Consider the following 230686-nt stretch of genomic DNA (forward strand, 5'->3'; position numbering starts at 1 on the left):
GTCGCCAGTTTTTTATTACAAACCTGCATAGTACATTACTATGCAGGTTTTTGTTTTACACCCTAATTGATTCCTTTCTCCCTCCTTTTGTTCGCTTTTCAGATTTTTAGTTTTTATCTAGATTATTATATCACCCTATTCGAAGTTATATTACAAGAATTTTATCTGAAATTTTATAAGGCTTTAAAAAATTATTAGTTTGATAAATTTGTGTTTAGAAGTATTTAATGACTCAAAAATAAGTCCCGCTAGATAAATGCGCTACGAATTCTAATGCTTTTTAGGATTGACAGTCAAAAAAATAAAAATAGCCGTTTAGATATTTATTATCAAGACGGCTATTTTTATGTTAATGAAATTTTAAAATTAAAACCTTAAACCTAAAGTTATGGTAAAATCAGACCATTTTTTGGTGACATTTTGAAAAGACCTCGAATAACCTCTATTGCTTGTATCTAGAGATAGAATATCCAAAGCTTCCTTTAAATCTTTGGCATGGGCAAAATCAACTTGTCCGTTATAATTGTAATAATTTCCGCTCAATAGAATATTTCGATCCTGTTTGGCAAAACTATAAGCTGCATCGATGAAAAAGCTTTGGAAACTATAGCCAGCACCTAAAGAAAATCCAGTTAAGTTTCCGTATGCCTGATACATATTTTTATCAGCAAGATTTAAATTAACTTTTTCAAACGGAGAAGTAATGTATCGGAAACCGCCTCGTAATGTAAAATCTTGAATTCTATATTCACCACCTAAATTTAAAGCTGTACTGGTTTTTAAATGATTGTTGATGAAATTGTTTTCAGCTGAAAAAGAATTCTCAGGTAAATATTTAGCAGTGGAATAATCAATCAAGCTAACATCACCACTGATGAAACCAAATTTTCCGATAATATAAGCTGCGGAACCAGTAATTTTTTGTCCGCTGTTTAAATTATTTACATAATACTTTGTATCTCGACCAGCAAAGAAGTTATTGGTTCCCTTTTCAATAAAATATTCATAAGAATTTTCATTCAAATCTTTGTACCAAGTAGGCGATTCATAAGCTAGCCCCAATCTGAATTCAGGTGTGATGCGTCCTATTACACCAGCAGTGATAGAGAAGCCACTACCAACTACACTATTGGGAGAATAATCTTGTGTATAGACAAAATTATTATTATCCACAGGGTCATATTCGCTTAATGCATTGTAGCGAAAGCTTTCAAATTGTTTTGCATTAAAACCTAAACCAAAATTGAGTTTATCTCGGTAATTCGCTGCAAATGAAAAATTTGTATTAGAAATTTTTGAAGTTAGATCATTTACAAAGCCGTTTAAATTTGTAGACTTTAAATCTGTAGTTTTATTGAAATTTTCGTTATTAACAGATTCTTCATAATTAAAACTAATCGCAAAATTTCTGAAGTTTTCACTAGCTAAATCGTTAAAAACCAAAACACCACCTGCTTGTGATAAATTAAAACGATTAGTTTTATCACTATTGTTCCCATTGGCTTCTAGGTGAGTGGAATTCGTCCCTGCAGTAACAGTTACTTCTGAGTTTAAGAAAACAGAAGCTCCGGCTGGATTTTTTTGAGTAGCACTGAAATCACCACCCAAAGCCCCCATCGCTCCACTTAGAGCTTTGTATCTAGAAGTTCCCGTTAAACTCCCGTTATCAGTAGCATGATATAAGTTTTCAACGTAATTTAGATTTAATTTATTTTGCGCAAAAATCCCTGTAGTGCAAAATAATGTACTTAATAAAAATATATTTTTTTTCATGTCAATTATCTTCTTATTCTTGTTCCTGTTCCAGAACTTCGTGCTGGGCTTGAGGTTGTATTTGATGAAGAATTAGACCAATTGGAAGAGCGAGATGTGCTAAAATCTGACGCTCTATTGGTGCTGACATCGCTTCTTCGGTAAATCACTCTATCCTGATTTCTTTGATTTCTGATAGAGTTTCTATCATAAGCCTGTCTTTGCTGTGAATTAGAAGTATTCACTTCATTGATGCTTCTTTTTCTTAAGTTGGTATCGCTAGAGTTCCAATAATTGGGAGTAGAATTAGTCATGTTAACGTCACTTCCTCTTCTTATGATTCTTGGATTGTTTGAAGAACCTGAAAGATTAATACTATTTACATTGCTTGTCATTCCCTTACCTCTCGTGGCGGGAATTGGCTTTACAAAAATAGAGTTATCCCCATGGTAGTAAGAGCCACCATAGCCATATCCGTAAAATCTTGAATAAGGGTAAGTGTAGCCATAGTAAGGATAAGGATTATAAAAGCGATTAAAGGCATAAAAATCATAATAATTCATGAAATAAGGATTGTAAAAACCATGATTATAAAATCCTCCAAATCTAGGATAACCAAAACCAAATCCAAAATATGAACTTAAACGACTGGGGAAATAAAACCCTGAATGGAATCCAAAATTAAAACCATACGGATAAGAATTAAATCCATAGTCTATCTCTGTTCCCTGATATTTTCCCCATTGAATGTAGTCATTCTGATAGGGATCTACGACAGAAGCGATAGGGTCATTTTGATAGATCTCCTGTTCAAAAGATTGAGGAGCTTGCGTGTTTTTATCAAAATACTTCCCGCCCAATCTCACGATTCGGTCATTATTAATTTGATTTTTACTTTCTTGATAAGTTCTGTCACTTGGTGAAGAGTAGATTCCATCAAATTCTCTATTAGCAAAAGTTTGCGTGCTCATGCAAGACACAAAGCTTACTGCAATGATACCGAGTAATACTGGCATTTGCAGATTTTTTAAATATTTTAGTTTTAAACTCATTGTATTGATAATTTCTTCGCTAAATTTACCAAATTATACAAGATTAACGTATTTTGGCTTTGTTAATATTATGTCAAAACTTATGCCACTTAGTGTTAACTTAGAATTAGAGAATATTAAAAACATTATAAATCAAATAGATGGCGAAACTTACAAAACGTAAAGAAGATTATAGCAAATGGTATAACGAATTAGTCATTAATGCCGATTTGGCAGAAAACTCAGGGGTAAGAGGCTCCATGGTCATTAAGCCTTATGGCTATGCTATTTGGGAAAAAATTCAGCAGGAATTAGATCGGAAATTTAAAGATACTGGACATCAAAATGCTTATTTCCCTTTATTTGTGCCAAAATCACTCTTTGAAGCTGAGGAAAAAAATGCAGAAGGCTTTGCTAAGGAATGTGCGGTGGTAACACACTATCGCTTAGAGGCAGATCCCGATAATAAAGGGAAGCTGAGAGTTGACCCCAAAGCTAAATTAGAGGAAGAACTAGTGGTGCGCCCTACATCAGAAGCCATTATTTGGAATACGTACAAAAATTGGATTCAGTCATACCGAGATTTACCTATTTTAGTCAATCAGTGGGCAAATGTGGTGCGTTGGGAGATGAGAACGAGATTATTCCTCAGAACAGCCGAATTCTTATGGCAAGAAGGGCATACAGCACATGCAACCAAGCACGAAGCAATAGAAGAAGCAGAATTGATGTTGAATGTTTATGCCGATTTTGCAGAAAATTTCATGAAAATTCCTGTTGTCAGAGGTCTGAAAACAGAATCAGAAAGATTTGCTGGCGCAGAAGAAACCTACTGCATTGAGGCGATGATGCAAGATGGGAAAGCTTTGCAGGCGGGGACATCACACTTTTTGGGGCAAAATTTTGCCAAAGCTTTTGATGTGAAATATGCGACTGCAAACGGAGGTTTAGAATATGTGTGGGCTACCAGCTGGGGAGTCTCTACACGACTGATGGGGGCCTTGATTATGACTCATTCAGATGACCAAGGTTTGGTGCTGCCTTCTACATTGGCGCCCATTCAAGTAGTAATTGTCCCAGTTTACTTTAATGATGAACAAAGAAATTTAGTAGCCCAAAAAGCTCATCAGCTAAAATCTGAATTAATGTCAAAAGGCATTTCAGTGAAATTTGATGATAGAGATACCTTCAAGCCAGGTTGGAAATTCAATGAATATGAGTTGAAAGGTGTACCAGTGAGAATAGCAATGGGACCAAGAGATTTAGAGAAAAATCAAATTGAGGTTGCCCGAAGGGATACTGGAGATAAAAATTTTATAAGCCTTGAAAAATCAGTGGAGCATATATTAAGCCTTCTGCAAGAAATCGATGAAAATATTTATCAAAAAGCAAAAGATAATAAACAAGAATTAACAACAAAAGTAGATACTTGGGATGATTTTCAGGACGTTATAGAAAATAAAGGCGGTTTTGTGAGTGCTCACTGGGACGGGACTACAGAAACCGAAGAGAAAATTCAAGAATTAACGAAAGCGACCATTCGGTGCATCCCGTTAGAAGCAGAAAAAGAAGAAGGTAAATGCATTTTCACTGGGAAGCCAAGCCAGCAACGGGTATTATTTGCAAAAGCTTACTAAAATCTTTTTTTTAGAATCCACTAAGAGCTTGTTTGAGATTTAAACAGGCTCTTAAAATTTGAATAAACCCGCTGTGCATTATGAATTAAAAAAGAAAAAGTTGTTCATTTAATTGAAAATCAGTAAATTGATTTAGCTAAAAAAACATTTGCATATTAAATTTAATCTAAATTTGGAACGACGAAAACAGGAAATTTTGATTCCTTTATAACATCATGGCAAACGCTGCCTACCAATGCATTATATAGATTTCCATGACCTTTTGACCCAAGCACAATGGCATACGGTTTGATTTCTTCTGCCGTTTCTAAAATGATTTCTGCAGGGATGCCTTGTTTCAGGAATGAATTACAATTGACTCCTGATTTTTCAATCTGATTTTTTAAATTATTGAGATGAACCGCATCTTTTTCTAGAGCGGTTTCTTCCAATTCTGGTAAATATTGAAAGCCAACCTCGCCTAAAATAAACCCGACGTCTAAGCTAACGACATGAATTAAAATAATCTCAGCAGACAAATCTTGAGCAAAACGAATGGATTGCCGAATAATTTCATCGGTAATATTGGATAAATCAACGGGCACGAGTAATTTTTTCATAACAGATTTTATTTTAGATGAAGATAAGCTTTTTTTATAAAGATTTACAATTTAATAGTTCATTTTTTTCTAAATGAAAATCAATCTTGCTTAGGGTTTTAAAAATTTTTTAAGCCTTTAAAAAAAATTAAATTTTAGGGGATTTTTTCTTTTTTCGCCAGAGCCAGGGCGCGATGGGATTAGGCTCTGCCCATAAACCCAACTTTTTAGCACGAGCCTCAGCCTCTAAAACTGAATAAACGCTATCGGTAGAAAATTTCACATAATGCCACGCTAAACCATTTCTCACCATTGCTAAATTACAATTTGCTCCGACTTGGTTTTTAATCACCGCAATTAGGCGTTGACTTCTATCTCTTCGTCCGTTTTTTCCTTTGGAAACCACCATCACCTCTTGCCCAAAACACAAATCAGATAACATTTTTTTGGCTTCCATACCAAAAGGTTGAGAGCCTCTTTTCTCGGGAGCATCAATATGAGCTAACCTAATTTTGGTAGGGATGCTATCCCAAAGCACTTCCACCGTATCGCCATCTGTAACACCAATAACTTTAGCTTTGAACTGCAAACTATCTGCAATAAGCTTAGCAACTTTAGCTGGCTCTGCCTGATTAATTTTCTTCCCATTTGGTTGACAAGCGAATACGTTCACCAACATCAATAAAATCCATCCTTTCATCTTGCTAAAATAAGAAAATCGGAGGATTAGTCCGATTTTGTGAGAGGTTATTCAAGTATGATTTGTTGAATTTTATAATCAATTGTAACTCTTCCGAATCGTTCTAAAACAGATTGACCTAATAATAAAGGAGCTTCTTCATTGTTTACCACAAGGGCTTCTATGTTTTCTAATGTTATATCTCCTATTTTAACCTCTTTTAAGTTAATTTTCATTCCTTCTGAAATAGTACCTGTTGCATCTTGAAAATTTGTTATCCCTAAAAAATCTCCTTCATCAATAGTTCCTTGTTTATATAAAAATTTAGCTTCTGCAATAGATATACAAATATTACTCGCTCCTGTATCAAAAATAAATTTCAAGGGTATTCCATTTACTTTTGTATCTATATAATAAACTCCTGAACTTTTCTGCATCGGAATTACATTTCCTGTTTTTTCAATGGTAGGTTCTGGTTTATGCTCTTCTACTTGAGGTTGGTATGATGGAGCTGCTTCAACAGATTGATCATACAAACTAAAATCTTCTTCTATATAGAATGCTTTTTTACGACCCTTATCTCCTCCTTTTATTTGATTAGCATCAGGATGATTACAACTAACGATGCTGAATATCATCCACAGTGCTAATAGCCTTTTTTTCATCTTCATTAGAATTTTCATTATTTATATTCAACTCTTTTTTGAAAAAAGGAATTTTTAAACCTTCCGTTCTTATCAAAGAATCATTCTTGAATAAATCTTCATTTTCATAGATAAGGTATTCTCCATAGTCTTTTTCTTTCCCTTCATAAGTTTCACCTATATCTGTAGGGTTTGCAATTAATATACCTTTAACGACTTCATCCTTATGCATAGGTAAATTTTGGAATTTCCTCTTGATGGTCAACCTCAAATCCTTTTCAGATAGATAATCGTTAGGTTTTGGTTCTAATGATAGAGTTTCTTCATTTTCATTGTTAATTTCCTGGTGTTCATTATCTTCTGGAATGTGAGTATTATTAACAATTTGATTATTTTCAGATTTGGAAAATATTTTATATGCAAGGAATCCTAATCCTACTATCATTAAAGCTAAAAAACCTACAACAATAAGTTTTTTAATATCTAAACCTCTGCTATTAAATCCACGCTCATAATGTTTTTCTTTAAATTCTGAAAAAATCTGAGAGTCATAAGACCCTTCTCGTCTATTAGTTATAGTCGAATTATCGCGAAAGGGTTTTCTTTCTTCAGATACTGTATTTATTTCTTTTGGTTTTGAAAATTGACTTTTTTCTTGATTAAAATTATTTAAATCTTGATTAAAAGCTGCAAGCAAATCATTTAACTGTTTTCTTTTTAATCTCCCGTGAGAGAATTTTGTTTTATATTCTTCAAATTTTTCAACTCCTTCTTTATATTTAGAAAACAACGCCTTATATTCTTTCTCGCTTTTTTCTATTTTCTCTGCATTTTCCTGATGCGTTTTTTTATTTTTATTAATGATTTCTGAATATTCACTGGTATTTTTTGTTGCCTCTTCTTTTAATTGGTCAATATACTTGTTAAGCTTTTCTAACTCTTTATTTTGATTTGCCATTTTTTGAGATTCTAATTGATTTATTTTCTCTGAAAACTTATCTATTTCAAGCAAATCAAACAAACCTTTTTTTATAACATATTCAGCTACCTCACTATCTTGTGTAAAATATATAGTATCATAAACATTGAGCAAATCCAAGGATTTCCTAAATAATTCTGCAACATTATTCAGTGTTATATACACCAATGCCGAGCGATTTTTTTCATTAAAATCTATGTCTGAAATTTCAGATGAATCAATTTTTAATTTTTCATAGTCTCTTGGAGCATCAACATTAAATTCATTAGAATGCTTCACCTTAATAATTCCGTTTTGGATATTATGGGGATTGCTCACCAAATTATGATGCAATTGATTTAATACATTTGCCGTTTGCTCCAAATCAGGGACTCCGTTAGCACAAATGACAGATGCCCCTACAAAGGTTCCACCACGGGAAGAACCTTGTTCTTGAGCAAAACTATATTTGATAAAAGAAATGATTGAATTATCATCAACTATTTCTTTCCTAATTGCAAATAATACCGAATTTTGAAAAATTTGTACAGCGTTTGGATTTAAATCAAATAATTTAATATTATATTCTTGTCCAGAAAATGTTTGTTTAAACCCATTAGGATTACCAAATGTTCCAAAAACGCTTAATGATATATTTTCTGCCATTATCTTTTTATTTTAGTCCGATTGACCATTTTAATTGTTCTATCATACTGCCTTCATAATCTAATTTGATACCAGCAATACTCTTATACAACCATTTAGATAAATTTTCAGCTGAATCTAGATTGAGAGAATTGATTTTATTCTGATTATTTTTATCTAATTGACCAATGGTATAATAAGTTTTAGGCAGTCCTTTGGTTTCTAAGAACTGATAAGTCATTGGTAATCTCTCTTTTACAAAGAAATCTAAATCTTCTGAGGTTGGTTTCTGAGTGCCTGATAAGTCCCATTTAGAAATCACTAATATTAAATTGATGTTTCTTAAATTTCTACCTTCATTTTCTAATAAAAATAAAAACTCACTCAACAAGCTATCTTCTTGATGTGCTGAATTGATTCCTGTGACTAAAAGAAATGTAATTGGAATATCCGCTTTAAGATATTGAGATACACTGCTGTGGTATTGCCCACCTCTTCTAATTTCATTATGATTTTCACCTGCTGTTTCTAAAAAAGTGAGATTTATGGGTTTTACTTTTTTAGACTTGTTATTGGGTTCAAAAACCAAGTCCATTCGGGTAACTTGGTCTCTTGTGGTTCTTTCAGGTAGAATTCCTCTACTAATATTTTCAAAAAAATCAGACAATAATACCATCGATTCTCGGCTGTTTGGTGTTCCCACTTGGGGTCTAATAACACCAAACCTACTCCTCAAAGCATATAACATTGAGGATAAAATAACCGATTTACCAGAAGCAGATGTTCCAAAAAAGAAAACAAAATTGCTGTTTTTATTTTTGATTTCAGCAACACCTTCCGCTCTTTGTATCGGTACAAAATCATCTGGCAAATCAGAAAGCGTACTTCCGCTAAAATGATGATTTTTTTCTTCTGTTGATTGATTTGAAGAACCAAACAAAGGTCTTAATTCTTCTTGTTCATTAATTTCAGTTGATTCTGTCCTTTCTTCATCGTTATTAAAAAACAAAGGTTTTAATTCTTCATCGTTATTATCTGGAGATACAGACTCTAAATTGTTTTCATTTTCAGAAGATGAAGTCTTTGAATCGTCTATTTTATCATTTGTATTATTTGTTTCACCAAAAAATAATGGTTTCAATTCATCGCTCATAATTAATCAATTAAGGTTTGACTTTTTCTTTTATTAAACACGCTATTGTTGTTATTTCCTCCTCTCATAGAGCTACCTGATTCAGTAATTAATAACACAATAATCATCACACCAAAATCAAGTAATATACATCCTAACAATACCACAAATTGATACATACCGAAGTTTTCAATGGCGTGACGGAAAGCATACCCTATTTTCCCCACATCGTGTGCATTGGATTTTACTGGTTCAAAATTATATTTATTAGCTCCTAAGGTAGTTTCTGCTTTATTACCCAATTTGTTGTAATCCAAAACCATTTCATCTATCACGCCTACTGCTGAAGAATTAATGATTTCAGATGATTGTGCAACTAATTTTTGGGTATTTTTATTCCATTTTAGTACTGCAGCATCTAACTCTGTTTTTAATTTTTTCTCCTCTGGATTCAGAACTTCAAGCATATTTAATATTTGAGCTCCCATTCTTTCTGCCAAATCTTGATATCCTGCTGGGGTTTGATTTACAGGCGTAAGTGGCGTAATAGGTTTTCCTAATTTATTCTCAATACGAGTTATGATTCTCCTCGCTTCAGTACCAATACCCAAATTAGCAGGGTCTTGAATTTGAATCATCAACTGATTGACATCACTGATAATTTCTTGCCTTGTTTTAGCATCTACTGTGTAAGAAAGACGGCTATCCACATCTGCCTGCAACTCATTAAGTTTATCATTTACCGATTTCAATTCCGTAGTGTAGATTTCGGTTTTCATAAATCTAGTATATAAGGCATTAAAGTTGGCTATAAAACAAAATGATGCAATGAAAATATACATTCCGATTAAACCCATTGTTGATTTGCCTTCCATTTTGTGTTTTCTGAGCATCCATATCAGAAACAATAATAGTAAAGACAATACCAAGGCAATAACAAAAGATGCCCCTCCAAAAATTTGGCTTAATCCAAGCCAAGTTTGCCAAAAACTCACACCAATAAGCATTAGTGCAAGAATGGTTAAAAATAAATCTGTTATTGTGATTTTTCCATTCATAAAATTTGATTTTTATTAATTATTTTCTATTTCTTTTTTTATTCTGTTTAGTAAATTACACGCATTATCATTGCGTTGCTCGCAAGCAGTGCGCAAATATTCCATTGCTTTTTCTTTATTCTGCTCCACGCCATTGCCTTGATAATAACATAAGCCAACATTATACATAGCATCTGTGTTTCCTGCCTCTGCTATTTCTTTCCATAAGTTAAATGCGTCTGTATAAGATTGTTCCACGCCTTTACCTTCGTAATAACAAGATGCCAATAGATTTTTAGCCTCTTCATTGCCTTCTTCCACTGCTTTTTTCAAGTAAAAAACAGCTTCTGCATAAGATTGTTTTAAACCTTTACCCTGATAATATGCCATCGCCTTTTCAAAGTTGCTGAGCTTTTTAGGTTCAGGGGGGCTTTGTTTTTCTTGTACAATGTTTTTGTTTATATTATTATCAAAAAAAAAGATTAACATAAGTATTATTCCAGCAAGAGATATCGATATTACTATTTCTGTTTCCATGAACAAATAGAATTTTAAAGTTGATTATTATTATTTTCCATTTTAATTCTGTTTAGTAAATTACACGCATTGTCATTGCGTTGCTCGCAAGCAGTGCGTAAATATTCCATTGCTTTTTCTTTATTCTGCTCCACGCCATTGCCTTGATAATAACATAAGCCAACATTATACATAGCATCTGTGTTTCCTGCCTCTGCTATTTCTTTCCATAAGTTAAATGCGTCTGTATAAGATTGTTCCACGCCTTTACCTTCGTAATAACAAGATGCCAATAGATTTTTAGCCTCTTCATTGCCTTCTTCCACTGCTTTTTTCAAGTAAAAAACAGCTTCTGTATAAGATTGTTTTAAACCTTTACCCTGATAATATGCCATCGCCTTTTCAAAGTTGCTGAGCTTTTTGGGGTGAGGGGTAGGTTCTTCTTTTTTAGGTTGGAGTTGTGTTACAGCGTTTTGATTCTCAACAGCTGTTCTATTTTTAGGGGCTTCCCCATACTGATTAGAACCTCTTTGCCCATCTTGGAATATCATCCATAAACCATAAAAAGGAATTAATTGCCACCAGCCATTTTTTCCTAAATCATGGCATCTTTTTGCTCCTTGAGCCCACAGAAACCACAATAAAGGAATGAGCAGTATTAAATTTAACACTACGTATTGTTCAGTTCCCAAATTTATAATTGTTGCTAGAGTGGCATAAATAATTAAACTTAAGCCAAATTCAGTTCTTCTAATTCTTCCATTAAACGAAAAAGGTGCTTCAAACATAATTTCTCTTTTTTATCTATTCATTTTTTAATTACCTACAAGCACCACAACTATTACTTTTGCTGGCGTTACAATGTTTGCAATAGTTACAATTTTTGCAGGCTCTGCAATTAGATGAACCTGTGCATTTGGCTGCTTCTACGGTGTCATTATTATGCTGTTTAGCGTTAACTTCTGTACAACTGCTCATACTTATAGTCGCCATAGCTAATAGCCCTATTTTTATTATCTGTTTCATATTTTATTTAAAATGGGGTTCAATAGGTTTTGTAATGTATTTCAGTAGGTTTTATACCTTATTTAGGTAGGTTCCGAACCTAGTTAAATACACTTCCGAACCCTATTCAATAGCCTTTTTAACCTAGTTGAGGTGGGTTCTGAATCTAGTTAAATACATTTCTGAACCTAGTTAAACCACTTTAAAAACCTACTAAAATCCATTTTTGAAATGTGTTTTACTCTGCTTTTGGCAGTATATTTTTCACTATACCACCTTTGGGTTCATCTTCTTTTTCAGCAACCCTTCCGCCAGAAAAATGCTGTTTTAGGCTGCGGTAGATGGTATCGCTTCCTGGTTCGTTTTCGCTCGCTAAATATTTCATATACCTATAGTATGTAATAGCGGCATTGTAGTTATCAAAATCCAGAAGAATTTTGGTATCCGAAAACATTTCTGTAATTCTTGCCAATTTTCTCAAAGGTTCTTCTACCTGCCCTCTGGCGGTATAGTCTTTATCAAACTCCTCCTTATCTATGGTGCGTGGCAACAAGCTGGGATCTTGCTCCATAAAGGCTTTGCACTTGTCTACAAAAATTTTGTTTCTATCGGCAATGCTACCGTATTGTCTTCTTTCTTCTGGGGAGAGGTTCACTGCTTTTGTCTTGATGATGTTGTGAAGCTCCTGAATTGCGGTGTTGATTTTCTGTAATTCTTCTTCAGAAAATTCTAACGAGATTAGATTGTCTAGTGCCATAATATTTAATTTTTTGTGATTAATATTTTATTAATTTTTTAATTGAATGATTAAGAATATTGCTACTATTTATAATATTCTATTTTTCTCTCTGTAATTCTATTAGGCTTATTATTGTTATATTCTTTTTCTTGAGTCCAATTGTCTTTGGAATCATATTCATAAGTCCATTTTTCATCCAAACTACCATCAGCATTGTAATTATTTTCCTCTACTTTATTACCCTTATTATCATATTGATAAGTTGTTGCCCATTTTTCATTGTACCTATCTCTCTCTACTATATTACGCTTATTATCATATTGATAAATCCATTTTTCATTGTACCCATTTTCCTCTACTATATTACCCTTATTATCATATTGATAAGTTATTGCCCATTTTTCATACAAACCAACATAAAGATCGTAGAAATTTCCCTCTACTATATTACCCTTATTATCATATTGATAAGTCAATTTGTACTCCAAACTACCATCAGCTTTGCACCTATCTCTCTCTACTATATTACCCTTATTATCATATTGATAAGTCAATTTTTCATACAAACTACCATCAGCATTGTACCCATTTTCCTCTACTTTATTACCCTTATTATCATATTGATAAGTCCGTTTTTCATACAAACTACCATCAGCATTGTAATTATTTTCCTCTACTTTATTACCCTTATTATCATATTGATAAGTCCATTTGCGATCCAAACGACCATCAGCATTGTACCTATTTTCCTCTACTTTATTACCCTTATTATCATATTGATAAGTCCATTTGTACTCCAAACTACCATCAGCATTGTACCTATTTTCCTCTACTATATTGCCTTGTTCATTGTATAATACATAATCATATGAAGATCCTCTCATACTTCCTTTCTCTACTTTGCCAAATTTTTCAACAGCATCATACGTAATTTCTCTCACAGATTTTACCCTACCTTTTAAATTAGCTTCTTGTAAATCTGTTTTTTTCTCATTATATCCACGGCTTATCATTAGTGTGGCACAAATCATTAATAATAATATTCTCATTTTTCTTTCTTTATCTGAATTATCTGAATCACTAAAAACACCGCTACCAGCACATCTACGATATTCCATAAAGTTCTGCCGAGTGCTATTTTTTCAAACGGCTGAAAGAGTATCGCTAAAAAAATATAGAGAATGCCCAACGCTGGATTATTTTTTTCACAAAAAGAGGTATAAGCCAAATACGCAAAACCCACAAGAGAAGCCAGCCTCACCAACTGAAAGTAGCCATAAGGCATCGGTGCTAAACAAAGCAATAATAGAATGGCGAGTATGATTTTAATCGTGTTTTCCATCATCAAGATTTTGGGCATAAAAAAAATCCTTGCAGGTAGCACAAAGCCATCTACAAGGATTTCCTTTTTGTTAAGGGGGGAATATTTTCTAAGTCTGTGTCTGTGTTGTGTTGTGTTGTGTTGTGTTGTAATAAATTAATAGACTACAAGATACGTAATCTATAAAGTTTTCACAAGTTTTTGAAACAAAATTTATAACAAACATAGAAATCTCTTTTGTAAAGAAAAATTAGAGCACAATGATATGAAAAATTTCCTTAAAATTTAATGAAATCTAAAAATTTTTTAAGCCTTTAAAAAAAATCTAAACAATCCATTTCCTTTTTAGCAGAATTAAACTCTTCAATCAGTGATTTAAAGACATCATCCACGCTCAGAATCTCATCTACCAAAGAGGCACATTGCCCGATTTCTAGTTTACCATCGTCTAAATTACCTTCAAACATACCTTGTTTTGCACGTCTTTCCCCTGCAAGTTTTATTAAATCTTCTTTGCTCGCATGGCTGGAATAAGCTTGCTGAATTTCATCAAAAAATTTATTCTTCACCAAGCGTACATTGCCAATTTCTTTTAGGGTAGAGTAGGTGTCGCCATCTTTCAAGCTTTTGACTTTTTCTTTGAAATTTTGGTGTACAGAAGCTTCCCGAGTTGCCACAAATTTTGTCCCCATTTGCACAGCATCTGCGCCCAAAGTCATTGCGGCTAAAATTTGTTTTCCAGTAGCGATGCCTCCAGCAGCAATCAAAGGTTTCTCGATATTTCGTGCAATATCAGGAATCAGGCAAAAAGTCGTTGTTTCCTCTTTCCCCAAATGGCCGCCAGCCTCAAACCCTTCACAAACGATAGCATCTACGCCAGCATTTTCTGCTTTTTTAGCAAATTTGATGCTGCTGACCACATGGGCCACTTTAATGCCATGACTTTGAAGTTTCTCAGTCCAAATACTCGGATTCCCTGCACTGGTGAAAACAATTTTTACTTGATTCTCAATAATGGTTTGGATGTGTTCTTCGATATTGGGGTACATCAAAGGCAAATTCACACCAAAGACCTTGCTTGTAGCCTTTTGTGTTTTAAGAATATGCTCTCTCAAAACCTCAGGATACATGCTACCAGCACCCAAAATGCCTAAGCCGCCAGCGTTAGACACTGCAGAAACCAATTCCCAGCCACTCGCCCAAATCATCCCCCCCTGTATGATGGGGTACTGAATACCAAAAAGTTGACAAATTCTATTTTCCATTTTTTAAAGGTAAAATTTTTCAGGAAAATATCCTAAGGCTTAGAAAATTTTATGGATTAAATTTTTAATAGGAAAATGAGAGATTTCGGAAGAAAAGCTTATTTGGAATTCATTGCCATTGGTAATGAATTTCTAAACGCGAGCAAAGTTTTACAAAATTTTTTAAGCCTTTAAAAAAAAAAATTAAAATTCAATACGTTCGCCCGCTTCTTTCAATTCTTGACTTAGTTTTAAAATATTATCAAGAAACAAAAGATTCTCAGTATCTTTTAGCTTTTCTATTGGTAAAATAAAAGATTTATCAGTGGGTTCAGAATTTTGATTCCCTAGCTGCAGGCGGAGCAAGATTTCATCTAGAAGTTTAATGATTTGATTTTTGATGAAAAAGTCATTTTCATTGAAATTCAAACTTTTACGATGAACGCCCAGTGCTGAAATATAACTTAATAAAGTATGATTGAGGTAAGTAAAATTCCGTGCTGGGGTGATGAGTTTTTGTTTCGATTTTGGCTCGAATCGCATACTTTTCCACACTTGAGCCAATTGATTATCTGCGCGGTGAGCGTTTCGCTGGTGGTGCAAATATTCTTGTGTTGAAATTTGCTGATTCATTACACTTTCAAAGTAAATTTTATCTTTTTCTATCGCTTTGATTAGTAAATTTTTTAGATTTTTATACTGCCACTCTGGCCAGATGAAGCGGATGGAAAGGTAGGCAATTACAGAGCCGATAAGGGTATCGATGATTCTGGGAGTCATGACCTGCACTCCAGTCCCCTGCAAGAGGTTGTAAACGGCTAAAACGTAAACGGTGATAAAAATGGCAGCAATGATGTAATTTCCCCTTAAGTACTTGAAAAATATAAACATACTGGCAATCAAAATGACTACTTGCCCTGCAGTCGTGGGCAATAGGAGAGATAAGGTGATGCCAATGATGACTCCCATTAAAGTCCCGATGATTCTTTTAAAAAAGCGTTGGCGTGTAGCATCATAAGTTTGTTGGCATACAATGAGAGAAGTCAGGATAATCCAAGCTCCTTGCTCGATTTTGAAAACATTCATAAGTGTGTAACCAACAGCAAAACAAGTGCTTAGGCGAACGGCATGCCTGAATTTATTGTTTTTGGGAGAGAATAAATCTCGCCATTTTTTTTCATCAAAGGTGTATTCTAAATTGATATTAGCTGGAGTATGGCGTGCTTCAAATGTTTCTTCCATGGATTTGATGTTTTTCCACAGATAATTAATTGAAGCTTGATCTTTGCACAAATTTTGGCGCAAGAGTAGCTCTAAGGCATTAGACGTCCAGCGGAGATTTGGCGAGGACTGGAAGGTATTTTTTTTCAAAATGTTTCGGGCATATTCATCACTGGCTTTACCGAGTTCTCTCAACATTTTACCCAAGCCCGCCACCACCAGAGAGGAATTCACATTTTGGCTGATGGAATCATAAGATTCGTGGCTAGAGACGGCTCGCTCGTGCAGTAATTGCAGTTGATTCCATTCAGAAACGTATTGGTTGAATTTAGTCCTTTGGTGAAGGTTTAGCTCTTGCCCCAAACGCTGTAAAATATTTTTAATTTTTTCTGACTGAGAAAATAATTGAATATTGATTAGCGCCAATTCATTTCTAATTTCTTCCTGCTCATCTGCAGAGCTAGGGAAGAATTTGGATTTCATTCTCAGGTATTTAGCTAGTAATTGATAAGCGTTGGCTAGCTCATTTTGTAGATTTTGATAAGGATTGAGCAATAAAATGACAATGGAAGTTGCCATATGAATAATCACTGCAACTACAAAAAGGAAAGGAATTCTAAACCAATCAGCCTCAGGTTGATAAATGAAAATAGAGTAGAGAATAATTAAAACAGAGCCAAAGGCTAAGTGATTGTATTTGGACTTTAGTTCCCCTGCTAGCATGATGAAAAAGCTAGAAGAGACCAAGAATACCCCAAAAATAATAGGGTAGGGCAATAACAATTGAACTAAAGATGAAAAAATGAAGAATAAAAAACCAATAAGAAGCGTAGAGCGTAAACTGGATTTGATGTGGACATCATTCTCAGTCAAAGCGGTGGCAACAATCCCCATGCTCACAGTCAGCCCTGCTTTTGGGATTCCTAATAAATAAAAAATGCCCAAAGCCAAAATAGCACTAAAACTGATGCGTAGTGCCCATAGATTTTCAGGACTTTCTAAGAAATTGTTTTCCCAGAATTCGATGCTTTTTTTTAAATATTTTTTGACCAATTTTTTTTTAAGGCTTAAAAAATTTTTCTTCGATTATAAAAATTTATAAGGCTTTAGAAATTTCTTCCAGTTTTAGATAAGCCAAATCAATAGTTGAGACTTGCTCTACTCGCAAAAGTAGACTAGGAAACTCTTGCCCTCTTACTTTCTTCTCTTTCAATATACCAAAGTTAGGATTTTGACTTAGAAATTGCATGATTTTTTGAAAAACTGGCTTCTGATAAAAAGGCGACCGAGGATTGTTGATAAAATAACCCAAGAAGATTCCATTTTTCAGAACGATTTTTTCCATGCCCAGTTTTTCTGCAAGCCACTTTAATTCCATAGATTTTAGTAAATCACGAGCTTGTGTAGGCAAATTCCCAAACCGATCGATTAGATTTTCTCTGAATTGGTTCAGTTGATTTTGACTTTCAACTTGTGCTAGCTCGTTATAAAGCGCCATTCGCTCTTCTACGTTGTTCACATAATGGTCTGGAATCAGTAATTCTAAATCAGCATCTAAATTAAAATCAGAAACATAATCTTCTTTTCTTTTTAATTCATCTTGAAATAAATAATTAAACTCGTCAGAATATTTCAATTCTTCTATCGCTTCGTTTAGTATTTTTTGGTACGTATCAAACCCCATTTCGGCCATAAAGCCAGACTGCTCTGCACCCAGTAAATTTCCTGCTCCACGGATTTCTAAATCCTTCATTGCAATATTGAATCCTGAGCCCAAATCTGTAAATTGCTCAATGGCCTGTAATCTTTTGCGTGCTTCATCCGTCAAAGTAACGAGTGGAGGCGTGATGAGGTAGCAAAATGCTTTTCGGTTGCTTCGCCCCACGCGCCCACGCATTTGGTGCAAATCTGCCAGGCCAAAATTTTGCGCATCCACAATCAGCATCGTGTTAGCATTTGGCACATCGACACCACTTTCTACAATCGTGGTAGAAACCAAGACATCAAATTTCCCGTCCATGAAATCCAGCAAAGTTTTTTCTAACTTTTTCCCGTCCATTTGCCCGTGGCCTACAGCAATTTTGGCTTCAGGCACTAGGCGCTGAATCATTCCTGCCATTTCCTTTAGCCCATTGATTCTGTTAAAAATAACAAAAACTTGCCCGCCACGTTGCAATTCATAGAAAACCGCATCACGAATTTGTTCCTCATTCAGCCCGATGATTTTTGTTTCCACAGGCTGGCGATTGGGTGGGGGAGTTTTGATGATAGACAAATCCCGAGCTGCCATTAAGGAAAATTGCAAAGTTCGTGGTATTGGTGTTGCAGTGAGTGTAAGTGTGTCTAAATGAGACCTTAAAGTTTTGAGTTTGTCTTTGATGGAAACCCCGAATTTATGTTCTTCATCAACGATTAATAAGCCTAAATCTTTATAAATCACTTTTTTGCCAACAATCTGGTGTGTACCGATGAGAATTTCAATTTTCCCTTCAGCTAAATCCTTTAAAATCTCATTTTTTTGCTTTGTTGTTTTGAAGCGGTTAAGGTATTCCACCCGAACAGGAAAATCTGCTAAACGTTCTTTGAATGTTTTATAATGCTGGAAAGCCAAAATTGTAGTAGGAACCAGCACAGCGACCTGTTTTCCATCCGTTGCAGCTTTGAATGCGGCACGAATAGCCACTTCAGTTTTCCCAAAACCGACATCACCGCAAATCAAACGATCCATGACCTGCTCACTCTCCATATCGGTTTTCACATCTTCGGTTGCCTTAAGTTGATCTGGCGTATCTTCGTAGATGAAACTCGCTTCTAGTTCGTTTTGCAAATAAGTATCAGGAGCAAACGCAAAACCTTTATCTAATTTTCTCTTGGCGTAAAGTTTAATTAAATCAAAAGCAACTTCTTTGACTTTTTTCTTGGTTTTATTTTTTAAATTTTTCCAAGCAGGCGAACCCAATTTATTCACTTTAGGAATTTGCCCGTCTTTACCCGTATATTTAGCAATTTTGTGCAAAGAATGAATGCTGACATACAAAATATCATTATCTCTGTAAACCAGTTTGATGGCTTCTTGCATCGTTCCGTTGACATTGATTTTTTTCAACCCACCAAATTTGCCCAAGCCGTGGTCGATATGCGTCACGTAGTCGCCAACCTGCAGGCTAGTCAATTCCTTGAGTGTGAGGCTTTCTTTTTTAGAAAAACTATTTCTTAAATTAAATTTATGGTAGCGTTCAAAAATTTGATGGTCGGTAAAGCAAGCTATTTTTAAATCTTTATCTACAAACCCCGCATGAATGCTCGCTAGTACTGGTGTGAACTGAACTTCTCTGCCGATGTCTTGAAAAATTTCTTGAAATCGCTGAATTTGCTTGGCCGAGGAGCAAAAAAGATAATTTCTAAAACCGCCTTTACTTTGTTCCTGCAAAGCATCAATCAAGAGGTCAAACTTTTTGTTAAACGCTGGCTGAGGCGTTTGCGAATATGAAAATTTAGCGTGTGGTGAGAGTAAGGTTTGGGCAGAGAATTCTAACACATCAAAATTTGAAATTTCTGTAAGGAAATTTTCAGCCTTTAAAAATAAATCTTCTGGGTTTTTATGTTGAATTTCTGAGTTTAAATTTTCAAAAGCCTTCTCAGATTTCTTGAAATTTGATTGAACTAAACTTTTAGTTAAAATCAAATTTTGCCCTAGAATAAGCGTTTTTGAATTTAAAAATTCCAAGAGAGATTGTCTTTTTTCGGTATCTAACTTATTCTCCAAATTCGGAACAATGACGAATGATTTCACCTCTGCTGTGCTAAGCTGAGTTTCTAAATCAAAAGATTTGATGCGTTCGATTTCATCACCAAAAAAAGAAATGCGATACGGCTTCTCATCGGCGTAAGAAAAAATATCAATGATTCCGCCACGCACCGAGAATTCGCCTGGTTCGGTCACAAAATCTGTCCTTTTGAAATCAAAAGAAAATAAAATTTCATTCAAGAAATCGACTGAAATTTCATCACCAACTTTTAGCCGATAAGTTTTCTTGGTGAGTGTTTTTTTTGTAACGACTTTTTCTGTTAAAGCATTAGAAGTAGTGATGATAATCCTTGGTTTCTTAGAAGAAGATAATTTATTGAGCACCTCAGTTCTTAAAACTACATTAGCATTATTGATTTCCTCAATATCATAGGGTCGGCGATAACTTGCTGGGAAGTAAAGTACTTGATCTTTATCGAGCAAATCTTCCAGTTCGTTCAGGCAATATGCTGCGTTTTCAGCGTCATCAAAAATATAGAGTAATGAGCGTTGCGTTGCTATAAAAAGTTGATGTGCAAAAAAAGAAAAAGCTCCGCCAACTAATCCTTTGCATTGCAAATGTTGAGGTTCTTCTTGGTTCAAAAAATGAATAATATTTTCAAAATCTTTTTGATTCTTGAATTGCTGACTGATTTTTTGAATAGAAATTATTTCCAATTTTTTTAAGCCTTAAAATTTTTTTTGTTTAGATTTTTCCCAATAGGCATCCATTTCTTCTAGACTCAGGTCGCTAAAAGACAGTCCATTTTTTTGAATTTCAGCTTCCATCCATTCAAATCTATTTTTGAATTTTTGGTTGGTTTTTTCCAGCGCCGACTCTGGGTTGAGCTGGAGAAAACGAGCGTAGTTGATTAAAGAAAATAAAATATCGCCAAATTCATTTTCTAGGTTTTCCTCATCGGCTTCTTGCAGTTCGTGTATTTCTTCCTGAATTTTAGCAAAAGATTCATCGCCATTTGGGAAGTCAAACCCCACGCCTTTCACCTTCTCTTGTATTCGCATGGCCTTTACCATAGCGGGCAAGCCTTTGGGTACGCCAGAAAGCACAGATTTCCTACCTTCTTTCATTTTTAATTGTTCCCAGTTGCGCTTGACTTCTTCTTCATTTTTGACTTCTACATCGCCGTAAATATGCGGATGCCGAAAGATGAGTTTTTCTGCAATCGTGTTTAGGACATCGGCGACATCAAAGGCATTTTTTTCTTCACCGATTTTACTATAAAAAACCAAATGAAGAAAGAGGTCTCCCAGTTCTTTCTTCACTTCAGTTAAATCATTATTGAGAATTGCGTCTCCCAGTTCGTAAGTCTCTTCGATGGTCAAATGGTATAGGCTTTCCATAGTTTGTTTGCGATCCCACGGGCATTTTTCTCGTAGCTCATCCATGATGTCTAGCAAGCGGTGGAACGCCTGAGTTTGCTCTTCTCTGCTGTGCATTTATTCTTCTTCAGAAGTTTTGGGCGCTTTTTGCTCTTTTGAACCGCTTAAAAGTTCTTTTCTCAGTAAGATATTGTACCATTGGAACAATTTTTTCAAATCAGAATGGTAAACACGCGACTTATCATAGTCTGGTAAAACTTCTTCCATGTAATTTCTTAACTCAACCTCTGGTGAACGGTGATTGATGGTCTCGCCACCGTTTTCTTTGTCATAAATTTTTCTAAAAACTTCTGCCAAAGGGACTTCCTCTGTTGTAGTGTAAATGGCTACATTGCTCAAAAGACTGACATTGTAGCTCGCTGGCACGTTAGTTTTTTTTCCGTCATCTAAATTTTCTGCGATAAAACCGCTTTTGGTTTGTGATATTAGATGGTATAAGCCTGGTTTTCCGCTAATTGCAATTACTTTATCTATCTTCATATACTTTATTTATTTAAAATTTTTTAAGCCTTAGGAAATCTCATTTTATAATTAACTTTCACATTTCCGCGCTTGATTTTTTCTAATTTTTTATGAATTAATTTTTTCTTGAAATTACTGAGGTAATCTACAAAAAGAATGCCCTCGATGTGGTCATACTCATGCTGAATGACTCGTGCAAAGATATCATTAAATTCTTCTTCATGTGGCTGAAAATTTTCATCTAAATATTTGATAGTGATTTCAGCGTGACGGCTGACATCTTCTCGGATGTTGGGGATACTCAAGCAACCTTCATTAAACTTCCATTCCCCCCCTTTTTCGTCGATGATTTCTGCATTGATGAATACTTTTTTAAACTCAGCTAATTCCTCGGCAATATCGGCATAATCTTGGTCATCCTTGAATGGTGATAAATCAATGATAAACAAACGAATAGGAAGCCCAACCTGTGGTGCAGCTAAGCCGATTCCATTAGAGTCATACATGGTTTCAAACATGTTTTCTATAATCTCATCTAGATGTGGATAGTCTGATGAAATGGCTTGGCTTTTCTCTCTCAATATAGGGTCGCCGTAGGCGCGGATATCATAAATCATTATTTCAATAATTTGGGAGACAAAGGTAATTATTTTTGATTTTTCATGAAAGATTGCAGTATAAGAGTTGCGCTGATTTTATCTAGCATTCCTTTTTTTTGGCGTTTTTTCTTTTTCATTCCACCTAAGACCAAAGCTTCAGCAGCGTGGAGAGATGTATAACTTTCATCTTCTCTGTAAACTTCAATTTTTGGGTATTTTTTTTTGAAAGCCTTTAGAAATTTTTGAATATCGACTTCGATTTCACCTGCTACACCGTGTGCTCGCATAGGTAATCCTACCACTAATTTTTCTACTTTTTCAGTCAAAAAAAGTTGCTCTAAGTAGAGGAATAATTGTGAGGTAGAGACCGTATCTAGCGGGCTAGCAATGATTTGCAGCGGGTCTGTGATGGCTAAACCCGTGCGTACTTTGCCGTAATCGATAGCGAGAATACAACTCATCTAAACAATCTCTGCCGATAAACCACGTTCTAGTAAAGCAGAACATCGGGGTTTTAAATCTTCGTACGAACCACTTTTTACATCACATCGGCCGTTATAGTGTACAATCATAGCACACTGCTCGGCCTGTAATTCATTGTGCTCACAAACGTGAATTAGACTTTCTATGACGTGATCAAACGTATTGATGTCATCATTGTAAAGAATAATTTTATTTAATTCTTTTTCTGATGAAAGAACGTCTATTTCTTTTTCCGTTTTATGTTGAAAATTAATCTTCATTTTTTTTAAATTCTAAGGCAATCCAATCGTTACGGTATTTGGTGGAAACAAATTGTAAGCCAAAATTTTCTACAAAATTAATCATTATTTTTTCATCAGAATCCAGTAAGCCACTCAAGAGTAAAGTTCCGTCATCTTTCAGCGCATGCAGGTAGAAACTCATATCTTGCATCAAAATATTTCGGTTGATATTGGCAAGAACAAAGTCAAATTTTTCTGCAGGAATACTCTCTGCGCCGCCTTTTAAAAACTCAATAGCGACATGATTTCTTGCTGCATTTTCTTTCGCATTTTCATACGACCACTCGTCAATATCAATGCCCACGACGTGCTGCGCTTTTTTCATTTTAGCGAGAATAGCCAAAACGCCAGTCCCTGTGCCCATGTCTAGCAAACTTTTCTCGGTGAAATCTTTTTCTAGAATATATTGTACCATGAGATGTGTTGTCTCATGATGTCCTGTACCAAAAGACATTTTGGGCTGAATGATAATTTCATAAAGCGAAGTAGGGCGGGGGGCATGAAATTCTGCACGAATGTAGCATTGGTCATCTACATTCACAGGGTGAAAGTTCTTCTCCCATTCCTCATTCCAATTCACAGGTTCAATTTTCTTTTTTTCATAACTGATTTGCGCTTCATCAGTTTCACCAAGGATTTCTTGCACAAAGCTTTCATCGTCAAAATCTTGTAAAATATAAGCCTTGAAACCTTCTGGTGTTTCTTGAAAGCTTTCAAATTCTATTTCACTCAGCCGAGCGATTAAAATTTCTGTCCACGGTTGTGTGGGGCGAGTTATAAAATGATATTCAATGTAATTCATAGTTTTCCGAATATAATAATTGAAAGGAAAAATCAGGGTAAAAATTTTTTAAGCCTTTAAAAAAAATTAAAAAGGATACCCGATGGCAATGTTTAGAATTAAATTATCTTTTCTCCAATTCTTGTCATTAAAATTAATTTTATCAAACATCCAGCGTTTGCCTTCTTCTAAGTAAGGTTTTCTAACAGGAGTGGCTAAGTCCAAGCGCAATACCAGTACAGAGAAATCCAATCTCAAGCCCACGCCCGCACCTACGGCAATTTCTTTGATAAAATTTTTGGTAAACTCTCCGCCCGGGCGTTCTATATTTTTGTTTACGAGCCAAACGTTCCCTGCATCTGCAAATAAGGCTGCATGAACGAATTTATAAACTGGAAAGCGAAATTCTGTATTTAATTCCAATTTTATATCACCTGTCTGGTCATAGAAAAAGGTGTTTTGATTGTTCCTAGAATCAAAGCGCCCAGGGCCTAAAGTCCTAGCACGAAATGCCCGAATACTGTTGCTACCGCCTGCAAAAAACTGCTTTGAAAATGGGATTTCTATAGAATTACCATAAGGATAAGCTACCCCAGCAATTAGGCGCGTAGCAATGCTGCTGTGCGAACTGATTTTGTGGAAAAATCGAAAGTCATTTTCGATTTTGGCGTATTGGCTGAACGCAACATTGAAGAACTTAACTTGCTTATCTTTTTTTGCATCGGCACCCGTGATTAGACCAGAGAGATTTCCTGATAAATCAACTTTACCTTGGTAATAGAAGGTGTTTTTTTGAGGTAGCATTGTGTTGGTAAAAGTGAAAGAATAATTGGGGCCAAAAATCAATTGATTTTCTATAACTCTCTGCAGGTAAGGGTTTTTTTCAATTTGTCGGCGGTAATTTTCAGTGACGTTAGAAGCCGAAACGTATGAGGCCACAAAGGGATTGAACTCATGTTCTTTCTTTAAATTTTCTTTCCAGTAGTAGCCAAAAGAGAAATTGTAATTACCTAAAGTGTAAAGTTTAGTTCTCTTCTGAAATTCATACCCTGTTGTAATCTGTGTTTTGGGCAAAAATGAACCGCCAGGCTGAGGTTTGAAAAATGGTACCCAAAGCCGAGGAACAACTAAACTCATGCGTGTACCGTAGCGAAAGAGGTTATTGGAGTTCTCGGGGCCGCCAAGCTGGTAATCAAATGCGCTGAAAATTGATGCCGTAAAATGTTCTGCACCACGGAATAGATTGAGATGAGACCAGTTTAAATTCACTTCTCCCCCCACAAAATTATCTGAATTTGTTTTACCTAAAGTTTCTAATCGTAAGGATTTAAATTTTTTAGGTGTTAGTAAATAATAAGCATCAAATTTATGATTTAAGCTATCTGAAATGATGAATTGATTTTTCACGAATTTGAAAACGCCTAAGCTAATGAGTCGATTCAGTGCAATATTGTGGTCTTTACGGTTGTACAAATCGCCACGTTTGAAGGGTAAAGTATTATCAAAAATTTTTGGATTAAATTTATTATTAGGGTCGATGAAAAATTTATCATTATACATTTCCAAACCATCTAAATTAGCGGGGATTCCGTAATTGTTTCTTTGAGCTTCATCTAAATCATAGTCTGTGAAAACTACCGTTTGATCGATGGTAAAGGCTTGGCGTGAAAGCTGAGGAGCATCATCTTTGACTTTTAAGATTAACTCAACTTCGTGTAGATCGGTCACTGTAGAATCAGCTTGTACAATGATGTTATCGGGATGGAAAAAGTAGAAACCTTTCTGTATTAATTCATTATCAATTCGCTCCCTTTCATTTTTTATAACATCTAAATCAAAGGCATCTCCACTTTTGAGTAAAGTTTCTGCGTGTGTTTCTGCGATAGCTTTTTCTACCAAAGTTGAATCAGACGGGAAGCGTACATTCCTGATAAAATAACGATAATCAGGATTGACGTTGTAAACGATTTCAGCTTTTTTCCCTTTGGTTAGCGTGTCAAATTTAGCTTTGGTATTGAAGTAGCCTTTGTTCTCAGAATAATTAACGATGATATCTCGGTTAAATTCTCGGTTAACATCGCTGAGCAAAACTGGTTTCTCACCGACTTTGTACTTCAGCCAATACCAAAAACCTTTTGGTTTCTCTGGCTCTGAAATCATATTGTGAATAGCCACACGCGGGCGCATGCCTAAGAGGCTAGCGTTGGGTTTTGGGGTTAAATTGTTTTCGATGCCTTTTTTTAATTCTTTTTTTTCTTTTTTAGAAATATGCGCATCATCAATGTTGATTTTGGCTCCGGTGTAGAGTTTTTCATTTTCAGCGAGTCCTCTAGTTCCTTGGCAAGAGAAAAAGTTGAAAAAAATCAAGCTGTAAAGGGTGAGAAAAGAAATTTTATAAAATGCTTTTGTATTCATTCTGAAGGGAATTTTTTTAAGGCTTAAAAAATTTAATTGCTTTTAGGATTTTTCGTTTTTCTAAAGATTTCAGCAAAATCATCGTATTCTAATGTAATGATAAAACCTAAGCCAGTCTCTATCACTTGACCTTGAAGTGCAACTTGGTACTCATTCTTCCTGTAAGCTCTCAAAATGTACTTGCCGTCGCGAGAGAGGCTATAGTCTAATGAAATTTCACCAGCGATGTTGGTCATATCTTCATTGGTGCGTGCTTCGCCTTCCACACCAAATTTATTGCCCACGGTGACTTTCAGGCGATCATCGAGCAATCTTTTACTTAAAGAAACATTTAAATCTGTACGATTTTGTTTTTTACCAGTGGTATAGTCCTCACGACTTTCTAAATCAAAATTTAAGTCCACACCATCAATCAAGTCAGAAGCTAATTGATTTAATTGCTCAGATAAAATGCGGCTCACGCTTTGGCGTGCCATTGATTCTGGCGATAGACCTGAATTGCTTTGGAAGGGATTTTCACCAATAAAGCGGTTGAGTAGAAGCAAGGCAAAAACTTGTTTGTTCATCTCATTACTATCATTTCTGATGAGCGAAAGCTTTGTTTTAGTATTATCAATTACCTCCGTTGCTACACCAGCATTATTCCCATCGACATTGATGTCAAACGAAATTTCAGGTTTCATCAAATCTCCTTTCATCATCAGTAATGTATTGAAAGGAATCTTCTGTTTATAAATATTCAAACTTGCACCACTTAATCCTGAAATTTGCTGTTCTAGCAAATCAATAGGAGCGGTTTCAGTTTTGTAAACCGCGGTGATGTCAATATTGGCAGAGAGCGGGTCACCTGCCCATGTAATGGTGCTGCCTTTCTGTATATTAAATTTTCTTTGTAATAAATTGATATTTAATTGGTAAGCTCCTTCGTTAACCTCGTAAATACCCGTTAGACTTGTTTTTCCTGAAGGGTCAATACCCCCAGAAAGCTCAGCTTCTCCTTGCAATTGTATAAAATCACCCGTTGCTTGGTCTACAATAATGGAGAGTTTAGCTTCTTTTTTCACATGAATATCTACGGCAACATCTAAGCCTTTGATGCGTGAAGTTCTATCAACACTATCCTTTTTTAAGCTTTGATTTAAGACAACTTGGTCTTGGTCTATAAATTCTACAACGCCTTCTCTTTTCTTCAAACTGGGGCTGCTTTGCGGTATCGTAAAGCTAAAATCTGTAGGCTTATCAATACTTATATTTCCGCCTATTTTAGGCAAATCTAAATCACCTTTGATGGCCAAATCAGTGTCAACAGAAAGTACACCGCCGACTAAATTTTCACTATTTTTTTCAGCGTCGACGATTTTAAAGTCCTTAGCAGTCAAGCGTAAATCAAAAGAAAAATCTTGGTATTTTTGAGTGAAAATAGTTCCGTCAAGCAACATTTGATTTTTATCTTTATCAAATATGCTAAACTGATTGACTTCAATTCCCTTTGGCTGAAACAGCAACTCATCATTCATACCCTGAAACTTAGTTCCCAATGTAGTCACAAACATACCTACATCATTGAATTTTAATTTTCCGTGGATGGAAGGCGAATCAGACTTGCCAAAAATCTCTAAATTCCCTGATAAGAAACCCTCTGCCTCTTTTATTTGCTGAGCTGTAAACCCTTGAATACTAGTCATATTCAAGCGGTTAATCAATAATTCAAAGTTTAAGTCATCATTTACTAAATTGTAATTTCCATCCAGATTCACTTGATTTCCATTCCCTTTCAGCTCTATTTGTGTATTTATATGTTCTGCCGATCTTTGATTTAAATTCACATCCAAATGCCCCAAAGGAGCATTGAAAACCTGCAAACTATCTACTTTTAAATTCCCATTAACTTGAGGGGATTTCATTAAATTTTTCAGCTCAAAACTTCCGTTCAAAATACCTTTAGCCAGTAGCGTATCTTGCTGAGCTAGAGCTGTGAGCGTTTCAAGTTTAAAGTCCTGAATATCTAGACGCAACGGTGAAAATGGAGCAGAACCACTAGACTCCAAAGAGAGAAAGCTATTCCCGTACGAGAGTTTGAAATTTTGAGCATTAATTCCTTCGGGGTGCACCGTGATTTGATTATCATGCTCCACATGCCAGTTTTCTCCGTTTAGCACCAACTGCCCAGGGTGGAGGGATAGCTGAAAAACTTCATCCAGTCGCTGTGCACTTCCGTCAATTGCATAGGCGATATTTTGATTTTGGTCTTTAGAAGAAAAAGAATATAAAATTTGCTGATCTTTCACCGAGCCCTCTAGCGATGAATTCAAAATTTTAAACCGCCCAGATTTCAGCTCATCCCACTTGACCTGGAAAACCAAAGCTTGGTCTACATTGTCAATATTTAGATTAGCATTATTGATTTCATTTCCAGCATAGTCCACCTGAGGAATCTCCGCATTGAGGATGATTTTTTGAAAATCAGCATTGAAATCTCCGGAGATAGAAATAGGCTCAAAGGAATTTAAGTTTGGAATCAAATTCTTTAGAAGATTATCATTTTTTATTTCTACCGAAAGATGGAAAAACTGATGAGGGTCAATATTTTCTAAGCCTTTAGAATTTTTAAAAAATGGATAATATTGATTTAAAGTTTTTTTTAAGGCTTGAAAAATTTGTGAAACACGATATTTCCCCTCCAATTTTGCATCAGCAAAAGATGAATTCAGCTGTAATAAATTAAAATCTGACGTATTTTTTGCTAAAATCTGAATATCCTGAATAGGATAAACATTTTGAGTGTCAGACACGGCAAAATCCCTCAAATATAAATTCCCATTGAGCTCATCAGGATTTAAATTTTCAAAACTTCCACTAACTCTCCCAGCAATAATCAGTGCTTCGTCATAGAAGTTTAATTTGTTGAAATCCAATTTATTAATGACACCATCTATTTTAGCTTGTGGATTTTTATCGTTGTAAACTCCACTGACTGCTAAATTTAAACGTGCCGCAGGGTCATTTGAGAATAGATTTAAATTAAACCTAGAATTTTCAATGTTACCCTTTAGCTCAATTTGGCTGTAATTATATTGATTGTAGAAAAAATGCTTAATATCCCCTGAAATTTTTGCTGTAGCAGAAGTTAAATCAAAGCCATTGCCTTCTACCTTTATTGCCCCGCTCATTTTGCCTAAATCCGGGTTTTGAATAATTTTTCCTAAATTTAGATTCGTTGTTTCTAAATCTAAGTCATAAGTCTCTGATTTTCCCCAGTTTATGATACCGGCTAATAGCGCATCGCCATCGGTAGAATTAATATTAAGTTCTGTATCAACTTGCTCTGTATTCCCTTTCAATTTCCCTTTGGTAGTGATTTTTTCAGGTAGAGAAAGATTGTTTGGCAGCGCCTCAGCAGGCAAAACTCGGCGAAGTGTTTTTTCTTGAGCATGCAGGCGGATAAGATTTACATTATAAGATAAATTTTCAGGTTTCGTTGCGTTTTTGATGCTTCCGCTTGCTTTCAACTGAAAATCATCTAAGCCTGATGCCGATAGTTCCTCAATATTCAAATCATCCACCAAGCCATTTACTTTAGCATTAAGAGCTAGCGAAGCATTTGGGTAATTTTTGAATATTTTTTGATTGGAAACCTCGGGTGCCAAAATCTGAATATCTTCAAATCCAATTTTAGATTTTTCTAAATTTAAATCAAGTTGAGCCATCCCTGGATTTTTAGTCAAATCCTCTAAAGAATGATAGGAAATTTCAAAACGATTTTTTAGCAGAGAATTAGGTGTTTCTAGCAAAAAATTTTTAAGCCTTATATTTTTTTGAGTATATTCAAAGTCTGTTTGAAGTTTTTGGAGAACCAGTCCACTTTTTTCCTCAAAATTACCTTTATTAATTTCACCCTTTATTTCAGAATCTTTCATTTCAAAATCAGAGACACTGAAATTCAGATTTTTAATGTCTAAATGATTGAAGTCAATTCCTTTTTCCTGTGGAGTAGTTGCCGTATTATTGTATAGAACATTAATGTTCTCTAAATCAAAATCATTTACAGCCAAATGCAAGGGGTTAGTTGGATTGGTCTCTGAATTTTTGGTTTCAGAATCTTCACTAGCTAAAAACAAATCAGCCTTGATTTCAGCATTTTTCAGCACAAAATCATCTAGTACGAAACTACTTTTCTCTACATCTAGCCGTTTAATTTCGCTTAACAGTTCATCAAACTTTACTTTCACATAAGTTTTAGTGATTTCATCTTTATAATCAATGTCAAAATCAACCAGTTCAAATCCGTTTAAATCTAGCTTTAGTGGGCTTTGAGCCGATAGTGAATCTACTTTTTTCTCCACTTTTTTAGAGGCTTCTTGCAAAATATCTTGCTTGAGTTTCAGTCGCAGACCCTCCATATACAAATCTCCGAGAGCGTAATCATTCTCTTGCAAATCAAAATTTTTAAAACGCGTCTTTAGTGCTTTAAAAATCACTTGCGTTTGGTATTGAGTTATTGCATCGCTATAATTCAGGCGGATGTTCCTCAAATCAATCTTATCTAGATTGATGATGAAAGGTTTTGAAGACTTCTCTTCCGTCGTACCAAAAGCATCGACGATGTAGTCAAAATTAAAATTTCCATTATTATCACGCTTCACAAAAGCCACCAAACCATTCAGTTCAATCGAAGTAAATTGAGCCTGATTGTCTAGTAACTTCGGTATCGCTAAGCCTACATTCAGGTTTTTTACCAGCAAAATTGTATCTCTATTTTGCCCCTCTACGTATAGATTTTGCAATTCCAGCCCATTGGGGAAGTTCACATAGACATGCTCTAGCGAAATCGGTGTACCAATTTTATCTTGAACAAAGTGAATCACTTTGCCTTTCACAAAATTTTGTACACTTGGCAAACGCAAACTTAGCGTCGCTAGTACTAAAATCAAAATCAAGCTCAGTAAACCTAAGCCAAGTCGTTTAAAAAAGTTTCTTTTGTTAAATTTCAAAATAAAAATAGAATTTTAGTTAATGAAGATAAATAAAAAGCCTTTGTTTTTTAGTCTAAAAAAATTATTTATTAAGGTAAGGTAACGTATTTCGTTCCGATTCAAGAAAAATCATACCACGCAACACACTGCGAATCAACTTTTTTAATTCTTTAGCAAAACTCATGCGTAGTTGGCTATTGTGGTAAATTAAACTCACCTCGCGCGTTGGGACTGGATTTTTAAAAGGTTTTATGAAATTTTTGTCCTCCATTTTCAGGTCATTTACAGCTAGCGCAGGCAAAACAGTCATCCCAAAACCATCTTTAGCTAATTTAATTAACGTCTGAAAGCTCCCACTCTCTATCATCAAACTTTTCTCTTCTTGCTGCTGCAAATGGTGACAAATCGACAGCACATTATTCCTGAAGCAATGCCCTTCCTCTAGCAAAATCAAATCTCTAATGTCCAAATCTTCCTCGCTTATATTCTTTCTTTGACTCAAGCGATGCCCCTCTGGCACAAAGGCCAACATTGGCTCATAGTATAGCAATTCCTCCACCATATCAGGTTGAAGTAGAGGTGTTACCGCAATGCCAAAATCAATGGTATTTTCTCGTAGTGAGATTAATATTTCCTCAGTCTTCATCTCTTGCATGATGAGGTTCACATGCTTAAATTTTTTATTAAAAATTTTATAAAAAAGCGGTACCAAAGTCGGCAAAACCGTTGGAATTACTCCCAAGCGAAAATCACCGCTCAGATTTGTTTTCTCCTCATTTACAATCGCAGGCATTCGCTGCACCTCATTGAGAATCGTTTTAGCTTGAGCCAAAATCTTTTCACCTATTTTCGTTACCCGAATCGGGTGCGTACTTCTATCAAAAATATCAACACCCAGTTCCGATTCCAGCTTTTGGATTTGCATGCTCAGCGTCGGTTGCGTCACATACGCTTTTTTCGCTGCGAGTGTAAAATTCTTACTCTCAGCCACAGCCAACACATATTCTAATTGAATAATCGTCATAGAAATAAATGAAAATAATTGAAACTCACAAAAGTAAAAAAAAAATTAATAATTCTGTGCATACTCCACGCAGTGGCAAGGGGGGGATATTCAAATTTAGCAGATTTCAGCTATAATTTTTTAAAGCTTAAAAGAAATCAATGCTTGTTGAAGATCGGTATAAATCTCTATTCCATTAATGCATAAACAAGTTTTTTCAGCATCAGCATGAAATCAAACAAATAAAGAAAAAGTGAAGTCAGAAAAACTTGATTTTTTTTGCTTCGAAAGCTTAGATAGAAATAAATGATTTCAAAATTGGGTGGGGCAGAGGAGTTATAAAAATGTGACTCGGCTGGGGTTCGAACCCAGGCCCCCAACATTAAAAGTGTTGTGCTCTACCAGCTGAGCTACCGAGTCGTAAAGTTTTTTTTCGTGTGCTCACGACTGGATTCGAACCAGCACACCCATTGGGCACCACCCCCTCAAGATGGCGTGTCTACCAATTCCACCACGTGAGCAAAATTTAAGGCTTAAAAAAAAGAAATTTTTAAGCCTTATAAAAAATGTGACTCGGCTGGGGTTCGAACCCAGGACCCCAACATTAAAAGTGTTGTGCTCTACCAGCTGAGCTACCGAGTCGCCTTACTTTTTTTCTTTTCGGATTGCAAATATAAGAGCTTTTTAAAATTACACAAAAAAATATTACTTTTATTTTTCTAAAATAATAAAAATGGTCTTGACATTAGTGGGCTACATGGGAGCTGGGAAATCAACTATAGGTAAAAAATTGGCTCAGGAATTAAATATTCAATTTATTGATTTAGATGAATTTATAGAAGAAAAAGAGCAACAACCTATCCCAATCCTATTCAAAGAAAAAGGGGAAATTTACTTCCGAAAAAAAGAGAACCAATATTTGAAAATATTTTTCCAAAAGCATGAAAAAGCAATTCTCAGCACGGGTGGCGGGACGCCTGTTTTTTATAATAATATGGAACTCATTAATCAAAATTCATTTTCGGTATATTTGAGAGCTAATCCACAGCAGCTGGCGCAGCGAATTTCCCCTAAAATCAAAGAAAGACCTTTGGTGGCTCACCTCAGTGAAGAAGATTTACCTGAGTTTATAGCGAAACATCTTTTTGAACGCCGTATTTTCTATGAACAAGCAAAAGTGACTCTTTCTACCGACCATCAATCCCCAGATGAGATTGTAGGAGAAATTTTACAAGCCTTTAAAAATCATCAAAATCAGCCATAAAATCATCAAGCTCTCGACGATCTTTTTTAGTTGGTCGCCCTTCGCCTTTTTGGCGGTAATAATTTTGGTCAGTCTGCCTGATTTTCAGTTCCTCGAGTTGTTTTTTGTCGGTTAAATCTTTGATGTGAAGTCCTACCAATTTAGCACCCATTCGGCTAGAAGGAATTTTCAAAACCTCAAATTCATAGAAAATTTGATTTTTGCGAAGCTTTATGCAGTCACCTACCAATACGTCTTTAGATGGTTTTGCCAGCTCTTCGTTGACCCAAACTCTGTTTTTTTTCACGACTTCTGTAGCAAGGCTTCGGGTTTTGAAATAGCGTACACACCACAGAAATTTATCAATCCGCATATTTGTTTCCATAGAGGAGTTAAAAAAAATACTGGTAACAAAGGTAAGAAGTTTAAAGAAAAAGTGTTTTATTGTTTCTCTGTGGAATTAATTTTTTTTAAGCCTTTAAAAATTTAACTGCTTGTTGAGTTTAGTTGAAAGCTTTGAATTATTTATATTTGTAGTTTTCAAATTAAAATAGAAATATGGATTTAAAGAAATTAGGATTTTTGCTTTTAGCTGTTTTCGTTTTTTGGAGCTGTTCAGAGGACAGGCCAGGCTTCTTTATTAGCCAAAATAAGCAAAACAAAATTGATGACAGAGCTTTGGTGAAATACTTGGAGGAACATTATTTCGCAGAAGATGGAAGTGTAAAGGTTTTTAGTTCAAAAGATAAAAGTGATGACCACTACACACCGCTAAAGGAATTGGCAGAGAAGGCGCCAGAGGGCTACTATGTTGTGAAAAACCCAAAGCATCAAGCTGCGGGGCGTTCAATTAGCGATAACCAGACAGATAAAATATTAATTCAGTATAATTTGCAGTCACTCAAGGCATTGGAGCAGAAAGACTCAGTCTATTATCTGCCTTCTACGATTGTATCTACGGTGAATAGCACTGGTTTGCCTGAGTGGGATCCTGTTTTTTATCACACCACCAAAGAGGCTGGTTCTTATGAAGTTAAATCTATTATCGAAGGCTTAAAAAAATTTAAATCTTCTGATAAAAAAGCCAATGAAGAGCCTTATGTGAATTTTCAAGGTTTGATTTTAGTGCCATCTCGGTTGGCTTATGGAAGGTCTTCTAACCCGTTTAATATCAAGGAGACAGATCTTTCACTTATTTTAAACTTTGAATTGTACCAAGTCGTTCAGCGGAAGGAATGAAAAATAAAAAAGGCTTGAAAAAAAATTTTAAGCCTTTAGAAAAATTTAATTCGATTTTTTCTCTTCGTAGAACGTAAATGCGTTTCCTTTTTTTCCTGCGCGCCCCGTTCGCCCAATACGGTGGATGTAGGTTTCATAATCTTGTGGAATTTGGTAATTGATGACGTGCGTCACATCAGAGATGTCTAGACCACGGGCAGCTACATCAGTAGCGACTAAGATATTAATTTTCCCACGCTTGAAGTCCTTGAGTGCAAATTTTCGGTAATTTTGAGATTTATCACCATGAATTTCATCGACTTTAAATTTATTTTGTTTTAATTTTTTTGTAATTTCAGAAACACTTTGTTTGGTTTCAGAGAAGATTAAAACTTTTTCAAAATCTTTCTGAGAAATTAAATCAATCAGCTTGTCAAATTTATTTCTTCGATTGAAGAAAACGACATCTTGGTCAATATGTTCTGCTGTTGCCTTACCGCTGCTTACATGAATTTTTATAGGATTTTTGACGAATTGTGTGATGATTTCTTTTTGATTTTCAGCGAGTGTAGCAGAGAAAAGCAAAGTTTGATCTTTCTGAGTCAGTTGGCGATTGATTTCTAGTACATCTTGGCTAAAGCCCATATCAAGCATGCGGTCAAATTCATCTAAAATTAAAATTGAAAAGTTATTGAATTTTAAGGCTTTTCGGTTGGCTAAATCTATCAAACGACCTGGCGTACCAATCACAAAATCAAAAGGTTTTTGCAAGGTTTTCAAATCTTTCTTGATGCTAGTCCCGCCGATGAATGAAGTTCCAAAAAGTTTTAATCCTCTAGAAATGGCTTTAAATTCTGCTTCGACTTGTTCTGCTAATTCGCGGGTAGGAACCAAAATCAAGCAAGAAAATCGTGTGTCACTATACAACATACTGTTGATCGTGGGAATTAAAAAAGCAGCTGTTTTCCCAGTCCCAGTATTGGCTATGGCTAAAACATCTTGAATATTGGTGATTGGCTCAAAGGATTTTTCTTGAATTTCTGTTGGCTGAATATAGCCCAGCTGTAGCAAGTTTTTTAATAAATCAGGGTGTAGCGGAAACTCCTTGTAGCTGTACTTGGGTTGGTATTTGATTTCTTCTATAGGTTTGCCTACGTGCTGAAAGCGTTCTGGCCTTAAATCCAGTTTTTTTATTTTTTTGGAAGAAGATTTTCCTCTTCTCCTTCTATTTTTTTGGGGTCTTGCTTTCCCTTTTCGGTCAGAAAATTTTTGACCTTGACTTTTCTTAAGTCTTGAATTTGGTTTGTTTTTCATAAAATAAAAATGTTGTAGAAAAGTTTTGACTGAAAAAAAATTCTACAACCGATATTGAACGAAGAATATTTTAGTAAAAGGAACCTTTCTAATTTTGAGCTGGCAAAGGTACAACTTTTTTAATGATTTATGAATTTTAAGATTAAGATTATTTCTTCGTTAGCTTTGGGAATGACTAAATTGTGAGGGAGAAGCTCTGTTTTAATATAAGTTTTTAAAAATTCTCTAAGGCTTAAAAAAAATAGATAAAAACGAGTGAAAAAAATTCTAGATGAAATTAATGATTTTAATTTCAAACAGAGATACATTCAGATTTCTTAAATTTGCATTATGAAAAAAATTCTAAAGCCTTTAAAAATTAAAAGAAAAACAACAAATGAGGTTCGTTTTCATCCAAAAATGGGAGCTTTGAGCACTAAGGTGACCAAAATTCAGCGAACGCTGTATGGGATTCCTTTTGAGACATTGCATAAGTACCGAGAAACTTACTCTGGAAAGATGAAAGATGTGGAAGATTGTAAAGTTTCTGAGCTGAGATAAAAAAAGCCACCTTTTGGGTGGCTAAATTTTTAGAAAAAAGAAGAACAATTATTCATTGTTTTCCATTTTTTCTTTCAGTGCAGCAAGACCATCCAAGTCACCAAGTGTAGCTCTTTCTTGCGTTTGATTTTCTAGAGCTTTTTTCACCTGTTTCATTTCTTCGTCTTTGTAAGTAGCTGAATGAGAAACAACTACACGCTTAAATTCTTTATTGAATTCAATTACTTTGAAGTTTATATCTTCACCTTGTTCTACACGCCCACCATCTTCTTTATCCAATGTTCTAGCAGGGGCAAAAGCATCGATTTCTTCATCTTCAAATCTTACTTTAGCACCTTTGTCAAACACATTATAGGCGTTACCAGTGTGTTCAGTGCCAATGGCATATTTAGTTTCATAAACACTCCAAGGGTTATCTTCTAATTGCTTGTGGCCTAAGCTTAATCGGCGAGCTTCTACGTCTAGTTCTAGCACAACAACTTCTAGTTTGTCTCCAACGCTACAGAATTCTGAAGGGTGCTTGATTTTCTGAGTCCAAGAAAGATCAGAAATGTAAATCAATCCATCAACACCTTCCTCTAATTCTACGAAAATACCAAAGTTAGTGAAGTTTCTTACGGTACCAGTATGCTTAGAATCTACTGGATATTTTGAAGTAATGTCAGTCCAAGGGTCTGGCATTAATTGCTTCATACCAAGAGACATCTTACGCTCTTCTCTGTCAATACTTAAGACAACAGCTTCTACTTCATCTCCTACTTGAACGAAGTCTTGAGCGGAACGTAAATGTGTGCTCCAGCTCATTTCAGAAACGTGAATCAAGCCTTCTACTCCTGGGGCTACTTCTACAAAAGCACCATAGTCAGCAAGCACTACTACTTTACCTTTGATTTTATCTCCGACAGCAATATTTTGGTCTAACGCTTCCCATGGATGAGCTTCTAATTGTTTTACCCCCAGCTGAATTCTTGTTTTATCTTCATCAAAATCAAGGATTACAACATTGATTTCATCATCTACTTCTACGACCTCATTTGGGTGATTGATTCTGCTCCAAGAAAGATCTGTAATATGGATTAATCCATCAATACCACCTAGGTCTACAAAAACGCCATAAGAAGTAATGTTTTTCACCACACCTTGCAGTACTTGACCTTTTTCCAGCTGACCAATGATTTCCTTCTTCTGCTCCTCGATATCAGCTTCAATCAAAGCTTTGTGAGATACCACCACGTTTTTAAATTCAGGGTTTATTTTCACAACCTTGAACTCCATGTTTTTACCTACGAATTGCTCATAGTCGCGAATTGGCTTCACATCGATTTGTGAACCTGGTAAAAAAGCCTCAATGCCAAAAACATCCACAATCATACCACCTTTTGTTCTCGCTTTGATGTTACCCTGAACGATTTCACCGCTTTGGTTTGCTTTATTCACATGATCCCAAGCGTTTAAAGTTCTTGCTTTTCTATGAGAAAGCTGTAATTGACCATTTTTATCTTCACGTTGGTCAACCATTACCTCCACTTCATCACCCACTTTCAAGTCAGGGTTGTAGCGGAATTCATTCAAAGAAATAACTCCTTCAGATTTGAAGTCGATATCCACGATTGCCTCTTTGTCAGTTATACGAACCACTTTTCCTTTAAAAACCTCATTTTCATTCAGTTCATCAAGTGTGTTTTCATACATTTCCTCGAGTTCAGCTTTCTCCTTACGATCCTCCTCGTTCAGGCCACTTTCAAAAGACTCCCAGTCGAAATCCTCTCGGGAAGGGCTGGCGTTGACCAACTCTCTTTCCTCTTTTGGTTGATTTTTAACAGCTTGAGCTTTGTTTTCTTGGGAATTTGCAGAAGACGTAGCTTCCGTTTCTTTAGTCTGTTCAGACATAATAAAAAAAGTTTGTATCTCAATGCCGATGCCTGGGAAAATACGACAACATCTTAAAATTGAGAGAAATGATTAAATAATTAATTTTTAAGCTTATCCCTATGTCGCTAAGCGGCGGCAAATATAACTATTTCATTCCGAATAAATTATTCATTTCATAAAAATTTCACTAAAAATCATAAATTATAATTGATATTAAAAAAATGGGCTTAAACAAAAAAATGATTTTTCCTGTTTAAGGATTTGAATAATAGGAGTTTATAGCTGAATTATGTAATTTAATTTATAAAAAAAAGAAAAATATCAAGCACTACGGGATGCGACCAAATTAAATCATTGTAAAAGTGTGAGATCAAGAATTTTTTAAGCCTTAAAAAAAATAGCCTAAAAAAATGAAAAAATTCACTAATTTTATCTTTGAATTATGGAAATAAATAAGGCTGTAGAAAAAATTCAAAATCAATTATTAAACTACCATCAAAACGGGAATAAACTGTGCATAACCTCCTCTTTTCAGTCGCATAGTTTGCCGCTTTTGCATATCGCTACACGTGCTTTGCCCAGTATAGATGTACTTTTTATAGATACAGGATTTCATTTCCCAGAAACTTACGCTTTCAGAAATCAAATTGCTGAAGATTGGGGATTTCGACTTGTGAACGTGCAGAGTAAAACGGCTAAAAACCAGCAAATTGCAACAAGTGGAGAGTTCTTGTTTGCCAACAATCCTGAATATTGTTGCCATATTAATAAGGTAGAGCCACTGAATGATGCGATTGAAAAATACGATATTTGGGTTGCTGGCTTGCGAAGAGATCAAACCAAATTCAGAGCTACATTGAACGAAGAGGAAATTTTGGCAAGTGGCGTAGTAAAATTTCATCCGATTTTAGACTGGAATTCCAAGATGATTTATGTATACGCTCAGCAACATCATTTGCCCAAACATCCGCTGGAGGCTAAAGGATTTTTGAGCATCGGTTGTATGCCTTGCACTACCAATATTGATACTGAAATGGAAAGAAACGGCAGATGGTATGGCAGCAAAAAAAGCGAATGTGGCATCCATTTAAACAAATAAAAAGCATGAGAATTTTAATCACAGGAGGAGCAGGGTACATTGGCTATTCTTTAGTGCAATCATTAGATAAAAATGAATCTGTCACAAAAATCACCGTTTTTGATAATTTGTACAAAAAGAATTTCAATTTCTTTACACAAGGTGAAAATTTGAATAAAACAATATTTGCAAAAGGTGATATTCTGAATATTTATGAGTTAGAAAAAGTGGTGAAGAATCAAGATATTGTGATTCATTTGGCGGCTCATGTGGATTCTCCGTTCAATTACCAAGACAATTATAAATATGAGCAAGTAAACCATTACGGGACGGTGGTTTTGTTCAATTTATTAGAAAAATTCCCACCCCAAAAAGTGATTTTTGCCAGTTCTGCAGCCGTGTACGGATTCAAGCAAAATGTTACCGAAAATACACCACCAGAACCCATGAATTATTATGGCTCTTCTAAATTAAATGCCGAAAATTATTTAAAAATTTTAGAAAAAAAATCACAAGTATACCTCTTGCGTTTGGGTAATGTTTTTGGCTATAATCCGATGCTGAGAATGGATTCTGTAATCAATAAATTAATGATGGAGGCATTGATTTACAAAAAAATCAAAATTTACGGCAACGGAAATCAAATAAGACCATTCATTCACTTACCTTCTTTGATTGAAAATTTACAGCAGTTTATCTTCAGGAACAAAGAAAATGGCGTTTATAATTTGGTGGAATTCAACCAAAATATGAATGAAATCAGAGATTTTTTGATAGAGGAAAATTCAGATTTAGAGTTTGTTTATTTGAATTCAAATCAAGAAGTTAAATCGCTAGAAATGTTCTCAGAAAAGATAAAAATAAAAGCCAACCCAGCTGAAAAATTAGCTTTGGCATATCAGGAATTTGAGAAAAATGTGAGAATTTTTTAAGCCTTAAAAAAAAATAAAGGTTGAAAAAATTTAAGCCTTAAAAAAACTCAGAAATTTTGAGTTCTTTTTGATTTTTAAATAACTTATTTGAAGTGTTTGGCAATTGAATCCCTCAAGTTTTTAAATAAGCTATAAATTAATTAAAATAATTTTGTGGTTTTAAATAAAGTTTTCCATACATTTAATGCATTGTTTATTAATAGAATAAATTAGTTTATTTAATTTCATGAGCAACTTTTTTGTGTTTTTTTTCAAATGCACAACAAGTTAAAGTTCATTTATGTTTAGTAAATTCGCAAATCTTGAATAAGGAATATGATGCAGAAAAAATTCCCAGAATACAAAGAATTAAATTTAGCGAAAGTAGCAGAAGACGTACTTTCATTTTGGAATAAGGATAAAACCTTTGAAAAAAGCATTCAAACCCGTGAAGGGAATGAAACTTTTTTGTTCTACGAAGGACCTCCATCAGCCAACGGAATGCCAGGGATACACCACGTTTTGGCACGTTCGGTCAAAGACATATTTTGCCGCTACCAGACGCTAAAAGGCAAGCAAGTGAAGAGAAAAGCTGGCTGGGACACCCATGGGCTGCCCGTGGAATTGGGTGTAGAAAAAGAATTAGGCATCACCAAAGAAGATATTGGAGCCAAAATTTCTATAGAAGATTACAACAAAGCCTGTAGAGAAGCGGTGATGCGCTATACAGATGTGTGGAACGAGCTGACAGAAAAGATTGGCTATTGGGTAGATTTAGAAGATCCCTATATTACTTACCAACCCAAGTATATGGAATCGGTGTGGTGGCTGCTCAAAGAAATTTATGACAAAGGACTGATGTACAAAGGCTATACTATTCAGCCCTATTCACCCAAAGCAGGGACTGGCTTGAGCTCGCATGAGCTTAATATGCCTGGGACATACAAAGATGTTTCAGATACGACGATAGTTGCTCAGTTCAAGGTCATTAAAGATTCCAATAAAATTTTTAAAGGCTTAGAAAATTCTATTTATTTATTAGCTTGGACTACCACACCTTGGACGCTGCCATCTAACACAGCATTGACTGTCGGTAAAAATATCGATTATGTTTTAGTAGAAACCTTCAATCAATATACTTTTGAACCTATTTCTGTCATTTTAGCGAAAAGCTTGGTCGGGAAACAATTTGGTAAAGCCTATAAAAAAGCTGAAAATACAGCAGATTTAAATAATTATAAGGCTGGAGATAAAGAAATTCCTTACCAAATTATTAAAGAATTTAAAGGAGCAGATTTGCTCGAGACAAAATATGAGCAATTATTAGCTTGGGCACAACCGTATCAGAATGCAGATAAAGCCTTTCGAGTGATTCATGGTGACTTTGTGAGCACCGAGGATGGCACAGGTATTGTGCACACAGCACCAACTTTTGGTGCAGACGATGCCAAAGTGGCAGAAGAAAACGAAATTCCACCAATGCTGGTGCTTGATGAGAATCAAAACCCAGTTCCCTTGGTTGATTTACAAGGAAAATTCATAGAAACAATGCCTGAGAAATATGCTGGCAAATATGTGAAAAATGAATACTATGAGGACGATAAAGTGCCAGATAAATCTGCAGATGTAGAAATTGCTATTGAACTGAAAGAGCAAAATAAAGCCTTTCATGTAGAAAAATATAAGCACAATTACCCCCACTGCTGGCGAACAGATAAGCCAGTTTTATATTATCCGTTAGATTCATGGTTTATTAAAATTTCAGAGAAAAGACAACGATTGGTAGAATTGAACAATCAAATTAATTGGAAGCCGAAATCCACTGGAGAAGGGCGATTTGGTAATTGGTTGGCAGAAGCAAAAGATTGGAATTTATCACGCTCTAGATACTGGGGAATTCCGTTACCGATTTGGCGAACAGAAGACGGGAAAGAAGAAATTATTATCGGTTCAGTAGCTCAGCTGATGATTGAAATCGAAAAAGCACAAAAAGCAGGAGTGCAAAAAAATAATCCTTTTGAAAATTTTGTTCCGAATGATTTTTCAGAAGAAAATTATGAAAAAATAGATTTGCACAAAAATATTGTAGATAATATCACGCTGATTTCAAATTCAGGCAAGCCAATGAAGCGAGAAAGTGACTTGATTGATGTCTGGTTTGACTCTGGAGCGATGCCTTATGCACAGTGGCATTACCCGTTCAATACAGATAAGAAACTAGAAGAAATTGCCCCCGCAGACTTTATTGCAGAAGGCGTAGACCAAACTCGTGGTTGGTTTTACACGCTGCATGCCATTGGCACCTTGGTTTTTGATCGCTTGACGTATAAAAACGTGGTTTCAAACGGTTTGGTTTTAGATAAAAACGGACAAAAAATGTCTAAACGATTGGGCAACGCTGTAGACCCGTTCGAAACCTTGGCTGTTTATGGCCCAGATGCCACACGCTGGTATATGATTTCTAATGCACAACCGTGGGAAAACTTGAAATTTGATTTAGAAGGAATTGATGAAGTGAGAAGAAAATTCTTTGGGACACTATATAATACCTATTCGTTTTTTGCACTTTATGCCAATGTAGATGGATTCAGAAATCAAGAAGAGCAAGTTCCATTAGAGAACCGCCCAGAGTTAGATCGTTGGATTTTATCTGAACTAAATTCATTGATTCAGAAAACGGATGCATTCTATACTGATTATGAACCGACACGCGTGGCTCGAGCGATTCAAGAATTTGTAGATGACAATTTGAGCAATTGGTACGTGCGCTTGAATCGAAGACGCTTCTGGAAAGGCGACTATACCGAGGATAAAATTTCAGCTTATCAAACGCTTTATCAGGTGCTGAAAAATATAGCTCAATTAGCTTCCCCGATTGCACCGTTTTTCATGGATCAACTTTACCGTGATTTAACCTCGGTGGAGGGGAATGAAACATCAGTACATTTATCTCAATTCCCAAAGGCAGATCTAGAAGCAATAGATGAAGAGCTGCAAGAAAGAACACATTTAGCGCAACGTTCGACTAGTTTACTGTTTTCATTGAGAAAACAAGCAAACCTAAAAGTTCGCCAGCCATTACAAAAAGTGATGATTCCTGCTGACGATGAAACAACCAAAGAACGCCTGAATGCCATTGCAGAGTTGCTAAAACATGAAGTGAATGTGAAAGAGGTACAAATCATAAGCAATGATGAAGCAGCTGATATTTTAATCAAAGAAGTAAAACCAAACTTTAAGAGTTTAGGCCCTAAATTTGGTAAAGAAATGAAAGCAGTGGCACAAGCTATTTCACAAATGAGCCATGCCGATATTCAACAATTAGAGAGAAATGCTGAATTTGAAATCGAAGTAGATGGGCAAAAACATCTTTTGCCGATAAATGATTTTGAGGTGAAAACCAAAGATATCCAAGGTTGGGTAGTAGCCAACGATGGAAATTTAACAGTGGCTTTAGATACAGAATTAAATGAAAACTTAATTTTGGAAGGAATCTCAAGGGAATTGATAAATCGTATTCAAAACATTCGGAAAGAATCTGGGCTAGAGGTAACCGATAGAATTCAAGTTTTCATTGAACCTAACGAAAAACTTCAAAAAACGGTAGAAAAAAATAAAGAATATATCTGCGAAGAAACTTTAACCGATGAGATTGAATTTAAAAATATAAATGTTGGAAATTCCATTGAAATTGACGATATTGGAGTAAAGATTTCCATTGAAAAAAAATAAAAATGAGTTCAGAAAAAGTACGTTATTCAGATACAGAATTAGCAGAATTTAAAGCCTTAATTCTAGAAAAAATTGAAAAAGCAGAGCATGATTTGCAAATTGTACGCGAATCTTTTATCAATAATCAAAATAATGGGACAGATGACACTTCGCCCACGTTCAAGGCTTTTGAAGAAGGTTCAGAAACTATGAGCAAAGAGCAAAACGCTCAATTGGCAGCAAGGCAAGAGAAATTCATTAGAAGTCTTCGGAATGCATTGAGCCGAATTGAAAATAAAACTTATGGAATCTGTCGGGAAACAGGGAAATTAATTAGCAAAGAAAGACTCAAACTAGTTCCCCATGCAACTTTGAGCATTGAAGCTAAAAATCGCCAATAACTAAAATTTTAATTTTGAAAAAAATAACCATAATCACCATCGTTATTGTGGTGCTAGACCAATTGTCTAAATTTTACATCAAAACCAATTTTGAAATCGGAGAAAGTGTTACGATTTTTCAAGATTGGTTTCACTTATTGTTTGTAGAAAACCCTGGCATGGCCTATGGAATGAACTGGGGCGGGCCAATAGGGAAAACTATTTTAGCCATTTCTCGCTGGGTATTCATTTTTGCAATGATATATTTCATCTCACATCAGGGCAAGAAAATGCAAAAACCTCTTTTCAACTGGACTGCCGGGCTTCTACTGGCAGGTGCGCTGGGCAATGTTTTAGACAGCACATTCTACGGGCTGATATTTGACACTGGCACCACATGGAATCCCGAAATCCAAGATTGGAATCGCTTTTACCCAGGTGTTTCAAAAGCAGATTTTAGTGGCTATGCACCACTTTTTCAGGGTTGTGTGGTTGATATGCTTTACTTCCCACTCTTTGATTATTCCATACCAGAAAGCATCCCGTTAATAGGTGGCAAGCAAGGCACTTTTTTTAGTCCAATATTCAATATTGCAGACAGTGCCATTACCATCGGAGCCGTGATTATTTTATTTTTTCATGAACGAATTTTTAGAATCAATTAAATTTTTTAAGGCTTAAAAAAAAATTTTATGAGTAGAGTTTTAACTGGTGTTCAATCGACAGGAACGCCACATTTTGGCAATATTTTAGGAGCAATTTTACCCGCTATACAAATGGCGAATCAATCTGAAAGCGAAAGCTTTCTCTTTATCGCAGACTTGCATTCACTCACACAAATAAAAGATGCTGAGAAATTAAAGGAAAACACTTATCAAACAGCAGCAGCTTGGTTAGCATTAGGTTTAAACCCCGAGAAAACCGTTTTTTATAGACAATCAGACGTGCCGCAAGTTACAGAACTTACTTGGTATTTATTAAACTTTTTCCCATTTCAGCGTTTGACTTTAGCGCATTCTTTCAAAGACAAAGCAGACCGACTAGACGATGTAAATGGCGGGCTGTTCACTTACCCGATTTTGATGGCAGCGGACATTTTGATTTATGATGCAGAAATCGTTCCTGTGGGCAAAGATCAAATGCAGCATTTAGAAATCACAAGAGATGTGGCACAGCGATTTAATCACCAAATGGGTGAAACTTTTGTGATACCAAAGGGAAAGACGAATGAAAATACGATGTACATTCCTGGTACCGATGGACAAAAAATGAGTAAATCTCGCGGTAACTTTATCAATGTTTTTTTATCAGATAAGGCTTTGAGAAAACAAGTAATGTCTATCGAAACAGATAGTACACCGCTCGAAGAACCTAAAGATTGGTCTTCCTGTCATGTCTTTTCTATTTACAAAACTTTAGCTTCCCCGCAGGCGATAGAAGAAATGAAGAAAAAATACGAAGCAGGAAATTACGGCTATGGGCATGCCAAGCAAGAATTATTTGAGCTGATAAAAGAAGAGTTTGCAGAAGCAAGAGAAAAATTTACAAGCTTGATGGAAGATAAGAGCACCATTGATGAAGCTTTGCGTTTGGGAGCAGAACGAGCGAATGAAATTGCCGATGCTACCTTAAATCGGGTTCGAGAAAAATTAGGACTAAATCTAAAAAAAAAATAATAAGCCTTAAAAAATAATCTAATTATAAAAATAATGAATAGAGGTATCAATATTTTATCATTTTATTTAATAAAATGTCTATAATCTTTTTTATAGATTTGCATAAAAATGAATTTAAATGATAAAAGTTTCTGATTCAGCTCGGAAAAAAATAAAAGAACTTTTAGCAGAAGAGAACAAAACGTTTGAAGACAGTTTTGTACGCGTCGGAGTTACCAGCGGAGGTTGCTCGGGATTGTCTTACAATTTGGTTTTTGATTCTCAGCAAAAAGAAAATGATAAATTATTTGAAGATAATCAAGTAAAAATATTGGTGGATAAAAAATCTTTTCTATACCTAGTAGGGACTACCTTAGAATACTCAGGAGGCTTGAATGGGAGAGGTTTTGTTTTTAATAACCCAAATGCGAGTAGGACTTGCGGCTGTGGTGAAAGTTTTGCTGTTTAAAATAAATTCACTACAATAATTAAGTTTTAAAAAAATAAGGCTTAAAAAAATAGAAAAAATGAGTAAATATACAGAAGATGATTTGCGTGTAGAACTCGAATCAGGAAAGGATTATGAATTTGGTTGGAGTACGGATATAGAATATGAGGATTTTCCATTCGGGCTGAGCGAGGAAATCGTAAAAGCAATTTCTAAGAAGAAAAACGAACCAGAATGGATGACCGAATGGCGTTTACAAGCCTATAAAATATGGAAGGAAATGGAAGAACCCGATTGGGCAAATGTGAATTATGAAAAACCTGATTTTCAGAGTTTACGCTATTATGCAGCACCCAAAAAGAAACCTCAACTGAATTCGCTAGACGAAGTCGATCCAGAGTTGCTTAAGACCTTTGAAAAACTGGGGATTTCATTAGAAGAGCAAAAACGATTGACTGGCGTTGCGGTAGATGCTGTTATAGATTCTGTTTCGGTAAAAACAACTTTCAGGGAAACTTTAGCTGAAAAAGGCATTATATTTATGTCAATTTCGGAAGCGATTCAAGAACACCCTGATTTAGTCAAAAAATACATAGGGAAAGTAGTGCCGAGAGGGGATAATTTCTATGCTGCTTTGAATTCAGCGGTTTTCAGTGACGGGTCATTCTGTTACATTCCTAAAGGCGTGCGTTGCCCCATGGAACTCTCGACCTATTTTAGAATTAACCAAGCTGGCACAGGACAATTTGAGCGAACCTTGGTGATTGCAGATGAAGGCTCTTATGTTTCTTATTTAGAAGGTTGTACCGCACCTCAACGTGATGAGAATCAGCTACATGCCGCTGTAGTGGAATTAATTGCGTTAGACAATGCAGAAATAAAATATTCAACCGTTCAAAACTGGTTCCCTGGCGGGAAAGATGGGAAAGGCGGCGTGTATAATTTTGTAACCAAACGCGCTTTGGTAGAGAAAAAAGCAAAGGTTTCCTGGACACAAGTAGAAACAGGATCCGCCGTTACGTGGAAGTACCCGAGTTGTATCTTGAAAGGCGATGATGCTGTGGGCGAATTTTATTCTATTGCGGTAACTAATAATTATCAACAAGCTGATACAGGAACAAAGATGATTCATCTAGGGAAAAACACACGTTCTACCATTATATCTAAAGGAATTTCAGCTGGATTTTCACAAAACAGCTATCGTGGATTGGTAAAAGTGGGAAAAAACGCTCAAAATGCTAGAAATTTCTCGCAATGCGATTCCTTGCTAATGGGGAATAAATGTGGGGCACACACATTTCCTTACATCGAAATTAATAATGATACGGCACAGCTAGAGCATGAAGCGACGACGTCTAAAATTGGCGAAGATCAAATCTTCTATTGTAATCAGCGAGGGATTGATGAGGAAAAAGCCATAGCTTTGATTGTCAATGGATTTAGCAGAGAGGTTCTGAATAAACTTCCGATGGAATTTGCGGTAGAAGCACAAAAATTGTTAGAAATAAGCTTAGAAGGAAGTGTAGGCTAAAAACATTTATACCAAATCAAATTGAATGATTGTATTTTTTCTAAAGCCTTAAAAAAAATAACTTTTTGATTTCATATTTCGTAAAAAAATAAATCATTTTGTTTTTATATAACAAAGAATAATTGTATATTTACTTGAAGAAAAGAAAATAGTTACAATGAGTCGAGCTACAGAAAAAACACGTACAGGAATGTATGAGAATGTGATGCACGAGTTTAATAAAGCTGCGGATAAAATGAATTTAGATCCTGGCGTTAGAAAAATTCTAGCCACCACACAAAATGAAATTATCGTTCATTTCCCAGTGAAAATGGATGATGGAAGTGTAAAGGTTTTTACTGGTTACCGTGTGCAGCACAACAATGCACTAGGACCCTATAAAGGAGGTCTCCGCTACCACCCAACGGTAGATATAGATGCAGCAAAAGCTTTAGCTACTTGGATGACATGGAAAACAGCTTTGGCTGGTTTACCCTACGGGGGCGGGAAAGGAGGAATTCAAATTGATCCTAAAGAATATTCTGATTCTGAATTAGAGAGAATTACAAGAAGATTCACCTATGCGTTGGGTGAAAATATTGGTCCAGATTATGATATTCCTGCACCAGATGTGAATACCAATGCACAAATTATGGCCTGGATTGCAGATACGTATGCAAGTAGTAAAGCACCAGCAGTACGTTTTAAAAACCTTCATGTAGTGACTGGAAAACCTGTTTTCTCTGGTGGATTAGAAGGGAGAGACAGAGCCACTGGATTTGGAGTTGTAACGAGCATCAAAAAATGGGCTGAGAGCAATGGTGTAGACTTAAAAGGTAAAAAATATATAGTGCAAGGCTTTGGAAATGTAGGCTATTGGGCAGCACATTTCATGCACGAAACTGGTGCAAAATTGATTGCTGTGCAAGACCACAGCGGTACAATTTTTAATACTGATGGAATCGACCCAGAAAGTTTAGCTGCACATAGCAAAGAAAATCAAAATAGTATAAATGCTTATTCTCAAGCTGAAAAAATCAAAGATGAAGATTTTTTTGGTTTAGATTGCGATATCGTTATCCCAGCAGCACTCGGGAATCAAATCACGGTAGATAATGCACAACACATCAAAGCTCAGCTAATAGCGGAAGGAGCTAATGGCCCGACTGATAGTGCAGCTGAAGAAATTTTGCTGGAAAAGGGTATTACTATCATTCCTGATATTCTCTGCAATAGTGGAGGAGTAATTGGTTCATATTTTGAATGGTTGCAAAATAAAAGAGCTGAAATATGGAAAATTGATGAAGTCCTAAGTCAATTGGAAGATAAAATTTTAACAGCTTATGATAAAGTAGAGAAAGCAGCAAAAAAATATGAAACAGATTACCGAACAGCTGCTTATATTGTTGCTCTAGAAAGAATAGAAAAAGTTTATAAAGAAAGAGGAGTCTTTCCGTAAATATATTTCTATTTTAAACATAAAAAAGAGGGTTAAACATTAATTAATCCTCTTTTTTATAATAAATTTTTTAAGGCTTAAAAAAAAATCATTCTCTAATCAAAGGCATTGTAGAACAGCGTAAAAGTCCACCCATTTTAGAAATATTCTGATATGGAATTTCCTCTACTTGAATTCCCCATTCATCTCGCATATGGCGATTGAGTCGTGTGAAGTTTTCCTCTGAAACGACCACATCTGGAGCAATGGAAAAAATATTGGGAGCCATGTAAAAGAACTCGTCTTTTGTGATTTCAAATATGTTTTTTCTCCCAAAAAGGTCGATGAGTGTTTCATAGTTTCGAGGGTTGATAAATGCATCTTTGTAAATGATTGCTTTGTCTTTGCCTACTGGCTGGAAGCAACAATCTAAGTGCAAAACACCAGCATATGGGTCGTTATCGTTTTTATGCAATTCCATGTCAATCACCCATTTGTCGGGGAATTTTGTTTTTAACATCTGAATGGCCTTAGCATTAGTACGAGCCGTTTTGTAATGAGGATAATCAGGTTTTTTGTATGTTCCGACAAACATGAATTCATTCCACAAAATTACATCTCCACCCTCAATGTGTTCATCTTCAGCTACTCGAATAATTTTATTCTCACTCACGGAGTTGAAAATTTGTTCAAAAGCCTCTAATTCTTTTTTTCTATCTTCAATGAGATTAGCAATGATGAGTTTTTCATCAATCACAAAGGCAATATCTCGTGCATAAATTTGATTGTAATTTTCGATTTCATAGGGTCTGAAAACTTGCACGGCATGTTTTTTTAGTACATTTTCAAAGATTTTCATTTCCTCTATCACAGCCTGTTGTGTAGGGTAGTCATCATTTAAAACGCTATAAAAAGACTTCGCATCAAAAGTTTCTTTCAGTTCAGGTTTTTGCCCCATACTATACGGATTTCCCAAGACTACAGCTTTGAGCCTAGAGGTTTCATTTTTTATATTTAAAATCATAAATTGCTGAGTTGTTGAAGTTGAATTCCTGTAAAGACTTTTTTGGTATATAAAGGGAAATCAGCATTTTGAATCCAGCTGAAATAACCTCTATCTTCTTGAAAAACTTTTTTCACTTTTTTATTTTTATATTTCCCAAAATTAAAAATTTCATCACCATCTTTATCGTAACCAATGAATCCTGCAAAATCAGCCATTTTGTAATGTTGAGAAAAATCACTTAGAAATTTCAAATCATTTTCTAAGCCTTCATATTTTTCGATTTGAGCTTTTAGGATTTCATAGGTTGCTCTAGTATCTGCCTCGGCAGAGTGGGCGTTCTCTAATTCTTTATGGCAATAGAAAGAATAAGCCGCAGAGAGCGTGCGAGGTTCCATCTTATGAAAAATCACTTGCACATCGACTGGTCGGCATTTCTTCAAATCCAAATCTTGCTCGGCGCGTAAAAGTTCCTCCGCCAGCAGTGGAATATCAAAGCGATTACTGTTAAACCCTGCAATGTCACTGTCTTTCAGTAGTTCGACTATGCGTGGAGCCAAGGTTTTAAAGTCAGGCTGATCTGCCACATCTTCATCTGAGATGCCATGAATGGCGGTGGTTTCTGCTGGAATAGGAATCCCTGGATTGACCAGCCAGGTGTAACTTTCTTGATTACCTGAAGGGAAAACTTTTAGAATTGAAATTTCTACAATTTTATCTTTACTTACATTGACTCCCGTTGTTTCTAAATCAAAAAAGCAAAGAGGTTTATTCAGGTTTAATTTTCGCATAGATTAAAATGTTTTTTTAAAGTTAAAGATAACAAAATATAAATAATAATGATAGGAGCTATGGCTAATTCTCGTAAAAGAAGAAAAATAATAAGGCTTAGAAAAAAGAAAATCAAAATATGAACATTGTTAAAAAAAGGTTTCTTTAAATTTTTAAATGAAAATAAAGGGATTTTGGCGTTTAGTAAGAACCAAGAAAGTGAACTATAGATGATCAAAATAATTCCGTTAACCAATGGGCTAAACGACGCGGAACTGCACCAATAGAAAATCCCGATAGCGAAAAATGTATTGGCAGGTGTCGCTAAGCCAAGAAAATAATCTTTGGGTGTGCCAGCTTGGTTGAAATTCGCTAAACGATAAATACTTGCCGCTGCAATGGCTAAACTTATAAATTTAAAGCCTTCAAAATCAGAGAATTTTGTGAAGCAGTGCAAAATTAAAAAAGAAGGGAATACACCAAAAGTGACGCCATCTGCCAAGCTATCTAAATCCTTGCCAAGTGAAGACGAAACGCCTAATTTCCGAGCAATCCATCCATCTAAAAAATCACCGATTAAAGCTAAATAAATGAACCAAAAAGCTTGCTGAGGTTGCTGATAAACCAATAAAAAATAAATGGCTAAGCACCCGAGAATTAAATTTCCTAGAGTGATGGAATTTGGGATGTGTTGACGAAATTTCATAGCTTACGAAGATAGTGGAATTGAATAAATAAAACGTATAATTTTTTTGAATATAAAGCTTAATGTAAACTCATGAAATCAGAGAAGCCTCTTAAAATTCTATAAAAATTGCTTTGGATCTAAGTAATTCATTAATTTTATCAAAAATTTTTTAAGCCTTAAAAAAAATGTATAGAGCCTATCTACTGAGTCTTATTTCAGGTTTATTGTTTGTCGTATCGTGGCCCACGTACGGGTTTCCTATTTTTCTTTTTTTTTCTTTTGTGCCATTGCTTTTGATTGAAGATCAATTTAGCATCATCAAAGAAATAAAAAATAAGGCTTGGAAAATTTTCACACTTTCATTTATCGCTTTTTTCATTTGGAATTTTTTCACTTATTTCTGGCTAAGTAAAGCACATCCACAAGAAAACCCAACCCAGGCAGAACTAGGGCAGGCTTGGTTTGCCTTTGGATTTGCCAGTGTTGTGAACACGCTATTGATGAGTTTGGCGTTTTTGTATTATCATAAAATTAGGCAAAGGCACGGGAACTTTTATGGTTATTTATTTTTTATTTGTGCATGGTTTGGGTTAGAAAAAATGCACCTCAATTGGGATTTTGCTTGGCCATGGTTGAATTTAGGTAATGGTTTTGCGACATACCATCAGTGGATTCAATGGTATGAGTATACGGGGAGTTTTGGTGGGACGTTTTGGGTTTTATGTGTTAATATTTTAATTTTTCTAAGCCTTCATTTTTTTCTCAATCACCAGAGGAGACGATCTCTTGTTTTTGGTTTAGTTTCAGTTTTGGCAATCGCTTTCCCGTTATTGATTTCTTTATTAATTTATCAAAATTACAAAGAAAAAGGAGCGGAGGAATATGTAGGCTTGATTCAGCCAAAACTTAATCCGTACACAGAGAAATACAATTTGCCTGAAGCTGAAATAGTAGGGCAGATGATTTCACTGATGGGAAAAGAAGATTTGAAACCTGCAAGCATCCTCATAACGCCAGAGACATCTTTCCCAGGCAAGGGGAGTATAGATTACGATGCCATTGCTCAAAATTTAGGTGTACAGATGTTTGAGGAGTTTTTGAGTCAAAATCCACAAAAAGTTATTTTGGCTGGAGTTGATATGACTAAATTTCACCATCAGAAAAATCAACCCAATGAGCGAAGCATTCCGTTAGGGAATGATGCTTGGGCAAACCCGAGCAATGCTGTTTTGCAGATAGAAAATGGAGCGAATGAATACCCCGTTTACAAAAAGTCAAAATTGGTGGTGGGTGTAGAGCTTTTTCCGTATTCAGCTTTTTTAAAACCTTTGCTGGGTAATGTAATGTTAAATTTTGGAGGAGGAGTTTATTCTCTGACGACGCAAAATTCGCCTGAAGTTTTTGAGAATTCTAAGAACAAAGCAAAAATTGCTCCGCTGGTTTGCTATGAATCAATTTTTGGAGAATTTGTTTCGAAATTTGTGAAAGAAGGAGCGAATTTAATCAGCGTATCTACCAATGATTCTTGGTGGGGCAATAGCCAAGGGCATCGCCAGTTGCTAGCGTATGCCAAACTACGCGCGATAGAAAATAGAAGATACGTAGTGCGTGCGGCAAACAGCGGCGTTTCCGCCATTATCAATCAGCGAGGCGATATCGCCCACCAGCTAGATTACGGTTCAGCAGGGGCTTTAGCAGGAAAAGTTAAATTAAACGAAAATAATACATATTATAGTACCTTTGGCGATGCTATAGCCCGGGTAGTCTTGTTGTTTTTAGGTATTTTATTGGGTTATGACCTTTTATATTTAATAGGGAAAAGATTAAATCATGGTAAATCGAAATAAAAATACAGAAATAGCTTATTGACTTTTGAACAAAGAGAGGAAGTTAAGTGGAATAGAAAAATAAATAATTAAAAAAGTATTTGTGTAACTCAAATATTTATCGTTAATTTGCACTCCGTTTTAAACGAAAAAGAATATGTCACGAGTTTGTCAAATTACAGGAAAGAAAGCGATGGTGGGAAACCATGTATCTCATGCGAATAATAAAACCAAAAGAAGGTTTCATATCAACTTAATGAAAAAGAGATTTTATGTACCTTCAGAAGATAAGTGGGTAACGTTAAATGTTTGTGCTCAAGGTTTGAAAACGATTAATAAAATCGGAATAGAAGAAGCTTTAGAGCGTTCAAAAAAAGAAGGGCTTATTAAATAATATTTAAAGTTATGGCGAAAAAAGGCAATAGAGTACAGGTGATATTAGAATGCACTGAACACAAAGACAGTGGAGCAAAAGGAATATCAAGATATATTACAACAAAGAATAAAAAAAACACACCAGATAGATTAGAATTGAAGAAATTTAATCCTATCTTGAAGAAATATACGGTGCATAAAGAAATTAAATAAATTTAGTTATGGCAAAGAAAACAGTTGCGACTTTACAAACAGGTTCAAAAAAATTAACCAAAGTAATCAAAATGGTGAAATCGCCAAAGTCTGGAGCTTATGTATTTGAAGAAAAGGTTTTAGGCGCTGATGATGTAGATAGTTTCTTAAAAAAATGATTTTGAAAGACATATTTAAAAAAGTCGTTGCAAATTATGCAACGACTTTTTATTTTTATACTTTCTACCTAGCAATTTAGATAATTTAGATAAAATGAGTTGGTTTAAAAAAGTTTTCAGTACCGAAAAAAAAGAAACATTAAATAAAGGCTTAGAGAAATCAAAAACATCATTTTTTGATAAAATGAGCCGTGCTGTAGTCGGAAAATCTAAGGTTGATGAAGAAGTTTTAGATAATTTAGAAGAGATTCTCATTACTTCTGATGTGGGAGTAAATACAACCATCAAAATTATTGAAAGAATTGAAGAAAGAGTGGCTCGAGACAAATATGTAAATAGTGCAGAGTTAGATAAAATTTTGAGAGAAGAAATCATGGCTCTCCTCTCAGAGAATAAAACAGAAGATTTTGAAAACTTAAATCTTCCAACACATCCTGATGGGAACCCACATGTCATCATGGTTGTAGGCGTGAATGGCGTAGGGAAAACAACGACGATTGGTAAACTAGCCAATCAATTTAAAAATTTAGGAAAAAAAGTTGTGATAGGCGCAGGGGACACTTTCCGTGCAGCGGCAGTAGATCAAATACAAATTTGGGCAGATAGAGTAGATGTCCCGATCATTAAACAAGCCATGGGATCAGACCCAGCATCAGTAGCATTTGACACAGTACAATCAGCCAAAGCACAAGGGGCAAATGTTGTTTTGTTAGACACCGCTGGGCGATTGCACAATAAAATTAATTTGATGAATGAACTTTCTAAAATTAAAAGAGTTATGCAAAAAGTTATTCCAGATGCGCCTCACGAGGTTCTTTTGGTTTTAGATGGCTCCACTGGCCAGAATGCCTTTGAGCAAGCAAAACAATTTACACAAGCAACAGAAGTAGACTCACTAGCTATTACAAAATTAGATGGAACAGCGAAGGGGGGGGTAGTCATTGGAATTTCAGATCAATTCAATATCCCCGTCAAATACATAGGCGTAGGAGAAAAAGTAGAAGATTTACAAGTGTTTAATAAAGCAGAGTTTGTAGATAGTTTTTTTAAAAAAAATGAAGATGAAAAATAGTATTCTTGTATTAGATTTTGGTTCGCAGTACAATCAGCTCATTGCTCGTCGAGTCAGAGATATGGGCGTTTACGCAGAAGTTGTCCCTTGCAACATTAGCATAGATGAGCTAAAATCCTATCAACCGATAGGCATTATCTTGAGTGGGGGGCCCTCTTCCGTTTTTGCAGAAAACGCAATTAGTATAGACCCAAATATTTTTAATTTAAACATTCCCATTTTGGGGATTTGCTATGGGATGCAGTTGACGGCTCATCTTTTGGGTGGGAAAGTAGAAAAAGGAGTCAAAGGAGAATACGGGAAATCTAAATTCAAAATTTTAAAGCCTTGTAAAATTTTTGAAAATATAAGTGAGGAATCTATCGTATGGATGAGTCATTTTGATGAAGTTGTGCAGGTGCCTTATGGTTTTGAGATTGGTGGGAAAAGTTCAGCCGAAATCGCTTCATTTTTTGATGAAGAGAAAAAAATCTATGCCCTGCAATTTCACCCAGAAGTTTCTCATAGTGAAGAAGGAAGCAAGATTTTAGAAAATTTCGTTTTTAAAGTTTGCGAAGCTTTAAAAAATTGGAAGTTAACTAATTTTCTTGATGAAGAAATTCAAAAAATCCGAGATAAAGTAGGTGATAAAAAAGTGATTTTAGGCTTATCGGGCGGTGTAGACTCCTCTGTAGCAGCTGTTTTAATTCACCGTGCAATTGGAGATCAGCTCACATGCATTTTTGTAGACACTGGCTTGCTGAGGTGGAAAGAAGCTGAAATGGTGATGCAAAGCTATGGAGAATATTTTGATATTAATATCATAAAAATTGATGCCAAAGAAAGATTTTTTAAGAAATTAGAAGGCGTTTCAGACCCAGAAGAAAAAAGAAAAATTATTGGACACGAGTTTATAGCTGTATTTGATGAAGAATCATCTAAAATCGAAGGCGCAGCTTTTTTAGCGCAAGGAACCATTTACCCAGATGTGATAGAATCTCAGTCGATTAAAGGCCCTTCGGCAGTCATTAAATCACATCACAACGTAGGCGGCCTGCCTAAGGAAATGAATTTGAAACTGCTAGAGCCGTTGCGAGAATTATTTAAAGATGAAGTGCGAAAAGTAGGTTTGGAACTAGGAATCCCGCATGAACTAGTTTATCGGCATCCATTCCCTGGCCCAGGATTGGGGATCAGGATTTTGGGTGAAGTAACACCAGATAAAGTCGAGATATTGCAAAAAGCTGATCATATTCTTATAGAAGAATTGCGAAACGCAGATTGGTATGATAAGGTAAATCAAGCTTTTGTTGTTCTTTTACCAGTGAAGTCAGTGGGAGTCATGGGGGATGAGCGAACTTATGAATACACTGCCGTGGTGAGAAGTGCTGATACTGTAGACTTCATGTCAGCAACTTGGTCTAAACTTCCTTATGAGTTATTAGAAAATGTTTCTAGCCGAATAATCAATGAGGTAAAAGGAATCAATCGTGTAGCTTATGATATTTCTTCAAAACCGCCCGCAACAATTGAGTGGGAATAAAAAGGAATTTAACTTTTTTCATGATAAACTAATTTTTTTAAGCCTTAGAAAATTTTTTAAGGCTTAGAAAAATTAGCCTAAAGCTACATCGAGTAACATCATAATAGCAAAACCAAACATGGCACCAATGGTAGAGTAGTCAGTCTCGTTTCCGCGCTGAGATTCAGGGATTAATTCTTCGATGGTCACAAAAATCATGGCACCTGCTGCGAATGACAAAGCGTAGGGTAAAATAGGAGTGACCCACAAAACCAGCAAGGCTCCTAAAACACCAAAAACAGGTTCTACAACGCCAGAAATTTGACCATAATGAAAGGCTTTTAAGCGAGAGAAGCCTTCTCTTCTCAAAGGAACTGAAACGGCAGCCCCCTCTGGGAAGTTTTGTAAACCAATCCCCACAGCTAGTGCGGTAGCCCCCATTAATGCACCAATGCTTGGCTCTTCAGCTAAAACGCCAAAAGCTACGCCCACAGCTAATCCTTCAGGGATGTTGTGTAGCGTAATGGCTAAAACTAAAAGAATGCTTCGCCGCCAATTGGTAGATAAACCCTCTGCATCTTCTTTGCCTCGGCTCATGTGCAAGTGAGGTAAAATTTTATCAATTAATAGTAAAAAACCTCCACCCGCTAAAAAACCAACCACAGCAGGAATATAGGGAATATCACCACTAGCTTCAGCCATTTCAATTGCAGGATTTAGCAAAGACCAAAAGCTGGCTGCTATCATAACTCCAGCGGCAAAACCTAACATGCAGTTTAAAAATTTTTGATTTATTTCTCGAAAGAAAAAAACCATAGCAGCACCTAAGGCTGTAACAAACCAAGTGAATAGCGTTGCTAGAAAAGCTAGAAAAACAGGATTATAATCTAACAATTTTTCCATGAAATAAGTTTTAAAAAAGCGTGTAAAGTTAGTGAAATTCTATCAAGACTATAAAATATAATTTTTTTTAGACTTAAATTTTGGAATTAAAAAAATAATATCTATATTTGCCGTCCAATTGAACCAAAAATAGACCCATGGTGTAACGGTAGCACATCGGTTTTTGGTGCCGCTTGTCGGGGTTCGAATCCCTGTGGGTCTACACTTAATTTTAGCAACTACTTATAAATCAAGTAGTTGCTTTTTTATTTTTGGTGATTTTAGGGCTTTGGTCACGATTTTGGTCACGGTAATTCTAAATTTTATACATATTGAATTTCTTTAAAAGATAACGAATCTTTCTTTGTGGAAAATATTTATTTTCTAAAGAATTCCCTCTTAAATAATTAATTACAAAAGTAAAATCCTAATTTTCTACCCGATGAGTTTTAAAATAAAAACTAACTATTAAAAGGGGGATACAAAAAAAATCACATTTCACATATGCAGAAGAGGTATAGTAAGGAGACACTAACCTCTATTTTTATCTTAAAACAAAAATGCTTGTTGAAAAAATTTAAATATTGAGAAAAACATCCTTATCTTCGCAAAGATTTTAACGATAAATAAAGCGTTGGCTTTTGTTCTGTTGTCAAGGAATCTACCAAATTTCAAACAACAAATACAGAACTAAGAGGTCTAATGCTCATACCGTATAGGCATGGGTTGAGACTATCTGTATTTGTTAGGTTTTGGTAGAACCTCTTGCAACAGATAGATTGATATCCGTGCTTTTTTATTGCAACATATTATTGACATAAAAAGAGTTAGCTTTATTCTGTTGCAAGAGATCTACCAAATTTTAAACAACAAATGCAGAATAAGTTAGCCTAAAATGGTAAAGGGAGGCTGTAATAGGTCTCTTCCTTTACCATAGGGTTTGTATCTGTATGGAATAATGCTCTCGTTCCAGCTCTTTTTGAGTAAAATATTCACATCTCCAAAGGAACAGAGGAGATATCTATTCTGTACGGATATTAGATGGAAGACAGACAGATAAAATCCAAAAAGCGGGTAGCAGACCATGGAGAGGTATTTACTAACGAAAGAGAAGTAAAAGCCATGGTAGACCTTGTGTGGAAAGGGTTAGAAAAAGGTACAGTGGACAAAGTCCTTACTGCTACTTTTTTAGAGCCGTCATGTGGTACGGGTAACTTTCTTATAGAGATTTTACAAAGGAAAATAGCCTTGCTGAAAAAGACCAAGAAAAACAAATCTGATTATGGATTTTACTTGGTGCTGATAGCAGGCAGTCTTTATGGTGTGGAGCTTCTTCCTGATAATACCCAAGAGTGCCGAGAGAGACTTCTCACAGAATTCAAAAAATCTCATCCCCAAAAAGAAGCAGACTATGAGAAACTGATGAAGAGCATTGCGTTCATTATCAGTCAAAATATTATCTGTGGAGATGCCCTTAGCTATACTACGCCAGAGGGAGAGCCTATTGTTTTCACACATTGGTCTGGACTGAATGATAAAAAAATAGTCACTAACTATTTTGACTAAATGGTAAAGGGAGGCTGTAATAGGTCTCTTCCTTTACCATAGGGTTTGTATCTGTATGGAATAATGCTCTCGTTCCAGCTCTTTTTGAGTAAAATATTCACATCTCCAAAGGAACAGAGGAGATATCTATTCTGTACGGATATTAGATGGAAGACAGACAGATAAAATCCAAAAAGCGGGTAGCAGACCATGGAGAGGTATTTACTAACGAAAGAGAAGTAAAAGCCATGGTAGACCTTGTGTGGAAAGGGTTAGAAAAAGGTACAGTGGACAAAGTCCTTACTGCTACTTTTTTAGAGCCGTCATGTGGTACGGGTAACTTTCTTATAGAGATTTTACAAAGGAAAATAGCCTTGCTGAAAAAGACCAAGAAAAACAAATCTGATTATGGATTTTACTTGGTGCTGATAGCAGGCAGTCTTTATGGTGTGGAGCTTCTTCCTGATAATACCCAAGAGTGCCGAGAGAGACTTCTCACAGAATTCAAAAAATCTTATCCCCAAAAAGAAGCAGACTATGAGAAACTGATGAAGAGCATTGCGTTCATTATCAGTCAAAATATTATCTGTGGAGATGCCCTTAGCTATACTACGCCAGAGGGAGAGCCTATTGTTTTCACACATTGGTCTGGACTGAATGATAAAAAAATAGTCACTAACTATTTTGACTATGGTGAACTGTCCAGAAAAGAACAGGGCATGGTTTCTTTATTTGCGGAACATACAGTGAAAGAACCTGTGATAAGGCATTACTTGGAACTCGGTAATCTTTTCTAACAATGAATGCACAAAAATACAATCCCGATGTGCTTACTTGCCTTGCCAATCTGAGTAACGATGAGGTTTTTACACCTCCTGATGTTGCTAATAAAATGTTGGATACCCTGCCCAATGAATTATGGAGTAATCCCGAAACTAAATTCTTAGACCCTTTCTGTAAATCTGGTGTATTTCTGAGAGAGATAGCCAAAAGACTACTGAAAGGTTTAGAAAGCCAAATCCCAGACTTGCAGGAACGCATAGACCATATTATGCACCACCAGCTGTATGGAATAGGCATTACAGAGCTTACTGCTTATCTGAGTCGCCGTAGTCTCTACTGCTCTACCCGTGCTGATGGTAAACACTCTGTAACTGAATTCCCTGATGAGAGTGGTAATATCTACTTTGAGGAAATCTCCCATACATGGGACAAAGCAGGGAAATGTACTTACTGTGGTGTGAATAAAAAAGCCTTTGGAGATGAAAAAAGAGAAGGACTGTCACAACACGCCTACGCCTTTATACACGATAAAAACCCTTATGAAAACATGAACTTTAATGTCATTATAGGAAACCCGCCTTATCAATTAAATGTAGGAGTTGATAAGAAAAATTTTGCTATTCCTATCTATCATAAATTTATCCAACAAGCTAAAAAACTTAATCCTCGTTATTTGTGCATGATTGTACCAAGCCGTTGGTTTGCAGGAGGAAGAGGATTGAATGATTTTCGTGATGAAATGCTCAATGATAAAAGATTGAAAGAAATTCATGATTACCCTAATGCTTCTGATATTTTTTCAGGAGTTGAAGTAAAAGGAGGAATCAATTATTTTCTTTGGGATAGGGATTACAATGGCGATTGTCTCATCAAAACTTATGAAAAAGGAGAGATTATATCTGAGATGACAAGACCGCTCAAAGAAGAAGGGGCAGATACTTTTATAAGGGATAATCAAGCTATTAGTATTTATCATAAAATAAGTAATTTCAAAGAAAAAAGTTTTAGTGAATTTGCAAGTGTTCAAACACCTTTTGGATTATTATCTTCCTTTAAAGCTTATAAAAAGGAACCTTTTGATAATGCTATTAAAGTTTATGGAAATAATTATGTTGGTTATATTAGTAATAATTTAGACATAAAAAATAAACATTGGGTAGATGCTCATAAAATTATTGTACCTAAAGCAGTAGGTTCAGGTAACATGCAGGTAGATTGGGTAAAACCTATCTATGCAGAACCTAATTCTTGTTGTACTCAAACTTATTTAGTGATAGGTCCTTTTGCTAACAAAGAAAGATGTGAAAATGTAATTTCTTACATTAAAACACGATTTTTTAGATTTCTAGTTTTATTGATTAAAAATACACAAGATGGAATGAAAGGAGTTTACCAATTTGTCCCCATACAAGATTTTACAAAAGAATGGACAGACGAAGAACTCTATAAAAAATATGGTTTAACAAAAGAAGAAATCGCCTACATAGAAAAAATGGTGAGACCTATGGAGTAAATTTAATAAAAAAATAAAGAAATATGGAAAGAGAAGAATATGGAAGATATAGTAAACCCGATAAATAACTCCACTGATTTTAATGAATATTTTCCTGAAACAGTATATAAGTACAGAGATTGGAATAACGAGTATCATAAAAAAATAATTACTAATCAAGAGTTGTTTTTTCCCTCTTTTGAAAGTCTTAATGACCCTTTTGATGGAAAGCGCCCATTTATGTTTGATAAATCAGGAATCGACAAAAAAACATATAAAAAAGGATTAAGAAAAAGTAATCCTTTTAAGTATGATAATTTAACTAAAAAGAAAATTGATGAAATGTATAGAAATTTTCAGTCAGGAAAAGATTGGAAATCAATGTTAAAATATCAAATAGAATTTGTAAATAGTATATATGGTATCATGTCTTTAAGTGAAAGCGCTACTATTACGCCTATGTGGGCTCATTATGGAAAGAATCACGAAGGAATAGCAATAGGATTTAATTTAAATGAGTTACAAAAAATAGTTGGCGGGACAATAAGTCGTATTAAATACACTGAAGAATCTGTAAAATTTCCTTTTGGGAATACAGAAGATGTATATAGTTATCAAAATTTATTTTTTACGAAATCTCCCGAATGGAGTTATGAAAAAGAAATTAGAATTTTAAAAACCGATTTTAGTAATAAAAAAATTAAATTAAATGAAAATACAATATCAGAAATTGTTTTTGGTATGAATGCAGAAGCAAAAAATATAGAAGAGATAAAAAGTATAACCAATAAAAATTTTGAAAATGTCACTTTTTTCAAAGTATATAAAAATAATAAAAAATCTGTATTAGATATAAAACCTATATAAAGTGTTTTATTTATAACCAAGTAAAATATTAAAAATATAGAAATTAAACTACTTAATAATGTTCACACAGAATAATATTCCCAGAATATATGCCTATACCGATGAAAGCTATCCTGATATGCTAAAAGTAGGCTATACCACCAAGACCGCAGCAGAGCGTGTAAAAGAGCAATACCCTATAAAAACACCCCGCCAGACTTGGGAAATTGTTTTAGAGGAAATCGCTACCAGAGAGGATGGTACTTACTTTACTGACCATGAACTCCACAAAAGACTGGAGCAGAAAAGCTTTATCCGTGAAGCTGGAGAGTGGTTCCGATGCACCATAGAAGACCTGCAAGCGGTGATTTTAGAAGAGAAAAGAGGCATCAGAAATACAGAAAACCGTAGTCAGAGCTTTGGTATGAGACCAGAGCAGAAAGAGGCTGTGGAGAAGACTGCTTGGTATTTTAATTCTGTGAAAGATGAAGGTGTTATCCCTCACTTTCTTTGGAATGCCAAAATGCGTTTTGGGAAAACCTTTGCTGCTTATCAGCTGGCTCTAAAAATGGGCTGGACAAAAATACTGGTGCTTACCTTTAAACCTGCTGTCCTCAGTGCATGGCGGGAGGATTTGCAGACTCATATAGATTTTGAGAATTGGCAGTTTGTCTCTAACCGAGAGGAAGACCTCAGCGTAAAAGATATAGACAGCACAAAGCCTTTTGTGTATTTTGGTTCTTTCCAAGACCATCTGGGAGAGGATAAAAAAACAGGCGGAATAAAATCTAAAAACGAATGGGTACATAAGGAGGACTGGGACTGTGTGATTTTTGATGAATACCATTTTGGTGCATGGCGGGATAAGTCTAAAGACCTTTTTGGCAAAGAAGAAAAGGAAGAAATAGAGGAAATACAGCAAGAGATAAAAGAGCTGGAAGCCGAAGAGTCTGGTAAAGCAGAGAATTTTAGTTATTTTGATGAAGGGCTATTACCTATCACTACCAAGCATTATCTTTATCTTTCAGGAACTCCGTTTCGTGCCATCGCAGGGGGAGAATTTATAGAAGAACAAATCTATAACTGGACTTATTCTGATGAGCAAAAAGCTAAAGCAGAATGGCAGGGCGAGAACAATCCATATGCTTCACTCCCAAGAATGGTCATGATGACTTATCAGATACCTGATGAAATAAAGAATGTAGCTGCTAAAGGAGAGTTTGATGAGTTTGACCTCAATACTTTTTTCTCAACCGAGGGAAAAAATAAAGAGGCTGTTTTCAAATATGAAGATGAGGTACAAAAATGGCTGAACCTTATCCGTGGACAATTTTCGGGCAATATAGAATCTGACCTAAAACTAGGTAGAAGTAAAAACTTTATGCCTTTTTCAAATGTTAAATTATTGGAAATTTTACAACACACATTTTGGTTTCTGCCCAATGTAGCATCCTGCTATGCTATGGCAAATTTATTAGGTAAGACACAGAATAATTTTTTCCATGATTATGATATTGTTGTGTGTGCAGGAGAAAAAGCAGGAATAGGTGTAGAAGCACTGAAACCTGTGAAAAAAGCTATGGGAGATCCATTAAAAACTAAGACCATTGTCCTTTCTTGTGGAAAACTGACTACTGGAGTATCTGTACCTCCTTGGTCAGGGATTTTAATGCTGAGAAACACTTCCAGTCCAGAGACATATTTCCAGTCTATTTTTAGGGTGCAGACACCTTGGGTTATTAAAAACCCAAATGGAGACAACCCAAACCAGCAAGAAATTATCAAAAATGAATGCTATGTATTTGATTTTGATGTCAATCGAGCCTTAAAACAAGTAGCATCTTATGCCTATAGCCTTAATGTTAATCCTAATGCTTCTCCAGAAGAAAAAGTGACAGAACTAATTAGCTTTCTGCCTGTTTTAGCATATGATGGAAGTAGTATGAATGCTTCAGATGTTTTAGATTTGGCAACTAGTGGAACTTCTGCTACTTTATTAGCAAGAAAATGGGAGTCAGCTCTCTTAGTGAATGTAGATAATGTTACTTTACAAAGACTGTTAAACAATGAAGAAGCCTTAAAGGTATTAGAAAGAATAGAGGGGTTTCGAAGTCTGAGCCAAGATATAGAAACCATCATCAATAAATCTGAAAAAGTAAAGAAAACGAAGAAAGAGTTAGCAGAAGCAGGTGTAGAGATGGATACTAAAACAAAAAAAGAAATAACGGAAGAAGAAAAAGAATACAAGAGTAAAAGGAAACAGATTCAGGAGAAATTGATAAAATTTGCAACAAGAATTCCTGTCTTTATGTATTTGTCTGAACATAGGGAGCAGACTCTTAGGGATGTTATTACTAAATTAGAGCCTGAGCTTTTCAAAAAAGTAACAGGGATAGAGGTAAAAGATTTTGAACTCCTGCAAAATTTGGGACTGTTTAATAGTGTGATGATGAATGATGCTGTATTAAAGTTTAAATATTACGAAGATGCCTCACTTGCCTACACAGGAAAAGCTACTTATGAAGGCTTACGATTCATAGGGGCGTTTGATACAGTAGTTCCTGTCAAAGAGTATGTAGAGGAATAAGCCTTATACCTAATTATAAGCTATATATAATTGTGTGACTATGTAAAAAAGTACCATATGAATTTAAAATGTTTTTTTTGTTCTTGGTCAAGCCTTTTTATTTCAGCTCCAAGTGTTCTTAATTGTCGTTCTGTTTCTCGTTTTTGGGTTTGCCACTGGGCAATATTTTGTTCTCTAATGGTGGAAATTTGTTTTTGAAGCCCTTGATAATGATAAAAAACTTTATCATATTCTGCACGAGGTGTTACGCCTTGATTAAGTAATAAAGTCGCTCGGTCTAAATCTTTTTTAGCCAAAGAGAGTTCGGTTTGGATTTGAGCAATACGCTCTTGCATTGCTCCTACATCCCTTTGGTATTGTCCTGTTTGTAAGCCTGTAAAATTCCCAGCAGACAATTTAGTAAGGTCTGAAAGTTGAGCATTATAATCTGCCCTTTGGTTCTGCTGAAATTGTTTCTGTGTATCTAATTGCTCGGCAGTAATAATGAACAAAGTGTCCCCTTTGCTAATATTTTGATTGTTTTTTTCTAAATGATTTTGAATAACTCTACCACTAACCATTACAGAAATAGAAACATTCTCTTTTGAATCACGAACTATCCCACGAGCAGATGTGGAAATGGGGATTTTGATAAAAGGCAATGAAACAAATGCTCCTATGATAAGTATTAGGAGAATAGAGTATATAGAAGTTTTTTTCATTTTTAATCATTCTAAAAGCCCTTCGTAAAGCCCTACAAGAAACCAATAAATATATTCGTAGAATAACAACATTAATAAAATCACAATAATATAGATATAATACTTCTTTTTCATTTTATCAAAGTTTTAATAATAAAAGGTAGAGACACTAAAGTATTATGAAAGCAATGTAAAAGGATAGAATATCCTAAACCGAATTTTAAGCGAATAAATGAAAGATAATAACCTGACCATAATGCCATAAACATAAGTATCACAGATGTTCCCATATTCTTTGAAAAATTATGATTCCAAAAATGTACTAAACAAAAAACTATTGTTAAAAAATGCATCCATAATAAATAATTATTCTTGATGCTCTCACTTATAAATTCATACTTATAATATACAAACAACCACCCCGCTATCGCAAAAGTAATAACTCCAACTATCATGTATCCAATTTCTACTCCTTGAATATTTTTTTTAAGGAGTCCAAACAGAACTACACAAAAAAGAGAAAGAGCAATCCATAGATTAATCTTCGTAACATATAGCGGCAACCTAAATATCAATTCCTCGATTATTGGTCCTAACATACATATGACAATTATTCTCATATAAAAATTAAGATTTTCCATTCTCTTCATAGCAATAGGAGTAGAATCAGAGGTTTCAATCTTAAATACAAACGCCAATATTACTGCGAAAATTATGTATATGAATAAGACCTTAAAATACCCCGCTAATGATATGATGATATTTTGATATATGCTTGAACTCGAAGAAATGGGAATCTCTCCAAACATAAATGAAAAAAAATCTTTCATAAATACTTCATATTTTGTACTGGCTTTGGAAGTTTTTTTCCTCCATCAATGCTTACTAATTCTTCAGCATTTAATGGTACTAAATTTAATGTTTCTAAATTCATTGTTTTTAATTTTGTAAAATTAATAAATTATTATTGTTACACTTACAAAAAAATATTTGTGCACATTTATTTTTTGTGGGAACACAAATGATAATAATATTTTACATATTCTATATTGCATAAGTTTTCATATCTTTGTTTATAATTATTATATTCAACTAAGAAAATAAAGGGACGATTTAATACGAGAAGCTAAACGAAATAAAAATTTTTCACAAGAATATATGGCAAATCCATTGGATATTTCTCAATCACAATATTCAAGATTAGAAAAGGGAGAAATAGATTTTGAGGTTTCTAAACTCAGCATTTTAATAGATACTTTAGAACTTAATCCTATGGGAGTGATAGAATTTACAGAAAAATAACAGGTTTTTATTAACTCTCATAATACTATTGGGACTAATTTTGGAGAAATAAAATCTCCTCTTGTTGCTAATGATATGGAGATTATAAGACAAATGATCAAAGAAGAATTAGATAAAAGGAAAGAATAATACTATAATCCTATTTAGAAAAAGGCGACTATAATATAGTCGCCTTAATTGTAAAAAATAGTATAAGGTCTAACCAATGACCTGTAAAAAATAATACAGGGTATCCCACACCACCTGTGAAAAATAATGCAGGGGTAATTTTGTTAATATATTGATTATCAAGGAGTTAATATATTTTCAATAAAAAAATCCTTTTATACTATATATATTAAATATAATATATATGAGTATATATATTGTGTGAATATATTATGAGTATATGAAAAGGAATAAAAATTTCTTTTTCTGCAATTCTTCTTTTTAAATAAAAAAATCCTTTTTTCAGAGCTTAAAATCTATTTTACAAAAAATAGACATTGAAAATCAATGTTTTATGTTGCTCTAATAAAATTCCTTTACCAAAAATAAAATATCTGAAAGCTAACCGAAATGAGAGGTGTGCAAGATGTGTCTTTGTACCCACAACTTTTTCAAGTTTTGGACAAAGACCATTTTGCCTTTTTTGAGAAAAAAGGATTAGAAAAATTTCGGAACTCATTTTTCTTTTCAAAGGAATTTAAATTTATCTGATTTGAGATGAAGAGATTTTTTATAGATTTTTTTAGCCGATGGTACAAAATAGTTCAACCTTCCCTTAAATCCTTGTTTCTTATAAAATTAAGTTGAAACTTTGCCAAAAGACAAACCTCAAAATGCAGAAAAAAATAGTGAAATTAAGATTAGAATTAAAAAATCTAAAAAAGAAGAATGGAAAAGATACTGCAAAGAAAAGGGAATAACATTAACAAGTCTCATCATCAACTCTGTGGAAGGCAGGGCTTGGGATAATGAGCGAAAAAAAGCATTAGAGTTCATTGAAAAACAGGGAAACCTATTTGCCAAAGTGGAGAATAATATCAATCAACAGGCAAAGTTCATTAATTCTCAAAAATTCATGACAAAGGAGCAGATGCTTCAGTTTGGGAATGATTTGACAGAAGTGATAAAATTGAAACAAGAGCAAAATCTGATTTTTAAGAAAATCTACCATTTTATAGCAAATGAAGTAAAGATTTTAAGTTCAGCTAGTAGTGATTTTCATGGCGTGAAATACAACGACAAAAAAATGGAAAGCGGTGCTGGGGAATTGATGACAATGGAAAATTTTCCAGAGGGTTTTGATGAAAACACAAAGCAGGAAGATGTTAGAAATTATTTCAAATCTATTTCCAAGAGTGATAAAGTCAAGAAACCGCAGTTCCACGCCACGATTTCTACCAAGTTTCAGAATCATTCCAAAGAGGAATTGACCGAGATTGGCAAGGAATTTATGAAGGAAATGGGCTACGGCAATCAGCCTTATATCGTTTTCAAACATACGTACATTAACCGAACGCATATCCATATCGTTTCGACCTGCGTAGGTATTGACGGAAAGAAAATCTCCGATGATTACGATCACTCACGTTCAATGGCTATCTGTCGGGATTTGGAACGGAAATACAACCTGCATAAAGCTACCGAGCAGGAGCAGAAACAAAGCAATAAAGTTTTCAAACTTTGGGAAGCTATAATGCTTTATTATCATTATTCAATATCACAGCGGAAGAAGTCAAAGGCGAACGAAACGGTCAGACCGTAAACGGATTGGTCTATGTAGCATTGGACGAGAATGGCAACAAAGCAAGTAATCCGTTCAAAGCATCGCTGTTCGGAAAAGACGCAGGCGTGGCACAACTGCAAAAACACTTTGAGCAGTCCAAAGAGAAAATGAAAAGCAATCCTGCAATATTAGTTTTAAAGAATACTGTTGAATTGGCTATGCACATGACAAGCAATGAAAGGGATTTTAAAAAAGCAACTGACCGAACAGGGCATCAATAGGGTTGTCCGCAGGAACGATAACGGACGGATTTACGGTATAACTTTCATTGACCACGAAAGCCGAAGTGTTTGGAACGGTTCGGCTTTGGATAGAAACCTATCGGCAAATGTGTTTAATGATTGGTGGAACAACGATAACAAACCCGAACTGAAAACACAGGATACCCCTGTTTCCAAAGCAAATACATTGGACGATTTACCAACGAAAGACCTTTTCGAGTTTAGTCCACAGGAACATTTGACTAATTTCGATTCGGGATTGTTCAGCTTGTTACCCGATGCACAGGGAGTGGATTACAAAGAAGAACAGTTTGCCAAGCGATTGAAGAAAAAGAAATATTATCCAAGGAAGAAGATATGATGTTTATTATTTACATAACACGAAAAACAACATCAGATTTCAAATCAGTTATTAAAAACTTTGTATATTTACGGATTATGTCCATTCTTAATTTTATTCGTTGAATTTAAGATGAATTGAATACGTGAATTTTTAAGGTTAAGAATAAAACGAAACAGAGATTATCTAATGAAAATATTTAAGCCCACAACAGGACACAAACAAAGCGAGAAGCTATTGATTAATTAATTACATTTGTGAACTGAAATTATGGCAAAATTTATACAAAATATAATTGACGAAATAATAGACCAATATCTGTTTGCGGACGAAACAAAACGTCCGTGGATTATTGGTTTTAGTGGAGGGAAAGATTCTACTGTAATGCTTCAATTGGTTTGGGAAGCATTGAAACAAGTCAAAGATTTACACGGAGTTGTAGGCAGGGATATTTATGTCGTGTGTAACGATACAATGGTTGAAAATCCTGTTATAACAGAATATGTTTATCGGGTTTTAGCAAAAATAGAACAGTCAGCAGTCGAACAAGATTTACCTATTCAAGTTATAAAAACCATTCCGAGATTAGAGGATTCTTTTTGGGTAAACTTAATAGGTAAAGGTTATCCAGCACCAAATAATGCTTTTCGTTGGTGCACAGAACGGTTGAAAATAAAGCCTACTCAACGTTTTATCATAGAGCAAGTCGATGAATTTGGAGAAGCTGTAATTTTGATAGGAACACGTTCATCAGAATCTGCCAATCGTGCCAAATCAATGAAAAAACACGCTATCAAAGGAAAGCGTTTAACTAAACACCCAACTCAACCCAATACGTTTATGTATGCACCAATCCGACATTTGATGTTGGAAGAAGTTTGGTATATCATTAACACAATGCCCTCACCTTGGGGTGCAGACAACAGTGAATTGTTTCAAATTTATTTAGATGCAAGTGCAGATGATTATGAATGTCCAACAGTTGTAACCAATAAGGAACACAAATCTTGTGGACAAAGCCGTTTTGGTTGTTGGACTTGTACAGTTGTGAAACAGGATAAATCAATGTCTGCATTGATTGAGAACGGCTTAACGTGGTTAACGCCTCTTTTAAAATTAAGAAATGAATTAGCAGAAGAGCGTAATATCATTGAAAACCGTATGCCAAAACGTAGAAATGGAACAGATGCAGTAAACGGTATGGGGCCTTATAATCCTAGGTATCGTGCATCTGTTTTAAAAAGATTGCTTCAGGCTCAAAAAGAAGTACAAAAAGAAAAACCACATATTGAGTTAATTACAAATCAGGAATTAATTGCAATTCAAACAATTTGGTATCGTGATTTTGTGTTTGACCAAAAGGTTTCGGAAATTTATCGCAATGTTTATAAATCAGATTTGGATATGAAAGACCAAAAAGAGAAAAAGGAAAAAGAATTGGAATTGCTTAAAAAATCTTGTGAGAAGAACCCACAGGATTTTGAGTTGATTCAAGAGCTTTTGACCTTACAAAAAAATAAATCTCTTTTGAATCGCAAACGTGGATTAAAAGAAGATATTGAAACAAGAATTGAAGAATATCTAAAAAAAGAGAAGAAGGATGTTCATTAAAGAAATAGAGTTAAACAACTTCCGTATATACAAAGGAAAAAACAAAATCGACCTACTACCAGAAAATGACAAAAACATTATTGTTGTAAGTGGTAAGAACGGTTTCGGTAAAACGACGTTTCTGATGTCGTTAGTTTGGTGTTTGTATGGTAAGCAAATGGAAAAAGTAGATGAGCTTTACCAAAAAGAAATTGCAGACAAAGGTGGATATGGAAAATATATCGGAAACAGTTTAAACAGGTTGGCAAAATCGGAAGGAGAAACAAAATTCTCTGTTTCAGTAACTTTTACGGATGTAAAAATCCCTGAAATAACTTGCAACGAAATCAAAATCACAAGGACTTATGACATAGTAACAAGTTCAAGTGATAAAGTAGAAGTATTGATTGACAGCTACCAAAATGAATTGATTCAGGACTTGACAACAGAAGGAAAGCAAGACGGAGAAGAAATTTTTATCCGTGATTTTATTCTGCCTATTGAGATAGCCAAATTCTTTTTCTTCGATGCAGAGAAAATCGTTTCTCTTGCTGAAATAAATTCACCTGAACAAAGAAGATTATTAAGTAAGGCATATACAGAAGTTTTAGGAATTAAGAAATACGAAGACCTAAAAGACCAACTCGAAAATATACAAGACGAATACAGAAAAAAATCAGCAAAGCCACAGGAACTAGCTGAATTTAATCAAATTGAAACTGATATTAAAAACAAGCAGATTGATATTGATGAGGTTGAAAGTCAAATAAAAGAACTGAATCAGGAAAAAATTGAAAAGCAAAGCAAATCTAACGAAATTCAAATGAAGTTAATTCAAGAGGGAAATATGATGACCCTGGAACAACTTAATAAATTAAAATCAGAAAAATCTACTTTGAATGAGAAAATCAATAATCTTCAAAATGATTTAAAAGATTTATTTGATTTAATTCCTTTTGGATTAGCAGGAGAAACTTTAATGGAAGTTTCAAATCAATTAGAAAGCGAGAAAAACTACAAAGAGAGTAAATATAAGCAGGAAGATGTTGGAGAAAAAACAAACCGTATTTTAGACGACCTTGAAGAAGAAAAGAAAAAATTTAACGGAGTTATCGAAACGGAAATCCGTAATTTTTACGAATCCCAAATTAAAGATTTGATAAAAAAACATTTCTTTTCGGATGTCCCTGATTTGCCAACTTCGTTTAATGCTTTGCACGACTTTTCAGATGTAGAAGCGAACGAGCTAAATGCCCTTATAAATAATTTAAAGCATACTTTCAGAGATAAATTCACTCGATTGAACGATGATTATCTACGAACCAAAAATGACCTTGATTCTATTCGCAGAAAAATCAGAGCCGCCGAAAAAGATGCAGAAGATGAATACATAGCAAACTCACGAAGTGAAAAAACTTGTTTGGACAATCGTATTTCCTCAATAGATAAAGATATTTACGATTTAAGAGAGCGAATAGGGGGATTCAAAAATGAAATCAAGTCTTTAAAACAACGTCAGAAAAAATTAAGGGATAAAATTGACGATTCAAGACGATATTCAGAAAAAGACGCAAAAATACAAGAGCTAATTTCTAACTTAAAAGAGTTTATTAAAGACTTTAAGGTAACTACAAAGAAGAAATTAGAAGAAAATATCTTAAATGGGCTAAATATCTTGATGCACAAAAAAGGGTTCATTAAAAAAGTTGTTGTTGATATTAATCAAGCAGGCGATGATGTGGATATTAATCTTTTCAATTCAAGAAATGAAAAAATTGATAAAGGCTCTTTGTCAATGGGAGAACGCCAAATGTATGCTTCTGCATTATTAAAAGCATTAGTTGATGAATCAGACATTGAGTTTCCTGTGTTCATAGATTCGCCAATGCAGAAATTTGATAAAGACCATGCAGAAAACGTAATCAAAGAATTTTATCCAAATGTTTCTAAACAAGTGGTATTATTCCCGTTAATTCACAAGGAGTTGACTGAAAGTGAATTTGAATTATTGAAACCTAATATCAGTAAATCTTATATTATTCATAATTTCAGTACAGATGCTTCTGAATTTGTTGAAGCAGTTCCAGAAAGTTTAATCAAAACATATAACGAGCTTTATGCAAATTAATATAAGAACTTCGGAAGCTAATCAGGGAATCGTTAGAAAACTAACGTCAAAATTACCTGTTGGAACAAAAGAGAACGTAATTGCGAGAATTGCATTAGGCTATTCTTTGCAAAATGGGAAACGTTTTTCTACTTCCGAATTTAATGTTTACGATTCCAAAGGAAAGGAATATAAAGACCATATTTTGTTTGATGCAAAATACAGAGATTTTTACATTGCTTTGATTTGTCAGCATTACGGAGTTTATAAAACAAACGAAAATATCCCAAAATATATCAAACTGCACATTGACCACGGTTTGGAGTTAATGGACAATTTGTTTTCCAACAGCAACAATTATTCTTTTTTAGACTTCTTAACCGAACATTTAGACAAGGGGATTTCTCTGTTAGATACGGTAAGAGTTAGTTTAGATGCGGTAAAAAACAACAATCAAAGTATTGAGAAAGCATACTTTGCCGAACCAATTAAAATTTTGGTTGGAAACAAACTTGAAGATAAAAACGAAGATATTGTTTTGAACTTCAACGATACAAATTCGTATAACAACAATCATATTGCTGTTGCAGGAAGCTCGGGAACAGGGAAAACACAATTTGCATTACAGCTTTTACGAGAAATTTCTGAAAAATCAAATCATCACGTTAATTTCATTTATCTGGATTTTAAAGGTCTGAAAGATGATGATTTAACGGAAATGCAACCATTTTTTGAGAAAACAAAAGCTCAATTTATTGATGCACCTAATACACCTTTTCCTGTAAATCCATTGTCGTTTATTGACAGCATTAACGATGTAAATAAACAAATGGGAATTGACAAATTTGTAGATATTATCTGCAAATATTCAAATATCGGAATTAAACAAAGAGGGAAATTAAGGGAAGCAACAAACGAAGCTTTTATTGCTAAAAAGCCAGGCGAATATCCAAGTTTTTCGGAGATAAACGAGCAACTTTTAGAGCTTGTTGGGGATAAACGAGATACATTAACAGAAATTATTGATGAATTAAGCCGATACGGTGTATTCAAAGAAGACAAGAAGATTAAAAATTTTTTAAATCAGAACGTTTATTTGTCTTTATCGGGCGATTTATCAAACTCTGTCCGTTTTACTTCATTGTTTCTTATCATCAATTACATATACAACGTATTTATGAATATGGACAGCACACCAACTAACAATGGTTATCGTGCAATGCGTTATGTTTTATTGATTGATGAAGCTCACGTAATTTTTAAAGAGAAGAAATATCAAGATATTTTAGAAAAAATTCTGCGTGAAATCCGCTCGAAAGGCGTTTCTGTTGTGCTTTTATCACAAGGGGTTGAAGAATTTAATCAACCAACTTTTGATTTTTCAAGTATGTGTGAGATTTCTTTCTTGCTAAATGTGAAAGATAAAAACAACACAAAAGCAATCAATAAGTTTTTAGGATTTAGTGACAAAGACGGAACAAAAGCATATAGAAGTCTTGAAAAAATACAAAAAGGACAAGCGATTTCCAACATAAGAGAGTTCCCGAAAGGAGAACTATTTGAGATTAAACAGTTTTATAAAGATGGGAACAAATAACAAATACGAGTTTAAGGAAATAAACATCAGTAAATTAAAGCTAGATGACCAAAATCCACGTATCCCAAAGTCAATACGTGATGAAAGTCCTTCTGAAATTGAGTTGATTGAGTATATGCTCCTTGATGCTTCATTAACAGAATTAATGTTAGCAATCGGAGAAAATGGCTATTTCCCAGGAGAACAGCTTTTAGTTGTATTTGATCCCTCTGATTCAAAATACAGGGTAATTGAGGGAAACAGAAGGTTATCTGCGGTAAAACTTTTAAATAACCCTGAACTTGCAACTGTACAAAAAGCTAAAGTTCAAAAAGTTATTAAAGAAACCACTGAACGACCAACCGAAATTCCTTGTTTAGTATTTGAAAGTGATGATGAAATTCATAAATACCTTGGTTATAGGCATATAACAGGAATAAAAGAATGGAGATTGCTTGAAAAAGCAAGATATATGCATAATCTAAAAGAAACATTATTCTCTGACAAATCTATTTCTCAAGCATCACGAGAAATCGCGAAAATGATTGGTAGTAGAATGGATTATGTTAGAAGAGTATTGGTAGGCTATGAAGTTTACAGAATTATTGAAGATGAAAACTTTTACAAAATAAGAGATTTAAATGATACTACATTTTATTTCAATTATATTGTCGATAGCTTAAATAAAACAAATATTCGTACTTTTATAGGAATTGATTTTGATACTGCACAACCATTAACAGACTTGAATCCTGACAATTTACAAAAATGGACACATTGGCTATTTGAAAAAAATGACCAAAATAAAACAAGGCTGATAGGAAATAGTTCTGATTTAAACGATTTAAACGCAATATTGGAGAATCCTGAAGCTTTAGAAGCATTTGATAAAAAGGGATATACATTAGAAAGAGCTAAAGAGCTTACGGGAGAACTTGACAAAGTATTTATGGATTTTGTTATTAATGCTTATAGAAATCTTGAAAAAGCGGATGGAATGGTTATTCGTGTAAAGAATTTCTATGTTGATTTAGATGATGATTTACGGAAAATCAGATTATTGACAGACAAAATTAAATCAACTGTAAAAGCTGTTAATGAAGATGAGTAAACTTGATAATTTTTTCCTTTCGTTCACTTTAAGGTTATCAGAAAAATATCCTACGGACTCAAAAATATATCTCTATGCAGATTATTTTGAGTTAGTTTCTTTATTTAACAAGGAAAGCATAATTACGCCAGCCAATATGTTAGACAGGTTAACAGATGAAGGCATATTAAAACAAACAGAAAATTCCGAAGACCAAGCAGAACAAAATGACAAAGAAGAAGCATTTGTGCGTGAAGTATTTATATTATTAGCACAAAGAGCCATTTCTTTCGATAATGACTATCCTTTTGATATTCAAAATGAAAATTTAACCCTAAAAAATAATCTTTCAGATAAACAAAAATTATATGTCTTTTTGCTCTTATCATCAAATTTAAATTTATTCAAACCTTTTCAATCAGACTTAACCTCTGAATTTGAATTAGTATCAAAAGAAGCTTTAAAGAATTATTTACCAAATTTTGCTCAAGTGAAAAACTTTGGAAAAAATACCGAATTTCAAGGTTACGCCCACGAAAAAATAAGATTGTTGGCTTCAGAAATGAATATAAATGTTGATGAAGAATATTTAAGTACTATTGCGTCGATGGGGACCCAGGATTTAGGTTTAGATGTCGTTGGGTGGATGCCGTTACTTGATGAAATAGGTAATTATGTCTCAATCTTTGGGCAGTGTGCTTGTGGAAAGGATTGGAATAAAAAGTTAAATGAAACAAGGCGATATAATAAGTTTTTAAAAATTTATCTATCGGAAATCACTCATTCTTTATTCATTCCATACTCTTTGATTAACTACAATAATTCAATTTTTTTTGAACATCACGAGTTTGGAGAGCCTATTTTATTGTTTGAACGTAAAAGAATATTATCACTGATTAATGATGGCAATATAATTAACACATTACTATCAAAAGACTTGATAGAGCAATGTGTTACTTTTGAAGAGGATATTGTTTAATATATTACTTACAGAATTGCTAAATTCAATCAGTGAAAATTACTATTGATTGAAATTAAATTTTATATATTTGCTATGAGTGAACTGAAACATCTTGAAAATCAAAGCAATAAGTGTCGTTAAAAATCGTTACCTTGTAATCTTTGATTATCCATATAAAAGATTAGTATTCAACCAATAATATCCTTTTGTAAAATAGTCGTATAAAAGAATTACATATTCTTGTCTATCGGGTTGATGGTAGATAAAAAAGAACTTCAGGTGTTGGTGTGGGCTTGGTTGATAAGGCCCAATTTTTTTGATGCTGACTTTTGGGTCTATTTCTTTATCTCTACCGAACCTTAAATTATTGGAATGATAATGCGTAGCATATACCTTATCTGTTGGTATTTGATAAAAGTTATCTGATGGTTTTAGAAAACTTAATGTACTGTTGTTTAAATATTTCTTTTTAAAATCATTGATTAACTGATAATAGGTTTTGTATCTGTTGGTTGTTTTATCAATCGTATGTTCTATTCCTAAAATGTTTTTTAGTCCGATGTTTAGCACAGGATATACTTCCTCCAAATGTAATTTTGCTTCGTGATGTAGCTTATCGAAACTTAAAATCTCGTTTCTGAATATTACTTTTTTGAAATGATGGGTTGGAATATTAAATGTGTTGATGGATTGTGTAGCTACCTTAGATACGCCATCATACGCTATTAATAACGCTAGGCTATTGATGAGGTATGAATATTCTATTTTTAATGTGTACTTATCGTATGTGGTGTTCTCTATTTTAGATAGTTGGGTGTTCTTCATCCGAACTTCTCTGTATAAAAACGACATTGTAATGTAGCGTTATTGATCTCTAATGGTATTAGGTTTATCGTAAGTTGCTGCATATTTCATCGTGATTAATTAGGCTTATCGGTACCGAATGGACGCAACTAACTTACAATATTTTAGGGAAATAAAAAAGGAGCAAATTTTTGCTCCTTGTATTTTTAATCTTCTGCTGCTATATGAATAGCTGTTTGCTGTTCTGGATATGGTTTAATCAAATATTTCTCAAAATCATCACATAATTGAGAAAGTATGTCTTTTGTTTCTCTTTTAAAGAATTCACCCAATTCCTTGTTTTTAATCGTGAACTTACGATATAACTTTGAGAAATCTTTTAATATTTCTTCGTGTGAAAATGAAGAACTTGTTGATGTCATTTTAGCTATTAATCGTTTGCCATCTGCATCTGATTTAATGTATTCAAAGAATAAAGTTATCTTTTCTTCAAAATCTTTAATTAGTGCATCTATTTCTTCTTCTTCTTGATTGCGTTTTTCTATAACTTTTAGAATATTATATTTAAACTTATTCGGTTTATCACTATCAGTTGGTGTAGGATTCTTTATTTTAGATTCTTTCTCTTTGTAATCTTTTGGAGCGACAATCCCAATTCTGTTGTCAAAATAGATTTCTACATCATCAATAATTTCTTTAGTACCATTAATTTGGTTGTATATTAGATTGTATCTATGCCAGAATTCTAAGAAAATATCTTCTGAATACTTTTTATCCAACTCTATTACAAACTCAATCAAATTTAGGATATTGAAATATTTCAGTATTTTAGATTTTATCGCTTTAGCCTCGTTTTCATTATTGCGAATAAAGGCGTCTAAATCATTTCCTAAATCTACGATAGTCTGTACTTCTAATTTCCCTTCTTTATACGATTTAAAATTTGCAAAATGCTTTTTAAATATTAATTCTTTATATATTTCTATCAATCTTTCTTCGTCACCTAAAGGATCAAAATCTGAAACCACTACATTAGAGAAATGCTCAAAAGCTTCTTTTATATTTTTTACATTAATGTTTTTATAAGAGAAATCTACAATTTTACAATCGTTTTTATATTTTGCTGTACGGTTTACTCTTGAAATCGTTTGAATAGCATTAATACCTCTAATTTCTTTATCTAAAAATAAGGTATGTAGTTTGGGTTCATCAAAACCTGTTTGTAATTTATCTACAACGATGATAATCCCATTTTTAGCTATTTTAAAGTTTTGTAAAACACGTTCTTCTCTTAATCCACCATTTAAACCACTACAACTTCGATGTTCCTGATTATCTGAATAAACGATATATATAGGAGCATCTGCAAAGCGTTCGTATTTTGGTTGTTTGGTTATTTCAGCATAATATTTTGATATAAAGTTTTTATACTTAATAGCCGCTGGAATAGATGAAGCAGAAAGCATCGCTTTTGCTTGACCTCTTATTTGATGATAAACCGTAGTTACTAATCTTTCTACTACAAATTTTGAAATGGCTTCTATACGTTCGGTATTCAGGTATATTTTCTTTTTACGAATCGCATATTTCTTCCCATATTCATCAATACCTGTATCGGTGTCGTCAGGTATTGGGTCAAAACCATAACCAAGATCCCCTTCAAAACCTTCTAAATCATTGTCAGGTATTTCGAAATACATCTTAGCTGAAACAGGTACAATCCCTCTAATTGGGTTCAAGATATAGCCATCTTCAATGGCTTCACGCATTGTATAGCTATCAAAAGGAATCCATAATTTTTCAGCTTCTGCATAACGATTGTACTCACCAAATCTGGCTAAGGTATGGTCGCTTGGTGTTGCTGTAAAACCAATGATTAAATTCTTTTTGGTACGTTGTTGGGTATAGGCATCATTATTATCGAAACCAGCTTGTAATTCGTCAAAAACACTTAACATTTCTTCGTGTTGCGCACCACTATTGCTACGGTGTATCTCATCAATTAAAAATGCTATTCTAAGATTAGCTAAATTTTTAATTACCGTTTCATCTAAAATGGTATTGACAGAACCAAACTTTTGTAAGTTGACTACTACAATTCTTTTATCAGAACTTAGAGCATCAATAAAGCTTTTACGGTCTGTAGCTTCTATAAACATTGCTTTTTGAATGTTCATATTGTGCATTTTAGAATCTAATTGATCTCTTAATTGTAAACGGTCTACCACCAGCATTACTTTGTCGTACACATATTCGCCTTCTTTGAGTAAGTCTTTTAATTGTAATGCTGTCCAACCAATAATATTTGATTTACCAAAACCTGCTGCATATTGTAATAGTAACGAATACACATTTTTGTTGTTTTGGTATTTTAAACGCTTGTTGACTAATTCTTGTACGCGTTCTTCTCCAATCCCTTTATCTCGTAATTCGGTTTCTAATTTTTTGATAAAATAGCGTGGTTCTTGTTCGTGTTTTAAAAATTCTTCGATTTTGGCTAAAACCTTATCTGTACCGAATTTTTGTTTAGGACGTGGCGAAATTAAACGACCGTTATTATGTTTGTATTCTTTGGTTTTGCTTCCTTCTTTTTTGATTAATTCACGTTCGATAAAGTTGTAATACAAAATTTCTTTTTCCATCATTTTTTTATCGTACAAGGCTCTAAACACTTCTTCGAAACGTGCTAACTTATCCGCTTTAGGATTAACTAATGGATAGGGTTTAAAATCTTTCACCATTTTCTTTTCGTAATCCGAGAAGTCATAATCTCCTTTTAAAACGGTTGCTTTAATATCATCAAAAAACGTAGCAATATTTCTGATCACAAAGGTATCTGACAAATCGGTAGCGGTGATATGAATTGCTTTTTCGAATATATGTAAGAAGTCCTTACGGATGGTTTGTGAAATGTCGTTTTTATCGGCTATTACCAAATATTCTTGTGTAGCAGATAAGTAATCTTTCATTACTTTATGGCGACCATTTTTGCCTGCTGTTTGGTTGTTCCAATTGCTTTTTAACTCGCTATATCCTAAATAGATACCGTTTAAGAAAAAAGACAGATCGGGACGAAATGAAAACCTCGTTTTGCCTTCGTGTTTAAATACATAGGGTAACTCTTGTACAATGGTAAAGATGTTTTCATCGAATAATTTGTCTTCTTGCAATACGCTACCACTTGGATAAAACAAATGCAGCTTTACGCCTTCGAAAGTTATCGACTTATTGGAATTGATAAATACAGCCATATTCATAGAAGATTTTATTTTATCATCTAAGAATGAAGTAAAAGCATCCATTAACTCTTTTTCGGAATCAAATTTTTTAAGCAATTTTTTATAATTGCTTTTGTTGAGTGAGGTTTCTGAAATAAAGTATTTTAAATCTTCTGTGATAAAAAATTTAGGAGAAACGCTATTTGCTTTCGCTTCTTTGTAACCTAATCCTTCTTTTCTTTCGCAGAAAAAATTGATTAAGTATTTATCTTGTAAGTCGAGTTCTTTCATATAATCATGCAGTTTGTACTGCTAAAATATTAAATTAAAAAATGTCTTTAATTTTTAAATAAGGGTTCTTTTCTCCAGTCTAATAAACTTCCTTTTCCGTCGGATGGAATACCTAAATATTGAATAGGAACTGTCGGATATTTAGCAAACAATTCGTCTAATTTGAGTGTCAAGCTATTGTTATCATTGGCAGAATCCAACAAATATTTCAATACACAAATAAAATAAAAAACTCTTTTATTATTGTTATAGGAAGATGACACCCAAGCTGCCTGAGGTTTTAATAACAATCTAGGTTCTACTGCTAAATCGCGGTTCCACAAACGTGAGTGGTGCGCACAAATGTTACGAACATAAGTCAGCGAGTGTAACCAAGATTGAAATATCGTATGATGAACTTTAAAAAAATCAGCTATACGTTTTTTGTCTTTATTGTTTCTCAAACCTCTGTATAGATTAGACAATTCACCTATGGTTAATAATTCAAAACACATCCAAGACGGTGGATTTGATGGCTTGTCGTAGCAGTCGGTGTAATGTTTGATAAAAACTTCCAGTTTTCGGTGTGTTTTTGCTTTGGAAATAATGCTCTGAAAATCGGAATAAGGATTAACCGTATTTCCTACGCTATTATAATACGGTTTTACAAATAGGCTTTTGTCATCCTGCCAATGTGAATTGTTGTAATGCGTTGCCATTTGATAAATAAACTGCGTACGGATAGCCACTTCTATTCGCTCGATGCAATCAAACACTAATAGTCTTAATTCCCTATCAAATGCATAGGTCTGAATAATCTGATGAAAGGTAGTGCCTTTATCAAAAGTGTCTTTTACGGATTGATACGGAAGAAAATAAGCGCTCAATCTGTAATAACTAATTTGCTGCAAATAGGAAACTGCTCGTTGTTCATTAGCAACTGCTAATCCACGGTCTTTTAATTTTTGCAATTGATCTGCAAAAGTCAAAGGCGGTTTGGTGTACGTTTTCTTTGACATAGGCTATAAAAAGAGAAGACCCCCCAAGTGTGCATCGCGGAGAGGCAAGGAGGGTGTATTATCTTGAGTAATTAAACTGTCTTGTTGGGCAACTTTTCTATGCATAGAAAAGTTTTTCTGTACTGCAAAGATACAAAATAGTAATATAGTATCGTCATATTTATTTACTATTTTTATATGTTTAATCATCACATACTTTTATTTTACCTGTTACTACGTCGTTAATTAATGTTTTGCGTAACTGTTTTAAGGTGTCTATTTGTTTACTAATATTACTTACGATAGCATCTATAGTAGCTGTTTTATGGTCTAAATATTGGGCTATTTCTTCTTGTTCTGATTTGGGAGGATGAATTACTAAAGCATTTGCTATCAATTTCTGATTTAACATTTTAGCTCCGTATATATTTTCTGTTGCTGCTAACTCTAAATAAGTCGGTAACATAAAATAATAATATTCTAAATCAATATTTTTATTAGGGAATATAGACGAAATTGCTTCATTAGTATAAACATCTTTAGTTGTAAAAGCCATTTTACCAATAGATAATTTAAAACTATACAATAAAGAGCCTTTGGGTGTTTTCACAATATTCGCATCTTTAATAGCTTCATCTGTCAAATAAATTGAGGAGTCACTTATATATTTAGAATCTCCTATATCTCCAATGCTGATCCAAATATTATCTCCTTCAAAATAACTTCTATTCGACGTAGAAGGTGTACCACCTGTTGTATATTTACTAACTACATCCTTAAACCTTTTCACCTCCCAATGTTGTGGGATTTGCCCAATCCAAGAGATGCCACTGTCTTTTAATCGTGCATTTTTATCTAAACCTTTGGTAATAGTTTGGGTGATGAGTGTACGTTTTAATTGCTTATACGTTTCTATCTTTTGTTCTAAAAGCGTTATTTTTTTATCTATGGCTTGGGTTTTCGCATCTAAATAATGGGCAATGGCTTGTTGTTCGGAAAGAGATGAAGGATAAAATAATTTAAAATTATTTATCTTCTCTTGCGAAATTGCAGGCGTTGCTCCCCCTGATTGAAAACATTCAAAATAATATTTTATCAAATCACTTATAAGAACATAATATAAAAATGAATTGTCAATTTTTATTTTTTTTAAAACTACGACTTGTGGATTTAAAGTTAACTTATATTCAGTTGGAGGCACAAGAGCCGCTTTGCCAATTGTAGAACCTGTTTTAACCAATATTATGTCCTTCTCAAAAATTTTTATTTCTGGAGACTCATAATATTTATCCCAACTTATAAAAGTTTTACTTTTTAATGTAAAAGTATCATTAAATATATTGCCTGGACTTATGGATAATGCACCATCGCCTTCTGATACAATATCGGCTACAGTATATCCTCTGTAACCTATTCTTCCATAAATATTGGCTACATTTTTTACTCTATCCAACTTCCAATTTTTTGGTATAGAGTTTAAAGCTTTATCCTCAAAAGTATTCACTATCATAACCCCAACTCATTTTCCAAGTTAGCTAATTCGTTTTCTAAACTTTCTAATTCAGCTTGTAAATCCGTAATCGGCGTTAATTGTTCAGGTACATAGAAAATCTTGTTGAAGTTGATTTCAACCCCAATTACATTATCGCTGTATTCAAATGGACGCGTTACATACTTCGCCATAAAATCGGCAATCTGCTTTTGATTGTCTGCTTCTATTGGATGATACGGTATAATCTCGTAATCCTTCACCGTATCTTTCGATAATTCAACGGTTATCCGAATAGACGCATCTTTGGTTTTGGTTTCTTTTTTATACGTCGCTTTTACAAGTATTTTACCGTTACCTAATTCTTTGACTTCGACAGGCTCAGCCACCGTAGTTTCTACAATGGTTTCTTTTTCGGTATCGTAGCTATAAATAGCTTTAGCTGTATGGATTTTAAGATTTGATTCTTTGTAGTCGATGCTATTGATTAATTCTTTCACCTCTTGATTGAAGTAATCTTCTAAACTATTGTACGCCGTATTGTCAAATGTTGTTATTTTGAAATTTGATAATTTTTTTACTTCACCCTCTAAGGATGTGAATTCTAATTGAGTAGGATTGAGTTTTATTGCTTTTTCTTCTACGGTTTCACCAGCTCTATTGGTTTTAGTAGGCATTTGAATTGCCTTACCGTTTTCATCTACATTGGTTAGAATAATAGACTGTTTGTTGTAATAGAAATGCCATTTGTCGAAGACTTTAGCGAAGTCTTTACCGTCCAATTGTACATCTTCGAAATTGACAAAAGCATCTACAATTGCTTTGCGATTATCGGCATTCATCTGACGACGTTTTTTACCTTTGGATTTCTTTAATAATTCCCATTGGTTGCTACCATCAATTAATATCACTTTGTCTTTACGATTGGCAGGTTTATTTTTATTAAATACCCATAAATACGTGTAAATACCTGTATTGAAGAACTCGTCTTGTGGCATTTGAATTAAAGCCTCTACCCAATCGTTATCAAAGAAATGCTTACGGATATTCGATTCACCCGAACCTGCATCACCTGAAAATAAAGTGGAACCGTTGTGAACGATTACCCCAAAACCATTGTCATTTTCTAACTTCGATAAGATGTGCTGGGTAAACAAGAATTGCCCATCTGAAATAGATGGTAATGCGTGAAAGCGATCTGTTTCATCAGTTTTTACTTCCTTTTCAAAACCTTTCCAATCCACGCCATACGGTGGATTAGCTACTGCGATATTGAACGATTTATCAAAGAATTTACCTATTTCTGTAATGGTATTCCCATATTCGATATAAGTATCTTTACGGAATCTACTTTCGATTTTAGCCAATGCGTATAAGGCATCGTTCCACTCTTGACCATAAGTAGCCGTAGGACGATTAGAGATTTCTTGAATTTTATCTTCAACTCCAAATAATAAGTTTCCACCACCACAAGTGGCATCATAAATCGTTAGAAACTCATCGTTATCTTCAATCTTGGTTGCAATTAATTCAGAAATTAAAGAGATAATATCATCAGGCGTATACTGTTCCCCAGCTGTTTCAGCCGAAATGTCTGCCCATTTGCGTTTGATGTGTTCTTCTAAAGTGGTAATATCGGAGTTGTTGAAAGGTAATAAATCAATCTCGCTCCACGCCTTTACGGTATTGAATAGAATACGTTTTTTCTTCAGTAATCCACTAACACCTGTAATGTCTAAGAATTTTTCTTCATCGTTCCCTTTATTCACTCCTAAAAGGTATTTGGTTTCCGCATCAAACGCTTTTAAATAACCATCAAAATCGGTATCAAAGGTTTTATCGTTTTTACAAATGTCTTTTAAGGTAATCTCTTTACGAATTACATAATCATTATAACCTAAACCTTCTAATTGGAAAATCTCTATAAAATCTTCCGTATCTTCTATGTTTTCTTCTTCGCGTATTCTGTTGGCTTCACGAATCAATCTACTCTCTACCATTACTAAGGCAAAGAAGGGCATCATAAATTTAGGAAAATCGGATTGTTTGATTCCTGCACCGATCAATAAATCGGCTGTTTTCCAAATGTCTGATTCGTATTTAAGTATATTATTGCTCATTGTTGATGAAGTGAAAAATATTCTTTATTTCTATTAAATTTTAAAAGAGTTAAATATATAGATAACATTTATAAGTAATTAACAAATAAAAGAAAGGTAACTACTTCCCGATACAAAACTCACTAAAAATCGTACCCAGAATATCCCTATCTACATCAATTTCGCCAGTTATATTACCGATTTGTTTGATGCCTTCTCTCAAATTTTGAGCAATCAAATCAGATGGAATTTGCATGATAAAAGCATTTTGAGCCTCAGTAAGTGCTGCATGAGCTTTTTGTAAAGCATCTAAATGTCTTTGATTTGTGATAATTATTTGATTATCTGAATCTTGCCTCTGAATCAAGTCAAACATCATTCGTTTCAAATCTTCTATGAAAATCCCATTCTTTGCAGAAATTTTCAACAAAGGGAATTGATATTTTTCTTCTAATTTTTGGTCAAGAATAACTTGATTTTCAGCATTTAAATCAATTTTATTATGCACTAAAATCACGTGCAAATCTTCTCTCACCAGTGCAGAAAGGTGCATATCAATTTCATCCTCAGTGTTTTCTAAGGTATTGAAAAGATAAAGTAAAATCTTGGCAGACTGAGCCTTTTCAATAGCACGTTGCACGCCAATTTTTTCAATTTCATCTTCAGTTTCTCGAATTCCAGCCGTATCTATAAACCTGAAATTAATACCATTGATTTGAATCACTTCCTCTATCGTGTCGCGTGTAGTCCCAGCAATATCGCTCACAATGGCTCTTTCCTCGTTGAGTAATTGGTTTAGCAGAGTTGATTTTCCAGCATTTGGCTTCCCTATAATCGCTACAGGAACCCCTTTTTTGATGGTATTTCCATAAGCAAAAGATTCTATCAAAACTTGAATTTCTTTTAGAATATATTTCAGTAAATCAGTTAGTTGACTTCTGTCGGCAAATTCCACATCATCTTCAGAAAAGTCCAACTCTAATTCCAGCAAAGCCGTCAATTTGATTAATTCTTTTCTTAATTCGCCTAATTTGGTAGAAATTCCGCCGCGCATTTGGTGCATTGCCACTTGATGAGAAGCTTTGGAGTCCGATGCAATCAAATCTGCAATTGCCTCTGCCTGCGTTAAATCAAATCTTCCGTTTTGGAAGGCACGCATTGTAAATTCTCCTGGCAGAGCTAGGCGCGCACCGTTTTTTAAAAATAAATCAATAATTTTATTCTGAATATAAAGCGAACCGTGGCAAGATATTTCAACAGTTTCTTCGCCAGTAAAAGATTTTCCTTCTTCAAAAATCGCTACCAAAACTTCATCTACCCACGTTGCATTATCTTTTATATCACCAAAATGCAGCGTATGAGAAACTTGATTTTTAAGTTTTTTATTAAATCTAGACTCAAAAATTTTCTCGGTCATTTCTATAGCCTTATCGCCAGAAATTCGTAGAACAGCAATTGCAGAGGCTTGATTTCCTGTAGCAGGGGCAATGATGGTTTCTTTTAGATACATTTTGCAAAGTTAAAATTTATTGTAACCTTATTTTACAAGAATTTTTTAAGCCTTAAAAAAATTTTTGAAATTTATGGAAAAAAGAACAGAACACTTTTTGTTTGGAGAATACTTACTTGATTCTCTTAAGTGATTTATAAATAGTAAATTAAGATTAAAAAAAACATTTTAATAATCGCTCAAAAGAAAAAAATATTTACTTTTGCCGAATGCATTTTTCTGCCAAAGAAATTTTGAAAAAATACTGGGGATATGATGAATTTCGTTCGCCCCAAGCAGAAATTATAGAAACCATCTATTCAGGGAAAGATTGCTTCGCATTGTTGCCCACTGGCGGAGGGAAATCCTTGTGTTTTCAAATTCCAATTTTGATGCAAAAAGGCATCTGCGTGGTTATTTCTCCACTGATTGCACTCATGAAAGATCAGATTCAGCAATTGAAGAAACGAGGAATCAAAGCGGAATTGCTTTCTTCAGAAATTCCTTTGCCTGACCAAGAAAGAATTTTAAACAATTGCCGTTTTGGCAAGGTTAAATTGCTCTATGTTTCTCCCGAGCGCATAGAAAGTGAACATTTCATAGAACGCTTGGCTGATTTAAATCTCCGTTATTTTGCGGTGGATGAAGCGCATTGCATTTCTGAGTGGGGGCATGATTTCCGCCCCAGTTATTTAAGGCTTAAAAAATTAAAAGAATTTTCTCCTTCGACGCCAATTTTGGCACTGACGGCAACGGCTACTCAGAAGACAATAGAAGATATCATCAAAGAGCTTCAGTTGAGTGATTGCCGTATTTTTAGGAAATCATTGGAAAGAGAAAATTTAGCTTATCGTATTTGCAAGACTGATGATAAAATGAATGATTTGCTCTATTTTCTAAGACAAAAGAATGAATCTTCTATCGTTTTTGCAAAAACACGAGAAGAAACTTATGAATGGGCTAAGATTTTAAATGAGAAATCTTTTGATGCAGATTTTTTCCATGCACGTCTTTCTCCCGAAGAAAAAAATGAAAAACAAAAAACCTTTATCCACAGTGACCAAAAAATTTTGGTAAGTACCAATGCCTTTGGTATGGGAATAGACAAGCCAAATGTGCGCCGAGTTTACCATATGCATACGCCCAATACGATTGAATCTTACTTCCAAGAAGTAGGGCGAGCGGGGAGAGATGGTAAATTTGCTGCAGGAATCCTCTTTTATAATGAAAGGGATAAAAAAAATAGTCTTCAATCTTTTAAAGCTTCAAATCCTGATAAGAATGAGTTCCTTACTATTGTGCTGAAATTGTATGGCTATTTCCAAATAGCTAATAATGAATTAGCTGAAGGGCAAAAAGGATTTTCTGAGAAAAAATTTAGAGAAGTTTACCATTTCCATAAGCAAAAAGTGCGCTTGATTCTTCAATTTCTAGAGAAAAAAGAAATCATAAAAATTCATAAAAATCAGCGGCAAAGTTTAGTTAAGATTTTGGTAAGAAATACCGATTTGCCAAATATTCATCAGCCCAAATATCATGTGCTAGATTACTTAGCTCGGAATTTTGGCGGAATCTTTGATAAACCTCAGCCAATTGATGAATACAAGGTTTCTAATCGGTTGAAAATCAGTAAATCTTTATTGAAAGAATATTTAAATGAGTTAAACGAAAGAAGTTTGATTTATTACCGAGATGCAACCGTAGTAAAAATCGAATTCTTGCAGCCAAGGGATGACAATGCAGCAGCGGTTTTCTGGTGGAAAGAATTTAGAGAACAGCAGCTGCTGAAATGGAAACGCTTGAATGATATATTCTTTTTTATCGAAAACGAATCAGTTTGCAAAAGTCAATTATTGCTTCGCTATTTTGATGAGAAAAGTAAAAGAAGATGTGGTATTTGCAGCGTTTGCAAGCCAAATTTATTCTCTCAAGAATTAGAAATACAAGATTTATATAAATTTGTGACCTCAGCGGTGAGGACTGAAATAGAAATTTTAGAAGGCTTTAAAAATTTTGATAGAAATTTAATTTTTCAGAGCCTTCAAAAATTAATTGATGAAGAAAAAATTAAATTTACACCACCCAATTTTTATAGCAGATGAATAAATCTTTAAAAATAGTTTTCTTTGGCACGCCAGATTTTGCTGTTCATATTTTGCAAGCCATTTTAGAGCAAAAATTTGAAGTTTCAGCCGTAGTTAGTGCGCCTGATAAGTCAGCGGGGCGCGGCAGGAAAATTCATACGCCAGCTGTAGCAAAATTTGCCAAAGCTCATAATTTAGCTTTGCTGCAGCCAGAAAAATTAAAGTCTAAGGAATTTTTAAAGGCTTTAGAAGAATTTCAAGCAGATGTTTTTGTAGTAGTAGCTTTTCGTAAACTTCCGCGTGCAGTTTGGCAAATGCCCAAAAAGGGTACATTTAATCTTCATGCCTCATTATTACCTGATTACCGTGGTGCCGCACCGATTAATTGGGCAATCATCAATGGTGAGAAGACCACAGGCGTTACGACTTTTTTCATTGATGAAAACATCGATACAGGGCAAATAATTTTACAGAAAAAATGTGCTATTTCACCAGATGAAACGGCCGGAGAGCTACACGATAAATTAATGGAGCTTGGTGCAGAAACAACTGTAGAAACTTTACAATTGGTGAGCAAAAATGGCGTGAACCCAGCACAGCAATCTAAACCAAAACTCAATAAAGATGCTCCAAAACTCTTTAAAGAAAATACAAAAATTCAGTGGCAAGATAGTTTAGAAAGCGTATTTAATTTTGTGAGAGGTCTAAATCCCTACCCAACTGCTTGGACTTATTTCAAAAACGAGAACGAGAAAAAGTATGTGAAAATCATAAAAGTTCAAATTCAGCATACCCCTCATTCGCATAAAATTGGCGATTTATTTATAGAAAATGCTAAGCTAGGGGTAGGGCATCGCAATGGAATTATTTGGGTAGAAGAACTTCAAATGGAAGGGAAAAAACAATTAAAAGCTCAAGATTTCATCAATGGATTTGGCGATTTAACCTCTTGGAGAGTTGATTAAATGAATGTAAAATCTTAAATTTATGTTAATTATTAGTTTTTTCCTTTCGCTATGTGGCTTTACACTTGCGTAGACAAAGAGAAACGCTATATTTGTTAAACAAAATTTTTAAAAATCATTTTACTATGAACAAATCTGAATTAGTAGACGCAATGGCAGCTGATGCTGGAATCACAAAAGCACAGGCAAAAGAGGCTTTAGATTCTTTCACAAACAACGTAACCAAGGCTTTAGCAAAAAAAGATAAAGTAGCTTTGGTTGGTTTTGGGACATTCTCAACTTCAGAAAGAAGCGCAAGAGAAGGTGTAAACCCACAAACTAAGAAAAAAATCAAAATTGCTGCTAAAACTGTAGCTAAGTTTAAACCTGGAGCTCAATTGGCAGACGCTGTAAACGAAGGGAAATAATAACTTACGATTAAAATTTAATTGAAACTGCCTGTCTTGCGATGGGCAGTTTTTTATGCTCAGAAAATGAAACTAAAGAAAGCTTAAGAATAAAAGATTCAATGAAAAATGCTTGGTTTACCAAAAATGAGTTTAGCGGTTTATTGCCTAAGTTAGCTAGGTACTAGAAAGAAATCTTAGATTAGTAGTTAATCCAAATAATGTAGATATAATATATAATGAATCTCAAATTCAAAATTCAGTTCGTTGCATCAAACATGAAAAAAAATTTTTTAAACCCGAACCCAAACCCAAAGTAATCTGCCCTAGTTTTTTCTTTTTAAAATATTTCAATTTTTCTCAAGCCCTAAAAAATTGCAGAAAATAGTCCGTGCACCGATTATTCCAATCAGTTTTCACATTGGCTTAGATTTAATTTTTTAAGGCTTAAATTTTGCTGAGAATAAAATTGGAAAAATAAAATCGAAAAAAAATGAGGCTTGATTTTTTTTTAAAAGCTTTAATTTTCTAAGAGTTAAATAAAAAAAATGAAACAAAAAACATATTATATCAAAGGAATGACTTGCAAAGGCTGCGCCAATAGCGTTCAGCAGAAGCTGGAAGCCGTGCCAGGTGTGCAAAAAGTTAGAATAGATTTAAGCACAGCTCAAGCAGAAATTTCAGCAGAAAATGAAATTAGTTTTGAAGAATTTTCTAAGGCTTTAGAAAATACCAACTATAGTATTCATCAAACGCCAGAAGAAGCATTTACCCACACGTATTATGTGGAAGGAATGACTTGCACAGGATGCGAAAACACGGTGAAAAAACATTTATCTTCAGTAGAAGGTGTAAAAGCAGTAAACGTGGATTTGAAGGAGAGGAAAGTCTGTGTAGAGGCAGATAAAAATATTTTATTCAGCCATTTAAACTCAGCTTTAGAAGACACGCATTATCATCTATTGAAATTCGCTACGGAATTAGAAAATTCGAAGAAAACAACCCCGAAAAATTCAACGGATGATGTTTATTATTGCCCCATGATGTGTGAGGGTGAGAAGGTTTATGACAAACCCAGTGATTGCCCTGTCTGCGGAATGGATTTGGTGCCAAAAGTCAAATCGATGCCAAGTGATGTACAATACACTTGCCCGATGCACCCAGAAATTATCAGTGATGAACCTAGCGATTGCCCCAAATGTGGAATGGATTTAGTGCCGGTGGAGCCACAAGAGAACGCAGAGCTGAAAAATTATCGCCAATTAGTAAAAAAACTGATTTGGGCAGCTGCATTTACGATTCCTATTTTTCTCATAGCCATGTCTGATATGCTAAATAATAATCCGTTGTATCAAATCATGGAGAAAAAACACTGGGATTATGCACAGTTTATTTTATCGATTCCTGTAGTTTTTTACGCAACATGGGTATTTTTTCAGCGCGCTTGGAATTCCATAAAAAGCATGAATCTCAATATGTTTACCCTCATTGGGATTGGTGCTGGCACTGCATGGATTTTTAGTGTCATTGCTTTATTCTTCCCTCAAATTTTCCCTCAGGAATTTTTTGGTCAAGACGAGAATATCCATCTGTATTTTGAATCTGCTACCATGATTTTAACCTTAGTTTTAGTCGGGCAAGTGATGGAAGCTCGAGCACATTCTCGCACCAATTCTGCCATCAAAGAATTAATGAAATTAACGCCACACGAAGCAATTTTAGTAGAAAACGGTGTGGAAAAAAAAGTAAGCCTTAAAAAAATTGAAAAAGAAGATATTCTAAAGGTGAAACCTGGAGCAAAAATTCCCGTAGATGGCATGGTAACCGAAGGCGAATCAAGTGTGGATGAAAGTATGATTACGGGCGAACCGATTCCTGTAGATAAAAAAGTGGGAGATAACGTGAAAAGTGGAACCATCAACGGGAATGGCAGCTTCCTGATGCGGGCAGAGAAAGTCGGAGCGGAAACGATGCTCTCGCAAATCATCGAAATGGTGAATAATGCAAGCCGCAGCCGTGTGCCCATTCAGCGTTTGGCAGATAAAATTTCGAGTTATTTTGTGCCTGTAGTCGTGGGAGTAGCGGCTTTAACTTTCATTATTTGGTGGATTTGGGGGCCGCAGCCCAGCTTGACTTATGCTTTTGTGAATGCCATTGCAGTTTTGATTATCGCCTGCCCATGTGCTTTGGGCTTGGCTACGCCAATGTCGGTAATGGTGGGGGTAGGCAAAGGAGCGCAAAACGGCGTCTTGGCGAAAAATGCCGCATCACTAGAAGAAATGAATAAAATTGATACCTTAGTGATTGATAAAACAGGTACCGTAACTGAAGGTAAACCTCAGATGGAAAAAGCCATACTAGCAACGGGTTTTTCTGAAGAAAAATTACTTGGTTTAGTTAACGGATTAAACCAAAATAGCGAGCATCCGTTGGCGCAAGCAACTTTAGATTATGGTGATTCAAAAAAAATAAAGCCTTTAGAAATTTCTGATTTTCAATCCGTTTCAGGAAAAGGAGTCAAAGGTGTTTTTGAAAAACAAAAAGTTCTGTTGGGAAACAAAGCACTACTCGCTGACTTCAAGTTAAATATTCCTTCTGACGTTGCGGATAAAGTAAATGCCGAAGCCAAAAAAGGGAAAACAACTTCTTACTTAGCTTGGGGCGAAAAGATGGTAGGAGCCGTCGTGATTTCTGATCCAATAAAAGCATCTAGTGCTGCAGCTATTCAAAAGCTTCAAGCACAAGGTATTTCAGTCATTATGCTGACGGGCGATAATGAACATACTGCGAAGGCAGTAGCAAAAGAAGTCGGGCTGAAAAACTATAGTGGCGGGAAGTCCCCCGAAGATAAATTGCAAGAAGTGAAAAAACTTCAAAACGAAGGTAAAAAAGTAGCGATGGCAGGTGACGGGATTAATGATGCCCCAGCATTGGCACAGAGTGATATTGGAATAGCAATGGGTACTGGGACAGCTGTCGCAATGGAAAGTGCAGATTTGACGTTGGTGGATGGTGATTTAAACGGCATTGTGAAGGCTCGTGTTTTAAGCGAAAAAGTAATGCGCAACATTCGTCAGAATTTATTTTTTGCACTGATTTACAATAGTGTTGGTGTTCCAATAGCGGCGGGGCTATTATATCCATTCTTTGGGTTGCTTTTATCACCCATGATTGCTGCTTTGGCAATGAGTTTTAGCTCGGTAAGTGTTATCCTGAATGCGCTAAGATTACAACGCATAAATTTGAAATAAATGAAAAAAATCTAAAGGCATAAAAAAAGACAAACTTCTTACTATTGAAACTTGTCTTTTTTATGCTGAAAATTTTTTAAGCCTTAAAAAAAATTAATCAAAAATTTGCATTAAATATTTTTCAGCATCTAGAGCGGCCATACAACCAGAGCCTGCTGCAGTAATGGCTTGGCGGTAAATCTTATCTTGCACATCTCCAGCCGCAAAAACCCCAGGAAGTTTGGTTCTTGTGCTTTTTGGTTGGGTAATGAGATAGCCCGTCTCGTCCATATCTAATTTCCCTTGGAATAAATCGGTATTAGGTTTGTGCCCGATAGCAATGAAGACTCCATCTACTTTTAATTCTCGTTTTTCACCAGTTTGGTTGTTGAAAACATGAGCTTTTTCTACTACATTTTCTCCACTCAAACCTTCCAGTTCATGGTGAAATAGCACTTCGATGTTTTGTGTTTTCATCACACGAGCTTTCATCGCTTTAGAGGCACGGAACTCATCTCTTCTTACAAGCAGATAGACTTTATTGCATAAATGAGATAAATAAGTTGCTTCTTCAGCAGCTGTATCGCCACCGCCAACTACCGCAACATCTTTCCCTTTGTAGAAGAATCCGTCGCAAGTTGCACAAGCAGAAACGCCGCTCCCAGCATATTTTTTCTCATCTTCTAAGCCTAAATATTTTGCAGAAGCACCAGTAGAAATAATGACAGAATAAGTTTTAAACTCTTTGCCATTGCTTGTTTTTATGGTATGAATTCCTTTTTCTTCCTCAGAAAAAATTACTTCATTAACTAAGTCAAAAACGATTTCAGTGCCAAATCTTTCAGCCTGTTTTTGCAAATCTGTCATCATTTCAGGGCCTTTGATGCCATCGGGGTAGCCAGGGAAGTTTTCCACATCGGTAGTGGTGGTTAATTGCCCGCCTGGTTCCATTCCAGTCAATAGAAGAGGTTTCATATCTGCTCGTGCTGCATAAATAGCAGCGGTGTAGCCAGCAGGTCCCGAACCAATAATGATGGTTTTATGAATTTGTTCTGTCATTTTTTTAAGTTTACACAAAGTTAATTAATCTAAAATAAAAAATAGAATTTAGGAGAATCCTTTAAATTACTTTTTAAAATTGTTAAAAAAAAAGCTTAAATTTGTTGAGTGTTAGAATTAACGTTCTTGAAAGATGAATGCTGCTGTACAGAATAAATGGAATGAATTGGAAGGTGAAGTGCACGAGCTTTTGGTTTCATATGAAAAACAAAAGGCACAACTGGCTAAACTCAAAGAGGAAAATGAACGCTTGGAGGAAAGCATCTATCAGCAACAGGTAAGAATTCAAGAACTTCAAAATATAAATAAACAATTAAAGGTGGCTGGTGCCTTGGGAGGGAACCCTAAACATCGGCGGTTGATGAAGTTTAAATTGAATCAGTTGATAAAGGAGGTTGATTATTGTATTGCTGAGGTGAGTAAAGCTAATTTGTGAAGATTGTAGATGATGAATAGGCATAAGGTTAAAATAGCGATTTCGGGCAGAGAATACCCGATGCACATCACGGCAGATGAAGAGGAGATTGTGCGAAAAGCAGCAAAAATCATCAAAGAATCAATCAGTCAGTTTGAAGAGAAGTATGAATTGCGAGATCACCAAGATGCTTTGGCTATGTGTGCCTTGCAGTACGTTTCAAAAAGCTTGTATCACGAGCAAACTGAGATGTCTAATTCTAGTGAGATCGAAAAAAAATTAGATGCATTAATTGAGAAAATTAGAAGAAATTTCATCTAACAAGAGAAGTTCCTTTTGCCGAAAGGCAGTTTAAATAGTTACCCACATTAGTTCTAACATTATTTGGTAAACTCAACGAGTATTGTATTACCGGGTAAAAATCGGTTCTAAAACAAGCCGCCACCAGTTTGGTATTGAAGCAGCGGAAGTTTGAATGCCGAGATAGCCCAAATCCTGTTATTTAGGAGTTTTACACAAATCACCTGAGCTAATGTGGTTTTTTTTTGATGAATGATATGCTGCGAGAGCAGCTCTAAATAAATATAAAATATGGAATACGTTATTGGAATTATAGGTTTTATAATTGGAGCTTTATTGTCTTTTTTTCTTACCAAGAAAAAGATAGATAATCAAGGCGCTATTTTATTAGAAGAAGCTAAAAAGAAAGTTGATGAAATTGAAAAAAATGCCTTAAAAAAGAAAATAGAATCAGAAACTTTGGTGAAAGAAGCTGAAAAAGAAGGCGAAAGCATTAAAAAAGAGAAAATTTTACAAGCGAAAGAAAAATTTTTGGAATTAAAGGCTCAACACGAAGAAAGCGTTAACCAACGGGAAAGAAAAATTGGTGAAAAAGAGAATCAAATCAAAGAAAAAGAGCACAAACTCAATGAAGGTCTCTCTGATTTAAAGAAAAATCGAAAAACGCTTACGACCGAGTTGGCGGAAATGGAAGAGAAAAAATTGGCATTAAACAAAAAAGTAGATGAGGTCAACGCTAATCACAGAAGACAAGTCGATTTATTAGAAAAAATTTCAGGTTACTCTGCAGAGGAAGCACGAGCCGAGTTGGTAAATAGCTTGAAAGAAGAGGCGAAAACTAAGGCTCAGGCTCAGATTCAAGAAATTATAGATGAAGCTCAAATGAATGCACAAGATGAAGCCCGTAAAATTGTGATTCAAACCATTCAACGCATTGGTACAGAGCAGGCTATAGAAAATTCAATTTCGGTATTTAATTTAGAAAATGATGATGTAAAAGGGCGAATCATCGGGCGTGAAGGGCGAAATATCCGAGCCTTGGAAGCGGCGACAGGCGTGGAAATCATCGTGGATGATACGCCAGAAGCAATTGTCCTCTCATGTTTTGACCCCGTGCGTCGAGAAATTGCACGTTTGTCTTTGCATAAATTAGTGACTGATGGGCGAATTCACCCAGGTAGAATTGAAGATGTGGTGGATAAAACGTCAAAACAAATCGAAGATGAAATCATCAAAATCGGTAAGAAAACAGTGATTGATTTAGGAATTCATGGGCTGAATTCAGAATTGATAAAAATCATTGGACGAATGAAATTCAGGTCTTCTTACGGGCAAAACCTTTTACAGCATTCACGAGAGGTAGCTCACATTGCAGGAACTTTGGCAGCAGAATTGGGGCTAAATCCTAAGTTGGCAAAACGCGCTGGTTTGCTACACGATATAGGTAAAGTACCTGAGCAGGAATCAGAATTACCACACGCTATTCTAGGAATGAATTGGGCCGAAAAATTTGGTGAACACCCCGATGTGGTGAATGCAATTGGTGCACACCATGATGAGATTGAAATGACTTCTCTGCTTTCACCCATTATTCAAGTGGCAGATGCCATCAGCGGAGCTAGGCCTGGAGCCCGCAGACAAGCAATGGAAAGTTACATCCAGCGTTTGAAAGATTTAGAAAGCACAGCTTTAGGCTTCAGCGGGGTAGAAAAAGCTTATGCAATACAAGCTGGGCGAGAACTACGCGTGATGGTAGAGAGTGAGAAAGTTGATGATTTGCGTGCGAAAGAACTTTCTTTCTTGATTATGGATAAGATTCAAAACGAGATGACTTACCCTGGGCAAGTGAAAGTCACGGTGATAAGAGAAACGAGATCTGTTCACATCGCAAAATAATTTTTTTAAGGCTTAGAAAAACTGAAAAATTTTTTAAGCCTTGAAAAAAATAATTTAAATATACTTTAAAAATTCGTTTGAAATTTAAATTTTTTAAGCCTTAAAAAAAATGAAGGATTTTTTACCATACAGAAATTTGTATGTTGGTAGTATAGAAATTCTGAAAGCAGTCTTTTTAGAAAATAAATATACCGATAAGGAAATCGAGAAGTGCTTTAAACGCAATAAGCAGTGGGGGAGTAGAGACCGCGGGTTTGTGGCAGAACTCATCTATGAATGTGTGCGCTGGAAACGACTCATCAACTACGCTTCAGGAAATAGTTTAGAGCAAAAAAATTACTGGAAGTTTATTGCCACATGGATGATAATCAATGATGCTGAGATACCAGATTTAGATGAGTTTAAGTCGTTAAAAATCAATCGAGAGAAAGTCAAAAAAAACTTTAGAGATGCTCATCGAGATCCAGCGATAGAGCAATCTGTGAGTGAAGAATTGAAAGCGCTAGGCTTACAACAATTACCTGAACGTTTTTGGAAAGAAATTCAAGTGATGAATCAGCCAGCACCTGCTATTTTACGCACGAATACGCTGGTGAATTCCCGAAGCGAATTAATTAAAAAATTAAAAAAAGAAAATGTAGAAGTAAAACCTCTGCAGAAGTTCCCCGAAGCTCTGGTGCTGGCGGAAAAAGAAAATATTTTTTTGACGCAAGCTTTTAAAGATGGAAGTTTTGAAATGCAAGATGTTTCCTCACAGCAGGTTGCTCATTTTTGTGAAGTAAAACCTGGAATGCGTGTGGCAGATGCGTGTGCTGGTGCTGGCGGGAAATCTTTGCACCTCTCTGCATTGATGGAAAATAAAGGTCAAATCATTTCGATGGATATTTATGAATGGAAATTAAAGGAATTGAAGCGACGTGCCAAGCGAAATCATTCGCATAATGTGCAGATCAAATTCATTGAATCCAGTAAAACCATCAAGCGTTTTCACCAATCTTTTGATAGAGTTTTGATTGACGCGCCTTGCACAGGCATAGGAATTCTCGGCCGCAATCCTGATGCAAAATATAAGATTGATTTTTCGTTTTTTGACCGTGTTTTGAGAGAGCAAAAGGAAATTTTGAGAAATTACGCTGAGATGGTAAAAAAAGAGGGATTACTGATTTATGCCACTTGCTCGATTTTTCCTGCTGAAAATAGACAACAAGTTCAAGCCTTTTTAGAAGAAAATCAAAACTTTGAATTTGTAGAAGACCGAATGCTTTGGCCTAGCGAAACGGGATATGATGGCTTTTACATGGCAAAAATGAGAAGATTAAAAGTTTAGTGATATTCTTTTAATTGATTTTCAGTGGATTAAATTATAAAGATTGAATTTACACAAAAGCTTTAATGATGAAAATTAATCGTGAATGAGACTTTTTTGCGGATATAAAAAAAATCTATTTTTAAGCTGTAGTGAAATTATGAATCAAATTTACCTTGAATTTTCTAAGCCTTAAGAAAAAATAGAAGTTATAATTTAGGTAAGTTCAAAACTAGAAACAAAGTATTTTTTTAACTTTGCAAAAAATGAAATAATGACAAATTATTTTATTAATTAACAATTTTTAGTCTATGAATATTACCATCGAAAACATTGTATTAATTGGTTCTCTCTTACTTTTTATCAGTATAGTAGTAGGGAAAACCTCTTATAAGTTTGGTGTTCCCACACTTTTGCTTTTCTTGGCTATAGGTATGTTGGCAGGTTCAGATGGAATTGGGCGCATTAATTTTGATAGTCCTGAGATTGCTCAATTTATTGGTATTGTTTCATTAAACTTTATTTTATTCTCAGGGGGTCTAGATACTAATTGGAAGGCTGTAAAACCGATTCTAAAAGAAGGAATAGCACTCTCCACCATAGGAGTTTTTCTCACAGCGGTTTCATTAGGAATTTTTGTTTACTATATCACTGATTTTACTATATATGAGAGTTTACTTTTAGGTTCCATTGTTTCCTCTACAGATGCGGCAGCGGTATTCTCCATTCTTCGTTCTAAAAGCTTGGCACTCAAGGCAAATCTTCGCCCAACGCTAGAGCTAGAGAGTGGTAGTAACGACCCGATGGCCTATGTTCTTACCATTGCATTTCTATCGCTGGTTATGAACCCAGAGCAAGGCTTTTTTTCTATCATTCCACTGTTTTTGCAACAAATGATTTTAGGCGGAGCATTAGGTTTTGGCTTTGGTGTTTTGAGTAAAATTATCATCAATAGAATTAAACTTGGCTTCGAGGGTTTATATCCAGTTTTAGCTATTTCACTCATGTTTATTACATTCTCAGCCACTGATTTTGTAGGAGGCAACGGATTTTTAGCCATTTACGTCTGTGCAGTTTACCTTGGGAATCAAGATTTGATTCATAAAAACACCATTCTAAAGATGTTTGACGGCCTAGCATGGCTAATGCAAATTGTGCTATTCCTCACATTAGGCTTACTTGTTTTCCCAAAACAAATTATACCGTACGTTGGAATTGGCTTATTAATTTCTTTATTTTTAATTTTCATAGCTCGTCCCGTTGGAGTTTTTTTAAGCTTAATGTTTTTTAAAATGAGATTACGCCGTAGATTTTATATCTCTTGGGTAGGGCTGCGCGGAGCGGTACCAATTGTATTTGCCACTTACCCATTATTAGCAGGGGTAGACAAAGCAAATATGATTTTTAACATCGTATTCTTCATTTCGGTAACCTCGGTTTTATTACAAGGAACGACTTTATCTATCGTTGCAAAATGGCTTCATGTAGCATTACCAGAGAAAGTAAAACCAGTTGCTATGAATGAGCGTTATTTCTTAGATTTACCAAAATCTGCTATGAAAGAAATTGAAATTCCAGTAAATAGTTTTGCTGTAAATAAGAGAATTATCGACTTACATTTCCCTGAAGCAGCTTTCATTACAATGATAAAAAGAAATGGAAGTTTTGTGCGGCCAGGTGGCTCAACATTGATTCAAGCACATGATGTTTTAGTCATTTTATTAGACAAAGAAGAAAGTTTGGCTCAAGTCAATGAAGTCTTAACAGACTTAAAAAGTGGTTTGTAATTAAAATTAAATTTAGAATCTATAGAAAAATTTTAAAATAAATTTTTTAAGCCTTAAAAAAATTATTACTCAGCCTCGCAGTACACAGGTAAAAAAGGTGATTTAAAATACTAAAAACAAACGTATCATATTGATTTTAAGTGTAATATTATTAAATCTAACTTTGAGACAAGTTACAAAATAGTTTTGAAAAAATTATAAAAAACGCCAAGTTAAGAAAACCTTTATTGCAAATGAATTAAATTCAAACTAATTGATTTAAAGTTGATTAGGGTCATATTTTTAGCTAAAACTTGAAATTTATTGACTCAGAATATCAATTTGTATAATTTGAAAATTTAAAAAGCCTTTAAATTTTGTAGTATTTAAAAATTTTGTAGTTTTGCACTCCAAATTAAAATTTTTATAAATGAATCATTATGAAACTGTTTTCATTTTAACTCCCGTTCTATCTGATTCTCAGGTAGAGGAAGCAGTTAAAAAAGTAGAAAGCTTTTTGAAAGAAAACAATGCAGAAATTGTGCATCAAGAAAACTGGGGTTTACGCAAATTAGCTTACCCAATTCAATTGAAAAGAAATGGATTTTACAATCTGATTGAGTTTAAAGCAGAAGGTAACACCATCAGCGATTTAGAACTAATGTTTAAAAGAGATGAGCGTGTAATTAGATACCTTACCGTGAAATTAGATAAGCACGGAGTTGATTGGGCTGAGGATAGAAGAAAGAAAAAAGCAGAAAAAAAATAAAAATTAAGCGATGGCTATAGATGATTTAGCAAAACAGGTAGCAGAAGGAGGTGAATCTGAAATCAGGTACTTAACTCCCATAGATATAGAAACTCAATCAACAGAAATGTTCTGTCGATTCAGACGATTTGGAATCAAGTATGTTGATTATAAAGATCCAGATTTTTTACTTCAATTTGTAAATGAACAAGGTAAAATTTTACCAAGAAGATATACAGGAACATCTCTAAAGTATCAAAGAAAAGTAGCTCAAGCAGTCAAAAGAGCTCGTCATTTAGCTTTGTTGCCTTATGAAACAGATTTATTAAAATAATTAAAATCAAGACAAAATGGACGTAATTTTAAATAAAGACATAGAAAATCTTGGTTTTGAATATGAAATTGTTTCTGTAAAACCAGGATACGGTAGGAATTTTTTAATCCCTCAAGGTTTAGCAAAATTAGCAACACCTGCCAATCGTGAAGTGTTAAATAAAATCTTAGAAGATAGGAGAGAGCAAGAGGAAGCAGCTATAGCAAAAGCGAAAAAAATTGTTTCTTCTATAGAAGGTTTAACTATTGAAATTTCTGCAAAAGTAGGTGAAGGAGATAAATTATTTGGTTCTATCAATAACGCAGATTTGACGAAACATTTAAACGATAAAGGTGTAGAAGTAGAGCGTAAACACGTTCAAATTTTAGGGAAAAACATTAAACGCTTGGGGCGTTACCATGTTTTGGTAAAACCACACAGAGATGTAGCGCGCGAATTCACTTTTGATGTTGTACCTGAATAAAATAAATTTTATTAATTAGTATTTAAAATCCCTTAATTTTGAAGTATCATTTAAGGGATTTTGTTTTAATATTGTAATATAAATCAAAAACTTATGCAAGAAAATACACAAAATATAATGAGTGGTACAGAAAATCTTGATTTCAATGTCTTGAATTGGGATTGGAATAATATGTCAGATAAAATTTTCACCTATGGGCTGCAAACTATCGGTGCTATTCTTATCATGATTGTTGGATTTTGGCTAGCAGAAAGACTTTCTAAAATAATTATAATAGGCTTAAGGCGGCCAAACATTAGCATATCAATGCTAAACTTCATTAAAAGTCTCATTAGTATAATTTTTAAAGTTTTAGTTCTGCTAGTTGCATTAAGTACTGTTGGCTTTGAAGTTACAGCTTTTATAGCCCTTTTAGGTGGTTTAGCTGTGGGAGTCGGGATGGCGTTGCAAGGAAGTTTATCAAATTTAGCAGGAGGAATTTTAATACTTTTATTTAAGCCATTTAAAATTGGAGACTACATTCAATCTCTTGATAAAAAAGGGACTGTAACTGAAATTACTGTTCTGCAAACAGTCTTGCTGACTCCAGATATGAGAACCGTGATTTTGCCTAATGGGAACGTTTTTAATAACCCCATAGAGAATTACTCTAAACATGGGATGAGAAGAGTTGAAATTAAAATTGGTATTGGATACGATGATGATTTTGATAAAGCTAAAGAAATTTTATTAGAAGTGTTTAAAAATGAACCTCTTATACTTGATGAGAAAGACTATGTTTTAGAAATCGATGAATTTGGAGATAGTAGTGTTAATTTAGCAATGTACGGCTATGCCAGAGCAGAAAATTATTTGAAAGCAAAGTGGAAATTAAATCGATCTGCTAAGAAAGCTTTAGATGAGAATGGATTTAGCATTCCTTTTCCACAGCGGGATTTGCATTTGGTGACAGTGGATAATAAAAAAGCTCAATTTAAAATAAATCAAGAAAATAATTAGAAAAATTTTCTAAGCCTTAAAAAAAAATAATAAAAAAGGATTTCTTCATGATGAAATCCTTTTTTTCTATATTAAATTTGATTTAAGCGTTTGAGGGATTGAATTTCCTCTTGCAATTTTTCTATTCGGTTCAGTAAATGCCGCATGGCATCTATGCCAGCGAGGTTTATGCCTAAATCATAATGCCAGCGACTAAACATTTCTAGGTCAGCCAAGAACTCTTCATCGAGATAATCGTCATCATCCCTGATTTTCAATTGAATAATGCCTTCTTGATTTAACTCTGAAATAAAGTTTTTTTCAACATTCGTCTGCTTACAATATTCTGTGATTTTAATATATCTGCGTTCCATTTTATTTCAAATTTTTAAGCTGATTAAACAATTCCTTCTCTTTTTCTGATAAAGAAGTAGGTAGCTCAACCTGATAAGTAATGTATAAATCCCCAAAATGATTTTCTTTTTTGTAGACAGGGAATCCTTTACCTTTTAGTTTCACTTGGGTTCCATTTTGTGTGCCTGGTTTGATTTTCAATTTCACTTTTCCGTCAAAGGTTTCTATGGTTTTTTCACCACCTAAAACTGCTGTGTACAAATCTAATTTTTCAGCCTTGTACAAATCATCTCCTTTTCTTGAGAAAATGCTGGAGTTGTTTAAATGAATGCTAATATACAAATCGCCCGCTGGTCCGCCATTAATGCCAGGAGAGCCATAGGATTTTAACTTTATGGTTTGTCCATCAGCAATTCCAGCAGGGATGGTGATTCTTATATTTTTACCATTCACGTTTAATTCTTGTTTGTGTGTGGTATAAACTTGATGGAGATTTAGTTGAAGCTCAGCGTTTAGATCTTGACCTCTGAATTGATTTCGGCTACTTCCTCGATTTCTGAAACCACTTTGTGCTCCGCCAAATAAATTGCTAAAGAAGTCAGAAAATTGACTTTCATCAAAATTTCCGCTATAGGCCTCAGACCAAGCTTGCCCGCCACTGTCAAAAGGATTTTCGCCTCCATTGGGCGATTGCCCATGCTGGCGTTTCATTTTCTCAATTTCTTCGGCATGCATCCAGTTTTCGCCGTATTCATCGTATTTCTTACGTTTTTCGGGGTCGCTTAGGACTTCATTGGCTTCATTCAGTTGCTGAAATTTTTGCTGAGCTTCTTTGTCATTAGGGTTTAAATCTGGGTGATGCTGACGTGCTAATTTGCGATAAGCTTTTTTGATGTCTGCTTCGCTTGCATCTTTACTGATACCTAGAATTTTGTAATAATCTATAAAGGACATATTATTTTTTTTAAGGCTTAAAAAAACCTGTTTAAGATAAAATTCTAAACAGGTTTTAAAGTTACTCAAAAATTTTACCAAAATATGATGTAAAGTAAAGCTGTAATCAAAAGAATGGCATAAGCTGCAATGTTAAAACCCTTCCCTGTTTGAAAGGTTTTAGAATACAACGGGATACCTTTTGGGTTGTCGTCGCCTTCGCTCATAGTCAAAGATACTCCAGCTATTATGACCATAGAGGTAATTAATGTATAAAACATTTGATCCATAAACGGCATTTCTAGCGGAAGGAATTTTAATGCTAAAGCAAATGGGATAGAGGCTAAAACGCCGATGATTGCTCCTGTTGTATTGGTTTTCTTCCAAAACAAACCAAGTAAAAATACGGCTAAAATTCCTGGGCTAACTAATCCTGTCCATTCTTGAATGTATTGGAACATTTGGTCTATAGAACCTAAGGATTTTGCTAATAATGTGGCTATAATCAAAGCAATTAATGATGCCAAGCGCCCGATATTCACTAATTTTTTTGAACTAGCCTTTTTATTAAAATAAGGTTTATAAATATCCATCGTGAAAATTGTAGAAGTAGAGTTTAGCATAGAGGCCAAAGACGAAACAATTGCGGCTGAAAGTGCTGCTACGACTAGGCCCTTCAATCCTGTAGGTATGAAGGTGTTAATCAGCCAAGGGTAAGCCCTGTCATAATCGATTCCACCGTTGGCTTTAGAGAAAATTTCTTTAGCACCTTGAATGTCTTCGGTGTACATTACATAAGCAATAATACCTGGAATGACGACAATTAAAGGGACGATTAATTTTAAGAAACCAGCAAAGGCTAGACCTTTTTGTGCTTCTCTCAAGCTTTTTGCAGCTAAAGCTCTCTGGATAATATATTGATTAAACCCCCAGTAGTATAAGTTGGCTACCCACAATCCACCAACGAGAACAGCAATTCCTGGTAAGTTCATGAATTCTGGATTATCTTTAGAAATAATCATATGGAAACGTGAATTGGCGTTATCATAGACATAATTTATTCCATTAATTATACCTCCATCGGGTGCTACATGGTCTAGAGCGATGAAGGTGGTAATCAACCCACCAATAATTAATAGCACGACTTGAATGACGTCAGTCCAAGCTACGGCAGATAAACCACCCCAAATGGAATAAGCTGCTGAGAAAAGAGCTAAACCAATAATGAAAGGCATGATGCTGGAGCCATCACCAATACCAATTATGGTATCTAAAGCTTTAGCTCCTAGGTATAAAACTGAGGTTAAATTCACGAAGATGAAAAGTGCAATCCAAAAAGTGGCTAAAATGGTTTTCAGATTAGTGCTAAAGCGTTTTTCGATAAATTCAGGAATAGTATAAAGTCCATGATTGATGAAAACTGGCATAAAAAATTTGGCTACAATCAGTAAAGTTATAGCCGCCATCCATTCATAAGAAGCGATAGCTAAACCGATAGCAAAACCCGAACCTGACATCCCTATAAACTGTTCGGCTGAAATATTAGCAGCAATCAAAGAGGCGCCAATCGCCCACCAGGGTAAGGACTTCCCTGCTAAAAAATAATCTTCTGCCGTTTTTTCTTCCCCCTTTTTCCCTCGAGAAACGTATAAACCTACGGCTAAAATTACAATGGCGTAGACAACGAATACAACAATGTCTACAGTTGAAAATTCACTATTCATAAATTCAATAATTTTTATAATTCCTTAACACCGTCACTGATATTCATTTCATAAATCGATGGTGCATATCCAATTTTTTCAGTATATTTTTCTTTTAAAGTAGACTTATATTCCTCCACTTTATCTTTTTCGACGATAGCAATAGCACAACCACCAAAGCCAGCTCCAGTCATTCGACAACCTATGACATAGGGAAGTTTAAGGCTTTCTTCATTCACAGTATCTAATTCATTACCAGTTACTTCGTAGTCATTTTTTAATGAAGTATGGCTTTCATTCATCAATTGAGCAAATAGTTTAATATCATTATTGGCTAAAGCTTCTTTACTTTTCAAAACCCGCTGCTGCTCACTTATCACATGGCGCACTCTCTTGAGTTGCTCTTCATTTAATTCCTCATGGTGAGACTCAAAGTATTCCATCGGGACACTGCATAAGTCAGGGTAATTTTTCCCTTGCTGATTTAAAATTTCTAAAGCCTCTTCACAAGTAGCACGGCGTTCATTGTATTTAGAATCAGCTAATTTCCGTTCCTTATTTGTATTGATGATGACTAATTTATGATCTTCTAACACAAAAGGAGTATAATCAAAATTTAAGTTTTGGCAATCTAGAATAATGGCATGCTCTTCTTTCCCTTGGCTCACAGCAAATTGATCCATAATACCACAATTCACACCAACAAATTCATTTTCAACTTTTTGAGCTAAAAGTGCAATCTGAGTTCGATTTAAGCCCGCGTTTAGCAAAGAATTTAAAGCAAAAGCCATTACTACTTCTATAGAAGCCGAAGATGATAAGCCACCGCCATTAGGAATGTTTCCGTAAAATAAAAATTCCATGCCAGTATCTAACCCAAAGCCCTTTTCCATAAAAGCATTGATGACACCAAGAGGGTAATTTACCCAGAAATTCTCCTTTTTAGTATATTTATCACCAGTTAATTCAAAATCAAAATTTTCTTCAGGAAAGTTTAGACTATGAAAATGTAGTTTTTTATCGTTAGTTATTCTCAGCGTAAGGTAAGTTCCATTTTCCAAAGCAGCAGGCATCACCAGCCCACCATTGTAGTCAATATGCTCTCCAATTAAATTGACACGAGCTGGAGCAAAATAATAAAAATCAGGGGTAGAGTTATATACTTTTTTAAACTCTTCTTTTAAAAAGTCTTTCATAAAAATTAAAATTTAAAACTAAACTTAGTCTTGTGATTGTAAATATCGTTAGAATTTAAGACATTGCTGGGGAATTTCTCATGATTTTCCGCATCTAAAAATCCTTGCGTTTCAAAGCAAACACCCGCATTTGGTTGGGTAGTTCTTCGGCCCTCAGGCTTTAGTTCAGGAATATAAAAACCACTATAAATATGTAGAATTTTCTGATTAGTATAAACCTTCATTTCTATCGTTTGGTCTTCATTTCTCAGAACTCCCACAGGTTTTTTATCAGATTCTACCAAAAAAGAATTATCAATCTCAGCAGGAATCATCTTAAACATAGAAAAATCAAATTTAGTATTTTCCACATCCAATATTTCTCCAGTCGGTACCACATCGCTATTAAATTCCAAGATTCTTTTAGCATTGATTTTTATCTCATCCTTCAAAATAGAATCACAAGATTGATTGAGATTAAAATACGTATGTTGAGTTAAATTGATAATGGTAGGCTGATCTGTTTTAGCCGAATAAGAAACAGTAATTTCATTTTCATCATTAAGTTCGTAGGTAACCTCTACATTCAAATTCCCAGGGTAATTCTCGTCTCCGTCGGGTGAAAATAAAGATAGTGTAACTCTACTATTATCAAAATTTTCAAATTTCCAAACTTTAGAATCAAAACCAATTTCACCACCATGTAGATGATGCCCAGCATGATTTTTTTTAAGGCTTATTTTTTTTCCATTAATTTGAGTTTCACCATTTAGTATTCTGCTAGAATGTCTCCCAATCACTGCCCCAAAATAAGGATAGTTCTCTCGGTATTCGGGTGATAAATAACCAGCTAAGTCATTGAATCCCAAAGTTAATTCTCTTTTAGCAAACCCCTCAGGAAGTTTGATAGATTGAATGATAGCTCCTAAATTAATGACACTTATTTGAAATCCATTATCGTTGGTCAAAGTTATTTTGTCAATTTCTTGATTTTTGTAATACCCAAACTCTTCTTTTTTTAAACTTTGCATATAAAAATATTGAAAAGAAAAGTTAAGGAAAAAATCTCAATTTCTAGGAGATTTTTCATAGATTTTTTTAAGGCTTTAAAAATAAAAAAATAACCGCCTCAATTTTTATTATTGAGACGGCTACGCTTTATTTTTTTTAAGGCTTGAAATTAATTTACAGCCTCTACAGAAACATAAGATTTATTATCTTTCTTCTTACGAAAAACAACTTTCCCATCAATCAAGGCATACAAAGTATGATCTTTGCCGATGCCTACATTGTTTCCAGGGTGATGTTTTGTACCTCTTTGTCTTACTATGATATTGCCAGCAATACACTTTTCGCCACCGTAGATTTTCACACCCAAGCGTTTGGATTCCGAATCACGACCGTTTTTTGAACTACCGACTCCTTTTTTGTGTGCCATTTTATTTTAGTTTTTTATTTCCTACCACCATTCAGTTTTTCCTGAAAGGCATTTAATTCATCAAATTTCCCATCTGCAGCCAGTTGAGCTTGTTCTGGCCAAGTTGTTGGGTCCATAGCAGCATAGATTCCACCTTTTGGTTCCAAAATAGCTTTGATGTCTTCTGCTTTGGAGTTTGCCAAATCACTGAAAGTATAGATGTTACTTTCGTTCAATAATTCTTGAACTTTTGGCCCAATACCTTCAATTTTAGTTAACTTATCATTTTTAGAAGCACTTTTTTTAGGCTCAGCTATTTTTTTACTCTCTTTTTTTTCTTCTCTATTTCCACCGATAGAAATAATTTCAATTTTTGTCAAAGCTGCACGGAAACCATTTTTCTTTTGGTAACCTTTTCTTCTTTTCTTTTTAAAAATGATAACTTTATCACCTTTCACATGCTCTAGGATTTTTGCTTCTACAGTCATGTTTTCTATAGCTGGGGCGCCTACAGTAATGTTACCGTTATCAGTCAATAAAACTTTATCAAAAGTTAATGAATCACCTTCATTTCCTTTCAGACGGTTAACATACAACTGCTGATCTTGCTCAACTTTGTACTGAAGCCCTGCTATCTCTACAATTGCATACATGGATTTATTATTTTTAATTTTAGGACTGCAAATGTAATAAATTAATTTTATTTAGAAAAATTAATTTTGGTTATTTAAAATTTCCATCACATCGGTATAGCCACCGCCGTTAAAAACTTTTTCAAAACCATTTTCATCCAAAAACTCTTTTGCTCGCCCTGCTCTGCCTCCACTTTTGCAAAAAATCACAATAGGTGTAGTATAGGTTTTGATTTCTTCTATCCTCTCGGGTAGCTCAATGAGGGGGATGTGTTTTGCTTTTTCTAAAGCACCATCTTCTCTTAATTCCTCTGAATTTCTAACGTCAATAAACGTTGTTTGAGGATTTTTTATAGCATCTAAAGTCGTTTCTTTCATCACTTTTCTAAAAAATAAATATTTAAATAATTTCGGCATGAGCATATTTACCAAATTTTAATTCTTTCATTTTCGGGTTTGTACATTTTATCTTTGGACTCTATATTGAAAACCTCATGAAAAGTTGTCATGTTTTCCAATGGGCCTACAGCACGGTATTGCCCAGGTGCATGGAAATCGGTTTTAATTTGATTTTTCAATGCTTCGTCTTTATTTTTAGTTCTCCATATTGTTGCCCAAGAAATGAAAAATCGCTGCTCTGGTGAAAAACCATCAATTTGCTGAGGTTTTTTATGATCTCGATAATATAGCTGAAGGGCATCATAAGCCACATTCAAGCCCCCTAAATCTGCAATATTTTCGCCCAAAGTGGCTTTTCCATTTACAAAAACACCTTCAAATGGCTGATAGGCACTAAATTGCTGAACTAAGCGTTCACCCAAGGCATTGAACTTCCTTTCGTCCTCTGGCGTCCACCAATTGTTAAGGTTTCCGTCGCCGTCATATTTTGCGCCGCTATCATCAAAACCATGTGAGATTTCATGGCCAATCACAGCACCCATTCCGCCAAAGTTCACGGCAGCATCGGCTTTGAAGTTATAAAAAGGGGGCTGTAAAATCGCTGCTGGGAAAACAATTTCATTGAACTGCGGGCTGTAGTAGGCATTTACCGTTTGTGGCGGCATAAACCACTTTGATTTATCTACGGGCTTGCCAATTTTTTTTAGATCTTTTTGGTAGCTCCACTGCGCTGCATTTTGAATGTTTTGGTACAAACTTCCTCCGTCTGAAAAATTAGAAATTTTTAATTCAGAATAATCTTCCCACTTATTTGGGTAACCGATTTTTACATTAAATTTATCTAATTTTTCAAGAGCTTTTACTTTCGTCTCATCACTCATCCAAGTCAGTTGATGTATATGCTGGCGGAATGATTTTTTGATGTACTTTACCATTTCTTCCGCTTTGACTTTAGCCTCTGGAGGGAAGACTTCCGTCACATATAATTTCCCGAAAGCTTCTCCCAATATAGAATTCACCAAGCTCAGAGCTCTCTTATCTCGTGCTCGCATTTCATCTATTCCTTTTAGTTCTTTGCTGTAGAAATTAAAATTTAATTCCTCTAAATCGGTTGAAAGATAATTTGCGTTTGAATTTAGATTTTGAGCAATCAAGTATTTTTTTAAAGCCTTTAAATTTTGAGAAGAAATAATTTCACCTAAGCTTCTATAATAGGTGATTTCTGGAATAATGACTTCAGGCGTTTGAATTTTTAAAGCCTTGAAAAAATCGGCTAAATCAATCGCTGTATTGACTTCGTTTAGAGAAGAAAAAGCGATGGGATTATATTTCTTTTCAGAATCTCTTAAATTTTCAAAGCTTAATAATTTTTGGGCGATTTGTTTTTCTAAATTTACAACCAGTGCTGCTGAATTTTCAGGATTTTCATCTTGAATTAGGCTAAAGAGCTTTACCAAATAATTTTGGTAGGCTTTTATTTTGCTTTGACTTCCTTCATCGGTTTTTTGGTAATAGTCACGATTCATGCCCAGGTAAGGTGTCTTTAGATAGACGGCATTTTGTTGGCTATTCTTCATGTGAGGACTTACATAGAACGCATACAAAGGGTTGTTCTCGAGTGGAGTTTGTTCAAACAAAAAAGCTTTGAATTCGGTTAAATTTTTTAAGCCTTGAATTTTTTTCAATAAATTTTGGACCGGTGCTAAACCCATTTGGTTTCGAGCTTCCACGTTCATGAAAGTTTTATACAAATCGGCTACTTTTTGCTCTTCGCTGCCCGCTTTAAATTGCTGATTAAAAACGGAATTTAGTATTTCTAATGAAATGGAATCGTTGGACTCTCTTAGTTCGTTAAAGCTACCCCAGCGGCCGTGGTCGCTTGGTATTTGAGTTTTTTTCATCCAATTACCGTTCACAAAATCGTAAAAATTATCTTGTGGGCGAATGTTTAAATCCATCATCTCTGTGTTGATTCCTGTATGGGTGTTCATTCTAGTAGAAGATATATTTTTGCTATCAGCTTCAATTTCAGTTCTTGGTCGGTTGGCACAAGAGGCTATTGTAGTAATTATTGATAAGCTTAAAATTGTTTTTTTCATCAGTTAGTATTATTTAACTTCATTTGACTTCCCAAAAGTTGCTTCCCGCCAAAAGCACATTTAAGTCAGCAGTTTTGGCTTGTTTTGCATTTTCAATTTGCTCTACCAATAAATCCTCATAAGTCGGTCGCTCTTCGGCATAAATAACACCAAAAGGTCTCGGGAATGAGCTTTCAGCAGGATCATCAAAAAAACGTGTTAATAAATTTGCTTTGTTTAAATCTTTTTCATCATGAATCATTAAATCGTTCACGCTTAGTCCTAATTTTTTGTAATTTACGACTTCTGGGGTTAAACCATCTAAGCGAATTCCTAACTCACTGTCTTCACCAAAAATTAAAGGCTGCTGATGCTCAACATAAATGGTGGTTGAGTTTTTTTTCTTCTTATCTGTAAAGTCTTCAAAGACTCCATCATTAAAGATAGGGCAATTCTGATAAACTTCTAGAAGCGAGGTACCCTTGTGTTCTGCCGTGCGGCGCATCATATCTCTTAAGTGCTTTGGGTCTCTATCCATAGACCGAGCAATGAAAGATGCATTGGCCCCCAAGGCTAAAGCTAATGGGTTGAACGGATAATCAATTGAACCTAGGGGTGATGATTTTGTCTTTAAACCTTGATGAGAGGTGGGGGAGTATTGACCTTTGGTCAAACCATAAATTTCATTATTAAACAACAATATATTTAAATCCATATTTCTTCTCAAAGTGTGAATCAAGTGATTCCCACCGATAGAAAGTGCATCGCCGTCACCAGTAATTACCCAAACGTGCAAATGAGGATTGGCTATCTTCAAACCTGAAGCAACCGAGGGTGCTCGCCCGTGGATGCTGTGCATTCCATAGGTATTCATATAATAGGGGAAACGCGAGGAACAACCAATCCCAGAGATGAATACAATGTCTTCTTTTCTGTACCCCAACTCGGGCAGGGTTTGCTGCATTTGTTTCAATATTGAATAGTCACCACAACCAGGGCACCATTTGACATCTTGGTCGCTAACAAAATCTTTTGCTGTAAGTGTTCCTTCCATCATTCAACAAAATTAAGGAAAATAAAGTATTTTTTTGAATCAAATAAAAAATGAATACATAAAATCCATAGCAGATTAAAAGGAAAGCGACTCAAGGCACTCAGAAAGGTGATGAAATTGAATATATTGTTTTGATTATTAAGAGAATACAAGTTTGGGCGATTTTGAATATGATTTAAAGAAATGCTTTTTTGAGGATGGGCAAATTAGCTGAAAATTTTTTAAGGCTTAAAAAAAATTTAAATTAAAGATTCTGAGTTTTCGTAGTTTAATTTTAGGAAAATGAAGAGCATCAGCATAAATCCCCATAAAGAACTTCCGCCGTAGCTTAAGAATGGTAACGGGATACCGACTGTTGGGAATAACCCCATCACCATTCCTATATTTACAAAAAAATGTAGCATCAAAATCGAACCTATGCTATACCCAAAATAGCGGGAGAAGATTTTCTTTTGCTTTTCTGCCAAGAAAAAAATACGTGCAATTAAAATTCCATATAAAATGACCAATAAACTGCTGCCTATAAAGCCCCATTCTTCGCCAACGGTACAAAAAATGTAGTCGGTCCATTGCTCGGGGACAAATCTACCGTCGGTTATCGTTCCTTTATTCCATCCAGTTCCCCATAATTCGCCAGAGCCTATGGCTGTTTTAGAATATAATAGATTGTACCCAGATGTGTCTCGGTATTTGGCTTCTCCTTCAAACAAAACTAAAATTCTTTCTCTTTGGTGCGTGGGCAGTTTGTCTAGAATATCTAAGGCTTTGTAGGCTATGAAGCTAATAATTCCTAGGCTGGTAAATATTATAAGGAACCCTGTGGTAAATTGCCTGAAATGACTGGCTTGCACGTTGAGTATTTTTCTGATAGAGTAATGATAATTATGGTAAGATAAATACATGCCTAGTGCTGAGAGTAATGCTATTAATGATAATACTGCTGAGGATAAATTAACAATAAAGTCTAATCTATTATTGAATAAATTTAAAAAGCCTTTCTCGTTATAGAATTTATCTGTAAAAATAAAGTTCATCAAAAAGAATATGCTTATGCCTACCAAAGCTCCTAGAAGTAGATGCATTTCTCTCATAGACAGCTGAGGGCGAGAAATACTCAATAAAAAGATGATGAGAAAAATAAGTAATAAGAAACCAATGATGAGTACTAAAAAATGGGAATCCCAAATGATACCTAACAAAAATACACCTCCTAAGGTAATGGGCACCAACAGCCAAAATGGGCTCATGCCCTCACGATACAAGGCTAGAAGAAATGCGCCAAAAACAAAGAGTGAACCGACGTCTGGCTGAAGTAGTATTAAAATTGCAGGAATAGCCAAAAGCCCCATACAAAAAAGAAAAGTTTTGGGTGTTTTGATATCATTCCCTGGGGTGTTGAGTACATGACCAATCATTAGGCCTGTGGCGATCTTCATTAATTCAACTGGTTGAATCCCTACGCCTCCAATGGAATACCAGGCTTTTGCCCCATTAATTTCTTTCCCTACAAATAAGACGCCTACTAGTGCTAGCACTCCAATGATGTAAAACACACCTGCATAAATATCAAAGAAGTTTTTACTGATACTAGTGATGATTAAAAACCCAAAAATCATCCCAAAACCTAAGCCTATTCTTACAATTTGCTTCATTCCGTAGTCTGGGTCAACACTGTAAATATTGGCGACACCAAATCCCATGATGATGAGGACAATGGTGATGATCAACCAATCGATGGATTTATTGGATCGCGTCTGTAGCATTGCTATTGATTTTAGGTTCTACGTACCACCCGTTTCGTTTCAGTCGCTCAATTTCTTGTCGGCGATATTCTGGGCGAAGGTCTCCTTCCAGCATTCTTTTTTCGAGCCACTTTCTTTGTTCTCCCTCAATGGAGTCAAACAAGTATTTCTCTGCCACCAAACTAGCCATAGGCCCTGCCCAGCGTGAGCCCCAGTAGCCGTTTTCTACCACTACGGCAATGGCTATTTTAGGATTTTCTGCAGGGGCTAGTAATGTGAAACTAGAATGGTCTTGCCCGTGGGGGTTCTGTGCTGTTCCTGTTTTCCCAGCTTGGCTAAATTTAGGCGAAATAAATCCTTGAGCTGTCCCGTTAGTAAAAACGGCTTTTAGCCCTTTCATGATGGGCTCAAAGTATTCCACGGGAACTTTTACCTTTCTTTTAGTCGTAAAAGCAGTATCTTGAATCGGTTTCCCATCAATTTCTTTTACAATATGAGGTGTGTAATAATAGCCTTTATTTGCTACGGCTGCGATGAAATTAGCCATTTGTATTGGCGTAGAAAGCACTTCACCTTGCCCAATTCCGTTGGAAATAATTTGAAAGCTATTGTATTTTCCTTCACCTAAAATTTTATTATAATATTTGCTCGTTGGGATATTGCCTTTGCTCCCTACGGGCATATCTATACCTAGGTATTTCCCCATTCCAAAGCTGTGCATAATGTCTGCCCACTCGTCTATATTTTTTTCTATATGGAGTGAATCCTTATTCAAAATTGCTAGCCAGGTTTTAGAGAAATAAGAGTTACAACTTCTCCCTATTGCTTCCTCTATCTTGAGGTGAGTTCTACCACAGTGGCACGCCATATGTGCTCGCCCGTAGTGGAAACCATGCTGGCAAGTGAAAACCGTAGCCGTGTCGGTAACGCCCATGGTAAATCCTGATAAACCTGTCAAAATTTTAAATGGAGAACCAGGTGGGTATGTTGCTTGTAAAGCTCTGTCATACATGATTCTATCAACAGAATCACGAATCATCCGACTGACTTCTCCTGGAATATTGAATCTCCGAGGGTCTATCACAGGGCTGGAGGCTAAAGCTAAAATTTCCCCCGTGTGAGGTTCTATGGCAACAATCGCTCCCCTTTTATTAGCTAATAAAGCTTCTGCATATTCTTGAGTTTTATAATCTATGCTAAGCGTTAAAGTTTTTCCATTCTCTATTTCTACATCTTTTTCTCCGTTTTCATAAGGTCCAATGGTGCGCAAGCGAATATCTTTTTTTAAAAAACGATAGCCTTTCACTCCTCTCAAAGTTTCCTCATATGATTTTTCAACACCAGCTTGGCCAGCTAAATCACCAGGGACATAATAGGAAGAATCTTTTTTGATATAATTTAGGTCTACTTCTTGAATGTATCCTAAAATATTTCCTGCTGTGTGCACACGGTATTCTCTACGAGGTCGTTTAACAATATCAACTGCAGGAAAATTGTAAATCTGTTCTTGAAATTTTGTGAAAGTTTCTCTATCTATATTACTGATAAACGGGAAAGTGCCTACTTTACTGTAGCCTTTTTTAGCTTTGATTTCAGCCATTTTTTGGTTAAACTCTTCTCTTGTTATACTCAATAAATTGATAAATTGAATCGTATCAAAGCCTTTTTCCATCAAAAAAGGTGTGATTTGAACTTCAAAATTATTGCTACTGGTAACCAACAATTTCCCATTCCTGTCTAAAATATCACCTCTCTTGGGGTAAATAACTTCCTGTTTTATCGAGGTATTGAAAGCGTTAAGAATATACCGATCTGTGCCTAATTGCAAATAAGCCAAACGCCCAATGAATATTAATACCGTAGCTATGACTAAAAAATAAAATAACCAGGTTTTTTTCATATTTACAATTCCTGTTTTTTACGAAAAGGGAAAATAGCTAAGTATAAAAAACAAATGATTAGAGTTAATACAGCTCCTAAGCTAGAGCGTTCTATAATCGTTTGCCACTGACTCAGGCTCATCGTTTGTAGCCAATCTATTAAGATATGATGAGAAAAAATTAATAAGGCTAAATAAATTCCCCACTGGAAAAAAGATAATTGACTCAAGCTTAATTCATCTTCTATTTGTGTTGATTTACTTAAGAGAAGCTTGACTAAAGGTTGACGTAAAAAAGCGATTAATACACAAGCAAAAGCATTTAAACCTCCTGTGTTTTCAAAAAAATCAATGTATAATCCCAAAAAGAAAGCATAAGTGAGAACTAAATATTTATTTCTACTAAACGGGAGCAATAAAATAAATAGTATATAAACATACGGATCGGCATAGCCGTAGAAATTTATATTATTGAATATAAAAACCTGTAAACTTGCAAATATTAAAAGCCTTAAAATATCAAAAATCCTAGTCTGTTGCATCTAACCCCGTTTGTTGTACCTTTTCAATTTCAATTCTATCTAAATCTTTAATTACGTAAACATTCTGCACCGTAGCTAAATCTTCAAAAGTCGAAACTTCAATATCAAAATCACCCGTTTTCTCATTAGGTTCTAATGAAGAAATATAACCAATTAAATGCCCCTGTGGGTAAATAGCAGATGCACCAGCAGTCATCACCGTATCTCCTTGTTTTATATTCAAATATTTAGGAATTTCAGTTAGCTGTAATTTCTGATGATCCTTCCCGTTCCATCTTAGAATTCCGAAATAATCAATATTTTTAACCTTCGCTTTTATGTTAGCCTGTGAATGTAAAACAGATAACACCGTGGAATAATGCTGCGTGGAGTGCAAAACTGCACCAATAACCCCCCGTGAAGTTAAAACCGCCATGTTGGGTTGGACTCCGTCCTTTATTCCTTTATCGATCATAAAGTAATTATCTCTTTTTCGGATAGATTGGTCGATGATTTGTGCATTGGTATACTCAAACCGCTGGAACGATGAATCTACAACCAAAGAGTCTAGCCCTAAATGAGCAGAATTTTTTAAGCCTTTAAAAATTTCTAACTGATTTTTAAGCTTTGCATTTTCTTCCATCAAAATTTTATTTTCTTTTGGAAGGTTTTGGTAATGTTTCAACTTAGAAATTTTAGCTGAAAAAAATCCGTTGACATTCAGTAGCTGCTCCCCCACCAAAGTTTTATGAAAATTACTCTGAGAGAACATCGCATACACAGCGCCTATTTCTAATAATATAAAAAACAAGAAATAACCTACCTTAGAGAGTAGGTGCGCCAATAACTTCATAATTTATTTTATCGCATTAAGAAATTATACTTATCGATATTTTTAAGTGCAATTCCAGTACCTCTCACAACAGCACGTAATGGGTCCTCTGCCAAGAAAACGGGTAAACCTGTTTTCTTTGAGATTCTTTGGTCTAGCCCCCTGAGCATAGAGCCACCACCCGCCATGTAAACGCCTGTGTTGTAAATATCTGCAGCCAACTCTGGAGGAGTTTGAGAGAGGGTTTCCATCACAGCATCTTCGATACGAGAAATAGATTTATCTAAAGCACGAGCTACTTCTTTGTAGTTCACGACAATTTCTTTTGGTTTACCCGTGATTAAATCCCGTCCTTGCACGTGGATGTCCTCTGGCGGGTGGTCTAATTCTTCTAGCGCTGAGCCGATTTCAATTTTGATTCGCTCTGCGGTACGTTCGCCCACATACAAATTGTGATGTGTGCGTAAATGATAAGCAATATCGTTGGTGAAGACATCTCCAGCAATTTTCACCGACTTATCACTTACGATTCCCCCCAAGGCAATCACAGCAATTTCTGTTGTACCACCACCAATGTCGATAATCATATTTCCCTCTGGCTGCTGAATATCAATCCCTACACCAATCGCCGCCGCCATTGGCTCATAAATTAGCCTAATATCTTTCGCATTCACGTGAATTGCTGAATCTTTCACCGCACGTTTTTCTACTTGCGTGATTCCCGAAGGAATACAAATCACCATACGCAGTGCAGGAGCCATCACCCCTCCCTTAAGCCCAGGAACCATCGAGATGAATTTACGAATCATCTTCTCCGAAGCCTCAAAATCAGCTATTACTCCGTCTTTCAGCGGGCGAATAATTTTGATTTCATCATGGGTTTTACCTTGCATGCTTTTGGCTTCATGCCCTACAGCAATCAACTTCCCAGTCGAGCGTTCGATTGCTACAATCGAAGGATGATCTACAACGACTTTATTGTTATAAATAATAAGGGTATTTGCTGTCCCTAAATCTATGGCTATATCTTTGGTGAAAATATTAAATAATCCCATTCAAAAATGTGGTTTTTAAAGTAGTTTGAAAAAAATTAAATACAAAAATAAGCTTTGTTATGATTTTTACATAATGATTATAAATTATTTAATGCGTATTTAAAGTTTTTTTATAAAAAGCTTTAAAAATTAACTGGTAAATACATAGCAAATTATCCTACAAGTTTTTTTTTCAAGCTGTTAAATTTTTTAAGCCTTAAAAAAAATAGCTAAGATCCTAGTTTTAAACCCTTAAAAAATTAACATAATTTCTTCTAATCACTAAATTGACCATAGAGTTGAGAAAATAAAGTTTCAATACGCTTTCTATGCTTTTTAAATAAATAAAACTGCGGGTCATAATCTTTTTGATTGATTCTTTTAGGCGTTTGCAGCTTTATAATATTTGCATGATTGAACAAATAGGGGCAGCCTTCTCAGAGGAGTGACTAACTAATAAGTTCCTTAATAGTTTTTTTATAAAGCACAGCAGCTTATATTTAATCGAATAAGAATTTAAATTATTCAAAATTGTGTTAAAAAAAGTTTTTTATATATTTGGCGACATTTTTAAAACAAAAAATATAAGAATGAAGAAAAAATTAATCTTACTGACAGTGTTTTTTAATTTTTTAAGCCTTGAGGCTCAAGTTGAAAATTATTTAGACAGTCTAATAGCGACGGGCAGAACTTTACCACTTACAACAAAAAAGCATAACCAAAATGTGGTAATCATAGACCGAGAAACCATCCAAAACACGCCATCACAAAGCGTGGAAGAAATTATTTCTTATTTTTCTGGCATTGATTTACGCCGTCGCGGAGTAGGCGGAATGCAATCAGACATTTCTATACGTGGAGGAAATTCTGAGCAGGTTTTACTTTTGATAAACGGTGTACGAGTGACTAATCCCCAAACGGCACACAATTTATGGAATATTCCCTTTGATGCAGATGCCATTGAGAGAATTGAAATCATCAAAGGACCAGAGGCAGCACAATACGGCGCCAATGCCTTTGCTGGCGTTATAAACGTGATTACACGAGCAAGAGAAGGAAAAAAAGTTCAACTGAGCGCTGAAGCTGGAAGCTACGGAACTTATAAAGTCGGAACAAACATTAGCATCGCTTCGCCCAAAGTAAAGCATTTATGGAATGCAAATTATGGCGCTTCAGACGGCTACCGACACAATACCGATTATACGAATAAAAACATGTTCTACCAAGGGAAATTCCAGTCTGGTATAGGTGAATTTAATTTACAGGCTGGTTTTGGTGAGAAAAAATTTGGTGCAAACGGTTTTTATGCTTCTCCTACTTACACCGAACAATATGAAGAAACGCAAAACTCCATCGTGAGTTTGGGATTGGATACGAAAAAAGACAACTGGGGAATCCGTGCTAGAACTTATTGGACGCGCGCACAAGACATGTATTTGCTTAATAGGAAAAACCCACAAATTTATCGTAACATGCACATTGGTAATAATTTAGGGGCAGAAGTATCGGTAAGTTTCATGAATGATTTGGGCTTGACTTCCATTGGGTCAGAATACAAAAAAGAATACCTAAATAGTAATAACTTGGGTAGTCATGAGCGTGACATCATATCTGTATTTTTTGAGCATCAGTTTTCTTTTTTCAACGAAAAATTAAACATTATACCAGGTGCAAGTTGGTTCCATTTCAGCAATGTTGGCGATTTTTTCTATCCACAGTTAGGCGCTGCGTATAAAATCAATGCTGAAAATAAATTATTTGCCAATGCAGCACGTGTGCACCGCTTGCCATCATACACCGAGTGGTATTACCAAAGCAAAACAGAGGTGGGGAATCCAGATTTAAAGCCAGAATCAGCCAACAGCTTTGAGGTGGGCTATCATTTTCTGCAGCCTACGTTCTCGGCAAAAGTCAGTGCCTTCCGTCGCCATGCAAAAAATGCAATTGATTGGGTAAAAAAAGATAAAAACCAACCGTGGAAGCCCATCAATAGCACGAGTGTAACCGTAGATGGAGTAGAAGTTAATTTAAAGAAAAACTTCAATGGCTTTGTAAGATCTTTTGCAGTGGACTACACGTATTTAGACAAAAGCATAGTTAACTCTGAATTTGCATTATCTCGCTATTTATTAGATAATCTAAGACATCAAGTCGTGGTGAAATTAGAGAACCAGTGGTTCAATCATCTTTATAGTCATTTAGTTTATCGCTACTTAGACCGTGTAACGATAGAAAATTATCATTTGCTGGATGCGAAGTTGAATTATAAACACAAGAATTGGCAGATTTTCACTTCGTTCAATAACCTTACAGGTACTAAGTATACAGAGACTAGCTTAGTGCAAATGCCTGGTTTTTGGGTGAGCGGGGGTGTAACCTATCAATTTAATTTTTCAAATTAAGAAGCAAATTTGCATAATTCAAAAACGTAAAATACATTTGCGGGCAGGTTGAGAAAAGTGAAAAAATCTCAACGGAATTTTAACAAAAAATAACGAAATTTTAACAAATGAAATTTGTGAGTTTCAAAATAAAGTGTAAACACACACACACACACACAAATAATGAGCTAAACAACTCATTATCAATAACTTATAGTAATTTATTGCTTCCCCGCGGGAGCGAACCGCAAAGCCGTGCAAGAAAATCTTGTGCGGTTTTTCTATTTTCACCTGTGTGAAGGTAGTAATTTCTTCAAAAAGAAGAGCCTCACGGGTTGGGGCTCTTTCTAAAAGAAGAAGCTAAAAAAGTTGAATAAAAAACAGCAAAAAAACAGCGAAAATTTAATTAAGAAAAGAATAAATCAATAAAATATTAACCAAAAAAAATAAAATAAATGAAGAAATTATTACTTTCTTTCGTTGTATTGCCAGGAGCCTTAGCCACCGCCCAAGTAGGCATTAATACAGAAGAGCCACAAGCCATGCTAGACATCAGTGCAAAAGACAACCAAAAAGGAGACCTGCGCATACAAGATGTTGAGATGAAAGAAAAGACCGATTGGCTTTTAATTTGGGATGAAAAAGACCAAAAGGTGAAGCGCACAAGCCTCTCAGACCTCAAATGGGATATAATAGTAGACAAAGGGAAAATAAATTATATCCGCGGTAAGCAGCCAACCAAAGCAGATGGGATCATCAATAAAATCAAGCAATGTCCGCCAGAAAACATAGTTTTTGATAAATTATTTGGTATCAGCGGTAAGCACGATTTTGTGTATTGTGCTACAATTGTAAGCGAGGGCGGCTACAATAGAACATGGCTCAACCTCAACCTTGGAGCGGCGTATGCAGACATAAATAATCCTGATTTTGACCCGACGGTTAATAAAACAGGCACAGATGCCCATAATGAAGCTAAAACCTACGGTTCATTATACCAATGGCAGAGAGCGAGTAATGGACATGAGTTTAGGGATTCAGAAACTACCAAAGAATTAGCCGATACTTGGACAGAAACAGACAAAGCAGCAGGGAAGTTTATTACTCCTAGCGAGGAGATTTATTATTGGACAAAGAATGGTGGTAATGCTACAACATATAATTTAAAAGATTTTGAGTTGTGGCAAGCAGGCGGAGTTAATAACCCATGCCCGTCAGGTTACCATGTTCCGACTTATCTGGAGTGGTTACCATTTTATCAGGTTCTAATGGGTGGTGACGGTGACATTACAAGCGATTCTACTAATAAAATGTGGGTACAGACTAAGTTGCCAAACCTTTCAGCTGCTGGCTACCGTAAAAAAGATGGAGATGAGAATTCTTATTCTATAAGCGAAAAGGATACTCCCGGCAACTACTGGAGTAGCTCTGATGTAGTAGGAGGGTCAGGCCAGGCTCTGCGCATATCCTTCAGCAGTGAACACAGCTTAGTGGACGACTACTACACCCCCTACTATCACGGCGCCAGCGTGCGTTGTATTAAAGATTATTAAACGTTTATTTAAAATCAGAAAATCATCAATTAAAATTAAAGGCTTAGAGAAAAATTTTCTAAGCCTTTAAAAATTTTAGGAGAATAAATCAACCCGTAGTTCATTTAGATTTTAATGATTTATTGGGCTAAAAAAGGAGGAAGTTGATAAAGTAAGTTTAAAATCGTTGTCTTTTAAGAAATGATAAATCTGTTTGTAAATTGCGAGCAGATTTTTTTATAGCAAACAATCAATGAGATTTTTTAAGGCTTAAAAAAAAATATTTGTTATAAATCCCCATCACAAATTTTATTATTTTTTCAAAAAATCAAAATCAGCATTATAAATATCAGCCGTATCTTGTTGACTTTGGAGCTGGCGTTGCTTCCAGCGTTGTGCTAAAAATTGTAATCGGCTATGGCTGTGTTCTAAGAAATCAATAGTAGATTGGCAAAATCGAGGATTCCCTTCATCCCTCATATCTTTTATACGGTCTTTGGTGCAGCCGCCATAGCAGTTTTTATACCATTCACAAGTGTGGCATTTTTCAGGCAAAATATTTTTCATTTTCCCAAATTTCATTTGGGTACTGCTGTTTATCATTTCAATCAACTGGTCACCTTGCATGATGTTACCCAAACGCCAATGATCTTCTACGAAAAAATCACAACTAAAAACATCGCCATTATGTTCCACTGTAGGGTAGACACCACATTGCTCTAAAAGTGTGCATTCTGGTGAAGGCATATCTACATAGGTATAAAAGACTGAGTCAATATTACGTACCATCGTTGTGGGTTCTCCATTTTCAAAATCATTCCACCATAAATCAAAAATTCTTTTGAGAAATTTCCCATATTTTTCGGGAGTGACAGAAAAATCTGCAGCTTTGCTAGGGTTTTTTTTATCTGTTTCTACAATCGGGATAAACTGCATCCATTTCATTCCCAGTCTTTTGTAGAAATGGTATAACTCATCTGGAAAATCTGCGGAATAATTGGTAACGCAACACATCGCATTCATTTCAACATCCCAATGACTTAATTTTTTTTGAGCCGCCATCACCTTTTCCCAAGAAGCTTTTCCTCCTTGTGTAAACCGATATTTATCATGAATATGCTGAGGCCCATCCAAACTTAAACCAACTAAAAAATTCCATTTGCCGAGAAATTGAGCCCATTCATCGTTAATCAGGACACCGTTGGTTTGCAAAGCATTGGCTATCATCTGATTTTTAGCATATTTTTGTTGTAAATTGACAACTTTTTTATAAAAATCAAGCCCCATCAAAGTTGGTTCGCCGCCTTGCCATGTAAATTGCACGTAATCATCAGCTTGAGATAAACCTTGTTTGATTAATTCCTCCAAAACTTCATCACTCATACGATGTTTTTTAGTCCCAGGGAACATAGCTTCTTTTTCTAAGTAAAAACAATAGGTGCAACCTAAATTACAATCTGGGCCGCTGGGTTTTACGAGAATAAAACTTAAGGGATTTTTGTAGTACATGTTTTTCGTTTAGAATGATTTTTTTCTTACTTTTATAGACAAATTTATAACTTTCACAAAAAATTTGTTCGATGAAAAGGTACGTAATTATTTTCTTTCTCTATGTTTTTTCGGTAGCATATTCACAAAATAAAAAGCCAAATATCGTCATCATCATTTCAGATGACCATGCATACCAAGCCATTAGCGCTTACAATAAAAATCATCGTTATATCGATACGCCCAATATCGACCGCTTGGCAGAGGGGGGAATGATTTTTCATAAATCTTACGTAAATAATTCCATCTGTGGCCCGAGCCGTGCTAGTCTGTTAACGGGGAAAATGAGCCATAAAAATGGCTACAAAGACAATGAAAATTCATCATACAATAGTAATCAGCAGCAATTTGTAAATTTATTGCAAGAAAACGGATACCAAACAGCTTGGATTGGCAAATACCATTTAGGCTACGACCCTAAGGGTTTTGATTTTTATAAAATACTCATCGGGCAAGGTTATTATTACAACCCAGATTTCATCGAAAGAGGGAAAGGAAAAATAAGAGAAGAAGGCTATGTAGCCAATTTAGTAGAAGATGCGGCAGAAAAATGGCTAGATGAGAGAGATGCAGAGAAACCCTTCTGCTTAGTCATAGGGCATAAAAACACACACCGAACGTGGATGCCTGATTTGCAGGATATTGGAGCTTTTGACAAAGCGAAATTCAGTATTCCTGAAACTTTTTATGACGATTACAGAAGCCGAAAAGCAGCTGCTCTGCAAGAAATGTCTATAGCAAAAGATATGCGGATGGGCTATGATTTGAAGATGCTGGGCGACGACTTTCGGGTAGATAATAATTTTAAGCGGATGAACGAAGAGCAGCTGAAAGCTTTTGAAAATTACTATAAACCGATTCAGAAAAAATTAGAAAAAAGTAAGCTTAAAGGAGAAAAATTAGCTGAATGGAAGTATAAAAGATATATGAATGATTATTTATCAACAGCGGTTTCATTAGATAGAAATATTGGTAGAACTTTAGATTATTTAGAAAAAAATGGCTTAGATGAAAACACAATCGTGATTTATACTTCAGACCAAGGTTTTTACTTAGGGGAACACGGTTGGTTTGATAAGCGATGGATGTATGAAGAATCTTACCGTACGCCGTTACTCATCAAATACCCCAAAATAGTACCCGCAAAATCATCCTCAAATTCTTTTGTGATGAATATTGACATTGCCCCAACATTACTAGAATTGGCAGACGTGAAAATTCCTCGAGATATTCAGGGAGTGTCAATGCTACCGATTCTGAAAAATCCAAATGCTGAAACTCAAAATGAATTATATTATCATTATTATGAAAATGGAGAACATGCCGTTTCGCCACATTTCGGAGTGAATAATAAAAGATATAAACTGATTCGCTATTACAAAAGAGTTGAAAACTGGGAACTTTTTGATTTAGAAAAAGATCCGCAAGAAATGGACAATATTTTTAATGCACCAAAATACCAAGAAGTGAAAAAAGAAATGATGAAATTACTGAAAAAAGAAATTCAGGAATATGAGGATTTTGATGCTTTGAATGTGCTTTTTGAAGATCAAGAATTTAAAAAATATTCTAAATAATGTAAAAAAAGAATGGTTTTTGCTACAAGTATAATTAAACAAATAAAATTAAACTTTATGGCAGAGATTACATTGAAAGGAAATAAGATCAACACGAGTGGGAGTTTACCAGAAAAAGGCTCTCAAGTGAAAGACGTGGAATTGATTAACACCGATTTAGAAAGAAAAAAAATTTCAGGTTTCAACGGGAAGAAGTTAGTTTTCAATATTTTCCCGTCGGTTGATACTGGAGTTTGTGCTCAATCAGTAAGAAAATTTAACGAATCGGCAGGAAATAAAGAAAATACATTGGTGCTTTGCATCTCAAAAGATTTACCATTTGCACAAAAGAGATTTTGTGCGGCGGAAGGCTTAGACAATGTTTTGATGCTGAGTGATTTCAATAGCGATTTTGGTGACGTTTACGGTTGTAAAATTGTAGATGGGCCAATGCAAGGCTTGCTGAGCAGAGCCGTAATTGTAACGGATGAAAACGGCAAAATCGTTTATAATGAGCAAGTAAAAGAAATTACTGATGAACCAAATTATGATGAAGCTTTAAGCCACTTGTAAAGAGGTGAAATTAAAAATAATGAGAAAAAAGCGACTTAAAAAAGTCGCTTTTTTTTTAAGGCTTAAAAAAAATTAACGAAGAATTAACAAACAAAAAGTTTTCTTGGTACAATATTTACAAACGAACTGAAATGAGAAAATTAATTCTTTGGGTAATTTTGGGATTTTTGACTTTATATTCTTGCCAATCTCAAACGAAAAAAACAAAAATAAACATGGATAATTCAAATAAAAATTATGAAATAGCCACATTAGCAGGAGGTTGCTTTTGGTGTATTGAAGCTGCTTTTGATGAGCTAAAAGGAGTCGTGGAAGTACAATCAGGCTACGCTGGGGGGAGCGTGAAAAACCCAACATACAAGCAAGTATGCACTGGTGAAACAGGACATGCAGAAGTAGTCCAGATTCGCTATAATCCGTCAGTGATTTCATATGCACAATTGCTAGATGTTTTTTGGGTTTTGCATGACCCGACGACGCTCAATCGCCAAGGGAATGATGTTGGCACGCAATACCGCTCAGCAATATTTTATCATAACGATGAACAAAAGAAAATTGCAGAAAAATCGATGGCTCAAAGTGAAGAAAGAGGGGACTACTCTGCTAAATATGTGACAGAAATAGTCCCTTTGAATGATAATTTTTACCCAGCAGAAGACTATCATTCCGACTATTTTGTTAACAATCCTGAAAACCCGTATTGTGGTGCTGTAATTGCTCCTAAAATCAAAAAATTTCATCAGAAATTTCATGATTGGCTGAAACCAGAATTTCAATAAAAAATTTTTTAAGCCTTAAAAAAATCCCTTTATCAAAAATTTAGCTTTCAAAAATGAAAATAGTATTTTTGCCATTCATTCAAAGGTAAATAATGTATAGAACGCACAATAACGGAGAGCTTCGGCTAAGTCACGCAGGCAAAAGAGTAAAACTAAGTGGCTGGGTACAAACCATACGAGATAAAGGATTTCTAATCTGGATTGACCTGCGAGATCGCTACGGCATTACGCAATTGGTTTTAGAAGAAGAAAAATCTGCCCCCGAATTGCTAGAGAAAGTTCGCCGATTGGGTAGAGAATTTGTGATAAGCGTAACGGGGATTGTAATAGAAAGAGAGGCAAAAAATCCCAAAATCTCAACAGGTGAAATTGAAATTTTGGTTGAGAATATAGAGATTTTAAATCCTTCAAAATTACCCCCCTTTACCATAGAGGACGAAACAGATGGGGGAGAGGAGCTACGAATGAAGTATCGCTACTTAGACATTCGCCGAAATCTGGTAAAAGATAAATTGATTTTCAGAAGCCAAGTCGCACAAAAAGTTAGAGAAATTCTAAGCCAGCAGGATTTTGTGGAAGTAGAAACACCAGTTCTTATCAAGTCTACACCTGAAGGAGCTCGTGACTTTGTCGTGCCATCACGTATGAACCCAGGGCAATTCTATGCCTTGCCTCAGTCGCCACAAACTTTTAAGCAATTGCTCATGGTAGGTGGTTTAGAACGCTATTTTCAGATTGTGAAATGCTTCAGAGATGAAGATTTAAGAGCTGATAGACAGCCAGAATTCACGCAAATCGATTGTGAAATGGCTTTTGTGGAGCAAGAAGATATTCTAAATATTTTTGAAGATTTGCTAAAAAAATTACTTCAAGATATAAAAGGAGTAGAGATAGGTGATTTCCCGAGAATAACTTACGCTGAAGCGATGAAAAAATATGGGAATGATAAACCTGATATTCGCTTTGGCATGGAATTTACCGAGCTGAATGCGTTGGCACAAGGTAAAGGCTTTCAAGTTTTTGATTCGCAAGAATTAATCGTGGGTATTGCGGCGCCTAGCTGTGCAGGATATACGAGAAAAGAAATAGACCAATTGATTGATTGGGTGAAGAAACCGCAAATCGGCGCACTGGGCTTGGTGTGGGTAAAATACAATATCGACGGGAGCATGAAATCATCAGTAGATAAATTTTATTCGCCTGAGGATTTAAAGGCTTGGGCAGATGCGATGGGAGCTCAGCCTGGAGATTTATTATTGGTGATGGCTGGGCCTGCTAACAAAACACGAAAGCAACTGAGTGAACTGCGTATGGAAATGGCAAAACGCCTCAACCTGAGAAATCCAGAGGAATTTGCCCCACTGTGGGTGGTTGACTTCCCTTTGCTTGAGTGGGATGAAGAAACACAACGCTACTATGCCATGCATCATCCCTTCACGGCACCTAAACCAGAAGATTTGAATTTACTAGAAGAAAATCCCAAAGAAGTCCGTGCCAATGCCTATGATTTGGTGCTGAACGGGAATGAAATTGGTGGAGGCTCAATCCGTATTTATAATAAAGAAATTCAATCTAAAATGTTTGAAATTCTAGGTTTCACAGAAGAAGAAGCAAAAGCACAGTTTGGCTTTTTGATGAACGCCTTTGAATTTGGTGCACCTCCACACGGCGGGATTGCTTTTGGATTTGACCGACTAGTAGCGATTTTGGACGGAGCAGAGACCATACGGGATTACATTGCGTTTCCGAAAAATAATGCAGGTAGGGATGTGATGATTGATGCGCCAGCAAAGATTGCAGAAGAGCAGCTAGAAGAATTGAACTTGAGAATAGAAGAAAAATAATTTTTTAAAGGCTTAAAAAAATAAAGCTTAGAAAAATTCAATAATATTTAATAAATTTGTTTAGATTTTAAGTTGAAAAGATGAGCGAAAAAACATTTAGAGAAGTTATAGCAGAAGCAATGAGTGAAGAAATGCGACGAGATGATTCCATCTATTTAATGGGTGAAGAAGTTGCAGAATATAATGGAGCTTATAAAGCTTCAAAAGGAATGTTGGATGAATTTGGCCCCAAAAGAGTCATAGATACACCTATTGCTGAAGGTGGATTTTCTGGTATTGGTGTAGGTTCTGCTATGAACGGAAACAGGCCAATCATTGAGTTTATGACGTTTAACTTCTCACTTGTAGCAATAGACCAAATTATCAATAATGCGGCAAAAATGAGACAAATGAGTGGAGGGCAATGGAATATTCCGATTGTTTTCCGTGGGCCAACAGCTTCGGCTGGTCAATTGGCAGCGACACACTCACAGGCCTTTGAGAGTTGGTATGCCAACTGCCCAGGGCTAAAGGTTATAGTCCCGTCTAACCCGTATGATGCCAAAGGTTTGTTGAAATCAGCCATTCGAGATGACGACCCAGTTATCTTCATGGAATCAGAACAAATGTATGGTGATAAAATGGAGATTCCAGATGAGGAATATACCATTGAAATTGGTAAAGCTGACATCAAAATCAAAGGAGATTCTTGTACGGTAGTTTCTTTTGGTAAAGTCATCAAAGAAGCACAAAAAGCAGCAGAAGAATTGGCTAAAGATAACATCAATATTGAATTGATTGATTTAAGAACTATTCGCCCCTTGGATTATGAAACTATAATTAATTCTGTGAAGAAAACCAATAGATTGGTTGTACTGGAAGAGGCATGGCCATTTGGTTCTGTAGCGAGTGAAATTGCTTACATGGTTCAGCAAAAAGCTTTTGATTATTTAGATGCACCAATCAAGAGAATTACAACTCCAGACGCTCCATCGCCTTATTCTTCTGTTTTGTATGAAGCATGGTTCCCTAAAGCGGAAGAGGTGGTGAAAGCAGTGAAGTCAGTAATGTATAAATAAAATTAATAAATCTCTTCACCTATCAACAAAAAGCCGGGAATTCCCCGGCTTTTTTAGGCTATAGTTAATTTTTATAATTTTAGCTTTAGATATTTTTAGCTTCTTCAGCTACATTTTCAGCTTCTTTTCTTGCTTGATCTTTTAAATCGTTTAATTCCGCTTTAGCCTGACTGATTTTATTATCCAAAGAATCCTTTAAATCAGAAGTAGCATCACTAAATTTTCTTTTAGCCTCATTAATTTTCCCTTTCACTTTATCTTTTTCATCAGGAGACATGTTTTTATATTTCCAAAAAGCAAAAGCTCCTAATCCTAATAATGCTAATAATCCTCTAGACTTTTTCATAATATATTAAATTTTAAATTATTTATTCCTTTGTATAGAAAAATCTGTGCCAAAGTTTGATGAAGTCATTTCTTAGAGCAAATTAATAATTTCTAATAAACTGACTTGAATCAAACCAATGATGAATCCTAAAATAGCGCCCGTCAATTCAATAAATCCCAATTCATTTTTCAAAATATTATTCATCAGATTATTTACCTCGCCAGAATCTAAAGCATTGATTTTACGTGAAACGATTTTTCGAATATTTACTTTATTCTCTAAATAGTCATGAAAGTTTTCGCTAGCATTGTCTAAACTCTCATAAATTTTATCTTGCAGCCGTTCTTTGATTTTTTCTTTGGTTGAATTCCCGATGAATAAATTAAAAAATGAATGATCTTTTGGGAACTCATATTCAAAATAATAATCTACTTTTGATAAAATAAAGTAATTGAGATGATTCATATTTTCATCAGTAAAAACCTGTGATTTCAGCGAATCGACAGACAATAAATCATCTGCCACCAAATCTCCAATGCGTTGAGCAATCAGATGCTGCCTTTTAGGGAAAACGCCTTGAAATTTAACGCCTAAAATATTTCTAGGCTCTTTGGGGTTAAACAGAAGCCAAACGGCAATTTTGTTTGTAATCCACCCAATCAATCCAGAAAAAATAGGAATAAAGATAAACTTTAAAATTAAAACCAAAACTCAATTATTTTTTTTAAAGCCTTGCAAAAATTTAACCATTTAAAAATTTTTAATCGTTAAGATTTATTTTAAATTTATTTTTTTCTAATTAATCTAAAAAAACAAGCTTTTTACGAATTTAGATTTAAAATTTCTAAAGCCTTAAAAAATTTCATTCAAATGTAAGGTAGCTGCTTACCAGCCAATGATTATTCTCATCACCCTGATTAGCCGTTGCTGGGATAATCACTTCGTAATTGTGCTGCCCAGCTTCTAGAGAACCTAAATTAACTCTCAGTGGTTCAACAGAACTCCCTGGGCACCAGTTTGAACGAGATAAGTCTGAAGAGGCTAAACGTTCTGTAACTTCACCCTTTACACGTTGATAATCATCATTATAATAGCTGGCAGTGTCTTTCTTTACCCAAACGCCAGAGGAAGGATTGAATCTTCTGAAAGACGAACAGTCATCTCGCCAAGGAATAAAGTCAATAGCTTTTTGCCCATCAATCTTCATCGTATTATTAATTTTGATGAACTCATCACCCCCGGCATGCCCACCGTGCCCAGTTGTGATGTAGTGTAAGGTGACATTTTTAGCTGTTTTAGTTAAATTGAAATTTCCCGCTAAGCTGTTTCTAGAGAAAAAGTCTGGAATCCTTTGCCCATTGGCATAGTAGACTGTGTTTTGCAAAGGTAAAACTTTTGGTGTAGGCCGTGGTCGCCCGCTGTAAATCAAATCTACATCGACTAAATAGCCTTCGGCCGTCCATGTGTCAATCCACACACCGATGTAGAAATCTCCTTGAACTAAAGAAGAAAGCTGAGAAATATCTTGAGTCCAATGCACTTCATTTTCCCATTTTGGTACATAAACTGGCCGAGAGTACTTAATACTAGGAAACTTCACTTCATCACTGTAGTGCCCAACGCCAAATGGAGTCATAAATCTCAATAGCTCCACAGCGGGCTGGTAATCGGGCGAGGTCTTCACGCCACCAAAGGTTTCTTCTACCATACTATTGGCAGGAAATTTTGCATTTCCCTCGGCTACAGCCAAAAGATTTATGTTTTCCATATCAGGAATCACAAAAACAGAGCCGCTTTTGTCCCACCGATCCCCATTTGATTTCACCGTAACTTTAATCTTCACATCCGTTCCATAGGCAAAAACAGGCGCATTGACTTTTTTTATGATTAAGCGCCCATCTTGCAATCTTGAAGCCTTTTCTATTCGGCCTTCTTTAGCAAAATTCACTACTGTATTTTCAAAAACTTTCAACGTTTGAGGCTGAGGGAATGTTTTTTGAGATAAGCAACTTCCTATCACGGCAAGAGAAGTTAGAAGTAAAAATCTTTTCATCATCATTTTAATTAAGTTATAAAATTAAGGATTATTTCTAGAGTTGACTCGCGCTATATTATAAAAAAGTTTCTTAAAATATTAAAGTTTAACGTATTAGTTTGAACGTCAAATAAATACAAGTGTGTGTGGCTTTGAAGCAAGTAGCAAAAGAGGGATTCAATTATATCGATTTAATGAAATTTTTGAAAAGCCTTTAAAATTGTAGATAATGAAATGTTTATTGTTAAGATTAAGAAAACTCGGCAAAATTGAACTAAGAATCACAAAAAAACACTGGGTTTAGAAAATAAATATAATAAATTTTAATAGTTAAAATCAGAATCCTATTTTTGCAGTAAAATTAAGTTCTTAATGTTAGGAAGAAGACAGTTACGTGCTAAAGCTATGCAGACTTTGTATGCTTACTACCGAGGCAATAACAACCTGCGGGCAAACGAGAAAAATATGATGAATGGAATTTATGAAATCCAAGATTTATACCATCTCATGCTAGATTTGCTATTGGCAGTAAAATACGAGGCAGAGGCTAGTATTCAAAAAGGCTTAGAAAAAAATCTCCCCTCGGCAGAAGAAGCTAATCCCAACTATCGTTTTGTCAACAATCCTATATTCAAAGTTTTAGAATCCAACCCAGAGCTAAATGAATTTAGAGAAAAACACGGAGAACTAAGCTGGGCAATAGAAAGTTCTTACCCGTCTAAAATTTTTAAAGCCTTAAAAAATTCAGAAGAATATAAAAAATATCAATCCGCAGAGAATGTTTCATTCAATCAGCATCGCCGCTTCATCATCCGTTTATACAAAGATTTCATAGCACCGAGCGAAGAAATTTATAGTTACATCGAAGACAAAAAAATCAACTGGGCAGAAGATTTAGCAATAGCCAATACAATGGTACTAAACACGATACAATCTTTTATCGCAAAAAGTGACGAGAATACCAAACTACTGAAGTTACTTTTAGACGAATCTCACTTAGAATTCACCAAAGAACTAGTAAGAGAAAGTATCGCCCATGAGGTCGAGTTAAATGAAATTATAAAAAATAATGCAAGCAATTGGGAGATTGACCGCATTGCGCTGATTGATAAAATTTTGATGCAAATGGCATTGGCAGAATTTCTCTATTTCCCGAATATTCCACCAAAGGTTACAATCAATGAATACATAGAAATAGCAAAAGATTTTTCGACAGAAAACAGTGCGATTTTCATCAACGGAATTTTAGACAAATCATTAAAAGATTTAACCGAAAAAGACAAAGTTCGTAAAAGTGCCCGAGGTTTGATGTAAATTAGTATCTTTGCACCAACTATAGAATTTAATAAAATAAAAATGAAAAAAGTAATACTGCTGGCAATCATAGGCGGAATGCTAAACCTAGCTTGCGAAAAGAAACAAGAGCAAACAACACAAGCAGCACTGCCAACCCAAGCCGAACCCCAAGCCGTAGACCCAGCAAATGCACCTGTTTTCACATTAGAGCAAGAAAACTACGATTTTGGCGACGTAAAAGCCAATGAAAAAGTAACAAAAATAATTACTTTCATCAATACTGGAGCTTCGCCTTTGCAAATCAAAGATGCAAAAGCCAGTTGTGGCTGCACCGTACCAAAATATAGCGATAAACCCATCGCACCAGGAGAAAAAGGAGAACTAACGGTAGAATACACCGCACCAGCAATGAATGGCAAGCAAATGAAAACAGTTATTTTAATCACAAATACGGCAAATCAACAAGAGGAGTTCAAGATCTCAGCCAATGTGGTAGAAGGTCAAGATGCGCCAGCATCACCAGCGCCAAATACTAATGTTGCACCGCCGCCAACGTTTAACTAAAAATTTAAAAATATGGGAGGAGATGGAATGACATCAATTTTGTTTTTTGGGTTAATGTTCGTCGTGATGTATTTCTTTATGATACGCCCACAAATGCAAAGACAAAAAAAAGAAAAAAAATTTCAAGAAAATTTAACGAAAGGAACACGTGTAGTTACTACATCAGGAATTCATGGGCGTGTAGCCGACATTCAAGGTGACATCATCTTGCTAGATACTGGCGCTAGTAAACTAAGAATTGAAAGAACAGGAATCTCACAAGAGCTTTCTATGGCAAGGTATGATAAAGATACCGCAGAATAATTTTTTAAAGCCTTAAGAAAATATTTTGGGCGGCATTTACGGCTATCCATTCCAATTCCGCAGCCATCTGCTTACAAAAAAATAATGCCAAAAGAGTTCACACCTGCGTGTTCCACTCTTTGGCATTTATTTTTTGTTATCGCATCTGTCTTTGCGGGATTTTCATTTCTATCCGTGCCGCAATTTAGTGATTAGAAATCAATCAGTTATAGATGATAGACTATTAAGGGCCGTAAAATAAAAAGTGCAAAAAAGAGAAAGAGATAAAAGCCGATGAAAACGGCTTGTATAAAGGGATTGAGGGCTATTTGCCCTCTTTTTAAAAACAAAATGAAATGTGCAAAGATCTACCATTTACTACCATTTTATTACCATTAAAATACATTTAATTACCGCTTAAATTACTCTTATAACCATTCTGAGGGAAATACCCGCAATCTATGACTATATGCGGCTTTAACGGCTCCTTTTGACCTCTCATATAACAGATATACTGCTCTATTTTTGAAAAATGACTGAAACACTAAAAAATGGATTAGGGACACACTTAGGGACACAAAAAATGCTATTTTTTTGGTTTATAATAGGGGTATATACACACTTTTAAAGCAACTTAAAGCCTTTTTTTGCTTTATAATTGGGGTGTTTAACACTTTTAAAACAATAGATGTTTTTACTTAGATGCTTGATAATCAACTATTCTAATCTAATTACACCAATTACCAGTGCTATTTTCCTAATGTCGTTTAATGGAATCTCGAAGGGATCGTACTTTTCATTGTCGGATTTACAGATTAAAACATCGTCTGTTTTGCCTTTTTTTAGGCGTTTCATAATTACACCTTGGCTGATGGTGTCTAAAACATAAACCTTATTCCATTGTACGAAAAGAAGCTCATCAATTAAACGACAGGCAACAACATCACCACTGCTATATTTGGGATACATAGATGAACCACGCACTGGAATTAAAAAATCTACCTGCATCCCATCGAATAGTGGAATTTCGTAGCGTTCTTCTATTATATCAAAGTTTATTCCCTCAATATCGCTGCCGGAACCTGCAAAGGTGTCAAATGGCAGTAGCGGAATACCTTTCCTGTTATGTTTTGCGGGTGTCTCTGGAACCTCTCTATCTTCTTTCAACATATCACCTTTGCCAGTAAGAAGCCAATTCGCATCAATTTCATTGCATTTTGTGTATATTAAATCTATGTCAAATGTGTTTCTTTTTCTCCAGTTTGATAAAACTTGAGGTTTTACATCTAAATATTTAGCAAACTTCGCAAGTTTATGCAGTCATCAACCCAGCAGGCAGCGGGAAAACAGTAGCAATGAAGCATTATGAAATGAACAACGCAACAGCCTTTATGGTGCACTGCAATGAGTTTTGGAACCGAAAGGCTTTCCTTATGGAACTGCTACGAGTGATGGGGCGTGATAACACAGGGATGAATGTAACGGAAATGATGAGCGAAGTAGTAAGCACATTGAAAAAGATTGAAAATCCTGTTTTACTTTTTGATGAATTTGATAAGGTGAGCGACCAAGTGCTTTACTTTTTCATTACGATTTACAATCAGTTAGAAGGCGATTTTGCTTGCCTACAATGCCTTGATTGATGAATTAAGCGATGATATTCTGCTGAGTGATGACGGCACTATTCACCCAGCCATCATCAAATCATGGCAAGATAAAATTGAAGTGCAAATTGACGGTAGTATGACTGCCAATGGTGAAATCTCTAGAGTAAAAGCATTCATTGACCACAAACAAAATATTTTGACTACGGGGAAAATGGAAGTTTCTATTAAAATTTTACCAGTCGGTTATGCCAAAGAAATTGATGTGTTGATAGGTTTTACAACAACGATTAAAGAATAATTAAACGCTGATTAAACAATAATAAAAAATACAATGGCATTTAGTAGCAAACAATATGGCTGGTGTGATATAACTGTTTCGTTCGGAGGGCGAATCATTGAAGGGATCACGGCAGTAGAATACAAAGAAAGTCAAGAAAAGGATTACTTGTACGGTCGAGGATGCAGGCCGCACGGTGTGGTAAAAGGGAATCGCTCGTATGAGGGTAAAATTTCCATTTGGCAGTCTGAACTGGAGGCAATGACCAGAGACACCAGAGATAATGACGTGTTGAATTTAGAATTTTCTGTCATTGTGGCCTATGTGCCGCGCGATGGTGGGCAGGTAGTAACAGACGTATTAAAAGGCGTTCAGTTTACCGAAGTGGCAAAAGGTATGGCACAGGGCGATAAAAACAAAATCATTGAAGTGCCGATGATGTTTATAGGTGTAAAAAGACAACAGTAAAAAGACGAAAGATACAAGAGCCAAAAAGCAAGACTCAAGACTTTTTGGCTTTAAATAAACTTTAAAAACCAATTAAAACTTATTTAAAAATGAAAAATACAGAAATTACACAGAAACAAATAAAGAAATTACACAGAAACAAATAAATGAATGGAAAGCAAAATATGGAGAGGTTTTCAAACTGAAAATAGAAGACAAAGAATGCTATTTGAAAACTCCCGATAGAAAAACATTAAGCTACGCATCATCTATTGCTTCCAAAGATCCTCTAAAATTTAATGAAATTTTATTGAATAATTGCTGGCTTGAGGGTGATGAAGAAATTAAAACAAAAGATAGTCTTTTCTTGGCGGCATCATCTAAAATTGCTGAAATTATTGAAGTAAAAGAGGCAGAACTGGAAAAGTTATAGAGCAGGCTGTGGTAGTGGAAGATGAACAGCCTATAAGGATTTTGGATGCCCAGTTACGCTATTTCTTTCACATAGACCCAGACCTGCTCAATGATGAGCAATGGGCAATGCGTGTGCAGGAACTAAATTGGATACGTAAGCAAGAGGCTAAACAAAATCAAGCTTGACGTTTCTTTTTTTGCCACGTTCCCCAAAGCATAGCTATTGCACTTACAAGAAAAAACACCATGAAGTTTAAGAAATAATCATTTGATACAAAAAATATCAGCACCGATACTATACACAAAGAAATAGCACCAAAAGGATTTATACTGGAAAGATAAATATAATTTCTAATCAGCATAATCAAAAACCCAATCGCTAGAGCAAACAATAAGATTGATAAAAAAGGAATTACCATACCCCAAAGATATAAAAACTAATGGCATCAGTATATGAATTTATTATTTCGGCAAAAGATTTAGCCTCTGCTACTGCGGGAAAGGTATCTGCTGCAGTAGATAAAATCAATACTGTTGCCCATAAGGCTACTGCTTCTACTACTAAAATGCAAGCCTCTGCACAAACAGCATTTGGTAAAATTTTGACTTCTACCAAGTCTGCTGTAAGAGGTTCAGCTACGCTCCAACATTCTATTGATGAATTACAAGACAAGCTTGCCGAGCTGAATAAAGTGAAGTTTGGCACTGTATTGAAAAGTGAATTTGCTGCTGTAAACAAGAAAATCAAAAAAACTGAAAATAAAGATAGAGCATCTGAGAGTTGTGATAGAAGACTACTATGAAGCCAAAACTCAGCCAGCGCAAACAGCAGCAGGAAAAGTTGTAGATTCAATTTTACAAGATTTGATGATGAAATTAGAGAGGAAACTCATCAGCAAACGAGGAGAGGGCAAAGAATTTTCTATGACCTTAAAGTATCATGAGGCTTATTCTCTAGCCAGCATTGCCCATGCACAAATGCGCTTTGCTTCAGGTGAATTTGAGAGGAACGTATACCGACTACTCACCCAACAAATTGAAAGGCAGTTATGAGAGAAAGAAGTTTTATTATCCTCCCCCAAATCCTCCCCCAACCCCTCCAAAGGAGGGGAGAGGGGGACTCAAACGCCAACTTGTGAAATTCGAGTTGGCGTTTTACTTTTGCGTTATGACCCAGCGTGAGAGACTTCGTAAACGTAATAAAGCCGTAAGGGCTACCTTTGATGCTTTGCAAAGGCGGCATCCGCAATGGCGTTTAGATGCTATCATAGACAAGTTGTCCGAACGTTATTTTGTTGCGCCTAGGACAATAGAGGCAATTATTAAGCGTGAAGCTGGATATGATTATTGATTTTGGCATTCAAATTATTTTGTATATTTGCATTATAAAATTAGCGGTCCATCGAGGCGGCGTACCCTTAGGCAGAATAATTTATTTATTCTGCCTATTGAATTTATATAACTTTCCTTTCCAGTAAAATTGCACTTCATCAAACTGGTAATGTGGACTTTTAAAAACATCCTTAGCCCTTTTTTTCATGGTTTCAATATTAAAATTAGATAGGTAGCCGCAGTGAATTACAGCTATACTATTTTGTTTCATCGACGCTTCATTTGCACGTTTAAGTATATTTTTTATAGCTGACGGTCGTTTCACATCATAATAAATATTGTTTACCCTTAAGTCAGGATTATTAAATAATTGATACTTTGGGAAAATTTTCAACCTATAGCCTTCCAACTCTTTTTGGGTAATCACAGGCAAAATTTCTATTGTATTTTTCTCCAAGGCAAACGCCTTTGATACCTCTAATATTTCTTGATAGTCGTCGATTTCTTTCACCAACAAATGTTTTAAAACCCTACCTTTATTTTTGTATATTTCTAGAAACTGGGTTTCTCTTGGCAATTCGTATATTTCTTTTAGAGTTTCAGTATCTGTTTTACCAAGTGGATTAAAAACAAGCTGACCTAATGCCTCACCTTTTTCACTATGGGTTAACCCTAATTCATACGCACTTTTTTCAAAGACTTTCCCACTCTGAGCGGCATTATTTTTAAACTCCACTTTTAATTGCCCGTTGGGTATATGGGAGCTCACGGGGTCGTCTGTACGTTCTACATCACACCTGCACCCCCAATCGTTGGGTGGATAGTGTATTTTCCACCACGGGTGTTCTATGGGCAATACAATGCCGTCCCACTCACGGTGCTGGGCGCGCACACGTTCATCGCCTACGGTTACATATTTTAAGTTAGGGTATAAATCCTTGGTTCTCTCAATATCTTGCCACTTACCCGCCATGTTTGCCGTTGCTACGGTTTGGTGGTATTCTGTTTTTAGCCAATTTTTATTGTAGTCTTGATTTATAGATGCGCCAACTTTTTTAAATTCATTCCAAGAAATGAAATCGCCTTTGTGCCATAAGGCTTCGGTTAGAGATTTTTCAAAAGACCGCGCTTTAAAAGCTGAGAATTGTGCGATATTGGCGTATAGATTGGCGGCTAATTCTTTGCTATAAAATTCAAAAGTAGGGTTATACCCCACATCTACGGCAGCGGTGAAATAGAGATCTCTTTCTTTAGATAGCTTCAAAATAGATTGCTCTACTTCATTCACGGTCAGCTCCTTGGTTTCTATAGCAAAATCTAAACACCACCTGGCTAAAAACTGAATATGATTTATCCATAGCCGTAGGGCAAAATTCTGCTGCTTACGTGAGAGCCATCACAGACGCAAAAAACGGAGGCACACGCTATTACGAATACCAAACAGCAGGGGACAAGAATGTACGTGCAGCACATCAAGCTTTAGACAGAAAAGTGTTTGACATCCTCTCGCAAGGAGACAAAGCAATATGGCCACCCAATGGCTATGGGTGCAGGTGCGAAATGGTTCCGCATAGTGGCGGAGCTCCTGTAACAACTTGGGATAAAGGAAAAGCCTTGCTAATGGCAAATGATAAATATTATCAAGGCTCTCAATTTGTTATCAATAGAGGCGACTTAAAACAAGTTTTTACCAACAAGCAATTTTACCGTGACATCAAAGGCTATCCTGAAAAAATTAACCAAATGACCTTTGATAAGTATGGCCTGGAAAAATGGGAAAATTTTAAAAATGATTTAAAGTCTATTAAATTAGATAAAACCATTACTGCAGAAAATGTAACCGAATTGTTTAAACCTGAAAAAGGAAAAGATTTTATGGGTTTTAGAGATTATTTAGATAGAAAAATTTTTATTAAAAAAGATAATTTTAATCATCACGTATCAGGATATTATACTAATGAGCATGAATTAAGACACAAGTTATTCCCACACATTAATGAAATATTGAACAATCCAGATGAAGTTTGGACATCAGATTGGAAAGGAAAAACGCAACGCAGATATATTAAATTTTATAAAGATAGGGTATTAATTGTTACAACTGAATTAAATGAAAAAGAACCTGGTATTGAAATCACATCTTGGTATAATATGAAAGGTAAAGAATCTAACACAAGAAGTGGAATATTGATAAAAAAGAAGTAAAGAGTTAATAAATTCCCCCTTTGATATACAGTGAGGAAATAGGCTTAAAAGTTATTACTTCGTCTAACAGATTACCATTTGCAGGACTTTATTAACTCCGACGACACAAAGATATAAAAAATTATGGCAAAACGATTATTGATTGTGAATTAGATAAACACTATGGTTTAGAAGTCAAAACTTGGTATAGTAATAAAATTAGTGAAAAGGATTTAAGACAAGGCATCTTAATAAAAAAAGGAAAGAGTTTATAAAATCCGCCCATGTAAGTCCAGAGGGGGTATAGGTAAGAAGCACTTCCTTATGTCATGCAAGCATCCATCTTAAAGGACTTTATAAACTCCGACATCACAAATATACAAAAATTATGGCAAAACAAGCAAAACTAACTTTACTCATAGATTTAGCAGATAAATTAACTTCTAAATTAGGGGCAGTAGAAAGCAGATTGACTAAATTTCAATCCAAATGGCAAAGCAAACTGAATAACATTACAGATAATTTTGCCAACAAAATTGGCATGTCTGGCGAAAACCTTAAACGTGGGCTCACCGTTGGGGCAATGGCAGGCGTTACGGCTCTGGGTGTTTTATCTACCAAGGGCGTGCAAGCTGCAGAAAAGTTTGATAGTGCTTTTCTCCCTATCAAGCAGCTCAACCTTGATAAAAGTGCAAGTGAGCTGAACGATTATAAAAATCAAATCAGAGACGCCTCTTTTGAAATTGGAATGAACATAGAGCAAGGAACCAACGCCGTCTATGATTTGCAATCTGCCACAGGTACCTATGGCAAAGATGCTATTGATATTTATAAAAAAGTAGGTAAATACAGCATCGCTACTGGAGCCGACGTCAATGATGCCATGAACTCTACCACCAAGGCAATGAAAGCCTTTGGCTTGAGCGTTGCTGATATTGATGACTTATTAGAAAGCAATGCCAAAACCGTGCAAACAGGTATCACAACTTTCAATGAATTAGCCAAAGTACAAACAGAATACGCTGGTGCAGCTGCATCTGCAGGGCAGGGCGTTGATACTGCTAATAAGGTTTTTGCTATGTTCACCAGTATCGCCAAAAATTCTGATGTTGGGGCAAACATGGCTAAAACCTTTTTTCAAGGTTTGGGCCAGCAGGCTGATAAATTTGAAAGCGTACTGAAAATCAAAGTTTTTGATGACAAGGGTAGCATGCGCCAAGCGGATGAAATTTTAAAGGATATTTCTGGCAAGTTCAAGAACATGAGCGACCAGCAAATCACACAAGCCATCAACGCCATAGGTGGGCCAGAGGGGCTAAGAGGTGCATTAGACAAGGTGAAAACAGGCGCAGAGGATATGATTAGCACCTTTGATGCCTTTGATAGTTCTGCTTTTAGCATGGAAGCTGCCATCAAAAATGCCGAAGGTGATTTCGCTACAATGAAAAAGGTATTTTTTGACCGCATTGAAATTCTAATGACAAAATTTGGTGAAAAGATAATGCCTATGATTGCCAGCATTTTTGATATACTCACGCCAGTGCTCAATTTTCTGTACAAAAACATAGATTGGCTATTGCCTGTAATGGGAACATTCATAGGGCTATTAGGTGCCGCTACTGCTGCCGTTTGGTTGCTTAATTCTGCTTTGTTTTCCAACCCCATTGTCTGGGTCATCGCTTTAGTAGGTGGCTTAATTGCCTTGATTGTTGTAGCTATCAAAAAATTCAATGATTGGGGAGCTGCCGTTTTAGCTCTTTTTGGTCCTTTTGGGATGCTGATTTCTTTTATCAAAAATTTATATGACCAGTGGGAAAGCGTAAAAAAAGCTTTTACAGACGGGGGCATTATTGGAGCTTTGAAAAGAATTGGACTAATTCTATTAGACACCCTCTTGGAGCCTATTCAGCAATTGCTTGAACTTTTGTCCAACATTCCAGGTTTAGGAAGTTTAGCCAAAAAGGGAGCTGAAACGATGCTGGGTTTTGGTATTGCTCAAGAAAAGATAATGCCAAACATGAAGATGCTGGGCGATGTAGCTATGGGTAGTGATGAGAAATTAGGAAGTCTTTCGCTGGCATTTGCTCAAGCTGAATTTAACCATCAAACGAGACCCTTTGGTTTTGAATGAAAACGGCATAAATATTTTAGACGCTAAAGAACCTGTGAAAGAAACCATATCAAGCGTACTAGGGAAAAACTCAAGAGATAAAACATTATCTAAAAGAGGGGAAAGATTGAGAGAATTAGTAGACTCATTAGATAAAACAGTACCGAACCATTGCGAGTATTGGATAAATAGGAAGTTCAACTACCAAGAGAAAGATTTTAAAAAATATTTCCGATAGACTTAATTATGAGAAATTTTAAGGCTTAAAAAAATTTTCAAGAAATGCAGAGGGTTACGTTATTATTTAGCCTGCTTCTTTTCAGGCGGAGTACTTTTACGAAGTAAAGACACAAAGAACCAAGCAATTAACCAAACTCTTCAGGAAGAAAAACAAGAAAAAAGTAAAGTATTTACTGAATCTAAAAACATTGTAAAACAGCAAGAAAAGAAGAAAGAAAAAGTTAAAGAAGTTAAAGGCATCCAACTCATTTTTTGGGTTTATTTCTTTGGGTTTTTATTGAGTGTTTTAGCGGATATAACTTGGCGTTTAAAGCCATTTTAAAAAGCATTTAAATTATGAATAAATAGCACAAAATGTTAGAAAAATCCTTGAAAAAAGGAAACATCAAATACCTTTTAGACCAGCGAGTTGCTGGGCTTATTTAGTTAAAAAAATGCACATTTCATTTTTCTTTTTTACACATTTTGTTTTGCGGATTATACAAGGTAAATAAATTTTTTTAAGCCTTAAAAAAAATAAATTATCTCTGAATCTGAAAAACTTCTAAAGCATTTTGCGTAGTAATTCGCCCAATTTCTGCAAGCGAAATACCGTAAATCTCAGCCAATTTTTCAGCAATATAAGGTAAAAAGGACGAGTCGTTTCTTCTCCCACGGACGGGCACAGGAGCTAAGTAAGGCGAATCGGTTTCCAGTACAATGTTTTGAATATCAATCTGGTTTAAGAATTGGTCAATTTTTCCATTTTTGAAGGTAGCCACACCGCCAATACCCAATTTCAACCCTAAATCAATGGCATGGAGAGCCTGATTTTCAGTGCCAGTAAAACAATGAAAAACCCCATTTATTTTTTGATTCTTATGGTCTAGAACTTCAAAAACCTCATCAAAAGCATCACGACAATGAATAACAATGGGCCAATTTTTTTCTAGCGCCCAATCAATTTGTTGGGAAAAAGCTTCCTGTTGAATTTCTAAAGTAGAAGAATCCCAATACAAATCAATCCCGATTTCGCCGATGGCAATGAAATCCCTTTGCTGAATGTAATTCTCTACGATACTGAGTTCTTTTTTGTAAGTATCAAATTTCACATCAACGGGGTGAAGCCCCATCATGGCAAAAACAGTATGAGGATATTTTTTTTCTAAATTGAGCATCGCCTCGTGCGTAGAGGAGTCAATCGCGGGCAAAAAAAACTTTTGGACTCCAGCTTTTTGCGCTTTTTCTATGATTTGCTCTCGATCTTCATCAAAGGCAGAAGAGTAGAGATGCGTATGTGTATCAATATACATGGTGTATTTTTTCTTTTAGAATTTTAATTTCTTCATCAAAGCTTCCTTTAGGGAAATTGATGCTGAGTTTTTCGGCTTTCTTTAGCGTGTCGTATAAAAACTTACGATGTGCCAGCGTATTGGGGTTACGAGGGCGGTGCGCCATTGCTTGGTTTAGAGTTTCTACTTTTTGGTTCAGATTCAAAGTTTCAGAAGAAAAGAATAAATGACTGAATTTTTCCCAAACGAAATTAATTGCCGTCTCATTGGGATGCAGTAAATCAGATTTGAAGTACCTGTAGTCTCGCAATTCGTCCAAAATAATTTCATAGGAAGGGAAGTAATAAACAGCTTGAGGATAATCTTCTAAAACTTTTTCTAAGCCTAAAAATAATGATGACTTACTCAATTGGTTGTCATGAGCGCCGTCTCTCCAATGCCGAACAGGGCTAATGGTAAAAATAATTTTAGCCTCGGGGTTGAGGTCAAGGCAAATTTCCACACAATTTTTTAAGGCTTTAAAAATTTCTGCGGGACTCATCAAGAATTTATGAAATTGAGAGGAAGGCACTTTATGGCAATTCCCCACTGTTATTTTTGCTTTTTTCAACTCATAAACCCAAGCTGTACCAAGGGTAAACACAAAAGCATGGCTCTGCTGAGTATGCTCATGAGCGATTTCTAATTTTTCATTGATATTGGTAAGCGTCTCCGTTAGTTTAGGTCTAGAAAACAGCGTACTGTGATCCCAGCTGAAGTATAAATCTTGGTAATGAAAAATTTCATTTTCCGTGTAAAATTGGAGTGTGTAGATGCGAGATAGAGCTGTTTCTACTGCCCAAGGATGAAAAAGTGTACCAAAAGGATTGACTAAAACTGGGAATTTACTTTTCTGCAATTTTTCGCCAACTTCGGTACTGAAGCAACTCCCCATGAGTAAAATCTTGTCGCGATGAGAAAGCTGAAAAGGAGGAGTTTTACATGAAACTTCGGTGAAAAGTTGCATGGGCTTAATATCGTCTAGAAATCAATCGGTCACTAAATTCGAACAGAATATCTTTGGATATTTTATGCCCCTCTATCTGTTCGATGAAATTTTGAGCTTTTTGTGTATATTCATCTATCATTTCGCTCACGAGTAGATCAACTTTTAATTGCTTGAAGATTCGTTCTACAGCATAGATTTTATCAATATTCTCAGCAGTAATGCTATACCAGTACTTCAATTCTTTTATTTGTTGTTCGTTTCCTTTTTCTAAAGCCTTAATGAAAAGAATAGTTTTTTTGTTTTCAAAAATATCACCAGCTTGTTTTTTGCCAACAGCTGATTTTTCACCAAAAATATCTAATAAATCGTCTTTGAGCTGAAAAGCAATGCCTAGGTTTTCCCCGAACTGATAAATGCGATCGGCGTCCTCTGGCGAAGCCTGGGCTATAATGGCACCAATTTTGAACGCCGCTGCCGTCAATACCCCAGTTTTTTTCTTTATCATATCCAAGTATTCATCCAAATCCACTTCACTCTGTTGCATAAAGTTCATATCATATTGTTGCCCTTCGCATAATTTTGCAGCAGTAGCCGAGAATAGAGAAATGACTTCTTTGAACAAGTGAGGCTCAAGATCCTCAAAAAACTGATAAGACTGAATCAATAAAGCATCACCAGACAAGATGGCTGTGTTTACATCATATTTTTCATGAACGGTGGTTCTCCCGCGCCTTAGTGGGGCGGAATCCATGATGTCATCATGCATTAGTGTGAAATTGTGAAAAAGCTCAATGGCAATACTGGGTTTGACGGCTTTTTGAATAGTCCCGCCAAAAATGTCGCACGCCATTAGAGAAACGAGTGGGCGAAGTCGCTTGCCCCCAAGCTGGAGAAGGTAATCAATGGGTTCATATAATTCAGAGGGTTTCTTTTGGTCAAATCTGAGCGCGTCAAATTGCTCATGAAAAATTTCTTGGTATTTTTTTAATGCTTCCATGCGAAGGACTTTGAGTGTAAAAGTAATTAATATTTGTGGCTAAAAACGAATAATTTTAAATTTTTTGAGCCTTATTTAATTTTTAACCAAAATATTCAGTTGTTTGCAACTTAGCTTTTTTTGTAATTTTAGATTTTCAGTTTACTTTTTTAACCTTCTATGTTTTAATTTATTATGAAATTTATTATGATAAATTTTCGGATATAAAAACTTTGTAAATGTAAAATTTCAATAAAGCTTTAAAAAAAATAATGTTATAATTTCAAATTATAAGCTTAGCAAGTTAGCAAAAAAGCATATTTTTTAGTAAATTTGATGTAATTACTAAAAGTAAAAGTTATGAGAAATTTAAGTTACAAAGGAATTCTTTTGGTTGCAGGATTATTCTTTGCCTTCGGCTTTATGAAAGCTCAAATTTATAATGTTGTGGATTCTGATTTGGAAATCACGGGAACTTCAACTTTGCATGATTGGGAAATGAATTCTGATTATAGTGAAGGTTACCTGAAGGGTGTCGTGCAAAATTCAAATTTGAAGTCAATTCAAGAAATGAGAGTTCAGATGAAGGTGACTAACCTGAGGAGTGGTAAAGATGCAATGGATAAGGTGGCGTATGATGCGATGAAAAATGACCGATTTAAAAATGTGGATTTTGAGCTTATTTCTGCTACTAAAAAAAATGAAAATTGGGTATTGCATGGCTATTTCACTTTTGCTGGAGCCCGAAAGGAGGTAAAGCTCAATGTTGCAGGAAATGTGATTGGTAAAACGATTACACTGATTGGCAGCTACACGTTTAAATTAACTGATTTTGGCATAGAACCGCCTACAGCTATGTTTGGAACAATAAAGACGGGAGACGATGTTTCACTAAATTTTAACATCAAGTTTAAGTAATTGAAAATTAAATATAAAATTTAGCATAGGCTCAAATTAATAAGAAAAGATTCAGAAATTTCTATGAGTCTTTTTTTATTGTATAATTTTTGATGAAATAGAATTTAAAGTAAAACGCATGAGAAAACAACAACGGCAGGATGTTTTCCGCCAAATCGTTGCCAATAAATATTTGATTTACAACAGTCTTTTCACTGCTCTTCCTTATGAGAAAATGAGCAATATTGGGATGTTGATTCCCTTTCTATACAAGGAAAGCAAGGAAGGTTATGCGCAAGGGAAAGAACCTAGACAAATTATAGAAGAATTCTTTAGAGATCATACGGAATCAATGGATGAGGATGAGCAAATTGACTTAATGTTTAGAATCATTCAATACATTGAGCGTCAAGTCGTCTTGTTTGATAGTATAGAAGATGTCGCTTTTCGTTCCTTGCATGATGAGGCTGATTTCGGGACTGTGCACCATCTATATCAGGTAGCGAAGGAAAATAATAAGCTAGATGAAGTGAGAGAAAAACTGAAGAACTTTGCTGTGCGTGTCGTTTTTACAGCCCATCCTACGCAATTTTATTCCAATGAAGTTCAAAGAATTATGCACGAAATGCGTGATGCTATCAGAAAAGATAGCGTGAGCAGGATTGATTTGTTGCTACAGCAATTAGGTTTGACGCCATTTATAACGCACAAAAAACCAACACCTTATGATGAAGCGCTGAGCATTATCTATTACCTACGCCATATTTATTATGATAGCTTGGGTAGCTTGTTTACAGAAGTTAAATTATTATTTGGAGAAGACATAGCTTCTGAGAATTCAGATATGATTCAATTGGGCTTTTGGCCAGGCGGAGACCGTGACGGGAATCCTTTTGTGAAAGCGGATACAACTTGGCGAGTCGCACAGGAATTAAATATTTCTATCCTGAAGTGTTATTATAATCATTTGAAAGAATTGAGAAAGAAATTAACATTTAGAAAAGTAAATGATTTAGTAAAAGAAATCAGCCAAAAACTATACAAATGCATCTTCCAAGGCGAGACGAGTGTAAAACAAGAAGAATTACTTAATCAACTTAAAGAAATTAGAAAAATCTTGATAAAAGATTATAACTCTCTTTATTTAAATGATTTAGATGAATTGATAGATCGGGTTAACTTATTCGGAACCCACTTTGCTAGTTTAGACATTCGCCAAGATAGCAGCAAACATGATTTAATGATAAGAGCTATTTTCCAGAAAGAATTTAAAGTAGACTATGATAGCTTGGAAGATGAAGATAAAATTAAATTTCTCACAGAAAAATCACTCAATATTCAAGCAGAAGATTATGAAGATGAAATCATTAAGGATACGATAAACAATATCAAACAACTGAAAGAAATACAAGCCATCAATGGCGAAAAAGGCGTTCACCGCTACATTATTTCCAATAGTGAAAGCGTTTTTGATATACTCAATGTATATGCGTTTTTCAAATATTGTGGCTATAAAGATGAGGATATAAAATTTGACATCATTCCTTTGTTTGAAACCATTAAAGGTTTTTCTAATTCAGAAAACGTGATGAATCTTCTGTACAATCAAAAAAATTACGCCGCACATCTGAAGCGAAGAAATGGAAAACAAACCATCATGCTAGGCTTCTCAGATGGAACCAAAGATGGTGGCTACGTGCGTGCCAATTGGGGAATTTATGAAACGAAAGAAGCACTGAGCCGCGTCGCTAAAGCCAATGGGGTAAAAGTGGTGTTTTTTGACGGTAGAGGAGGGCCACCAGCGCGTGGTGGTGGGAAAACGCATCAATTTTATGAATCTCAGGGGCAAGATATTGCTAATCACGAAATTCAATTGACGATACAAGGGCAGACGATAACTTCCGTTTATGGAACCAAGGAGCAATCTTATTATAATTTTGAGCAATTACTAACGGCGGGAGTGAATAATGAAGTCTTCAAAAATGATAAAATTAATCTGAATGAGAACGAAAGAGAAATTTTAAATAATTTAGCCCAAAAGAGTTATCAGAAATACGTTGAATTAAAAGAGAATGAAAAATTTGTACCATATCTAGAAAAAATGAGTACACTCAAATACTACGGGAAAACCAATATCGGAAGTCGCCCTAGCAAAAGAGGAAGTGGTAATAAATTGATATTTAGTGACTTGAGAGCCATACCCTTCGTGGGCTCGTGGAGTTTGCTCAAACAAAATGTACCAGGATATTACGGCTTTGGTACAGCCATTCAATTTTACAAAGAAAATGGGAAAATAGAAGAGTTAAAAAAATTATTTAAACAATCTAGCTTTTTCAAGACTTTGGTAGAAAATAGTATGATGTCGATGATGAAAACCTATTTTCCACTAACTCAATATATGAAAGATGATATAGAATTTGGTGAATTTTGGGAGCTTTTGTATAACGAATTTGAGTTGACAAAGCAAATGATACTCGAGGTATCAGGCTACAAAACGCTGATGGAAGATGAGCCCGTAAGCAAAGCTTCTGTAGATATGAGAGAAAAAATTGTTTTACCACTATTGACAATTCAACAATACGCCCTGCAAAAAATTCAAGAAAATAATGATAAAAAAGAAGTATATGAGAATATGGTAATGCGATGTCTCTTCGGGAACATCAATGCGAGCAGAAACTCGGCTTAAAAAAAATTAAGCCTTTAGAAATTTATTGAAAATCCCCAAGAATAAAAAATCTTGAAATTTTTTAAGCCTTAGGAAAAAATAAAAACTTTATATTTGCCCCGATTTGAAAGGCTTACAGAAAATATTAATCGCACCTTTTATCCTTTTGATAAAATTCTATCAATGGGCTATCAGTCCTTGGCTGGGGAGCAATTGCCGTTTTACACCCACGTGTTCTCAGTATGGGATAGAAGCGCTGAAAACGCATGGCTTGTACTATGGTTTATACCTGACAATTCGCAGGATTTTGCGCTGTCACCCTAGGGGAGGAAGTGGTTATGATCCTGTACCGTAATTAAGAAACTATGTTAAATTATATCACTTGGCAGGGCTCAGAAGGCTTCAATATTTTAGGCTTTACCTTGCATTTTTACAGTCTCATGTGGGTTGCAGCTTTCTTGATAGGTTACCGCATTATGGCCTATTTTTTTCAGAAAGAAGGTGTCAGTAAAGAACATTTAGACCCTTTATTTTTATACACCTTTTTTGGAGCCGTGCTTGGAGCACGTTTAGGAGAGTATTTGTTTTATGACCCGAGAGCTTTCATTGAACGCCCACTGGAGGTCTTTTTGCCGATTCAATATTCACCAGGGAGCGAAGCTCTCTTTGGCATGATAAAAAATTACAAATTTGTAGGATTTCAAGGTTTAGCTAGCCACGGAGCCACATTGGGGCTATTGATAAGCTCTTATCTTTTTACAAAAAAATACTTGAAGGGGAAAAACTTACTTTGGCTATTAGACCGTTTAGCAATAACCGTAGCGATAGGAGGAGCATTTGTACGGATTGGGAATTTTGTAAATTCAGAAATTGTAGGTAAACCATCTAATCTACCGTGGGCAGTTTTGTTTGAGAAGCAAAGTCCGAGCTATGGAGAATTAGTCCCTCGGCATCCTGCACAACTCTATGAGGCAGGTTGTTACATTTTGCTTTTTTTCATTCTTTGGTTTTTGTATCAAAAACCTCACATGAGAAAGAAAAATGGATTTATTTTCGGGTTATTCTTTGTGCTACTATTTGTTATCCGATACATCATTGAATTTTTCAAAGAAGACCAAGGAGTGGAATGGGTTGCAGAAACATTAAATTTAAATTTAAACAATGGGCAGCTTTTAAGTATTCCATTCATTCTCATTGGGTTATTTATAATTTATCAAGTAAATAAGAAAAATTATGAAACAAATTAAAATTATTCTTTTATTTTCTATTTTAGGATTAATTAGCTGTAAAAATGAAAAAAAACATTCTACGACGGCAAATACAGAGGAGATAGATATTCAATTCATCAAACAAGGAGAAGTTTATTTAAAAAACGAAGCAGATACCCTCAAAATTATTGATGCAGAATTTGCTGAAAATAATAATACACGCCGAATCGGATTGATGAATCGCTCTAGTTTGGGCGAAAATGAAGGAATGTTATTTATTTTTGATGAAGACAATAGCTCTTCATTTTGGATGAAAAACACAAGAATTCCATTGGATATTTTGTTTTTTGATAAAGATAGTATCCTGATTAATTATCATGAAAACGCCCGTCCTTATGAAACTAAAATTCAATATGGAGCAAATGCAAACTACCGTTTTGTACTGGAAGTGAACGGAGGTAAAGCAAAAACTTGGGGTGTTGAACCAAGTAAAACAAAAATTTCTTATTCTAAAAATTAAAAATATAAGGATGAAAATATTAAAAGAATTTAGAGATTTTATCCTGACAGGGAATGTAATCGATCTATCAGTTGCTGTAATTTTGGCAGGAGCTGTAGGTATGGTGGTCAATGGATTTACAGAAGATATTATGATGCCAATCGTGGGGCAATTCTCAGATGAAATTGATTTTTCTGATAAAAAAATTATTTTATCTCCAGCAGTGGGGGTAAAAGGCGAAGAAGGATTCAAGCCCGAGAATGCCATCCGTTATGGCGCTTGGGTTAATGCATTGGTGAATTTAGTTATCGTTGGTTTCATTCTTTTTGTGATTGTAAAGGCTTATGGTACAGTGAGGAAGCCAAAAGAAAAGAAGGCATCTGGGCCTACACAAGAAGAGCTTTTGGCAGAAATCAGAGATATTTTACAGAAAAAAGCTTAAATTTTTTAAGTCAAGAATAAGTCAAGAAAATAGGGAAGGGTAGTATTTCACTAAGTATGTAAGTAGGTGAGATACTACCGCTAAAACTATTATTTTTTAGTTAGTATTCTTCTTATCATATCATGAACTGTTTGTATGATTAGAAAAAAATAAGGCTTCAATCCTTTTAAGGAAATTTAAATATGAAAAATAGCGGAATCTGTTTTTTCTCCCTAAAAAAACAATCAAGCCTTTAGCATTCAATAAAATAAATGATTGAAAAGTTGTGTAATATTGTAAAAAATCGTATCTTAGGACGATAATTTTGCATGTTTTTCAATGAATTCCAAGAAGAAAATTAACAGTTAAAGCCGTTTGCCTATCAATTTCGAAGATACTTTTTAGAACAATTAAAAGTATTTTCATGAGAAATAATGCATGTTAGCGTATAATTTTTTTAATAATTTTTTTAGTAGATTATGAAGAAAACGTTTTTTTATCCCCTAAGCCTTTTAGCCGTTTTTCAAATAAATGCACAGAATCGTAGTGAATTCCTTTTAGAAAAAAACTGGAAATTCTCTCGCACAGAAGATGCTAATTTTATGACTTCAACCTTTGATGATAGCCAGTGGCAAACCGTTACTGTACCCCACGACTGGGCAATCTATGGGCCGTTTAGTCCTAAGAATGATATGCAAAATGTAGCTATTATCCAAGATGGGCAAACGGAAGCGACCGAACATGCTGGGCGGACTGGCGGGTTACCTTTTGTTGGTGTAGGGCTTTATAGGAAGCAGTTTGAAATCCCCCAATATAGTAAAGGGAAAAAGGTGACGTTGGTATTTGATGGGGCTATGGCAAATTCAAAAATTTATATGAATGGTCAGTATGTAGGAGAATGGCCTTATGGTTACAATTCCTTTCATTTTGATGTTACCGATTTTGTAGTTGAAGGGAAAAAAAACACACTTGCTGTTCATTTGATGAATCGTCCAGAGCAATCAAGATGGTATCCAGGAGCAGGCTTGTATCGGAATGTTTCTGTAGTGGTGACCGATGAGGTACATATCCCAATTTGGGGAACTTATGTTACTACGCCAGTAGTCAATAAAGATTTTGCTAGAGTTAATTTAAAGACCAAAATTAATAAGGCTTCTAAAAATGGGAATTTTGTACTAGAAACCATCATTAGGAATGATAAAGGTGATAAAATTAGCTCTCAAAAAACGAAACTAAGCAAATTTGATCAAAATGAATTCAACCAAGATTTAATTGTAGAAAATCCTGTTTTATGGACGCTAGATCGCCCTACGCTTTACAAAGCAGAATCTAAATTGTACAGTAATAATAAATTGGTAGATACTTACTCAACTACTTTTGGAATTAGAACCATTGAGCTTAAACCAAATGATGGGTTTTACCTTAATGGAGAGAAAACTGTATTTAAAGGTGTTTGTATGCATCACGATTTAGGCCCATTGGGTGCAGCTGTGAATGATGCTGCCATCCGTAGACAAATCCGCATTATGAAAGATATGGGGGTTAACGCTATTCGCACTTCGCACAATATGCCAGCGCCAGAATTCGTGCGTGCTTGTGATGAAATGGGTATGATGCTGATGGTGGAGACTTTTGATGAATGGAAACAGGCAAAAGTGCAAAATGGATATAATCTTTTTTGGGACAATTGGGCAGAGAAAGATGTAGTCAATGTGGTTCATCATTTTAGAAACAACCCGTCTATCGTGATGTGGTGCATTGGTAATGAAGTGCCAGAGCAAGGCAATGGCAACCAAGGCCCTAAGAGAAACAAATTTCTGCAAGATATTTTCCATCGTGAAGACCCAACTCGTCCTGTAACTAATGGTATGGATAATCCTAAAGCGGTAGTTGATAATAATTTCGCTGCTATATTGGATGTAGCTGGCTTCAATTATCGTCCTCATCTTTATCATGAAAATTATGCTAAAATTCCTCAGCAACTAATCTTAGGTAGCGAAACAGCCTCAACTGTGAGTTCAAGAGGTGTTTATAAATTTCCTGTTGAAAGAAAGGCAATGGCAAAGTACCCAGACCATCAATCTTCATCCTATGATGTAGAGCATTGCAGTTGGAGTAATTTACCAGAAGACGATTTCATTCAGCATGAAGATTTACCCTATACCATCGGAGAATTTGTATGGACAGGTTTTGATTACATAGGAGAACCAACTCCCTACTATACCGATTGGCCAAGTCATAGTTCGCTTTTTGGGATCGTAGATTTAGCAGGAATCCCAAAAGATCGTTATTATCTTTATCGTAGCCATTGGAATAAAAAAGATGAAACTTTGCATATTCTCCCTCACTGGAATTGGAAAGGACGAGAAGGCGAAGTAACTCCAATTTTTGTCTACACTAATTACCCTTCTGCAGAGCTCTTTATTAATGGTAAAAGTCAAGGAAAGCGAACCAAAGATTTAAGCATTACCCGAGATGGAAGCGCCAGTAAAGAAGCAGAAAAAACATTTGAAAGACAAAAAAGATACCGCCTGATGTGGATGGATACCAAATATGAACCAGGAACCGTGAAAGTAGTAGCCTACGATGAGCATGGGAAAGAGGTTGCTGAAAAAGAAATGAAAACCGCAGGAAAACCCCATCGCATTGAACTTTCTGTTGATAGATCAATCATAAAGGCTGATGGTAAAGATTTAGCATTCATCAACGTAAAAATTGTTGATAAAGACGGGAATTTCTGTCCAGATGAGACCAGGGAAATTAAATTTAAAATAAAAGGTTCAGGTTCTTACAAAGCAGCAGCAAATGGGAATCCTGCCAGCTTAGAGTCTTTTCAAGCTCCTTTTATGAAGCTATTTAGTGGGCAACTTACAGCAATTGTACAATCTGCTGAAAATCCTGGCACAATCATTTTTGAAGCCAGTGCCAAAGGTGTAAAAAGTGCTAAAATTAAGATTGAAGTGCAATAATATTTATATTACCAGTAATGCATTATTAAAAGAGTTTAAAAAGTTGTTTTAAGTTTTTTGGAATATAAAGAAGTTAATTAATTCTAAATCAAATAATTTAGATTTATTTAATTAATTGATAATAAAAGTTTTCCAAAAACTTGATATTTTTTGTAATTCACTCAAAATTAGGTTTAATAATCAAAAATAGTTGGTAAAAACATTTGTGTGTTTGATAATTAGAGGGATTAATGAAAGTTTATTGAATTTAGTTTCAATAAACTTTTTTTATGCTTAAAAATGTCAAAAAAATCCTTGTTGGAGTTGTGGTAGTTTTGCCACTATTTCTTGGGGTAAACGATCAGGAAAGACGAGATTTATTTTTAGGTTATTTTATTTTTCTTCTTAAGAAATATTTTTTAAGGCTTATAAAATTTTCTTTCTCTGAAATCGTGCGTAATTCTTTTAAAATTAATTTATAACTTGTCTCGAGGTTGCTATTGTATTTATTTGATAACCAATGAAACTATATATTGACATTGCGGCCCAAAGTAAAGCTCAAGAAATGAACAAGTTTAATAATCTATAAATCAATAAAAATTGGCAAGTCCCTGTTTTAGTCCTTGGTCTGTTTAATCAATTGATTTATAAAGTTATTTGTGGAGCCGGCGGGAGTCGAACCCGCGTCCAAACAAGGAAATCATAAGCTTTCTACATGTTTATTCTTTTCTTGCTTTTTCGTGTGTGTTGAGGGTAAAGAAACCCATAAGCACACCTTAGTTTCATTAAATTTCATTGGCAAGCAGAAACATCTTACCAACTATTCTCATTTCTCTGTGCCACAGAATCAGCCGCCATGAGAAATGGGCAGCTGTGTGACATTTAGCGTCTCAACCTTGTTGAGAATCTGCCAAGACTTACTATAATTCAGTCAATTAGGCCGCTAAAGCGTAATTGTTGTTGCCAGTTAAAAAGTTGAAGTGCCTGATTTACGTGAGTACACAACGTTTCACGACATGCTTACTTATCACCTCGGCTTGCTGTCAAAACCGGTCGGCCCCATATAATAAATTTAAGAACTTCTAAAAAAACTAGAATACAAAGATACAAATTTTATTCCAAAACGGGGAAAATGTTTGTTTTATCTCTAACAATTATTGCTATATTTGACAAAATTTTGTGGTAATTAATTTTTTTCATTCGGTGCGTGGGGTAGCTAGATTAGTTTTAAATTTTGAAAAAAAAGAGCTGGAGGAATTTAATTTCTCTTTTTTTAAGAAATGATAAGGATATTTTTTTTGCTCATAACAATTTCATTATCAGCGCAAAGCATTGATTTGGATTCGATAGAAGTGAAAGCGAATCACAAAAATTTACGAGAACATTTTCATAAAATCCAAAAAATCAAAGATTCAGTAAAAAGTCAAAGTATTGGGATAAGTTTAACTGAGATATTAAGAGAGCAAACCCCAATATTTTTCAAAGAAAGCGGTGCTGGCATGGTAAGTTCAGTCAGTTTCAGAGGGACGACAGCACAACAAACCGCTGTTCTTTGGAACGGACTCAATATTAATTCTCAATTACTGGGGCAGACAGATTTCAATGCAGTAAGTTGGGCTACGGCAGATGATTTACAGGTGGAGTACGGTTCTGGAGGAATCATGAATGGGAGCGGAGCCATCGGCGGAACCGTGTCTTTAAGCAATCGACCGAAGTTTGGCAAAAAAAATACTCAAAAATTAAGTTTGGGCTATGGGAGCTATCAGCATTTATTGCTGGATTACAGCCACTTGATGGCGAATGAAAACAGCTATTTTGAAGTCAAATTCTCAAGAGAACAATCAAAAAATGATTATAAAATTTCATCTAAAAATTATGAGAATTTAAATGCCGATTTTTGGAAAAATGATATGGGTGTAAATTTTGGTTTCCTTTTTAATAATCAACATAAAATTTTGTTTTTCAATGAGTTTTATAATGATAAAAGAAATTTTTCGCTCATTATTTCAACAGAAAATAAAAGTCGATATTTTAATTATAATCAAAGACATTTGCTGCGTTATGAATTTCAGCAGAAAAAGTTAAAAATCACCCCCGAAATTGGTTTTTTAAAAGAAAATTACACATATTACCCTAATATAAAGAAAACAGAAAATAGCGGGAATGGTGTAGGATCACTGATAACAAATCTTCAAATAAATTTAAAGCCTTTAAAAAAAATAGATTTAAAATGGAAAAATGGATGGATTTACCGGGAAAGTTTGCCAGATGAAAATGCGTCAATGAAGCAATCTTTTCGGCGTGAATTTCAAACTTCTTTCAACGGATTTTTTAAGCCTTATAAAAATTTGCAACTAGAATTAGGAGCTAGAAAAGAATGGGTTACACATTTTGAGTCACCGTTTTTGTACTCTTCGGTGATTAATTTTCAAGCCTTAAAAAATTTTGAATTAAAGTTAAAAGCCGCAAGTTCATTTCGAGCACCTAGTTTTAATGATTTATACTTTGAGCCAGGGGGAAATACAGACTTAAAACCTGAATATTCTAAATCATATGAGTTGAGTTCTGGTATTGATTTTAGGTATCTAAAGCTAGGATTCAATTTATTCCATCAAAATATCAGAGATATGATTCGCTGGATGCCAGCAGATAAAGGATATTGGAAGGCATTTAATGTTGATCGAGTGAGAATCAAAGGATTAGAGGCAAATGCTGAGGCTGAATTCAATCTTTTTAAAATAAAGACAAAGACCAAAATGTTCTTCAGCTATACCGATGCCAAAGAAGTGAAAACAAAATTATCTTTAATGTACGTTCCGCCCATTCAAGCTGGTTTGAATTTTGTTTTTCAGTATCAAAAATTTAGTCTTGGATGGAACAATCGCTATACCGATGATGTTTATTTTTCGCTTGGGAAAGAAGAAAATGCTCGCGTAAAGGAATATTTACTGAGTGATGTGATGCTAAAGTATACTTTTTTAAACAATAAACTTGGCGTTGCCTTTAGAATTAATAATATATATAATAAAATCTATCAAACGATATTGAATAGATACCAACCACAAAGAAATTTTAATATAAAAATAAATTATGAACTATTTTAGTAAAATGACCGTTTTTGCGGTAGCATTATTTACCGTATTTTCATGTACAAATTCAGATGACGATGTTGTAAATCCATCAGGAAAATTTGTTTCGACAGGAATTTTGATTTCAAATGAAGGAAATTTTGGTTCTGCGAATGCATCTATTGATATTTTAACAAATGAAGGAGAACTGCAAACAGATGTCTTCAAAAAATCAAATGAAAACAAACTTCTAGGAGATGTTTTACAGGGCGCTTTTATAGATAAAGATTATACTTATTTGGTCGTGAATAATTCTAATAAAGTAGAAGTTTTAGAAAAAGGAACCCATAAAATTAAATTTACCATTACAGAAGAATTAAACTTGCCACGTTATGTTACAGTGACCAATGATTATATCTTAGTAACTAACAATCGCTCTACATATGCTGGCCAATCGGATGGGTACGTTTCTGTGTATAAGAAAGGTGATTTTAGCTTTCATTCCAATATCGAGTTTCCAGAGCAAATTGAGAAAATATTTAGTAATGAGAAGTACATTTACGTGCAGCAGTCCTATTTCAGTACTGGGAATAAAATTGTGAAATTGGATGCTTCAACATTGAAGAAATTAGATGAAATTGTTTTAGCTAAAAACTTTAGCGATATGTCTTGGGGAACAGGAAAATACTTCTATGCACTTAGCAATGGGGAAAGTAAATGTAATGACTTCTCAGCGTGCAAAGAAGAGATTAACGGAGAAATCTACCAAATAGAAAAAAGTACTGGCACAATTTCTAAAACTTTTCATTTCAACAGTTACGCTACGAATATAGATCATTATTATGACGATCAAGTTTTTTTCACAACGAGTAATCAGGTCTATAAAATCAACACAAAAAATAAAAATGCACAACCTGAATCCATCATTCAGACAGAAAAAAACGATTGGAGCAATTTCTATGGCTTTTCTGTTTTGAAAAATAAAATATATTTGTCAAATGTCAATGGATTTATTACCTCATCTGATGTATATATCTATAATAATAATGGGAATTTAGAGAAAGAATTTAAGGGAGGTCGAGGCGTAAATGACTTCTATCTTTATTAAGGATTCAGCATCAATCATCATCAGAGGTAAAAAATTAAGCCTTAAAAAATTTAGCCTCAAGAGAAATTTTTTAAGGCTTTAAAAAAAATAGAAATCAACATTTGCAGGGAGGGTAATTATTTTTCTAAAATTATCAGATTTAAGAGCTAATTTTTTTTTGCCCGATAATCAAATTTCTCAGCGATGATTTGAGCCTAGTAAAGTAGATGAAAGTTAGCAAGACTATCAATCTTTAGAGTTTTCCCGAAATACTATGCAGGAGAGAAAAATTAAAGAATGACGGCTTAAAAGAGAAAATTTCATGATTTTTTTGTTAGTAAAAAAATAATGTGTATATTTGCAGTACAAATCGCGGGATGGAGAAGTCGGTATCTCGTCGGGCTCATAACCCGAAGGTCGCTGGTTCGAGTCCAGCTCCCGCTACTAAATAGGACAGAGGAAATTTATTTTCGTTTGTCCTATTCTTTTTTTTTGAGTAATCCATTGTTTATCTGAATATTTATCTGAAAGATATAGTTTGCGATTACGTTCATTCGGGCGGGGCGATATATTTTCCCGTCAAAGTCTAATTTTTAGGAATTTTCCCAAAATCTTTAGAGCCCGTCATTTAATGAATTTGTTTTGATAGTTTCAATTCGTTGGACTTAATGCTCAAAACAATTAATGCACCGTTTGCCCGAGAGTCAAAAATTCTGCTCTGTAGCGTTGCAAGCGAGGCCGAAAACAGAATTAGAGAATAAGCAGTTTTTGAAGAATTTCTAAAACCATAGAAAATTCAATATAAATGCTAAAAAAAAATCAATGATTTAGAGGCAATTCAATCACAGTTGCTCCTTTTTGATATTTCTCATAATTTGCATCATAAAAAGCATAACCTCGGTTGTTGCAGAAATTTTTAATACTTTTTTCCAAAACCCCTTCACCTTTGCCATGAATCACAATGACTTTATCATAGCCATTTTCTCGAGCTTTTTCTAGTCGATTTTGCAAAGAATCCATTTGTTTTGCCAAAATAGAATCAATATTAAAGTTCGGATTGATGTACTCCAATTTATTGTAATGCAAGTCAATTTCCAAAGTAGGTTTATTAATTTTTTTAATTTTCTTTGCAGGCCCTTTCTTTTTGATTTTATTTTTTTCTTTCCTGATTTTCAGTTCATTATCTTTCTTTTTTGTTTCTTTTAGCCTTACTTCTTTAGGCTTAGAAGCCCCTTTCGCCCTAGGGAATTCATCTTCCAATTCGCCGTCGGGCAAAACTTCTGAAACATGATATTCTTCTAAAAATCCAAACGAATTTTCAACAAAGACACTTTCACCGTCTACTTTTTTTACAATTCCTTTGATGTTATCGTCTAATAATTTTATCGCATCACCTTTCTTGAATTCAAACATTTCTTAAATTTAATTAGTAAGCCGTAGTTTATTTCATAAAAAAAGTTGATCAAAAACCTGAAAATCAGTTTATTCAATTTGCTTTTAGCTCAATGCGTTTGTAAACAACTTTGAGGCAAGTTACAAAATAGTTTTGAAAGAATTACGCACAATTTCAAAAAAATAAGAATTTTAACTTCAAACCAAACACTCCAAAACCATCTGATTTATAGCCCATTATTTTGATTGTTTTAGCTAAATTTAAATCCATCAAATCAGAATATTAACTTTTTTTTAGAAATTTGAAAAAACAGCACAGTTTTATTCATTCGAAAAAATATCAGGAATGATTTTTTACGTAATTTTGCTCTCTGATTAACTTATTTTAAATTAAAATCAAATATGAAACTCACCTTCCACGGACATGCTACTTTAGAAATTCAAACCGAAAATCATAAACTTTTAGTTGACCCATTTATCACGGGGAATCCCTTAGTTGAAAACTATGATTTAGAGAAGTTTAAGCCAGATTATATTATTTTGACTCATGCACATCAAGATCATGTTTTAGATGCCGAAAAAATAGCGAAAAACACAGAAGCAGTCATCATTTCTAATGCAGAAATTGCCGCTTATTATCAGAAAAAAGGAATCGAAACTCACGGTATGAATACGGGAGGTGCCTTTGATTTCCCTTTCGGGCGTTTAGTTTCTACCATTGCTTTTCATTCCAGTAGTTTTGATGACGGAACTTACGGAGGCAACCCCAATGGCTATATTTTCTTTTTGGGTGATAAGAAAATTTATGTCGCAGGAGACACATCATTGACTCAAGAAATGAAGTTGATACCAGAGCTTTATGGTGTGATGGATTTGGCCGTATTACCTATTGGCGATAACTTCACGATGGGGCCAAAACAGGCAGCAAAAGCCGCTGAATTTATAAAGCCTAAAAATATTTTAGGTTACCATTACGACACCTTCCCACCAATAAAAATTGATAAACAGGAAGCGAAGAAAACCTTCGAAGCCATTGGGTTTGAATTAAATTTACTGGAAATAGGAGAATCTCTAAATTTCTAAAGCCTTAAAAAAAAGCCCCTTAAGTGGGGATAAAATTTTTAACCCGATTTAAAATGATAAACTCATCTCTCTATTATGCTGTGCGATAAAATCTTAGTCGATAGGCAGAAGTTGAATTTTGAGAATTATGAAAGCCGAGTTTGAATTAAAGAGTTACAAAACTTGTGTGAAAAATTGACATTCAGTCTTTTGTGTTAAATTATTAACCATGCCGATTTGCCAACAAGTATTTGCTAATTTACGATAATTTACGAGCTAATTTATGCTCACAAAATTTTTTAAGGCTTAAAATATATTAGTTTAAATTCATCATTGCCAAATTAGTTTCATATTTTTGTGTTTTATGCTATGGAAAATGACAATATTCAGATTTTTGGGGCACGAGAGCATAATCTGAAAAATATAAATTTAGAAATTCCACGAGATCAATTGGTCGTCATCACAGGGTTGAGTGGGAGCGGGAAATCATCTTTAGCTTTTGACACCCTCTATGCAGAAGGGCAGCGGCGTTATATAGAAACTTTTTCAGCCTACGCACGTCAGCTTTTGGGGGGGGGTGGAGCGTCCCGATGTAGATAAAATAGATGGGCTTTCGCCCGTGGTAGCAATTGAGCAAAAAACAACGTCTAAGAGCCCGCGTTCCACGGTGGGGACAATCACAGAAGTTTATGATTTTTTGCGATTGCTTTTCGCCCGTGCTTCTACGGCATATAGTTTTGAGACGGGCGAAGAAATGGTCAGCTATACAGATGATGAAATCATGGGATTAATCCGAGAACAGTTTGAGGGGAAAAAAATCATGATTTTGGCACCAGTAGTTCGTGCACGTAAGGGGCATTACCGTGAGTTGTTTGAGCAAATTAATAAAAAAGGCTTCCTAGAAGTTCGTACCGATGGCGAGATAAGAGACATTGAGCCAGGAATGAAGCTCGATCGCTATAAAACGCATGATATTGAAATTGTAGTCGATAAGCTCGTGATGAATGATAAAGTGCAAAAAGAGCGGCTACTGCTTTCTTTGGAGACAGCAATGAGCCAAGGTGACGGCATCCTAATGATTCTAGATATGGAAGATAATAAAGTCAGGTATTTTAGCCGAGAGATGATGTGTCCTAGCACAGGAATTTCATACCCTAAGCCAGAGCCTAATACATTTTCTTTCAATTCGCCCAAAGGAGCCTGCCCAAAGTGTAACGGGCTGGGAACGATGAAAAAAGTAGATGAAAATCAAGTTATTCCTGATGAAAATTTGAGCGTAGCCAAAGGCTCCATAGCGCCATTAGCTGACATCAAACACAAGAAATTTATCAACAATCAGATTGCCTTAATTTTAGGTAAAAATGAAGAGTCTGATAAAACGGCTTGGAAGGACTTAAAAACCAAAACACGTGATGAAATTTTGTATGGTATTACCGAACGGGTAGAGAAGCAACTGAAAGCAGCTAAGATAAAAAAAACATTTGATATTGATTTCGAGGGAATTATCCCCTATTTAGGCCGAATTATTAATGATAAAGATAGCAAAAAATCACATTCACTTAGTCGGCGTTATTCAGAATTAGTTAATTGCCCAGAATGTGAAGGTCAGCGATTGAAAAAATCTTCTCTTTACTTCAAAATTGATAAAAAAAATATTGCAGAAGTAGCTGATATGGATTTGGGCAAACTCTATGATTGGCTTTCTCACTTGCACGAGCGCCTGAATGAGAAACAACAGATTATTGCTAGAGAAATTTTAAAAGAAATTAAAACCCGTACACAATTTCTATTAGACGTCGGTTTAGATTATTTGACCTTGAGCCGTGGTTCTAAAACCTTGAGTGGAGGAGAATCGCAGCGAATTCGATTAGCCACACAAATCGGAACTCAGCTGGTCAATGTTTTATACATTTTAGATGAACCTTCTATCGGTTTGCATCCGCGAGATAATGTGAAATTGATAGAATCACTGAAAGGTCTTCGTGACATTGGTAATTCTGTGGTAGTCGTAGAACATGATGAGGAAATGATTTTAGCAGCAGATTATGTGGTAGATATGGGTCCCAAAGCAGGTGTGAAAGGTGGTGAAGTAGTGTGGCAAGGTAAGCCTAAAAATATAGTAAAAGCGAAGACTTTAACAGCAGATTACATCAACGGAATCCGAAAAATTGAAATCCCAAAAGAACGAAGGAAAGGCAATGGTGATTTTGTGGAAATTATGGGAGCATCGGGCAATAATTTAAAAGATGTAAACGTGAAAATTCCTTTGGGAGCTTTAACGGTGGTGAGTGGCGTCTCGGGAAGTGGAAAATCAACGTTGATTAATGAAACGATTTATAGAATTCTAAATCAACATTTCTATAATTCTATCCAAAAGCCATATCCGTACAAAAAATTTAAAGGCTTAGAAAAAATTGATAAAGTGATTGATATCGACCAGTCTCCAATTGGTCGTACGCCGCGTAGTAACCCAGCGACTTATACGGGGGTGTTTTCAGATATTCGAAATCTATTTGCAGAATTACCCGAATCTAAAATTAGAGGATATAAACCTGGGCGTTTCAGTTTCAATGTCAAAGGAGGAAGATGCGAAACTTGCCAAGGAGCGGGGCTTAAGTTGATTGAAATGAACTTTTTACCAGATATTTATGTATCTTGTGAAACTTGCCATGGGAAGAGATTCAATCGTGAAACCTTGGAAGTCAGGTATAAAGGGAAATCTATTGCTGATGTTTTAGATATGAATGTAGATGAAGCCGTAGAATTTTTTGAACCGATTCCAAAAATTCATCGTCGGGTGAAAATGTTGCAAGAGGTTGGTTTAGGCTATATTACGTTAGGTCAACAATCGACGACGCTGAGTGGAGGAGAAGCACAGCGTGTGAAGTTGGCTACAGAATTAAGTAAAATTCAGACGGGAAACACCTTTTACATTTTAGATGAGCCGACCACAGGTTTACATTTTGAAGATATTAATATTTTATTGGAAGTAATACAAAAATTAGTTAACTTAGGGAACACTGTCGTGATAATCGAACACAATATTGATGTCATTAAAGTAGCAGATTATGTAATTGATATGGGACCTGAAGGTGGACAAAGAGGCGGAGAAGTAGTCGCTACGGGAACGCCAGAAGAAATAAAAAAGAACAAAAAAAGTTATACAGGTAAATTTTTATAAAAATGAAAAAGATTTTATTACTATTATTTACGGCAGTTATTGCCCAAGCACAGACAACTCCAGCCAACGCAGATTTATTTTATGACACCAAATATTTGAACGGTGGATGCTTTAGAATCCCTTCTTTGGTCACTGCACCAGATGGAACTTTGATTGCCGTGGTTGATGAGCGCTTCAACCAATGTGGCGACTTGAAATACAATGATGACATCAACATTGTCATGAAACGTAGCTTTGATAATGGAAAAACTTGGACGGCAGCAGAGCGCATTGTTGATTTCCCCAAAGGGCAATCCGCTTCAGATGCTAGTATGGTAGTGGATAGAGTAACTCAAGACATTTTCCTCTTCTACAATTATATGGACTTGGTCAACGCCAAAGGTATTTTTCGTCATCACGTGATTGTAAGTCATGACAACGGGAAAACTTGGTCTCAGCCCCGTGATATTACAGATGATATTGCCCCGGCTAATTCAGAGAAATATTTCAGATTTATAACATCGGGACAAGCAACGCAAGATAATGCCGGGAATATTTATCAGACTTTAGTGACTTTAGAAGAAGGCGTATTTGTTTTTACCAGCAAAAATCACGGCAAAACTTGGGAGAGGTTTGCAGGGCCTGTAGCTCCTGCTGATGAGACTAACATTACAGCCTTACCGAATGGGAATATTCTCTTAAATTCGCGAGTGAGAGATTTAGGAGCGAGAAAAATTTATGTATTTAACCCAGAGGGGAAATTAATTTCAAATGAAGTTAAAAATGACTTGATAGACCCAACGTGTAACGGAGCTATGATGTTATACGATTTTCAAAGTAAGGCTTTGGTATTTGCTAATTTACATGACCAAAAAGACCGAAAAAATTTAGGTATCAAATACAGTACAAATCAAGGTAAAAGCTGGTCTGAAGGCAAAATTATCTACCCTGGAGCCAGTGCATATTCTTCTTTAGCACAAACTTGGGACGGTAATTTCGCTCTTCTTTTTGAAAAAGATGGCTACAAAAAAATTTCTTTTTCACTTTTACCAGCCATTTGGGTTTTTAATGACTAAAAATATCAATAAATAAGTACTTTTATTATAATTCTATCATCTTATTGAAAATTAATCTATAACATATCTTCAACCATTAAATTCAATGTTATAATTTATAAGATAAATCTATAAAGAAAGAATTTCATTAGTTTTTTTATTCATTTTAAAACTGGGGAGCTTAAATCGGACCATTTTAAGTCTAGATATAATCTACACCGGATGCTTAAAACTAAGCATCCAAACGATTATAGAATTTTAAATATTAAGAAAAGATCTTTTATGGAACTCCAAAAAGTTCATGCGTAAAAAAACTTGTCAAAGAATATCAATACACTATTCAAACATTTATGATTTAGGTATTTTCAAAAGATACAATTATAAATAATGAGACCTTGGAATAGGAGGCTGTCCGAAGAAAGAAAGAGTGAAATTTAAAATAACGAACAATAACAGAAAAACAATTGAAACTAAGGGGCATAAAACAAAAAGTACAGAATAGAGAAAGAGAGAAAAGCCGATGAAAACGGCTTGTATAAAGGGATTGAGGGCTATTTGCCCTCTTTTTTTGTTTAAAACGAAATGTACAAAACTTGTATTTATGCCCTAAAAGTACCCAAAACAGCTTATATAAAGCCTTTTAAGGGGTTTTCTTATATGTGATAAGACGATTTTATGACCGAAAATTTTAGTTATAAAAAATGGCTAGAAAAAAATAAAGAGAGAATTAGCCGTTTAAAATCCCCTCCTAGTTGGATTGAGAAGAACAGGGAGTTATTAAAGCTCAACTTACCGCTTGACAAAAAAGAGGGTGTAAAAAGCTAGTAAAACCAAAAAGAGATACTAGGCAACGCCTAGCTTTTCTAAAATCGTAACAACTTTTATTTATTACCGATTATATCGACGCATTTTTGTGCTAATAATTAATAAAAAAGTCTAATTTATGTTTGAAATCATCCTAAAAACCCTTAAAACTAAATATGCGCATTTAGGGTTAAGCGAAAACATTTTGAAAGCTAAAGCTAAGCAACTAGCTAAAGCGGTCAAAGAAGAAGCTGAAATTGATGAAGCCGCGGAGTCCATCCAAGCGGATTTGGAAATCTCCCAGACCCCGCGGATATGTACAATAAGCTCTACGACTTAGAAGCAGAAGTTGAAAATTTAAAATTAAAATTTAATCAAAAATTTTAATCAAAATATAATCAATTTTGAACTTAACATATAACGTTACTTTAAATTAAAATCAAATTTATTTAAATTACATTAAAGTTAATTAAAGCAATTTGATGTATATTCCTTTACATTTGGTTTTTCCCTTAAAGTATAAGGGAGATATTTCTAACCCTAGCGAAATAATTGTTATTGATGCCAAGCAAATGAATGCGAATGGATCTGTGAGATTAAATAAAGGAAACCCAAATACCCGACTACCAGTTCAAATGACTGAGGACTGGTTGAGATATATTGCTCGTGAAAAGTTAAGTACACTTGATGGTTTACAAAAACAAACATCAGAAGCAATATTAGATGCCCCTAAAGGTTTTATTCAAAAATATGTGGTAGCTGTTGATAAAACTAAAGGAGAAATAAACTTTTTAAAATTAGGTAAAGATTTTTAATATGAAAGATTTAAAAAAAGATATAGAAAACTCTCTAAGTCGACAATATAAATGGTTAAATCATATAGAGAATGATTTTGAAAATGCAGATCCAATGTCTCTAAATTTTCGATTTTTAGAAAGAGACTGGGCAGTTTACGAAATTTTGAATAGGAATATATCAAAAGCAAAACAACATTTTTGTACTGCTTCGTTATTAGATAAGTTACGCATTGAGAAGTTTAATAATAATATGTTTGATTATGAATTGTCAGCCGTCACATTTCCTATTTTAAGTGATAATAATGAATTAATCAAAGATTATTCAACTCTAAGATATAAAGCTTGGGGTAGAATGCCAAGTATGGACGAGAATGTATTAATGGGGAAAAGTGCAATTTGGTGTAATACAATTCAGTTCTTTATGGTAAATGATGTTCAAGGAGTAGAAAGAAACTTAAATATTATTGAAACTTTAACCTTACCAAAGCTCCCCAAAAACCAACAAGAGTTAAAAATTGATTATGAATTTTATAAAGCACTTTTAGCAAAAGATAAGGCTAAATGTGAAGAATTATTGGAGCAATTAGTTAGCCCTAAAATCCATAAAAAGAGAAACGATAATTTAGTCTTAAATAAGTATATTTCTCAACCTGCATTAGGTTATGCAAAATTAGCTTGGAGGCAGGGAGTAGAAGTTGAAGTAAATAGTTCTTTAGTGCCAAAAGAAATATTACCAATTGCACCATTAGATAATTACGAAATACCTTATGATTTTTTGAAAGATGAAGTTAAGTAAATTTACAAAATATATAATTTGTTTTGTATGGGGCAATTAATTTGGCTTTTTCCTTTAAAACCTTAGCCTCTATAATTGTTTTCTTATACATCTCATTCCCCCAGTCAATAATTTTTTCAATTGTTTCTGGATTAAAACCGCCAGATGTTAAATAAATAGAAGAGCTGAAAACCTTCCCACTCTGAGCGGCATTATTTTCAAACTCCACTTTTAATTGTCCGTTGGGGATATGGGAGCTCACGGGGTCGTCTGTACGTTCCACATCACACCTGCACCCCCAATCGTTGGGCGGATAGTGTGTTTTCCACCACGGGTGTTCTATGGATAATACGATGCCGTCCCATTCACGATGCTGAGCCCGTACACGTTCATCGCCTACGGTTACATATTTTAAGTTAGGGTATAAATCCTTGGTACGTTGAATATCTTGCCACTTACCCGCCATATTTGCCGTCGCTACGGTTTGGTGGTATTCTGTTTTTAGCCAATTTTTATTGTAGTCTTGATTTATAGATGCACCAACTTTTTTAAATTCATTCCAAGAAATAAAATCACCTTTGTGCCATAAGGCTTCGGTTAGAGATTTTTCAAAAGACCGCGCTTTAAAAGCTGAGAATTGTGCGATATTGGCGTATAGATTGGCGGCTAATTCTTTGCTATAAAATTCAAAAGTAGAGTTATACCCCACATCTACGGCGGCAGTGAAATACTGATAGCTATTTGCTGGGCGTAGCACCTCAATTAGATAGAATTATTGAAGTTAAAAACGCTGAACTAAAAAAGTTATAGAGGACTCAAAAGGAGACTTTGAGTCCAACTGGATAGGCTATACAGATACATTGATGCAATATTATTTAGGGATAAATCCCAACGAATTGAATGATGAAGAATGGGCAGAGAAATTTGCCCAACTCAATGACATTCGAGAGCAGGAAAGTAAATCATCTTTTACTGGATAAAAATAAATTCTGAATAGCATAAAAAACACCAGTCACCAAAATGAATAAAAGCAAAACAACAGGTATAGCCTTTATTCCTTCATGGTAAATAAATACACTATAGATTATCAGAAACGGCAGTTGAAGGATTAAAAACCATTTCTTTTTATGTAAATGAACCACACCATAAATGCCGTTTTTGATTGAAAAGCCAAAAGCTAAAAAGCATAATCCAATTACAAACAGAACAACAGCCATTGCAATTAAGCCAAGAACGGCAAATGAAATAAAAGTAAGTATTCCTAAAATAGTTTCTAACATTTAATGTATGAGTTATAGTTTTTCAATATCGGTCAAAGACTTTGCCACTTCATCCTTGATGAAGGTAGGTGCTGTTTTGTCGGTTATTGACAATAGGGCCAACCGTACACAAACGAATTTACAAAATTCTTTTGATAGAACTGTAAATTCAATAGATTCTTTACGCGGGAAATTGGATTTACTTAACCAGCTACGTACAGCAAGTACCAGCACAAAAGATATAAAACTCCTGACCAATAATATTAGGGAAACAGAGCGAGAATTAAGGCGTTTGGAGAACTTGCCGCCTATGAGTTTTAGAGAAAGGTTGCGTGGTGTTGCGGGGCAATTTGGCGGACTTATTGGGTTAGCCAGCGGTTTTGGTATAGCAATGCGGGCTTTTAATGGAATAAAATCTATTGTTCAAAAGGGGGTAGAATTAGAACAAACCAATGTTAAATTTGAGGTTTTATTAGGTTCGGCTGAAAGAGCTAAATCTCTATTAAGTGAATTAAATCAATACGCCAATTTCACACCATACGATAATGCTTCCATTCAAAAGGGAGCCGAAATGATGCTAGGGTATGGTATTGCTCAGGAAAAGATTATGCCTAGTATGAAGATGTTGGGAGATGTAGCCATGGGAAATAGAGAAAAACTAAGCGGTCTTTCTTTAGTGTATTCTCAAATTATGGCAACAGGGCGATTGATGGGGCAAGACCTTTTGCAAATGATTAATGCAGGATTCAATCCATTGCAAGTCATCACAGAGAGGACAGGAGAAAGCATGGAAAGTCTTACTAAAAGGATGGAGAAAGGAGAAATTTCTGTGGAAGATGTACGTGCTGCTATGGAAACTGCAACAGGAAAAGGAGGAAAGTTTCAAGGCATGCTTGAAAAAATTGCCAATACGCCATACGGGCAATTGCAGAATTTGCAAGGAACATTGGATCAAATGATGGTAAGGGCTGGTGATGTTTTTTTACCAATTGCTTCAAAATTAATGGATTTTTTTAGCTGGTTAAGTGAAATTTTAGGTCCTATATTAGAACCCCTTACCCTTATTTTTGGATTTTTAACTGCAGGTATATTAGCCGCTGCAGCTGCACAATGGTTTTTGAACCTTGCCGTATGGAGTTTCCCTGGAACTTGGATTATTGCTGCTATTATCGCAATTATAGGTGTGATTACCTATCTTATTATTAAAACAAATGGTTGGGGCGAGGCATGGAAAATAGTAGTAAATAATGCAAAATTAAATTGGGAAGTATTTACATCTGGTGCCGAATTGCTTTGGGATGGAATGATTGATAATTTCATGATTGGGCTCAACAAGATAAAATCGGCTTGGTATGAATTTAAAAATTCAGTTGGCATTGGGGATGAAAAAGAAAATAACGCTGCACTGATTGATATAGCCAACGACACAAAAAAGCGTTCTGATGAATTAGTAAAGAATAAAAAGGATTTTGATGCTAAAACATTGGCTCTCCAAAAAGGAAGAAAAAATGCTTTTGAAGCCTTAAAATGGGATAAAAATGTAAGTTTAGATGGTACCGTAGCTGGATTAACCTCAAAACTTGGGTTTGATGGCAAAACCAAAAATAGAATTTTAGGCGAGAATAGTAAGACTAAAAAAGACAAAAGGTTAAACGACAAGAAGGAAATCTATCTTTCAATTCATCTTTGATTGAAAGATTTGCATGATAATCCAAATTACTTTTTTGTGAGACACTCCAAAAGAAAAATTGTGAAAGGTAAAATCAATTTCAAGTATACAAAATACGCAAAAGAATTAGGAAAAAAATCTTAAGAATGCTTAAAATAAATTTGAATCCATTAAATTATTTATCAAGACAATGTCAAAGTATTGTAAACTAATAAAAAAAACGCATAATATTAGGATTTTCATATATTTGAGTGTTGGGAACTAATATTACCAAAAACAGCGTGAAATGCAAACGGTTAAAAATAAAGAGGTAAAAGTGTAAAACACACGTGATAAAACCGAAAAGTTACTCGCTAATAGAGAAAATTCGTAACAAGGAACAAAGTCTGGAAGTAAAATTAGATGCTAAACGGGAATAATTTCCAACCCAACTTTATCATTAGTTGGTTTTATAATAAATGAAAAAGTTTTTTTAGGTTTATTTGTTATTTGTTCCATGGTTTTGTTTTCTTTTACAGAGGCAGATTCTTATGGCGATAAGGAAATTGTAGTAAATGAAAGTGAGGGAATATCTCAATTACAAGCCAATGTTAACGCTGTTGATGCTGGTTCTTGGGTACTTGCTTGGAGTGACGGAATATCAGGGATTTTAGCTTGGGATGATAGTGATGTGAAAGTGAATAAATAACCAATTATAGCACTCTCAATACTTTAATTTGCTCATTGGCTTTTCTTGAAAAGGCTATTGCGTCTTTTAAAGCACTTACAAAAACATCTGCACTTGACGAGTTTTGTTCAGGATAGGTTTTGATTATCTCGGAAACTATTAAATCTGTATTGTCTGCCTTTACTTTATATAGGCATGGGTGAGAGGTTTTGCGATTCTTTACCCTGTCTACATAAACATAAACCCCATTACTAATTTGATTTTCAGAAAAACCCATCTCCATCTGATTGATGTTTTGTATTAGTAATCCAAGTCATTATCTGCAGCCATATAAACGAATATAGCGTTTTTCTCGAAATGCCTAACTATGTCATCATCTTCAGAGCAACTCAATAATAGCACTGACAAAAGACAGCATAACATAAATTTAGTATGTATCATTCCTATTGAAATATCTTAAAGGTGTCAATTCCCTTCATTCCCGAAGTTGTATTAATAAACCAAATCTGTCCGGAGTTCCTTACAAAAGACTCAGGTTGTATTTCTCCATAAAATTTTATGTCTAAACGAGCTAGACCTTTGTACTTTTGACATTTTAAATCATAGTCGTTGTAGTCTGCAAATAGGGTTTTGCCATGGCTATATTCCTCTTTGTAGAAATTCATTATTTCTCGAATAGTATACTGTGTAGGTTTAATGCCAATATTCTTAGCATAGGTACTTTCTACGGTTGTAAGCTCCCCATTCACACAATCTCCAATACTTAGCAAAATATAGTACTGGTTAATTTTAGAAAGTTCAGGCTTTAGTAAATATAAAACAGGAATACCTTCTGAATTAATAGGAGTTGGACTTTCTTTTACAACCTTGGTTTTATCTATCTCATTTAAATTGGTGAAATTATGGTACTCTTTTAAATCCGCAGGGTTATGGAACACAAGAGGCTGGTTACCGATTACGGCATACTCAAGGACGGTCGAAGACAAGTTCTTGATTGAAAGAAAATCTGCTCCGTTTTCTTGATAGTCTCTTTTCAAGGTAAGCTGGCTAAAAACGCTTTTCCCCGAATGTGTACCAACAATACTGTCATAGGCGACCAAGACGTTCTCTCCACCAATCACGCAAGGAGTAGAAAGCCTCTCTGTTTTGACTTCGTTTTGACCATTATTGCCCAATATACTATAATGCACTTCCACTTCTCCAGGAATATCATCTTTTGTGGTTATTGCAATATAATTATGCCGAAGAATAGTTGTTTTGCGTACTCCTTCCTCTAAATCAACCTTTGTACATTGGGAAAACAATATTGTAAGAAAAAGCCAAACACACAATTGTAAAGAGAAGATCTTCTTCATTTTGTTAAATCTTTAAATTATTCAAAATTAAGAACTTTTTTATTTTGAGCTAATTCCTTTAATTCAACAGAGTCAGCATAAGGAATGTAAAGCTCTTGACGTTTGTGATTACTTTCTATTGAAGAACCTAATATCTCTGGAGAGAGGTCTTCGTTGTTGCACGCAAAAAGTAAAATCACACAAAAGGGAATTGATAATAGATCTATTTTATTCATAGTATGTGAATTGAATATTGGTTACTCTAGCAATATAATAAAAGTAACACTACCAAACGGATAAGTCAAAAAATAAGGAACAATAGGTTTTAACACACTGTGAATCAATGTGTTTTATTAATTCGCAAAAAAGTTACCTCCTCCTGTTTTAGAACAGTTCGGTTTGGATGCAAGGGGATTTATTTTTGCTTTTGTGGCGTTTGGGGTAGGTTCTTCGGCAGTTTTCCACCATCCAAAACAATTCCAAATTACTGATTAGGTGTATCCTAATCAACGTTGCTACCGTGGAAAATGCTTTTTGCGTATTGAATTTTTCCTTTAAAACCATTAATAATAATTGCGCAATCAAGGTGCACCAAATCTGCGTTTTTCTTAATCGACAAAACTGAATGTATAAAAAAATCGCTAATGAAAACAAACTATTTATTTAGTTAAAAAATGTACATTTCGTTTTGAATTTTTGCACATTTCGTTTTACGGATTATAAAATTGAAACTTCTCGCTTCAATTTCCGCCACTGACGCCAAGTCCCGAAACGTTATCTGTCATTCTAAAGCGACACCGCAGAAATCAACGGATAGAAATATTAAACTAGATTTTGTAATTTAGCAACTGAATTTTAATGATGAAATGTAATGGCGAACAAATATGTAAACTTTATCTCGGACGAACATTTGTTGAACTGCATTGAAAATTTGCACAAATCATATTTACGAGCTAAAAACAACATTTCAAAAAAGAGTTTCTACACCAACAAAGTTGATACAATCAAACTTACCTTTGACGCTAAATTCAACGATATCAACGAAGACGATTTGATACAATCGGAAATTCTTCGTCAAATTGATAAATCCATAAATAACTCAATCGGAACATTTCACGAGCAAATTTTAGGTGGAATAAAAGGTTTTGAAGTTGGGAATTTAAGCGGTTTTGATATCAAAGCAAATGATGATACACTTTTTGCAGACATCAAGAACAAACATAACACAATGAATAGCAGTTCGGCAGAAGCCCTGTTTCAAAAATTAGCTCGTTATGCGGACGACTACAAAAAAGCAAAATGTTATTGGGTACAAATTTTAGCGAAAGGAAGTTTTAACGAACATTGGAAAGGCGAAATCAATGGAAAAGAATACAGCCATTCAAGAGTTTTCAAAATTTCGGGAGACCAGTTTTATTCTTTGCTTTCAGGACAGAATGATGCACTTTTCCAACTATACAAAGCATTACCAAAAGCTATTAAAGATTATTTGAAATCCATAGAAAAAGAAGATAAAATAAAAGAAAGTTCGGCTTTGGAAGAAATTACTTCCGAAACCGAAAAATCAAAACGCTCTATTCTCGACCAAATTACGTTTGAGAATTACAGCTATTATTTAGGATTTGATAAACTATAATATTCGTTCAAAAACTTTACAATCGAGTAACCCACTTCACGACCTAAATTGACAGGAACGGCATTTCCGATTTGTTTATACTGTTGTGCCAATGAACCCGAAAATTCCCATTTATCGGGAAAAGTCTGTATTCTTGCATATTCACGAACTGTAAACGGTCGGGTTTCGTCAGGATGGCAACGTTCTGTTTGTTTTTGAGCAGGACTGCAAGTCAAAGTCAGGCAAGGTTCGTCCCAACCAATTCTTCTTGCCATTCCGGTTTTTCCACCTCCTAAATAAAAACTTCCACCCATAAATTCTTTTTGAATTTCCAAAGGCAAATCTCGCCAATAACCTTTTGGAGGTACCAAATCCAACACTTCTTTTTTACTTTGTGGATATTTTGCACCGTCTGATTTTGGAACATTACAATCGTACAACTCGCCTTTTTTCAATGCATCTTTTAAGTTGTATATTTTCTTGTAAGGTTTTGGATATTCGTATTTTACTTCAATATCTTTTCTTATTCCGACCAAAATCAGGCGTTCACGCTTTTGTGGAACTTTATAATGTATGGCTTTCAAAACTTCAACAGGAACTACATTGTAACCAATTTCGTCTAAAATAGAATTCATTCCCTGTAAAGTTTTCCCATTGTCGTGACTCAACAAACCACGGACATTTTCGCCTATACAAATCGGTGGATTGACTTCTTTTACCACTCTTGCAAATTCATAAAAAAGCGTTCCACGAGCATCTGCTAAACCCAATTTTTTACCTGCATAACTGAATGCCTGACAAGGAAATCCGCCAGTAACAACATCAACTTTTCCGTTATATTCCGAGAAATCAAAATCTTTAATATCGCCTTCTAAAACATTCCAATTCGGACGATTTTTTCGTAACGTTGTACAAGCAAATTTGTCTATTTCATTAAGAGCGACACATTTCAAACCAGCCTTTTCCATTCCGACAGCTAAGCCACCTGCTCCTGCAAATAATTCCAAGACTTTGTACTCGTGATTGGGTTCAACATAATTGGAAGTCGTTTCCGCAATGTCAGTTTTTAAAAAATCAGCAAACAAAGTTTCTACTTCATCTTTCCGATAAACCCGATAATTACTCATCGGTTCACGAACGGCAGAAAGTTTACCTTCTTCGTCCCATCTACGTAAAGTTTTTGTACTTTTATTCAGCAATTTTGCTGTTTCTGAAATAGTTAAATATTCACTCATAACCAAATTATACAACATTAGACATTGGTTACAAATTTAAAACAAACTTTTGAACTGACAAATAAATAAACGAAAGAAAGAACGACAGATAACATTGGTTTGGCAAAAGAGCGGATTAAGTGCAATCAAACAAAAAAATTACACAGCAAAATCATGCACTCAACTTAAATTTATATCTAAACGTTACACTTGGGGAAAGAACAAAATTGGCTTTGAATTGCAGTTGAATAATATTTTTAATACTAAAAACTTTAAAATTATTAACATCAATGAATTTAGCTATGTAGAAACAAATTTTAGTTTAAGGGCAAGGCAAATATTATTGAATGCAAAGTATTCATTGTAAAAGAAAATTTGCTGAAATTACATTTATATAAAAGAAACCGTTTTTGATAATAAAATATTGAGGAGATTATATTTAAAATCTGTTTTTCAGGCAGCTGAATTCTCTCAATTGATGTAAATAATCTATTGCATGAATTATTTTTCATCACAAAAGCGGATTTAAAAATTTTTTAAGCCTTAAAAAAATATTGGATTTCTCTAAGGCTTAAAATTTTTTTAGATAAAAAAATCAGTTAAAAACCAAACCAATTTTTCTTTTTCTTAGTTTCAGCCTCTAGCCCGTCGTTATTTAATGAAAATTTAACCTTGTTTTTGATGATATGATACACTTCCCCCCAGCCTGGGAATCCCCCTAGATTTCTGTCATCTATGAATAAATCTGCATTTAATTTCCGGCTCGCTTCTGAAGGATCGTAATTCTCTCCTTCAAAACTATTATTCACTGCGTAAAATTCTATGCCGTTTTTTCTACAAAACTCTATGGCTTCATCTAAAGTTTTGCCATGACGATAAGTCCACAGAATTAGGCGATGCCCATCTTCTTGTAGTTTTTTTAAGGTTTCAAAAGCAAACATTTTAGCTCTCCCAACGCTTGGGTAAGCATCCTCTACGATGGTCCCGTCAAAATCAACCGCTATAATTTTACTCTCGAGTTTCATATTTTCTCTATAATGATGTTTCCATTCATTTCTTTAGGAATTTCCACGCCCATGTAATTTAAAATACTCGGCGCTAAATCACCTAATTTTCCATTTTTTAATTTAATATTTTCATCTTCTTTCGTCAAAAAGAAAAAAGGTACAGGAGAGGTAGTGTGTTGTGTATTGGGGCTACCATCTTCGTTAATCATCAAATCTGAATTTCCGTGGTCGGCAATGATGGCTACAGCGTAGTCGTTTTCCAAGGCCACATTGCAAATAGCCTCGGCACATTGGTCTACAACCTCACAAGCCTTCATCGCAGCTTCAAAAACACCCGTATGCCCCACCATATCAGCATTGGCGAAATTTAGACAGATGAAGTCAGCTTCTTTTTTATTCAACTCTGGAATGATTTTGTCTCGAATGTCAAAAGCTGACATTTCTGGTTTCAAATCATAGGTTGCCACATCTTTAGGCGATGGGCAGAGAATTCTAGATTCACCGTTGAATGCTTCCTCTTTTCCGCCAGAGAAGAAGAAAGTCACGTGCGGGTATTTCTCTGTCTCAGCAATTCTGATTTGTTTCTTTTGATTTTGGGCTAGAACCTCTCCCATAGTGTTGGTTAACTTGTCTTCATCATACAAAACATGAACTTTATCAAAGGCTTCATCATATTTTGTCATCGACACAAAATACAAATCTAGCGGATGCATGTTTTGCTCAGGAAAGGCAGTTAAAAATAAGGCTTCCGTAATTTGGCGTGGGCGGTCGGTACGGAAATTAAAGAAAATAACGACATCTCCATCTTTGATTTTTGCAACAGGTGAGCCGTCAGGATTTGTACAAACGATGGGTTTGATGAACTCATCGGTCACATCATTGTCATAAGATTTTTGAATAGCTTCTAATGGTTTTTCTGTCTTTTCACCCACAGCATTGGTCATTACATCATAGGCTAATCTTACTCTTTCCCAGCGATTATCACGATCCATGGCGTAATATCGCCCCACAATACTGGCAAGGCGAGCATTGACATGACTTGCTTTGTTTATGATGTCTTCGATGAATTTTTTGCCACTTTTAGGGTCACAATCACGGCCATCGGTAAAGGCATGAATGTAGCAATTCTTAACTTTAGCTGCGTGAGTCTGGTCCAATAAAGCTTTCAAATGATTGATATGAGAATGCACACCGCCATCGCTTACTAACCCGATAAGGTGCAGGTCTTTATGATTTTGATTAGCATATTCAAATGCTGCTTGTAGTTCCTTATTTTGCCCTAAAGTTTTATCTTGAATTGCTAAATTAATTTTAGCTAAATTTTGATAAACCACTCGGCCAGCACCAATGTTCATGTGCCCGACTTCAGAATTTCCCATTTGCCCTTCTGGTAAGCCTACAGCGAGTCCAAAAGTCGTCAAATTAGCATGCGGATATTTGATATAGCAATTGTCTATAAATGGAGTCTGGGCTTGAGCAATGGCAGAAACTTTAGGGTTTATGCTTTCTCCCCAGCCATCTAAAATCATTAAAAGGACTTTTTTATTCATTGTTCTGGCTTTTATCGTTTGGCAAATTTAGTAATATCAAGCTTGATTCTCCAATATTTTCAGCCTATAAAATAGCTGATATTTTTTCGGTTAAATTTTCTAACAAAGCTATTTTTTCTTGGGAAATAGCATTTTTCTGATGCGAATCAATATCAATTTGCCCAATATTTACACCATTTTTAAAGATTGGAACGACGATTTCAGACTGCGTATCTATGCTGCAAGCCAAATAATTATCCTCAGCAGCAACATCTTGAGAAATGAAGGTTTTGTTGGAGACTGCAACTTGCCCACAAATTCCTTTACCAAACGGGATTTTAGTATGTTCAGTAGCGGCGCCAGCATATGGGCCTAGATTTAGAATTTGCTGTTCGTTATCTTGAAAATAGAAGCCTACCCAATCAAATCCGTCGATTTCATTCTTGAGCAGCTGGCAGATTTTAAGTAATTTTTCATCTATCGAAGAAGAATTATTAATGATAATATCTATTCTTTTATTAATTTTATCCATCGTTTTAATTTTTGTCAAAAATAAATAATTCTTGCCAAATGGAGCTTTGGAAAAAATATAAGATATTGATTTTGCTGATAGGTAAATTTTTTTTCACCTATTTGATTTTAACGCTTTTGTACAGTTGGTATCTCAATCTTTATCTCACAGATTTGAAAATCGCAGACCCTTTCACTGGCTGGGTCTCAGATTCTGTAGGGTATCTCATGCGGCTTGTAGGCTTTGATGCTGAAAATCACCAAATAGAAGGAGAAGCTTTTCGCCGCTTCTATCTCGATGGCTTCTATTGCTCAAGAGTGAACGAAGGTTGTAATGCCATTTCAGTAATGATTATTTTTGTCTCTTTTGTGGTAGCTTTTGGCAAAAAATTTATGCCCACGTTTTTATACATTCTCTTAGGGCTTGTTTTGTTGCATATAACCAACCTTTTCCGAATCTCTTTACTAAATTATATTTTCACATACCATCCACAATACGAGAAGTTTTCGCACGACATTTTATTTCCGCTTATCATTTACGGAATGGTAATTATTCTTTGGTTGATTTGGGTGAGATATTTTTTAATTAATACGAAAGACGATGAAATTTAAATCGAAATATCTTCTCATTTTTTTATTGATAATTATTTTGGCCTCGATTCGCTTTTTTGAGGACAAACTATTTTACGACCCATTGTTAAATTTTTTCAAGCATGATTTCATCAACGCTTTATTCCCAGAATTCAATTTACATCATCATTTGTGGAGCATTAGTCTTCGGTTTTGGTTCAATAGCCTTGTGAGTTTAGCGATTCTATATTTAATCTTTCAGAAAAAGCCTCTTATCAAAATAGCTTCTTTGATGTATGCTATTATTTTCTTAATTTGTTTAAGTCTTTATTATTATTTCATTATAACCGAATTTCAGTGGGGGTTTACGGCAGGTTTTTATATTCGTAGAATTCTGATTCAGCCAGTTTTATTATTGTTGTTAATTCCTGCTTTTTGGTATACAGAGAAAGAGTTAAAGCAATAAAGACAATAAATTTTTAACTTTGAGGAAAATATCAAACATGAATCTACAATCTATTATAGAAAAAGCTTGGGAAAACAGAGAGCTTTTGCAGCAAGAGGAGGCTCAAAACGCAGTAAAAGAAGTTGTTAATCAATTAGATGCAGGGAATTTACGTGTGGCAGAACCAGCAGAAGATGGCTGGCAAGTTAACGAATGGGTAAAAAAAGCCGTGGTAATGTATTTCCCTATTGCCAGAATGGAAACAATAGAAGTTGGGCCGTTTGAATTTCATGATAAAATTCCATTAAAGAAAAATTATGCCCAAAAAGGCGTTCGAGTGGTTCCTCACGCAATTGCAAGGCACGGTTCTTTTGTGGCAGAAGGTGTGATAATGATGCCGTCTTACGTGAACATCGGGGCATATGTAGATAGCGGCACCATGGTAGACACTTGGGCTACAGTGGGAAGTTGCGCCCAAATCGGGAAAGATGTTCATTTGAGCGGAGGCGTAGGCATTGGCGGTGTTTTAGAACCCCTGCAAGCAGCTCCTGTGATTATAGAAGACAATGCGTTTATTGGCTCTAGATGCATCGTTGTAGAAGGCGTAAGAGTGGGCAAAGAAGCCGTTTTAGGAGCAAATGTGGTACTGACGGCTTCTACCAAAATTATAGACGTAACGGGCAATGAGCCCAGAGAGTTAAAGTCTTATGTTCCAGAACGTTCAGTAGTGATACCAGGAAGTTATACCAAAAAATTCCCCGCAGGAGAATTCCAAGTGCCATGTGCTTTAATCATAGGGAAAAGAAAAGAATCTACTGACAAAAAAACATCTTTGAACGATGCCTTGAGAACGCACCATGTGGCGGTATAAATTTTTTAAGCCTTGAAAAATTTTAAGCCTTGAAAAATAAATTATTTTGAAAGCAATCTATGCAGAAGCATTAGATTCTGGAGATGAAGCTCGAGCACAAATGGCTGAAAAAAATGATTATAGACATTCATTGTAAGGATTTTACTTGTAATAATGGAATAAAGTTTAAATTATAACGCCACTTACAAGAGCTGTTGAATGAATTTTTTAGGACAATACTTTCTGATAAACGGTCATATATTTCTCTAAAAACAAATCTTCAGAAAAATAATTTCGGTATAAAGTTTTGATTTCCTTATCTTTTAACCGAATGGCTTTTGCATAATTTTCTTTCCAATTTTCAATGTTATAATCTTTCTGAACCAAGAAGGGATAATGTTTTTGAATAATTTTTACCGATTCGCCAACATCAGAAACCAAAAAAGGTATTCCCTGAGCTAAATATTCTACGATTACCAGCGGATCCCCTTCAGAAACCGAGGGCAATAAAGCAAATTCATAACGTTTCAATTCAGGCTGAACATTAAAGCAACCCGTTTTGAAATGAATTTTATCTTCATAATTCAAGGTTTGAATTAGTTTACAAAGTTTTTCGTAATATTCACCTTCGGCTTCTGCACAATAAATGCTGAGTTCTTTCCCCATCTCAGCAGCAAAGCGGATGGCAAATTCATGATTTTTCACAGGCTTTAAATTTCCTGTCATCACCCAGCCTTGGGCAGATTCATCAGAATTTGTGGCGTATTGTGCCACGAAATTATTAATCATGAACACATTCTCAGGCTTCATTTTCACATTATTAATCGCCCAATCTGTGAGCAATGCAGAACAGCCAATATACACCTTTGGCTTAAAAATCGTACGATAAAACATGGGGACATGTTTTTTTACGGCAATTTTACCATAATGGTCATGAAAAACAATTTTTCTTCCCCTCCCCCCAAATAATAGGAAAGCCTTTTGCACAAATCTGTATACCTGCCTCATGTGAACGTGAACAATATCAGCATCTTGTACCTCTTGAGTGAATTTTTTATAAGCCTTAAATTTACTTTTCTTTTTATCCAGAATCACTACGTCCACACGCTCATCAAGCAAATCAAAAAGCTGACCGATTTGATCAAATACAATTAATTTGACCTCGTGCTCATTTCTCACAAAAAGATTACATAAATTCACACAAACTCGCTCAGCTCCCCCGATTCCTAATTGGTCTATGACTTGGGTAATTTTCATAAAAAAGGATTAAACTGATTGCTTCTCTACCCCGAAAGGCGAAAAAGTTATTTTTTGATTTCGGGTACGTTTCCTGATTTCCTCGTTGATTTCCCAGCTTTTTTGGTTTACATAGCCACGAGCATGGTCTAGGTGCAGGCAAATCGCCTTGTACCTGATTTGCTTTCCTCTAATTTTAGCATTCTCCAAACGCTCACCCAATTCCCTATCCTCACCCCCATACTGCATTCTCTCATCAAATCCATTAGCGGCAAGAATATCTTTTTTCCAACCAGAAGAATTATGCCCATTCCAAGTCGGTTTGGTGCTTGTGATAGTGTTCATAATGCTTAATGCAAATTTATTTTTAATCAACTTTAAATTTTTGATAGAATTTTTTAAACCTTTATTTTTCAGCCAATTCAAGTCAAAACAATTTTGACTGAAAATATCTTTTTTTTGAATCATTTGTGAAGTTTCCATAGGAAGTTTAAAGTACCCGCCAGATAAAAATCGCCCTTCAGCTCTTTGGTTGATGTGAGTTTCCACAAAATCTTTGCGAGGAATACAATCACCATCGCTAAATATAAGATAATCAGCAGCAGAAGCCAATATCGCTTTATTCAGAATTTTAGTTTTTTGAAATCCATCATCAGGATGCCAAACATGCTTCAATTCATAGTTTAACAAAGGTTTGATTTGCGAAATCAGTGCCCGTGTTTGCTCGCCCGAACCATCATCGGCCACAATCAATTCAAAATTGCCAAAAGACTGAACATGGTAACCCCAAAGCACTTTTTCTAACCATTTTGGCTGATTATAAGTGCTAATAATAATGCTTACTTGCTTACTCACAAAAACAAAAATATTGATTTTATTTCAGCTATTTTATACGGCATTCTATTTTTTGGCTTAAATTTGAAGTTCCATGAAAAAATAAATAAACCTTAAATTCATGAGAAAATTAGAATAAATGGCAAATCATACGACAAATGCAAATATCCTAATACTAGGAAGTTATAACGCCGCAGAAAATGTCTTTTATTCTGAACTAGAAACATTTACTGCTTTGCAAAAAAAAGGGCAAAAAATAGCCGTTGCAGGAGAAGCTTCACAAGAGGTGGAGCAGTATTTTAAAGAACGTCAGATTGAGTTTTACAACATAAAACCTAAAGGGAAATTTGACAAAGAATTTACTCGAAAAATTCAAGAAATTATTCGAAAAAATAAGATAAACATTCTCTATGCCAGAATTGGTAAATACCTGAGAAGCATTATATTTTTCATCAAAAAAGAAAATTTCAAGATTGTAACTTACTATGGATCTGGTAGTTTACATTGGCATGACCCTTCTGCGTACCTTTCTTATTTACATCCCAAAGTTGATTATATCATTTGCAATAGTGATTTTGTTTATCGGCACGTCAGAAAACAATTGTGGAAAAAATCTAAGGCTTTAAAAATTTATAAAGGCTATGATGCTGAATGGTTTAAAGAGGTTCAAGCTTTTGATTATCAGAGTTTAAATATTCCAAAAGAAACCATCAAAGTAATTTTAGTAGGCAGAAACGATAAAGTGAAAGATATTCCGACTTTTTTGAAATCGGCAGAGAAACTTCAGCCTATGCAGAATATTCATTTTATATTAGTCGGGCAAGGATTGGAAAAGCAAAATTTTCAAAAAATTTCTAAAGGCTTAAAAAATATACATTTTTTAGGCTACCGTCAAGATGCTCCAGAACTTATCAAAGGAGCTGATGTCTATGTACAAACCTCATTATCAGAAGGTTTAGGGAGGTCCATTAGCGAAGCAGCTGCCATGGGGAAGCCTGTGGTGATGACAGATGCTGGCGGTTGCACCGAACTTGTAGACCCTGATGAAAGCGGCTATATTGTCCCGATCGGAGCAGAAGATGCTTTGGCTGAAAAAATTCAAAAACTAGCAGAGAATCCTTCTTTGCGTGAATATATGGGTAAAAATGCTGAGAAAAAAATTCAAACAGAATTAAATGTAAAAGGCACAATATCAGATTTCTATCAGTTTTTCCAAAAAATAAAATAAATGCAAAAAATAATTGAAGCCTTAAAAAATAATGGCATTGTTTTGATGCCTACAGACACCACCTTTGGGCTTAGTGCTTTGGCTTTTGAGCCAGAAGCCTTTACTAAGTTGAAGGGTATAAAAAAAAGAGACCCTAAAAAAACTTTTTTGCTTCTAGTGGCGAGCGAAGCGCAATTGCAGCGTTTGGTCAACGTGTCAGATTTGGCGTGGGATATTATGGACTATTCAGAGAAGCCAGTCACGTTGATTTATGATGACATTTTGGAAGTTCCAGATTATTTACTTTCTCCAGAAGGAAGCATTGGTATTCGCTTGACTAGAGACCAAAATTTAATCAAAATCATTCAGAAAGTGGGGCAACCGTTGCTTTCTACATCAGCAAATTTATCAGGACAGGCATCACCCAAGCAATTTGAAGAGATTTCAGAAGAAATTAAAAAAGGAGTGGACTATATAGCCGCGGAAGCGCCTCTTTTTATCCCCAAATACGAGTCGTCAAGTATTATCTCTTTATCTAAAACGGGAGAGATAAAAGTGCTACGCGCTTGAAAAAATAGCAATTATTTGATATTTAAAGTTTAATTGCTAAAATATCAATCTATTAAAAATCAAATGATTGAATAATAAATAAAAGCCTTGAAAAAAACATTTAAAACCAAAAGGGAAAAAACGGATTTGAAATGATTAACTTTGCATTATGAATCTGAAAGAAGCTTTAAAAAATTTGGTTTTTAAAGAAATTTCTAAAATCGCAGAAGAAATGAATGCTCCTGTTTTTGTGATTGGAGGTTTTGTAAGAGATTTTTTGTTAAACCGAAGAGATAAAAAGGATGTAGACATAGTGATAGAAGGGAGTGGCATAGAATTAGCTCAAAAGATAGCTCAAAATTTACCAGGTTCCTCTAAGGTCAAAGTTTTTAAAAGATTTGGTACAGCGATGTTCCGTTACAAAGATATTGATTGGGAATTTGTTGGCGCACGCAAAGAAAGCTATAGCGAAAATAGCCGAAAACCTGCAGTAGAAAATGGAAGTATAGAAGATGATCAAATGCGCAGGGACTTCACAATCAATGCTTTGGCGATTTCGCTTAATGAAAGCAACTACGGGGAATTTATAGACCCGTTTGGCGGGTTTCAAGATTTGGAAAATAAAATTATTCGCACACCGCTAGCCCCAGAAATCACTTATTCAGACGACCCATTACGCATGATGCGCGCTATCAGGTTTGCCGCTCAGCTTGACTTTGATATTGAAGCAAAATCATTCCAAGCGATAAAAGAAAATGCGCAGCGAATGGAAATTTTGTCAAAGGAAAGAGTCATGGCTGAATTTAATAAAATTATGCTGACAAGACGGCCTTCCTACGGATTGAAATTATTGGAAAAATCAGGTTTGCTAGATTTTATTTTGCCAGAGCTTTTAGCACTCAAAGGCATTGAAGAAATAGAAGGACAAACGCACAAAGATAACTTTTGGCACACGCTAGAAGTGGTAGATAATATTAGCCAAACGACAGGAAATCTTTGGCTACGTTGGGCGGCTTTGTTACACGATATTGGCAAAGCTTCGACCAAAAAATTTGATAAAAAAATAGGTTGGACTTTTCATAATCACGAATTTGTGGGGAGTAAATTGATTCCAGGCATTTTCAGGCGTTTGAGATTGCCAATGGGGGGGGAGATGAAGTATGTGAAAAAAATGGTGATGCTCAGCTCACGCCCGATTCCGTTGATAAGCGATGAGGTGAGTGACTCAGCTCTGCGACGTCTTTTGTTTGATGCAGGAGATGATTTAGAAGATTTATTTCTGCTGTGTAAAGCGGATATCACGACCAAGAATAAGGCAAAACAGCAACGTTTTCAGCAAAATTTTGAAAAAGTAGAGCGGAAAATTACAGATTTAGAGGAAAGAGACCAAATCCGTAACTTTCAGCCACCCGTTAGTGGAGAAGATATCATGCAGCTATTCGGTATTCAGCCGTGTAGAGAGGTGGGAGTTTTAAAGAATAAAATTAAAGAAGCAATTCTAGATGGCAAAATTGAAAATGAGAGAAATGCTGCGCTAGTTTTTATGGAAAAAGAGGGGGGAGAATTAGGCTTAAAACTTGCTAAAACATATCAGAAATCGTAAAAAATGAATTTGAAAATTAGGGTTATTTTAGATGCAAAGAAAGATGTATTTCGAGACATTCAAATAAGTGGAAAACAAAATCTTTTGTCATTTCATCATATTGTAAAAGAAGCTTTTGATTTAGAAGGAGAAGAAATGGCGTCGTTCTATTTGTCTAACGAAAACTGGTTTCAGGGAAGTGAAATTCCTTTAGAAAATATCTTTGATGAAGAAGGAGGTGAGACGATGGCAAAAATTCAGCTCAATGAAGTTATGGGGCAAGTCGGGAGGCGAATGATTTATGTCTATGATTTCTTTAATATGTGGACATTTTTTTGTGAAACGATTGAACGTGATGAAAAAGAAGCAGCTACAGCGGTCGTTTATTCTTACGGTAAAATGCCAGATAAAGCCCCTGTGAAGGATACTATGGATTTCTTTATAGAGGAAAATGAGGATGAAATATCTCCAAAACGCGATGATATTTTTGATGATGATGATTTTAATGAATATTATTAAATCATGTTTACAGGAATTATAGAAAATATAGGTGAAGTTGTAGAAATTCAACAAAAAGACTCTAACGTGACGTATCGTATCCAATCTCCATTGGCACAAGAGCTCAAGATAGACCAAAGCTTAGCACACGATGGCGTTTGCTTGACTGTAGTGCGCCTATGGGAGGATGCTTATGCTGTGACGGCGATAGAAGAAACTTTGAAGCGAACAAATTTAAAAGCATATCAAGTTGGAACAAAAGTGAATTTAGAAAGAGCTCTCAAAATGAATGCTCGTCTTGATGGGCATGTGGTGCAAGGGCACGTGGACCAAGTGGGGGAAATCAAAAGCATGGAAGATAAAGACGGTAGCTGGTTGATAAATGTGGTGTATGAAGATGCTAAATTTATCACGGTAGAGAAAGGCTCTATTTGCTTGAACGGTATTAGCTTAACGATTGTAGATTCCCACGAAAATGGCTTTAGCGTAGCCATAATCCCCTACACATGGGAACACACGAACTTGAAAGATAAAAAAGTAGGCGATTTGCTAAATATTGAATTTGATATTTTAGGAAAATATGTTCAAAAATTAACCTTGAATGCGTGCTAGAGAAAGTTTTTTAGACAAGCTGTTCATTAGAGATAAAATTTATCTCGCCTTAATTTTAGTCATTGTTGTGCTCACAAGCTTATTTGGAGTTCTGATTTTTTTTTACTTTCAGTCCATTTCAAAAAATTATCATGAAAACCGCTTAGCTCGGAAAGAAAAAAACATCATAGAAACAATTGATTATCTGATTTCTGAATTTCCACAAAATGTTACAGAAGAAAATGTAAAAGATATTTTTGAAAACAACATTTATAAATATTCTGACATTAATGATATTCACATCAATATTTATGATTTAAAAGGGGAACTCTTGATAAGTTCCCAAAGTGGGAATAGCAAGGACATTCACTTTGTACCAGGAAAGGTGATGCAAATTCTAAGTCTGAAAAATGATCGTGTAGAAATGGTACAAAAATCAGGGAAAAACACATACATCAGAATTTATTCTTATTTGTATAATATTAATCATCAGCCTATTGCGATTATTAATTTACCCTATCTGCACGATGATTCTTATCAAAAAGATGAATTTTATGATTTACTTATCAAGTTTCTAGTCTTGGTATCAGTGATTATGATTGTTGGTTTAGTTATTTCGTATTGGTTGTCAAAAAGCATTGCCTCACGCCTAGATGAAATCGCCGAAAAATTAGTCAAAACTGATGTAGTGAAACTAAATCGCCCATTACAATACCGTGGCAAAGATGAAATCAGTCCGCTAGTTAATTCCTATAACAATATGTTGGTTAAACTAAACGAGCAGTCAGAACTATTGCTAAAACTCGAGCGGGAAGAAACTTGGCGAGAAGCAGCGAAGCAAGTAGCTCATGAGCTGAAAAATCCATTAACGCCAATGCGCTTGCAAATGCAGAGTTTTCAACGAAAATTTGATAAAAATTTACCCGATATAGAAGAAAGAGTAAAAGATTTCACCGAGAGTATGATTAATCAAATTGATGTCATCGATAGAATTTCTCAAGCCTTTTCAGATTATACCAAAATGCCAGTACGGAAAGACCAAAAAATAGATGTTTGTGAAGAAGTCGAGAAAACTTTAGATATATTTGATGAAGAAATGGTTAGCTTTCACAAATTAAATGAACCGATTTATATTTATTACGACCCAACTTATTTATCACGAATCGTGACTAATTTGGTCAAAAACTCGATGCAGGCCGTTCCGTTTGGCACAAAACCTCAGATAGAGGTTGCCCTAATGTCCAATCAAGAAGTTGTAATTCTAAAGATAAAAGATAATGGAACAGGGGTTAGCGATGAGGTAAAAGATAAGCTATTTGAACCTAAGTTTACAACCAAAAGTTCGGGTAGCGGCCTAGGTTTGCCAGTCGTCAAAAAAATGATAGAAGAATACAACGGAAGCATTAAATTTGAAAATAATATTGATAAAGGAGTTACATTTACCATTCAACTTCCTTTGAGAAATAAATGATTTCATGATTTATAAAACAAAAATTAAAGTGAGATGGTCAGACTTGGACGCTAATCAGCATTTAGCCAATTCTCAATTTCTAAACTTTACTTCAGCAGCTAGGATGGAAGCTTTAGAATTCTGTGGATTACCCTTGCATCGCTTATATGAACTTCACCGAGGGCCAGTCATTTTAGAAGAAAAAATCAATTATTACAAAGAAGTTATGCCTGGTCGTACTTTGATTATTCACACAGAAATTGATGGTTTTTCATCTAATGGAGTACTTTTTAGCTTCAAGCAAAATATTTATTCAGAAGAAGGTTTACACCATGCGCATGCCACTTTATTTGGATGTTGGCTCAATATGCAAGAGCGTAAAATGGCGAAGGATTTGCCCGAAGAAATGCTTGAGAGTTTAAAAAAAATTCTGTCTAAAAATGTAAGAGAGCTAAACTTTCAAGATATTAAAAAATTAAACCCCAAGCCCCAAAATATTCATTTAGAAGAATTATTATAAAAAAATAAAAAACATGTTTCAAGATAAAGACTTACAACGCACGCCACTTTCTGAAATAGGAGAATTTGGAATGATAGATCGCATTCAGTCATCATTCAAAAATACACAACCTACGACACAACTCGGGATTGGGGACGACTGCGCCATTATCGACTATGGCGAAAAAGCCATGCTGATATCTACTGACATGTTGACCGAAGGCGTTCATTTCAATTTAGCTTATGTGCCACTCAAGCATCTGGGTTATAAAGCGATAGCGAGCAGTGTAAGTGATGTTTGTGCTATGAATGCGTTGCCTCAGCAGGTTTTGGTGAGTTTTGCAGTTTCAGATCGATTTCCTGTAGAGGCCATTGACGAATTATTTGCAGGAATGCTCATCGCTTGCCAAAAATATGAAGTTGATTTGGTAGGAGGAGACACGACGGCATCCAAAGCAGGTTTAGTCATCAATGTGACGGCAATAGGTTCTTGTGATAAAGAAAAAATTGTGACTAGAAAGGGAGCTAGAGAAAATGACCTTTTGGTTGTTTCAGGAGATTTAGGTTCTGCATATTTCGGTTTACAAATTTTGGAGAGAGAAAATGAGGTGTACAAGGTCAACCCCAATGTTCAGCCCGATTTACGCCCCTACGATTATCTCATTGGTCGCCAGCTCAAGCCCGAAGCACGTTTGGATATCATAAAACTTTTAGAGAAATTAAACGTGAAACCCACGGCGATGATTGATGTTTCTGACGGATTAGCATCAGAGATTTTACACCTTTCGCAGCAGAGCAAAGTAGGCTTTACCCTTGATGAAGAAAAAATTCCGCTAGACCAGCAAGTCATTTCAGCAGGAGAAGAATTTGAGCTGAACGCTAGCATTGCAGCGCTCAATGGCGGAGAGGATTATGAATTACTCTTTACCATAAAACAAGAAGATTACGATAAAATCAAAGGCAACCCTCATTTCACAGTCATTGGTTTTGCCAATGATTTGCAGGCAGGGAATCATTTAGTGGCTCGTGGTAGTAATATTAAAATTCCTTTAACTTCGCAGGGTTGGGACGCTTTCTATCAATACCAAAAAAATGTAAAAAATGCCGAAGAAGAGTAAACTCATTTTACCACGAAAACTTTTAGTCGCTCTCTCTGGCTTTGGTTTAGCAATGTGGTTTGGCGCTTATTTCCATTGGCAAGAAAATAAAGTTGACGACATCAACTGGATGTTGATTTTTGCAGCCATTTTCACTTTAGTTTCATTAGTCGTGCTTTGGGTCGACCTCTATAGAAATCCTGATAGTAAAACGAAAATATGGCTGTTTTTCAGTCTAGGTTTACCTATTTTGATTCCGTTTTTTTACTTTATCAAACGAGAAGAATTCTAAAAATTTTTTAAGCCTTAAAAAAAAAATCATTTATTTTCTAAGCGGATGACTGCATTATTTTTTTCATCGGTGAACAAGCGGTAATTATAGCGTCGCTTGCCAGCAATGATAGTGATACGAGCAGTATTAGGTGGAATATCACCCAAATTATTTGCCACAAAAACTAACTTATTATTTTCCTTCAGATTAAGTTTAAATTGATATTCTTTAGATTCATGTGTAATTCTCACATTACCAGCTAGTAATCTATTGTTAAGGAAAATACTAACCGTATCATTATCTTCTTCGCCATAGTCTCGAATTAGCAAGGTAACTTCCTCAATATCTTTTAGCGTAATATGTGCAAGTAGACGGTTGTTACGCTCTTTTTTCTTTTCAAAAATGCTATTATCTATAACTTCGGGCAAAGAAAATTCTTTATTTTTCCCTTCTCGTTGAGATGAGGTTTTTTCATTATTACCTTCAGAAGCAGAAGATTCATTCAATTCAGGAAACTCAGACTTCTGCAACTTCATTTCTTCCTCCGTCATCGTATTGGGCGCACCAAGCGTATAGACAGTATATTTATCATCCACTTTCACATAGACGACCATATTTTTTTCATGAGGGAAATTAAAACCACGCATTTTAAATAAATGCTCAAAAGGATTACCCAAACCCCTTTTATCTTCTATTGGCGTGATGGTTTGCGTCCCCATCAGGAACTCTTTTCCGTTCTCAGTATAGTAATGTAGATGATAATCGGTAGCTTCGTGCCCAGCTGATTTATCAATCAATTCCACATCTTTCCCAGTAAAGGTTTGCGTATCAGGATTAAATTTTGCCTCTACAAAATGACGGCAAAAACCTTGATTTTCAGTATCATATGAATGTCCAGCATAAATGTTTTTTTGATTTTGAATTAAATTTAATTCAGCGTAGTAGCCGCTATCCATATTTCCGTAGATGACCCAACGCCCCGTGAGATCTTGCGCTTGGCTTAAAATTCCGATAAGTAAAAAAAATAAAAGCTTCTTCATGGAATCTAAATTTACATACTTATTGCAAAGCAATGGATAAATTAACGAATTTTAGTAATTTTACCATTAAAGAAAGTTGATTATGATTTTATCGATGACTGGCTATGGGCAAGCAGAAGCAATTCTGCAAAATAAAAAATATAGCATAGATATTAAAACCCTCAATAGCAAAAATTTAGATTTGAACATTCGGCTCAGTGCTGAACTAAGAAGCTTCGAACCCGAAATTCGCCAAGCAGTGGCAGATAAATTGAAGCGGGGGAAAATAGACGTTTTTATAAACAATAGCATTGTGAACACACTCTCTGCTACAGAAATCAATGAAAATTTAATTTTGGCGTTTGTGCAGAAATTTAAAGCGATGATGCCTGAAATTGATGAAAATACCGCTTTTCAACAAGCTATGCGAATGCCAGATGTGATTACTTCACCCAATATTGAATTCAGTGAAGTCGAAATTCAAAAATTTTTTAAAGCCTTAGAAAATGCACTCGAAAATGTGATCTCCTTTAGAGAAAAAGAAGGCTTAGAATTACAAAAAGATTTTAAAATTAGAATTGAGAAAATTCAAAAACTGAATCAAAAAACAGAAGAATTTGAAGGAGAAAGAATTCAAGGAATTCGCGAAAGAATGACTGCCGCGATAGAAAAAGTAGAAGGCGCAGACCACAGCCGATTGGAACAAGAGTTGATCTATTATTTAGAAAAACTAGATGTGACAGAAGAAAAAGTCCGCTTGGCAAACCATTGCAACTATTTTCTAGAAACGCTAAATTTACCCGAAAGTAACGGGAAGAAATTAAACTTCATTTTGCAAGAAATCGGGCGAGAAATAAACACCCTAGGTTCAAAATCAAATCATGCCGAAATGCAAAAAATAGTGGTGGAAATGAAAGATGAATTGGAGAAAATAAAAGAGCAAATTCTAAATATTTTGTAAATGAGAAATGGAGATAACACGGGGAAAATGATAATTTTTTCGGCACCAAGTGGCTCTGGGAAAACGACATTAGTTCGCCATTTGCTCGACCAAAGAAATGATTTAGAATTTTCTGTTTCCTGCACCACAAGACCACCAAGAGGGCTGGAAAAACACGGGATTGATTATTATTTTCTAAGCACAGAAGAATTTAAAAAATGCATAGAAAATGAAGATTTTGCTGAATGGGAAGAAGTCTATAGCGAGCGATTTTACGGCACACCACATAGTGAAATCGAGCGGATTTGGCGCAAGGGGAAAAACGTGATTTTTGATACAGATGTGGTAGGTGGCATTAATTTGAAGAAAAAATTCAGAGAGAAAGCCCTTTCGATTTTTGTAAAACCACCCGATTTAGAAACCTTGGGGAAAAGACTTTCTGCCCGAAACACCGATTCGCCCGAGGATTTAAAAATCAGAATAGATAAAGCAGCTAAGGAATTGACTTACCAAGATCAATTTGATTGTGTGATTGTAAACGATGATTTAGACGCAGCTAAAAAAGAAATTGAAAATAAAATTGAAAAATTTCTAAAGCCTTAGAATATCTATTAAAAAAAATTAAACAGAATCTCAAAAATGCTAGACCAATATCGCCTACTTTCTACCATTGATAATCCACAAGATTTGAAAAAGCTGAACGCTCAAGTTTTGCCAAAATTGGCTGCGGAAATCAGAGATTACATTTTGAATGTAGTGGCGTTGAAGAAAGGGCATTTGGGAGCAAGTCTAGGCGTGACGGAACTGAGCATTGCTCTACATTATTACCTCAATACCCCGCAAGATATTCTGCTGTGGGATGTAGGGCATCAATCTTATGTACACAAAATTTTGACGGGTAGAAAAGAAAAATTTCTCAATCTAAGGCAAAAAAATGAAATTTCAGGATTCCCTGTTCGGGAGGAAAGCGAGTACGATTGCTTTGGCGTAGGGCATTCGTCTACCACAATTTCTGCACTCACGGGAATAGCCTTGGCAGATAAATTAAAAGATATTGAAAGAAAAAGGTTTGCCGTCATCGGCGATGCGTCTATCGCCAGTGGAATGGCGCTAGAAGGCTTGAACCATTTGGGAGACACCGATTTGGATGTTACAGTAATTTTAAACGATAATAATATTGGGATAGACCACGCAACGGGTGCGCTCAAAAATTATTTCAACCAGTTGGGAGTGCAAGGCGATACTTTTTTTTCCGATTTAGGATTTCATTACCAAGGAGTAGTAAACGGACACGATTTCTCTGAAATTTTTAAAGCCTTCAAAAAAATTGAAAAAATATCTAGGCCAAAAATCTTACACATCAGGACAATAAAAGGCAAGGGCTATGCACAAGCAGAGCAAGACCAAGTAGCTTGGCATGCACCAGGGAAGTTCAATAAAATTTCGGGCGAGAGAGAAATTCAAACGCAAAAGGAAACTTACCCTGACTTGGCAGGTAAAACGCTGCATCGAGTTTTTGAGAAAAATAAAAAAGCAGTGGCAATTTCTCCCGCAATGCTAAGTGGCAGCAGCTTGATGGAACTCAAAGAGAAATTCCCTGATAGAGTTTGGGATGTAGGAATAGCAGAGCAGCATGCTGTGACGCTTTCGGCAGGATTGGCATCGCAAGGCATGGTGCCTTATTGCGTGATTTACAGTACTTTTTTGCAACGCGCTTACGACCAATTAATTCATGATGTGGCATTGCAAGAGTTGCCCGTCATTTTTTTAATCGACCGTGCCGGATTAGTGGGCAGTGATGGAGCCACGCACCACGGCTATTTTGATATTTCTTTTCTCAATGCCATTCCACAGATGATTTTAGCCGCCCCTTTGGACGCTACAGAATTAGAAAGTATGATTCAGAAAGCACCGCTATTCAATCAACCAGTCGCTATTCGATATGCAAAAACATCGGCAGAAACATTCTTCAAAGAAGAGCAATTAAAATTTTTTAAGGCTCGAGAAATTCTAAATGGGGAGAGAATGGTAATCTTATCCACAGGCAGCATTGGGCTACAAATTTTTAAAGCCTTGAAAAAATTAAACAAAAATATTGGTTGGGTTCATTTCCCATTTATTAAACCTCTAGATGAAGTGAAGTTGGCAGCCGTTTTTAAGAAATATAACCGAATTTTAACCTATGAGGAGGGCGTAAAACCTGGTGGATTTGGCATGAGCTGCTTGGCGAAAGCCAATGAAATGAGCTGGAAGGGGAAAATGGAAATTTGTGCCTTCCCTTCAGATTTCATCTCACACGCTTCTATTTCAGAACAAATGGAAGATTTAGGCTTTTCGGTAGAAGGAATCATCAAAAAAGTAGAAAAATTATTTTTAGAAAATTAAATTCTCTGATTTTTTTTAAGGCTTAAAAAATTAAGTTTTCCATTCGTGTAACCTTGAATGGAAGTAAGCTTCATCTCGCTGGATTTGATTTTTTAAGGCTTCAGCATTTTTAAACTTTTTTTCTCCACGAATGAAACATAAGATGTCGGCTTTTACGGTTTCGTCATAAACCTCACCATCAAAATCAAGCAAATAAACTTCGACCCGTTGTTCCTTGAAATCAAAAGTTGGGCTCTTACCAATATTCATTAGCCCAAAAAACAATTGATTTTGGAGTTCTACACGCACACCATAAACACCGTCTGCGGGTAAAAGTTTATCTTTAGAGAAAGCCATATTTATAGTTGGGAAACCTAATTTTCGACCTATTTTATACCCATGAATAACTTTACCAGTAATGGGGTAGAAATGCCCTAGAGCTTCTGTCACGTAGTCAATATCACTGGCTAGTAGCGCATTTCTGATTTTGGTGGAACTGATGGGGAGATCATTTTCGAGCACGGCAGAAAGTTGAAGCGCTTGGAAGTTATACAAATCTGCTAATTCCTCCAATTGCTGGAAGTCTCCCATTCTATTGCGCCCGAAGTGGTGGTCGTACCCCACCAAGAGCGTATGAATTTGCAAATGATTGACGAGATAATCTCGCACAAATTCCACAGCGCTAAGCCGTGAAAACTCTATGGTAAACGGGTGAATAATGGCGTAATCTAAATGATATTGGCAGAGCAAGTCTAATTTTTCTTCTAAAGTAGATAGCAGTTTTAGCTCGCCATCGGGTTGCAGCACTTGGCGTGGATGCGGTGCAAAGCTCAAAAGAGCAGAATGCCCCCCAGTTTCTTCTGCGTAGCGGTTGAGCTGCTGTATGATGGACTGATGCCCTCTGTGTACACCATCAAACATGCCAATGGTAAGAATAAGTTTTTTGCTGGGATTCAGTGGATGAATGCCGTGGATTATTTCCATTCCAAGAACTTTCTGCAAAGTTATCATTTATAAATTTAAACAAGCCCTTAAAAAAAGAAAACTGGCTTTTGAAATACTAAAAGTTAAAAAAATAAATAAAGAGAAGTTTTTTCGTGAAAAAATCCTTTATATTTGCAGAAATATAGATATTCATATTTCATTAATATAAATTAAAACATGGCACAAAATACAGGTAAAATTTCACAGATTATCGGGCCGGTAATTGATGTTGTTTTTGATAACGATCAAGGTTTACCCCAAATTTACGACTCATTAGAAATTAATAGAGAAGGGGAGTTGCCACTCGTGCTAGAAGTGGAACAGCACATTGGTGAAGATACTGTTCGTTGCATTTCAATGGACGGTACAGACGGGTTGAAACGGGGGCAAGAGGTGATAGCAACGGGGAATCCGATTACGATGCCAACGGGAGACGCCATCAGAGGTCGTCTTTTTAACGTAACAGGAAACGCGATAGATGGGTTAGGTAATATTTCTAAAGAAAATGGTTTGCCGATTCACCGTCCAGCACCTAAATTTGAAGATTTATCTGTATCGTCAGAAGTTCTATTTACTGGAATTAAAGTAATCGACTTGATTGAACCTTACACCAAAGGAGGTAAAATTGGATTGTTTGGTGGAGCGGGTGTAGGTAAAACTGTATTAATTCAAGAGTTGATTAATAACATTGCTAAAGGGCACGGAGGTTTATCTGTTTTTGCTGGTGTTGGTGAGAGAACACGCGAGGGGAATGATTTATTGCGAGAAATGCTAGAAGCAGGAATTATACGCTATGGTGATGATTTCATGCATTCGATGGAAGAAGGTGGGTGGAATTTAGATGCCGTAGATAGAGAATTATTAAAAGATTCTAAAGCTTCATTTGTATTTGGGCAGATGAATGAGCCTCCAGGGGCACGTGCACGAGTGGCGCTTTCAGGTTTGACTTTAGCAGAATATTACCGAGACGGAGAAGGCCAAGGGCAAGGCCGTGATGTTTTATTCTTTGTAGATAATATATTCCGATTCACACAGGCAGGTTCAGAGGTGTCTGCACTTTTAGGGCGTATGCCTTCAGCAGTAGGTTATCAGCCGACTTTAGCAACAGAAATGGGAGCGATGCAAGAGAGGATTACTTCAACCAAAAATGGCTCAATTACATCTGTTCAGGCCGTTTACGTTCCAGCAGATGACTTGACAGACCCAGCACCAGCGACGACTTTTGCTCACTTGGATGCTACTACGGTACTTTCTCGTAAAATTGCTTCTTTGGGTATTTACCCCGCGGTAGACCCACTAGATTCGACTTCTAGAATTTTATCGCCAGATGTGGTAGGGAAAGAACATTATGAATGTGCACAGCGTGTGAAAGAAATCTTACAACGCTACAAAGCTTTGCAAGACATTATTGCAATTTTGGGAATGGAAGAATTGTCAGAAGAAGATAAGTTGGTAGTTCACAGAGCTCGTCGTGTTCAGCGTTTCCTTTCTCAGCCATTCCACGTGGCAGAACAGTTTACAGGGATTCCAGGTGTTTTGGTAGATATAAAAGATACCATCAAAGGGTTCAACATGATTATGGACGGGGAAGTAGATAAATATCCTGAATCAGCCTTTAACTTAAAAGGAACCATTGAAGAAGCAATAGAAGCAGGAGAAAAAATGTTAGCAGAAGCAGAATAAAATGAGCATTCAATTACAAATCATTACTCCAGAATACATTATCTATGAGGGTGAAGTAGAAGCCGTCACAGTTCCTGGCAAGGGAGGTAAATTCCAAATGCTAGAAAACCATGCGCCAATTGTAGCCAGTCTAGAGAATGGAACGGTAAGAATTAAAGCAACAAAAGAAGCAAAATTTAAGCATAAAAAGCTCAAAAAAGCAGAAGAAAATTGTTGGGATTTAGAAGTAACTGGTGGTGTGATGGAGTTGCAAAATAACTTTTTAACCATCTTGCCAGACTGATTTTTATAGCAAGTGTACAAAATCTTATAAGCCTTTATTTTTTTGAAGAAATAAAGGCTTTTTTGATTTTTTCAAACCTTGATAAATTTGATAGATAATGATAAGTTTTTATGACTAAACTTTTCTGAAGTGAAAACTTTGCAACGAGCACACCGCTATTTTTCATAAATAAAAAAATAAGGCTTAATTTTTTTAAGCCTTAAAAAAAATTAAATATAAAATTTAAATAGAATCTAAGCCTTTTTCACAAATTCAGACTTTAACCCCATCTTCCCAAAACCATCAATTTTGCAATCAATATCGTGGTCGCCATCCACAATCCTGATGTTTTTAACTTTAGTTCCTGCCTTCACGGGTTTTGGAGCACCTTTCACAGGCAAATCTTTGATGACGATCACATCATCACCATCTTGAAGTTCGTTTCCGTTGGCATCAAAAGTTTTCCCAGCATTAGCCTTTTCGGCAGCAACTTCATCTGGATTCCATTCGTGGAAACATTGTGTACACACCATCATTGGTGGATTTTCATACGTGTATTCAGAGCCACATTTTGGGCAATTTACTAATTCACTCATTGTTTATTATTTTTAATTTTTTTTTGTTAAATAAAATACGGTATCAATAAAATATAAAGCACCAAATTCCATCAATCATTTTCTTCATACAAATATTCTAAAACTAAACCTAATTCATTAGGTATAAAATTATGATATTGGACAATTCATACTTTAGATTATTTTTCACAATTTAATATATAATATCTTTTTTTTCAGGTTTAATTTTTTGAATTTAAAGATTTATTTACACATTAAATCTAAAGTGCATAATATCACCATCTTGAACGATGTACTCTTTCCCCTCAATGCTTAATTTCCCAGCTTCTCTGGCTTTACTTTCAGAGCCATATTGTTCATAATCAGAGAAATGTATAACTTCTGCACGGATGAATCCTTTTTCAAAATCAGAATGAATCACACCCGCTGCTTGTGGTGCTGTATCACCTTTGTGAATCGTCCAAGCACGCACTTCTTTTACCCCAGCGGTGAAGTAAGTTTGAAGATTTAAAAGTTTATAAGCTGTTCTAATCAAGCGATTTACCCCAGGCTCATCCAAGCCTAATTCATCCAAAAACATCTGGCGTTCATCATAAGTTTCAAGCTCCATAATGTCAGCTTCTATTTGTGCTGCAAGCATAATTACCAAAGCATTTTCATTTTTCACGGCTTCTTTTACCTGTTCTACCAAATCATTTCCAGACTTTACCGACGCTTCATCTACATTGCACACATACAAAACAGGTTTTGCCGTCAGCAAATGCAAGTCATCAAAAATTTCTTGTTGAGCTTCAGCCCACTCCAATTGGCGGGTATTTTTTCCTTCTTCCAGATGCTTTAACGTGATTTCATAAACTTCTGCTGCAATTTTCGCATCTTTATCGCCAGTTTTGGCTTGTTTTTTAATTTTTTCTAATCTTTTTTCTACCGTTTCCAAATCCTTTAATTGCAATTCGGTATCAATAATTTCTTTATCACGAATCGGGTTCACATTGCCTTCCACGTGGGTAATATTATCATTTTCAAAACAACGCAAGACGTGAATAATTGCTTGGCATTCACGGATATTTGCTAAAAATTGATTTCCTAAGCCCTCACCTTTACTTGCACCTTTCACCAGACCTGCAATATCTACAATTTCTACATTGGCAGGGACGACACGCTCTGGATTGACGAATTTTTCTAAAACCGCCAAACGATTATCTGGCACCTGCACAACGCCCAAGTTAGGTTCTATCGTACAAAACGGATAATTGGCTGATTGCGCTTTAGCACTTGATAAACTGTTAAATAAAGTTGATTTTCCAACGTTGGGCAATCCTACGATTCCACACTTCATATCATTGTTTTTGATTGCCGCAAATATAGTGTTTATTAAATTTTTAATCTAAAATCAATCTTTATAATTTAAATTTCATTAAACTTTCCTTAAATGAATAAGTCATTAAATATTTTTCTATTCTTTCGTTATAATTAACTTTTTAAATCTTATAAAATAATTAAATACTCTCTTTTTGTTACTTTTTTTAAGTTTTGTTAATGCTCAAAATATCATACTTTGAGAATTTGACTGAAAATGATGCATTTAAGCAAACTCAAAACTTGGCTTAATTAGCAAAGCCTGTGACCTCGAAAAAAACTGCATAGGCTAAGTCAATTTTTTTTAAAGCCTTCAAAAAAAATAAAAATCTTTGATTCATATAAAATCAATACTTTTGCATTAAATTCTATGTACATGTCAAACATTGTTGCCATCGTAGGGCGTCCCAACGTAGGGAAATCCACTTTATTCAACCGCCTACTCCAGAAGAGAGAAGCCATTGTAGATAGCGTATCAGGCGTTACGCGAGACCGCCACTACGGCAAATCTGACTGGAACGGACGAGACTTTACCGTGATAGATACTGGCGGGTACATTGAGGGTTCTGACGACGTCTTCGAAGGTGAAATTCGTAAACAAGTCGAATTAGCCATTCAAGAAGCGACCGTCATTATTTTTGTAGTTGACAATCAAGTGGGCGTAACTTCTATGGACAAAAGAGTGGCGCTTCTCCTTCATCAGAAAACGAATAAACCTGTTTTTTTGGTAGTGAACAAAGTTGATAGCAACAAAAACCGAATGGATGCCGTAGAATTTTATGAACTTGGTTTCTCAGAATATTACACGATTTCAGCCATTCAAGGTTCGGGAACAGGTGATTTGTTAGATGCCATTGTAGAAAAATTCCCAGAAGAAAAACATCAAGATCCGTTTGACGGTTTGCCTAAAATTACTATTGCCGGGCGACCCAATGCCGGGAAATCGACTTTTACCAATGCTTTGCTGGGTGAAGAACGTAATATCGTGACAGATATTGCGGGGACAACACGTGATTCTATAGAAACTTTGTATAACAAATTTGGGCATGAATTTGTGCTGATAGACACTGCTGGAATGCGCAAAAAAAGTAAAGTAGAAGAAGATTTAGAATTCTACGCTGTGATGCGTGCCATCCGTGCGATTGAAGATAGTGATGTCGTCATCTTAATGATTGATGCCGAAAGAGGAGTGGAATCGCAAGACATGAAAATCTTTAATTTAGCTCAAAAAAATCGAAAAGGCATCGTTATTTTGATTAATAAATGGGATTTGGTGGAAAAAGAAACCAATACCATGCGAGATATGGAGAAAATGATTAAACAAAAAATTTCTCCTTTCACAGACGTGCCGATTTTATTCATTTCTGCACTCAGCAAACAGCGTATACACAAGACGGTAGAAGTGGTGATGGAAGTCTACCAAAACAGATCTAAAAGAATCAAAACCAGTCAACTCAATGAGTGGCTGCTCCCGCTAGTGAAAACCAGCCCACCACCTGCGGTGAAGGGAAAGTACATCAAAATCAAATACATTACACAATTACCGACCAAGACACCACAATTTGCACTATTTTGTAATTTACCACAATATGTGCGAGACCCTTACAAGCGATTTGTAGAAAATAAATTAAGGGAGAAATTCAACTTCTCGGGCGTGCCGATTCAAATTTATTTCAGAAAAAAATAATTCTCCTAAGATAAAAACCAAAAAACACCAATTCTCAAAAATTTCTAAAGCCTTTAAAAAAAATCCTCTGTCTCAAAAAAAACAGCAAAAATTTAATTAAGAGAAGAATAAATCAATAAAATATTAACCAAAAAAAATAAAACAAATGAAGAAATTATTACTTTCTTTTGTTGTATTGACAGGGGTCTTAGCCACCGCTCAGGTGGGCATTAACACAGAAGAGCCACAAGCCATGCTAGACATCAGCGCAAAAGACAACCAAAAAGGAGATTTGCGCATACAAGATGTTGATAGATTATACGGAGTTGAGTGGATTCTGACTTGGGATGAAAAAGACAAAAAGGTAAGAAAAATGTCGATTAAAGACATAGAGTGGGAGATAAAAAATAAAGAGAAAACTAATTACATTAAGAGTGCGGTAGAAAATCCAAATGAGGTCATAGAAAAGATAAGAAAATGCCCTGAAGATAGATTAGTATATGATAAATTATTTGGGAAAGATAATGGCAAGTATGATTTTGTGTATTGCGCTACAACTGTAACTGGTAAAGTGAACGATAAAGAATACAATAGAACATGGCTCAACCTCAACCTTGGAGCAGAATACGCCAACATCCATAGTCCTGATTTTAACCCTACCGTTAGTGAAACAGGCGCAGCTATCCACGACGACATTAATTTTTATGGTTCATATTACCAATGGCAGAGAGCGAGTGATGGGCATGAGTTTAAGAATCCGAAAACTACCCCTGACAAAGCCCAAAGTTGGACAGTCACAGGCGAAGCAGCAGGGAAGTTTATTACTGGAAGCTATAACTGGGCAAAGAATGGTGAAAAAGCATCAGATTTAGAATTACAGTTGTGGCAAGTAGGAGGCGTTAATAACCCTTGCCCGTCAGGTTACCATGTTCCGACTTTTCAGGAGTGGCAGCAATTTCATCAGGCTGTAACGGGTAGCACTTCTTCTGCTTCTACTAATCAAATGTGGACACAGAAGAAGTTGCCAAACCTTGCAGCTGCTGGCTACCGTAGCCATAACGATGGTTCACTGCGTAACGATCGTTCTGACGGGTACTACAGGAGTAGCTCTGCTGTCACTTATACCCAGAATGCAATAGTGCACTTCGGCAGTGAAGAGGGCGTTATTGAAGTATATAACCATCGAGCTGACGGGGGCAGCGTGCGTTGTATTCGAAGTAATGAATATGTGGGAGATTTTGGTTAATGGCTTGAGACATGGGATGGTTTAATCTTAAAAAAAAACATAAGCATGAAAGTAAATCGTGTTTATGTTTTTTCATTTTATAATGTTTTTAAAAAAGTTTGGAAGAAATAATTCCTTAAAACAAATGAAAATTTTTTAAGCCTTAAAAAAAATAGAATCTGATAAAAGTCATGTTTTTTTTAAATAAAATATTAAAATTTTCACTTTACATTTGCACTTCTAATTATTTATACTTAGACTAAATAAGTAAAATTAAAACATGACTAAAAGAAATATTTCAGCTGTTTGTTTATACATTGTCTGTTCTTGCCTTTATGCTCAAGAGGAGGAAAAAACTAAAACAGATTCTACTACAATAGTGCTCAAGGAGTTGGTGATTTCGTCTCGCCAAATGTTGGGCAGTAAGTTTGAGGCTCAGAATCGTGTAGGCTCGGCTTACTATATTTCACCCGAGGATTTGCAGAGGTTTGGGTATACAGACATCAATCGGGTATTGCAAGAAGTGCCAGGGGTAAATGTATATGAAGAAGATGGCTACGGGCTCCGCCCCAATATCAGTTTGCGAGGCACAAAGGCAGAGCGAAGTGCCAAAATCACGCTGATGGAAGACGGTGTATTGGTAGCTCCTGCGCCTTATTCAGCGCCAGCGGCGTATTACTTCCCCAATATTTCACGAATGAGTGCGGTAGAAGTTTTGAAAGGGAGCAGCCAAGTGCAGTATGGGCCCTTCACAACGGGGGGGGCAATCAATTTAGTTTCAAGCGATATTCCAAAGAGTTTTAAAGCTAAATTAAATGCAACTTACGGAACAAATAATACTTACAAAGGCCACATCAATATAGGAGACCGCTTCCAGAATTTTGGTTATATGGTAGAATATTTGAGAAACCAATCTGATGGGTTTAAGCGTTTTGAAAATGGTAAAAAAGCGGGATTTAAAAGAAATGATGTAGTCGCAAAGTTGATGACGAAGACTGCGGATAATAAGCATTCTTTTGAACTTAAATTTGGCTTCGCTGATGAGAATTCTGATGAAACATACGTAGGGCTTTCTCAGCAGGATTTTGAGAGGAATCCGTATTTACGCTATGCGGGCTCTGGTGTGGATAATATGAAAACAGAGCACGCTCAGTGGGTGGGTTCTTATACGTTTAAACCATCAAATTATTTTGTTGTATCTACGCAGGTGTATAAAGCTAATTTTAATAGAAATTGGTATAAATTAAATGATATAAAAGCAGGCGTCGGCAAAAATGAAAAACGTTCTATCTATGATGTTTTGGTAGACCCCACCACTAATCAGGATTATTTTGATATTCTAACGGGTAAGAAAGATTATGTAGGAGAATCATTAATTGTGAGAGCCAATAATAGAAAATACCTGTCGCAAGGTGCACAAACCAAAATTGATTATCACTTTAATATCAATGATTTAAGATTTGATGCGGAGCTTGGCCTTCGCTATCATGAAGATAATGAAAAAAGATTCCAATGGGATGATTCTTACGCCATGGAAGGTGGTAAAATGAAGCTTTTTTTGCCAGGAATCCATGGAACACAAGCCAACAGATTGACCTCGGCTAAAGCCTTTGCTTCGTATTTTTTGGGGAAAGTTAAGTATAATTCTTTACTGATTTCTGCGGGATTGAGGTATGAGGACATTGATTTACTCAAAAAAGATTTTGGAAAAAATGACATCAAAAGTACAGGAAAAGACCGTATAGAATCTAAAAATCAAGCACGAGTTTTGATTCCGAGTTTTGGAGTAAATTATAAAATTACGCCAGAAATTTCGGTGTTTTCTGGGATTCACAAAGGATTTTCCCCGCCAAGTGCTGGCAATGCTCAAAAGCCTGAAAATAGTACCAATATAGAGTTGGGTACAAGATTGAATTTTAATAGATTGAGGCTGGAATTAGTCGGTTTCCGAAATGATTATACGAATATGCTGGGAAGCGATTTGGCAGCAGCGGGTGGAACTGGAACTTTAGAGCAGTTTGATGTAGGCGAGGCGTTAGTGCGTGGAGCTGAATTTATTCTTCAGTATCAGCCTGTGCCAGAGCGTTTTGTTTTGAAGATTCCAATCGCTGTTTCTTATACTTACACCGATACCGAAATTCAAAATACGTTTCAGGAGGGAAGCTGGGGAAGAGTCTTTGAGGGAGATGAAATTCCATATATTAATAGGCACAGCTTAAATACAACTATAGGCTTGGAATATAAAGGATTTGAACTTAATTTAAGTGCTCGCCACAATGATGATATGCGTACGACGCCAGGAAAGGGAAAAATAGCTGAACGCCTGAAAATTCCTGCACATACGATATTTGATGCTTCTGCCAAAGCTAAAATCAATTCTAACATTGCTGTAACAGTAAATGCCATTAATATTACAAATAAGAAATACTTAGTCTCTAGGCATCCGTCAGGATTACGGCCAGGGCACCCATTCGGAATATTTTCTGGCATAAATATCAGTTTTTAAAAAAATTAATTTAACATTATTATAATTCAATACGGTGAATTCAATTATAAAAATCATCATCACGGGAATCATTTTGGTTCAAAGCAGTTGGGCTGTTGCTCAAGTAATGCAAGTCTCTGGAAAAGTAAAAGATAAAGATGGTTTTCCCATCTATGATGCTACTGTTTTGGTAAAAGAAAGCAAAGCAGAAACCTCAACAGACAATGATGGAAACTTCACCATCAAAGCAGAAAAGGGACAAACTTTAGAAATTAGTTTCTTAGGAATGGAAACTAAAAAAGTCAAGATTAAATCCAGTTATGTAGATGTTACCTTGAAAGAATCAGGACATGTAGAGATAGGAGAAATCGTAGCAACGGGCTACCAAAAGATAGAGAGTCGAGTCTTTACGGGAGCTTCTGCTTCTGTGAAATTAAATGAAATTAAATTAGATGGGGTAGCAGATGTTTCTCGAATGCTGGAGGGGCGAGTAGCTGGTCTCACAATTCAAAATGTGACGGGAACATTTGGTTCAGCACCACGGATTAATATTCGAGGAGGAGCATCTATTCTTGGTAACACACAGCCACTTTGGGTTATAGATGGAGCTGTGTATGAAGATATGGTTTCTTTAGATTTAGACCAATTAGCTTCAGGTGATGCCGTTACACTTATCAGCTCTGCCATTGCAGGGATTAATGCAGAAGATATAGAAAACATACAAGTGCTGAAAGATGCTTCTGCAACATCCTATTACGGGGCGAGGGCGATGAATGGTGTGATTGTTATCACAACAAAATCTGGAAAAAGAAATGGAGAAAACAAAGTTTCTTATTCTTACGAGCAAAGCTTTAGAAGCATTCCCTCTTATTCAAATTTTGATTTACTGAACTCCCAAGAAACGATGAGTATTTATCAAGAAATGGAAAATAAAGGGTATTTTAATCTAAGAAATACCCTGTACGGAAGAAGAAGTGGTGTATATCATCAATATTACAAAGCTGTTTCTACAATTAATCCAGAAACGGGAGATTATTATCTCCCTAATACCGAAGATTCTGCCTATGAGTTCTTTAAACAAAAAGAATATGCTAATACGAATTGGTTCAAGCATTTGTTTACGATTAATCCGATTAGGAATCATTCCATTAGTTTTTCTGGCGGAGGGAAAAATGCAGCATTTTATACCTCACTTGGGTTTTATTCTGATGAAGGGTGGAGTATAATAGATAAGGCACAACGTCTTTCTGCAAATTTGAAAGGCTCTTTCTTTATCAATGATAAATTTACTACGACTTTAACTGTACAAGGTAGCATCAGAGACCAAAAGGCTCCTGGGACATTTACGCAGAGAAAAAATAATAATATAGGTTCTTACGAAAGAGATTTTGATATAAATCCTTTTAGTTATGCGCTCACGACAAGCCGTACTTTGAGCCCAAAAAATGGAAAAGGAGCATATGAATATTATAGAAATAACTGGGCTCCGTTTAATATTTTAGAAGAATATAAAAATAATTATATAGACCTTAATGTTTTGGATTTAAAAATTCAGGCAGATGCTAAATACAAAATCCATTCTAATTTGGAAGTTCAAGGTTTGGTGTCGCTCAGGCAAGCAAACACTTCTTCATCACATTTCATTAAAGAAAATTCCAATGTGGTAAAAGCCTTTCGAGCGAATGAAACGCCTCAGGTGGCGAGTGAAAATATATACCTGCTCAGAAATCCTGCAAACCCACTTTTACAACCTCAAATTCCCCTGACACATGGTGGTATTTTTAATAAGACAGAAACGGTATTGAGGAGCTATTTAGGTAGATTATCCATTGATTATCAACTTCGTAGAGAAGAGCATGATTTCAAAGCTTTTGGATTTACAGAAGTAAGGTTAGCAGATAGGACTACTAATCCCTTCCAAGGTTATGGAATTCAGTACGATAGGGGAAACCAAATATTTACAAACCCTTTAGTTTTCCAAAAGCTAATTAATGAAGGGAGCTCATACTTCTCTTACAGTCAGAGATATGATAGGGGGATTACGTTTTCGGGAAGCTCCACCTATGGCTATGCAGGAAAATATATTGTAAATGCTGTGGCAAATTTTGAGGGATCAAATACAGCAGGGACAGGAGCTGGGGGGCGATGGTTGCCGACTTGGAATGTAGGAGGGAAATGGAATATAGATAAGGAGAATTTCATGGCAGATATGCCTTTTTCTCTCTTGGCGGTGAGGGCAAGTTATGGTTTGACTGCCAAAATGAATGAACATGCTATAAATTCTAACGCTTTATACAAAAATTATATAATCCCTCGTTTAGATTTTAATGAAAGAGAAAATGCATTAAAAATTTATCATTTAGAAAACAGAGACTTGACTTGGGAGAAGATGTATGAACTAAATCTTGGTATAGATGCAGGATTCTTGAAAAACAGACTGAGTATAACTTTAGATGCTTACCAAAGAAATTCATTTGATTTAATAGATCTTGTGAGGACTTCTGGAATTGGAGGCCAATATTACAAATATGCTAATTTTGGAGATATGCAAACTAGAGGTATAGAGTTTAGCATAAGGTCAAATAATATCAAAACATCAAATTTTAGCTGGAATACTAATTTGGTTTATTCTTACATGAAACAGAGAATTACAAGACTTAGAAATCAGCCGAATGCTTTTGATCTAGTATCAGGAACAGGGAGAGGAAATATGCAAGGATTTGCACGTGGATCACTTTTCTCATATAATTTTCAAGGCTTAAATAATGTTGGTTTGCCAACGTTTGATTTTGGATTATACCCTATTAACCAAGGAGAGTATGCAAATATTGCAGGTGCAGATTTTTCAGATTCACAATATGTTAAAACTTATCTTATCTACCATGGGCCTACAGAACCCACGATGACAGGAGGTATTACAAATTCCTTTCAATGGAAAAATTTAGAATTTTCATTCTTCATCACAATGCAGGCGGGGAATAAAATCAGATTAAATAGAACCTTTGACCCTACTTATGGAGATTTAAATGTCTTTACAAAAGATTACTACAAACGCTGGCTGAACCCTGGGGATGAATATCATACAAATGTACCTGTATTACCTTCACAGAAATTAATAGAAGTGGTGGGGAGAGAAAATATAGAACGTGCATATAATACGTATCACTATTCTCAAGAACGGATAGCAGATGGAAGCTTTGTGAGATTGAAGAATATCTCTTTAGGCTATAAGCTTTCTGAAGAGTTAAGTAAAAAATTTAATATTTCTTCAGTGGCACTTCGCATGCAGATAATCAATCCATTTTTAATCTATGCAGATAAAAGGCTCAATGGGCAAGATCCTGAATTTTATCGTGTAGGCGGGGTGTCTTTGCCTTCACCAACACAGTATACGCTCAGTATTAATCTTAATTTTTAATCGTTTTTTTTAGATATGAACAATAGAATATACATATACTTCATTTGCCTGATGTTTATTGCATCATGTGATGATTATTTAGAAGTTATTCCAGAGTCATCGCTCAATTTAGCAGTAGATAGCGAGGAAAAGATAGCGGAACTACTTACAGGAGCCTATCCAGAGGCAAGTTACTTCCCATTTCTTGAAGCACGAACTGATAATGTGGAACAAAGACAAAATGGAATTCATAATCAACTTAATGAATCAATGTTTTATTGGGAAGATTATGACCGAGAAGATTTAGACACACCACTGAACTACTGGAACGCCTGCTACGCAGGTATAGCTCAAGCAAATAAAGCCTTGGAATTGCTGGCAACTTACCCTAAAACTGAACGTGTAAAGGCACTCTATGGAGAGGCTTTTTTACTGAGAGCGTATCTACATTTCATGCTGGTAAACATTTGGTCTAAACCCTATGCTCCGCAGTTGGCAAAACAAAGCTTGGGGATTCCATATGTCACAAAACCTGAAAAAAATGCTTGGGTAGACTATGATCGTTCTACTGTGGAAGACGTCTATCAGAAAATAGAAGCAGACCTCAAATTAGGCATCTCTCTAGTGAATGATTCTTATTACAAAAACCCTAAATTTCATTTTAATAAAAAAGCAGCTTATGCCTTTGCCTCTAGGTTCTATCTTTTTAAAGGAGACTGGGAAAAAGTCATATCATATGCCAACTATGTTGTTGGTCCAGACCCTAAAGAATTCCTTAGAAAATGGATTGATTACGAAAAACAATTTTTATTTAACAGAACAAGCCTTTATACAGCTTACACAGCTCCAAATGAAAGCGCTAATCTCTTGCTTACAACAACGGAATCTCGCTACGCACGCTATGTAACCAATCAAAGGTATGGCTCAACGAGAAATACTGTAATACGAATTTTTGATAAAACAGGAATTACCTCTTGCGATAATGCTAAAAATCTAAATCTACAATCGCCCTATATATTTTCTTATGAATCAAATCCATATCAAGCAAAATTTGATGAACTTTCGCTTTTTGGAAATGTAGGGAGTAGCAACCCAAGAGGATTAATGGTAACCAATGTTCTTTTGACAACGGATGAAACTCTACTCAATAGAATGGAAGCACTGGCAATGCTCGGTAGATATGATGAGGCTATAGATGATATTTTGGCTTACCTTAAAGGGAAATTTAATTCAGAACCTTTTTGTTTAAGAGAAAATTATACAACTACCAGTGTAAATGATTATGAAATTTATAATCCTTTCTATGGAATGAGTACTCAGCAATTAGCTCTTATAAAAAACATCCTTCATCTTAGGCAAAAAGAATTCTACCAAGAAGGCTTGCGATGGTTTGACCTCCGAAGATATTATATTTCTGTAAATAGGAAAACAAAAAACACGCTTTATCAGCCACTTAGAAAGGATGATGCAAGAAAGACGCTTCAGCTTCCTCAAGAAGCTATACAAAATGGATTAAAACCTAACGAAAGATAGATGAAAATGAAAAAATTAATTTATAAATCATTACTGCTTACTTTTGTCTCTTCACTTCTTTTGTCTTCTTGCAGAGAAGAAGAATTATCAGACATAAGTGTTGTAGAAGAAAATAAACTCCATCGTGATAACACAGAACTAGATAAATGGATAAAAGATTCTATCAGTATTCCTTATGGAATTAATATTCAGTACCGTTGGGATGAGAATAACACCCCTGACAATACATATGTTTATCCTGCTGATAAAGATAAAGTAAAAGAAGTACTGCAGGCTATAAAATATCTTTTATTAGACACATATAATCATAAACAGGCAGGAGGAAAGGATTTTATGAAAGGGAAATCGCCTATAAAAATCTACCTATTTGGCGGGAAGAACAAAGATGATAATGGGGTAGAGAGAATTAATAACCCGAACGCTACAGCCTCTGAAATGTTTATCTATAATGTTAATAATTTTGATAAGAATAATGATACAGAAGTCTACATTCTTGCACGCTATTTACATCATCAATTTGCCCGAAAATTAGGTGAAATCTTCCCCTACGATAGAGATGCTTTCCTCAAAATTAGTCAGTCAAGATATCATAATCATTCTACAGAATTGCTGAAAAATATTGTAGGCATAAATGATAATAGAAGACGATTTTTTGGAATAGAAGAATATGCTAATAAAAGAAGTTTTTTTACAATGCATTCCTTTCTTTCTCCAGAAGATGATTTTTCAGAAATAATTAGCGCTTCATTTACCAATACCTTTTCAGAACTTGAAAGAGCACGAAAAGCCGCTGCAGAGCCAGACTATGATGATGACCCAGTAGTACAAGAACGCTATAATGCCGAAGCCGTTCAGGCACACAAAGAATTGGTGGAGAAGAAAAATTTTGTCGAAGAATATTTTAATAAAGAAGTGAAAATAAACTTCAGAAGAATGCAAATATTTAGCGTTCAAAGATTGAAGAATTATATAAAAAAATAAAAAATGAAAAGCTATTTAGTAATTTTTATTATATGCTTGGTTGGGCTTATTTCATGTGATAGGCATGAGGATTTCGGAGGAGAATCCCCCTCGGCGAGAAATGCAAAAAGCATAAAAAAATTAAGAGATGAACTAACCTCTTCCCCACACGGATGGCAGGTAATGTATTTTCCTAAGACAGACTCTTTGTTGTTTTCTAATCATGAAGAAATATTAGAAAATCAGGGCTCACTCCAAGGCAGACTGGGCTACGGTGGCTTTATGTTTAAAATGAATTTTTCTAAAAATGGAACAGTGGAGATGCTATCAGATATAAATCAAGAATCAGTTTCTACTCCCAAAGAAAGCGCATTTGAAATCCGCCAAAATACGTATACTCAGTTGAGTTTTACTACATTTAATTATATCCACTCTCTTGTTAACCAGAAATTTGAGGGAGTTTCAGATTTCCTATATTACGGTGAAGACTGGGAAGGGAATTTGATTTTCAAATCAGGGAAAACTCTTTCTCCCGCAAAAGAATATATTGTCTTTAAAAAGATAAAAAATGCTGATATTGCCAATGATTTACTCAGCAAATCAACAGAAAATCGTCAGTTTTTTGAAGCTATGAAAAATCCACAAATTATCATTCGCAGGGGAGGGCGAGTGTTTTTCAAAAGTGATGTTTATATGAAGAGTAAGGCGACTACGAATAAACCTTTCATTGATGAAATATTCAATAAAAGATTTTATATATTTTCAGTTGCCAAAAAAGAAAATTTAGACCCTAATATTTTTGTGCCAGTAGAAAGTTCAGGTTTGGGCTCTGGCTACACAGGAACTTACTATGGGATTTCATTCCGAGCGGGGATACGTTACAATAAAGATTTAATTTTTTATGATTTTGAAAAACAAGGAAATAAATTTATCTGCGAATTAATGCGCGTTTATGACCACAAAAGAAGGGAATTCCACTATGTCCCAAAACATCTTACAAATGAGGGCGAAGAGACAGGCTACATAGCTGAAATATGGGATGAAACACTTAGAATAAATTAGATTAAAAAAAATGAGAAAACTAAATATATATTTGTTTACAGTCGTAACACTGTTATTTTTCCATCAATGCACAGAGGAAAAAATAGATCCTATACCAGAGGATTATCAAAGATTATTTCCTTTTAAAGGAATAGATCAACCTGAAGATAATTATGAAGATTTAAAAATAAGACCTTGTAATCCTCGGGAATTGCTTGAAAAGATTAAATACCCTGGAGTAGAAATTTCGGAAGGCAGAGAATATACCATCAGGATTCAGGCAGAGTATTCTATAGAGGAGGGAAGTGAGGAAGAAGACTTTCTATATACAGATTATAGTGTGAGATTCTTTTCTCCAGAGGGGGAAATTTTAATTGTAGGGAACAAAGAAAATTCAGACTATCTTTTGGAAGAAGGAAATCTATGGAAGGATTCTTTCCGTGTAAAGTCTGGATACCCAATGTACCTATCTGTAAATGGGAAAGGGCCAAGAGGTTCTATTATAAAAGCTAGTATAGAAGCCGTAGCAGATGACGGTATTGTTGTTATTCCTAAACTTAGAACGCAGCATACTCAAAATCAAGAAGGTCCTACTCCACTTAATGACCCTTATTGTAATTATATAATTCTTCCATAAAATAAAATATAAAATGAAATTATCATCTTTATTACCACTACTCATTATAGGATTTAGCTCACTATCAATCTCTTCTTGCGAAGATAGAATCAGTGGAGAAACCGTAGAGAGTGCTTATTTATATCCTATTTTACCTACACCACAATACAAGTTTAGTAGAAATGGATACAGTAGCGTAGATTTTTATGAAATATCACATCTAGATAAACCTATTGATAGAATAAAAAATTATTTAAAACAAGCCCAAATGAGTACTCAATATGAGTATAATTTAGTCTATGAACTTTTCAATCAAGGTATTTACGATATTCACCCTAAACGATATATAGCTACCTCACCTTTGCATCAACAGAATAGAGATGAATATATTCAAGACATTGAAAATATTTTTGAGAACATAGCAAAACTAAGCGGGTATGGAACCAAAAATCCTTTTCAGACAAAGAATACTCCAGCCTCAGAGGGTGTGGGCGGTTATGTAGCCTATGGGATTGGATATTCCAACAGGATATTTGTAGACGAAAAAGGTATCGACCAAAGTGAGTTATTTAATCGATTGATTACGGGTTCGCTTTACTTAGATAAAATTTTTAACGAACATCTAGATGAAAGAATTTTTGAAAATGAAAATCTAAGAAGTGCACATGAAAAAGGAATTTTATTAAAGGGTAAAAATTATACAGAATTAGAGCATCATTGGGATATGGCATATGGTTATTTTACTAAAATTCGACCACTCATTACTTTCGAAGGAATTCCTGGGCTAAAAGATATTGATGTTAAAATCCATGATGCTTTTGCAAGAGGAAGACATGAAACTAGTAGATACCAACATGACCTTGCTTTGACTCAAATGAAAATTGTACGTGCAGAACTCTCTAAAGCTTTTATTGCAAAAACAATGCAATTACTGATTACACGAAATCTTTATGCTAATATTCAAGAAGATCCAAAACAAGCTTTTAATTTCATTACAAAAGGCTACGGAATGATCTATACCCTACAATTCATTAGAAATGCTGATGGAGAAATTATTTTCAAACCTCAAGAAACCAAAGAATTGATGCAAAAACTTCTCGGTGAAAATGGATTTTGGGATGAAGAAAGACTTATTGCAGATGAAAAAACGGATGGTTCATTAGCCAATATAGCTCAAATAATAGGAAATAAAGTTAACCTAACAATTCAAGATTTTAAACGATGAAAAAAGCCACTAGAATAGTAACCCTATTACTCATTTTCAATGCGATAAGTATTTTGGGGCAAGAGAATTTAATAAAAAATGGGGATTTTGAGAAAATAAAATCTAATGGAAAACCTGAAAATTGGTATATAGACTGGTCTCTTTATCATAACCTAGATGATAATAATCCTCATAACGGGCAATATTCTCTAAAACTCTATACAAACGGAGGTTCTATAAAACCTTACGGAGAGGTCTACAATAAAAATATTGCAGTTTGTTCCTCCTGCGAATATAAACTTTCGTACTGGTACCGGGGCAATGTAAAAAGATATGGAACCCCTGTTTCTACCCTTCTTACGACACTATATTTTTTTAAAGATAACCAACAAGTTTCAAAAGAAGAAAAAAGAGACGAAATGGTCACCCCAACGTCGGAATGGAAAAAGAAGGAAATTATTTTCACTGTACCTGATGGAGTTACATCACTCAATTTTTTTATGTACTTAGCCTATATAGATAATGGACTTGTGTGGGTAGATGACGTAGAGTTAGTGCTTGTAAAAAAAGTAAAAAACATTGAATTATCAAAACCAACTGGCACAAAAGTGAGAACCTACCAAAGAGAGGCCTTAATCACGTGGGAAAAAAATAATGATGCTAGCATAAAATGGGAAATTATTGTAGACCATAAACCCGCTGTAGTAGTGGCTGATAATTCTTACCTTGTTACGGGCCTGAATCCAGAATCTTCTCACGCTATAAAAATTCGTACAATAAAGGGAGAAGAGAAATCAGAATACGTTGACCTTAAATTTATAACAAATGCTATGATGGAGAGTAAAAACTCCTCTAATCGTATTCCACATCTAAGAACTATACCTATAAATGGACAACTAAAACAGCGTTTCTTGGAATTATATTATAATGATTTAGCAAATGCTGACGCTAAAATTACTTATAGCCTAGATGGCGTAGAATTAAAACCTGTTAATAATAAAATCACTTTCCCAGAAAATAAAAAATACCACCTATCCATTGTTGTAGAAGAATCACCAGAACTTATTTGGAACTTAGAATATCAAATAGAAATAAAATAAATTATGATAAAGTATACAAAAATATATTCATTAGTTTTAATGTTTATCATCATTTCCTTCACAATGGTAAATTGTAGAGAAGATGACACGCTCTCATTATCAGAAATAACATTGAAAGGACTTGAGACCGACACCATTTCAGTCAATACTCAAACGACAAAAATTTTTCTGCTCCGCGGAGGAAACGAAAAATATGCTGTGAATGTAGCCAATTCCAAGCTTGCTGAAGTTAAAATAAGCTATGACACTTTAAAGGTAAAAGGTCTCTTTGAAGGTAATACTTATGCTACAATTTTATCTCATGACCAGCAAAAGAAAATTAATATTGCAGTAGTGCCACCTGCGCTCACCTCCAGCCATGATTCCATTAGACTTTACCCATCCTATGAAAGTAAGTTTATAAGTCTTAGCGGAGGCAGTGAGATCGTTAACCTTACCGTAGACGACCCAGAAAAAGCTTTAAATGTAAAATGGAACGCTAACACACAAATTCTTGAAATAAAAGCTTTTTATGAGGCAGAAGCAACCATTACAGCTCACTCACAGAATCAGCCACCAAAGAAAATAAAAGTGACGGTGAAATCTGAAGGCGATGATACAGATTTTGGATATTATGACACAACACACAGGTATCTCTACAAAGGAATGTCTACCGTTTTAGCCATTAAAGGAAAAGGAGGTGAAATACGAATGGCACAATCTGCTAACCCATACGGAGCATATACAATGTATAACAATCAAAAAGTCATAAAAATATCCCCAATACAAAATCCAAACGTAGGAGACAGAATCAACGTTAAGATTGATTTACTTCCTAATCCAAACGGATTTGGAAAATTGAAAGAAGGGAATCACAGTTTTATGGTAGAGGCAATTCGTAGCAAATCAATCGTATTGCGCGGCAAAGGTTATAAATTTGTAGTGCCGAAATAAATATTTTTGTAAAAAAATCAAAAAAAACATGGAAAACGATAAAAAAATAAGTACAGCTCAGTTTATCTCAGAAATGGGAGAAATAATGCAAGAGACCGAAAAGATGATACATGAATTATCAAATATTCAAGAAAAATGGAATAAACATCATATGAAATATTCCGAACTGATGGATTACTATTTCAGCAAGCAATGGCAGAAAGACATGCAAGCCGATGAAGATAATTACTTTGGTGACATATCAAAAGGCGTCCTCAGTGAAGATGGTGTCTATAATTTGAATGGGGAAATGTATTATTTAGCTTTGGCTATGATGCGTACAGCATTTAAGTATATAGATAATGAAGCTACAGAATAATATTTGAAAAGAGAATAATTTCTTTTCAAAATTTAAAATTATATACAATTGACTTTTAAATAGTTAAGTGAAAATCTAAAATAAGTTACAACAAAAACTATTAAAAATAATTTAAATAATTAAGCTAAAAATATTGAATGAAATTAAACAAGACCTTAATCTCTTGTCAAGAATAATTAATTTTATAGAAAATTTTTAAAGGCTTAAAAAAAATCTTGTAAAAAGTGTAGAGGATAAATAATGGAGCGGGAGACGGGACTCGAACCCGCAACATTCAGCTTGGAAGGCTGAAGCTCTACCAATTGAGCTACTCCCGCAAAAGTGAGCGCAAATATAAATAATTTTTTTAAAAAAAACATTTGTGCCTGGTAAAAAATAATTTTTGTAATACATTATTTGTATATAACTTGTTTACAGCTTATTAACTTCAATTATTATTGAGAATAGAAAAACAAGTTACTAATTAAACAATAATTGTACGCCGTAATATCGGTCGATAATCCAACCTTCTTCGGCAGGCAGAAATTTCATCAGATTGATATAGTATGAATAAATAGATTTTGAAAAAAATGACCGAATTTGAAGCCGAGCAGAAAAAAAACGTACTTTTTAAACAAACTCTTACTGTCATTGCCAGATGCAGCGTAGCCAATAAATGTCTGAGGATTACTAGATATATGAAAAAACCGTCTGCTAACTCCCCAAGTAATGAAGGTTATTGGCAAACGGTAATGGTTTTATAGGTCAATAAATTTCGAATAAGTTCTTAGAAGGATTATTTGTCTGCTTCTGTCACTTCAAAAGGAGTGTCGGGATTTAACCTGAAAGTGAAATTCCCAAAAGAATCAGTGCCTCCAACGCTTCTTACCTTTGCTTGTACCGTGTAAGTAGCTTTAGGATTATAATTTTTTATATCAAAATTAAAGTAGAAAGGTTTAACCTTATTAGTACCTCTGAAGGTATCAGCTAAAGCATGATGCAAATCTTCTGAAATAATTTTATCGTTTTCTAAAAGAGTTGCCCCATCAATTTCAAGATAATTTTCGCCTTGGGTAAAAAAGAACCCCGCCATAGCAGTTCCGTTGGCATAAACTTTGGGTGTAACATCAAAACTGAGGTATTGATATTCTTCTGAAATCATCTCAGGATTCCAGTGATTGACAATGTAACCTCCTGGCTCATAGTAATCAAACTTCAATAAATCTAGTCGTTTTTTTTCTTTTTCCAACCTTTTTTGAAAGCTTGAGAAATTTTTATTTTCTGTAGAAGTCCAGCCCAATTCTGCAATGGCAATCAACCGAGGTAAAACTTGCACGTTTAAATCTTTGATGTCTTGCGCCAATGCTGACCAAAAATTTCCTTGCACCCCAAGAAGTAATTTACGCTCTTCTGGATTTAAATTTTCGGCAGGATTATACTCATAAATTTTATCAATACTATTGATGTGGCGGTAAGCTAAATCACTCATGGTGCCATCATTTCTATCAGCTTGTGTAATGTCTAAATAAACGTGGGAATAAGGCGTTGCAACTGCACCAAAACCTTTGCTAGTAGCTTCTTTCACGGCTTTGGCTCCAAGCCAACTCATGATGGCAGTTCCTTTGGGTAAATGCGCGTCATTTTCTAGAATATCGTTCCAACCAATGGGTTTTTTCCCTAAACCTTGAATAATATCTGAGACACGAGTCACAAAATAACTTTGCAATTCATGCACATTTTTGAGATTATTTTTTTTCATAAACTCGGCTACATGAGCTTCTTTTTTCCAAAACTCATGTTTGACTTCATCTCCACCAAAATGGATGTATTTGCCAGGGAAAAGTTCAGCCAGTTCTGTGAAAACATTCTTTAAAAAAGCATAAACATCTTCTTTGGTAGGATCTAGCGTATTTGGAGTGAATTGATTACCCCAATACCCCCATGATGAAACAAATGGGAAAATATGATTGGGATATGTGTTTTTATTTACGCCTAATTCTGGGTAAACCAATAAAACTGGCCATGAATGCCCTGGGATATCAATCTCTGGGACGATGGTGATGTTTCTATCTCGTGCATATTTTACAACTTCTTTTATTTCATCTTGTGTATAAAATCCACTCCTCATAGAAGGTTGATTCTCAGTATGATGGAATACTGTAGTCTTAGGCGAAGTAAGTTCTGGGTATTTTTTAATTTCAATGCGCCAACCTTGGTCATCAGTCAAATGCCAATGGAACGTATTCATTTTGTAAATAGCCATCAAATCAAGGTATTTTTTTACCACATTGGTATCAAAAAAAGTTCGACTCACATCAAGCATGAAACCTCGCCAAGTGTACTGAGGGAAATCGAGAATTTCCACCGCGGGGAGTTCCCAACTTTTTAGCTGATTATCATGCTTTTCAATAGGCAAGGGGAGGAGTTGACGAATGCTCTGTAGCGCATGAAACCACCCTAATTGATTTTGAGCAATGACTTCAATTTTTTCAGGTGAAATGTTGAGTTTATATCCACCAAGTGCTAAATTTTCTTTGGGTTTGATTAAAAAATTTAACCGATTCAAACCTGATTTTTTATTTTGATCTAGCTGTAAACCAGTGTTTTCACGAAATTGATCAATCAGCAAAAGAATACTCTCTTCAGGTTTTTGGCTAAAGTAAAGTTTTGTTTTTGGTGTTAATTTAAAAAAGCCATTTTTTTCAGTAATTTTTTGAGGTTGCGGAATAATAGAAATTTGAGCATTCAAAAAAAATAGCGAGAAAAAGAAGATTGCGAAATAGTATACTTTAGACATAGAAATAATTTTTTAAGCCTTAAAAAAAATGAATTACTTCAAATATACATTAATTATTTAAGGCTTAAAAAAAATTAAGGCTTAAAAAAAATTAGATTAAATTCCTCACATTCTTTATCATTTCTTGCGCCAATTCATCGGCTCGTTTTTGCGAATAACTTTCGGTGTAAATACGGATAATGGGTTCGGTATTAGATTTTCTGAGATGAACCCACTCTTTTTCAAAGTCAATTTTCACACCATCTATAGTATTTACATCCTCGCTAGCATAGTGCTTTTCCACTTTTTTTAGTAGTTCATCTACGCTGACTTCTGGCGTTAATTGAATTTTATTTTTTGACATGAAATAAGAAGGATAAGTCGCCCTCAATTCGCTAGTTTTCATATTTTTTTCAGCTAAATGCGAAAGAAAAAGAGCAACACCCAAAATCGCATCTCGACCAGCATGAAGTTCTGGGAAAATAATACCGCCGTTTCCTTCACCACCAATTTTAGCATTTTTTTCTTTCATTTTTGTCACCACATTTACTTCGCCCACGGCTGCTGGGTAGTAATTTTGGCCATGTTTTTCAGTCACATCGCGCAAAGCTCGTGAAGATGAAAGATTGCTTACGGTATCGCTTTTAGTTTTGCTAAGAACATAATCTGCCACCGCGACCAGCGTGTATTCTTCGCCAAACATTTCACCATTTTCTGAAATAATGGCTAAACGATCGACATCGGGGTCTACAGCAATTCCTAGATCAAAATCACCATTTTTTATAAGCTCAGAAATTTCAGTTAAATTTTCCTTGAGAGGTTCAGGATTGTGGGGGAAATGCCCTGTAGGTTCACAATATAATTTTTCATATTTAACATTCAATCGATCCAAAAGTGGTGGAATGGAGATTCCGCCAGTCGAATTCACAGCATCAATGGCAACTTTGAAGTTTGCATTTTGAATTGCTGAAATATTAATGATATCCAACGCTAAAATTTTATCGATGTGTAAAGTGATTGCATCATAAAAAGCTTTATATGAGCCTAAATCATTCACTTCAGCAAATTCAAAATCTTGTTTTTCAATTATTTTTAAGATTTTTTCACCATCCTCTGCGCTTAAGAATTCTCCGTTTTCGTTCAGTAATTTCAGCGCATTCCATTGTTTAGGATTATGGCTGGCAGTTAGAATGATTCCACCATGAGCTTCAAAGTGTGAGACCATCATTTCTACAGTCGGAGTAGTGCTAAGTCCACAATCAATCACATGAATACCCATGCCCTGTAGCGTAGCCGTAACCAAGCGATTGAGCATATCTCCTGATAGGCGAGCATCTCTACCGATGACGACCTGAATGGGAGTATTAGGATTTTTTTCTGAGATAAAACGCCCGTAAGCAGCGGCGAAAAGTACTGCGTCAATGGGCGTTAGATTATCTGCAGGTCGCCCACCGATAGTTCCTCGAATCCCTGAAATTGATTTAATTAAAGACATATTTTTATTTTTTTTTTGGTTAGGTTTAATTCAGTATTAACGTAAATATATTGATGCGATGTTTTTGCTTACATATTTTTTTGAAATGATTAACTTTTCTTAGTGAAAAATTTAAATAAGGCTAAATTAATGATTTAAAGAAATAATCAAAATTTTTAATAACTTTTTCTAAATGAATCTGTGGCAGCTTAAGATTTTAAGTTCTCATTTATTTTGAAATTTAATAATAAAATCATAAAATTAGCAAAAAAATTAAATATTTCTTGAGGAATTCTATTTTGGCATTAGTATTGTGTTTAGAGATACGTTAACTAAATAAATTATATTATTATGGGAATTTTATCATGGATTATTTTTGGATTAATTGCAGGTGCTGTTGCTAAATGGATTCACCCAGGAGCTGACCCAGGTGGGTGGATTGCAACCATCGTTATAGGTATTTTAGGTGCTTTCCTTGGAGGATGGCTTGGCTCAATGATTTTGGGAGTTGATGTAACAGGATTTAATTTCTCAAGTTTATTGGTAGCTATTGGTGGTGCAGTTTTATTGCTTTTCATCTACCGCGCTGTAATGTCAAGAAAATAAATAAGTTAATAAAAATTTATAAGCCTTTGATTTTTTCAGAGGCTTTTTTTTATTCCTTTAACTCATTTTGAGTGTTATCAGGCGAAGCTTATTTCTAAGATGTTAATATTTTTTCTATCAAAAAAATATTCAAAAATTGAATTATTGCTAGTCTTGTGATTTTAGCTAAAGTCCTTGTTTTTAAATTTTCAAAAGTTTCTATCTAATGGAAATAATCTTCCACCTTGGATGTAATTAAAAAAATATTGTTTAAAGGGAAACTATTTCAGATTATACAAAACCTTGAAAAAAAATCCATCTCAAAAAAATGAAATGGATTTTCAAAAAAAATCTAAGCCTTTAAAAAAAATTATTGACTTTCTTTTTCATCTAGGATTTTCTTCATTTCAAGAAATTTATCGTCATTCCCTACAACGTCATACGAGTTTCTCAAGACGCGAATTACTACAAGATCGTCAGGAGAAATTTGGTAAGCTTTTTCTAGATAAGGTAAAGCTTCTTTATAAAGTACAACTCTTTTTTCTTGGTTCTCTTTGTAAATTTTCTTTTCCTTTGCAGAAGTTCCTAAATTGTTGTTCATCGCTTCTACATAAGGTTTCTCCTCAGAAATAATGTTGTAAGCTAAATTTAAGTAAGCACTGGAAAAATTAGGGTCTTTTTCAATAGATTTTTTGTAATAATTTCTTACGATATCATTTTCTTTACCATCATCTTCCAGCTGTCTAGCCAAGTTAAAATAGTCAATAGCGGTAGCGGTATCGTTTTTAACTTTATTTTCTAAATCTGCAATGAATTCAGCCGAATTTCCAGAATTGTAGTACATTCCAGAGAGAAGCTGATTCATATTTTCGTTGTCGGGATATTTCGCTAGCCCTTTTTTAGCTACTTCAATTCCTTTTTCATACTGCTTGGTGTTATAATATCCATAGACAGTATTGCTGTATAAATCTTCCTCAAGGGATTCAGTCTTTTCTATTCTTGGATTTTTGTATAAACCCAATTTTACCTGCGCATCCATATCTGCTTTTGAGCCAAAAGAAACTTCATTGTTAGAGTCTTTTTCTTGGGCATAATATCTCTCTTGCACGCCTGTAAATCCGTCATCTATAAGTTCCTGAAGAAGTTCTGTAGCTGTTTCTATTTGGTCTTTGGTTTGCAGGTAAGAAACGCCAGCATAATATTTCAAAATGTCATTAGGATTCCCTAAAGCTTGGGTTAAATAGTAACTTTCTAGGAATTTATCGCCAGACAGATTGTAATTTTTGGCATTAAAAGCGTCATTGGCTTGAGCTAAGGATTGATTGGCCTTATCACTAATCTCATTGCCCAATTCTCTCATATAAGAAGTTTGGGGTTTTCTTTCTTTCAAGCGGCTGTAATTCCCTGCCGAAGTTATTTTCTCAGCTTCAGCTTTGTTCCAAAAATATTCAGTTTGTTTAGAATCTTTGTTCTTACTTTCGTAGTAAGGTTTTGATTCCAATTGACCTAATTTTCCGTAATATTTTGCGGCTAAAGCCAGTTTTCCTGCATTTTTTGCAGCGGTAGCAGCGTTTTTATAAAAGTCAGCTAAAAGCTTAGGTTCAATTGTACGGTTGCTGGTTAATTTAGTTTCAGCAGCCTGAGCGTGTTCTAAAGCTTGCGTATAATTTTTTGATTGAAAGGCACTATTGGCGGCTTCTATTTCTGCTTTTTGAGCCAAAAGGCTACTAGCAATAAATGCTAAACTTATACTTAAAATTATTTTTTTCATATATAGTTAATTATTCTTCTTCATTAAAGTTATCAGATTTTATTGAATTTTCATTTTCTTCATTTAAATCTTCTTCATTTAAATCCTCATTGTGTTCAATTTCGACTTTAGCCACAGCAGCTATTTCATCATCAGATTTTAAATTAATTAATTTAACTCCTTGGGTAGCACGCCCCATGATGCGCAAAGCCGAGACAGAAGTTCTAATCGTAACCCCCGATTTATTAATAATCATTAAATCATTTTCATCAGTTACATTTTTTAAGGCAATTAAATTTCCTGTTTTTTCTGTAATATTTAATGTAATGACTCCTTTGCCACCACGGTTGGTTTCTCTATAATCCTCTACATCTGTTCGTTTACCATAGCCTTTTTCAGAAACTACAAGAATGGTGTCATTCGCCGTATCTGCTACAATAACCATTCCAATGGCTTCATCTTTTTTATCTAATCTAATACCCCGCACTCCTGATGCAGTTCTACCCATTGCACGGACGTTAGACTCATGAAAGCGAATGGCTTTGCCACCTTTAGCAGCAATCATGATTTGGTTGTTTCCATCAGTGAGTTTAGCTTCTAAAAGCTCATCATTTTCTCGGATAGAGATGGCGTTGATACCATTAGCCCGAGGGCGAGAATAGGCTTCTAGAGAGGTTTTTTTGATTTGCCCCTCTTTGGTTAGCATGACAACAAACCTTGATTTGACGTACTCTTCATCCATCAAGTCATGAGTGCGAATATAAGCCCTTACGCGGTCATCAGGTTCTATGGCAATCAGGTTTTGAATAGCTCTACCTTTACTGGTTTTGCTTCCTTCTGGAATTTCAAAAACTCTAAGCCAAAAGCATTTTCCTTTTTCTGTAAAAAACAGCATATATTGGTGATTGGAAGCGACAACCATATATTCTAGGAAATCACCATCTCTAGACGTTGCGCCACGATTCCCCACGCCACCACGAGATTGAGCCTTGTATTCGCTCAAAGGCGTTCTTTTAATGTAGCCTAAATGTGAAATAGTTAGCACCATTTTCTCATCAGGAATAATATCTTCAATGCTCATTTCTCCACCAGCATAATTAATACTCGTTCTGCGCGTATCACCAAATTTTTCTTTAATTTCAATCAACTCTTCTTTGATGATGGCAAAACGTTGGTCAGCATTAGCTAAAATTCCTTCCAAGCGTTCAATTTCTGCCATGATGGCTTCATACTCTTCTTTGATTTTTTCGAGTTCCATTCCCGTCAATCGAGCAAGGCGTAAATCTAAAATTGCTTGAGCTTGGATTTCGGTCAGCTCAAATTCCTTCATCAAGCCGTCTTTAGCTACATTCGGATTCTCGCTATGGCGAATGATTGCAATTGCTCGGTCGAGCGCGTCTTCTGTCGCGATAACTTTCATAAAGCCTTCTAAAATATGGGCTTTTTCTCTCGCTTTGCGCAATTCATATTCAGTGCGACGCACAATGACTTCGTGGCGGTGGTTAACAAAATGTTTGATTAAATCTTTCAGATTCACTTGCTCGGGGCGACCATTGACCAAGGCAATATTATTAACACTGAAAGAAGTTTGAAGCTGAGTATATTTAAAAAGTTTATTTAAAACGATATTAGGAATTGCGTCTGTTTTTAATAGATAAACGATACGCATACCTTTGCGGTCAGATTCATCTCTAATTTCAGAAATCCCTTCCATTTTCCCGTCTTTGATTAAATCAGCCGTAGCCTTAATCATATTAGCTTTATTGACTTGGTAAGGAATTTCATCAACAATAATGGCATCTCGACCATTGATTTCTTCAAAACGAGTCTTCGCTCTTAGAATTATTCTACCACGTCCTGTTTCAAAAGCTTCTTTTACACCATTATAACCATAAATAATGCCTCCAGTAGGGAAATCTGGTGCTTTGATATATTCCATCAAGCCATCAAAACTAATCTCATTATCATCAATATAAGCATTAATCCCGTCAATAACTTCAGAGAGGTTATGCGGAGCCATATTGGTTGCCATACCCACCGCAATACCAGCTGCTCCGTTGACTAACAGATTTGGAATCCGTGTAGGCAAAACCGTTGGTTCCATCAGCGTATCGTCAAAATTTAGCTGATGATCTACCGTTTCTTTATCAATATCTGTCAACATTGCTTCAGATATTTTTCGCATTCTAGCTTCAGTGTAGCGCATTGCAGCAGGCGGGTCGCCATCTATAGAGCCAAAGTTGCCCTGCCCATCGACCAATTGATAGCGCATCGACCACTCTTGTGCCATCCTCACCATGGTATCGTACACAGAAGAATCACCATGCGGATGGTATTTACCTAAGACTTCACCGACTAGACGCGCTGATTTTTTATAAGCACGGTTGGAGAAAAGTCCTAAATCATACATCCCATAGAGTACGCGGCGATGAACTGGCTTTAGCCCATCTCGAATATCTGGCAGTGCACGAGAAACGATAACTGACATCGAATAATCGATATAGGCAGATTTCATTTCATCTTCAATATTGATCGGAATTAAATTCTCATTGATATCTTCAATCATATATCTTATTTTTTCCTATAATTTGCTAATATACGAAGTATAAAACGATACTTTCACTATTTTTGAAAGGTAATTATCAACAATGAATGTGAATTTTTATCAAAAAAAAGATTTTTCATTTGCTATTCATTTAAAAATAAATGTTATATTTGCAACCCGATTTGAGTAATGAATAATTAATTAATGTTATGAAAAGAACATTTCAGCCTTCCAATAGAAAAAGAAGAAATAAGCACGGATTCCGAGAGAGAATGTCAACTAAAAACGGAAGAAAAGTTTTAGCAAGAAGAAGAGCTAAAGGTAGAAAAAGACTTACGGTAAGTGCTGTGAGAGCAAAACGCTAGTTCTAATCTAAGACTAAAGAATATAGCCGCTTTTTTTTTAACGAAAAGCGGTTTTTATTTTTTAATTAACACTTAAGGTGTTTTATAAGCTATTAAAATCCTTATTTTTGTTTTAAAATTTGATTCCATGAGTACAACGCCTATTATACAACTCCGTAATGCCGATATTTATCAAAGAGATTTTTTAGTCTTAAATAATATCGATTTTGATTTGTTTTCAGGCGAATTTGCTTATCTCATCGGGAAAACTGGTAGCGGGAAAAGCAGTCTGCTCAAGATTTTATACAGCGATTTACCCTTGCAAAATGGAGAAGGTCAAGTAGCGGGATTTGATTTAGCACAGCTTAAAACTTCAAAAATTCCAGCTTTGCGCAGGAAATTAGGAATTGTATTTCAAGATTTTCAGTTGTTGACAGACCGAAATATTGAGAAAAACTTAAGATTTGTATTGAAGGCAACAGGCTGGAAGGATAACGTGGAAATCAGTAAAAGAATTGATGAAGCTTTAGAAAACGTGAATATGATGACCAAAAAGCATAAAATGCCTCATCAACTTTCTGGCGGAGAGCAGCAGCGCGTGGCCATTGCTAGGGCTTTATTGAACCACCCTGAAATCATTTTAGCAGATGAGCCAACGGGGAATTTAGACCCCCATACCTCGATAGAAATTATGAATTTAATTCAGAAAATTTCAAAAGAAAGACATATGGCGGTGCTGATGGCAACACACGATTATTCCCTCATAAAGCGATTCCCCGCAAAAACTTTCCGTTGCGAGAATGGAAAGGTGATAGAAGTCTCTACTGAAGACATTTTTTTAGATTAAAATTTTTTAAGGCTTAGAAAATTTCTGATTTTTTTAAAGCTTAGAAAATTAGGAAAAAAATATTTACCAAGTTATAATTATTAGCCTTTTATCTTTCACTTTTTATTACCCGTTTCTAAAAATTAATTCTTCTCAGGATTTAGAAAAAGATAATACAATTGTACAAAAACTAAAAAAGCATTGGGAATGATGATGGGAATACTATCAATCGAAAAACCATAAATCGTGAAAAAAATACAGCCAGCAAGATTGACGATGCGTATGAGTTTTAAATTATTTTTGATTAAAAAACTCGCAACGATGCAGATAGAAGCAGAGTAACCAACTAAATCAATCCAAGTCATTAGTTAAAATTTATTCTAAAGATAAGCTTTTAATCGGTAAAAACGTTTTTTATTGATTAAATTTGTTGTATGATTCAATCTTTAGACAAAATCAAAAATAAGAATTCCGAGCAATTTTTCCTCATTGCAGGGCCTTGTGCCATTGAAAATGAAGATACGCCCCGTCGTATTGCAGAGAAAATTGTGGAGTTGACAGATAGATATAGAATTCCTTATATTTTTAAGGGTTCTTTTAGAAAAGCCAATCGTTCTAGGTTAGATTCCTTCACGGGAATTGGTGATGAAAAGGCTTTAAATATTTTAAAAAAAATAGGAGAAGAGTTTGATATTCCTGTGACGACAGATATTCACGAATGCTCGGAGGCGACTTTAGCGGCTGATTATGTAGATGTTTTGCAGATTCCAGCTTTTCTAGTTCGGCAAACAGATTTGGTGGTGGCTGCTGCACAAACAGGGAAAGTCGTTACGCTAAAAAAAGGTCAATTTTTGTCTCCAGAGGCAATGAAATTTCCTGTGGAGAAAGTAAAAGAAAGTGGCAATGAAAAAGTGGCAATCATTGAGCGAGGAACCACATTTGGTTATCAGGATTTGGTAGTAGACTTTAGAGGAATTCCTGTGATGAATGGGTTTGCACCTGTGATTTTGGACGTGACGCATTCACTCCAGCAACCAAATCAAAAATCGGGTGTGACTGGAGGAAAACCAGAGTTGATAGAAACTTTGGCAAAAGCAGGAATAGCGACTGGAGCTAAGGGAATCTTTATTGAAACGCACCCTGAGCCTCAAAATGCTAAATCAGATGGAGCTAATATGTTGCCACTTAGCAAATTAGATGATTTGTTGGCAAAATTAACTAAAATTAGAGAAGTCATTTATTCTATTTAAAAATTTTTTAAGGCTTAAAAAAAATGCAAAAAAAATTAATTCAAAAATACAATACACCTGGACCGCGGTATACGAGTTATCCTACTGTTCCGTATTGGGATGAAAATACATTTAGCCTAGAGAGTTGGAAGCAAACTTTAGTGAAATCTTACCAAGAAACTAATCAAAAAGATGGGATTTCGATTTACATTCACTTGCCGTTTTGTGAGAGTTTATGCACGTTTTGTGCTTGCCACAAACATATTACCAAACGCCATGAGGTGGAAGATGACTACATTGATACGGTACTAGAGGAATGGAAATTGTATCTTCAGCTACTTGGGGAAAAGCCAAGAGTCAAAGAATTGCACTTTGGCGGAGGAACACCAACATTTTTTAGCCCAGAAAATTTAATCCGATTGCTCGAGGGACTTTTTGAAAATGCAGAAATACACCCTGAGCATGAATTTAGTATAGAAGGACATCCTAATAATACTACAAGGGAGCATCTACAGGCTTTGTATGATTTTGGATTCAAGCGAATTAGCTTCGGAGTTCAGGATTATGACTTTCAAATTCAAGAAGCTATAAACCGCATTCAGCCTTATGAAAATGTGGAGCGTGTAACGCTTCAAGCACGTGAAATTGGCTATGAAAGTATTAGCCACGATTTGGTTTTTGGGCTGCCATTCCATTCTTTAGAAAAAATGAAAGAGACTATTCGCCTGACTAAGCAGCTAAATCCTGACCGAATAGCCTTCTACAGCTATGCGCATGTGCCGTGGGTGAAGGGAGTGGGGCAGCGTGGCTTTGATGAGGAAGATTTACCGACACCTGATAAAAAAAGGGAGTTGTATGAGGTAGGGAAGCAAATGCTGGAAGAGTTGGATTATGTAGAAATAGGGATGGATCATTTTGCCCTGAAATCAGACTCGATGTATCAGGCGATGATTAATCAGAAACTGCACCGAAACTTTATGGGCTACACAACTTCCAACACGCAAGTGATGATTGGCCTAGGAATGTCGGCTATTTCTGATAGCTGGTATAGTTTTGCTCAGAATCATAAGAGTGTAAAAAAATATACCGATTTGGTGAAAGGCGGAACAATTCCTGTGGTGAAAGGGCATATTTTGAACGAGGAAGATTTACTAATTCGCCGACATATTCTCAACTTAATGTGTCATATGGAAACAGACTTTACAGAAGCTAAATTCCCTGAATTAGAATCTGTTAAGAATAATTTGGCTGAAATGGAAAAAGATGAATTGATTGCCTTTGAAGATAATCGCTTGAAAGTTACAGAAAAAGGGCGGATTTTTGTAAGGAATATTTGTATGGCTTTTGATTTGCGAATGCTGAGGAATCAACCACAGACAAAAATTTTTTCAATGACGATTTAATTCAAAATTGTTTATTATCTTTACGTTTTATCACCAATTATGCAAGAAATTAGTGTTCATGATAAGATATTTTATCCTTTTTTGAGCGAAGAAGAAATTTATAAAGCTGTAAAAAATGTAGCACAAGAGGTTTATGAAAAATTCACAGATGATGTACCGATTTTCGTAGGAGTTTTGAATGGCGTTGTAATGTTTATCAGTGATTTTCTCAAACATTACCCAGGTGATTGTGAGTTGGCTTTCGTGCAAATGCAATCCTATCAAGGGACTTCCTCTACGGGAGAAGTCAAAAAATTAATGGATTTGCCTTCTCATTTAGTCGAAAACAGACATATCGTCATCATGGAAGATATTGTGGATACTGGGAACACATTAGAAGCTCTTTACCAAATGCTAGAAAATAAAAATGTGAAAAGCCTCAGTATTGCAGCTCTTCTCTTTAAGCCAGAAGCATATCAAAAAGAATTAAAAGTAGATTTTATAGGACTAAGCATACCCGATAAATTTGTGGTAGGTTATGGCTTAGATTACAACGGGTTAGGAAGAAATTTGCCAAGTATATATCAAGTAAAAGAATAAGAAAATGAAAAACATTGTATTGTTTGGACCTCCAGGAAGTGGAAAGGGAACACAAGCGGGAAATCTTGTAAAAAAATTTGATTTTGTACATTTATCAACGGGTGAAATGTTTCGGTTTAATATGCGAGAGGAAACCGAATTGGGAGTTTTGGCCAAAGAATATATAGCCAAAGGCGAACTGGTACCCGATGAAGTGACGACTAAAATGCTGAGAGCAGAAGTGATTAATAACAAAACTGCTAAAGGTTTATTGTTTGACGGGTATCCGCGTACTACAGAGCAGGCCAAAGATTTAGATGAAATTCTAAAACAAGAACTAAATGAAGAGATTGATTTGTGTTTAGCTTTGGTAGTAGAAGATGAAATTTTGGTACAAAGACTCTTGAAGAGAGGAGAAACTAGCAATCGTGATGATGACCAAAATGAGGGAATAATCCGAAATAGAATAGCAGAATATTATAAAAAAACAAACGAGGTT

General features: G+C 35.1%; 204 protein-coding genes, 6 tRNA genes, 1 other RNA gene and 3 pseudogenes (1 of these 214 cut by a window edge). 122 read left to right on the forward strand and 92 right to left on the reverse strand.

Annotation, left to right across the window (positions count from 1 at the left end; genetic code table 11):
* Positions 1-366: 366 nt before the first annotated feature.
* Positions 367-1773, reverse strand: coding sequence for an OmpP1/FadL family transporter (locus D5J18_RS06735; RefSeq protein WP_119058251.1), 1407 nt, complete (start codon positions 1771-1773; stop codon positions 367-369).
* A gap of 5 nt (positions 1774-1778) precedes the next feature.
* A complete protein-coding gene (locus tag D5J18_RS06740; RefSeq protein WP_133298120.1) occupies positions 1779-2768 on the reverse strand; it encodes a hypothetical protein in 990 nt (329 codons plus the stop codon).
* 176 nt (positions 2769-2944) lie between these two features.
* Between D5J18_RS06740 and proS the strand changes: the two genes are divergently transcribed.
* Positions 2945-4420, forward strand: a complete 1476-nt coding sequence (proS, locus tag D5J18_RS06750) for a proline--tRNA ligase (protein ID WP_119058254.1) — start codon at positions 2945-2947, stop codon at positions 4418-4420.
* A 161-nt stretch (positions 4421-4581) separates the two neighbouring features.
* Here proS and D5J18_RS06755 read toward each other — a convergent pair whose 3' ends face one another.
* The 26 genes from D5J18_RS06755 to D5J18_RS06885 all read right to left on the reverse strand — a co-directional run bounded on the left by D5J18_RS06755 (position 4582) and on the right by D5J18_RS06885 (position 32966).
* On the reverse strand, positions 4582-5019 hold the full coding sequence (locus tag D5J18_RS06755; RefSeq protein WP_119058255.1) for a universal stress protein: 438 nt from the start codon (positions 5017-5019) through the stop codon (positions 4582-4584).
* A 127-nt stretch (positions 5020-5146) separates the two neighbouring features.
* Positions 5147-5698, reverse strand: coding sequence for a thermonuclease family protein (locus tag D5J18_RS06760; RefSeq protein ID WP_119058256.1), 552 nt, complete (start codon positions 5696-5698; stop codon positions 5147-5149).
* Between the two features lie 47 nt (positions 5699-5745).
* On the reverse strand, positions 5746-6342 hold the full coding sequence (locus tag D5J18_RS06765; RefSeq protein ID WP_165844980.1) for a retropepsin-like aspartic protease family protein: 597 nt from the start codon (positions 6340-6342) through the stop codon (positions 5746-5748).
* On the reverse strand, positions 6296-7945 hold the full coding sequence (locus D5J18_RS06770; protein WP_119058258.1) for a hypothetical protein: 1650 nt from the start codon (positions 7943-7945) through the stop codon (positions 6296-6298). Before D5J18_RS06770 ends, D5J18_RS06765 begins: the two co-directional genes overlap by 47 nt.
* A gap of 7 nt (positions 7946-7952) precedes the next feature.
* Positions 7953-9077 carry a hypothetical protein gene (locus D5J18_RS06775; RefSeq protein ID WP_119058259.1) on the reverse strand — a complete coding sequence of 375 codons (1125 nt, stop codon included), beginning with the start codon at positions 9075-9077 and terminating at the stop codon, positions 7953-7955.
* Between the two features lie 2 nt (positions 9078-9079).
* Complete coding sequence (locus tag D5J18_RS06780) at positions 9080-9931, reverse strand: hypothetical protein (protein ID WP_133298121.1); 852 nt, start codon at positions 9929-9931, stop codon at positions 9080-9082.
* 198 nt (positions 9932-10129) lie between these two features.
* Positions 10130-10630, reverse strand: coding sequence for a tetratricopeptide repeat protein (locus D5J18_RS06785; RefSeq protein ID WP_119058261.1), 501 nt, complete (start codon positions 10628-10630; stop codon positions 10130-10132).
* A 14-nt stretch (positions 10631-10644) separates the two neighbouring features.
* Complete coding sequence (locus D5J18_RS06790) at positions 10645-11397, reverse strand: DUF805 domain-containing protein (protein WP_119058262.1); 753 nt, start codon at positions 11395-11397, stop codon at positions 10645-10647.
* Between the two features lie 455 nt (positions 11398-11852).
* Positions 11853-12371 (reverse strand): hypothetical protein, encoded by a 519-nt coding sequence (locus tag D5J18_RS06795; RefSeq protein ID WP_185124703.1) that lies wholly within the window; start codon positions 12369-12371, stop codon positions 11853-11855.
* A gap of 65 nt (positions 12372-12436) precedes the next feature.
* On the reverse strand, positions 12437-13471 hold the full coding sequence (locus D5J18_RS06800) for a hypothetical protein (RefSeq protein ID WP_165844981.1): 1035 nt from the start codon (positions 13469-13471) through the stop codon (positions 12437-12439).
* Positions 13399-13713 (reverse strand): DUF6804 family protein, encoded by a 315-nt coding sequence (locus tag D5J18_RS06805; protein WP_260377562.1) that lies wholly within the window; start codon positions 13711-13713, stop codon positions 13399-13401. Before D5J18_RS06805 ends, D5J18_RS06800 begins: the two co-directional genes overlap by 73 nt.
* Before the next feature lie 275 nt (positions 13714-13988).
* Positions 13989-14939, reverse strand: coding sequence for an NAD(P)H-dependent flavin oxidoreductase (locus D5J18_RS06810; RefSeq protein ID WP_119058264.1), 951 nt, complete (start codon positions 14937-14939; stop codon positions 13989-13991).
* A 183-nt stretch (positions 14940-15122) separates the two neighbouring features.
* Positions 15123-17192: an FUSC family membrane protein gene (locus tag D5J18_RS06815; protein ID WP_119058265.1), complete on the reverse strand. Its 2070-nt coding sequence runs from the start codon at positions 17190-17192 to the stop codon at positions 15123-15125.
* Positions 17193-17235: 43 nt separating this feature from the next.
* Positions 17236-20595, reverse strand: coding sequence for a transcription-repair coupling factor (mfd, locus tag D5J18_RS06820; protein WP_119058581.1), 3360 nt, complete (start codon positions 20593-20595; stop codon positions 17236-17238).
* 21 nt (positions 20596-20616) lie between these two features.
* Entirely contained in the window at positions 20617-21384 is a 768-nt protein-coding gene (gene mazG / locus D5J18_RS06825) for a nucleoside triphosphate pyrophosphohydrolase (RefSeq protein ID WP_119058266.1), read from the reverse strand.
* On the reverse strand, positions 21385-21807 hold the full coding sequence (locus D5J18_RS06830) for a DUF5606 family protein (RefSeq protein WP_119058267.1): 423 nt from the start codon (positions 21805-21807) through the stop codon (positions 21385-21387).
* Between the two features lie 23 nt (positions 21808-21830).
* A complete protein-coding gene (gene def, locus D5J18_RS06835; protein WP_119058268.1) occupies positions 21831-22406 on the reverse strand; it encodes a peptide deformylase in 576 nt (191 codons plus the stop codon).
* Between the two features lie 29 nt (positions 22407-22435).
* Complete coding sequence (gene ruvX, locus D5J18_RS06840; RefSeq protein ID WP_119058269.1) at positions 22436-22849, reverse strand: Holliday junction resolvase RuvX; 414 nt, start codon at positions 22847-22849, stop codon at positions 22436-22438.
* Complete coding sequence (locus D5J18_RS06845) at positions 22850-23131, reverse strand: ATP-dependent Clp protease adaptor ClpS (RefSeq protein WP_119058270.1); 282 nt, start codon at positions 23129-23131, stop codon at positions 22850-22852.
* A complete protein-coding gene (gene prmA / locus D5J18_RS06850) occupies positions 23121-23954 on the reverse strand; it encodes a 50S ribosomal protein L11 methyltransferase (protein ID WP_119058271.1) in 834 nt (277 codons plus the stop codon). The genes D5J18_RS06845 and prmA overlap by 11 nt, the downstream gene beginning before the upstream one ends.
* 66 nt (positions 23955-24020) lie before the next feature.
* The gene (tamL, locus tag D5J18_RS06855) at positions 24021-26348 is read right to left on the reverse strand and encodes a translocation and assembly module lipoprotein TamL (RefSeq protein ID WP_119058272.1); all 2328 of its coding nucleotides are present in this window, start codon (positions 26346-26348) and stop codon (positions 24021-24023) included.
* Positions 26349-26380: 32 nt separating this feature from the next.
* Complete coding sequence (locus tag D5J18_RS06860; RefSeq protein ID WP_119058273.1) at positions 26381-31339, reverse strand: translocation/assembly module TamB domain-containing protein; 4959 nt, start codon at positions 31337-31339, stop codon at positions 26381-26383.
* A 64-nt stretch (positions 31340-31403) separates the two neighbouring features.
* The gene (locus D5J18_RS06865; RefSeq protein ID WP_119058274.1) at positions 31404-32345 is read right to left on the reverse strand and encodes a hydrogen peroxide-inducible genes activator; all 942 of its coding nucleotides are present in this window, start codon (positions 32343-32345) and stop codon (positions 31404-31406) included.
* Between the two features lie 326 nt (positions 32346-32671).
* Positions 32672-32744 (reverse strand) — tRNA-Lys (locus D5J18_RS06875).
* Positions 32745-32762: 18 nt separating this feature from the next.
* Positions 32763-32845 (reverse strand) — tRNA-Leu (locus D5J18_RS06880).
* 48 nt (positions 32846-32893) lie between these two features.
* A tRNA-Lys gene (locus D5J18_RS06885) sits at positions 32894-32966 on the reverse strand.
* 91 nt (positions 32967-33057) lie between these two features.
* Between D5J18_RS06885 and D5J18_RS06890 the strand changes: the two genes are divergently transcribed.
* Positions 33058-33588 carry a shikimate kinase gene (locus tag D5J18_RS06890; protein WP_119058276.1) on the forward strand — a complete coding sequence of 177 codons (531 nt, stop codon included), beginning with the start codon at positions 33058-33060 and terminating at the stop codon, positions 33586-33588.
* Here D5J18_RS06890 and D5J18_RS06895 read toward each other — a convergent pair.
* The gene (locus D5J18_RS06895; RefSeq protein WP_119058582.1) at positions 33563-33940 is read right to left on the reverse strand and encodes an Hsp15 family ribosome-associated heat shock protein; all 378 of its coding nucleotides are present in this window, start codon (positions 33938-33940) and stop codon (positions 33563-33565) included. The genes D5J18_RS06890 and D5J18_RS06895 overlap by 26 nt on opposite strands.
* Positions 33941-34125: 185 nt before the next feature.
* Here D5J18_RS06895 and D5J18_RS06900 point away from each other — a divergent pair, with 185 nt between their 5' ends.
* Complete coding sequence (locus tag D5J18_RS06900) at positions 34126-34806, forward strand: hypothetical protein (RefSeq protein ID WP_119058277.1); 681 nt, start codon at positions 34126-34128, stop codon at positions 34804-34806.
* Between the two features lie 45 nt (positions 34807-34851).
* Here D5J18_RS06900 and D5J18_RS06905 read toward each other — a convergent pair whose 3' ends face one another.
* Positions 34852-36099 (reverse strand): DEAD/DEAH box helicase, encoded by a 1248-nt coding sequence (locus D5J18_RS06905; protein WP_119058278.1) that lies wholly within the window; start codon positions 36097-36099, stop codon positions 34852-34854.
* 330 nt (positions 36100-36429) lie between these two features.
* Here D5J18_RS06905 and D5J18_RS06915 point away from each other — a divergent pair, with 330 nt between their 5' ends.
* Positions 36430-36639 (forward strand): hypothetical protein, encoded by a 210-nt coding sequence (locus tag D5J18_RS06915; protein WP_119058280.1) that lies wholly within the window; start codon positions 36430-36432, stop codon positions 36637-36639.
* A gap of 48 nt (positions 36640-36687) precedes the next feature.
* Here the strand turns inward: D5J18_RS06915 and rpsA are convergent, their stop codons facing one another.
* Positions 36688-38529, reverse strand: a complete 1842-nt coding sequence (gene rpsA, locus D5J18_RS06920; RefSeq protein WP_119058281.1) for a 30S ribosomal protein S1 — start codon at positions 38527-38529, stop codon at positions 36688-36690.
* 424 nt (positions 38530-38953) lie between these two features.
* Here rpsA and D5J18_RS06925 point away from each other — a divergent pair, with 424 nt between their 5' ends.
* From D5J18_RS06925 to D5J18_RS06965, 9 genes are all read left to right on the forward strand, one after another.
* Complete coding sequence (locus D5J18_RS06925; protein ID WP_119058282.1) at positions 38954-39610, forward strand: phosphoadenylyl-sulfate reductase; 657 nt, start codon at positions 38954-38956, stop codon at positions 39608-39610.
* A gap of 5 nt (positions 39611-39615) precedes the next feature.
* Positions 39616-40521: an NAD-dependent epimerase/dehydratase family protein gene (locus tag D5J18_RS06930; protein ID WP_165844982.1), complete on the forward strand. Its 906-nt coding sequence runs from the start codon at positions 39616-39618 to the stop codon at positions 40519-40521.
* A 318-nt stretch (positions 40522-40839) separates the two neighbouring features.
* The gene (gene ileS / locus D5J18_RS06935; RefSeq protein ID WP_119058583.1) at positions 40840-44232 is read left to right on the forward strand and encodes an isoleucine--tRNA ligase; all 3393 of its coding nucleotides are present in this window, start codon (positions 40840-40842) and stop codon (positions 44230-44232) included.
* Between the two features lie 2 nt (positions 44233-44234).
* On the forward strand, positions 44235-44612 hold the full coding sequence (locus tag D5J18_RS06940) for a TraR/DksA family transcriptional regulator (RefSeq protein WP_119058284.1): 378 nt from the start codon (positions 44235-44237) through the stop codon (positions 44610-44612).
* Positions 44613-44626: 14 nt separating this feature from the next.
* On the forward strand, positions 44627-45256 hold the full coding sequence (locus tag D5J18_RS06945) for a lipoprotein signal peptidase (RefSeq protein WP_119058285.1): 630 nt from the start codon (positions 44627-44629) through the stop codon (positions 45254-45256).
* Between the two features lie 27 nt (positions 45257-45283).
* Positions 45284-46267, forward strand: a complete 984-nt coding sequence (gene trpS, locus D5J18_RS06950) for a tryptophan--tRNA ligase (RefSeq protein WP_119058286.1) — start codon at positions 45284-45286, stop codon at positions 46265-46267.
* A 118-nt stretch (positions 46268-46385) separates the two neighbouring features.
* Positions 46386-46715 carry a HesB/IscA family protein gene (locus tag D5J18_RS06955; RefSeq protein WP_119058287.1) on the forward strand — a complete coding sequence of 110 codons (330 nt, stop codon included), beginning with the start codon at positions 46386-46388 and terminating at the stop codon, positions 46713-46715.
* A gap of 58 nt (positions 46716-46773) precedes the next feature.
* On the forward strand, positions 46774-48225 hold the full coding sequence (gene sufB / locus D5J18_RS06960) for a Fe-S cluster assembly protein SufB (protein WP_119058288.1): 1452 nt from the start codon (positions 46774-46776) through the stop codon (positions 48223-48225).
* A 157-nt stretch (positions 48226-48382) separates the two neighbouring features.
* A complete protein-coding gene (locus D5J18_RS06965; protein ID WP_119058289.1) occupies positions 48383-49663 on the forward strand; it encodes a Glu/Leu/Phe/Val family dehydrogenase in 1281 nt (426 codons plus the stop codon).
* Positions 49664-49751: 88 nt separating this feature from the next.
* Here D5J18_RS06965 and D5J18_RS06970 read toward each other — a convergent pair whose 3' ends face one another.
* The 3 genes from D5J18_RS06970 to D5J18_RS06980 are packed head-to-tail and all read right to left on the reverse strand — an operon-like array spanning position 49752 to position 52122.
* Positions 49752-50666 carry a dimethylarginine dimethylaminohydrolase family protein gene (locus tag D5J18_RS06970; protein WP_119058290.1) on the reverse strand — a complete coding sequence of 305 codons (915 nt, stop codon included), beginning with the start codon at positions 50664-50666 and terminating at the stop codon, positions 49752-49754.
* On the reverse strand, positions 50663-51436 hold the full coding sequence (locus tag D5J18_RS06975) for a 3'-5' exonuclease (RefSeq protein ID WP_119058291.1): 774 nt from the start codon (positions 51434-51436) through the stop codon (positions 50663-50665). The genes D5J18_RS06970 and D5J18_RS06975 overlap by 4 nt, the downstream gene beginning before the upstream one ends.
* The gene (locus D5J18_RS06980) at positions 51424-52122 is read right to left on the reverse strand and encodes a CDP-alcohol phosphatidyltransferase family protein (RefSeq protein WP_119058292.1); all 699 of its coding nucleotides are present in this window, start codon (positions 52120-52122) and stop codon (positions 51424-51426) included. Before D5J18_RS06980 ends, D5J18_RS06975 begins: the two co-directional genes overlap by 13 nt.
* A 167-nt stretch (positions 52123-52289) precedes the next feature.
* Between D5J18_RS06980 and lnt the strand changes: the two genes are divergently transcribed.
* The 6 genes from lnt to guaA all read left to right on the forward strand — a co-directional run bounded on the left by lnt (position 52290) and on the right by guaA (position 57270).
* Positions 52290-53951 carry an apolipoprotein N-acyltransferase gene (gene lnt / locus D5J18_RS06985; RefSeq protein WP_119058293.1) on the forward strand — a complete coding sequence of 554 codons (1662 nt, stop codon included), beginning with the start codon at positions 52290-52292 and terminating at the stop codon, positions 53949-53951.
* A 136-nt stretch (positions 53952-54087) separates the two neighbouring features.
* Positions 54088-54324, forward strand: a complete 237-nt coding sequence (gene rpmB / locus D5J18_RS06990) for a 50S ribosomal protein L28 (protein ID WP_119058294.1) — start codon at positions 54088-54090, stop codon at positions 54322-54324.
* A gap of 11 nt (positions 54325-54335) precedes the next feature.
* Entirely contained in the window at positions 54336-54518 is a 183-nt protein-coding gene (rpmG, locus tag D5J18_RS06995) for a 50S ribosomal protein L33 (RefSeq protein ID WP_119058295.1), read from the forward strand.
* Between the two features lie 8 nt (positions 54519-54526).
* Positions 54527-54676 carry a DUF4295 domain-containing protein gene (locus tag D5J18_RS07000; RefSeq protein ID WP_119058296.1) on the forward strand — a complete coding sequence of 50 codons (150 nt, stop codon included), beginning with the start codon at positions 54527-54529 and terminating at the stop codon, positions 54674-54676.
* Between the two features lie 94 nt (positions 54677-54770).
* Positions 54771-55748 carry a signal recognition particle-docking protein FtsY gene (gene ftsY / locus D5J18_RS07005; protein ID WP_119058297.1) on the forward strand — a complete coding sequence of 326 codons (978 nt, stop codon included), beginning with the start codon at positions 54771-54773 and terminating at the stop codon, positions 55746-55748.
* Positions 55738-57270, forward strand: coding sequence for a glutamine-hydrolyzing GMP synthase (gene guaA / locus D5J18_RS07010; RefSeq protein ID WP_119058298.1), 1533 nt, complete (start codon positions 55738-55740; stop codon positions 57268-57270). Before ftsY ends, guaA begins: the two co-directional genes overlap by 11 nt.
* Before the next feature lie 72 nt (positions 57271-57342).
* Here the strand turns inward: guaA and D5J18_RS07015 are convergent, their stop codons facing one another.
* A complete protein-coding gene (locus tag D5J18_RS07015; RefSeq protein WP_119058299.1) occupies positions 57343-58152 on the reverse strand; it encodes a ZIP family metal transporter in 810 nt (269 codons plus the stop codon).
* A gap of 131 nt (positions 58153-58283) precedes the next feature.
* On the opposite strand from D5J18_RS07015, the gene D5J18_RS07020 reads away from it, so the two are divergent.
* The 6 genes from D5J18_RS07020 to D5J18_RS07045 all read left to right on the forward strand — a co-directional run bounded on the left by D5J18_RS07020 (position 58284) and on the right by D5J18_RS07045 (position 65384).
* Positions 58284-58354, forward strand: a tRNA-Gln gene (locus tag D5J18_RS07020).
* 818 nt (positions 58355-59172) lie between these two features.
* Complete coding sequence (locus tag D5J18_RS07025) at positions 59173-59697, forward strand: DNA methyltransferase family protein (protein WP_119058300.1); 525 nt, start codon at positions 59173-59175, stop codon at positions 59695-59697.
* A gap of 146 nt (positions 59698-59843) precedes the next feature.
* The gene (locus D5J18_RS07030; RefSeq protein WP_119058301.1) at positions 59844-60473 is read left to right on the forward strand and encodes a DNA methyltransferase family protein; all 630 of its coding nucleotides are present in this window, start codon (positions 59844-59846) and stop codon (positions 60471-60473) included.
* A gap of 2 nt (positions 60474-60475) precedes the next feature.
* Positions 60476-61972 carry an Eco57I restriction-modification methylase domain-containing protein gene (locus tag D5J18_RS07035; RefSeq protein ID WP_119058302.1) on the forward strand — a complete coding sequence of 499 codons (1497 nt, stop codon included), beginning with the start codon at positions 60476-60478 and terminating at the stop codon, positions 61970-61972.
* 39 nt (positions 61973-62011) lie between these two features.
* Positions 62012-62818: a DUF2971 domain-containing protein gene (locus D5J18_RS07040; RefSeq protein WP_119058303.1), complete on the forward strand. Its 807-nt coding sequence runs from the start codon at positions 62012-62014 to the stop codon at positions 62816-62818.
* Positions 62819-62876: 58 nt separating this feature from the next.
* Positions 62877-65384 carry a GIY-YIG nuclease family protein gene (locus tag D5J18_RS07045; protein WP_119058304.1) on the forward strand — a complete coding sequence of 836 codons (2508 nt, stop codon included), beginning with the start codon at positions 62877-62879 and terminating at the stop codon, positions 65382-65384.
* A gap of 38 nt (positions 65385-65422) precedes the next feature.
* Here the strand turns inward: D5J18_RS07045 and D5J18_RS07050 are convergent, their stop codons facing one another.
* Together D5J18_RS07050 and D5J18_RS07055 are read right to left on the reverse strand one after the other, a co-directional pair.
* Positions 65423-66085: an HlyD family secretion protein gene (locus D5J18_RS07050; protein WP_119058305.1), complete on the reverse strand. Its 663-nt coding sequence runs from the start codon at positions 66083-66085 to the stop codon at positions 65423-65425.
* Between the two features lie 110 nt (positions 66086-66195).
* Positions 66196-66894: a CPBP family glutamic-type intramembrane protease gene (locus D5J18_RS07055; protein WP_119058306.1), complete on the reverse strand. Its 699-nt coding sequence runs from the start codon at positions 66892-66894 to the stop codon at positions 66196-66198.
* A gap of 286 nt (positions 66895-67180) precedes the next feature.
* On the opposite strand from D5J18_RS07055, the gene D5J18_RS07060 reads away from it, so the two are divergent.
* From D5J18_RS07060 to D5J18_RS07095, 9 genes are all read left to right on the forward strand, one after another.
* On the forward strand, positions 67181-67366 hold the full coding sequence (locus tag D5J18_RS07060; RefSeq protein WP_260377579.1) for a helix-turn-helix domain-containing protein: 186 nt from the start codon (positions 67181-67183) through the stop codon (positions 67364-67366).
* Between the two features lie 799 nt (positions 67367-68165).
* Entirely contained in the window at positions 68166-69116 is a 951-nt protein-coding gene (locus tag D5J18_RS08930; RefSeq protein ID WP_260377564.1) for a relaxase/mobilization nuclease domain-containing protein, read from the forward strand.
* Entirely contained in the window at positions 69035-69358 is a 324-nt protein-coding gene (locus D5J18_RS08935) for a hypothetical protein (RefSeq protein ID WP_260377565.1), read from the forward strand. The genes D5J18_RS08930 and D5J18_RS08935 overlap by 82 nt, the downstream gene beginning before the upstream one ends.
* Before the next feature lie 85 nt (positions 69359-69443).
* A complete protein-coding gene (locus tag D5J18_RS08940; RefSeq protein WP_260377566.1) occupies positions 69444-69719 on the forward strand; it encodes a hypothetical protein in 276 nt (91 codons plus the stop codon).
* Between the two features lie 249 nt (positions 69720-69968).
* Positions 69969-71309 (forward strand): DNA phosphorothioation system sulfurtransferase DndC, encoded by a 1341-nt coding sequence (gene dndC, locus D5J18_RS07075; protein ID WP_119058308.1) that lies wholly within the window; start codon positions 69969-69971, stop codon positions 71307-71309.
* A complete protein-coding gene (dndD, locus tag D5J18_RS07080; RefSeq protein ID WP_119058309.1) occupies positions 71299-73416 on the forward strand; it encodes a DNA sulfur modification protein DndD in 2118 nt (705 codons plus the stop codon). Before dndC ends, dndD begins: the two co-directional genes overlap by 11 nt.
* The gene (locus D5J18_RS07085) at positions 73406-74992 is read left to right on the forward strand and encodes a DndE family protein (RefSeq protein WP_119058310.1); all 1587 of its coding nucleotides are present in this window, start codon (positions 73406-73408) and stop codon (positions 74990-74992) included. Before dndD ends, D5J18_RS07085 begins: the two co-directional genes overlap by 11 nt.
* The gene (locus D5J18_RS07090; protein WP_119058311.1) at positions 74979-76082 is read left to right on the forward strand and encodes a ParB/RepB/Spo0J family partition protein; all 1104 of its coding nucleotides are present in this window, start codon (positions 74979-74981) and stop codon (positions 76080-76082) included. Before D5J18_RS07085 ends, D5J18_RS07090 begins: the two co-directional genes overlap by 14 nt.
* Positions 76075-77040: a hypothetical protein gene (locus D5J18_RS07095; protein ID WP_133298123.1), complete on the forward strand. Its 966-nt coding sequence runs from the start codon at positions 76075-76077 to the stop codon at positions 77038-77040. The genes D5J18_RS07090 and D5J18_RS07095 overlap by 8 nt, the downstream gene beginning before the upstream one ends.
* A gap of 147 nt (positions 77041-77187) precedes the next feature.
* On the opposite strand, the gene D5J18_RS07100 is transcribed toward D5J18_RS07095, so the two are convergent.
* The 6 genes from D5J18_RS07100 to mnmE all read right to left on the reverse strand — a co-directional run bounded on the left by D5J18_RS07100 (position 77188) and on the right by mnmE (position 87410).
* Positions 77188-77874 (reverse strand): hypothetical protein, encoded by a 687-nt coding sequence (locus tag D5J18_RS07100; RefSeq protein ID WP_133298124.1) that lies wholly within the window; start codon positions 77872-77874, stop codon positions 77188-77190.
* A gap of 158 nt (positions 77875-78032) precedes the next feature.
* A complete protein-coding gene (locus D5J18_RS07105) occupies positions 78033-81335 on the reverse strand; it encodes a DEAD/DEAH box helicase family protein (protein WP_119058314.1) in 3303 nt (1100 codons plus the stop codon).
* 47 nt (positions 81336-81382) lie between these two features.
* Entirely contained in the window at positions 81383-82333 is a 951-nt protein-coding gene (locus D5J18_RS07110; RefSeq protein ID WP_119058315.1) for an Abi family protein, read from the reverse strand.
* 181 nt (positions 82334-82514) lie between these two features.
* Complete coding sequence (locus tag D5J18_RS07120; protein WP_119058317.1) at positions 82515-83822, reverse strand: restriction endonuclease subunit S; 1308 nt, start codon at positions 83820-83822, stop codon at positions 82515-82517.
* Complete coding sequence (locus D5J18_RS07125) at positions 83819-85921, reverse strand: HsdM family class I SAM-dependent methyltransferase (RefSeq protein ID WP_119058318.1); 2103 nt, start codon at positions 85919-85921, stop codon at positions 83819-83821. The genes D5J18_RS07120 and D5J18_RS07125 overlap by 4 nt, the downstream gene beginning before the upstream one ends.
* A 100-nt stretch (positions 85922-86021) precedes the next feature.
* Complete coding sequence (gene mnmE / locus D5J18_RS07130; RefSeq protein ID WP_119058319.1) at positions 86022-87410, reverse strand: tRNA uridine-5-carboxymethylaminomethyl(34) synthesis GTPase MnmE; 1389 nt, start codon at positions 87408-87410, stop codon at positions 86022-86024.
* A gap of 233 nt (positions 87411-87643) precedes the next feature.
* On the opposite strand from mnmE, the gene D5J18_RS07135 reads away from it, so the two are divergent.
* From D5J18_RS07135 to D5J18_RS07150, 4 genes are all read left to right on the forward strand, one after another.
* Positions 87644-89491, forward strand: a complete 1848-nt coding sequence (locus tag D5J18_RS07135) for a RecQ family ATP-dependent DNA helicase (RefSeq protein WP_165844984.1) — start codon at positions 87644-87646, stop codon at positions 89489-89491.
* Positions 89488-90438, forward strand: coding sequence for a methionyl-tRNA formyltransferase (gene fmt, locus D5J18_RS07140; RefSeq protein WP_119058321.1), 951 nt, complete (start codon positions 89488-89490; stop codon positions 90436-90438). The genes D5J18_RS07135 and fmt overlap by 4 nt, the downstream gene beginning before the upstream one ends.
* Positions 90439-90563: 125 nt before the next feature.
* The gene (locus D5J18_RS07145; RefSeq protein WP_119058322.1) at positions 90564-90845 is read left to right on the forward strand and encodes an HU family DNA-binding protein; all 282 of its coding nucleotides are present in this window, start codon (positions 90564-90566) and stop codon (positions 90843-90845) included.
* Between the two features lie 527 nt (positions 90846-91372).
* Positions 91373-94075 (forward strand): heavy metal translocating P-type ATPase, encoded by a 2703-nt coding sequence (locus D5J18_RS07150; RefSeq protein ID WP_119058323.1) that lies wholly within the window; start codon positions 91373-91375, stop codon positions 94073-94075.
* Positions 94076-94168: 93 nt separating this feature from the next.
* Here D5J18_RS07150 and trxB read toward each other — a convergent pair whose 3' ends face one another.
* On the reverse strand, positions 94169-95113 hold the full coding sequence (gene trxB, locus D5J18_RS07155) for a thioredoxin-disulfide reductase (protein ID WP_119058324.1): 945 nt from the start codon (positions 95111-95113) through the stop codon (positions 94169-94171).
* Positions 95114-95246: 133 nt separating this feature from the next.
* Here trxB and D5J18_RS07160 point away from each other — a divergent pair, with 133 nt between their 5' ends.
* The 9 genes from D5J18_RS07160 to D5J18_RS07200 all read left to right on the forward strand — a co-directional run bounded on the left by D5J18_RS07160 (position 95247) and on the right by D5J18_RS07200 (position 103340).
* A complete protein-coding gene (locus tag D5J18_RS07160) occupies positions 95247-95549 on the forward strand; it encodes a hypothetical protein (RefSeq protein WP_119058325.1) in 303 nt (100 codons plus the stop codon).
* A gap of 9 nt (positions 95550-95558) precedes the next feature.
* Positions 95559-95849, forward strand: a complete 291-nt coding sequence (locus D5J18_RS07165; protein WP_119058326.1) for a cell division protein ZapA — start codon at positions 95559-95561, stop codon at positions 95847-95849.
* Positions 95850-96119: 270 nt separating this feature from the next.
* Positions 96120-97724 carry a ribonuclease Y gene (rny, locus tag D5J18_RS07170; protein WP_119058327.1) on the forward strand — a complete coding sequence of 535 codons (1605 nt, stop codon included), beginning with the start codon at positions 96120-96122 and terminating at the stop codon, positions 97722-97724.
* 109 nt (positions 97725-97833) lie between these two features.
* A complete protein-coding gene (locus tag D5J18_RS07175; RefSeq protein WP_119058328.1) occupies positions 97834-99051 on the forward strand; it encodes an RsmB/NOP family class I SAM-dependent RNA methyltransferase in 1218 nt (405 codons plus the stop codon).
* A 290-nt stretch (positions 99052-99341) separates the two neighbouring features.
* The gene (locus tag D5J18_RS07180) at positions 99342-100817 is read left to right on the forward strand and encodes a potassium/proton antiporter (protein WP_119058329.1); all 1476 of its coding nucleotides are present in this window, start codon (positions 99342-99344) and stop codon (positions 100815-100817) included.
* A gap of 409 nt (positions 100818-101226) precedes the next feature.
* Positions 101227-101565, forward strand: coding sequence for a 30S ribosomal protein S6 (rpsF, locus tag D5J18_RS07185; protein WP_119058330.1), 339 nt, complete (start codon positions 101227-101229; stop codon positions 101563-101565).
* A gap of 10 nt (positions 101566-101575) precedes the next feature.
* Positions 101576-101878, forward strand: coding sequence for a 30S ribosomal protein S18 (gene rpsR / locus D5J18_RS07190; RefSeq protein ID WP_119058331.1), 303 nt, complete (start codon positions 101576-101578; stop codon positions 101876-101878).
* 16 nt (positions 101879-101894) lie between these two features.
* Positions 101895-102341, forward strand: a complete 447-nt coding sequence (rplI, locus tag D5J18_RS07195) for a 50S ribosomal protein L9 (RefSeq protein WP_119058332.1) — start codon at positions 101895-101897, stop codon at positions 102339-102341.
* Between the two features lie 93 nt (positions 102342-102434).
* Positions 102435-103340, forward strand: a complete 906-nt coding sequence (locus tag D5J18_RS07200; protein WP_245952956.1) for a mechanosensitive ion channel family protein — start codon at positions 102435-102437, stop codon at positions 103338-103340.
* A gap of 71 nt (positions 103341-103411) precedes the next feature.
* On the opposite strand, the gene D5J18_RS07205 is transcribed toward D5J18_RS07200, so the two are convergent.
* From D5J18_RS07205 to D5J18_RS08965, 16 genes and pseudogenes are all read right to left on the reverse strand, one after another.
* On the reverse strand, positions 103412-103693 hold the full coding sequence (locus D5J18_RS07205) for a chaperone modulator CbpM (RefSeq protein WP_119058333.1): 282 nt from the start codon (positions 103691-103693) through the stop codon (positions 103412-103414).
* 1 nt (position 103694) lies between these two features.
* Entirely contained in the window at positions 103695-104627 is a 933-nt protein-coding gene (locus tag D5J18_RS07210) for a DnaJ C-terminal domain-containing protein (RefSeq protein WP_119058585.1), read from the reverse strand.
* Positions 104628-104701: 74 nt separating this feature from the next.
* On the reverse strand, positions 104702-106330 hold the full coding sequence (locus D5J18_RS07215; protein WP_119058334.1) for a sodium/sugar symporter: 1629 nt from the start codon (positions 106328-106330) through the stop codon (positions 104702-104704).
* 14 nt (positions 106331-106344) lie between these two features.
* Positions 106345-107505, reverse strand: coding sequence for a galactokinase (locus D5J18_RS07220; protein WP_119058335.1), 1161 nt, complete (start codon positions 107503-107505; stop codon positions 106345-106347).
* 5 nt (positions 107506-107510) lie between these two features.
* The gene (locus tag D5J18_RS07225; RefSeq protein WP_119058336.1) at positions 107511-108515 is read right to left on the reverse strand and encodes an aldose epimerase family protein; all 1005 of its coding nucleotides are present in this window, start codon (positions 108513-108515) and stop codon (positions 107511-107513) included.
* A 149-nt stretch (positions 108516-108664) separates the two neighbouring features.
* Positions 108665-108922, reverse strand: a complete 258-nt coding sequence (gene rpmA, locus D5J18_RS07230; protein WP_119058337.1) for a 50S ribosomal protein L27 — start codon at positions 108920-108922, stop codon at positions 108665-108667.
* A 14-nt stretch (positions 108923-108936) separates the two neighbouring features.
* On the reverse strand, positions 108937-109554 hold the full coding sequence (gene rplU, locus D5J18_RS07235; RefSeq protein WP_119058338.1) for a 50S ribosomal protein L21: 618 nt from the start codon (positions 109552-109554) through the stop codon (positions 108937-108939).
* 60 nt (positions 109555-109614) lie between these two features.
* A complete protein-coding gene (locus D5J18_RS07240; protein WP_260377570.1) occupies positions 109615-109950 on the reverse strand; it encodes a rhodanese-like domain-containing protein in 336 nt (111 codons plus the stop codon).
* 8 nt (positions 109951-109958) lie between these two features.
* Positions 109959-112031, reverse strand: a complete 2073-nt coding sequence (locus D5J18_RS07245; protein WP_119058340.1) for a M13 family metallopeptidase — start codon at positions 112029-112031, stop codon at positions 109959-109961.
* A gap of 19 nt (positions 112032-112050) precedes the next feature.
* A complete protein-coding gene (locus tag D5J18_RS07250) occupies positions 112051-113067 on the reverse strand; it encodes a 2-oxoacid:ferredoxin oxidoreductase subunit beta (protein ID WP_311394705.1) in 1017 nt (338 codons plus the stop codon).
* Positions 113068-113303: 236 nt separating this feature from the next.
* The gene (gene rodA / locus D5J18_RS07255; RefSeq protein WP_260377571.1) at positions 113304-114827 is read right to left on the reverse strand and encodes a rod shape-determining protein RodA; all 1524 of its coding nucleotides are present in this window, start codon (positions 114825-114827) and stop codon (positions 113304-113306) included.
* Positions 114805-116706: a peptidoglycan D,D-transpeptidase FtsI family protein gene (locus D5J18_RS07260; protein ID WP_119058341.1), complete on the reverse strand. Its 1902-nt coding sequence runs from the start codon at positions 116704-116706 to the stop codon at positions 114805-114807. The genes rodA and D5J18_RS07260 overlap by 23 nt, the downstream gene beginning before the upstream one ends.
* Positions 116707-116708: 2 nt before the next feature.
* Positions 116709-117227, reverse strand: coding sequence for a rod shape-determining protein MreD (locus D5J18_RS07265; RefSeq protein WP_133298024.1), 519 nt, complete (start codon positions 117225-117227; stop codon positions 116709-116711).
* Positions 117214-118059, reverse strand: a complete 846-nt coding sequence (mreC, locus tag D5J18_RS07270) for a rod shape-determining protein MreC (RefSeq protein WP_119058343.1) — start codon at positions 118057-118059, stop codon at positions 117214-117216. Before mreC ends, D5J18_RS07265 begins: the two co-directional genes overlap by 14 nt.
* 8 nt (positions 118060-118067) lie before the next feature.
* Positions 118068-119093 (reverse strand): rod shape-determining protein, encoded by a 1026-nt coding sequence (locus D5J18_RS07275; protein WP_119058344.1) that lies wholly within the window; start codon positions 119091-119093, stop codon positions 118068-118070.
* 207 nt (positions 119094-119300) lie between these two features.
* Positions 119301-119494: pseudogene (locus D5J18_RS08965) on the reverse strand (IS982 family transposase); the annotation flags it as partial.
* 168 nt (positions 119495-119662) lie between these two features.
* Between D5J18_RS08965 and D5J18_RS07285 the strand changes: the two are divergent.
* Together D5J18_RS07285 and D5J18_RS07290 are read left to right on the forward strand one after the other, a co-directional pair.
* Entirely contained in the window at positions 119663-121474 is a 1812-nt protein-coding gene (locus D5J18_RS07285; protein ID WP_119058345.1) for a TonB-dependent receptor plug domain-containing protein, read from the forward strand.
* A gap of 434 nt (positions 121475-121908) precedes the next feature.
* Positions 121909-123006, forward strand: a complete 1098-nt coding sequence (locus tag D5J18_RS07290) for an FISUMP domain-containing protein (protein ID WP_119058346.1) — start codon at positions 121909-121911, stop codon at positions 123004-123006.
* Between the two features lie 291 nt (positions 123007-123297).
* On the opposite strand, the gene D5J18_RS07295 is transcribed toward D5J18_RS07290, so the two are convergent.
* Positions 123298-124494, reverse strand: coding sequence for an anaerobic sulfatase maturase (locus D5J18_RS07295; RefSeq protein WP_119058347.1), 1197 nt, complete (start codon positions 124492-124494; stop codon positions 123298-123300).
* 71 nt (positions 124495-124565) lie between these two features.
* Between D5J18_RS07295 and D5J18_RS07300 the strand changes: the two genes are divergently transcribed.
* The 5 genes from D5J18_RS07300 to D5J18_RS07320 all read left to right on the forward strand — a co-directional run bounded on the left by D5J18_RS07300 (position 124566) and on the right by D5J18_RS07320 (position 130343).
* On the forward strand, positions 124566-126110 hold the full coding sequence (locus D5J18_RS07300; RefSeq protein WP_119058348.1) for a sulfatase family protein: 1545 nt from the start codon (positions 124566-124568) through the stop codon (positions 126108-126110).
* 57 nt (positions 126111-126167) lie between these two features.
* Positions 126168-126662, forward strand: coding sequence for a thiol peroxidase (gene tpx / locus D5J18_RS07305; protein ID WP_119058349.1), 495 nt, complete (start codon positions 126168-126170; stop codon positions 126660-126662).
* A 131-nt stretch (positions 126663-126793) separates the two neighbouring features.
* Positions 126794-127441, forward strand: coding sequence for a peptide-methionine (S)-S-oxide reductase MsrA (msrA, locus tag D5J18_RS07310; protein ID WP_375730852.1), 648 nt, complete (start codon positions 126794-126796; stop codon positions 127439-127441).
* A gap of 92 nt (positions 127442-127533) precedes the next feature.
* On the forward strand, positions 127534-129285 hold the full coding sequence (aspS, locus tag D5J18_RS07315) for an aspartate--tRNA ligase (RefSeq protein WP_119058350.1): 1752 nt from the start codon (positions 127534-127536) through the stop codon (positions 129283-129285).
* A gap of 80 nt (positions 129286-129365) precedes the next feature.
* Complete coding sequence (locus D5J18_RS07320; protein WP_119058351.1) at positions 129366-130343, forward strand: pyruvate dehydrogenase complex E1 component subunit beta; 978 nt, start codon at positions 129366-129368, stop codon at positions 130341-130343.
* Positions 130344-130428: 85 nt separating this feature from the next.
* Here the strand turns inward: D5J18_RS07320 and D5J18_RS07325 are convergent, their stop codons facing one another.
* From D5J18_RS07325 to D5J18_RS07335, 3 genes are all read right to left on the reverse strand, one after another.
* Entirely contained in the window at positions 130429-130689 is a 261-nt protein-coding gene (locus tag D5J18_RS07325; RefSeq protein ID WP_260377572.1) for a YtxH domain-containing protein, read from the reverse strand.
* A 72-nt stretch (positions 130690-130761) separates the two neighbouring features.
* Positions 130762-131379, reverse strand: coding sequence for a DUF445 domain-containing protein (locus D5J18_RS07330; protein WP_119058353.1), 618 nt, complete (start codon positions 131377-131379; stop codon positions 130762-130764).
* A 154-nt stretch (positions 131380-131533) separates the two neighbouring features.
* Positions 131534-132730, reverse strand: coding sequence for a PNGase F N-terminal domain-containing protein (locus tag D5J18_RS07335; RefSeq protein ID WP_260377573.1), 1197 nt, complete (start codon positions 132728-132730; stop codon positions 131534-131536).
* A gap of 348 nt (positions 132731-133078) precedes the next feature.
* On the opposite strand from D5J18_RS07335, the gene nusB reads away from it, so the two are divergent.
* Genes nusB through yajC form a run of 3 tightly spaced genes read left to right on the forward strand, consistent with a single transcriptional unit; the run spans position 133079 to position 134869 of the window.
* Complete coding sequence (gene nusB, locus D5J18_RS07340; protein ID WP_119058355.1) at positions 133079-134020, forward strand: transcription antitermination factor NusB; 942 nt, start codon at positions 133079-133081, stop codon at positions 134018-134020.
* 42 nt (positions 134021-134062) lie between these two features.
* Positions 134063-134566 carry a DUF1573 domain-containing protein gene (locus tag D5J18_RS07345; protein ID WP_119058356.1) on the forward strand — a complete coding sequence of 168 codons (504 nt, stop codon included), beginning with the start codon at positions 134063-134065 and terminating at the stop codon, positions 134564-134566.
* 12 nt (positions 134567-134578) lie between these two features.
* Positions 134579-134869 carry a preprotein translocase subunit YajC gene (gene yajC / locus D5J18_RS07350; protein WP_119058357.1) on the forward strand — a complete coding sequence of 97 codons (291 nt, stop codon included), beginning with the start codon at positions 134579-134581 and terminating at the stop codon, positions 134867-134869.
* A gap of 696 nt (positions 134870-135565) precedes the next feature.
* Here yajC and D5J18_RS07355 read toward each other — a convergent pair.
* Positions 135566-136018, reverse strand: coding sequence for a S24 family peptidase (locus tag D5J18_RS07355; RefSeq protein WP_119058358.1), 453 nt, complete (start codon positions 136016-136018; stop codon positions 135566-135568).
* Between the two features lie 146 nt (positions 136019-136164).
* On the opposite strand from D5J18_RS07355, the pseudogene D5J18_RS07360 reads away from it, so the two are divergent.
* The 7 genes and pseudogenes from D5J18_RS07360 to D5J18_RS07390 all read left to right on the forward strand — a co-directional run.
* Positions 136165-136491: pseudogene (locus tag D5J18_RS07360) on the forward strand (AAA family ATPase); the annotation flags it as partial.
* The gene (locus D5J18_RS07365) at positions 136466-136753 is read left to right on the forward strand and encodes a DUF2586 family protein (RefSeq protein WP_133298125.1); all 288 of its coding nucleotides are present in this window, start codon (positions 136466-136468) and stop codon (positions 136751-136753) included. The pseudogene D5J18_RS07360 and the gene D5J18_RS07365, both read left to right, overlap by 26 nt.
* Before the next feature lie 33 nt (positions 136754-136786).
* Entirely contained in the window at positions 136787-137200 is a 414-nt protein-coding gene (locus tag D5J18_RS07370; RefSeq protein WP_119058361.1) for a hypothetical protein, read from the forward strand.
* Positions 137201-137408: 208 nt separating this feature from the next.
* Positions 137409-137612 (forward strand): hypothetical protein, encoded by a 204-nt coding sequence (locus tag D5J18_RS07375; protein ID WP_260377574.1) that lies wholly within the window; start codon positions 137409-137411, stop codon positions 137610-137612.
* Positions 137613-137620: 8 nt separating this feature from the next.
* A complete protein-coding gene (locus D5J18_RS08825; RefSeq protein WP_165844979.1) occupies positions 137621-137779 on the forward strand; it encodes a hypothetical protein in 159 nt (52 codons plus the stop codon).
* A gap of 254 nt (positions 137780-138033) precedes the next feature.
* On the forward strand, positions 138034-138396 hold the full coding sequence (locus tag D5J18_RS07385; RefSeq protein ID WP_119058364.1) for a hypothetical protein: 363 nt from the start codon (positions 138034-138036) through the stop codon (positions 138394-138396).
* Positions 138377-138646, forward strand: a complete 270-nt coding sequence (locus D5J18_RS07390) for a hypothetical protein (RefSeq protein WP_119058365.1) — start codon at positions 138377-138379, stop codon at positions 138644-138646. The genes D5J18_RS07385 and D5J18_RS07390 overlap by 20 nt, the downstream gene beginning before the upstream one ends.
* 379 nt (positions 138647-139025) lie before the next feature.
* Here D5J18_RS07390 and D5J18_RS07400 read toward each other — a convergent pair whose 3' ends face one another.
* Entirely contained in the window at positions 139026-140213 is a 1188-nt protein-coding gene (locus D5J18_RS07400; RefSeq protein WP_165844985.1) for a phage minor head protein, read from the reverse strand.
* A 68-nt stretch (positions 140214-140281) separates the two neighbouring features.
* Here D5J18_RS07400 and D5J18_RS07405 point away from each other — a divergent pair, with 68 nt between their 5' ends.
* The 3 genes from D5J18_RS07405 to D5J18_RS07415 all read left to right on the forward strand — a co-directional run bounded on the left by D5J18_RS07405 (position 140282) and on the right by D5J18_RS07415 (position 143457).
* Positions 140282-141130, forward strand: a complete 849-nt coding sequence (locus D5J18_RS07405; protein ID WP_119058368.1) for a PBECR2 nuclease fold domain-containing protein — start codon at positions 140282-140284, stop codon at positions 141128-141130.
* A 367-nt stretch (positions 141131-141497) separates the two neighbouring features.
* Positions 141498-143240 carry a phage tail tape measure protein gene (locus tag D5J18_RS07410; protein ID WP_119058369.1) on the forward strand — a complete coding sequence of 581 codons (1743 nt, stop codon included), beginning with the start codon at positions 141498-141500 and terminating at the stop codon, positions 143238-143240.
* Positions 143191-143457 carry a hypothetical protein gene (locus tag D5J18_RS07415; RefSeq protein ID WP_133298126.1) on the forward strand — a complete coding sequence of 89 codons (267 nt, stop codon included), beginning with the start codon at positions 143191-143193 and terminating at the stop codon, positions 143455-143457. The genes D5J18_RS07410 and D5J18_RS07415 overlap by 50 nt, the downstream gene beginning before the upstream one ends.
* 523 nt (positions 143458-143980) lie before the next feature.
* Here the strand turns inward: D5J18_RS07415 and D5J18_RS07420 are convergent.
* The 3 genes from D5J18_RS07420 to D5J18_RS07430 are packed head-to-tail and all read right to left on the reverse strand — an operon-like array spanning position 143981 to position 146715.
* Positions 143981-144751, reverse strand: a complete 771-nt coding sequence (locus D5J18_RS07420) for a TatD family hydrolase (protein WP_119058371.1) — start codon at positions 144749-144751, stop codon at positions 143981-143983.
* Entirely contained in the window at positions 144741-145736 is a 996-nt protein-coding gene (locus tag D5J18_RS07425; protein WP_119058372.1) for a GSCFA domain-containing protein, read from the reverse strand. Before D5J18_RS07425 ends, D5J18_RS07420 begins: the two co-directional genes overlap by 11 nt.
* Before the next feature lie 4 nt (positions 145737-145740).
* On the reverse strand, positions 145741-146715 hold the full coding sequence (locus tag D5J18_RS07430; RefSeq protein WP_119058373.1) for a polyprenyl synthetase family protein: 975 nt from the start codon (positions 146713-146715) through the stop codon (positions 145741-145743).
* Between the two features lie 339 nt (positions 146716-147054).
* Between D5J18_RS07430 and D5J18_RS07435 the strand changes: the two genes are divergently transcribed.
* The 7 genes from D5J18_RS07435 (at position 147055) to D5J18_RS07465 (ending at position 155353) form a co-directional block, all read left to right on the forward strand.
* Positions 147055-147612: a YceI family protein gene (locus tag D5J18_RS07435; protein ID WP_119058374.1), complete on the forward strand. Its 558-nt coding sequence runs from the start codon at positions 147055-147057 to the stop codon at positions 147610-147612.
* Positions 147613-147730: 118 nt separating this feature from the next.
* On the forward strand, positions 147731-150277 hold the full coding sequence (locus tag D5J18_RS07440; RefSeq protein ID WP_119058375.1) for a phosphoenolpyruvate carboxylase: 2547 nt from the start codon (positions 147731-147733) through the stop codon (positions 150275-150277).
* A 103-nt stretch (positions 150278-150380) separates the two neighbouring features.
* Complete coding sequence (gene yidD, locus D5J18_RS07445) at positions 150381-150611, forward strand: membrane protein insertion efficiency factor YidD (RefSeq protein WP_119058376.1); 231 nt, start codon at positions 150381-150383, stop codon at positions 150609-150611.
* A gap of 10 nt (positions 150612-150621) precedes the next feature.
* On the forward strand, positions 150622-151503 hold the full coding sequence (gene lgt / locus D5J18_RS07450) for a prolipoprotein diacylglyceryl transferase (protein WP_119058377.1): 882 nt from the start codon (positions 150622-150624) through the stop codon (positions 151501-151503).
* Positions 151490-151984: a DUF192 domain-containing protein gene (locus D5J18_RS07455; RefSeq protein ID WP_119058378.1), complete on the forward strand. Its 495-nt coding sequence runs from the start codon at positions 151490-151492 to the stop codon at positions 151982-151984. The genes lgt and D5J18_RS07455 overlap by 14 nt, the downstream gene beginning before the upstream one ends.
* 16 nt (positions 151985-152000) lie before the next feature.
* The gene (gene mscL / locus D5J18_RS07460; RefSeq protein WP_119058589.1) at positions 152001-152405 is read left to right on the forward strand and encodes a large conductance mechanosensitive channel protein MscL; all 405 of its coding nucleotides are present in this window, start codon (positions 152001-152003) and stop codon (positions 152403-152405) included.
* 458 nt (positions 152406-152863) lie between these two features.
* Positions 152864-155353 (forward strand): glycoside hydrolase family 2 TIM barrel-domain containing protein, encoded by a 2490-nt coding sequence (locus D5J18_RS07465; protein WP_119058379.1) that lies wholly within the window; start codon positions 152864-152866, stop codon positions 155351-155353.
* 636 nt (positions 155354-155989) lie between these two features.
* Here the strand turns inward: D5J18_RS07465 and ssrA are convergent.
* Positions 155990-156393, reverse strand: a transfer-messenger RNA (tmRNA) gene (ssrA, locus tag D5J18_RS07475).
* Between the two features lie 237 nt (positions 156394-156630).
* Between ssrA and D5J18_RS07480 the strand changes: the two genes are divergently transcribed.
* The 3 genes from D5J18_RS07480 (at position 156631) to D5J18_RS07490 (ending at position 159931) form a co-directional block, all read left to right on the forward strand.
* Positions 156631-158436: a TonB-dependent receptor gene (locus D5J18_RS07480; RefSeq protein WP_165844987.1), complete on the forward strand. Its 1806-nt coding sequence runs from the start codon at positions 156631-156633 to the stop codon at positions 158434-158436.
* A complete protein-coding gene (locus tag D5J18_RS07485; protein WP_119058382.1) occupies positions 158423-159508 on the forward strand; it encodes a DUF5074 domain-containing protein in 1086 nt (361 codons plus the stop codon). Before D5J18_RS07480 ends, D5J18_RS07485 begins: the two co-directional genes overlap by 14 nt.
* A gap of 350 nt (positions 159509-159858) precedes the next feature.
* Positions 159859-159931, forward strand: a tRNA-Met gene (locus D5J18_RS07490).
* Between the two features lie 375 nt (positions 159932-160306).
* Here D5J18_RS07490 and D5J18_RS07495 read toward each other — a convergent pair.
* Positions 160307-160900: a Smr/MutS family protein gene (locus D5J18_RS07495; RefSeq protein ID WP_119058383.1), complete on the reverse strand. Its 594-nt coding sequence runs from the start codon at positions 160898-160900 to the stop codon at positions 160307-160309.
* A 381-nt stretch (positions 160901-161281) separates the two neighbouring features.
* Here D5J18_RS07495 and D5J18_RS07500 point away from each other — a divergent pair, with 381 nt between their 5' ends.
* The 6 genes and pseudogenes from D5J18_RS07500 to D5J18_RS07525 all read left to right on the forward strand — a co-directional run bounded on the left by D5J18_RS07500 (position 161282) and on the right by D5J18_RS07525 (position 168553).
* Positions 161282-161962, forward strand: coding sequence for a metal-dependent hydrolase (locus tag D5J18_RS07500; RefSeq protein ID WP_119058384.1), 681 nt, complete (start codon positions 161282-161284; stop codon positions 161960-161962).
* A 348-nt stretch (positions 161963-162310) separates the two neighbouring features.
* A pseudogene (gene uvrA, locus D5J18_RS07505) lies at positions 162311-165122 on the forward strand (excinuclease ABC subunit UvrA).
* Between the two features lie 2 nt (positions 165123-165124).
* Positions 165125-166177 (forward strand): sialidase family protein, encoded by a 1053-nt coding sequence (locus D5J18_RS07510; protein ID WP_119058385.1) that lies wholly within the window; start codon positions 165125-165127, stop codon positions 166175-166177.
* 922 nt (positions 166178-167099) lie between these two features.
* Positions 167100-167300, forward strand: a complete 201-nt coding sequence (locus D5J18_RS07515) for a hypothetical protein (protein WP_119058386.1) — start codon at positions 167100-167102, stop codon at positions 167298-167300.
* Between the two features lie 142 nt (positions 167301-167442).
* Entirely contained in the window at positions 167443-167775 is a 333-nt protein-coding gene (locus D5J18_RS07520; RefSeq protein ID WP_119058387.1) for a hypothetical protein, read from the forward strand.
* A gap of 1 nt (position 167776) precedes the next feature.
* The gene (locus D5J18_RS07525; RefSeq protein WP_119058388.1) at positions 167777-168553 is read left to right on the forward strand and encodes an immunity 49 family protein; all 777 of its coding nucleotides are present in this window, start codon (positions 167777-167779) and stop codon (positions 168551-168553) included.
* On the opposite strand, the gene D5J18_RS07530 is transcribed toward D5J18_RS07525, so the two are convergent.
* Entirely contained in the window at positions 168546-169289 is a 744-nt protein-coding gene (locus D5J18_RS07530) for a phage head morphogenesis protein (protein ID WP_165844988.1), read from the reverse strand. The genes D5J18_RS07525 and D5J18_RS07530 overlap by 8 nt on opposite strands.
* 205 nt (positions 169290-169494) lie before the next feature.
* Complete coding sequence (locus D5J18_RS07535; protein ID WP_119058390.1) at positions 169495-169812, reverse strand: hypothetical protein; 318 nt, start codon at positions 169810-169812, stop codon at positions 169495-169497.
* 7 nt (positions 169813-169819) lie between these two features.
* On the opposite strand from D5J18_RS07535, the gene D5J18_RS07540 reads away from it, so the two are divergent.
* Positions 169820-171481 carry a tape measure protein gene (locus tag D5J18_RS07540; RefSeq protein ID WP_119058391.1) on the forward strand — a complete coding sequence of 554 codons (1662 nt, stop codon included), beginning with the start codon at positions 169820-169822 and terminating at the stop codon, positions 171479-171481.
* A 475-nt stretch (positions 171482-171956) separates the two neighbouring features.
* Positions 171957-172148 carry a hypothetical protein gene (locus tag D5J18_RS07545; RefSeq protein WP_119058392.1) on the forward strand — a complete coding sequence of 64 codons (192 nt, stop codon included), beginning with the start codon at positions 171957-171959 and terminating at the stop codon, positions 172146-172148.
* 4 nt (positions 172149-172152) lie between these two features.
* Here D5J18_RS07545 and D5J18_RS07550 read toward each other — a convergent pair whose 3' ends face one another.
* The 3 genes from D5J18_RS07550 to D5J18_RS08750 all read right to left on the reverse strand — a co-directional run bounded on the left by D5J18_RS07550 (position 172153) and on the right by D5J18_RS08750 (position 173697).
* Positions 172153-172410, reverse strand: coding sequence for a hypothetical protein (locus D5J18_RS07550; RefSeq protein WP_119058393.1), 258 nt, complete (start codon positions 172408-172410; stop codon positions 172153-172155).
* 160 nt (positions 172411-172570) lie between these two features.
* Positions 172571-173431 (reverse strand): hypothetical protein, encoded by an 861-nt coding sequence (locus D5J18_RS07555; protein WP_221407275.1) that lies wholly within the window; start codon positions 173429-173431, stop codon positions 172571-172573.
* 68 nt (positions 173432-173499) lie between these two features.
* A complete protein-coding gene (locus tag D5J18_RS08750) occupies positions 173500-173697 on the reverse strand; it encodes a hypothetical protein (RefSeq protein ID WP_133298127.1) in 198 nt (65 codons plus the stop codon).
* A 635-nt stretch (positions 173698-174332) separates the two neighbouring features.
* On the opposite strand from D5J18_RS08750, the gene D5J18_RS07565 reads away from it, so the two are divergent.
* Complete coding sequence (locus D5J18_RS07565) at positions 174333-175097, forward strand: Eco47II family restriction endonuclease (RefSeq protein WP_119058395.1); 765 nt, start codon at positions 174333-174335, stop codon at positions 175095-175097.
* On the opposite strand, the gene dcm is transcribed toward D5J18_RS07565, so the two are convergent.
* The 4 genes from dcm to D5J18_RS07585 all read right to left on the reverse strand — a co-directional run bounded on the left by dcm (position 175073) and on the right by D5J18_RS07585 (position 179358).
* Positions 175073-176311, reverse strand: coding sequence for a DNA (cytosine-5-)-methyltransferase (gene dcm, locus D5J18_RS07570; RefSeq protein WP_119058590.1), 1239 nt, complete (start codon positions 176309-176311; stop codon positions 175073-175075). The genes D5J18_RS07565 and dcm overlap by 25 nt on opposite strands.
* A 578-nt stretch (positions 176312-176889) precedes the next feature.
* A complete protein-coding gene (locus tag D5J18_RS07575; protein ID WP_119058396.1) occupies positions 176890-177315 on the reverse strand; it encodes a BT0820 family HAD-type phosphatase in 426 nt (141 codons plus the stop codon).
* Positions 177312-178847: a 2,3-bisphosphoglycerate-independent phosphoglycerate mutase gene (gene gpmI / locus D5J18_RS07580; protein WP_119058397.1), complete on the reverse strand. Its 1536-nt coding sequence runs from the start codon at positions 178845-178847 to the stop codon at positions 177312-177314. The genes D5J18_RS07575 and gpmI overlap by 4 nt, the downstream gene beginning before the upstream one ends.
* A gap of 64 nt (positions 178848-178911) precedes the next feature.
* Positions 178912-179358 carry an XrtF-associated fRMsr-like GAF protein gene (locus D5J18_RS07585; protein WP_119058398.1) on the reverse strand — a complete coding sequence of 149 codons (447 nt, stop codon included), beginning with the start codon at positions 179356-179358 and terminating at the stop codon, positions 178912-178914.
* A gap of 38 nt (positions 179359-179396) precedes the next feature.
* On the opposite strand from D5J18_RS07585, the gene xrtF reads away from it, so the two are divergent.
* Genes xrtF through D5J18_RS07600 form a run of 3 tightly spaced genes read left to right on the forward strand, consistent with a single transcriptional unit; the run spans position 179397 to position 181222 of the window.
* On the forward strand, positions 179397-179948 hold the full coding sequence (gene xrtF / locus D5J18_RS07590; protein ID WP_119058399.1) for an exosortase family protein XrtF: 552 nt from the start codon (positions 179397-179399) through the stop codon (positions 179946-179948).
* On the forward strand, positions 179938-180372 hold the full coding sequence (locus D5J18_RS07595; RefSeq protein WP_119058400.1) for an exosortase F system-associated membrane protein: 435 nt from the start codon (positions 179938-179940) through the stop codon (positions 180370-180372). Before xrtF ends, D5J18_RS07595 begins: the two co-directional genes overlap by 11 nt.
* A gap of 37 nt (positions 180373-180409) precedes the next feature.
* Positions 180410-181222, forward strand: a complete 813-nt coding sequence (locus D5J18_RS07600; RefSeq protein WP_119058401.1) for a 2,3,4,5-tetrahydropyridine-2,6-dicarboxylate N-succinyltransferase — start codon at positions 180410-180412, stop codon at positions 181220-181222.
* Between the two features lie 207 nt (positions 181223-181429).
* On the opposite strand, the gene D5J18_RS07605 is transcribed toward D5J18_RS07600, so the two are convergent.
* Together D5J18_RS07605 and D5J18_RS07610 are read right to left on the reverse strand one after the other, a co-directional pair.
* Positions 181430-182458, reverse strand: a complete 1029-nt coding sequence (locus tag D5J18_RS07605; protein ID WP_119058402.1) for a glycosyltransferase — start codon at positions 182456-182458, stop codon at positions 181430-181432.
* A 9-nt stretch (positions 182459-182467) separates the two neighbouring features.
* Positions 182468-183292, reverse strand: coding sequence for a glycosyltransferase family 2 protein (locus tag D5J18_RS07610; protein WP_119058403.1), 825 nt, complete (start codon positions 183290-183292; stop codon positions 182468-182470).
* Between the two features lie 118 nt (positions 183293-183410).
* Between D5J18_RS07610 and D5J18_RS07615 the strand changes: the two genes are divergently transcribed.
* The 9 genes from D5J18_RS07615 to D5J18_RS07655 all read left to right on the forward strand — a co-directional run bounded on the left by D5J18_RS07615 (position 183411) and on the right by D5J18_RS07655 (position 191035).
* Complete coding sequence (locus D5J18_RS07615) at positions 183411-184499, forward strand: glycosyltransferase family 4 protein (RefSeq protein ID WP_119058404.1); 1089 nt, start codon at positions 183411-183413, stop codon at positions 184497-184499.
* Entirely contained in the window at positions 184500-185048 is a 549-nt protein-coding gene (locus tag D5J18_RS07620; protein WP_119058405.1) for an L-threonylcarbamoyladenylate synthase, read from the forward strand.
* Positions 185049-185196: 148 nt separating this feature from the next.
* Positions 185197-186630: a CCA tRNA nucleotidyltransferase gene (locus D5J18_RS07625; protein ID WP_119058406.1), complete on the forward strand. Its 1434-nt coding sequence runs from the start codon at positions 185197-185199 to the stop codon at positions 186628-186630.
* 3 nt (positions 186631-186633) lie between these two features.
* Positions 186634-187128, forward strand: a complete 495-nt coding sequence (locus D5J18_RS07630; protein ID WP_119058407.1) for an IS1096 element passenger TnpR family protein — start codon at positions 186634-186636, stop codon at positions 187126-187128.
* Positions 187129-187131: 3 nt separating this feature from the next.
* The gene (locus D5J18_RS07635) at positions 187132-187719 is read left to right on the forward strand and encodes a riboflavin synthase (RefSeq protein WP_119058408.1); all 588 of its coding nucleotides are present in this window, start codon (positions 187132-187134) and stop codon (positions 187717-187719) included.
* Positions 187709-189169 carry a sensor histidine kinase gene (locus D5J18_RS07640; RefSeq protein ID WP_119058409.1) on the forward strand — a complete coding sequence of 487 codons (1461 nt, stop codon included), beginning with the start codon at positions 187709-187711 and terminating at the stop codon, positions 189167-189169. Before D5J18_RS07635 ends, D5J18_RS07640 begins: the two co-directional genes overlap by 11 nt.
* A 4-nt stretch (positions 189170-189173) precedes the next feature.
* On the forward strand, positions 189174-189668 hold the full coding sequence (locus D5J18_RS07645) for an acyl-CoA thioesterase (protein WP_119058410.1): 495 nt from the start codon (positions 189174-189176) through the stop codon (positions 189666-189668).
* Between the two features lie 13 nt (positions 189669-189681).
* Positions 189682-190764, forward strand: a complete 1083-nt coding sequence (gene thiL / locus D5J18_RS07650) for a thiamine-phosphate kinase (protein ID WP_119058411.1) — start codon at positions 189682-189684, stop codon at positions 190762-190764.
* A complete protein-coding gene (locus tag D5J18_RS07655; protein WP_119058412.1) occupies positions 190748-191035 on the forward strand; it encodes a hypothetical protein in 288 nt (95 codons plus the stop codon). Before thiL ends, D5J18_RS07655 begins: the two co-directional genes overlap by 17 nt.
* A 26-nt stretch (positions 191036-191061) precedes the next feature.
* Here the strand turns inward: D5J18_RS07655 and D5J18_RS07660 are convergent, their stop codons facing one another.
* On the reverse strand, positions 191062-192054 hold the full coding sequence (locus tag D5J18_RS07660) for a hypothetical protein (protein ID WP_119058413.1): 993 nt from the start codon (positions 192052-192054) through the stop codon (positions 191062-191064).
* 82 nt (positions 192055-192136) lie between these two features.
* Here D5J18_RS07660 and D5J18_RS07665 point away from each other — a divergent pair, with 82 nt between their 5' ends.
* Genes D5J18_RS07665 through D5J18_RS07675 form a run of 3 tightly spaced genes read left to right on the forward strand, consistent with a single transcriptional unit; the run spans position 192137 to position 195358 of the window.
* On the forward strand, positions 192137-192994 hold the full coding sequence (locus tag D5J18_RS07665) for a YicC/YloC family endoribonuclease (protein WP_119058414.1): 858 nt from the start codon (positions 192137-192139) through the stop codon (positions 192992-192994).
* Complete coding sequence (gene gmk / locus D5J18_RS07670; protein WP_119058415.1) at positions 192995-193576, forward strand: guanylate kinase; 582 nt, start codon at positions 192995-192997, stop codon at positions 193574-193576.
* 36 nt (positions 193577-193612) lie between these two features.
* Positions 193613-195358 (forward strand): 1-deoxy-D-xylulose-5-phosphate synthase, encoded by a 1746-nt coding sequence (locus tag D5J18_RS07675; RefSeq protein ID WP_119058416.1) that lies wholly within the window; start codon positions 193613-193615, stop codon positions 195356-195358.
* A 30-nt stretch (positions 195359-195388) separates the two neighbouring features.
* Here the strand turns inward: D5J18_RS07675 and D5J18_RS07680 are convergent, their stop codons facing one another.
* Positions 195389-196339: a bifunctional riboflavin kinase/FAD synthetase gene (locus tag D5J18_RS07680; RefSeq protein ID WP_260377575.1), complete on the reverse strand. Its 951-nt coding sequence runs from the start codon at positions 196337-196339 to the stop codon at positions 195389-195391.
* Between the two features lie 159 nt (positions 196340-196498).
* Here D5J18_RS07680 and atpD point away from each other — a divergent pair, with 159 nt between their 5' ends.
* Entirely contained in the window at positions 196499-198004 is a 1506-nt protein-coding gene (atpD, locus tag D5J18_RS07685; RefSeq protein WP_119058418.1) for a F0F1 ATP synthase subunit beta, read from the forward strand.
* A gap of 1 nt (position 198005) precedes the next feature.
* Positions 198006-198287 carry a hypothetical protein gene (locus tag D5J18_RS07690; protein ID WP_221407276.1) on the forward strand — a complete coding sequence of 94 codons (282 nt, stop codon included), beginning with the start codon at positions 198006-198008 and terminating at the stop codon, positions 198285-198287.
* Between the two features lie 233 nt (positions 198288-198520).
* Here the strand turns inward: D5J18_RS07690 and D5J18_RS07695 are convergent, their stop codons facing one another.
* Together D5J18_RS07695 and ychF are read right to left on the reverse strand one after the other, a co-directional pair.
* Positions 198521-198862 (reverse strand): zinc ribbon domain-containing protein YjdM, encoded by a 342-nt coding sequence (locus D5J18_RS07695; RefSeq protein WP_119058419.1) that lies wholly within the window; start codon positions 198860-198862, stop codon positions 198521-198523.
* Positions 198863-199088: 226 nt separating this feature from the next.
* Positions 199089-200180, reverse strand: a complete 1092-nt coding sequence (gene ychF / locus D5J18_RS07700; protein WP_119058420.1) for a redox-regulated ATPase YchF — start codon at positions 200178-200180, stop codon at positions 199089-199091.
* A gap of 396 nt (positions 200181-200576) precedes the next feature.
* Here ychF and der point away from each other — a divergent pair, with 396 nt between their 5' ends.
* From der to D5J18_RS07760, 12 genes are all read left to right on the forward strand, one after another.
* Complete coding sequence (gene der / locus D5J18_RS07705) at positions 200577-201887, forward strand: ribosome biogenesis GTPase Der (RefSeq protein WP_119058421.1); 1311 nt, start codon at positions 200577-200579, stop codon at positions 201885-201887.
* Between the two features lie 145 nt (positions 201888-202032).
* Positions 202033-203112, forward strand: a complete 1080-nt coding sequence (locus D5J18_RS07710) for an FISUMP domain-containing protein (RefSeq protein WP_119058422.1) — start codon at positions 202033-202035, stop codon at positions 203110-203112.
* Between the two features lie 259 nt (positions 203113-203371).
* The gene (locus tag D5J18_RS07715) at positions 203372-205597 is read left to right on the forward strand and encodes a TonB-dependent receptor family protein (protein ID WP_119058423.1); all 2226 of its coding nucleotides are present in this window, start codon (positions 203372-203374) and stop codon (positions 205595-205597) included.
* Between the two features lie 43 nt (positions 205598-205640).
* Positions 205641-208994 carry a SusC/RagA family TonB-linked outer membrane protein gene (locus tag D5J18_RS07720; protein ID WP_375730854.1) on the forward strand — a complete coding sequence of 1118 codons (3354 nt, stop codon included), beginning with the start codon at positions 205641-205643 and terminating at the stop codon, positions 208992-208994.
* Between the two features lie 15 nt (positions 208995-209009).
* A complete protein-coding gene (locus D5J18_RS07725; protein WP_119058424.1) occupies positions 209010-210506 on the forward strand; it encodes a RagB/SusD family nutrient uptake outer membrane protein in 1497 nt (498 codons plus the stop codon).
* Between the two features lie 6 nt (positions 210507-210512).
* Entirely contained in the window at positions 210513-211487 is a 975-nt protein-coding gene (locus D5J18_RS07730) for a putative zinc-binding metallopeptidase (protein ID WP_165844989.1), read from the forward strand.
* Positions 211488-211490: 3 nt separating this feature from the next.
* The gene (locus D5J18_RS07735; protein ID WP_119058426.1) at positions 211491-212528 is read left to right on the forward strand and encodes a DUF4302 domain-containing protein; all 1038 of its coding nucleotides are present in this window, start codon (positions 211491-211493) and stop codon (positions 212526-212528) included.
* Between the two features lie 10 nt (positions 212529-212538).
* Positions 212539-213144 carry a hypothetical protein gene (locus D5J18_RS07740; RefSeq protein ID WP_119058427.1) on the forward strand — a complete coding sequence of 202 codons (606 nt, stop codon included), beginning with the start codon at positions 212539-212541 and terminating at the stop codon, positions 213142-213144.
* A gap of 13 nt (positions 213145-213157) precedes the next feature.
* A complete protein-coding gene (locus D5J18_RS07745; RefSeq protein WP_119058428.1) occupies positions 213158-214348 on the forward strand; it encodes a DUF4856 domain-containing protein in 1191 nt (396 codons plus the stop codon).
* The gene (locus tag D5J18_RS07750) at positions 214345-215427 is read left to right on the forward strand and encodes a carbohydrate binding domain-containing protein (RefSeq protein WP_119058429.1); all 1083 of its coding nucleotides are present in this window, start codon (positions 214345-214347) and stop codon (positions 215425-215427) included. The genes D5J18_RS07745 and D5J18_RS07750 overlap by 4 nt, the downstream gene beginning before the upstream one ends.
* Before the next feature lie 3 nt (positions 215428-215430).
* Complete coding sequence (locus tag D5J18_RS07755; RefSeq protein ID WP_133298128.1) at positions 215431-216360, forward strand: hypothetical protein; 930 nt, start codon at positions 215431-215433, stop codon at positions 216358-216360.
* A 73-nt stretch (positions 216361-216433) separates the two neighbouring features.
* Positions 216434-216718 (forward strand): DUF4298 domain-containing protein, encoded by a 285-nt coding sequence (locus D5J18_RS07760; RefSeq protein WP_260377576.1) that lies wholly within the window; start codon positions 216434-216436, stop codon positions 216716-216718.
* A gap of 241 nt (positions 216719-216959) precedes the next feature.
* Here the strand turns inward: D5J18_RS07760 and D5J18_RS07765 are convergent.
* The 3 genes from D5J18_RS07765 to glmM all read right to left on the reverse strand — a co-directional run bounded on the left by D5J18_RS07765 (position 216960) and on the right by glmM (position 220968).
* Positions 216960-217035, reverse strand: a tRNA-Gly gene (locus D5J18_RS07765).
* 458 nt (positions 217036-217493) lie between these two features.
* Positions 217494-219494: a beta-N-acetylhexosaminidase gene (locus tag D5J18_RS07770; RefSeq protein ID WP_119058432.1), complete on the reverse strand. Its 2001-nt coding sequence runs from the start codon at positions 219492-219494 to the stop codon at positions 217494-217496.
* Between the two features lie 91 nt (positions 219495-219585).
* On the reverse strand, positions 219586-220968 hold the full coding sequence (glmM, locus tag D5J18_RS07775) for a phosphoglucosamine mutase (protein ID WP_119058433.1): 1383 nt from the start codon (positions 220966-220968) through the stop codon (positions 219586-219588).
* 330 nt (positions 220969-221298) lie between these two features.
* On the opposite strand from glmM, the gene D5J18_RS07780 reads away from it, so the two are divergent.
* A complete protein-coding gene (locus tag D5J18_RS07780) occupies positions 221299-221553 on the forward strand; it encodes a GlsB/YeaQ/YmgE family stress response membrane protein (RefSeq protein ID WP_119058434.1) in 255 nt (84 codons plus the stop codon).
* A 349-nt stretch (positions 221554-221902) separates the two neighbouring features.
* On the opposite strand, the gene D5J18_RS07785 is transcribed toward D5J18_RS07780, so the two are convergent.
* A complete protein-coding gene (locus D5J18_RS07785) occupies positions 221903-223303 on the reverse strand; it encodes a tetratricopeptide repeat protein (RefSeq protein ID WP_119058435.1) in 1401 nt (466 codons plus the stop codon).
* A gap of 10 nt (positions 223304-223313) precedes the next feature.
* The gene (gyrA, locus tag D5J18_RS07790; RefSeq protein WP_119058436.1) at positions 223314-225848 is read right to left on the reverse strand and encodes a DNA gyrase subunit A; all 2535 of its coding nucleotides are present in this window, start codon (positions 225846-225848) and stop codon (positions 223314-223316) included.
* A 188-nt stretch (positions 225849-226036) separates the two neighbouring features.
* Here gyrA and rpmH point away from each other — a divergent pair, with 188 nt between their 5' ends.
* Together rpmH and D5J18_RS07800 are read left to right on the forward strand one after the other, a co-directional pair.
* Positions 226037-226192 carry a 50S ribosomal protein L34 gene (gene rpmH / locus D5J18_RS07795; protein ID WP_119058437.1) on the forward strand — a complete coding sequence of 52 codons (156 nt, stop codon included), beginning with the start codon at positions 226037-226039 and terminating at the stop codon, positions 226190-226192.
* A 127-nt stretch (positions 226193-226319) separates the two neighbouring features.
* Positions 226320-227018 (forward strand): cell division ATP-binding protein FtsE, encoded by a 699-nt coding sequence (locus D5J18_RS07800; RefSeq protein WP_119058438.1) that lies wholly within the window; start codon positions 226320-226322, stop codon positions 227016-227018.
* A gap of 122 nt (positions 227019-227140) precedes the next feature.
* On the opposite strand, the gene D5J18_RS07805 is transcribed toward D5J18_RS07800, so the two are convergent.
* Positions 227141-227362 (reverse strand): SemiSWEET family transporter, encoded by a 222-nt coding sequence (locus D5J18_RS07805; protein WP_119058439.1) that lies wholly within the window; start codon positions 227360-227362, stop codon positions 227141-227143.
* Positions 227363-227431: 69 nt separating this feature from the next.
* Here D5J18_RS07805 and kdsA point away from each other — a divergent pair, with 69 nt between their 5' ends.
* The 4 genes in view from kdsA to D5J18_RS07825 are tightly spaced (at most 39 nt apart) and all read left to right on the forward strand, a layout consistent with a single transcriptional unit that may run on beyond the window.
* The gene (kdsA, locus tag D5J18_RS07810) at positions 227432-228247 is read left to right on the forward strand and encodes a 3-deoxy-8-phosphooctulonate synthase (RefSeq protein ID WP_119058440.1); all 816 of its coding nucleotides are present in this window, start codon (positions 227432-227434) and stop codon (positions 228245-228247) included.
* 23 nt (positions 228248-228270) lie between these two features.
* Positions 228271-229629, forward strand: coding sequence for an oxygen-independent coproporphyrinogen III oxidase (gene hemN / locus D5J18_RS07815; protein WP_119058441.1), 1359 nt, complete (start codon positions 228271-228273; stop codon positions 229627-229629).
* A gap of 39 nt (positions 229630-229668) precedes the next feature.
* Entirely contained in the window at positions 229669-230208 is a 540-nt protein-coding gene (gene hpt, locus D5J18_RS07820; protein ID WP_119058442.1) for a hypoxanthine phosphoribosyltransferase, read from the forward strand.
* 4 nt (positions 230209-230212) lie between these two features.
* Positions 230213-230686: the 5' portion of an adenylate kinase gene (locus D5J18_RS07825; protein ID WP_119058443.1), read on the forward strand. The gene runs 102 nt beyond the window's last position; only the first 474 of its 576 coding nucleotides appear in the window; the start codon lies at positions 230213-230215; its stop codon lies off the right edge, out of view.

This window comes from Candidatus Ornithobacterium hominis (assembly GCF_900538215.1).
Taxonomy (GTDB): domain Bacteria; phylum Bacteroidota; class Bacteroidia; order Flavobacteriales; family Weeksellaceae; genus Ornithobacterium; species Ornithobacterium hominis.

Bases quoted from the DNA above. Each gene is read 5' to 3' on its own strand.
- D5J18_RS06735 (WP_119058251.1), bottom strand. From the start codon at position 1,773: ATGAAAAAAAATATATTTTTATTAAGTACATTATTTTGCACTACAGGG.
- D5J18_RS06740 (WP_133298120.1), bottom strand. From the start codon at position 2,768: ATGCCAGTATTACTCGGTATCATTGCAGTAAGCTTTGTGTCTTGCATG.
- proS (WP_119058254.1), top strand. From the start codon at position 2,945: ATGGCGAAACTTACAAAACGTAAAGAAGATTATAGCAAATGGTATAAC.
- D5J18_RS06755 (WP_119058255.1), bottom strand. From the start codon at position 5,019: ATGAAAAAATTACTCGTGCCCGTTGATTTATCCAATATTACCGATGAA.
- D5J18_RS06760 (WP_119058256.1), bottom strand. From the start codon at position 5,698: ATGAAAGGATGGATTTTATTGATGTTGGTGAACGTATTCGCTTGTCAA.
- D5J18_RS06765 (WP_165844980.1), bottom strand. From the start codon at position 6,342: ATGAAAAAAAGGCTATTAGCACTGTGGATGATATTCAGCATCGTTAGT.
- D5J18_RS06770 (WP_119058258.1), bottom strand. From the start codon at position 7,945: ATGGCAGAAAATATATCATTAAGCGTTTTTGGAACATTTGGTAATCCT.
- D5J18_RS06775 (WP_119058259.1), bottom strand. From the start codon at position 9,077: ATGAGCGATGAATTGAAACCATTATTTTTTGGTGAAACAAATAATACA.
- D5J18_RS06780 (WP_133298121.1), bottom strand. From the start codon at position 9,931: ATGGAAGGCAAATCAACAATGGGTTTAATCGGAATGTATATTTTCATT.
- D5J18_RS06785 (WP_119058261.1), bottom strand. From the start codon at position 10,630: ATGGAAACAGAAATAGTAATATCGATATCTCTTGCTGGAATAATACTT.
- D5J18_RS06790 (WP_119058262.1), bottom strand. From the start codon at position 11,397: ATGTTTGAAGCACCTTTTTCGTTTAATGGAAGAATTAGAAGAACTGAA.
- D5J18_RS06795 (WP_185124703.1), bottom strand. From the start codon at position 12,371: ATGGCACTAGACAATCTAATCTCGTTAGAATTTTCTGAAGAAGAATTA.
- D5J18_RS06800 (WP_165844981.1), bottom strand. From the start codon at position 13,471: ATGGAATATCGTAGATGTGCTGGTAGCGGTGTTTTTAGTGATTCAGAT.
- D5J18_RS06805 (WP_260377562.1), bottom strand. From the start codon at position 13,713: ATGCCCAAAATCTTGATGATGGAAAACACGATTAAAATCATACTCGCC.
- D5J18_RS06810 (WP_119058264.1), bottom strand. From the start codon at position 14,939: ATGGAAAATAGAATTTGTCAACTTTTTGGTATTCAGTACCCCATCATA.
- mazG (WP_119058266.1), bottom strand. From the start codon at position 21,384: ATGCACAGCAGAGAAGAGCAAACTCAGGCGTTCCACCGCTTGCTAGAC.
- D5J18_RS06830 (WP_119058267.1), bottom strand. From the start codon at position 21,807: ATGAAGATAGATAAAGTAATTGCAATTAGCGGAAAACCAGGCTTATAC.
- def (WP_119058268.1), bottom strand. From the start codon at position 22,406: ATGATTTATGATATCCGCGCCTACGGCGACCCTATATTGAGAGAGAAA.
- ruvX (WP_119058269.1), bottom strand. From the start codon at position 22,849: ATGAGTTGTATTCTCGCTATCGATTACGGCAAAGTACGCACGGGTTTA.
- D5J18_RS06845 (WP_119058270.1), bottom strand. From the start codon at position 23,131: ATGAAGATTAATTTTCAACATAAAACGGAAAAAGAAATAGACGTTCTT.
- prmA (WP_119058271.1), bottom strand. From the start codon at position 23,954: ATGAATTACATTGAATATCATTTTATAACTCGCCCCACACAACCGTGG.
- tamL (WP_119058272.1), bottom strand. From the start codon at position 26,348: ATGAATACAAAAGCATTTTATAAAATTTCTTTTCTCACCCTTTACAGC.
- D5J18_RS06865 (WP_119058274.1), bottom strand. From the start codon at position 32,345: ATGACGATTATTCAATTAGAATATGTGTTGGCTGTGGCTGAGAGTAAG.
- D5J18_RS06890 (WP_119058276.1), top strand. From the start codon at position 33,058: ATGGTCTTGACATTAGTGGGCTACATGGGAGCTGGGAAATCAACTATA.
- D5J18_RS06895 (WP_119058582.1), bottom strand. From the start codon at position 33,940: ATGCGGATTGATAAATTTCTGTGGTGTGTACGCTATTTCAAAACCCGA.
- D5J18_RS06900 (WP_119058277.1), top strand. From the start codon at position 34,126: ATGGATTTAAAGAAATTAGGATTTTTGCTTTTAGCTGTTTTCGTTTTT.
- D5J18_RS06905 (WP_119058278.1), bottom strand. From the start codon at position 36,099: ATGAAAAACAAACCAAATTCAAGACTTAAGAAAAGTCAAGGTCAAAAA.
- D5J18_RS06915 (WP_119058280.1), top strand. From the start codon at position 36,430: ATGAAAAAAATTCTAAAGCCTTTAAAAATTAAAAGAAAAACAACAAAT.
- rpsA (WP_119058281.1), bottom strand. From the start codon at position 38,529: ATGTCTGAACAGACTAAAGAAACGGAAGCTACGTCTTCTGCAAATTCC.
- D5J18_RS06925 (WP_119058282.1), top strand. From the start codon at position 38,954: ATGGAAATAAATAAGGCTGTAGAAAAAATTCAAAATCAATTATTAAAC.
- D5J18_RS06930 (WP_165844982.1), top strand. From the start codon at position 39,616: ATGAGAATTTTAATCACAGGAGGAGCAGGGTACATTGGCTATTCTTTA.
- ileS (WP_119058583.1), top strand. From the start codon at position 40,840: ATGCAGAAAAAATTCCCAGAATACAAAGAATTAAATTTAGCGAAAGTA.
- D5J18_RS06940 (WP_119058284.1), top strand. From the start codon at position 44,235: ATGAGTTCAGAAAAAGTACGTTATTCAGATACAGAATTAGCAGAATTT.
- trpS (WP_119058286.1), top strand. From the start codon at position 45,284: ATGAGTAGAGTTTTAACTGGTGTTCAATCGACAGGAACGCCACATTTT.
- D5J18_RS06955 (WP_119058287.1), top strand. From the start codon at position 46,386: ATGATAAAAGTTTCTGATTCAGCTCGGAAAAAAATAAAAGAACTTTTA.
- sufB (WP_119058288.1), top strand. From the start codon at position 46,774: ATGAGTAAATATACAGAAGATGATTTGCGTGTAGAACTCGAATCAGGA.
- D5J18_RS06965 (WP_119058289.1), top strand. From the start codon at position 48,383: ATGAGTCGAGCTACAGAAAAAACACGTACAGGAATGTATGAGAATGTG.
- D5J18_RS06970 (WP_119058290.1), bottom strand. From the start codon at position 50,666: ATGATTTTAAATATAAAAAATGAAACCTCTAGGCTCAAAGCTGTAGTC.
- D5J18_RS06975 (WP_119058291.1), bottom strand. From the start codon at position 51,436: ATGCGAAAATTAAACCTGAATAAACCTCTTTGCTTTTTTGATTTAGAA.
- D5J18_RS06980 (WP_119058292.1), bottom strand. From the start codon at position 52,122: ATGAAATTTCGTCAACACATCCCAAATTCCATCACTCTAGGAAATTTA.
- lnt (WP_119058293.1), top strand. From the start codon at position 52,290: ATGTATAGAGCCTATCTACTGAGTCTTATTTCAGGTTTATTGTTTGTC.
- rpmB (WP_119058294.1), top strand. From the start codon at position 54,088: ATGTCACGAGTTTGTCAAATTACAGGAAAGAAAGCGATGGTGGGAAAC.
- rpmG (WP_119058295.1), top strand. From the start codon at position 54,336: ATGGCGAAAAAAGGCAATAGAGTACAGGTGATATTAGAATGCACTGAA.
- D5J18_RS07000 (WP_119058296.1), top strand. From the start codon at position 54,527: ATGGCAAAGAAAACAGTTGCGACTTTACAAACAGGTTCAAAAAAATTA.
- ftsY (WP_119058297.1), top strand. From the start codon at position 54,771: ATGAGTTGGTTTAAAAAAGTTTTCAGTACCGAAAAAAAAGAAACATTA.
- guaA (WP_119058298.1), top strand. From the start codon at position 55,738: ATGAAAAATAGTATTCTTGTATTAGATTTTGGTTCGCAGTACAATCAG.
- D5J18_RS07015 (WP_119058299.1), bottom strand. From the start codon at position 58,152: ATGGAAAAATTGTTAGATTATAATCCTGTTTTTCTAGCTTTTCTAGCA.
- D5J18_RS07025 (WP_119058300.1), top strand. From the start codon at position 59,173: ATGGAAGACAGACAGATAAAATCCAAAAAGCGGGTAGCAGACCATGGA.
- D5J18_RS07030 (WP_119058301.1), top strand. From the start codon at position 59,844: ATGGAAGACAGACAGATAAAATCCAAAAAGCGGGTAGCAGACCATGGA.
- D5J18_RS07035 (WP_119058302.1), top strand. From the start codon at position 60,476: ATGAATGCACAAAAATACAATCCCGATGTGCTTACTTGCCTTGCCAAT.
- D5J18_RS07040 (WP_119058303.1), top strand. From the start codon at position 62,012: ATGGAAGATATAGTAAACCCGATAAATAACTCCACTGATTTTAATGAA.
- D5J18_RS07045 (WP_119058304.1), top strand. From the start codon at position 62,877: ATGTTCACACAGAATAATATTCCCAGAATATATGCCTATACCGATGAA.
- D5J18_RS07050 (WP_119058305.1), bottom strand. From the start codon at position 66,085: ATGAAAAAAACTTCTATATACTCTATTCTCCTAATACTTATCATAGGA.
- D5J18_RS07055 (WP_119058306.1), bottom strand. From the start codon at position 66,894: ATGAAAGATTTTTTTTCATTTATGTTTGGAGAGATTCCCATTTCTTCG.
- dndC (WP_119058308.1), top strand. From the start codon at position 69,969: ATGGCAAAATTTATACAAAATATAATTGACGAAATAATAGACCAATAT.
- dndD (WP_119058309.1), top strand. From the start codon at position 71,299: ATGTTCATTAAAGAAATAGAGTTAAACAACTTCCGTATATACAAAGGA.
- D5J18_RS07085 (WP_119058310.1), top strand. From the start codon at position 73,406: ATGCAAATTAATATAAGAACTTCGGAAGCTAATCAGGGAATCGTTAGA.
- D5J18_RS07090 (WP_119058311.1), top strand. From the start codon at position 74,979: ATGGGAACAAATAACAAATACGAGTTTAAGGAAATAAACATCAGTAAA.
- D5J18_RS07095 (WP_133298123.1), top strand. From the start codon at position 76,075: ATGAGTAAACTTGATAATTTTTTCCTTTCGTTCACTTTAAGGTTATCA.
- D5J18_RS07100 (WP_133298124.1), bottom strand. From the start codon at position 77,874: ATGTCGTTTTTATACAGAGAAGTTCGGATGAAGAACACCCAACTATCT.
- D5J18_RS07105 (WP_119058314.1), bottom strand. From the start codon at position 81,335: ATGAAAGAACTCGACTTACAAGATAAATACTTAATCAATTTTTTCTGC.
- D5J18_RS07110 (WP_119058315.1), bottom strand. From the start codon at position 82,333: ATGTCAAAGAAAACGTACACCAAACCGCCTTTGACTTTTGCAGATCAA.
- D5J18_RS07120 (WP_119058317.1), bottom strand. From the start codon at position 83,822: ATGATAGTGAATACTTTTGAGGATAAAGCTTTAAACTCTATACCAAAA.
- D5J18_RS07125 (WP_119058318.1), bottom strand. From the start codon at position 85,921: ATGAGCAATAATATACTTAAATACGAATCAGACATTTGGAAAACAGCC.
- mnmE (WP_119058319.1), bottom strand. From the start codon at position 87,410: ATGTATCTAAAAGAAACCATCATTGCCCCTGCTACAGGAAATCAAGCC.
- fmt (WP_119058321.1), top strand. From the start codon at position 89,488: ATGAATAAATCTTTAAAAATAGTTTTCTTTGGCACGCCAGATTTTGCT.
- D5J18_RS07145 (WP_119058322.1), top strand. From the start codon at position 90,564: ATGAACAAATCTGAATTAGTAGACGCAATGGCAGCTGATGCTGGAATC.
- D5J18_RS07150 (WP_119058323.1), top strand. From the start codon at position 91,373: ATGAAACAAAAAACATATTATATCAAAGGAATGACTTGCAAAGGCTGC.
- trxB (WP_119058324.1), bottom strand. From the start codon at position 95,113: ATGACAGAACAAATTCATAAAACCATCATTATTGGTTCGGGACCTGCT.
- D5J18_RS07160 (WP_119058325.1), top strand. From the start codon at position 95,247: ATGAATGCTGCTGTACAGAATAAATGGAATGAATTGGAAGGTGAAGTG.
- D5J18_RS07165 (WP_119058326.1), top strand. From the start codon at position 95,559: ATGATGAATAGGCATAAGGTTAAAATAGCGATTTCGGGCAGAGAATAC.
- rny (WP_119058327.1), top strand. From the start codon at position 96,120: ATGGAATACGTTATTGGAATTATAGGTTTTATAATTGGAGCTTTATTG.
- D5J18_RS07175 (WP_119058328.1), top strand. From the start codon at position 97,834: ATGAAGGATTTTTTACCATACAGAAATTTGTATGTTGGTAGTATAGAA.
- D5J18_RS07180 (WP_119058329.1), top strand. From the start codon at position 99,342: ATGAATATTACCATCGAAAACATTGTATTAATTGGTTCTCTCTTACTT.
- rpsF (WP_119058330.1), top strand. From the start codon at position 101,227: ATGAATCATTATGAAACTGTTTTCATTTTAACTCCCGTTCTATCTGAT.
- rpsR (WP_119058331.1), top strand. From the start codon at position 101,576: ATGGCTATAGATGATTTAGCAAAACAGGTAGCAGAAGGAGGTGAATCT.
- rplI (WP_119058332.1), top strand. From the start codon at position 101,895: ATGGACGTAATTTTAAATAAAGACATAGAAAATCTTGGTTTTGAATAT.
- D5J18_RS07200 (WP_245952956.1), top strand. From the start codon at position 102,435: ATGCAAGAAAATACACAAAATATAATGAGTGGTACAGAAAATCTTGAT.
- D5J18_RS07205 (WP_119058333.1), bottom strand. From the start codon at position 103,693: ATGGAACGCAGATATATTAAAATCACAGAATATTGTAAGCAGACGAAT.
- D5J18_RS07210 (WP_119058585.1), bottom strand. From the start codon at position 104,627: ATGTCCTTTATAGATTATTACAAAATTCTAGGTATCAGTAAAGATGCA.
- D5J18_RS07215 (WP_119058334.1), bottom strand. From the start codon at position 106,330: ATGAATAGTGAATTTTCAACTGTAGACATTGTTGTATTCGTTGTCTAC.
- D5J18_RS07220 (WP_119058335.1), bottom strand. From the start codon at position 107,505: ATGAAAGACTTTTTAAAAGAAGAGTTTAAAAAAGTATATAACTCTACC.
- D5J18_RS07225 (WP_119058336.1), bottom strand. From the start codon at position 108,515: ATGCAAAGTTTAAAAAAAGAAGAGTTTGGGTATTACAAAAATCAAGAA.
- rpmA (WP_119058337.1), bottom strand. From the start codon at position 108,922: ATGGCACACAAAAAAGGAGTCGGTAGTTCAAAAAACGGTCGTGATTCG.
- rplU (WP_119058338.1), bottom strand. From the start codon at position 109,554: ATGTATGCAATTGTAGAGATAGCAGGGCTTCAGTACAAAGTTGAGCAA.
- D5J18_RS07240 (WP_260377570.1), bottom strand. From the start codon at position 109,950: ATGCCGAAATTATTTAAATATTTATTTTTTAGAAAAGTGATGAAAGAA.
- D5J18_RS07245 (WP_119058340.1), bottom strand. From the start codon at position 112,031: ATGAAAAAAACAATTTTAAGCTTATCAATAATTACTACAATAGCCTCT.
- D5J18_RS07250 (WP_311394705.1), bottom strand. From the start codon at position 113,067: ATGATGGAAGGAACACTTACAGCAAAAGATTTTGTTAGCGACCAAGAT.
- rodA (WP_260377571.1), bottom strand. From the start codon at position 114,827: ATGCTACAGACGCGATCCAATAAATCCATCGATTGGTTGATCATCACC.
- D5J18_RS07260 (WP_119058341.1), bottom strand. From the start codon at position 116,706: ATGAAAAAAACCTGGTTATTTTATTTTTTAGTCATAGCTACGGTATTA.
- D5J18_RS07265 (WP_133298024.1), bottom strand. From the start codon at position 117,227: ATGCAACAGACTAGGATTTTTGATATTTTAAGGCTTTTAATATTTGCA.
- mreC (WP_119058343.1), bottom strand. From the start codon at position 118,059: ATGAAGTTATTGGCGCACCTACTCTCTAAGGTAGGTTATTTCTTGTTT.
- D5J18_RS07275 (WP_119058344.1), bottom strand. From the start codon at position 119,093: ATGGGATTATTTAATATTTTCACCAAAGATATAGCCATAGATTTAGGG.
- D5J18_RS07285 (WP_119058345.1), top strand. From the start codon at position 119,663: ATGAAGAAAAAATTAATCTTACTGACAGTGTTTTTTAATTTTTTAAGC.
- D5J18_RS07290 (WP_119058346.1), top strand. From the start codon at position 121,909: ATGAAGAAATTATTACTTTCTTTCGTTGTATTGCCAGGAGCCTTAGCC.
- D5J18_RS07295 (WP_119058347.1), bottom strand. From the start codon at position 124,494: ATGTACTACAAAAATCCCTTAAGTTTTATTCTCGTAAAACCCAGCGGC.
- D5J18_RS07300 (WP_119058348.1), top strand. From the start codon at position 124,566: ATGAAAAGGTACGTAATTATTTTCTTTCTCTATGTTTTTTCGGTAGCA.
- tpx (WP_119058349.1), top strand. From the start codon at position 126,168: ATGGCAGAGATTACATTGAAAGGAAATAAGATCAACACGAGTGGGAGT.
- msrA (WP_375730852.1), top strand. From the start codon at position 126,794: ATGAGAAAATTAATTCTTTGGGTAATTTTGGGATTTTTGACTTTATAT.
- aspS (WP_119058350.1), top strand. From the start codon at position 127,534: ATGTATAGAACGCACAATAACGGAGAGCTTCGGCTAAGTCACGCAGGC.
- D5J18_RS07320 (WP_119058351.1), top strand. From the start codon at position 129,366: ATGAGCGAAAAAACATTTAGAGAAGTTATAGCAGAAGCAATGAGTGAA.
- D5J18_RS07325 (WP_260377572.1), bottom strand. From the start codon at position 130,689: ATGAAAAAGTCTAGAGGATTATTAGCATTATTAGGATTAGGAGCTTTT.
- D5J18_RS07335 (WP_260377573.1), bottom strand. From the start codon at position 132,730: ATGATGATGAAAAGATTTTTACTTCTAACTTCTCTTGCCGTGATAGGA.
- nusB (WP_119058355.1), top strand. From the start codon at position 133,079: ATGTTAGGAAGAAGACAGTTACGTGCTAAAGCTATGCAGACTTTGTAT.
- D5J18_RS07345 (WP_119058356.1), top strand. From the start codon at position 134,063: ATGAAAAAAGTAATACTGCTGGCAATCATAGGCGGAATGCTAAACCTA.
- yajC (WP_119058357.1), top strand. From the start codon at position 134,579: ATGGGAGGAGATGGAATGACATCAATTTTGTTTTTTGGGTTAATGTTC.
- D5J18_RS07355 (WP_119058358.1), bottom strand. From the start codon at position 136,018: ATGTTGAAAGAAGATAGAGAGGTTCCAGAGACACCCGCAAAACATAAC.
- D5J18_RS07370 (WP_119058361.1), top strand. From the start codon at position 136,787: ATGGCATTTAGTAGCAAACAATATGGCTGGTGTGATATAACTGTTTCG.
- D5J18_RS07385 (WP_119058364.1), top strand. From the start codon at position 138,034: ATGGCATCAGTATATGAATTTATTATTTCGGCAAAAGATTTAGCCTCT.
- D5J18_RS07410 (WP_119058369.1), top strand. From the start codon at position 141,498: ATGGCAAAACAAGCAAAACTAACTTTACTCATAGATTTAGCAGATAAA.
- D5J18_RS07420 (WP_119058371.1), bottom strand. From the start codon at position 144,751: ATGTATATTGATACACATACGCATCTCTACTCTTCTGCCTTTGATGAA.
- D5J18_RS07425 (WP_119058372.1), bottom strand. From the start codon at position 145,736: ATGCAACTTTTCACCGAAGTTTCATGTAAAACTCCTCCTTTTCAGCTT.
- D5J18_RS07430 (WP_119058373.1), bottom strand. From the start codon at position 146,715: ATGGAAGCATTAAAAAAATACCAAGAAATTTTTCATGAGCAATTTGAC.
- D5J18_RS07435 (WP_119058374.1), top strand. From the start codon at position 147,055: ATGAGAAATTTAAGTTACAAAGGAATTCTTTTGGTTGCAGGATTATTC.
- D5J18_RS07440 (WP_119058375.1), top strand. From the start codon at position 147,731: ATGAGAAAACAACAACGGCAGGATGTTTTCCGCCAAATCGTTGCCAAT.
- lgt (WP_119058377.1), top strand. From the start codon at position 150,622: ATGTTAAATTATATCACTTGGCAGGGCTCAGAAGGCTTCAATATTTTA.
- D5J18_RS07455 (WP_119058378.1), top strand. From the start codon at position 151,490: ATGAAACAAATTAAAATTATTCTTTTATTTTCTATTTTAGGATTAATT.
- D5J18_RS07465 (WP_119058379.1), top strand. From the start codon at position 152,864: ATGAAGAAAACGTTTTTTTATCCCCTAAGCCTTTTAGCCGTTTTTCAA.
- D5J18_RS07485 (WP_119058382.1), top strand. From the start codon at position 158,423: ATGAACTATTTTAGTAAAATGACCGTTTTTGCGGTAGCATTATTTACC.
- D5J18_RS07495 (WP_119058383.1), bottom strand. From the start codon at position 160,900: ATGTTTGAATTCAAGAAAGGTGATGCGATAAAATTATTAGACGATAAC.
- D5J18_RS07500 (WP_119058384.1), top strand. From the start codon at position 161,282: ATGAAACTCACCTTCCACGGACATGCTACTTTAGAAATTCAAACCGAA.
- D5J18_RS07510 (WP_119058385.1), top strand. From the start codon at position 165,125: ATGAAAAAGATTTTATTACTATTATTTACGGCAGTTATTGCCCAAGCA.
- D5J18_RS07515 (WP_119058386.1), top strand. From the start codon at position 167,100: ATGTTTGAAATCATCCTAAAAACCCTTAAAACTAAATATGCGCATTTA.
- D5J18_RS07520 (WP_119058387.1), top strand. From the start codon at position 167,443: ATGTATATTCCTTTACATTTGGTTTTTCCCTTAAAGTATAAGGGAGAT.
- D5J18_RS07525 (WP_119058388.1), top strand. From the start codon at position 167,777: ATGAAAGATTTAAAAAAAGATATAGAAAACTCTCTAAGTCGACAATAT.
- D5J18_RS07535 (WP_119058390.1), bottom strand. From the start codon at position 169,812: ATGTTAGAAACTATTTTAGGAATACTTACTTTTATTTCATTTGCCGTT.
- D5J18_RS07540 (WP_119058391.1), top strand. From the start codon at position 169,820: ATGAGTTATAGTTTTTCAATATCGGTCAAAGACTTTGCCACTTCATCC.
- D5J18_RS07545 (WP_119058392.1), top strand. From the start codon at position 171,957: ATGGTTTTGTTTTCTTTTACAGAGGCAGATTCTTATGGCGATAAGGAA.
- D5J18_RS07550 (WP_119058393.1), bottom strand. From the start codon at position 172,410: ATGGAGATGGGTTTTTCTGAAAATCAAATTAGTAATGGGGTTTATGTT.
- D5J18_RS08750 (WP_133298127.1), bottom strand. From the start codon at position 173,697: ATGAATAAAATAGATCTATTATCAATTCCCTTTTGTGTGATTTTACTT.
- D5J18_RS07565 (WP_119058395.1), top strand. From the start codon at position 174,333: ATGGCGAACAAATATGTAAACTTTATCTCGGACGAACATTTGTTGAAC.
- dcm (WP_119058590.1), bottom strand. From the start codon at position 176,311: ATGAGTGAATATTTAACTATTTCAGAAACAGCAAAATTGCTGAATAAA.
- D5J18_RS07575 (WP_119058396.1), bottom strand. From the start codon at position 177,315: ATGAAACTCGAGAGTAAAATTATAGCGGTTGATTTTGACGGGACCATC.
- gpmI (WP_119058397.1), bottom strand. From the start codon at position 178,847: ATGAATAAAAAAGTCCTTTTAATGATTTTAGATGGCTGGGGAGAAAGC.
- D5J18_RS07585 (WP_119058398.1), bottom strand. From the start codon at position 179,358: ATGGATAAAATTAATAAAAGAATAGATATTATCATTAATAATTCTTCT.
- xrtF (WP_119058399.1), top strand. From the start codon at position 179,397: ATGGAGCTTTGGAAAAAATATAAGATATTGATTTTGCTGATAGGTAAA.
- D5J18_RS07595 (WP_119058400.1), top strand. From the start codon at position 179,938: ATGAAATTTAAATCGAAATATCTTCTCATTTTTTTATTGATAATTATT.
- D5J18_RS07600 (WP_119058401.1), top strand. From the start codon at position 180,410: ATGAATCTACAATCTATTATAGAAAAAGCTTGGGAAAACAGAGAGCTT.
- D5J18_RS07605 (WP_119058402.1), bottom strand. From the start codon at position 182,458: ATGAAAATTACCCAAGTCATAGACCAATTAGGAATCGGGGGAGCTGAG.
- D5J18_RS07615 (WP_119058404.1), top strand. From the start codon at position 183,411: ATGGCAAATCATACGACAAATGCAAATATCCTAATACTAGGAAGTTAT.
- D5J18_RS07620 (WP_119058405.1), top strand. From the start codon at position 184,500: ATGCAAAAAATAATTGAAGCCTTAAAAAATAATGGCATTGTTTTGATG.
- D5J18_RS07625 (WP_119058406.1), top strand. From the start codon at position 185,197: ATGAATCTGAAAGAAGCTTTAAAAAATTTGGTTTTTAAAGAAATTTCT.
- D5J18_RS07630 (WP_119058407.1), top strand. From the start codon at position 186,634: ATGAATTTGAAAATTAGGGTTATTTTAGATGCAAAGAAAGATGTATTT.
- D5J18_RS07635 (WP_119058408.1), top strand. From the start codon at position 187,132: ATGTTTACAGGAATTATAGAAAATATAGGTGAAGTTGTAGAAATTCAA.
- D5J18_RS07640 (WP_119058409.1), top strand. From the start codon at position 187,709: ATGCGTGCTAGAGAAAGTTTTTTAGACAAGCTGTTCATTAGAGATAAA.
- D5J18_RS07645 (WP_119058410.1), top strand. From the start codon at position 189,174: ATGATTTATAAAACAAAAATTAAAGTGAGATGGTCAGACTTGGACGCT.
- thiL (WP_119058411.1), top strand. From the start codon at position 189,682: ATGTTTCAAGATAAAGACTTACAACGCACGCCACTTTCTGAAATAGGA.
- D5J18_RS07655 (WP_119058412.1), top strand. From the start codon at position 190,748: ATGCCGAAGAAGAGTAAACTCATTTTACCACGAAAACTTTTAGTCGCT.
- D5J18_RS07660 (WP_119058413.1), bottom strand. From the start codon at position 192,054: ATGAAGAAGCTTTTATTTTTTTTACTTATCGGAATTTTAAGCCAAGCG.
- D5J18_RS07665 (WP_119058414.1), top strand. From the start codon at position 192,137: ATGATTTTATCGATGACTGGCTATGGGCAAGCAGAAGCAATTCTGCAA.
- gmk (WP_119058415.1), top strand. From the start codon at position 192,995: ATGAGAAATGGAGATAACACGGGGAAAATGATAATTTTTTCGGCACCA.
- D5J18_RS07675 (WP_119058416.1), top strand. From the start codon at position 193,613: ATGCTAGACCAATATCGCCTACTTTCTACCATTGATAATCCACAAGAT.
- atpD (WP_119058418.1), top strand. From the start codon at position 196,499: ATGGCACAAAATACAGGTAAAATTTCACAGATTATCGGGCCGGTAATT.
- D5J18_RS07690 (WP_221407276.1), top strand. From the start codon at position 198,006: ATGAGCATTCAATTACAAATCATTACTCCAGAATACATTATCTATGAG.
- D5J18_RS07695 (WP_119058419.1), bottom strand. From the start codon at position 198,862: ATGAGTGAATTAGTAAATTGCCCAAAATGTGGCTCTGAATACACGTAT.
- ychF (WP_119058420.1), bottom strand. From the start codon at position 200,180: ATGAAGTGTGGAATCGTAGGATTGCCCAACGTTGGAAAATCAACTTTA.
- der (WP_119058421.1), top strand. From the start codon at position 200,577: ATGTCAAACATTGTTGCCATCGTAGGGCGTCCCAACGTAGGGAAATCC.
- D5J18_RS07710 (WP_119058422.1), top strand. From the start codon at position 202,033: ATGAAGAAATTATTACTTTCTTTTGTTGTATTGACAGGGGTCTTAGCC.
- D5J18_RS07715 (WP_119058423.1), top strand. From the start codon at position 203,372: ATGACTAAAAGAAATATTTCAGCTGTTTGTTTATACATTGTCTGTTCT.
- D5J18_RS07725 (WP_119058424.1), top strand. From the start codon at position 209,010: ATGAACAATAGAATATACATATACTTCATTTGCCTGATGTTTATTGCA.
- D5J18_RS07730 (WP_165844989.1), top strand. From the start codon at position 210,513: ATGAAAAAATTAATTTATAAATCATTACTGCTTACTTTTGTCTCTTCA.
- D5J18_RS07735 (WP_119058426.1), top strand. From the start codon at position 211,491: ATGAAAAGCTATTTAGTAATTTTTATTATATGCTTGGTTGGGCTTATT.
- D5J18_RS07740 (WP_119058427.1), top strand. From the start codon at position 212,539: ATGAGAAAACTAAATATATATTTGTTTACAGTCGTAACACTGTTATTT.
- D5J18_RS07745 (WP_119058428.1), top strand. From the start codon at position 213,158: ATGAAATTATCATCTTTATTACCACTACTCATTATAGGATTTAGCTCA.
- D5J18_RS07750 (WP_119058429.1), top strand. From the start codon at position 214,345: ATGAAAAAAGCCACTAGAATAGTAACCCTATTACTCATTTTCAATGCG.
- D5J18_RS07755 (WP_133298128.1), top strand. From the start codon at position 215,431: ATGATAAAGTATACAAAAATATATTCATTAGTTTTAATGTTTATCATC.
- D5J18_RS07760 (WP_260377576.1), top strand. From the start codon at position 216,434: ATGGGAGAAATAATGCAAGAGACCGAAAAGATGATACATGAATTATCA.
- D5J18_RS07770 (WP_119058432.1), bottom strand. From the start codon at position 219,494: ATGTCTAAAGTATACTATTTCGCAATCTTCTTTTTCTCGCTATTTTTT.
- glmM (WP_119058433.1), bottom strand. From the start codon at position 220,968: ATGTCTTTAATTAAATCAATTTCAGGGATTCGAGGAACTATCGGTGGG.
- D5J18_RS07780 (WP_119058434.1), top strand. From the start codon at position 221,299: ATGGGAATTTTATCATGGATTATTTTTGGATTAATTGCAGGTGCTGTT.
- D5J18_RS07785 (WP_119058435.1), bottom strand. From the start codon at position 223,303: ATGAAAAAAATAATTTTAAGTATAAGTTTAGCATTTATTGCTAGTAGC.
- gyrA (WP_119058436.1), bottom strand. From the start codon at position 225,848: ATGATTGAAGATATCAATGAGAATTTAATTCCGATCAATATTGAAGAT.
- rpmH (WP_119058437.1), top strand. From the start codon at position 226,037: ATGAAAAGAACATTTCAGCCTTCCAATAGAAAAAGAAGAAATAAGCAC.
- D5J18_RS07800 (WP_119058438.1), top strand. From the start codon at position 226,320: ATGAGTACAACGCCTATTATACAACTCCGTAATGCCGATATTTATCAA.
- D5J18_RS07805 (WP_119058439.1), bottom strand. From the start codon at position 227,362: ATGACTTGGATTGATTTAGTTGGTTACTCTGCTTCTATCTGCATCGTT.
- kdsA (WP_119058440.1), top strand. From the start codon at position 227,432: ATGATTCAATCTTTAGACAAAATCAAAAATAAGAATTCCGAGCAATTT.
- hemN (WP_119058441.1), top strand. From the start codon at position 228,271: ATGCAAAAAAAATTAATTCAAAAATACAATACACCTGGACCGCGGTAT.
- hpt (WP_119058442.1), top strand. From the start codon at position 229,669: ATGCAAGAAATTAGTGTTCATGATAAGATATTTTATCCTTTTTTGAGC.